Source organism: Segatella albensis DSM 11370 = JCM 12258, assembly GCF_000426565.1.
GTDB classification, from domain to species: domain Bacteria; phylum Bacteroidota; class Bacteroidia; order Bacteroidales; family Bacteroidaceae; genus Prevotella; species Prevotella albensis.
Genome location: NZ_AUFP01000006.1, coordinates 1 through 228,707, shown reverse-complemented (window position 1 = coordinate 228,707; position 228,707 = coordinate 1). Strand labels below are relative to the sequence as shown.

178 protein-coding genes, 3 tRNA genes and 7 pseudogenes are annotated in these 228,707 nt (G+C 41.5%); 116 read left to right on the top strand and 72 right to left on the bottom strand.

What is annotated here, in order from left to right; translation table 11 throughout:
* Window positions 1-73: 73 nt before the first annotated feature.
* The 3 genes and pseudogenes from K333_RS0105145 to K333_RS12000 form a co-directional block, all read right to left on the bottom strand.
* Complete coding sequence (locus K333_RS0105145) at window positions 74-733, bottom strand: relaxase/mobilization nuclease domain-containing protein (RefSeq protein WP_027452414.1); 660 nt, start codon at window positions 731-733, stop codon at window positions 74-76.
* Window positions 730-1,143, bottom strand: a pseudogene (locus tag K333_RS12005) (plasmid mobilization protein). The gene K333_RS0105145 and the pseudogene K333_RS12005 overlap by 4 nt, the downstream one beginning before the upstream one ends.
* 184 nt (window positions 1,144-1,327) lie before the next feature.
* Window positions 1,328-1,810: pseudogene (locus K333_RS12000) on the bottom strand (DUF3408 domain-containing protein).
* 397 nt (window positions 1,811-2,207) lie between these two features.
* Here K333_RS12000 and K333_RS0105125 point away from each other — a divergent pair.
* A complete protein-coding gene (locus K333_RS0105125) occupies window positions 2,208-2,519 on the top strand; it encodes a helix-turn-helix domain-containing protein (RefSeq protein WP_024990515.1) in 312 nt (103 codons plus the stop codon).
* Between the two features lie 4 nt (window positions 2,520-2,523).
* Here the strand turns inward: K333_RS0105125 and K333_RS11990 are convergent, their stop codons facing one another.
* The 9 genes from K333_RS11990 to uvrB form a co-directional block, all read right to left on the bottom strand.
* The gene (locus K333_RS11990; protein WP_024990514.1) at window positions 2,524-3,561 is read right to left on the bottom strand and encodes a phage integrase SAM-like domain-containing protein; all 1,038 of its coding nucleotides are present in this window, start codon (window positions 3,559-3,561) and stop codon (window positions 2,524-2,526) included.
* A 383-nt stretch (window positions 3,562-3,944) separates the two neighbouring features.
* Complete coding sequence (locus K333_RS0105115) at window positions 3,945-5,282, bottom strand: TolC family protein (RefSeq protein WP_024990513.1); 1,338 nt, start codon at window positions 5,280-5,282, stop codon at window positions 3,945-3,947.
* Window positions 5,283-5,405: 123 nt separating this feature from the next.
* Entirely contained in the window at window positions 5,406-6,008 is a 603-nt protein-coding gene (locus K333_RS0105110; RefSeq protein ID WP_024990512.1) for a riboflavin synthase, read from the bottom strand.
* A 320-nt stretch (window positions 6,009-6,328) separates the two neighbouring features.
* Window positions 6,329-6,961 (bottom strand): HD domain-containing protein, encoded by a 633-nt coding sequence (locus K333_RS0105105; RefSeq protein WP_024990511.1) that lies wholly within the window; start codon window positions 6,959-6,961, stop codon window positions 6,329-6,331.
* Window positions 6,958-7,905 carry a 1,4-dihydroxy-2-naphthoate octaprenyltransferase gene (menA, locus tag K333_RS0105100; RefSeq protein ID WP_024990510.1) on the bottom strand — a complete coding sequence of 316 codons (948 nt, stop codon included), beginning with the start codon at window positions 7,903-7,905 and terminating at the stop codon, window positions 6,958-6,960. The genes K333_RS0105105 and menA overlap by 4 nt, the downstream gene beginning before the upstream one ends.
* A gap of 48 nt (window positions 7,906-7,953) precedes the next feature.
* Window positions 7,954-10,305 carry a putative porin gene (locus K333_RS0105095; protein ID WP_024990509.1) on the bottom strand — a complete coding sequence of 784 codons (2,352 nt, stop codon included), beginning with the start codon at window positions 10,303-10,305 and terminating at the stop codon, window positions 7,954-7,956.
* Complete coding sequence (locus K333_RS0105090) at window positions 10,302-10,562, bottom strand: hypothetical protein (protein WP_024990508.1); 261 nt, start codon at window positions 10,560-10,562, stop codon at window positions 10,302-10,304. Before K333_RS0105090 ends, K333_RS0105095 begins: the two co-directional genes overlap by 4 nt.
* 6 nt (window positions 10,563-10,568) lie before the next feature.
* Entirely contained in the window at window positions 10,569-11,336 is a 768-nt protein-coding gene (locus tag K333_RS0105085) for a DUF4468 domain-containing protein (RefSeq protein WP_024990507.1), read from the bottom strand.
* 138 nt (window positions 11,337-11,474) lie between these two features.
* Window positions 11,475-13,514, bottom strand: coding sequence for an excinuclease ABC subunit UvrB (gene uvrB / locus K333_RS0105080; RefSeq protein ID WP_024990506.1), 2,040 nt, complete (start codon window positions 13,512-13,514; stop codon window positions 11,475-11,477).
* Window positions 13,515-13,628: 114 nt separating this feature from the next.
* Between uvrB and K333_RS0105075 the strand changes: the two genes are divergently transcribed.
* From K333_RS0105075 to K333_RS0105065, 3 genes are read left to right on the top strand one after another with little or no spacing between them, the layout of a single operon-like run.
* Window positions 13,629-14,489, top strand: coding sequence for an outer membrane protein assembly factor BamD (locus tag K333_RS0105075; RefSeq protein WP_024990505.1), 861 nt, complete (start codon window positions 13,629-13,631; stop codon window positions 14,487-14,489).
* A gap of 30 nt (window positions 14,490-14,519) precedes the next feature.
* Window positions 14,520-14,855 (top strand): DNA-directed RNA polymerase subunit omega, encoded by a 336-nt coding sequence (locus tag K333_RS0105070; protein WP_024990504.1) that lies wholly within the window; start codon window positions 14,520-14,522, stop codon window positions 14,853-14,855.
* A 2-nt stretch (window positions 14,856-14,857) separates the two neighbouring features.
* The gene (locus K333_RS0105065) at window positions 14,858-15,301 is read left to right on the top strand and encodes a DUF4293 domain-containing protein (protein ID WP_024990503.1); all 444 of its coding nucleotides are present in this window, start codon (window positions 14,858-14,860) and stop codon (window positions 15,299-15,301) included.
* Window positions 15,302-15,529: 228 nt separating this feature from the next.
* Here K333_RS0105065 and nifJ read toward each other — a convergent pair whose 3' ends face one another.
* Together nifJ and K333_RS0105055 are read right to left on the bottom strand one after the other, a co-directional pair.
* Window positions 15,530-19,129 (bottom strand): pyruvate:ferredoxin (flavodoxin) oxidoreductase, encoded by a 3,600-nt coding sequence (gene nifJ, locus K333_RS0105060; RefSeq protein ID WP_024990502.1) that lies wholly within the window; start codon window positions 19,127-19,129, stop codon window positions 15,530-15,532.
* 64 nt (window positions 19,130-19,193) lie between these two features.
* Window positions 19,194-20,384: an ATP-binding protein gene (locus tag K333_RS0105055; protein WP_024990501.1), complete on the bottom strand. Its 1,191-nt coding sequence runs from the start codon at window positions 20,382-20,384 to the stop codon at window positions 19,194-19,196.
* Window positions 20,385-20,577: 193 nt separating this feature from the next.
* Here K333_RS0105055 and K333_RS11985 point away from each other — a divergent pair, with 193 nt between their 5' ends.
* Entirely contained in the window at window positions 20,578-21,639 is a 1,062-nt protein-coding gene (locus K333_RS11985) for a hypothetical protein (protein ID WP_024990500.1), read from the top strand.
* Between the two features lie 2 nt (window positions 21,640-21,641).
* Here the strand turns inward: K333_RS11985 and K333_RS0105045 are convergent, their stop codons facing one another.
* Together K333_RS0105045 and K333_RS0105040 are read right to left on the bottom strand one after the other, a co-directional pair.
* Complete coding sequence (locus tag K333_RS0105045) at window positions 21,642-22,862, bottom strand: D-alanyl-D-alanine carboxypeptidase (RefSeq protein ID WP_238314498.1); 1,221 nt, start codon at window positions 22,860-22,862, stop codon at window positions 21,642-21,644.
* Between the two features lie 247 nt (window positions 22,863-23,109).
* Window positions 23,110-24,588 (bottom strand): L-fucose/L-arabinose isomerase family protein, encoded by a 1,479-nt coding sequence (locus K333_RS0105040; RefSeq protein WP_024990498.1) that lies wholly within the window; start codon window positions 24,586-24,588, stop codon window positions 23,110-23,112.
* A 268-nt stretch (window positions 24,589-24,856) separates the two neighbouring features.
* Between K333_RS0105040 and K333_RS0105035 the strand changes: the two genes are divergently transcribed.
* Window positions 24,857-25,987 (top strand): helix-turn-helix transcriptional regulator, encoded by a 1,131-nt coding sequence (locus K333_RS0105035; RefSeq protein ID WP_154652989.1) that lies wholly within the window; start codon window positions 24,857-24,859, stop codon window positions 25,985-25,987.
* Window positions 25,988-26,082: 95 nt separating this feature from the next.
* On the opposite strand, the gene K333_RS0105030 is transcribed toward K333_RS0105035, so the two are convergent.
* The gene (locus K333_RS0105030) at window positions 26,083-26,877 is read right to left on the bottom strand and encodes a hypothetical protein (protein ID WP_024990496.1); all 795 of its coding nucleotides are present in this window, start codon (window positions 26,875-26,877) and stop codon (window positions 26,083-26,085) included.
* Between the two features lie 144 nt (window positions 26,878-27,021).
* Between K333_RS0105030 and K333_RS0105025 the strand changes: the two genes are divergently transcribed.
* From K333_RS0105025 to K333_RS12910, 4 genes and pseudogenes are all read left to right on the top strand, one after another.
* A complete protein-coding gene (locus tag K333_RS0105025) occupies window positions 27,022-28,293 on the top strand; it encodes a replication-associated recombination protein A (RefSeq protein ID WP_024990495.1) in 1,272 nt (423 codons plus the stop codon).
* A 5-nt stretch (window positions 28,294-28,298) separates the two neighbouring features.
* Window positions 28,299-29,255, top strand: coding sequence for a D-2-hydroxyacid dehydrogenase (locus tag K333_RS0105020; RefSeq protein WP_024990494.1), 957 nt, complete (start codon window positions 28,299-28,301; stop codon window positions 29,253-29,255).
* 13 nt (window positions 29,256-29,268) lie between these two features.
* A complete protein-coding gene (locus K333_RS0105015; protein ID WP_024990493.1) occupies window positions 29,269-29,907 on the top strand; it encodes a trimeric intracellular cation channel family protein in 639 nt (212 codons plus the stop codon).
* Window positions 29,908-30,153: 246 nt separating this feature from the next.
* A pseudogene (locus K333_RS12910) lies at window positions 30,154-30,743 on the top strand (virulence RhuM family protein).
* A 491-nt stretch (window positions 30,744-31,234) separates the two neighbouring features.
* Here the strand turns inward: K333_RS12910 and K333_RS13120 are convergent.
* The gene (locus K333_RS13120) at window positions 31,235-31,438 is read right to left on the bottom strand and encodes a hypothetical protein (RefSeq protein WP_154652988.1); all 204 of its coding nucleotides are present in this window, start codon (window positions 31,436-31,438) and stop codon (window positions 31,235-31,237) included.
* 2 nt (window positions 31,439-31,440) lie between these two features.
* Window positions 31,441-31,809, bottom strand: a pseudogene (locus K333_RS13450) (cysteine peptidase family C39 domain-containing protein); the annotation flags it as partial.
* Between the two features lie 925 nt (window positions 31,810-32,734).
* Here K333_RS13450 and K333_RS13620 point away from each other — a divergent pair.
* The 5 genes and pseudogenes from K333_RS13620 (at window position 32,735) to K333_RS11965 (ending at window position 44,920) form a co-directional block, all read left to right on the top strand.
* Window positions 32,735-33,490: pseudogene (locus tag K333_RS13620) on the top strand (helix-turn-helix domain-containing protein).
* 64 nt (window positions 33,491-33,554) lie between these two features.
* Window positions 33,555-37,442, top strand: coding sequence for a hybrid sensor histidine kinase/response regulator transcription factor (locus tag K333_RS0104980; protein ID WP_036889073.1), 3,888 nt, complete (start codon window positions 33,555-33,557; stop codon window positions 37,440-37,442).
* Window positions 37,443-37,586: 144 nt separating this feature from the next.
* Window positions 37,587-40,625: a SusC/RagA family TonB-linked outer membrane protein gene (locus K333_RS0104975; RefSeq protein ID WP_027452412.1), complete on the top strand. Its 3,039-nt coding sequence runs from the start codon at window positions 37,587-37,589 to the stop codon at window positions 40,623-40,625.
* Window positions 40,626-40,629: 4 nt separating this feature from the next.
* Window positions 40,630-42,408: a RagB/SusD family nutrient uptake outer membrane protein gene (locus K333_RS0104970; protein WP_024989526.1), complete on the top strand. Its 1,779-nt coding sequence runs from the start codon at window positions 40,630-40,632 to the stop codon at window positions 42,406-42,408.
* Between the two features lie 112 nt (window positions 42,409-42,520).
* Window positions 42,521-44,920, top strand: coding sequence for a glycosyl hydrolase 115 family protein (locus K333_RS11965; protein WP_024989527.1), 2,400 nt, complete (start codon window positions 42,521-42,523; stop codon window positions 44,918-44,920).
* A 37-nt stretch (window positions 44,921-44,957) separates the two neighbouring features.
* On the opposite strand, the gene uvrA is transcribed toward K333_RS11965, so the two are convergent.
* Together uvrA and rlmH are read right to left on the bottom strand one after the other, a co-directional pair.
* Window positions 44,958-47,795, bottom strand: coding sequence for an excinuclease ABC subunit UvrA (uvrA, locus tag K333_RS0104960; protein ID WP_024989528.1), 2,838 nt, complete (start codon window positions 47,793-47,795; stop codon window positions 44,958-44,960).
* Window positions 47,788-48,258 (bottom strand): 23S rRNA (pseudouridine(1915)-N(3))-methyltransferase RlmH, encoded by a 471-nt coding sequence (gene rlmH / locus K333_RS0104955; RefSeq protein ID WP_024989529.1) that lies wholly within the window; start codon window positions 48,256-48,258, stop codon window positions 47,788-47,790. The genes uvrA and rlmH overlap by 8 nt, the downstream gene beginning before the upstream one ends.
* A 159-nt stretch (window positions 48,259-48,417) precedes the next feature.
* Here rlmH and K333_RS0104950 point away from each other — a divergent pair, with 159 nt between their 5' ends.
* From K333_RS0104950 to K333_RS0104935, 4 genes are all read left to right on the top strand, one after another.
* Window positions 48,418-50,166, top strand: coding sequence for a phospho-sugar mutase (locus K333_RS0104950; protein WP_024989530.1), 1,749 nt, complete (start codon window positions 48,418-48,420; stop codon window positions 50,164-50,166).
* 147 nt (window positions 50,167-50,313) lie between these two features.
* Window positions 50,314-50,401 (top strand) — tRNA-Ser (locus K333_RS0104945).
* Window positions 50,402-50,436: 35 nt separating this feature from the next.
* Window positions 50,437-50,511: transfer RNA gene (locus K333_RS0104940), tRNA-Glu, on the top strand.
* A 52-nt stretch (window positions 50,512-50,563) separates the two neighbouring features.
* Window positions 50,564-50,635, top strand: a tRNA-Glu gene (locus tag K333_RS0104935).
* A 70-nt stretch (window positions 50,636-50,705) separates the two neighbouring features.
* Here K333_RS0104935 and K333_RS0104930 read toward each other — a convergent pair.
* The 4 genes from K333_RS0104930 to K333_RS0104915 all read right to left on the bottom strand — a co-directional run bounded on the left by K333_RS0104930 (window position 50,706) and on the right by K333_RS0104915 (window position 56,431).
* Entirely contained in the window at window positions 50,706-51,458 is a 753-nt protein-coding gene (locus K333_RS0104930; protein ID WP_036886056.1) for an ABC transporter ATP-binding protein, read from the bottom strand.
* A 26-nt stretch (window positions 51,459-51,484) separates the two neighbouring features.
* Window positions 51,485-54,844, bottom strand: a complete 3,360-nt coding sequence (secA, locus tag K333_RS0104925) for a preprotein translocase subunit SecA (RefSeq protein ID WP_024989532.1) — start codon at window positions 54,842-54,844, stop codon at window positions 51,485-51,487.
* A gap of 81 nt (window positions 54,845-54,925) precedes the next feature.
* On the bottom strand, window positions 54,926-55,288 hold the full coding sequence (locus tag K333_RS12665; RefSeq protein ID WP_051230882.1) for a hypothetical protein: 363 nt from the start codon (window positions 55,286-55,288) through the stop codon (window positions 54,926-54,928).
* 18 nt (window positions 55,289-55,306) lie between these two features.
* Window positions 55,307-56,431: a lipoprotein N-acyltransferase Lnb domain-containing protein gene (locus K333_RS0104915; RefSeq protein ID WP_024989534.1), complete on the bottom strand. Its 1,125-nt coding sequence runs from the start codon at window positions 56,429-56,431 to the stop codon at window positions 55,307-55,309.
* A 151-nt stretch (window positions 56,432-56,582) separates the two neighbouring features.
* Here K333_RS0104915 and K333_RS0104910 point away from each other — a divergent pair, with 151 nt between their 5' ends.
* The 5 genes from K333_RS0104910 to K333_RS13110 all read left to right on the top strand — a co-directional run bounded on the left by K333_RS0104910 (window position 56,583) and on the right by K333_RS13110 (window position 62,460).
* On the top strand, window positions 56,583-57,878 hold the full coding sequence (locus K333_RS0104910; RefSeq protein WP_024989535.1) for a membrane protein: 1,296 nt from the start codon (window positions 56,583-56,585) through the stop codon (window positions 57,876-57,878).
* Window positions 57,878-58,522 carry an LptA/OstA family protein gene (locus K333_RS0104905; protein ID WP_024989536.1) on the top strand — a complete coding sequence of 215 codons (645 nt, stop codon included), beginning with the start codon at window positions 57,878-57,880 and terminating at the stop codon, window positions 58,520-58,522. The genes K333_RS0104910 and K333_RS0104905 overlap by 1 nt, the downstream gene beginning before the upstream one ends.
* A gap of 12 nt (window positions 58,523-58,534) precedes the next feature.
* Window positions 58,535-59,803 carry a hemolysin family protein gene (locus tag K333_RS0104900; protein ID WP_373276996.1) on the top strand — a complete coding sequence of 423 codons (1,269 nt, stop codon included), beginning with the start codon at window positions 58,535-58,537 and terminating at the stop codon, window positions 59,801-59,803.
* 135 nt (window positions 59,804-59,938) lie between these two features.
* On the top strand, window positions 59,939-62,089 hold the full coding sequence (locus K333_RS0104895; RefSeq protein WP_024989538.1) for a peptidylprolyl isomerase: 2,151 nt from the start codon (window positions 59,939-59,941) through the stop codon (window positions 62,087-62,089).
* Window positions 62,090-62,289: 200 nt separating this feature from the next.
* Window positions 62,290-62,460, top strand: coding sequence for a hypothetical protein (locus K333_RS13110; protein WP_154652987.1), 171 nt, complete (start codon window positions 62,290-62,292; stop codon window positions 62,458-62,460).
* A 91-nt stretch (window positions 62,461-62,551) separates the two neighbouring features.
* On the opposite strand, the gene K333_RS0104890 is transcribed toward K333_RS13110, so the two are convergent.
* The 4 genes from K333_RS0104890 to K333_RS13555 all read right to left on the bottom strand — a co-directional run bounded on the left by K333_RS0104890 (window position 62,552) and on the right by K333_RS13555 (window position 68,893).
* A complete protein-coding gene (locus K333_RS0104890) occupies window positions 62,552-65,884 on the bottom strand; it encodes a type I restriction endonuclease subunit R (protein ID WP_027452409.1) in 3,333 nt (1,110 codons plus the stop codon).
* A 14-nt stretch (window positions 65,885-65,898) separates the two neighbouring features.
* On the bottom strand, window positions 65,899-67,041 hold the full coding sequence (locus tag K333_RS12660) for a restriction endonuclease subunit S (RefSeq protein ID WP_024989543.1): 1,143 nt from the start codon (window positions 67,039-67,041) through the stop codon (window positions 65,899-65,901).
* Window positions 67,038-68,558: a class I SAM-dependent DNA methyltransferase gene (locus K333_RS0104880; RefSeq protein ID WP_024989544.1), complete on the bottom strand. Its 1,521-nt coding sequence runs from the start codon at window positions 68,556-68,558 to the stop codon at window positions 67,038-67,040. The genes K333_RS12660 and K333_RS0104880 overlap by 4 nt, the downstream gene beginning before the upstream one ends.
* Window positions 68,559-68,767: 209 nt before the next feature.
* Window positions 68,768-68,893, bottom strand: a complete 126-nt coding sequence (locus tag K333_RS13555; protein WP_262498682.1) for a hypothetical protein — start codon at window positions 68,891-68,893, stop codon at window positions 68,768-68,770.
* 240 nt (window positions 68,894-69,133) lie between these two features.
* On the opposite strand from K333_RS13555, the gene K333_RS0104870 reads away from it, so the two are divergent.
* Both K333_RS0104870 and K333_RS0104865 read left to right on the top strand, forming a co-directional pair.
* Complete coding sequence (locus K333_RS0104870; RefSeq protein WP_024989545.1) at window positions 69,134-69,673, top strand: flavodoxin family protein; 540 nt, start codon at window positions 69,134-69,136, stop codon at window positions 69,671-69,673.
* Window positions 69,674-69,683: 10 nt separating this feature from the next.
* The gene (locus tag K333_RS0104865) at window positions 69,684-70,259 is read left to right on the top strand and encodes a GNAT family N-acetyltransferase (protein ID WP_024989546.1); all 576 of its coding nucleotides are present in this window, start codon (window positions 69,684-69,686) and stop codon (window positions 70,257-70,259) included.
* A gap of 442 nt (window positions 70,260-70,701) precedes the next feature.
* Here the strand turns inward: K333_RS0104865 and K333_RS0104860 are convergent, their stop codons facing one another.
* A complete protein-coding gene (locus K333_RS0104860; RefSeq protein WP_024989547.1) occupies window positions 70,702-71,031 on the bottom strand; it encodes a hypothetical protein in 330 nt (109 codons plus the stop codon).
* 168 nt (window positions 71,032-71,199) lie between these two features.
* Here K333_RS0104860 and K333_RS0104855 point away from each other — a divergent pair, with 168 nt between their 5' ends.
* From K333_RS0104855 to K333_RS0104720, 27 genes and pseudogenes are all read left to right on the top strand, one after another.
* Complete coding sequence (locus tag K333_RS0104855) at window positions 71,200-71,859, top strand: HAD family hydrolase (RefSeq protein ID WP_024989548.1); 660 nt, start codon at window positions 71,200-71,202, stop codon at window positions 71,857-71,859.
* A gap of 27 nt (window positions 71,860-71,886) precedes the next feature.
* Window positions 71,887-72,705, top strand: a complete 819-nt coding sequence (gene panB / locus K333_RS0104850) for a 3-methyl-2-oxobutanoate hydroxymethyltransferase (RefSeq protein WP_024989549.1) — start codon at window positions 71,887-71,889, stop codon at window positions 72,703-72,705.
* Between the two features lie 4 nt (window positions 72,706-72,709).
* Entirely contained in the window at window positions 72,710-73,921 is a 1,212-nt protein-coding gene (locus K333_RS0104845) for an MFS transporter (protein ID WP_024989550.1), read from the top strand.
* Window positions 73,922-74,058: 137 nt separating this feature from the next.
* Window positions 74,059-75,054: an AAA family ATPase gene (locus K333_RS0104840; protein ID WP_027452408.1), complete on the top strand. Its 996-nt coding sequence runs from the start codon at window positions 74,059-74,061 to the stop codon at window positions 75,052-75,054.
* Window positions 75,054-75,923, top strand: a complete 870-nt coding sequence (locus tag K333_RS0104835) for a DUF58 domain-containing protein (protein ID WP_024989551.1) — start codon at window positions 75,054-75,056, stop codon at window positions 75,921-75,923. Before K333_RS0104840 ends, K333_RS0104835 begins: the two co-directional genes overlap by 1 nt.
* Before the next feature lie 11 nt (window positions 75,924-75,934).
* A complete protein-coding gene (locus K333_RS0104830; RefSeq protein ID WP_027452407.1) occupies window positions 75,935-77,035 on the top strand; it encodes a BatD family protein in 1,101 nt (366 codons plus the stop codon).
* A 23-nt stretch (window positions 77,036-77,058) separates the two neighbouring features.
* On the top strand, window positions 77,059-78,057 hold the full coding sequence (locus K333_RS0104825) for a vWA domain-containing protein (protein ID WP_027452406.1): 999 nt from the start codon (window positions 77,059-77,061) through the stop codon (window positions 78,055-78,057).
* Complete coding sequence (locus tag K333_RS0104820) at window positions 78,057-79,079, top strand: vWA domain-containing protein (protein WP_024989553.1); 1,023 nt, start codon at window positions 78,057-78,059, stop codon at window positions 79,077-79,079. Before K333_RS0104825 ends, K333_RS0104820 begins: the two co-directional genes overlap by 1 nt.
* The gene (locus tag K333_RS0104815; RefSeq protein ID WP_024989554.1) at window positions 79,079-79,789 is read left to right on the top strand and encodes a tetratricopeptide repeat protein; all 711 of its coding nucleotides are present in this window, start codon (window positions 79,079-79,081) and stop codon (window positions 79,787-79,789) included. The genes K333_RS0104820 and K333_RS0104815 overlap by 1 nt, the downstream gene beginning before the upstream one ends.
* Window positions 79,790-79,791: 2 nt before the next feature.
* Window positions 79,792-82,363: pseudogene (locus K333_RS0104810) on the top strand (BatD family protein).
* Entirely contained in the window at window positions 82,364-83,062 is a 699-nt protein-coding gene (locus K333_RS0104800; RefSeq protein WP_024989555.1) for a phosphatase PAP2 family protein, read from the top strand.
* A gap of 13 nt (window positions 83,063-83,075) precedes the next feature.
* Window positions 83,076-84,350: an S-adenosylmethionine:tRNA ribosyltransferase-isomerase gene (locus tag K333_RS0104795; protein WP_024989556.1), complete on the top strand. Its 1,275-nt coding sequence runs from the start codon at window positions 83,076-83,078 to the stop codon at window positions 84,348-84,350.
* A gap of 21 nt (window positions 84,351-84,371) precedes the next feature.
* Entirely contained in the window at window positions 84,372-85,517 is a 1,146-nt protein-coding gene (locus tag K333_RS0104790; protein WP_024989557.1) for a DUF2027 domain-containing protein, read from the top strand.
* Between the two features lie 30 nt (window positions 85,518-85,547).
* The gene (locus K333_RS0104785) at window positions 85,548-87,548 is read left to right on the top strand and encodes an NAD(+) synthase (RefSeq protein WP_024989558.1); all 2,001 of its coding nucleotides are present in this window, start codon (window positions 85,548-85,550) and stop codon (window positions 87,546-87,548) included.
* A gap of 78 nt (window positions 87,549-87,626) precedes the next feature.
* Window positions 87,627-91,262 carry an isoleucine--tRNA ligase gene (gene ileS, locus K333_RS0104780; protein WP_024989559.1) on the top strand — a complete coding sequence of 1,212 codons (3,636 nt, stop codon included), beginning with the start codon at window positions 87,627-87,629 and terminating at the stop codon, window positions 91,260-91,262.
* A 49-nt stretch (window positions 91,263-91,311) separates the two neighbouring features.
* The gene (locus tag K333_RS0104775) at window positions 91,312-91,698 is read left to right on the top strand and encodes a TraR/DksA family transcriptional regulator (RefSeq protein WP_024989560.1); all 387 of its coding nucleotides are present in this window, start codon (window positions 91,312-91,314) and stop codon (window positions 91,696-91,698) included.
* Between the two features lie 31 nt (window positions 91,699-91,729).
* Window positions 91,730-92,356 carry a lipoprotein signal peptidase gene (locus K333_RS0104770; RefSeq protein ID WP_024989561.1) on the top strand — a complete coding sequence of 209 codons (627 nt, stop codon included), beginning with the start codon at window positions 91,730-91,732 and terminating at the stop codon, window positions 92,354-92,356.
* A gap of 1 nt (window position 92,357) precedes the next feature.
* The gene (locus tag K333_RS11945; RefSeq protein WP_024989562.1) at window positions 92,358-93,296 is read left to right on the top strand and encodes a DUF4296 domain-containing protein; all 939 of its coding nucleotides are present in this window, start codon (window positions 92,358-92,360) and stop codon (window positions 93,294-93,296) included.
* Between the two features lies 1 nt (window position 93,297).
* On the top strand, window positions 93,298-93,513 hold the full coding sequence (locus K333_RS0104760; protein WP_024989563.1) for a hypothetical protein: 216 nt from the start codon (window positions 93,298-93,300) through the stop codon (window positions 93,511-93,513).
* Window positions 93,507-94,358 carry a carboxylating nicotinate-nucleotide diphosphorylase gene (nadC, locus tag K333_RS0104755; RefSeq protein ID WP_024989564.1) on the top strand — a complete coding sequence of 284 codons (852 nt, stop codon included), beginning with the start codon at window positions 93,507-93,509 and terminating at the stop codon, window positions 94,356-94,358. The genes K333_RS0104760 and nadC overlap by 7 nt, the downstream gene beginning before the upstream one ends.
* On the top strand, window positions 94,358-96,001 hold the full coding sequence (locus K333_RS0104750) for a dipeptidase (protein ID WP_024989565.1): 1,644 nt from the start codon (window positions 94,358-94,360) through the stop codon (window positions 95,999-96,001). The genes nadC and K333_RS0104750 overlap by 1 nt, the downstream gene beginning before the upstream one ends.
* Before the next feature lie 217 nt (window positions 96,002-96,218).
* Complete coding sequence (locus K333_RS0104745; protein ID WP_027452401.1) at window positions 96,219-99,170, top strand: two-component regulator propeller domain-containing protein; 2,952 nt, start codon at window positions 96,219-96,221, stop codon at window positions 99,168-99,170.
* Between the two features lie 854 nt (window positions 99,171-100,024).
* Window positions 100,025-103,225: a SusC/RagA family TonB-linked outer membrane protein gene (locus K333_RS0104740; RefSeq protein WP_027452400.1), complete on the top strand. Its 3,201-nt coding sequence runs from the start codon at window positions 100,025-100,027 to the stop codon at window positions 103,223-103,225.
* Window positions 103,226-103,263: 38 nt separating this feature from the next.
* Window positions 103,264-105,009, top strand: coding sequence for a RagB/SusD family nutrient uptake outer membrane protein (locus tag K333_RS0104735; RefSeq protein ID WP_024989566.1), 1,746 nt, complete (start codon window positions 103,264-103,266; stop codon window positions 105,007-105,009).
* 27 nt (window positions 105,010-105,036) lie between these two features.
* The gene (locus tag K333_RS0104730; protein ID WP_024989567.1) at window positions 105,037-106,842 is read left to right on the top strand and encodes a hypothetical protein; all 1,806 of its coding nucleotides are present in this window, start codon (window positions 105,037-105,039) and stop codon (window positions 106,840-106,842) included.
* 79 nt (window positions 106,843-106,921) lie between these two features.
* The gene (locus tag K333_RS11940) at window positions 106,922-108,643 is read left to right on the top strand and encodes a glycoside hydrolase family 43 protein (protein WP_081657203.1); all 1,722 of its coding nucleotides are present in this window, start codon (window positions 106,922-106,924) and stop codon (window positions 108,641-108,643) included.
* Window positions 108,644-108,663: 20 nt separating this feature from the next.
* Complete coding sequence (locus K333_RS0104720; protein WP_024989569.1) at window positions 108,664-109,728, top strand: family 43 glycosylhydrolase; 1,065 nt, start codon at window positions 108,664-108,666, stop codon at window positions 109,726-109,728.
* Window positions 109,729-109,770: 42 nt separating this feature from the next.
* On the opposite strand, the gene K333_RS0104715 is transcribed toward K333_RS0104720, so the two are convergent.
* Window positions 109,771-112,656, bottom strand: coding sequence for a M16 family metallopeptidase (locus tag K333_RS0104715; protein WP_051230879.1), 2,886 nt, complete (start codon window positions 112,654-112,656; stop codon window positions 109,771-109,773).
* A gap of 262 nt (window positions 112,657-112,918) precedes the next feature.
* On the opposite strand from K333_RS0104715, the gene pflB reads away from it, so the two are divergent.
* Window positions 112,919-115,165 carry a formate C-acetyltransferase gene (gene pflB, locus K333_RS0104710; RefSeq protein ID WP_024989570.1) on the top strand — a complete coding sequence of 749 codons (2,247 nt, stop codon included), beginning with the start codon at window positions 112,919-112,921 and terminating at the stop codon, window positions 115,163-115,165.
* A gap of 110 nt (window positions 115,166-115,275) precedes the next feature.
* Window positions 115,276-116,004 carry a pyruvate formate-lyase-activating protein gene (pflA, locus tag K333_RS0104705; protein ID WP_024989571.1) on the top strand — a complete coding sequence of 243 codons (729 nt, stop codon included), beginning with the start codon at window positions 115,276-115,278 and terminating at the stop codon, window positions 116,002-116,004.
* On the opposite strand, the gene K333_RS0104700 is transcribed toward pflA, so the two are convergent.
* The gene (locus K333_RS0104700) at window positions 116,005-116,961 is read right to left on the bottom strand and encodes a LuxR C-terminal-related transcriptional regulator (RefSeq protein WP_027452396.1); all 957 of its coding nucleotides are present in this window, start codon (window positions 116,959-116,961) and stop codon (window positions 116,005-116,007) included. It abuts the gene before it with no gap.
* Between the two features lie 250 nt (window positions 116,962-117,211).
* Between K333_RS0104700 and K333_RS0104695 the strand changes: the two genes are divergently transcribed.
* The 4 genes from K333_RS0104695 (at window position 117,212) to K333_RS13105 (ending at window position 122,138) form a co-directional block, all read left to right on the top strand.
* A complete protein-coding gene (locus K333_RS0104695; RefSeq protein ID WP_024989572.1) occupies window positions 117,212-119,467 on the top strand; it encodes an inorganic phosphate transporter in 2,256 nt (751 codons plus the stop codon).
* A gap of 73 nt (window positions 119,468-119,540) precedes the next feature.
* The gene (locus K333_RS0104690; RefSeq protein ID WP_024989573.1) at window positions 119,541-120,239 is read left to right on the top strand and encodes a response regulator transcription factor; all 699 of its coding nucleotides are present in this window, start codon (window positions 119,541-119,543) and stop codon (window positions 120,237-120,239) included.
* 2 nt (window positions 120,240-120,241) lie between these two features.
* Window positions 120,242-121,669: a sensor histidine kinase gene (locus K333_RS0104685; RefSeq protein WP_027452395.1), complete on the top strand. Its 1,428-nt coding sequence runs from the start codon at window positions 120,242-120,244 to the stop codon at window positions 121,667-121,669.
* A gap of 196 nt (window positions 121,670-121,865) precedes the next feature.
* Complete coding sequence (locus tag K333_RS13105; RefSeq protein WP_154652986.1) at window positions 121,866-122,138, top strand: hypothetical protein; 273 nt, start codon at window positions 121,866-121,868, stop codon at window positions 122,136-122,138.
* Between the two features lie 489 nt (window positions 122,139-122,627).
* Here the strand turns inward: K333_RS13105 and prmA are convergent, their stop codons facing one another.
* Window positions 122,628-123,497, bottom strand: a complete 870-nt coding sequence (gene prmA / locus K333_RS0104680; RefSeq protein WP_024989574.1) for a 50S ribosomal protein L11 methyltransferase — start codon at window positions 123,495-123,497, stop codon at window positions 122,628-122,630.
* A 141-nt stretch (window positions 123,498-123,638) separates the two neighbouring features.
* On the opposite strand from prmA, the gene K333_RS0104675 reads away from it, so the two are divergent.
* The 4 genes from K333_RS0104675 (at window position 123,639) to K333_RS0104655 (ending at window position 129,178) form a co-directional block, all read left to right on the top strand.
* Window positions 123,639-124,700 (top strand): hypothetical protein, encoded by a 1,062-nt coding sequence (locus K333_RS0104675; protein ID WP_024989575.1) that lies wholly within the window; start codon window positions 123,639-123,641, stop codon window positions 124,698-124,700.
* 33 nt (window positions 124,701-124,733) lie between these two features.
* Window positions 124,734-126,293, top strand: coding sequence for an OmpP1/FadL family transporter (locus K333_RS0104670; RefSeq protein ID WP_024989576.1), 1,560 nt, complete (start codon window positions 124,734-124,736; stop codon window positions 126,291-126,293).
* A 647-nt stretch (window positions 126,294-126,940) separates the two neighbouring features.
* Window positions 126,941-128,281 carry an MATE family efflux transporter gene (locus tag K333_RS0104660; RefSeq protein WP_024989577.1) on the top strand — a complete coding sequence of 447 codons (1,341 nt, stop codon included), beginning with the start codon at window positions 126,941-126,943 and terminating at the stop codon, window positions 128,279-128,281.
* A gap of 24 nt (window positions 128,282-128,305) precedes the next feature.
* On the top strand, window positions 128,306-129,178 hold the full coding sequence (locus K333_RS0104655) for a tRNA threonylcarbamoyladenosine dehydratase (protein ID WP_027452392.1): 873 nt from the start codon (window positions 128,306-128,308) through the stop codon (window positions 129,176-129,178).
* Window positions 129,179-129,423: 245 nt separating this feature from the next.
* Here the strand turns inward: K333_RS0104655 and K333_RS0104650 are convergent, their stop codons facing one another.
* Window positions 129,424-131,712, bottom strand: coding sequence for an NADP-dependent malic enzyme (locus K333_RS0104650; RefSeq protein WP_027452391.1), 2,289 nt, complete (start codon window positions 131,710-131,712; stop codon window positions 129,424-129,426).
* A gap of 161 nt (window positions 131,713-131,873) precedes the next feature.
* Between K333_RS0104650 and K333_RS0104645 the strand changes: the two genes are divergently transcribed.
* Window positions 131,874-132,479, top strand: a complete 606-nt coding sequence (locus K333_RS0104645; RefSeq protein WP_024989579.1) for a TetR/AcrR family transcriptional regulator — start codon at window positions 131,874-131,876, stop codon at window positions 132,477-132,479.
* A gap of 4 nt (window positions 132,480-132,483) precedes the next feature.
* Here K333_RS0104645 and K333_RS0104640 read toward each other — a convergent pair whose 3' ends face one another.
* Entirely contained in the window at window positions 132,484-133,461 is a 978-nt protein-coding gene (locus K333_RS0104640; RefSeq protein ID WP_024989580.1) for a GNAT family N-acetyltransferase, read from the bottom strand.
* A 39-nt stretch (window positions 133,462-133,500) separates the two neighbouring features.
* On the opposite strand from K333_RS0104640, the gene K333_RS0104635 reads away from it, so the two are divergent.
* Genes K333_RS0104635 through K333_RS0104625 form a run of 3 tightly spaced genes read left to right on the top strand, consistent with a single transcriptional unit; the run spans window position 133,501 to window position 135,363 of the window.
* Window positions 133,501-134,283 carry a Rossmann-like and DUF2520 domain-containing protein gene (locus K333_RS0104635; RefSeq protein ID WP_024989581.1) on the top strand — a complete coding sequence of 261 codons (783 nt, stop codon included), beginning with the start codon at window positions 133,501-133,503 and terminating at the stop codon, window positions 134,281-134,283.
* Window positions 134,280-134,798 (top strand): KdsC family phosphatase, encoded by a 519-nt coding sequence (locus K333_RS0104630; protein WP_024989582.1) that lies wholly within the window; start codon window positions 134,280-134,282, stop codon window positions 134,796-134,798. The genes K333_RS0104635 and K333_RS0104630 overlap by 4 nt, the downstream gene beginning before the upstream one ends.
* On the top strand, window positions 134,776-135,363 hold the full coding sequence (locus K333_RS0104625; RefSeq protein ID WP_036889070.1) for a Maf-like protein: 588 nt from the start codon (window positions 134,776-134,778) through the stop codon (window positions 135,361-135,363). The genes K333_RS0104630 and K333_RS0104625 overlap by 23 nt, the downstream gene beginning before the upstream one ends.
* Here K333_RS0104625 and K333_RS0104620 read toward each other — a convergent pair.
* From K333_RS0104620 to K333_RS0104610, 3 genes are read right to left on the bottom strand one after another with little or no spacing between them, the layout of a single operon-like run.
* Entirely contained in the window at window positions 135,333-136,868 is a 1,536-nt protein-coding gene (locus K333_RS0104620; protein ID WP_024989583.1) for a DUF5687 family protein, read from the bottom strand. The genes K333_RS0104625 and K333_RS0104620 overlap by 31 nt on opposite strands.
* Window positions 136,825-137,427: a LolA-like putative outer membrane lipoprotein chaperone gene (locus tag K333_RS0104615; protein WP_024989584.1), complete on the bottom strand. Its 603-nt coding sequence runs from the start codon at window positions 137,425-137,427 to the stop codon at window positions 136,825-136,827. Before K333_RS0104615 ends, K333_RS0104620 begins: the two co-directional genes overlap by 44 nt.
* A 1-nt stretch (window position 137,428) precedes the next feature.
* Window positions 137,429-139,927 carry an FtsK/SpoIIIE family DNA translocase gene (locus K333_RS0104610; RefSeq protein ID WP_024989585.1) on the bottom strand — a complete coding sequence of 833 codons (2,499 nt, stop codon included), beginning with the start codon at window positions 139,925-139,927 and terminating at the stop codon, window positions 137,429-137,431.
* A 108-nt stretch (window positions 139,928-140,035) separates the two neighbouring features.
* On the opposite strand from K333_RS0104610, the gene K333_RS0104605 reads away from it, so the two are divergent.
* The 9 genes from K333_RS0104605 to K333_RS0104565 all read left to right on the top strand — a co-directional run bounded on the left by K333_RS0104605 (window position 140,036) and on the right by K333_RS0104565 (window position 149,513).
* Complete coding sequence (locus K333_RS0104605) at window positions 140,036-140,713, top strand: 3'-5' exonuclease (protein WP_024989586.1); 678 nt, start codon at window positions 140,036-140,038, stop codon at window positions 140,711-140,713.
* A gap of 7 nt (window positions 140,714-140,720) precedes the next feature.
* Complete coding sequence (locus tag K333_RS0104600) at window positions 140,721-141,905, top strand: class I SAM-dependent rRNA methyltransferase (RefSeq protein ID WP_024989587.1); 1,185 nt, start codon at window positions 140,721-140,723, stop codon at window positions 141,903-141,905.
* A 17-nt stretch (window positions 141,906-141,922) separates the two neighbouring features.
* Window positions 141,923-142,666 (top strand): 3-deoxy-manno-octulosonate cytidylyltransferase, encoded by a 744-nt coding sequence (kdsB, locus tag K333_RS0104595; RefSeq protein WP_024989588.1) that lies wholly within the window; start codon window positions 141,923-141,925, stop codon window positions 142,664-142,666.
* Window positions 142,653-144,008, top strand: a complete 1,356-nt coding sequence (tilS, locus tag K333_RS0104590; RefSeq protein WP_024989589.1) for a tRNA lysidine(34) synthetase TilS — start codon at window positions 142,653-142,655, stop codon at window positions 144,006-144,008. Before kdsB ends, tilS begins: the two co-directional genes overlap by 14 nt.
* Window positions 144,009-144,120: 112 nt before the next feature.
* Window positions 144,121-144,681: a sigma-70 family RNA polymerase sigma factor gene (locus K333_RS11935; RefSeq protein WP_024989590.1), complete on the top strand. Its 561-nt coding sequence runs from the start codon at window positions 144,121-144,123 to the stop codon at window positions 144,679-144,681.
* Window positions 144,682-144,749: 68 nt separating this feature from the next.
* A complete protein-coding gene (locus K333_RS0104580; RefSeq protein ID WP_024989591.1) occupies window positions 144,750-145,868 on the top strand; it encodes an MORN repeat-containing protein in 1,119 nt (372 codons plus the stop codon).
* A gap of 11 nt (window positions 145,869-145,879) precedes the next feature.
* Entirely contained in the window at window positions 145,880-146,323 is a 444-nt protein-coding gene (locus K333_RS13100; protein WP_024989592.1) for a YhcH/YjgK/YiaL family protein, read from the top strand.
* Between the two features lie 24 nt (window positions 146,324-146,347).
* A complete protein-coding gene (locus tag K333_RS0104570) occupies window positions 146,348-148,372 on the top strand; it encodes an alpha amylase C-terminal domain-containing protein (protein WP_024989593.1) in 2,025 nt (674 codons plus the stop codon).
* Window position 148,373: 1 nt separating this feature from the next.
* Window positions 148,374-149,513 carry a DUF6057 family protein gene (locus K333_RS0104565; protein ID WP_024989594.1) on the top strand — a complete coding sequence of 380 codons (1,140 nt, stop codon included), beginning with the start codon at window positions 148,374-148,376 and terminating at the stop codon, window positions 149,511-149,513.
* On the opposite strand, the gene hisC is transcribed toward K333_RS0104565, so the two are convergent.
* The 3 genes from hisC to hisG are packed head-to-tail and all read right to left on the bottom strand — an operon-like array spanning window position 149,510 to window position 152,697.
* Window positions 149,510-150,544, bottom strand: coding sequence for a histidinol-phosphate transaminase (gene hisC / locus K333_RS0104560; protein ID WP_024989595.1), 1,035 nt, complete (start codon window positions 150,542-150,544; stop codon window positions 149,510-149,512). The two genes, K333_RS0104565 and hisC, sit on opposite strands and share 4 nt — an antisense overlap.
* A gap of 6 nt (window positions 150,545-150,550) precedes the next feature.
* Window positions 150,551-151,843, bottom strand: coding sequence for a histidinol dehydrogenase (gene hisD / locus K333_RS0104555; RefSeq protein ID WP_024989596.1), 1,293 nt, complete (start codon window positions 151,841-151,843; stop codon window positions 150,551-150,553).
* Between the two features lie 2 nt (window positions 151,844-151,845).
* Window positions 151,846-152,697 carry an ATP phosphoribosyltransferase gene (hisG, locus tag K333_RS0104550; protein ID WP_027452388.1) on the bottom strand — a complete coding sequence of 284 codons (852 nt, stop codon included), beginning with the start codon at window positions 152,695-152,697 and terminating at the stop codon, window positions 151,846-151,848.
* A 92-nt stretch (window positions 152,698-152,789) separates the two neighbouring features.
* On the opposite strand from hisG, the gene K333_RS0104545 reads away from it, so the two are divergent.
* Window positions 152,790-154,001 carry an MltF family protein gene (locus K333_RS0104545; RefSeq protein WP_024989597.1) on the top strand — a complete coding sequence of 404 codons (1,212 nt, stop codon included), beginning with the start codon at window positions 152,790-152,792 and terminating at the stop codon, window positions 153,999-154,001.
* Here the strand turns inward: K333_RS0104545 and K333_RS13435 are convergent.
* The 6 genes from K333_RS13435 to K333_RS0104515 form a co-directional block, all read right to left on the bottom strand.
* Window positions 153,928-154,410 carry a hypothetical protein gene (locus tag K333_RS13435; RefSeq protein WP_238314327.1) on the bottom strand — a complete coding sequence of 161 codons (483 nt, stop codon included), beginning with the start codon at window positions 154,408-154,410 and terminating at the stop codon, window positions 153,928-153,930. The two genes, K333_RS0104545 and K333_RS13435, sit on opposite strands and share 74 nt — an antisense overlap.
* A gap of 274 nt (window positions 154,411-154,684) precedes the next feature.
* Window positions 154,685-156,766, bottom strand: a complete 2,082-nt coding sequence (locus tag K333_RS0104535) for a YgiQ family radical SAM protein (RefSeq protein ID WP_051230877.1) — start codon at window positions 156,764-156,766, stop codon at window positions 154,685-154,687.
* On the bottom strand, window positions 156,766-157,095 hold the full coding sequence (locus tag K333_RS0104530) for a hypothetical protein (RefSeq protein WP_024989598.1): 330 nt from the start codon (window positions 157,093-157,095) through the stop codon (window positions 156,766-156,768). The genes K333_RS0104535 and K333_RS0104530 overlap by 1 nt, the downstream gene beginning before the upstream one ends.
* Window positions 157,096-157,124: 29 nt before the next feature.
* Window positions 157,125-159,743: a golvesin C-terminal-like domain-containing protein gene (locus K333_RS13295; RefSeq protein ID WP_202900232.1), complete on the bottom strand. Its 2,619-nt coding sequence runs from the start codon at window positions 159,741-159,743 to the stop codon at window positions 157,125-157,127.
* Window positions 159,744-159,753: 10 nt separating this feature from the next.
* On the bottom strand, window positions 159,754-160,311 hold the full coding sequence (locus K333_RS0104520; protein WP_024989600.1) for a 1-acyl-sn-glycerol-3-phosphate acyltransferase: 558 nt from the start codon (window positions 160,309-160,311) through the stop codon (window positions 159,754-159,756).
* Between the two features lie 4 nt (window positions 160,312-160,315).
* Entirely contained in the window at window positions 160,316-160,591 is a 276-nt protein-coding gene (locus tag K333_RS0104515) for a hypothetical protein (protein ID WP_024989601.1), read from the bottom strand.
* Between the two features lie 183 nt (window positions 160,592-160,774).
* On the opposite strand from K333_RS0104515, the gene K333_RS0104510 reads away from it, so the two are divergent.
* Both K333_RS0104510 and K333_RS0104505 read left to right on the top strand, forming a co-directional pair.
* Window positions 160,775-162,418, top strand: a complete 1,644-nt coding sequence (locus tag K333_RS0104510; RefSeq protein ID WP_024989602.1) for a diphosphate--fructose-6-phosphate 1-phosphotransferase — start codon at window positions 160,775-160,777, stop codon at window positions 162,416-162,418.
* Window positions 162,419-162,443: 25 nt separating this feature from the next.
* Window positions 162,444-163,298, top strand: coding sequence for a glycoside hydrolase family 25 protein (locus tag K333_RS0104505; RefSeq protein ID WP_027452385.1), 855 nt, complete (start codon window positions 162,444-162,446; stop codon window positions 163,296-163,298).
* A 6-nt stretch (window positions 163,299-163,304) separates the two neighbouring features.
* Here K333_RS0104505 and K333_RS0104500 read toward each other — a convergent pair whose 3' ends face one another.
* Window positions 163,305-163,745 (bottom strand): hypothetical protein, encoded by a 441-nt coding sequence (locus K333_RS0104500; RefSeq protein WP_024989603.1) that lies wholly within the window; start codon window positions 163,743-163,745, stop codon window positions 163,305-163,307.
* Between the two features lie 152 nt (window positions 163,746-163,897).
* On the opposite strand from K333_RS0104500, the gene K333_RS0104495 reads away from it, so the two are divergent.
* The 9 genes from K333_RS0104495 (at window position 163,898) to K333_RS0104455 (ending at window position 172,105) form a co-directional block, all read left to right on the top strand.
* Window positions 163,898-164,308: a SoxR reducing system RseC family protein gene (locus tag K333_RS0104495; RefSeq protein WP_024989604.1), complete on the top strand. Its 411-nt coding sequence runs from the start codon at window positions 163,898-163,900 to the stop codon at window positions 164,306-164,308.
* A 21-nt stretch (window positions 164,309-164,329) separates the two neighbouring features.
* The gene (locus tag K333_RS0104490; protein WP_024989605.1) at window positions 164,330-165,217 is read left to right on the top strand and encodes a Fe-S cluster domain-containing protein; all 888 of its coding nucleotides are present in this window, start codon (window positions 164,330-164,332) and stop codon (window positions 165,215-165,217) included.
* Window positions 165,214-166,563, top strand: a complete 1,350-nt coding sequence (rsxC, locus tag K333_RS0104485) for an electron transport complex subunit RsxC (RefSeq protein ID WP_036886068.1) — start codon at window positions 165,214-165,216, stop codon at window positions 166,561-166,563. The genes K333_RS0104490 and rsxC overlap by 4 nt, the downstream gene beginning before the upstream one ends.
* Before the next feature lie 12 nt (window positions 166,564-166,575).
* Window positions 166,576-167,568 carry an RnfABCDGE type electron transport complex subunit D gene (locus K333_RS0104480; protein ID WP_024989607.1) on the top strand — a complete coding sequence of 331 codons (993 nt, stop codon included), beginning with the start codon at window positions 166,576-166,578 and terminating at the stop codon, window positions 167,566-167,568.
* A 28-nt stretch (window positions 167,569-167,596) separates the two neighbouring features.
* A complete protein-coding gene (locus K333_RS0104475) occupies window positions 167,597-168,220 on the top strand; it encodes an RnfABCDGE type electron transport complex subunit G (protein ID WP_027452384.1) in 624 nt (207 codons plus the stop codon).
* A 3-nt stretch (window positions 168,221-168,223) separates the two neighbouring features.
* On the top strand, window positions 168,224-168,811 hold the full coding sequence (gene rsxE / locus K333_RS0104470) for an electron transport complex subunit RsxE (RefSeq protein ID WP_024989608.1): 588 nt from the start codon (window positions 168,224-168,226) through the stop codon (window positions 168,809-168,811).
* Window positions 168,812-168,814: 3 nt separating this feature from the next.
* On the top strand, window positions 168,815-169,417 hold the full coding sequence (rsxA, locus tag K333_RS0104465) for an electron transport complex subunit RsxA (protein ID WP_024989609.1): 603 nt from the start codon (window positions 168,815-168,817) through the stop codon (window positions 169,415-169,417).
* Between the two features lie 91 nt (window positions 169,418-169,508).
* Window positions 169,509-170,546 carry a UDP-glucose 4-epimerase GalE gene (galE, locus tag K333_RS0104460; protein ID WP_024989610.1) on the top strand — a complete coding sequence of 346 codons (1,038 nt, stop codon included), beginning with the start codon at window positions 169,509-169,511 and terminating at the stop codon, window positions 170,544-170,546.
* Window positions 170,547-170,749: 203 nt separating this feature from the next.
* Window positions 170,750-172,105: an alanine/glycine:cation symporter family protein gene (locus K333_RS0104455; RefSeq protein ID WP_024989611.1), complete on the top strand. Its 1,356-nt coding sequence runs from the start codon at window positions 170,750-170,752 to the stop codon at window positions 172,103-172,105.
* Between the two features lie 26 nt (window positions 172,106-172,131).
* Here K333_RS0104455 and K333_RS0104450 read toward each other — a convergent pair whose 3' ends face one another.
* From K333_RS0104450 to K333_RS0104435, 3 genes are all read right to left on the bottom strand, one after another.
* Entirely contained in the window at window positions 172,132-173,340 is a 1,209-nt protein-coding gene (locus tag K333_RS0104450; RefSeq protein ID WP_024989612.1) for an L-serine ammonia-lyase, read from the bottom strand.
* Between the two features lie 728 nt (window positions 173,341-174,068).
* Window positions 174,069-175,082 carry a GGGtGRT protein gene (locus K333_RS0104440; protein ID WP_024989614.1) on the bottom strand — a complete coding sequence of 338 codons (1,014 nt, stop codon included), beginning with the start codon at window positions 175,080-175,082 and terminating at the stop codon, window positions 174,069-174,071.
* Window positions 175,083-175,094: 12 nt separating this feature from the next.
* Entirely contained in the window at window positions 175,095-175,796 is a 702-nt protein-coding gene (locus K333_RS0104435; protein ID WP_024989615.1) for an iron-sulfur cluster assembly scaffold protein, read from the bottom strand.
* A 184-nt stretch (window positions 175,797-175,980) separates the two neighbouring features.
* Between K333_RS0104435 and K333_RS0104430 the strand changes: the two genes are divergently transcribed.
* From K333_RS0104430 to K333_RS11920, 15 genes are all read left to right on the top strand, one after another.
* Complete coding sequence (locus tag K333_RS0104430; RefSeq protein WP_024989616.1) at window positions 175,981-176,508, top strand: DMP19 family protein; 528 nt, start codon at window positions 175,981-175,983, stop codon at window positions 176,506-176,508.
* 2 nt (window positions 176,509-176,510) lie between these two features.
* Window positions 176,511-176,990, top strand: coding sequence for an SsrA-binding protein SmpB (gene smpB / locus K333_RS0104425; protein WP_024989617.1), 480 nt, complete (start codon window positions 176,511-176,513; stop codon window positions 176,988-176,990).
* 36 nt (window positions 176,991-177,026) lie between these two features.
* A complete protein-coding gene (gene metH / locus K333_RS11925; protein ID WP_036886098.1) occupies window positions 177,027-179,819 on the top strand; it encodes a methionine synthase in 2,793 nt (930 codons plus the stop codon).
* A gap of 161 nt (window positions 179,820-179,980) precedes the next feature.
* Window positions 179,981-180,844, top strand: coding sequence for a type I methionyl aminopeptidase (gene map / locus K333_RS0104415; RefSeq protein ID WP_027452383.1), 864 nt, complete (start codon window positions 179,981-179,983; stop codon window positions 180,842-180,844).
* A 3-nt stretch (window positions 180,845-180,847) separates the two neighbouring features.
* A complete protein-coding gene (tsaD, locus tag K333_RS0104410; RefSeq protein ID WP_024989618.1) occupies window positions 180,848-181,882 on the top strand; it encodes a tRNA (adenosine(37)-N6)-threonylcarbamoyltransferase complex transferase subunit TsaD in 1,035 nt (344 codons plus the stop codon).
* A 13-nt stretch (window positions 181,883-181,895) separates the two neighbouring features.
* Complete coding sequence (locus tag K333_RS0104405) at window positions 181,896-182,405, top strand: CinA family protein (protein ID WP_024989619.1); 510 nt, start codon at window positions 181,896-181,898, stop codon at window positions 182,403-182,405.
* 125 nt (window positions 182,406-182,530) lie between these two features.
* Window positions 182,531-182,794: a 50S ribosomal protein L28 gene (rpmB, locus tag K333_RS0104400; RefSeq protein ID WP_024989620.1), complete on the top strand. Its 264-nt coding sequence runs from the start codon at window positions 182,531-182,533 to the stop codon at window positions 182,792-182,794.
* Window positions 182,795-182,799: 5 nt separating this feature from the next.
* Complete coding sequence (gene rpmG, locus K333_RS0104395) at window positions 182,800-182,988, top strand: 50S ribosomal protein L33 (RefSeq protein ID WP_004340645.1); 189 nt, start codon at window positions 182,800-182,802, stop codon at window positions 182,986-182,988.
* A gap of 25 nt (window positions 182,989-183,013) precedes the next feature.
* The gene (locus tag K333_RS12885) at window positions 183,014-183,169 is read left to right on the top strand and encodes a DUF4295 domain-containing protein (protein ID WP_081657202.1); all 156 of its coding nucleotides are present in this window, start codon (window positions 183,014-183,016) and stop codon (window positions 183,167-183,169) included.
* A 147-nt stretch (window positions 183,170-183,316) separates the two neighbouring features.
* Window positions 183,317-184,273, top strand: coding sequence for a signal recognition particle-docking protein FtsY (gene ftsY / locus K333_RS0104385; RefSeq protein WP_027452382.1), 957 nt, complete (start codon window positions 183,317-183,319; stop codon window positions 184,271-184,273).
* A complete protein-coding gene (gene rimO / locus K333_RS0104380) occupies window positions 184,270-185,568 on the top strand; it encodes a 30S ribosomal protein S12 methylthiotransferase RimO (protein ID WP_024989621.1) in 1,299 nt (432 codons plus the stop codon). The genes ftsY and rimO overlap by 4 nt, the downstream gene beginning before the upstream one ends.
* Window positions 185,565-185,861, top strand: a complete 297-nt coding sequence (locus K333_RS0104375; protein WP_027452381.1) for an HU family DNA-binding protein — start codon at window positions 185,565-185,567, stop codon at window positions 185,859-185,861. Before rimO ends, K333_RS0104375 begins: the two co-directional genes overlap by 4 nt.
* Window positions 185,854-187,254: an HU family DNA-binding protein gene (locus tag K333_RS0104370; RefSeq protein WP_161624551.1), complete on the top strand. Its 1,401-nt coding sequence runs from the start codon at window positions 185,854-185,856 to the stop codon at window positions 187,252-187,254. Before K333_RS0104375 ends, K333_RS0104370 begins: the two co-directional genes overlap by 8 nt.
* Before the next feature lie 608 nt (window positions 187,255-187,862).
* Window positions 187,863-188,084, top strand: a complete 222-nt coding sequence (locus K333_RS13290; RefSeq protein ID WP_155807873.1) for a hypothetical protein — start codon at window positions 187,863-187,865, stop codon at window positions 188,082-188,084.
* A gap of 168 nt (window positions 188,085-188,252) precedes the next feature.
* Window positions 188,253-188,816, top strand: coding sequence for a hypothetical protein (locus tag K333_RS11920; RefSeq protein ID WP_024989624.1), 564 nt, complete (start codon window positions 188,253-188,255; stop codon window positions 188,814-188,816).
* A 219-nt stretch (window positions 188,817-189,035) separates the two neighbouring features.
* On the opposite strand, the gene K333_RS0104350 is transcribed toward K333_RS11920, so the two are convergent.
* Both K333_RS0104350 and K333_RS0104345 read right to left on the bottom strand, forming a co-directional pair.
* Window positions 189,036-189,317 carry a hypothetical protein gene (locus K333_RS0104350; RefSeq protein ID WP_154652985.1) on the bottom strand — a complete coding sequence of 94 codons (282 nt, stop codon included), beginning with the start codon at window positions 189,315-189,317 and terminating at the stop codon, window positions 189,036-189,038.
* A gap of 9 nt (window positions 189,318-189,326) precedes the next feature.
* Window positions 189,327-189,989: a YiiX/YebB-like N1pC/P60 family cysteine hydrolase gene (locus tag K333_RS0104345; RefSeq protein ID WP_024989626.1), complete on the bottom strand. Its 663-nt coding sequence runs from the start codon at window positions 189,987-189,989 to the stop codon at window positions 189,327-189,329.
* Between the two features lie 108 nt (window positions 189,990-190,097).
* Between K333_RS0104345 and K333_RS0104340 the strand changes: the two genes are divergently transcribed.
* The 3 genes from K333_RS0104340 to K333_RS13350 are packed head-to-tail and all read left to right on the top strand — an operon-like array spanning window position 190,098 to window position 192,371.
* Window positions 190,098-190,682 (top strand): manganese efflux pump MntP, encoded by a 585-nt coding sequence (locus K333_RS0104340; RefSeq protein ID WP_024989627.1) that lies wholly within the window; start codon window positions 190,098-190,100, stop codon window positions 190,680-190,682.
* The gene (locus K333_RS0104335; RefSeq protein WP_036886075.1) at window positions 190,669-192,198 is read left to right on the top strand and encodes a Y-family DNA polymerase; all 1,530 of its coding nucleotides are present in this window, start codon (window positions 190,669-190,671) and stop codon (window positions 192,196-192,198) included. Before K333_RS0104340 ends, K333_RS0104335 begins: the two co-directional genes overlap by 14 nt.
* A complete protein-coding gene (locus K333_RS13350) occupies window positions 192,195-192,371 on the top strand; it encodes a hypothetical protein (RefSeq protein ID WP_154652984.1) in 177 nt (58 codons plus the stop codon). Before K333_RS0104335 ends, K333_RS13350 begins: the two co-directional genes overlap by 4 nt.
* Before the next feature lie 774 nt (window positions 192,372-193,145).
* Here the strand turns inward: K333_RS13350 and K333_RS0104325 are convergent.
* From K333_RS0104325 to K333_RS0104315, 3 genes are read right to left on the bottom strand one after another with little or no spacing between them, the layout of a single operon-like run.
* Window positions 193,146-195,491 carry an ATP-dependent helicase gene (locus K333_RS0104325; protein WP_024989629.1) on the bottom strand — a complete coding sequence of 782 codons (2,346 nt, stop codon included), beginning with the start codon at window positions 195,489-195,491 and terminating at the stop codon, window positions 193,146-193,148.
* 22 nt (window positions 195,492-195,513) lie between these two features.
* Window positions 195,514-196,242, bottom strand: coding sequence for a monofunctional biosynthetic peptidoglycan transglycosylase (gene mtgA / locus K333_RS0104320; protein WP_027452379.1), 729 nt, complete (start codon window positions 196,240-196,242; stop codon window positions 195,514-195,516).
* Window positions 196,242-196,928 (bottom strand): OmpA family protein, encoded by a 687-nt coding sequence (locus K333_RS0104315; RefSeq protein ID WP_024989630.1) that lies wholly within the window; start codon window positions 196,926-196,928, stop codon window positions 196,242-196,244. The genes mtgA and K333_RS0104315 overlap by 1 nt, the downstream gene beginning before the upstream one ends.
* Window positions 196,929-197,123: 195 nt before the next feature.
* On the opposite strand from K333_RS0104315, the gene proS reads away from it, so the two are divergent.
* Complete coding sequence (proS, locus tag K333_RS0104310; RefSeq protein ID WP_024989631.1) at window positions 197,124-198,608, top strand: proline--tRNA ligase; 1,485 nt, start codon at window positions 197,124-197,126, stop codon at window positions 198,606-198,608.
* A 104-nt stretch (window positions 198,609-198,712) separates the two neighbouring features.
* Here proS and K333_RS0104305 read toward each other — a convergent pair whose 3' ends face one another.
* The 3 genes from K333_RS0104305 to K333_RS0104295 form a co-directional block, all read right to left on the bottom strand.
* The gene (locus tag K333_RS0104305) at window positions 198,713-199,648 is read right to left on the bottom strand and encodes a YitT family protein (RefSeq protein ID WP_051230876.1); all 936 of its coding nucleotides are present in this window, start codon (window positions 199,646-199,648) and stop codon (window positions 198,713-198,715) included.
* A 34-nt stretch (window positions 199,649-199,682) separates the two neighbouring features.
* A complete protein-coding gene (locus K333_RS0104300; RefSeq protein ID WP_238314329.1) occupies window positions 199,683-200,249 on the bottom strand; it encodes a glucosaminidase domain-containing protein in 567 nt (188 codons plus the stop codon).
* A 640-nt stretch (window positions 200,250-200,889) separates the two neighbouring features.
* On the bottom strand, window positions 200,890-201,684 hold the full coding sequence (locus K333_RS0104295) for a glycoside hydrolase family 25 protein (RefSeq protein WP_024989634.1): 795 nt from the start codon (window positions 201,682-201,684) through the stop codon (window positions 200,890-200,892).
* A gap of 139 nt (window positions 201,685-201,823) precedes the next feature.
* On the opposite strand from K333_RS0104295, the gene K333_RS0104290 reads away from it, so the two are divergent.
* From K333_RS0104290 to K333_RS0104260, 6 genes are all read left to right on the top strand, one after another.
* Window positions 201,824-203,827, top strand: a complete 2,004-nt coding sequence (locus K333_RS0104290) for a BCCT family transporter (protein ID WP_024989635.1) — start codon at window positions 201,824-201,826, stop codon at window positions 203,825-203,827.
* A 222-nt stretch (window positions 203,828-204,049) separates the two neighbouring features.
* Complete coding sequence (locus K333_RS0104285; RefSeq protein ID WP_027452376.1) at window positions 204,050-205,393, top strand: MATE family efflux transporter; 1,344 nt, start codon at window positions 204,050-204,052, stop codon at window positions 205,391-205,393.
* A gap of 499 nt (window positions 205,394-205,892) precedes the next feature.
* Window positions 205,893-206,138, top strand: a complete 246-nt coding sequence (locus K333_RS13285) for a hypothetical protein (protein WP_024990603.1) — start codon at window positions 205,893-205,895, stop codon at window positions 206,136-206,138.
* Window positions 206,139-206,455: 317 nt separating this feature from the next.
* Window positions 206,456-207,574 (top strand): sialate O-acetylesterase, encoded by a 1,119-nt coding sequence (locus tag K333_RS11915; protein ID WP_024990605.1) that lies wholly within the window; start codon window positions 206,456-206,458, stop codon window positions 207,572-207,574.
* Window positions 207,575-207,602: 28 nt separating this feature from the next.
* Window positions 207,603-208,232: a deoxynucleoside kinase gene (locus tag K333_RS0104265; protein ID WP_027452375.1), complete on the top strand. Its 630-nt coding sequence runs from the start codon at window positions 207,603-207,605 to the stop codon at window positions 208,230-208,232.
* A 34-nt stretch (window positions 208,233-208,266) separates the two neighbouring features.
* A complete protein-coding gene (locus K333_RS0104260) occupies window positions 208,267-208,887 on the top strand; it encodes a deoxynucleoside kinase (RefSeq protein ID WP_027452374.1) in 621 nt (206 codons plus the stop codon).
* 90 nt (window positions 208,888-208,977) lie between these two features.
* On the opposite strand, the gene K333_RS0104255 is transcribed toward K333_RS0104260, so the two are convergent.
* From K333_RS0104255 to dnaB, 7 genes are all read right to left on the bottom strand, one after another.
* Window positions 208,978-209,658, bottom strand: a complete 681-nt coding sequence (locus K333_RS0104255) for a tetratricopeptide repeat protein (protein ID WP_027452373.1) — start codon at window positions 209,656-209,658, stop codon at window positions 208,978-208,980.
* Between the two features lie 71 nt (window positions 209,659-209,729).
* A complete protein-coding gene (leuB, locus tag K333_RS0104250) occupies window positions 209,730-210,791 on the bottom strand; it encodes a 3-isopropylmalate dehydrogenase (RefSeq protein ID WP_024990606.1) in 1,062 nt (353 codons plus the stop codon).
* 23 nt (window positions 210,792-210,814) lie between these two features.
* Entirely contained in the window at window positions 210,815-212,386 is a 1,572-nt protein-coding gene (locus K333_RS0104245) for an alpha-isopropylmalate synthase regulatory domain-containing protein (RefSeq protein ID WP_024990607.1), read from the bottom strand.
* A 23-nt stretch (window positions 212,387-212,409) separates the two neighbouring features.
* A complete protein-coding gene (gene leuD, locus K333_RS0104240; RefSeq protein ID WP_024990608.1) occupies window positions 212,410-213,000 on the bottom strand; it encodes a 3-isopropylmalate dehydratase small subunit in 591 nt (196 codons plus the stop codon).
* Between the two features lie 26 nt (window positions 213,001-213,026).
* The gene (gene leuC, locus K333_RS0104235) at window positions 213,027-214,421 is read right to left on the bottom strand and encodes a 3-isopropylmalate dehydratase large subunit (protein WP_024990609.1); all 1,395 of its coding nucleotides are present in this window, start codon (window positions 214,419-214,421) and stop codon (window positions 213,027-213,029) included.
* A 6-nt stretch (window positions 214,422-214,427) separates the two neighbouring features.
* Complete coding sequence (locus K333_RS0104230) at window positions 214,428-215,930, bottom strand: 2-isopropylmalate synthase (protein ID WP_024990610.1); 1,503 nt, start codon at window positions 215,928-215,930, stop codon at window positions 214,428-214,430.
* A 447-nt stretch (window positions 215,931-216,377) separates the two neighbouring features.
* The gene (gene dnaB, locus K333_RS0104225; protein ID WP_024990611.1) at window positions 216,378-217,874 is read right to left on the bottom strand and encodes a replicative DNA helicase; all 1,497 of its coding nucleotides are present in this window, start codon (window positions 217,872-217,874) and stop codon (window positions 216,378-216,380) included.
* Window positions 217,875-218,096: 222 nt separating this feature from the next.
* On the opposite strand from dnaB, the gene ispE reads away from it, so the two are divergent.
* Both ispE and K333_RS0104215 read left to right on the top strand, forming a co-directional pair.
* Entirely contained in the window at window positions 218,097-218,939 is an 843-nt protein-coding gene (gene ispE / locus K333_RS0104220) for a 4-(cytidine 5'-diphospho)-2-C-methyl-D-erythritol kinase (RefSeq protein WP_027452371.1), read from the top strand.
* Window positions 218,940-218,941: 2 nt separating this feature from the next.
* Complete coding sequence (locus tag K333_RS0104215) at window positions 218,942-219,442, top strand: NUDIX hydrolase (protein WP_024990612.1); 501 nt, start codon at window positions 218,942-218,944, stop codon at window positions 219,440-219,442.
* Here K333_RS0104215 and serB read toward each other — a convergent pair.
* Together serB and K333_RS0104205 are read right to left on the bottom strand one after the other, a co-directional pair.
* The gene (serB, locus tag K333_RS0104210) at window positions 219,437-220,666 is read right to left on the bottom strand and encodes a phosphoserine phosphatase SerB (protein ID WP_027452370.1); all 1,230 of its coding nucleotides are present in this window, start codon (window positions 220,664-220,666) and stop codon (window positions 219,437-219,439) included. The two genes, K333_RS0104215 and serB, sit on opposite strands and share 6 nt — an antisense overlap.
* Window positions 220,666-221,130 (bottom strand): MaoC family dehydratase, encoded by a 465-nt coding sequence (locus K333_RS0104205; RefSeq protein WP_024990614.1) that lies wholly within the window; start codon window positions 221,128-221,130, stop codon window positions 220,666-220,668. Before K333_RS0104205 ends, serB begins: the two co-directional genes overlap by 1 nt.
* A gap of 116 nt (window positions 221,131-221,246) precedes the next feature.
* Here K333_RS0104205 and K333_RS11910 point away from each other — a divergent pair, with 116 nt between their 5' ends.
* Window positions 221,247-222,917, top strand: a complete 1,671-nt coding sequence (locus K333_RS11910) for a GH25 family lysozyme (protein WP_244870408.1) — start codon at window positions 221,247-221,249, stop codon at window positions 222,915-222,917.
* Window positions 222,918-223,515: 598 nt separating this feature from the next.
* Here K333_RS11910 and eno read toward each other — a convergent pair.
* From eno to K333_RS13280, 4 genes and pseudogenes are all read right to left on the bottom strand, one after another.
* The gene (eno, locus tag K333_RS0104195; RefSeq protein ID WP_027452369.1) at window positions 223,516-224,823 is read right to left on the bottom strand and encodes a phosphopyruvate hydratase; all 1,308 of its coding nucleotides are present in this window, start codon (window positions 224,821-224,823) and stop codon (window positions 223,516-223,518) included.
* Between the two features lie 665 nt (window positions 224,824-225,488).
* Window positions 225,489-226,340 (bottom strand): patatin-like phospholipase family protein, encoded by an 852-nt coding sequence (locus K333_RS11905; protein WP_051230875.1) that lies wholly within the window; start codon window positions 226,338-226,340, stop codon window positions 225,489-225,491.
* A gap of 7 nt (window positions 226,341-226,347) precedes the next feature.
* On the bottom strand, window positions 226,348-228,045 hold the full coding sequence (gene ettA / locus K333_RS0104180) for an energy-dependent translational throttle protein EttA (protein WP_024990617.1): 1,698 nt from the start codon (window positions 228,043-228,045) through the stop codon (window positions 226,348-226,350).
* Window positions 228,046-228,340: 295 nt separating this feature from the next.
* Window positions 228,341-228,707, bottom strand: a pseudogene (locus K333_RS13280) (IS4 family transposase); the annotation flags it as partial.

Genomic DNA, 228,707 nt, shown 5'->3' with positions numbered 1-228,707 from the left:
TCAACTGTGCCATAGATGGCTTCCAATAGTTCTTCTTTCATGTTCGATTCTAATTTTAAGTTTGTAACTTGCATCAAAGGCTGAAGCCCTTTCTGCGTTTTCTCTTTTTCTTCTTGGCGGATTCATCCTCTGGGAATGGCTCATAAGTTTGGGCATTAGACGGAGCGAACAAGCCGATGGAAGAAATACTACTCCAAGGGTCTTGGGTATGTTCTGCAGTTGGTTGAGTCTGTTCTACTTGGTGACAACTTAGTTGTCCTCTCTGCATAGATTCGGCTCTTGGCGATACACGATTATACTCTGTGCCAAGTCTTGCATCCAACCTTACAAAGCTGTATTCTCGGCTAATCTGCGTACCCTTGAAGCTATATCCATCCTTGCAGAAACGGATGCCTTGAACCTTGGTTCGCTCTTTGTCCTTATATACAAGTTCCAAATGAACACCTTGTTTTGCGAGTTCATTCTTGAACTTCTGCATATATTCAAGGGCAATCTTAGTCATAAACTCATCCGTCAAACGTGGCTTGTCCTCGGGTTTGAAGCTCAATGCAATGTGTCCCACAGGCTTCTTAATCCTTGGATTTAGCTGCCTCTGTAGCTCGAAACTTTGCGTTATCTCGGCATTCGTGCCGAGTAACACACCATCCGAGGTGATGATTTTCGCCTCGTCCTTGCCTGTAACATAGCGGACGCAACCACCAAAAGATGCACCTTTCTTTAGCTTGCCTATCATGTGGTATCCTCCTTTCTGCCCATACTGCTTGGCTTCGGTTTATAACTTGCTTGGCGATACTCGCCAAGGATTTCTTTCAATCTTCTCAACAAGTCTACCACATATACATGGGTTTCATGGAAACCTCTCTGATGCGACAGCTTGGTAAGTTAGTTGAGGTTGTTCACCATACCAATAAGATTCTTGGCGATGGCTACCGTCTCTGCATTGTGTCCGCTGACCACCTCGCCGTTCAAGGCGGACTCACGGATGTACTCCGCCAACTTGCGGTTGGCTTTTCTTGCCCTCAGCTTCAGAGCCTCGTAGCTTGGCTTCGAGAACTTTACCGTGACAGACTTCGACAGCTTGCGAACCCTGCCTGTAGGCGGTCTTCCGCCCTTTCTTCTGTTCTGTTTCTGTACGTTTGTCATTCGATACACTGTTTATAGTTGGTACACTCACTTTCTGCGACCGTTGGGAGCAAAAAATCTCCGCCCTCATAGTGGAGCGAGGCGTTTTGGGGTTCCCAAAACATAACCTCGCTCCCTCTCAGAACACGTTAGTTGGAACTACAGCCTTTCAGCTATCCACGTCCAAGGTCGCAGACCTTAATTCTCACAATTTGCGCCAAGCCTCGAAGTCCTCTTCATAAAGGCTTAGGTGGTGGCGTACGATGTTCTCGATGATGCCCGATACGCTCATGCGTCTCCCTCCGAGGATGCGGACGACACGGTCAAGACGGTCTCGTACATCGGAACAGACGAAGACTGGCTTGCAGTCGTCAATCCTTGGAACTTGGAGGAAGGTCTGCTGATACTCCTCTAATGTCGTCTTGCGCTGCTTGCCACTGATGCGCTTCTGCGGATTCGGTGGCGATTGAGCCTCGTTCGTTGATGTTTCCTCTCTATAGGGAGTTGTTGCAGCAACTTTCTCTACAATTGCTCTCAACTCTGGGTTCTCTACATCATCATAGAGAGAATTACAACTACTTGGATTGGCTTTGTTGCCATACGTAGATGGTTTAACAAAATCTAATTACTCTTTTTCCATCAGCTCCTTTTGCTCAGGAGTCAAGACTACATCTTTTGTTTTTGCCATAGCTTATGCTGTTTTATTTGTTAGTATAGTGGTCACGGTTTGCACCATTGACCGATTGTCGGGTGCAAAGTAAGTGTACTGAGTGCAGCCATGCAACTGATTGGGTGTAACGTGGCAATTTAGTTGTGGCTTGCTTATTTGCATACCGAGATAGTTGTGAGAACTTCAACGTATTTCTCAACTCATCATTGTTCATGTATTCGTTGCAGTCGTGCAAGTTTTTCTTGTTGCTTTTGGCGTTGAAGTCGGCAAACCCCGGCAACATACTGCCACAGAAATTGAAAACGCTTGTTTTTAGATTGCCGTGCCTTATCTTTGCACTCACAAACGTGGAGCACAGCATATGCGTGGAGCTTTGCGACATATAACATAGTATTAACTTAGAAAAAAGAAAAGTATGGGATTCATCGTATTCGAGGAAGAGGTATTCAACTATCTTGATGCCCAGTTGGAGAACTTCGTGAAGCGCATGGACAGAATCCTTGAGTGCAGTGAGGACAAGACCATGAACAAGTGGCTCGACACGCAGGACGTGTGTCAGACACTCAACATCTGCCCACGGACAGTGCAGACGCTTCGGGACAACGGAACTTTGGCTTATACGCAAATCAGCCACAAGACCTACTACAAGCCGGAGGACGTAATGGCTATCGTAGCAGTAGTGGAGGACAAGAAAAAGGACATGCGCTTTCGCAAGCGCACAGGTTAGGCTGTCAATATACAACAGCCACTTTATCCAATGCAGCAAGTAAACCGAGTAACGTAAGTATTAACAATAAAACGAGACAACTATGAGCAATGAAGTAATGACAAGAAACAGCGAGTGGATGAACCACATCGTGAACCACCTCAACCGAATGGTTGACAATTTTGAACGTGCCGTGATGAACTACCGCCCCATGCTTGGCAGTGAGCACTTCATGACGGACAAGGAGCTTTTGCCAGGCTGCAACTGAGCCGAAGAACCCTGCAGGAATAGTTTTTTCGTTCGATAATCTGTTCCTTTCTCGCTTGGCAATAAGCTTATCCATGTCATTTGAAATCTTCTGCTCCGTCACCTGCGCATAGACCTGTGTGCTTGTAATGTCTGCGTGCCCCATAATCTTGGCTATGCTGCCGATGGGAATGTCCTCGTTGAGCATCAAGACTCCGAATGTATGGCGGCACATCTTCTTGAAGAGCGACACATAGATGGTGATGGTTCCTGATGAAAAGCCTTTCTCGTCAAGCAAGTAATGGTGAAAGTCACTGATGAAAGGCTCGGTCAGCTGTCCGAAAGCCAAATCAGTCAACCTATACTTCTCCCCGATGAACTCAGCGAGATTCTTGCGAATTTTTCTGTAAGTCCAGACACTGCTCTTCGACATATCGATGCCCTCATGGGTGCTGAGTTCACTGATATGCTCGTCCACGAAGGAGAGAAGGGTGGTCTGTGTCTTGACGCTGCCCTGCAAAGCCTCCTTGACATCCTTAGCCTCGAAGTCCGTTCTCTTTTCCACAAGCACATCGAAAGCCTTTTGGATGGAAAGCAACAACTGCTCGATGTCCTTGTTGGTTTCCACGGCTTCCTTGCTCTTGCCCTCCAATCGGCTGGCACGAGGATTCCAAAGCGATGGAGTGCAAGACAACTTGCAGGAGAACTGCGCCATAGTCCTGTTCACCGTGATGCGTCCCATGATGGGAGCTTTTCCGGTTTTGTCCAATCCGCTCTTTTTTAGGTAGAGCAACACCTTGAATTTTTCGATTTTCATAACGCTTACATTTTGAGTGTGCAAATATAATCATTTTGTAAGCGTTCCTTGATACGCAAAACATTGAGAATCAGTGCAATAAAATCCGTTGATGCACAAAGTTGCCTTTCCGCATTGTTACCTGCTTTGCATAGGTAACTGTGGCTCACGATTTAGTAACTGAACTACTTCAATATTCCTCACTCGCTTGCTTTATGCCGATTTGGCAACTTTGTGCAAATCTACTCATTCCCAACTGTTTACGTTCCAACCTCTCTTATTCTCCTTTGGCTGCTTTAGAGCTTTATGTTAGCAGTATTTAATCAAATATTTTGAACTTTGTAGTATTTATAATTATAGTCCTTATATAAGATTTGCATCTTATTGTCGGGAGGCAAACAAAATCATTTGATGATACCGTTTTGGTAAAACTTTAGCATATCATGATTCAATATTGTCATATATTTAGCTTGAAGTTCATTTTGTTTAGCCATTATATATTTGTCTTTTCCAGTTCTAAGTTCGATAATATTCTTCAAACCCAGATTGAATTGCTCATTGAGAAGTTCGTAACTTTTCTGAGCACTTTCGGTATTTAATTTTGCAGCTTTGAATTGACTTTGATTTGTATTAGCTTGTAACCAATAATTCTCGATAGTAGAATACAATGTAGTCTGTTGATTCTTTAAGTCTAATATATAATTCTCTTTCTGAATCAAAGCTTTATTTATAATAGTCTTAGAATTTCTATTGTCTGATATTGGTATACTCACAGAAATTCCTCCACCTACGCTAAAGTTATCCTTTAACTGTGTCCCCCAAGGATTATTGTTCATGGAGGTTGTACTAGTGGATATACCGGCAGTTGCTGATACAGTTGGTAACTTGTTGGCCTTAGCGATCTTAATATTTAAATCACTCTGTTTGATATGATTTAGATAATTTTTTATCTCAGGTCGATTGTTAAGCGCAGAATTATATACATCGTTCAAAGCCGGAATCTCAGCCATTGCCATTTCATCTGTTGTTGTAGGAATAGTAATGTCGAAATTGTCATCGTTTGTAATTTGTAGCAAGGCTTTGAGTTGGCGCTTGTAGTTTTTTACGTTGTTTTCTGCGGATACTATGTTATATTCATCTTGAGCACGTTGCGCTGTAAGTTGAGCCAAGTCAGCCTTACTGATTTTACCGACGTTGAGCATAGTCTTTCCACGCTCTTCGTTGAGTTGGCTTGTTCTAAGACTCTCTTTGTTTACTTCTATTGCTTCATTAGAATATAGTATTTGTATATAAAGTTGAACGATCTGCTCCTCTATATTTTGAGCCTGTATTGCAGAATCTAATTCCGCAGCTTCAACTGTTAATTTATTCAATTTAATTTGATTTCTATTTCGGTTACCATTCCATATTGTCCAGTTGCCAGATACGGAATATATACCATTATAAGAAGTCTTGTCTATAGAAGATCTTGTGTATCCATCACTACTAATACCACTTGCCACCCATGGTGTATAATTGATATTTTGACTTGTGGAAGCGCTTAGAGATGGGAGAAGAGCTGCTTTTGATTGTAGATAATCTTCGTAAGCACTTTGCTTTGTCAATTGTGCCTTTTGGATGGTTATGTTATTCTTGATGGCATAACTAATGCAATCTTGTAAAGACCATTGTTTGGCCTGTGTAAATAAAGGAGAAGCACTAGTTAAAATGCCTGCCAAGATAATTTTAGTGATATGTCTCATATTTCAGTTACTATAGTTGTTTGATGTTTTTCAAACCAATTCGTTTATTTTATCGATGAAATTTTAACATTAGTTTTGTTATCATGCTAGAATTGTTACGATATATCAGTAAGTTGTGGGCGATTATTCAAAATGATTTAGTCGAGCAATATATTTTCCGAGAATATCGAATTCTATATTTACGACACTACCAACTTTGATGTTGCAGAAATTTGTATTCTGACGTGTATATGGTATGATGGCAACTTTGAAGGTGTTATCTGTAGGTTCACAAACTGTTAGAGATACTCCATTTACAGTAACAGATCCTTTGTCTACTGTAAAATATCCCTTCTTTGCCATTTCTCGATCAAGTTTATATTCAAAGGTGAAATAAGTAGAACCATTGGCATCTTCCATAGCAATACACTTTGCAGTTTCGTCGACATGTCCCTGAACGATATGCCCGTCAAGGCGTCCGTTCATAATCATAGATCTCTCGATGTTTATTTTGTCTCCTACGTTCAGCAAACCAAGATTACTGCGGTTAAGTGTCTCTTTCATAGCAGTAACCGTATAGGTACCGTCTTTTATTTCTACCACAGTAAGACATACACCATTATGACTTATACTTTGGTCAATCTTAAGTTGGTCTACAAAAGAGCATTTCAAGGTAATATCAATATTATCCAAGTTTCTCTTTATTGCTACGATAGTAGCCATTTCTTCTACAATTCCACTAAACATATTTTATTTTCTTATACAAAAAGAAGAATGAAGAGAAATATAAATTCCAAGTCTTCATTCTTCCGGTATTTCTTTAAAAAGGGTCGCTCGATGATGTGATGAAACTCCGAGCTTAAAAAGTTTGAGAGCCCTTAAGTCTTTGTAATCCACCGACCTAAAAGGTTTAGTCGCCTAAGCGTTTTATGTGGCCCGCCATTGACAGAAGGAGCATCCTCGGTTTTCGTATTAATTTGATGAGTATCCCGATCGAATCGACACGACCCCGATGTCATTTCCTTTCACTTGCAAATATACAGTTTTTCCTTGAAACTTACAAGTTTTTATCTTTTTATTTTCTGATAAATTTCTGAGAAGATTTTTTTTAGTTTTTCTTTATCGTCAATAATATCTTGTATGTTTCTTAGTTTTTGACTGTTAGGCGAATTTGGTATCCATAATTTGATATATCCATTTCGTCCGTATTTCTCTTCCATATGTTTCTTGAACCGTTCCCATTGTTCGTCTTGATTCTTTTCTGGATACTTTTCTTGTCCATATTGTATGGCTCTGGTAAATACCTCATTAATATCAAGATCTCGGTCTGCTTCTGCAACGATTTTTCCATATATGCTTCTTGGTTGTCTACTTGCAGAAGCTCTATGGTCTTCGACAGCCTCTTTCATTATTTTTATTTGTTCTACCGAAAACCATTTCTTTAGTCTTGCATCTGATGAAATGATTTTTCCACTTGTGATATGGTGGATAGCTCTTGGCCCTTCCATGCCTAAATCGTGATATGCGGCAACAACGTATACCATATCTATGTCTGCTCCCGTGGTCTGGGCTAATTCTATGGAGTTCTTTATAACCCGATTAACATGCCTTAGGCCATGACTTTCACCAAATTTTATATATCTGGGAAGAATTTGTTTCTCTACAAATTCCATAATCTCCAAATTAACCTGTTGTTTCATAATGATGTTATTACAATTGATAGAGATTCAAGTATGCCAAATACAATCATGTTTTTAGAAGTTTGGCCTAGCATTTTATTTAATTCCTTACCATGGTTTATCTTTTTCATTTTTCTCCATGTCATTGTATGTTGGATAAAATAAATAAAGAAGACGCCTGTTGGTATGCTTTTGATCCATATATTATTATAATTATAGATATTATTTTGCTGTATAATGATCATGATAAGGGCTGCAATTATACCTACTATATAATATACTTTTTCTGTGTTTCTTTCTCCAATTCTTACAACCAGTGTCTTTTTTCCATCCTGTTTGTCATTGTCTCTGTCACGATAGTTATTTACTAATAATAAGGTGTCTATGACAAGTCCACACGAAATGGATGCCAGAAACACTTCTATTGTGATCGTCTGACTGTTGTCTGGCATGATGACATAATATGTAAGACAAACTGGAACAATACCAAAAAATACCAGAACTAAAAGATCTCCTAATCCTAGATAACTGAGTTTTGTGGTATATAGAAAAGCAAAAAGGATACATAGCACTCCAACAAGAATCATCTCGATACCACCATATATTATTAGAGGAAGTCCGATGATGCATCCTAAAAACGTTGTTATGATGATTCCTGTTTTCATGGCTTTCAGAGTAATCCATCCTTCGGAGCATGCTCGTTGAGGACCTAATCTCTTCTCTTTGTTGTCGTTTCCATGTATACAATCAAAGTAATCATTGATAAAATTTGAGTCTATTTGCATGACCCATGCAAACAGTAGGCATAGGATAGCAGGAAGTATCTGAAAAGAGTTTATTCCAGTATCTTTATATGCGAATGCCATTCCTATTAATACAGGTACGGCGGCACCACTCAATGTCTTTGGGCGTGCAGCCAAGAACCATGCTTTAAAACTATTTGTTGTAATATGCTTTTCGTTCATGTTCGTTTTAAATCTCCTCCTCTTTTGAAGAAGAGAAGGAGTCTTATATTAATTAAAGAAATTCCAACTTAGTCCGAATTGGAGAATAGCTTGATTAAGAGGGTAGTGTGGAGTATAGAAATAAGCATTTCTAAAGCTACCTTGGTTGAAATGACTATACATTACATAGAATCTAGTATGCTTCAGGTGGAAATTGAAGTAAACGTTTGCAAGTGGATAATTTCCAACTTTCACCTTTTGGTTCTCTCCATTACCCTGTACGGCAAACTGTCCTATTGCAGGACAATAGTCCGGGGCATAATACTTTGTAAAGTAATTAGCATCAATACCAAATTCTGTATTCAAGACATGTGCAATCCTGAACTTAATATATAAGTTAGTGTAGGCATTGAAATAAGGAACTGGAAGAACTTCTTCATCTGTAGATTTTTGATAGGTGAGAACATTTTCCCAGTTTAGTATACCTAGTTTAAAGTTCTGCCATAACTGAGCTGTCAATAGACTTAGATTTCCTTTCTTCTGATTTACACTCACCGTATTTCCTGTTCTCTTATAATCAGATGTTATATTATAAGTTGAAACAAGATATGTATAGTTTTGGATGTTGTCGTATGCTATACGTAACTTTGTATCAGTTCTCTTTAGTGAGAATTCCCCTAGTATTCTGCTATGAATGATTTTGTCTAAATCATCATTATCCCACCATATATGCTTTGAGTGATAGTGGCGGTAATAGAATGTAGGAGAAGTGCGATGCATGAATCCTGTTGCTTTTAGTTGGATAGTATCTCCCATTAACTTAAAGTTTAAGTCTGCATTCGCATCTATTTTAAGGAAACCAGCATCTTGTCCGAGAATACCGAATTCTCCTATGACATTGTAATGGAATAGGGAGCCTTGGGTCTTATTTAATTGTCCACCAACACTGAAGTCATATTCGTTAGTTTTGTTAACGCTATATGCATTATCCGGTAGTTCGAAATGGCGCATGTCATAGCTAGCAAAAATCTTTAATCCAGATTTCACCCACTTGTTAAATCCCTCAAGCATGGCTATGGCGAAGGTATTTTTCAGTTCAAAATGGCGAGTACGGTCATAGATGGAATCTCCTGAGAATGTTTTCCCATCGAAAGACTTGAAATATTCATTAAGATAATAACCCTCCGGAGTTTCATAAGCTTGGAAGATTCTTCTGTAGTTATTGAATTCTGCCGTATGAATGAAACTCGTAACGGGAACATATTCATTCTTTAGCCATGCTGTATCTTCTTGTGCTTTAGTCGTTGAACGGATAAGGCTATCAGCAGAATTCTTGCCGTTGACAGTAATTCTATCTCCGTTCTTAGATTGGGAAGTAGGCTCATCACCTGCAATCTTTGCATTTTCTGGCCTTCCATTGAATGACTGCTGACTATCATAAGCCTTTTCGTCGAAAGAACGTCCATCAACTTTAGCTTTTTTTCTTAATTCATCCTTTAGCTTTTTCTCATCGTTTTCTTTTTTAGATGCAATAGCAAATTTCTTTGCTTTGATTTCTTCTTCGGTCATAGGAACCTTCTTGTTGAAACCTACGCTATAGCGATGTGAGAAGAAAATATGCTGATTATCATTTCTATTCCATGTAGAAGACAATACTGTTGGAATTTCATCACTTTGGAAATTCTCGTTAAAGATTTCAGGATGAGTGATATAGTTATCATTGGTTATTCCACCATTCTCTGTTGTTTTCTGATGATTCGTAGACATTAATAGATGGGCCTGATATTTGTCACCGAGATAACTTCCCCACATGGTATAGTCAAAAAGGGAAGCGTTTTGCTTGCTGTAATAACCACGGGCATATCTGTAATCAAATTTAAAGCCTACACCAAGACGTTTGCCTGCATTTACAGCAAACATAGTTTTGATATAATCCTCCCCATTGATTTTATTACCATTTGTATTATATGTAATATTGGTAATAGGAGAGTATGTGTTCGTAAAATGGTGTAAGCTGACAGGCTGTACAAAATAGTCGTATGGCTGTGTAAAGATAAATTGCTTATCTTCCAAACGATCAATATAAATTCGTGCAATTCGAGGAGAGGCTATGGTTCCTGTAGAGTTATATTCACCACGAAGTCCCGTAGTGAATATAGAATTCTGAAACATATGTGGAACCGTATCAACTTCAGCAATTGTTTGGTCACCGAATCTGTTGTCTATAGTCCATACTTTTAATCCTTTTGGAATCTCTTTATGATTACCACTTAGTGAATCTGTCTTGTTTCGATTTCTAAGCGTTAGGTTCCCGTTTTCATCTATTTGATTGAAATTCGAATTGTTGTCGAACTGCTGTATTTGTGCTTCAGTTGTCATGGAACAGCCGAAGAGTAGGAGTAAAGAAAGAAAATTCTTCATGATTTATGGAAAAGTCGTATTGCTACTTCAATGATTTTAAATACTACGGCTATTAGGAGAATAACAAAAGCTACTGTCTTATATGAAGTCCACATATAGGTAGCGACACCTCCTATTGCCAGAACCATGAAAATAATATTCAACCAGTTTCTTATTACTATGGTCGAATCATTCTTACCTTGATAACTGATCAGTCTTTTTTGTCTATGATGAGGTCTTACGACTTCGCTTTCCTGAATATTATCTTTTTCTTCCATTATCGTTTATTTTTGTATTAAGTCTTTGAAGTCTTTGAAAATTTCGTCTTTTCGGTTAATTGTCGCTTTACGGAATTTCCCGAATATACGAGTTAAATCCGTATGCTTTTTGTTTAAGGCATACTTGTCCGTGATGACCTCTTCTGCAGGAGCAGAGAAGCCTGAAGGACGATCTTCCTCGTAGGTGTAATTTATACGACTTATCTTGACGTTGAGATGATTGTCTGTACAAGTTGCAACAAGTAGATAGTTTATCTTGGCTCGGTCTAATAAAAGTACTGTTCGATTAAACTCTAACCATTCCTTTATTGTTGCTGCAATTATTTTTTCTTTCTTGTTAACAAGTGCTACGCGACTGCCTTCAATTTGATTCTCCCCTTGTGTGAGGTTAGATAAGTAATTTAGGGCAAGATTGTATATCTCATCTGCGTTTTTGTTATTTGCATCAATATCCAACACAAATTCTACTTTCCCTTCATCGTTTAAAGGTATAGCGTTGTCTAGATATTTTGGGTCAACCTTAACTTCTTCGTTCTCTTTGGTAGATTTTTCTATCTTCTTTAGTGTAGGTATACTCCAATCATTATCTGTCTCTTTGCTTTTGGTGCTCTTTTCATTTGTATTTTTAGCTTTGAGTTTAGCCTTTTCTACCTCTTTCTTGGCCTCTTCAAGTTCTTTTTGGGCTTTGGCCAATCTCTCTTCTGGTGTAAGAACTGATTGGGCATGAATGACCATTGGCAAGCATAATATGATTGTTAATATTATTTTTTTCATTTTGGTAACTTCCTATTATATAGTTGCAAATTTAATAATAATATGTATAAAAACGTCTTCTATGTTTTACTTTTAACTTTTTCCCATCTTCTTTTAACGTTTAAAGTCAGAAAAATAGTGAAAGAGAGTTGCGACAGATTATTTTAGCTCCAATTGTTTCTGGAGTCGAATAATTTCATCACGATATTGAGCAGCCTGAATAAAGTCGAGGTCTTTGGCGGCTTGTTTCATCAATTCTGTTGTGTCTGCAATACTCTTTTCCAGTTGTGGCCTTGTCATACTTTCTACTATAGGATCTGCTGCAAACATACCATCTTCTGGTTCCATATATGCTATTTGGGCATTGTATCCCGAAGTGCTCTTTTCTGTTGTATTTTCACCCTTGCCAATAGGTAAATCTGTGTTGATGGATTTGATAATCTGTTGAGGTGTTATGTGATGCTCCTCATTATATTTCATCTGAATGGATCTGCGACGGTTGGTCTCATCAATAGTTTTCTGCATACTTTCTGTTATCGTGTCAGCATACATAATCACCTTGCCGTTTACATTTCTAGCAGCTCGTCCTGCTGTTTGAGTGAGACTTCTATGGCTGCGCAGAAATCCCTCTTTATCAGCATCTAAGATGGCAACTAGGGAAACTTCAGGTAAGTCAAGTCCTTCTCGAAGTAAGTTTACACCTACAAGGACATCATATACTCCGGCGCGCAAATCATTCATAATCTTTACACGGTCGAGAGTGGCAACATCACTATGTATATATGCGGAACGAATCTCGTGATTCAAAAGATATTCCGTGAGTTCTTCTGCCATTCTTTTTGTTAACGTAGTTATCAGAACCCTTTCGTTGCGATGTGTTCTGGTAAGGATCTCATCTAACAAGTCATCAATTTGATTTTCGGAAGGTCGGATTTCGATGATAGGGTCAAGCAATCCGGTAGGGCGTATCAATTGTTCAACGATAACACCTTCTGATTCCCTTAGCTCGTAATCGGCAGGGGTTGCACTTACGTAAATAATTTGATTGATTAAATCGTGAAATTCTTCAAACTTCAGAGGACGATTGTCAAAAGCTGCCGGTAGTCGGAAGCCATATTCTACTAAGTTCTGTTTTCGTGCCCTATCTCCACCATACATTGCACTAATTTGTGGAACACTAACATGACTTTCGTCAATCACCATAAGATAATCCTTGGGGAAGAAATCCAATAGACAATATGGTCTGTCGCCTGCTTGTCGCCCGTCAAAATATCTGGAATAATTCTCTATTCCTGAGCAATGTCCCAACTCTTTAATCATCTCTATGTCATATTCAACTCGTTCTTTAATTCTTTGAGCCTTAATATGATCGCCTATTTCGTTAAAGTAGTCGACTTGCTTGACCAAATCGTCTTGAATCATTCTAATAGCATTGTCAGTTTGCTCTTTTGACGTTACAAAAAGGTTCGCAGGATAGATCTCATATTGTTCGAAGTCCTCTACACGATGGAATGTCTCTGAGTCAACCTCTTCTATGTTGTCAATTTCATCATCCCACCACGTTATGCGTAAAATGTTGTCAGAATAAGCCATTGCAACGTCTACGGTATCTCCTTTTACTCTGAAGTTACCTCTTTTCAGTTCAATGTCATTTCTTACATAGAGTGCATCTATTAATTGTCTTAAAAAATCATTGATATTTATTTGTTGCCCTCTTTTGATCCTTATGATGCTCTCTTGCATAGCAACAGGTCCTCCCATACCATAAATGCAAGATACAGATGAGACGACAATAACATCTTTCCTTCCAGATAGGAGAGCAGATACTGCGCCTAGTCGTAACTTATCAATATCTTCATTGATAGCAAGGTCTTTTTCTATGTAGATATCTGTTGAGGGGAGATAGGCTTCAGGCTGGTAATAGTCATAATATGACACATAATACTCTACGGCATTATTAGGGAAAAAACTTTTCATTTCCTGATAAAGTTGCGCAGCAAGAGTCTTGTTATGTGACAAAATTAGCGTAGGTTTGTTCACATTCGCAATTACATTGGCTATTGTAAATGTCTTTCCAGAGCCAGTTACACCCAATAAAACCTGTGCGGAATCTCCTTCTTGGATTCCTTTGGTAAGTTGTTTTATAGCCTGTGGCTGATCACCTGTAGGCTTGTATTTTGACGTCAAATTGAATTTCATTACTGCAAAATTACTAAAAAACTGTGTGATAACTATAATTTAATGCTAAAAATTGTATTGAAAACTTTGTTAATCGGTAAAAAGTCATTAACTTTGCAGTTCAAAGCGTTTGATATGAAGAAAACTATTCTGATAGCGATGAGTTCTGCAGTACTTCTTTTTTCGAGTTGTGCTCAGGAATATAATCGTGTATACAAGTCTCAAGACTATACATATAAATACGAATATGCCAAGGAATGTTTTGCTAATGGCAAATATTCTCGTGCAGTAGGATTACTTACTGAGTTGGTTACTATAGAAAAGGGCACAGAAAATGCCCAAGAAAGTCTTTATATGTTAGCGATGTCTGAGTATTGCTTGCAGGATTATGAGTCTGCCGCACAGTATTTTAAGAAATATTATGAGCGTTATCCTAAGGGATATTATGCAGAACAAGCTAAATATTATATTGGAGAAGCGCTTTATGCAAGTACTCCGGAGCCACGATTGGATCAGAGTCCAACAATTCAGGCGATATCTGCTTATCAGGATTTTATAGATGTTTATCCTGATAGTAAATTAAAGGATCAGGCTACTCGTCGTATGTTTGAGTTGCAAGATAAGCTTGTTATCAAGGAATATTATAATGCAAAATTATATTATGACTTGGGTACATATTTTGGAAATTGTACTAGTGGTGGCAATAATTATCAAGCATGTATTGTTACTGCTCAGAATGCGCTTTCTGACTATCCTTATAGCAATATGCGCGAGCAATTCTCTATTCTTGTAATGAAGAGTAAATATCAACTTGCTAAGATGAGTGTCATCAGTAAGCAGATGGAGCGATATGAGGATGCGCAGGATGAATGCTATGGTTTCCTTAATGAGTATCCAGATAGCAAGGAAAGGGTAACTGCAGAAAAATATATTGAGGGATGCAAGAAGTTTATTGAAAAGCATCAAAAAGATCCGATGTACGTTCCTCAAATATAAAGAAAGATAAAAATTAGTACTAATTAAAATATGGATTACAAAAAATCAAAAGCACCGGTTAATACCGTTACACGAGATCTCGCTAGTTTGTGGGAAGAAACTGGCAACATTTACGAGAGCGTTTCTATTATTGCTAAGCGTGCCAATCAGATTGGCCAGGAGATTAAGCAAGATTTGAATAAGAAACTTGCAGAGTTTGCTTCTTATAATGATTCGCTTGAGGAAGTTTTTGAAAATCGTGAGCAGATTGAGATTTCTCGTTATTATGAGAAATTGCCTAAGCCAACATTGCTTGCTACGGAGGAATTCCTTCAGCATCAGATTTATTGGCGTGATCCTTCTCAGGATAACCAAAACGAAGATTAATTATGTGGCAGCGTAAACAGACTGTATATTTGGTCCTTGCGCTAGTTGCTATATGTTTTTGTCTCTATTTGCCGGTCTTAGGATTTACTCCTATGGCTATGGCACCAGAGACATTGCTTTATAATTTAGGATCTTTAGGTGTAGAAGTTGTTGATAAGCCTTGGATTCTTTTTATATTTCTAGCGCTTGCCTTTATTCTTAATCTCGTTGCCATCTTCATGTTTAAGAATCGCAAGCTACAGATGAGACTTATTACTTGGGCTGCGATAGCATGTGTTGGTTGGTATGCATATCTATTAGCTTGTCTTGATTGGTCAAAAATCAGTCAGTATAGTGTCAAGTTAGGTGTATGTTTACCTTTAATAGCAATGGTTCTTAGTTATATGGCATTCCGAGGCGTTAAGGCCGATGAGGAATTGGTAAAATCAATGAATCGTATTCGTTAATCGGATAAATAATAATAGGAAAAGGTCTTTCTTACCGATAGAGTAAGGAAGACCTTTTTTTATATGCATTCGCAAAATTCTTAGAGAATGGGCTTATATCTTACCTTGTTTGTTAAATCTTTGTAGGCCTTTGGAAAAATAAAAGGTCCGCAATCTAAAGAAATAGACTGCGGACCCTATGTTAATATTTTAATGATAGCCAATCCGAAGTTTGGCTATCAAACAGATTTAAGCCTGCTCATCGCTCCAGTCTTCCTGGCTCTTACGAACATAAGACTTATAGCGACGCTGAGCACTCTTTTGAGTTTCTGCGTAAAGTTCTTCAGCCTCCTCAGGGAAAGCCTTCTTCAAAGAAGCGAAACGAACCTCACCCATCAAGTAGTTGCGGAATTCATCCCAGTTAGGCTCTTTAGAGTCAAGTTGGAATGGGTTCTTTCCTTCATTTGCCAAGCGTGGATCGAAACGCCACAAGTGCCAGTAACCACATTCTACAGCCAAAGCTTCCTCGTGCTGAGAACGGTTCATTGAGCGCTTGCCTTTACCGTCAGAATCCTTACCCTTGATACCGTGGTTGATACATGGAGCGTATGCGATAACCAATGATGGACCTGGGTATGCCTCAGCCTCACGGATAGCCTTCAAAGTCTGAGCATTATCAGCACCCATAGCAACCTGTGCTACATAGATGTAACCATAAGTAGTCTGCATCAAACCAAGATCCTTCTTGCTTACACGCTTACCAGATGCTGCGAACTGAGCGATAGCACCGATAGGGGTTGATTTAGAAGACTGACCACCAGTGTTAGAGTAAACCTCTGTATCAAGAACAAGGATGTTGATATCCTCACCAGAAGCGAGTACGTGGTCAAGACCACCATAACCGATATCGTAAGAAGCACCATCACCACCGATGATCCACTGTGAACGTTTAACGAGATAGTGGTCAAGAGTCTTCAACTCCTTAGCTACGCTGCAACCAGCTTCAGCATCCTTAGCGATCAATGGTTTCAGAGCAGCAGCAGCCTCTTTAGAAGCATCAGCATCGTTCTGAGCCTCAATCCACTGCTGAGCAGCAGCCTTGAATTCTGCAGAAGTCTTATCATCAGCAATCTTTTCGTTTAGAAGCATTGTGATGCGAGTCTTCATCTTCTTGTTACCAAGAGCCATACCAAGACCAAACTCACAGAAGTCCTCGAACAATGAGTTGTCGAAAGCAGGACCCTGACCCTTTGCGTTCTTTGTATATGGAGTAGAAGGAACAGAAGCTGAGTAGATAGAAGAACAACCTGTAGCGTTAGCAATCATCTCACGATCACCGAAGAGTTGAGAAATCAACTTAACGTAAGGAGTCTCACCACAACCAGAGCAAGCACCAGAGAACTCGAACAATGGCTGAGCGAACTGAGAGTTCTTAGGACTCTGCTTGATATCTACGAGATCCTGCTTAGACTTAACGTTCTTAACGAGGTATTCCCAGTTCTTAGCCTCCTGGATCATATCCTCAGCATCTACGTTGAATGGAACCATCTTCAGAGCCTTCTCACCCTTCTTACCTGGGCAGACATCAGCACAGTTACCACAGCCAAGACAGTCGAGTACAGAAACCTCCATACGGAACTTCATACCCTTTAAAGCCTTAGGTGCGATAATATCCTGAGTAGCACCCTCGAAGCCAGCAGCTTCTTTCTCGTCCAAAACGAATGGGCGGATAGCAGCGTGAGGACAAACGAATGAACACTTGTTACACTGGATACAGTTTTCTACATTCCAAACAGGAACGAAAGCCTCTACACCACGTTTCTCGTATGCAGCAGTACCATTCATCCATGTACCATCAACAGTGTTGTGCTTAACGAAGTCAGAAACTTTCAACAAGTCACCGGCCTGACCGTTCATAGGACGAACGAGCTCCTTAACGAAATCAGGAGCGTCATCTACCTTCTTCTCATCCTCAGGAAGGTTAGCCCAAGCTGCATTAACAGTAAGTTCCTTATATTCACCACCGCGGTCAACAGCTGCATAGTTCATATTAACGACATCCTCACCCTTCTTGCCATAAGACTTCACGATGAACTTCTTCATCTGTTCTACAGCAAGGTCAACAGGGATGACACCAGTAATACGGAAGAAAGCAGACTGAAGGATAGTATTGGTACGGTTACCCAAACCAATTTCCTGACCAATCTTGCTAGCGTTAATGTAATAAACCTTGATGTTATGCTTAGCCCAATACTTCTTTACGTGGTTAGGGATGAAGTTGATCAACTCCTCACCATCAAAGATAGTATTCAGCAAGAATGTACCGTTGTCACGAAGACCACGAGTTACATCGTACATGTGCAGATAAGCCTGAACATGGCATGCTACGAAGTTTGGAGTATTTACCAAGTATGCAGAGTGGATAGGGTCATCACCGAAACGGAGGTGAGAACATGTGAAACCACCTGACTTCTTAGAATCATAAGAGAAGTAAGCCTGGCAATACTTATTAGTGTTGTTACCGATAATCTGTACAGAGTTCTTGTTAGCACCTACGGTACCATCTGAACCCAAACCGAAGAACTTAGCCTCGAAGAGTGAGTCACCACCCATTGGGATTTCTTCCTCCTCAGGAAGAGAAGTGAAGGTAACATCATCAACGATACCTACAGTGAAGTGGTTCTTAGGCTCTGGCAGTTCAAGGTTCTTGAATACTGCAACAATCTTAGCTGGAGTAGTATCGCTTGAACCAAGACCATAACGACCACCAACGACAAGAGGTTTACGAGGATCATCATAAAGAGCACTCTTAACATCGAGATACAATGGCTCACCCTCAGCACCTGGTTCCTTTGTACGGTCGAGCACAGCGATGCGCTTAACAGTATCAGGAATAGCCTTGCGGATAGCCTCTACAGAGAATGGACGATAGAGGTGAACAGCTACCATACCAACCTTCTTGCCTTGCTTTACGAGATAATCGATAGCCTCGCGAGCAGGCTCTGTTGCAGAACCCATCAATACGATGATGTTCTCAGCATCAGCAGCACCATAGTAGTTGAACAAGTGATACTCACGACCTGTAATCTTAGAAACCTCAGCGAGGTGCTTCTCTACGATTTCAGGGATAGCATTATAGTAACTGTTGCTAGCCTCACGATGAGTGAAGAAAGTCTCTGGGTTCTCTGCTGTACCGCGAGTAACAGGGCGCTCAGGAGAAAGTGCACGATTGCGGAAATCCTCGATCCACTCTGGGTTAACCAATGGACGGATATCTTCCATATCCATCTCCTCGATCTTGTGATACTCATGAGAAGTACGGAAACCATCGAAGAAGTTGATGAAAGGAACCTTGCTCTCGAGAGTAGAAAGGTAAGGAACTGCAGAAAGGTCCATAACTTCCTGAACAGAACCTGAACAGAACATAGCGAAGCCAGTCTGACGACAAGCCATTACGTCCTGGTGGTCACCGAAGATACAAAGAGAGTGAGATGCCAGTGTACGAGCTGATACGTTGAAAACGCAAGGCAGTAATTCACCAGCAATCTTATACATGTTAGGAATCATCAAGAGAAGACCCTGAGAGGCTGTATAAGTAGATGTCAGTGCACCTGACTGAAGAGAACCGTGAACTGCACCAGCAGCACCGCCCTCAGATTCCATTTCTTGAACTGAAACAGTCTGACCAAAAAGGTTCTTGCGACCTTTGGCAGCCCATTCGTCTACATGCTCCGCCATTGGAGAAGACGGAGTGATAGGGTAAATGGCAGCTACCTCAGTAAACATATAGCTTACATGAGCAGCAGCTGTGTTACCATCACATGTGATAAACTTTTTTTCTTTAGCCATTTTTAATATAGATAAAATGTTATAGTTTTGTATAAATCTTAATTCTAATCTTTTTCACCTTATTTTAATATAAGAATCCCAGCAACCAGAGCGGTATTTTGTTATCCTTACCGATTTCGGTATTATATCTCGCATAGATAGTGTCGGGATTGTACCTCATCTTAGCTTTACTTTGTGCATCGCAGATCTTGAATTTCAGTTTTTCATCTACAATATAGTTGTGTTCCTTAGAGCCTTGGTTTACCTTATGGTCTTTCCACATCGAATTTACAAAGAATGTCTCCATCAATGTCTGGTCTTCCACCTCAAGAGGGTAGATCGCATACATAAGATTAGAGTTGTGCATCATTACCTTTGCAGGTTTCTTTGGAAATTGTTGACCTACAGGATAAATCATGTTTATGAGTCTGGCGTCAGCGAGATATTTGATATAGTTCATTACCGTTGCACGACTTGTTTGAATGTCTGTTGCCAACTGACTGATATTAGGGGCTTTAGGACCACCTACGGCGAGCAGATAAAAGAGCTTCTTGATTTTGGTAAGATACTTTAATTCTATCTGCTTAATCAGTAAGATATCCACCTCGGTCATCATGTTCATCGTTTTAAGCAAATTCTCCGAGAAATTGCTATTTTCGAGGAAGAAAGGATAAAAACCATGGTGGATATAATCAGAGAAATATTTCATAGGACTGACCAGTGGCAGAATCTCTCGTGCGATATGCTCATGATTGTTGAGAATCTGTTCGAGCGTGTAAGGATGAAAAGAGTTTCCCGTTTTCAAATTAATATATTCACGAAAAGAGAAACCTCTCAAGTTGTAGCTTTTCACGATACCGTTAAGCTCAGGATTTTCCTCCTTGAGTCGCATTACGCTGCTACCGGTGAAAACGATTTTCAGAGTAGGAAGTGTGTCATAGCATTGTCGTAACTCCTTGCTCCAATCTGGTTGTTTAAAGACCTGATCAATAAGCAACACCTTGCCACCTTGTTTTACGAAGTCGGCAGCGAAGTCTGCAATACCTCGTCCTTGAAAATAGAAATTATTCATATTTACATAAAGGCACGAGCGATCATGTATTCCAAAATTTTCCTTAGCATATTGCAATAGGAAGGTAGTCTTACCGACTCCTCGTGTACCCTTGATACCAATGAGTCGATCACTCCAGTCTATCTCATCCATCAGAGATCTTCGAAGTGTTGCGTTGGTATGTTCCAGCAGATACGAATGCGTGCGAAAGAATGCTTCTTCCATATTGTTTATCAGCTTATGAAATCGTTTGTTCTAAAAATACCTTGCAAAGATACTGATTATTTTCTAATTTGCAAACTCTAGTTTACAAAATCTTTATTTTTTTTCATTATTTAGCATTCGAATAAATATTGAGGACTAATGGTGGTCCGCTTGAATTATTTTCGTATCTTTGCAATCTAAATTTAACGATAGAATGGCGAAATTACATGTATTTAATCCTGAGCACGATATAGCCTTGGCTTCTCATCAATGGCAGTTTACATCGCCTCGCGCGGGTCGTCAACTTCGTGAGGACCTTTGCTGGCTACCTGTGTTCTGGGCTGCTGAGGGTGATGCTATCTTGGTTTCTAATAGTTTTGATATAAATCAATTAAGTGCTGAATATCAGGGTTTTAGATTCGTTACATTGGATGATATATGTAAAGGGAGATTTCATCTTTCTGATTTGTCTTCTAATGATGCCACCTCTTTCTTTGATGTTGTCTCTCCTTGGGGATTCGATCGTGCAATAGCCCATTCGCTAGGTTTTGTCCATACGCCTGAACTTACCTCTCGTCTAGATAAGATCCGGATGCTGAGTTCTCGCCAATGGTGTGCTTCTCATCTTCAACAAGATGTGGATTATTGTACATCTTGCTTAGAGGTTGAAACTTCTATTTCCCGCCATGCAGCAAGTTCAGAACGTGTGAAGGGACAATCTGATAACAGTGTCGTGTTCAAGTCGCCTTGGAGTAGTAGTGGACGAGGTGTGCAATTTCATTACAGTGAAGCTTGGGTAGCATCAGTTATCCGCCGTCAAGGAGGTATAATTGTAGAGCCACAATATCAGAAGATAATAGACTTCGCCTTTGAGTATAACTCACATGATGGTATTGTCGAATATGCAGGTCTCAGTCTTTTTTCCACATCCGGAGGGGCTTATACCGGAAACATTTTAGCCTCGGAGGTCGAAAAGGAAAGAATACTTGCTCAATATCTTTCTTTTGAAAGGCAAAACGAACTTCGACAGTCGATTATCGATAAGGTGAGTGCTGATATAGCCCCAGTTTATCAAGGACCTTTTGGCGTTGATATGATGATTGTAGATTTAGGCACAGCATCAGGAACTCCAATAGATCATTACCATGTTGTTGTATGTGAGTTGAATCTTCGTCGTACCATGGGACATGTGGCCCTCGCGTTATCCCGTACCCATCTCGGAGAGATGCAGATAAAATATGACGGTAATCACTACAGTCTGCAGATACGTGAATAAGATTATTTCATCAAAGCCTGTCCCAGTTTCTTTTGTAACACATGTGCGTCCAAAACCGACATATCATTGTCCATGATGGCGAAAGCATACATGTGACCATTTTTCCCCTGTGCAAAACCAGCAAGTGAACTGATGCCATAAGGGTGGGAGAGTGTACCCGTCTTAGCCCAAATCCTACCTTTCATCTCCGGTGTGTTCAGAAGTCCACGGGCCGTTCCGTCAACGCCGGCTACAGAAAGATACCTCTTCATCAGTCGGTAGATATCCTTATGCTTATATCCATATCTTAAGATTAGTACGAGCGACTTTGGTGACATGTGGTTATGTGTACACAGACCGCATCCATCATGAATTACGATAGCAGGGTCTTTGATGCCAATTTCTTCATGCAAGATTTTTTTGAGATACATGACACCAGCTTTTGTCGGTTCTCCCTTCGGATTTACACGATGACCGATAGCATAGAGCAATGAAGTGGCCTGTGTATTAGAGCTATTCTTCCACATACGTTTGATGACGCGTTCTATGGTGCGGTAGAATCTGAATACGCAATGTGATCCTGTAGGAACCTTACCAAGTATGATCTGGTTGTCATCTATCTGTATGCCTTTCTCTTTCAAAGCCATTTTAAACGCTTTCTTTACCTGGTCGGCACCTTTGAAGAATATACCATATTTAGAGAAAGACAAGTCCCAAGGATACCAATGTGTCTCACTCTTTACAGGTTCCTTGATAAATAGATCAAGATATACTTTGCCAGTAATCTTCTTGATTTTCTTCCATTTCAATACCTCAGCGAACATCTTCATGTCCGGCGCATTGAGTTGAGGTTCTACGTCAGCCTTCAGAGCAATGTCACCCCTCAAGGTATCATTGTCCATTTTGCCCTTCGTGTAAAGAGAAGTAGTATATTTATAGTTTGTACCCAATAAGTGTAATCCAGCGGTGCCACTTAACAGTTTCAGACAAGAAGCAGAAGACATCGCCCTGTTTTCCATACATCCATATACAGGTTTGTCGGCTGTCAGGTCAAAGACATAGAACCCGAAAGCTCCACGTGGTTTTGACGCATGAGCCAGTTCAGCAAGTCGTTGCTTCATATCCTGGTCAATGACGATATTCGACTTCTTCGTGATATTATTATTGTTACTTTTATCTTCCTTATGGCCACACCCTGCGATTATCAATGCTGCCAGCGCTGCTACCATCCATTTATTTCTCATATATTTTGTTGTCATTTAGCGTTTCTGTATTTTGTTCAAAGTCCGTCTTCTCCCTCATGGACAAGAATCACATCCGTATGGGCAACGGTGATTATGGGAAGCAAAGGTAAAAAGAAAAAGTCGGCCTACCAATATTATTCTGTTAAACAAATTAAAGCGTCCTCGAGATATCAGAAAAGAAAGAGACCTATCTTTCGTTTTGGAAGATAGGTCCCTTAATAAATCTATTTCTAGTGTGAAATAAAATTTATGCCCAAGGATTCTCTGTTGGATAAGGAAGGCTCTTAGGCTGGTTGTAAGCGATGTCCTTGATACCCAGATATTTGAATACCTCGAACAGAGTCTTTCCTACGTGAGAGAAGGCAACGGCACCATGGTGAGGATAGCCCTTCTGTACCAATACGTGGCGATAGAAGCGACCCATCTCAGGAATAGCGAAGATACCGATACCACCGAATGAACGAGTAGGAACGTCAAGAACCTCACCCTGAGCGATGTAAGAGCGGAGGTTGCCCTCGCTATCGCACTGTAAACGATAGAAAGTAATGTCGCTGGCAGCGATATCACCCTCAAGAGTACCACGAGTGAAGTCTGGTTTGCCACCATTCTCCAACAGACGGTTCTGGATGAGCTGATACTTGATGGCACGAGTAGCACACATCTTGCACTCAGGAGTGTTACCACAGTGGAAGCCCATGAAGGTATCAGTCAATGTATAGTTATATTTACCCTTGATATCCTCATCGTAGATATACTGAGGAACAGAGTTATTGATGTCGAGCAAAGTTACAGTATCACCACTTGCGCACATACCGATGTACTCAGAGAGCGCACCATAGATATCAACCTCGCAAGCTACAGGAATACCACGGCTTACCAAGCGAGAGTTTACATAGCAAGGCTCGAAACCGAACTGGCTAGGGAATGCAGGCCAGCACTTGTCGGCGAATGCTACATACTGGCGACTACCCTTATGGTTCTCAGCCCAGTCGAGCAAAGTCAATTCAAACTGAGCCATACGTTCATTCAGTTCAGGATAATATTTGCCTTCACCCATCTCTTCAGCCATCTCCTTGCAGATGTCCTTGATGCGAGGGTCACCGGCATGCTCCTTATAAGAAACGAGCAAGTCAAGCTCTGAGTTTTCCTCGATTTCAACGCCCAGTTCGTAAAGACCCTTGATAGGAGCGTTGCAAGCGAAGAAATCCTGTGGACGAGGACCGAAAGTGATGATCTTCAAACCCTTCAAGCCCAGGATAACACGAGCTACAGGTACGAAGTCCTCGATCATCTTAGCGATGTCTGTGGCTGTACCTACAGGATATTCAGGGATATAACCCTTAAGATGGCGCATACCCAAGTTGTAAGAGCAGTTGAGCATACCACAATAAGCGTCACCACGACCATTGATCATGTCGCCGTCACCCTCAGCAGCAGCTACGAACATTACAGGGCCATCAAAGTTTTTAGCGATAAGAGTCTCTGGAGTCTCAGGACCGAAGTTACCTAAGAATACTACCAAAGCATTGCAACCTTCAGCCTTTACCTCACTTACAGCCTTGAGCATATCCTGCTCATTCTCTACTGTAGTTTGGCAGTTGAAGATTTCACCTTTGTACTCTTTTACGATGTTTTCACGGCGCTGTGTTGACAGGGCGATAGGGAAACAGTCACGACTTACGGCAATAATACCTAGTTTGACTGTAGGAATGTTTTTGCTTACCATATTATTTATGTTAGTATAGAATTAAATTATTATTTTTAGATTTATAGGTGCAAATATACACTAATTATTTTAATCACAAAACAATTATCTATAAAAAAAACGCTTGGTAACTAATTTTAAACATTCAAAGGTTGTAAAAATACACATATTGTCCGATAATTGTACTTTTTGACTTGTTTATTGGTGTTTTTCGGAAATTTTATATATCTTTGCCGAGAAACTTAATAAGTAAAGATTTAAAGTAAGTAACTCAAAACTCTCTGTTTGTATGAAAGATCATCTCACATTATTATATAGTGTGTCAACGTTCGGACTCATTTCGGTTTGTATGCTATTGGCAGCAGTCCGATGGTTTCATATGTGTAAACCTTTTGATGAATATGGCGATTACTACTATCCGGCCCGACGCATGGCCACTTTTTTCATGCTTTCCACGATTGTCCTTATGCCGTATGTCTGGAATCCTATGGATTTGGAAGCATGGCTTCTGATGAAATGCTATCTTATTTCGATAACTCCGATGTGTAGCTATATGCTGTTCTATCGTTATTTTGCATTTAGGGAATATGTGCATCATCGCAAATTTGTGTGGTGTATGACCATTCCTGTTTTTGGCTTTGTTGCATTTCTATGGGTAGCTTCGTTATTGCCAGACTTCACCTTTAGCGAGTCCATGTGTTCGTTGTTGCTTGCAATATCCTCGGTCATCTCCTTCGTTTTCGTTATTGTGAATAGCGTCTTCATTTTCAAACTCTATGTTATCGTTCATCGTAACAACTTTCGTGATTATTCCAATGTCGAGGATTTCCCGAAAGAAGTGGCTGCCAATACTTGGTTTCTACCTATTTTATATATGATACCAATATGGGCAATGGTATATTTCGACAGTCGTATCATCGCCATTTTCGTAATGTTGTGGGTGTCCTTGCTTGACAGCACTTTCGTGATAGCGATGCTTCATCCTCGTCGTAAATTCCTCAATCACGAAGTTCCTGACGCAGAGGAGACCATAGAAAGCCCTACGGAATATCCTATAGAAAATGTCGATACTTCATCTGATATTTCGTCGGTACTTGTGATACCTAATGATACCGTCGAGATGATTAAGCATCAGATCTGTATGATTGTGGTTGACAAGAAGGGATTCCTCGATCCACATCTTACACTTACCTCTGTCGTGGAACAATGCAGTTTTGGACGAACCTATGTGTCTACGGTATTCAATCGAGAGTATGGTGGATTCTTTGAGTATGTCAATACGTATCGTTTACGTTATGCCGATGAATATCGTCAGAACCATCCTTATGCCACAAAGAAGGAAGTGCTCGAGGCTTCGGGCTTCAGTTCGCGTTCCGGTTACCTGAAGGCTCGTAACCGTCTTGGATGGGATGGAGAATAACCATCGTGATGTGTAACAATTGCAGATAAGTCTATAAAAAAGTCGGTAATGTGATTCTACATTACCGACTTTATATATATAAAATAATCTAATCTTTAGAAATCTTCATCGTCAGCGACGTCTGTAAGATTCAAGTCATCAGGATTTGTATCAAATGTAGTACGATAACTTTCCTCTGTGAGCTTGTCATCATCGAAAGCATCGTCATCGTCGTCAACATCATTATAGTGATCCACAATTTCAGGTGCATCATCATCGTTATCATCATCGCTCAAGTCCGCCTCGTTCTTATCATCAAACTTCATGCGTACCTTTTCCATCTTTGGTTTTTCTTTAGCAAAGATAGCCTCAATCCAAGAACCCTTAGCGATTTCGAGAACCTCATATCCATCATTTACCTTCTTCTCATAGAGACCACCAGCCTTGTGGAGTCTATCCTTAGGAAGGGTAGTAGTACTGATATCGAATCCACTGGAAATGATATCCTGTATACTTTGTGAAAGGCTTTCCCATCCACCTCCGAAGTTTCGGTCGAGCACTTCCATGAGTTTAGAAGCAGAGATGTGATGAATATTCTCGTATGTCAAATCTGTGACTCTCATGATAGGCTTTTTCTTGATGGCCCATTTCACCTTGTTAGAATCATCGAGGCGAACAAGGCCCGTCTTGAAACCACGTGCTTCGTATTTTGCAATCACCTCAGGCTTGTCAATCTTCACCTCTTCGATGTTAAAAGCACTTTTGATTACATCGATATAATGTCTCTGATTATCCTTCAGGTCTGAGTTTTTTTCTGCTGCTTCCCACAATCGGAAGACATCGTTCTCCTGAATATCCCAGACATTACTCTTAGTTAACGACTTGAGAGTTAAGGTCTTTTCTTTCTTCATATTTAATTCTGTATTATTCTTGTGGTGCAAAAGTAATTACTTCTCGTTGAATTCGCAAACTTTTCCCCCACAATTTTTTATTATTTCAATCTATTTTCTCTCTTTCATTAGATTTTTATTATCTTTGCATTAAAATAAAAGAAAATGGAACCATTAGCAGAAAGATTAAGACCTCATACCCTCGATGATTATGTTGGACAACGACATTTGGTCGGTGAAGGTGCTGTGCTTCGTAAGATGATAGAATCGAAGCATATATCGTCTTTCATACTATGGGGCCCTCCGGGGGTTGGGAAGACGACTTTAGCACAGATTGTTGCCCGGACTCTCGATGTGCCATTCTATACGCTTAGTGCTGTGACGAGTGGAGTAAAGGATGTCCGCGATGTCATTCAGCGGGCTCAGAGCAATCGTTTTTTCAATTCGGCATCACCTATATTATTTATTGATGAGATTCATCGCTTTTCCAAGAGTCAACAAGACTCCCTTTTGGGTGCTGTCGAAAAGGGAATAGTAACCCTGATCGGAGCCACAACGGAAAACCCTTCTTTCGAGGTTATCCGTCCTTTGCTGTCACGTTGCCAACTGTATGTCTTGAAATCTCTCGATAAGGAAGACCTTGTAGAACTTTTGGAGCGTGCCATTACCAGCGATGTAGAGTTGAAAGAAAAAAATATCACGATTCTGGAGAATGGCGCACTCCTAAGATATAGTGGAGGAGATGCCCGCAAACTCCTTAATATACTGGAACTTGTCGTAGAGTCTGCTAATGATGGTAATATCGAGATTACCGATAAGATGGTAGAAGACTGTCTTCAGTCCAATCCCCTTGCTTATGACAAAAAGGGAGATATGCATTACGACATCATCTCCGCGTTTATCAAGAGCATTCGTGGAAGTGATCCCGATGCCGCATTGTATTGGTTGGCCCGAATGATAGAAGGTGGCGAGTCTCCAGAATTCATTGCGCGCCGACTTGTCATCAGCGCAGCAGAAGATATAGGACTGGCTAATCCTAATGCCCTTCTGTTGGCAAATGCAGCTTTTGATGCTGTCATGAAGGTGGGATGGCCTGAAGGTAGAATCCCTTTGGCAGAGGCTACCGTATATCTGGCAACAAGTCAGAAGAGCAATTCTGCTTATCTTGGAATAAATGATGCCATTCAACTTGTGAAGCAGACTGGCAACCTACCGGTTCCTTTGCATATCAGAAACGCACCTACCAGTTTAATGAAAGATTTGGGATATCATGATGGTTATAAATATCCTCATGATTATCCCGGGCATTTTACCCAACAAGAATATTTACCGCAGGAATTAGGTAACACCCGCATTTGGCATCCACAACATTCTACTTCTGAGGAAAGATTGTATAATTGGATGATGACATGCTGGGGAGATAGATTTAAGGATTAAAAAAGATGAAAATAGTAGAATTAGATGGCTATGCAGCCTTTCCAGGTGATATAGATCTGGATGATTTGAAGCAGTTTGGTGAATTTGTAATTTATGATAGAACCCCTGTTGATGAAATCGTGTCACGATCAAAAGACGCTGATGCTATATTAATAAATAAGGTACAGATTACCGATGAGATCATGGCACAGTTACCTCACCTTAAATATATAGGTGTGATGGCAACAGGATATAATGTCGTTGATATAGAGGCAGCTCGTCGTCGTGGCATCATCGTAACCAATATTCCGTCATATAGTACAGACAGTGTAGCCCAGATGGTGTTTGCCCATATACTTACAGTTACGAATAGAGTGGAGCACTATGCTCAGAAAAATCGTGAAGGAGCATGGAGCAGGAACCCTGATTTCTGTTATTGGGATACCCCATTGATAGAATTGGCAGGAAAGACACTAGGTATTGTAGGACTTGGTAATATCGGTATGCGTGTGGCTCGTATAGCCCACGAGTTTGGCATGGATGTGTTCGCTGTTACGAGCAAGAACGCTTCCGACTTACCGGCAGGAATCCAGAAGACAACCATGGAGGGCTTGTTGGCAACGAGTGATATCCTCACCCTACATTGTCCGCTCACATCGGACACGCATGAGATGATCAATGCGGACACCTTACAGAAGATGCGTCGAGGAGCAATCCTTGTGAATACAGGACGTGGCCCTTTGGTTAACGAGCAGGATGTAGCTGCAGCATTGAAAAGCGGTCAGCTGGGAGCCTATTGTGCCGATGTGATGTGCAGTGAGCCACCGGCAGAGGATAATCCGTTGTTTGCTCATCCTAATGCTTTCATCACGCCACATATCGCATGGGCTACACACGAAGCACGACTTCGCCTCAAGAACATCTGTGTAGAGAACCTGAAAGCATTTGTTGCAGGACATCCACAGAACGTAGTTAATCAATAAACCGTTAGACATTATGCTTTACGAGGATCCTCATTTTGTCCATACACTTCAGCAGACACTGGAGTTTATTGGTACATTTGCTTTTGCAATCTCTGGTATACGACTTGCTGCCGACCGTCATTTTGATTGGTTCGGAGGCTTCGTCTGTGGTTTTGCCGTTGCCATTGGAGGAGGAACGGTACGTGATGTGATGTTAGGAGTTACACCATTCTGGATGACTTCCACGATATATATCCTCATCACGTTTTTGGCCCAACTCGTTGTGATTTTTTTCAATCGCTATGTCAATAAGTTGAACCATGCCTGGCTTTTGTTCGACACGTTAGGACTGGCATTGTTCACCATTGCCGGAATACAGAAGACCCTTTCGTTGGGGCATCCTTTCTGGGTAGCCATCATCATGGGAAGTATCACCGGTGCAGCCGGTGGTATCATTCGTGATGTACTCCTGAATCAAGAACCTGTTATCTTTAAGAAAGAGATATACGCCATAGCCTGTATTGTAGGAGGATTTGTATACTGGGGATTATATTCTTTGCATTTCAACATAGCCTTAGTAGCAGTCACCTCATTTCTTGTCGTCTGTCTTATTCGTTTGATCGCAGTAAAATACCACATCTCCTTGCCTGTGTTGAATAATGAAGATGATTGACAAATTTCTAAAATGAAGGAGTATACGCATTATAATCGCATCAAATCTATCTTTTCAGAGAAAAGTAAGACAGGTACTTGGCTCTCGGAACATAAGGTTATGGAACTAATTCCCCAAGAGAATGATAAAATTATCTGTTGTTAAAGTCAAGAATCTTTATAATAATAGAAAAAACGATAACGAATGATTCTATTAAATTGTTTTAAGCAGAATCACGAAATTATTAATCAACTTCTCAAACGAAATATGGCAAAACGCAGAGAAATAAGGAACAGTACGGCTGAGTTCCTAATCTTTCAGATTGAGGGGAAGGAATAGGGCGTAGAGGTGTACTATAAGGATAAAACGGTGTGGCGTACCCAGAAGATGATGGGTATGTTGTTCGACTGTACCTCTGACAATATAAGTGTTCATTTGCAGAACATCTATGATACGGGCGAACTGAAAAAAGAGGCAACTACCGAGAAAATTTCGGTAGCTCGACGTGAAGGTAACAGAGATGTAAATCGCGCGCTCCAATTTTATAACCTCGATGCGATTATCAGTGTTGGTTATCGTGTGAATTCTATTCGTGCTACTCAGTTCCGCCAGTGGGCCACAAGTGTATTGCGAGAATATGCAATTCGTGGCTATGTGTTGGATAGAAAACAAAGCAGATTGATACCATCTTAGCGGCCGGTGGTAATGAGGTACTACAGACAGCAGGGAGTGTGTCTGCCGAAGAAGCTAAGGAATATGCAGAAACAGAGTTCGAGAAATATCGCATAATACAAGATCGTCTGTTCCAAAGCGATTTTGACAGATTTTTGGATGAGTTGCCTTTTGATGGCGAATAATATAAAGCTATATAATTTGCGATAACATAAGTAGAACGAAGGGTACTAGTAACGTCCTTAGTTCACACTATTTAAACTTTGTGTGGAAACTGTTAAAAGAAAAATGTATCCGTTTATAGCTCCATCTAGAGCAAAAGGAAAGCATTTTGTCTTTTAAGTATCAGAAAAATACCCTCCAAAAAGTTACTTCTTTGAACGCAGTTAACTTCATCGGCTTACGAAGTTAACTGCGTAAGTCGCCCCGAATAGGTATGTAGCCTTACGTAGTTAACTGAAGAAGCTGATATTTCCAGTATAATTCGATAAATAAATTAGAGTAGAATAATTAACTACCTGTCTATCAGTTAGTTATATTTTACTTATAATTTCAGTATTCATAGTTAGCCCGTTTCTGATTCTGAATTCACGAATTATGAGCACCTTTCTGCAGTTGAAAATTAAACAAAGAAAGGTTTGTTAACTTAATATATAATAAAAGCGTTATCATAAAATTAAATTGTATTACTAGTATCAGAGTTAAATCCGTGAATTGCGGAACAAATCATTGCAACATAGATGGATTTACACCGCCAATTTGAAAGATGGCGGTCCACGATCATTCGCTCGTTGTTGGCATCCAAAGAGTTCGTAGTCTGTTGGGTAAGGAAGTTATTCACACGGCTATGGTCATTCATGCGCTGCATGAGATCGCCCATCAGTTTTGTGTCGAAGAATGCGACTTGAACTCGTCAAGGCTATACTTCACGAGGCCCTTGCCAGGATCGGCAATATAGAACTTCTTTCCTTTCTTTACTTTGTATAACACCACAAAATGGTTTTGATTTCAGTGGAGGATGCAAGGACGTGACAAGTTGGAGAGTTCACTCACTTCGGCTGTAGCACATAATATACGAAAGCCTACTGTGATGGCTGCATTGCTTAGTGCGAGTAAAGAACCCCCATTCTTTATTGGTGGGCAAAGAGAGGATATATTTTCAATAGAATAGTTTCGTCCATAGTGGCCGCATATCATTTGTAGACTTGCCATGCCGCATTGCATGGAATCTAATTGTTTACTTGCTTTCATATATTTATGGTCTGTATGTGACTGTCAGCAAGCATTCACGCCCGCGCAGTACTGTAGCCCTACTTGTGGTCATCATTGTAATATGATAGAGGTACCAAAATAATGTTTAGAAAGAAAGTCTTTGGATGTTTCGATAATAGCATAGATACTTGATTTATCGCTTTACGACAGAACCTACAATCTAGACTTACAACCATATCAAAATGACACTTTGCTTTTTTATTCCTGAATTCTAATCCTTTTATAGAAGGGAAGTGCTCTATGTCAGTTCTTGATGATAAAATTTTATAAATTAAATTTTCTTTGCACAATAATATTTTCAATACAACAAAACCTTGTACTTGTTCAAGTACTGCTTCTAACATTAATTTTTGTTTTCATAGTCATGAATTTAAAATAAATAACGTCTACTCTTTTGAAGATTTTCGACTTCCTCTTTATCTGTACGTGAATTTATTTTTATCTACTACTATTCCCGTAGTTTGTGCTGCAAGAACACTAGAACAGCCACACATAAGCAAAGTGAAAAGTTCCTTTTCATATATATAATTTTGTAGTCATACATCATAATAATGCCGATAACTTTTCTTTTTTCGATATTGCAAATATATTGTTTTCTCTAAGTATCTTTACTACACAAAAGTGTAATAGTTAATGTGTTGGCTTAAATATTACACAAAAGTGTGATCATGCAGCCTTGCAAAGTTCACCATATTTGGAAAAGAAACTCTTAATTTCTCTCTTGCTGGAACACATGGAACAGTCTCCGATGTTAGGTAGTTGATAGATATTTGTCATGAATATCTCATACTTACCTTTTTTAGCCTTGTTTTTTACATTTTTGTGTAATGTTTTGATGTCATTCCGAAAAAAAAATATATCTTTGCTAACAGCTTAGAGTAAAGCTTCTAATATTATTCGTCAAATGACAGATGTAAAAGACTTCTTTATTGCGTCGAATATTGTACGTAATGCACCGGATTATGATTCAAAAGTGCTTTCCACTTTGATTCATACAGTAGAGGCTTTTGCGCGTGTAACCTATCAGAGTGTTTACTTGATAGACTATTATAAGCAGGAGTTTCTTTATGTATCAGATAATCCTTTGTTCCTTTGTGGTCATACGGCAAAGGAAGTTAAGGAACTGGGGTATAGTTTTTATTCGAAGCACGTGCCAGAAGAAGAGCAGAAAATGCTCGTGGAGTTGAATAACAATGGCTTTAGGTTCTTTGATACCTTTGATGATGTTGATAAATATCAGTGCTATATATCCTATCACTTTCATCTGAACAGTGGTGCAAGAAGTAAACTTGTCAACCAACAGCTTACCCCCTATTCTTTTAAACGATGAGGGCAAAATATGGATTGGAATGTGTGTCGTATCGCTGTCTTCGTATAAAACTGTCGGGCATGTTGAATTTCATAAAAAAGGGCTCTGCAACTATTGGAGATATTCTTTTGAAAGTCATTGGTGGAAAGAATGTAAGGGTGTATTGCTCAAAGAAGAAGAGATTGAAGTGCTACGGTTGTCGGCAGCAGGACTTACTATGGTGGAAATTGCGGACTGAATGTGTCGTTCGTTGGATTCCATTAAATTCTATAAACGACACGCCTTTGAAAAGTTAGGAGTGACGAATATACAGAGGCTATTTCAAGGGCAGCCTTAAATAAATTATTCTAAAACTATATTTCACTTATTGCAAAAGTGAGGGGAAATAGATTTTTGGAAATATCAAATTAAATATATGCGACGTTTAACCTTTATAATCATCCTACTTACTGTATGTTTCAGACTTTTCGGTCAGTCTGGATACTATATACCATCTGAAAGATTTTCAAGTGGACTCATCAATGATGTCTGTCAAGACAAATACGGTTATATATGGGTGGCCACGGAAAATGGCCTCAACAAGTTTGATGGCTATCGCTTTACTCAGTATCTACACCAGTCTAATAATCCCCATTCCCTTAACAGCAACATTGTGACCAAGGTGTTCTGCGAACATAACGGTCAGCTATGGGTAGGGCTCCGCACAGGATTAGCCCGTTATGATTATGCTACCGATCGTTTCATACCATATTCTTTTAGTTCAGGGCAGACCCCTCGTGTCACCTCTTTGCTGCAACGCCGTAATGGAGAACTCCTTGTCGGAACATCGGGAAGAGGACTCTACAGACTTACAGGTAATATTTTGAACAAGGTTAAAGATGGATATACCACTCCTTCAGGTAATTGGTATTACAACCAGATGTTGGAAGACAGTCGGGGACGGTTCTGGAAATGCGGTTATGGTGAGGAAATCACGATGAAAGATTACAAAGGGGTACATTCGTTTTTTGTGAGACAAGGTATCGTGATGAAACTTGTAGAGAGAGCAGGCGATATACTGGTCATCTGTCAGCATGGCATTAGTAGCTATCATCAAGGCAAGATGGGGAATAGCGATATAGACCTTTCCGTATTAGGCAATAATACATCCATCAGTAGCGCCTATCAGAGTCGTAATGGTAATATATATATAGGTACGCGAGGAGACGGTCTTTTCATGTTAGAGAAAGGAAGTAAGAAGTTGACTCGGGTAGAGTGTAATCTCAATGGAATAGATTTTAATACAGCCAAGATATGGTGTATCCAAGAAGACCGTTTTGGTAATATGTGGTTAGGTTGCCAGTCGAAAGGTTTGGTTATCATCCCCCATGTACAACCTCAGTTTGCGTCTTGGAGATTCTCTTCTCAAGGCTATCATGTCAGTTCGACGGTGACATCCATCTGTCGTGGAGATCATGGCATCATCTGGTGTGTCGTCCAAGGAAATGGAGTTTATGGCTTTGACAAGCGTGGCCATATCGTTTCCCATCCTTCATCGCCAACATCCCCGGAGATTATGTATCGTGACAAGAACGGTCGCTACTGGATATGCACCGATGAAGCCCTCTATGCCTATAACCCACTTACCGGTCAGTCTCAGTATCAGGCATCATTTGTTTGCGAGAAGTTGAACGGTATCTGTGACCTCGGACACGGAAGTTTGTTCATCTCCACCTATTCCCGTGGGCTGACCATATTCAATCCCCGGAATCACTCCTCCCATAACTACCTATCGACAGATGTTGATCCTGTTCATGGTATACTCCATAACAACTGGATCCTTGCAATGATGCCAGATCGCTATGGCTGTCTTTGGGTGGCAACTTCTGCCGGTGTTTCGTGCTATGATCCACAGAAAAATAACTTTCATCCTTATGGATGGGATAGTCTGCTCGATGGTACCATGTGCTATTCACTCTGCGAAACAAATCATGGCGAAGTCCTTATAGGCACAGACCGAGGACTATATATTTATTATCATGGCAGTAAGAAGGTTGTTCGTTTTAAATATGGTAATGCCCTGTCAAATAAGGTGATAGGGAATATCGTGCAATCCAACAATGGAGACATCTGGTGTGCCACCTCCATGGGCATATGGCAGTTTGATAGTAAAAGAAAAAAGTTCGTAGGTCATGTCTTGGGCAATGGACTTACGATGAAGGAATATGTGAACAATGTGAGTTTGCATACCAATGACGACATGATCTATTTCGCTAATAATGACGGGTTGACAGTCTTTAATGCATCCCAGACCATGGGATGTCATAAAGCCCTTCCTGATGTCAAGCTCACGGGATTTCTCATTGCCGGAAATCCTGTTAATACCCTTACGGAATCAAATGGCCGACATGTCGCAGATGGACCAGTCACCTCTACCGACCACTATCAGGTTTCATATCTTGATAATAGCATCAGTTTGGAATTTTCTCTGCTAGATTTCGTCAGTCCTGACAATATCATTTATGAATATCGCATCAATGATGGAAGATGGATGCAGACACCAGAAGGTATAAACAGCATACAACTCAGTCATCTCCAGCCCGGCAACTATCACATTGAGGTCAGGGCATTGTCTGCAGGAGTCTATTCAAAGACTAAGACGATTACTCTGGATGTCCTTCCACCATGGTATCGCTCAGGATGGGCATATACCCTCTATTACATCGCTCTTCTGCTCCTCTTTGTTGCAGGAGTATGGGTTATCAAAAAGAATGCTCGTCAACGGTTGGATGAAGAAAAGATGAGATTCCTTATCAATGCCACCCATGACATCCGTTCCCCACTGACCCTGATACTAGGTCCTCTCGCTAAATTGAAGACACTGATAGGTAATGGTGAGGGCAAGGCTGACATAGAGACTATTGATCGTAATGCACAGCGACTGATGTCGTTGGTGAATCAGATTTTGGATGAGCGACGTATCGATAAGAATCAGATGCTTTTGCATTGCCGTGAGACCAATCTGGTAGACTTCATCAGTGGCATCTGTAAACTGTATCAGTATAATGCCAGTCAGCGCGGTATCACCTTTACTTTTGAACATGAGAAGAATCATGTCTTTGCATGGATCGATCGGATCAATTTCGATAAGGTCATTGCCAATCTGCTCTCCAATGCCTTTAAATATATCTTTGACGGAGGAGAGATAAAGGTAGTGCTCCGTGAACTTGAGAAAGAGATAGAGATTGATGTCGTCGATAATGGAGTAGGGATAAAGAAAGAAAAGGCAGAACGACTTTTCGACCGCTTCTATCAAGGTCATAATTCAGATGATTTTGGCGTCAAGGGTACAGGTATAGGTTTGAACCTTTGCCGTTCCATCACTCAGTTGCACAAAGGAAGAATCTATGCCAGCAATCGTAACGATGGAAAGCGAGGCTCTTGCTTTACGGTCATCATTCCTAAAGGCAATGCTCATCTGAGACCCGACCAAATCGTCAAGGAGTCACCAGCCAAAGTTATACTTTCCGATGGTAGCAATGCCAGTCGGAAGAGTCAGCATTTCCGTATACTTATTGTTGATGATGATCCCGAAATCGCTAACTATATCAATTGTGAACTTGGACAATACTATAAGTTTGACCACATGCCTAACGGTCGTGAAGCATTGAAAGTATTGCTTTCACAACAATATGACCTAGTTATCAGTGACCTGATGATGCCTGAGATGGATGGTCTCACCCTTCTGAGACGTATCAAGAAGCATCCCCAGATTTCTCAGATTCCGGTTATCATGCTAACTTCCAAGGCAGAGGTGGAATATAAGTTGGAAGGATTGAAAACTGGTGCTGATGCCTATTTGGCTAAGCCGTTCAATATGGAGGAACTTCATATTCAGATAGATAATCTCATCGATAATATACGTCGCCTTCGTGGAAAGTTCAGCGGAGCCGTTGACCAAGAGCAACGTATAGAGAAAATCAATGTGAAAGGAAACGATGACGAATTCATGGAACGAGTGATGCGCTCGGTGAATGCAAACATGTCAGACTGCAACTACAATATCGATTCCCTTGCCAAAGATGTGGGTATAAGTAGAACACAGTTGCATCGTAAGATGAAGGAAATCACAGGAATCTCTTCGGGAAAGTTCTTAAGAAATCTTCGTATGGAACAGGCAGCCAAGTTGCTTAGAGAAGGAAAGGTGAACGTATCGCAGGTAGCGGATAAAGTAGGATATCAAGACTTGGCACATTTCTCGACAGCCTTCAAGACTTATTTCGGAGTTTCTCCTTCAGAATATCAAGAAATCCAGCAGGGATAGGCGAAGATGCAATGTTTTCGCAAGTTCGTGCAACAAAATTCTTATAACAAATGCTAAAAACAATGTTATCTTTGTAGCCAAATAATCTAATCAAAACTTAACCAATCTAGTTTATTGATAATCTAATAACTAATTTATCCTGTTATGGAATTAAAAAAACAATTGAATCGAGTCCTAATGATACTCGTTGTGATGGTTGCATTCCCAGCAATGCTTTCAGCTCAGAGTATCCTTAAAGGTGTTGTTACCGATGATTCTGGTGAACCTATCATTGGTGCTACGATTAGTGAAGTAGGTACAAAGAATGCCGCTGTAAGTGATTTTAACGGTAATTTTGAACTGAGAAACACCACAAGTGATGCTATTACAGTATCTTATATTGGTTATGTGAAACAAACAGTTCAGATCAAAGGCAAATCTTATGTGAAGGTGACTCTTCATGTTGACCAGAAACTTATCGATGAAGTCGTTGTCGTAGGTTATGGTACCATGCGTAAGAGTGATGTTACAGGTGCTGTGACAAGAGCCAACATCCAAGCATTCGAGAAATCTACCAATACAAACCTTCTTCAGTCTTTACAGGGAACTGTTCCTGGACTGAATGTCGGTCAGGCAAGTTCTGCCGGTTCTAGTCCTGAATTATCTATTCGTGGTGCCAACACCATTTCCGGTAATACCAGCGTCCTTGTTATCCTCGACGGAATCATCTATACCGGTAGTCTTTCAAGTATCAACCCTGCCGATATCGAAAGTGTTGACGTCTTGAAAGATGCTTCGGCAACAGCCGTCTATGGTGCTCAGGCTGCCAATGGCGTACTCCTTATCACGACAAAGCGTGGTGCCAAAGGTAAGGCTAAGGTAAACTTCTCAAGCAGTTATAGTATGCAGACTCCGACTCATAAACTGCATACCATGAATCGTGAGCAGATGTTGAACTTTGATAACGAGTGCTTATGGCAGTACTCTAAGACAGAGGCTTCCGGTTATACCCAACAGAATCCTGATTTTAAACTCTCTGAGCGTATGCCTGATGCATGGATGACAGATGATAAAGGTAACATCGTCCCAGGTGACTATGACTGGTGGAGCGATTTCACACGTACCGGTTCTATCTTTGAAAACAAGTTGAACATCTCCGGTGGTGCTGATAACATGTCGTATTTGATTTCTCTTGGCAATACGAGTCAGAAGAACTATTTGCTTAACGATGATTATAAGCGTAATACGATTCGTGTGAACTTGGACATTAAGCCTGTGTCATGGTTGAAGGCCGGAGTTCAAGCTTTCGGTTCTTTTGAGAATCGTGACGGACAGGAAACCTATCTTCCATTCCTCATCGAGTGCAGTCCACTTACAAAACCATATGATGAGAATGGCGAGATGATTCATTATCCTGCTCATGATGCACGTGAGAACCCTTATCACGGTTCTTTGGTTGATGACTATGATCGCTCAAATTCATTCTTCGCAAATCTCTATGCAGAGGTAAAACTTCCGGTAAAAGGTCTTACCTATCGTATGAATTTTGGTAACAACTATCGTATCGGTGAGCACAACTATGCAAGTGAATTTGCTGAGAATAGTAATGGACAGGCTTACAAGCATCATTCAAGATATAATGACTGGACATTTGATAATATCGTAAACTATCAGAATGACTTCGGTAAGCATTCTGTGGGTGCTACATTTGTATATGGTGCTTCAAAGCGCCAGTATAGTTATACGGCAGCTGATGCTAAGTTGTTCCCACGTATGACATTGGGTTACAACTCACTCGAACTTGCCGGTACCCAGCAGACAAATTCTGATGCATGGGAAGAGACCCTACTTTATCAGATGGGACGTGTAAACTATGCTTATGACAGCAAGTATCTTTTGACAGCTACTGTTCGTCGTGATGGCTTCTCTGGTTTTTCAAAGAGTAACAAGAGTGCCGTATTCCCATCTGTCGCTCTTGGTTGGGTTATCTCTAACGAGGAGTGGTTCAAGGTTCCTACGCTCGATTACTTGAAACTTCGTGCAGGTTGGGGTGTCAGTGGTAACCAGACAGCCCGTTATTCTTCATTGGCACGTGTGGACTCTTCTATCGGTTACATCTTTGGTGATGGCGCTTCTTCTGGTGTGATGCGTCAGGAGTTGGTTTCTATGGAAAACAATAACCTGAAGTGGGAAAAGACCTCTGGCTTTAACTTTGGTGTAGACTTCTCATTACTCAACAACCGTATCACCGGTAATATTGAGTATTATACCACCAAGACCACAGACTTGCTTTATGCAGTCTCTATTCCTTCAATCACTGGTTTCACATCTATTATGTCTAATGTAGGTGAAATTCAGAACAATGGTTTCGAGTTCACGATCAATACTCGTAATATCCAAACCAAAAACTTTGAGTGGACTTCTATGTTCAACTTCTCTACCAATAGCAATAAGATCAAGAAACTAGCTGGTCTTGATACCAATGGTGATGGTAAGGAAGACGATCTTTCTTCATCATCTCTCTTTATCGGTCAGTCACTCTCAGCGATCTATGATTATACCATTGATGGCATCTATCAGGTAGGTGATAAAATACCAGAAGGTTATCATCCTGGTAACTATCGCATCGTTGACGTCAATGATGATGGTAAGATTGATGAGAAAGACCGCAGTATCATCGGTAAGGCAGATCCTTCTTGCCGTATGGGTTTACTCAACACTTTGAAATATAACAGTTTCACATTGAGTTTCTTCCTTAATGCTGTGATCGGTGGAAGCAAGAGTTATTTGGGCAAGAATACCTATGCAGAACTTGTCAACGATAATACTTTGCGCCATAATCGTTTGACGGAGCAGGTGGAGAACTTCTGGACACCAAGCAACCCAAGTGGTATCTACGCTCTCTATAATGCTAATCCTGCTATCAATCCAGGTCGTTATGAGAACCGTTCTTTCCTACGCCTACAAGATATCACACTCTCATATGATCTTCCAAAGACATGGATGCAGCGTATCGGTATTGACGGTATCAACGTTTACTTGAGTTGTAAGAATTTGCTGACTATCACTGGTTGGCATGGTTGGGATCCGGAACCAAACGTGACCTATCAAGACATCAACGGTCAAAACCGTATGACAGGTAGTCGCTATGAGGATCGTCCTGTAATGAAGAGTATGACATTAGGTATCAACATCAATTTGTAAAACCATGAAAAAGATATATTTAATTCCATTATTAGCAATAGGATTGCTGCTCACAGGATGCAATGAAGACAGTTTCCTTGAAGAGAAAGCACTTGACTTCAATTCTGCATCTAACTCATATGAAACATCTGCAGACTTTGATGCTGCGGTGACAGAACTCTATTACCTCACTCGTGAGGAGTTCTATACTACATACGACCGTACTACAGATCTCTCGAAATTTGCAGATATGTGGATCACCGCAGACCCTTTAAAGTCAAATGTCACTGCCGACCTTTCTCCGTCGGGTGCAATAGCAAAGTTCTATTGGGATGAGAACTATAAACTTATTGCTCAGGCAAATACAGTGATTAGTCGTGTCGGCAAATCTACAAAGTTGAACGAAGAACAGAAGAAAGTGTATGAGGCAAAGGCTCGTTTCTTCCGTGCCCTTGGTTATCGTACATTAGCTTATCTCTATGGTGGTGTGCCACTCCAAACAGAGGAGATAACAGCGCCGAAGACTGATTATACTCGTGATACGAAAGAAAATGTGTTGGCTCAGTGTGTTTCAGACCTCGAATTTGCTGTTGCCAATCTTCCGGAAATCAATGCTGTAAAGGATGGTGAAATCAGTCGCCCTGCTGCAAACATGTTACTTTCTGAAGTTTATCTGGCAACAGGAGCTAATGATAAGGCCGTTAGTGCGGCTTCTGACGTAATCAATGATCCAAATTTGAAATTGATGACCGAACGTTTCGGTTCACAGAAAAATGAAGCGGGCGATGTGTTCTATGACCTCTTCCGTCCAAATAACCAGAATCGTGCCTCTGGTAATACGGAGGCCATCTGGGTCATCCAGTTTGAAACCAATGTAGAAGGTGGTGGTAATAATACGAGTCATTTCTTCTGGAATCCTGGTAGCTTCTGGGGCGAGCGATTCTTTGCTCCTCAGGTCGATAAGTTCAAAATCATTGCTCCTGATGGTACTAACATCCAACTTTTCAATTGGCCTATCGGTGATATGACCGGTGGTCGTGGTATTGGTACCCATTATGCTGATGAACATCTTTATAGTGGTATCTGGGAAGGTGATTTCAATGATATGCGTAATTCTGAATACAACTGGCCTCGTAAGTTTAAGATTCACCGAACACAGGTATTAGATCAATATCCAGAATTGAAGAAGGCAATGCCTGATGGTGTATTCGATCTCGAAAACACCAAACTTCCTGCTGGCTATTCTATGGAAACAGGTTTCGCCGGTGGTGTGAATGCCACGACTCAGTTGCCTAACCGTTTTATGTGTGGCTATTCTACCAAGATGACAACTCCTTTCCATCATCCTGATGCTCAGTATGGTGATAAGTCAACGCTTACCCTTGCCGGTACCGCAGGAAAGACCTATACCGATCAGTATATGTTCCGTTTGGCAGAGGCATATCTGTTGCGTGCGGAGGCATATGTAAATTTAGGTAAGAAGGCTGAGGCTGCTGCAGACATAAATGTATTGCGCCATCGTGCAAAGGCAAAGGAGGTTACTGCAAGTGAGATGGATCTTGACTTCATTCTTGATGAGCGCCTTCGCGAACTTACTTGTGAGGAGAAGCGCCGTCTTACCCTTTCGCGTGTAGGTAAACTCAGTGAGCGCATCAAGAAGTATAACCCATATTTCAGTGCTAAGTATTCTGCAGAAGGTAAGGATTACGATTCACACTTCGATCTGTTCCCAATTCCTTTGTCAGCTATCCAAGCGAACAAGGACGCTGAGTTGAAGCAGAACCCTGGTTATGCTGGCAATTAATACTTCAAAGACAATATATGGTTAATAATTTTTAGTTAGTGTAACAACATGATCTTTCATTAAGCCTGGACTCGAAATAGGTCCGGGCTTTTTGAAGTTAATTCCTTGAAATATGATCGTAAAGAAATATCTATTTCTGTGTTTGTTCTCTCTTACATCTATATGTTTGCAGGCAGGTAACTTTAAGGTCCTCCATGCTCGCATTAATTATGATGCTGACGAACCCCGACAAGTTGTTCGAGCCATCACAGATCTGCGCCATGATATCTCTCTGGTAACAGGTAGTAAACAGACATCCGGAGCCCAGATCGTTGTAGGTACCTATGGAAAGAGTAAGCTGATCTCTGAGTTAATAAAGAAAGGTATATTGAGGACTTCTGATTTGAAGAACAAACACGAAAACTATGTCATCACAGTAACGCGTGAACATCATCCTCGTCTGATCATTGCTGGTAGTGATATGCGAGGTACTATCTATGGTGTCTATGAAGTATCCAGACGTATCGGAGTATCTCCATGGTATTGGTGGGCAGATATTCCTGTGAAGTATAATCCAGATGTTGCTGTCAGTTTTGATCATTTTGTGTCAGGTGAACCATCAGTAAAATATCGTGGCATCTTTATCAATGACGAAGACTGGGGAATGAAGACATGGGCCTCTCGAAACTTTGAGAAAGAACTTGGCGATATCGGTCCAAAGACCTATGACCGTATCTGTGAACTAATCATGCGCCTTAAGGGAAATATGCTTGCGCCAGCCATGCATTCATGTACTGGTGCTTTCTATAGTCATCCGGAGAATCAAAAGGTCGCAGATGGGCGTGGAGTGATGATTACGACCAGTCATTGTGAACCACTGCTATTCAATAATGCTTCTACTTTGGAGTGGGATAAGACCAAGGATGGTGAATGGAATTATGAAGTCAACAGAGAGAACATTTTGAAAAAACTTGATGATCGTATTCGACAGACTGCTCAGTATGATAATATTTACACGATGGGTATGCGGGGATTGCATGATGAAGCCATGAAGGGTAGCACTAATCCCAAAGATCGTGCCCGTACATTAGAGAAAGTCTTTGGTGAGCAACGTGCTATTTTGGAAAAATATAAGGGAATAAAGGTATCTGAATTGCCACAAATCTTTGTTCCTTATAAGGAAACACTTGATATCTATGATGCAGGTCTTCGTGTACCGGATGATATAACATTGGTATGGCCTGACGACAACTATGGCTATATGAAACGGGTGAGCAATGTCAAGGAACAGAAGCGAAAAGGTGGTAGTGGTGTGTATTATCACCTAAGTTATTGCGGTACCCCTCATGATTATCTTTGGCTCTCTACCACAGCTCCCCAACTTATGTATGAAGAGATGCGCAAGGCATACACAGCCGGTGCTGATAGATATTGGTTGCTCAATGTCGGTGATATCAAACCTATGGAAATAGAAACACAGATGTTTATGGATATGGCCTGGAATTTTGATGCTTTCAGTTATCAGAATGCTAATAGGTATCAGGCTCAGTGGCTTGCTTCCGTCTTCGGAGAGGAATATAAAGCGCAATTTCAGAATATCCTTGATCATTACTATCGTCTGGCATGGGATAGGAAACCGGAATATATGGGGTATGAATATGAGTGGGATAGCAAGGAGAATTCTCGTTTACATGATACGGATTTCTCTTTTGAAACAGGTACTGCTCAGAAACGTCTTGTTGAATATCAGGACATTTGCTTCGCCTATGAAGCTATTGAGAGAAAGGTGCCGGAGAATTTACGACCGGCTTTATTCGAATTGCTTGGATATTCTGTCCTTTCTGCTTATCAGATGAATCGTAAGTTCCTGTATGCACAGGCCAATCATGAGACTGGTAATGCTTCATATGCGGCTCAGTCACGTGATGCAAATGAGCAACTTCAAGATCTCATCGACCGTTATCATAGTTTGTTTGGTGGTAAATGGAATCAGATGATCTCTGAGATACCACCGGGTTATACGGCTCTTTATCAGAATATGCCAGAACTCGTTGAGGCTCCAACCGATAGGTATCGTTTGCCACAGGATCAGATACATCCTGAGTTTGCTCATAAGGTTGACCTTACAAGGGTTGAGTTGAAACCTCCTTTTCAGTTGCTTGAGGGTATGGGTACAGACTGGCATGTCATCCAGATGGGACAGCCACTAGACTTCAAATCGTCTGGTTCTATCAGTATTCCGATTACAGAGTTGAGAGGAAAAGACTCCCTGCATGTGTGTATTTCTGTAGTTCCGATGTGGCCTGTCAACGGTGACAGAAGTAATCAGATACGTGTCAGCATGGATGGTTCAAATCCTGTGATCTGTAAGAATGAATTCATAGAGTGGGGACCTAAGTGGAAATTACAGGTGATGGAGAACCGCAAGGAGTTTGTACTATCATTTCCTATAGACAAGGAAAAAGATAGTCATATCCTTACGTTATCCATTGTTGATCCAGGACAGATGATACAGAAGATAACCTATCAGTAATGATGTCCTGTAATTATAAGTTTGTTTAAGTATTCAACTATAGTTTCTCACTAAGGAACTTTCCTGTATAGCTAGTCTTGCACGCAACTATCTGTTCAGGAGTTCCTTTTGCTACAAGGTTACCGCCTTTGTCGCCACCTTCGGGACCTAGGTCGATAATGTAGTCAGAGCATTTGATGACATCCATGTTATGTTCGACAACAACGATACTGTGTCCACGCTCTATGAGTGAGTTAAAGGCTGCCAGTAATCTCTTGATGTCATGGAAGTGCAGACCGGTAGTAGGTTCGTCGAAGATGAATAGTGTTGGTTCAACCTTCTCCTGTCCGATGTAGTAGGCAAGTTTCACACGCTGGTTCTCACCACCTGATAGAGTTGAAGAACTTTGCCCCAATTTGATATATCCCAGTCCTACGTCATCTAAAGGCTTTAACCTATTTACAATGGTCTTTTGTCCATATTCTCCAAAGAATTCAATAGCTTCGCTTACGGTCATATTCAGCACATCATTGATGTTCTTCCCATGGAAGCGTACTTCGAGAATGTCATGCTTGAAACGCTGACCATGACATGCCTCACATTCAAGTACAAGGTCGGCCATGAATTGCATCTCGACAGTGATGACACCGGCACCCTTACATTCTTCACATCTTCCTCCATCTGCATTGAAACTGAAATACTGGGCAGTAAATCCCAATTGTTTGGACAGAGGTTGCTCGGCAAATAAGGAGCGGATGGCATCGTAAGCCTTTACATAGGTAGCTGGATTAGAACGTGTAGATTTTCCTATCGGATTCTGGTCTACAAGTTCAACGTGCTTAATGTCTTTCCAGTCACCATCAAGCGAGACATATTCACCAGGAGTATCTGCCACCTCGTCAAGATGTCGCTTAAGAGCAGGGTAGAGTATACCCTTTATAAGAGATGATTTCCCGGATCCAGATACACCGGTGACAACCGTAAGGACATTAAGAGGAATTTCTACGTCGATACCCTTTAAGTTGTTCATGCGTGCTCCTGTAATCTTGATACTTTTGTTCCATTTCCTTCTACTTGAAGGAATATCAATGGTTTCTGTTCCGGTAAGATACTTTATCGTATAACTGTCTGGGTATTTCTTGTTGAGTGCATCCTTGTCTTTGATGTCTTGTATCTCCTCTGTCGAACCTTGATATACGATTTCGCCACCAAGTCTTCCGGCATTCGGACCTATGTCGATGATGTAATCAGCAGCCCTCATCATATCTTCATCATGCTCCACGATGATGACAGTATTACCAAGACTTTGTAATTCCTTGAGAACATGGATCAGTCTTTCTGTATCGCGACTGTGCATTCCAATACTTGGCTCGTCGAGAATGTATAAACTTCCTACAAGAGAACTGCCGAGACTTGTCGTCAAGTTGATTCGTTGACTTTCACCTCCAGAGAGTGTGTTCGACAGGCGATTTAGCGTAAGATAACCTAAACCTACTTCTACAAGGAAATGCAATCTGTTCTTTATCTCAGTAAGAAGACGTTTGGCAACATCCGCATCATGCTTATCAAATTGTAAGTCGAGAAACCATTTCTCTAGGTTTGCTATAGGCATCTCAACAAGATCTGTAATACTCATGCCATTGATTTTGACATAAGTAGCCTCTTTCTTCAGTCGAGTTCCATGGCAATCAGGACAAGTAGTCTTTCCGCGATATCTGCTTAGCATCACTCGATATTGAATCTTATATTGATTCTCCTTGACCATCTGAAAGAAAGTGTCGATACATATTCTGTCGTGAATGTCCGCATTTCTTTCACTTTTCAATCCATGCCACAATTCATCTTTCTCTTCTCGTGTTAAGTCATAATAAGGTTTGAATATCGGGAATTTATCCTTGGCAGCTCTGCGTATAAACTCCTTCTGCCATTCACCCATCTTGTCACCATGCCAGCATTGTACACATCCATCATATACGCTCAGTGCTGTGTTGGGGATAACGAGTTTCTCGTCAATACCGATGACGCTACCGAAACCTTCACAAGTCGGGCATGCTCCTAGAGGAGAGTTGAAAGAGAACATGTTGTCGTTAGGTTCCTCGAATTTTATTCCGTCGGCCTCGAAGCGTGTGGAGAAATCGAAAGTTTGATGAGATGGCAAGAACATCAGGCGAAGTTCTCCGTCTCCCTCATAGAAGGCCGTTTCTGCGGAATCAATCAAGCGAGAAATATCGTCTTTCTCATTTGATACGGAAAGGCGAGAGATGACAAGCCAGATGTCACCATTGTTGGCGGCTTCCTCGTCGTGGTTGTCGAGCCAATCCTCAATACGGGTAAAGTCGCCATCAATATAGATTCGTGAATAACCCTCTTGATTGTACATTTCCATCTGCTTGTGGAGAGTTCTGCCCTCAATGACATGGAAAGGAGCGAGAATAACAAACTTGGTGCCTTCTCCGAATTGCCGAGTGCATTGTAGCACGTCCTCGGTAGAATGGCGCTTTACCTCTTGTCCTGAGATAGGAGAGAAGGTACGACCAATACGAGCATAAAGTAACCTGAGGTATTCGTATATTTCGGTAGATGTACCGACGGTACTACGCGGATTACGGGCAATAACTTTCTGCTCTATAGCAATGGCAGGTGGAAGTCCTTTGATAAAGTCACATTCCGGTTTGCTCATCCTACCCAGAAACTGACGGGCATAACTAGATAGGCTCTCTACATATCTTCGTTGACCTTCAGCATATAGCGTGTCGAAAGCAAGTGATGACTTACCAGAACCGGAAACTCCGGTTATGACAATCAATTTATTGCGCGGAATCTTTAGTGAGATGTTTTTTAAGTTGTTTACCCTAGCACCTTTAATCTCTATAAAGGCTTCTTTATTTTTACTCATGATGATATGGTTCTCCTTTAATTATTGTACAAGCGCGATAAATCTGTTCTGTAAAGATTAATCGGACCATCTGATGTGAAAATGTCATTTTAGAAAGAGAAATAAGTTCATTGGCCCGATCGTATACAGGTTGAGCGAAGCCATAAGGGCCACCGATGACAAAGATAAGTCTTCGAGTAGTGTTTTGCTTTTTCTGGAGCCACTTTGCAAATTCGATAGAACGAAATTCAGTGCCGTGCTCATCCATTAGCACCACCGTGTCAGAAGGTTGGATCATCTTGAGAATCAGTTCTCCTTCTTTATCTTTTTGTTGCTGTTCAGAAAGCGATTTCGTGTTTTTGATTTCTGGAATTACTTTGATCTCAAAAGGCATGTAATGCCCGATGCGCTCAGTGTAGTCTTTTATTCCGGCCACGAAATGCTTGTTTACTGTTTTGCCTACAAGTATTAACTCTGTTTTCATTGACTATGAATTTCGTTTCGGATATATCGGAAACTTTCCAATCTTTCTCCCTTTTTATTCTACAATTTACAAAAATACGAAATTTTTTCGATTAATTTCTTATAACCCGAAAATTATTGCTATCTTTGCGTAAATAATATTTTTAAAACTAACAATAATATGGCAAATAATGCAGAACTAATTGCCCAATGCGAAGCTAAAGCTAAGCAGTGGCTAACTCCTGCTTTTGACGAGCAGACTCGTAAAGATGTTCAGGCAATGATCGATGATGAGGATAAGACTAACCTCATTGAAAGTTTTTATAAGGATTTGGAATTCGGTACAGGTGGTCTCCGTGGTATCATGGGTGCCGGCTCTAACCGTATGAATATCTACACTGTAGGTATGGCAACTCAAGGATTTGCTAACTACCTGAAGAAGAACTTTAAGGACAAAGAGCAAATTTCAACAGTTGTATGCTACGATTGTCGTAATAATAGTGATGTCTTTGCAAAAAAAGTTGCAGATATCTTCTCTGCCAATGGCATCAAGGTATATTTGTTTGAGGAAATGCGCCCAACTCCAGAGTGCTCTTTCGCTATTCGCTATTTCGGTGCACAGGGTGGTGTAAACCTTACAGCAAGTCATAATCCTCGTGAGTATAATGGATATAAGGCTTATTGGGAAGATGGCGCTCAGGTTTTGGCTCCACATGATAAGGGAATCATCGATGAGGTGAATAAGGTAAAGGTTGAGGACGTGAAGTTCCAAGGTAACCCAGACCTGATTCAACTTGTAGGTGAAGATGTTGATAAACCATATTTGGAGAAAATCAAGACATTATGCATTGATCCTGAGGTTATCAAGCATCAGCATGACTTAAGTATCGTATATACTCCTCTCCATGGTACAGGTATGACAATGATTCCTCGTTCTTTGAAGTTCTGGGGCTTTGATAATGTACATTGCGTTAAGGAGCAGATGATCAAGAATGGTAATTTCCCTACTGTAGATCGTCCTAATCCAGAGTTCGCTGAGGCTCTTACTCTTGGTTTGCGTGATGCCAAGGCTATCGACGCAGATATCCTTATGGCTAGTGATCCTGATGCTGATCGTGTTGGTATGGCTTGCAAGAATGATAAGGGAGAGTGGGTTCTTATTAACGGTAACCAGACCTGTCTGCTTTTCTTGTGGTACATCATTACTAATCGTCAGGCAGTAGGTAAGATGCAGCCAACCGATTTCATTGTCAAGACTATTGTTACAACTGAGGTAATTCGTAAGATTGCAGAGAAGCAGCATATTGAAATGCGTGATTGCTATACCGGTTTCAAGTGGATTGCAAATGAAATTCGTGTTTCTGAAGGCAAGCAGCAGTATATCGGTGGTGGTGAGGAAAGCTATGGCTTCCTTGCAGAAGACTTCGTTCGTGATAAGGATGCGGTATCTGCATGTTCTTTACTTGCTGAAATCTGTGCTTATGCTAAGGATCATGGTAAGACCCTTTATGATATATTGATGGATATCTATACAGAGTATGGTTTCTCTAAGGAGCATACTATCAATGTAGAGCGTCCTGGTAAGTCTGGTGCAGAAGAAATTCAGCAGATGATGGCGAACTTCCGTCAGAACCCTCCTAAGGAACTTGGTGGTAGTAAAGTTATCCTTTGGAAAGATTATAAGACTCTTGAGGCTACAGATGTTCAGGGCAACAAGACAAAGCTTGATATGCCAGAAACTAGCAATGTTCTGCAGTGGTTCTGTGATGATGACACAAAGGTAAGTGTACGTCCATCAGGTACAGAACCTAAGATTAAGTTCTATATAGAAGTTAAGGGCGTTATGAATAGCGCTTCAGAATATGAGAAACTTGATGCTGAAGGAACTAAGAAAGTTGAGGCTATCAAGAAGAGCTTAGGATTAGAATAATTCTATATATAATAAGGTGCAAAGGTAATTTGAAAAAAAACTTCAAAAATATTTCAGAAAATATTTGGTGGGATTAAAATAATTCATTACCTTTGCACTCGCATTTCAGAAAGATATGCTTGGCAACTCGGTTAGCGAGCCCTGACTGGAAGGATGGGTGAGTGGCTGAAACCAGCAGTTTGCTAAACTGCCGTGCGCATTTCGCGTACCGGGGGTTCGAATCCCCCTCCTTCCGCTCTACGGGGGTCAGGCTATTTTGAATGCACTAACGGTCGGTTCATCTAACGGTTAGGATACAAGATTCTCAATCTTGGCATAAGAGTTCGATTCTCTTACCGACTACCAAAATCCTCTGCAACCTTTATGATTACAGAGGTTTTTTTATGAAAAAGCTAACGGTCGGTTCATCTAACGGTTAGGATACAAGATTCTCAATCTTGGCATAAGAGTTCGATTCTCTTACCGACTACTAAAAGAGGCATAAATCATTGATTTATGCCTCTTTTCTTTTTATGTATTTTAATGCCTTATATAATTGATTAGGCATTGAAATATTCGTTTAACTCTTTTTGAGCATTTTGATTTTTGTTGTCTAAATCCTTGATGATGCAGCCATGCTCCATGAGAGCGATACGAGAGCTGATTTCGATCGTATGCTGTAGATTATGGCTTGATACAATAATAGTGGCATTTGTCTCTTTATTGTATTGTGTAAGCAACTGTTTCAGATGATTCTGGCTAGAAGGATCTAGAAAGTTGAAAGGTTCATCAAGAATCAAAACTCTTGGTGAATTTAATAATGCCCCCACAATACCAATCTTCTGCTTGTTACCAGCAGAGAACTCTCGGATGAGCTTTTTCTGATTAAGAATCTCATCACCCATAAAGTCTCTGTATTTGTCAAGTATGTTATGTAATTCTTCCTTTGCGATATTATTGACTTTAGCAATAAAATTGAAATACTCTTCGGCTGTGAGGAATTCTATTAGGAATCCATCATCAATGTAAGCACCAGTATATTGTTTCCAATCCTCACATTTTGCAGGATTCAAAATACACTCATTACCATCATCCTGATGGATATTGATTTCGACACTTCCTTCTGTAGGGTCTAATAAATCCAACATAAGACGGAATAGGGTAGTCTTACCTGCTCCGTTATTTCCTACAAGACCGAGCATCTCACCTTGCTGGATAGAAAAATCGGGGATAGACACAGCAGTCTTATCCCCGAAATTCTTTATTAATCCAACCAGGTTTTCCTTAATGGAAATCTGTGTTTTAGTATTCATATATATATTGGTTGGGTTGATTTATATTAAATGTTACGCCCGTGGCAATTCTTAAACTTCTTGCCACTGCCACAAGGACATGGATCGTTAGGACGTGGCATCTTCTCAGCAATATATGGAGTATGGTTTCTTTCAACACTCTCACGAGTATCTTGATGCATTGCAGCCTGTTGAGCAGCACGTTCAGCGCGTTCACGCTCTTCCTCAATATCAGTCTTTTGTTCCTGATAACGCTGGCTATGCTCTTCTGGTGCAGCCTCCTGTACAGAGTCTTCCTGCATCTCTGGAATCTGTCCACGCATAAGGATACTTGCCATACGGTTATTCATATCGTCGATCATGCTATCCCAAACTTTAACACTTTCAAGTTTAAAGATCAGCAATGGATCTTTCTGCTCGTAAGAAGCATTCTGTACAGAATGACGAAGTTCATCAAGCTGACGAAGATTCTCTTTCCAGTTATCATCAATGATATGGAGCATAATCTGTTTCTCAAAGGCCTTGACTACAGACTTTGCCTCAGAATCATAAGCTTCTTTAAGGTTACATGGTATCTGATATACTCGTTTACCATCTGTTACAGGAACCATGATACGCTCATATATAGCCCCCTGGTTCTCATATACCTGTTTGATGATAGGCCAGGCAACACTTTGAATACGTTCAGTTTTACGTTTGAAACTTGTTATCGCCTCTTGGAAAGCGCGCTCTGACAGTTCATCTTTGTTACCATCCTCGAATTCTTCTTCGGTGAAAGGAATCTCCATAGCCAACACCTTCAAGAATCCCTCCTTGGCACCTTCAAAGTCATTGTTGTTGACAATATTAACAACACGGTCCCAGATGATATTTGTGATGTCCATTCCGATACGTTCACCCATCAAAGCATGGCGACGCTTCTCGTAGATTACAGTTCGTTGCTTGTTCATGACATCATCATACTCAAGCAGGTTCTTACGGATACCAAAGTTGTTTTCCTCAACCTTCTTCTGAGCACGCTCAATACTCTTAGAAATCATAGGACTCTCGATGCGCTCACCCTCCTTGAATCCAAGGCGGTCCATCACATTAGCGATGCGCTCACTAGCGAATAGTCGCATAAGCTTATCCTCGAGGGAAACATAGAATACAGAAGAACCTGGGTCACCCTGACGTCCGGCACGTCCACGAAGCTGACGGTCTACACGTCGACTTTCATGGCGCTCCGTACCGATGATAGCAAGACCACCGGCAGCTTTAACTTCGTCAGAAAGTTTAATATCGGTACCACGACCGGCCATATTGGTTGCAATCGTTACAGCACCTTTACCATTACTATCTTGCTGACCAGCGAGTGCAACAACCTGAGCCTCATGAGCATGGAGTTTCGCATTCAATACCTGATGAGGAATATTGCGCATCTTAAGCATCTTGCTCAACAATTCCGAAATTTCAACAGAGGTTGTACCAACCAAGCATGGACGTCCCTGATTTCTCATTTCCTCGATCTCGTCGATGACAGCACGATATTTCTCACGTTGTGTCTTATATACACGATCATCCAAGTCTTTACGAGCGATAGGTCGGTTAGTAGGAATCTCGACAACATCTAATTTATAGATATCCCAGAACTCTCCAGCCTCAGTAGAAGCCGTACCCGTCATACCAGAAAGTTTGTGGTACATACGGAAATAGTTCTGAAGAGTAATCGTTGCGTATGTCTGTGTAGCAGCTTCTACTTTAACGTGCTCCTTAGCCTCGATAGCCTGATGTAAGCCATCACTCCAACGACGACCTTCCATGATACGACCAGTCTGTTCATCGACGATTTTAACCTCGCCATCCATGACTACATATTCATCGTCTTTATTGAACATGGTGTATGCCTTGAGGAGTTGCTGTAACGTATGTACACGTTCGCTCTGTACACCATAGTGAGCCATAAGTTCATCCTTCTGGTCAATATACTCCTCTTCCGAAATCTTACCATCCTCTTTTTCTTTCTCCAGTGCAGAAAGTTGAGTTGTGATGTCAGGTAATACAAACAACTCAGGATCATTCGTCTGTTTAGCAAGCCAAGCCCCACCTTTATCAGTAAGGTCAGCACTATTAAGTTTCTCATCAACTACGAAATACAGCGGTTCAACAGCCTTAGGCATCTCACGGTTGTTGTTCTGCATATAATACTCCTCAGTTTTGAGCATACCAGCCTTGATACCTTCTTCAGAAAGATATTTGATCAAAGGCTTATTCTTAGGAAGAGACTTATATGAACGATAAAGAGCAAGGAAACCCTCTTGGAGGAGAACCTGATCCTTTGCCTCAATACCTTTAGAAATCTTCTGTTTTGCCTCAGCAAGAAGTTCGGTAGCCTGTTTACGTTGTACCTCATACAAGCGTTCTACCAATGGCTGATATTCCTCATACATCTGATCATCACCCTTAGGGATAGGACCAGAGATGATGAGCGGAGTACGAGCATCATCAATTAACACAGAGTCAACCTCATCGACAATAGCATAGTTGTGTTCACGCTGTACCAAATCAGCAGGAGAAACCGCCATGTTATCACGCAGGTAGTCAAAACCGAACTCATTGTTAGTTCCGAAGGTGATATCAGCCTGATAAGCCTTACGACGAGCTTCAGAGTTTGGCTGATGCTTGTCGATACAGTCTACAGAAAGACCATTGAACTCATACAGAGGTCCCATCCAGTCACAGTCACGTTTTGCCAAGTAATCGTTGACAGTAACAACGTGTACACCATTACCTGTTAATGCATTCAAGAAGACTGGGAGAGTAGCCACGAGAGTTTTACCTTCACCGGTTGCCATCTCAGCGATCTTACCCTGGTGTAGAACAATACCACCGAAGAGCTGAACATCATAGTGTACCATCTGCCATTTCAGGTCATTTCCACCAGCAGTCCAATGATTGTGATAGTAAGCTTTGTCACCATCGATAGTGATAAAGTCCTTGCTAGGGTCTGCAGCCAGTTCGCGGTCGAAATCTGTTGCTGTAACGATAGTATCCTCGTTTTCAGTAAAACGTCTTGCAGTTTCTTTTACGATACTGAAGGCAATTGGTAATACCTCATTGAGAGCTACCTCATAGTTTTCAAGCTCAACCTTATGAATCTTATCAATTTCATTGAAGAGATCCTCGCGTTCATCAATAGGAGTATCTTCGATTTTTGCTTTGATCTCCTTGATCTTCTCACGCTGCTCTTTACCAGCGTCCTGTACCTTCTGTTTTATTTCTTGTGTTTTTGCACGGAGTTCATCATTGCTTAAAGCTTTAATCTCAGGATAAGCAATTTTTACTTGTTCAACGATAGGCTGAATCAACTTCATATCTCGACTAGACTTGTCGCCGAACAGAGACTTTAAAATCTTGTTTAAATTCATTTTATATTAGTTATTGTTATTCGTAAAGTTAATAATTGAGGGCAAATTTACAAAAAATAATTTGAAAAATGCATGTTTCCTTTATTTATTAGGTCCCCGAATAACAATAGAACAAGGATGAAGGATGTGCAAGATAGGTTGTATGAAATCCCTCACCTTTGTTTTGTGAGCAAATATAATGTTTGCTGGAACATAAGATTCCAAAGAATGTAATCCTGAAATATAATTGAATTGCAGATCATCCTCTTCGTCTGCCTCTTTGAATGCTTTGATGACTGACAGAATGTCATCTTCCAGCATTTTCACTTCCGGCTGTTGGATAAACTGCTCATACGATATCTCACCAGTCATAGCGAGTTTAATTGCAGATTGGAGATTCTGCGCTTCTACTCCTGTGGCAGCTAATACTACCAATAGGGCTGTGATATATCGATTTACAATCATTCTTCTTTTTTATATCTGTTATGCCTTATAGATACCGGCACGTTCCATATACATGTGAACTAAAGGTCTAGACAGCAAACTTAATGCCATAAATAGAATAGGAGTAGGATAGTGCTGGAAGAATCCACCTAAAAGGCCAAGGATCATCATAGCAAACCACACCTTCCACCAAGCGTCATGTTGATGTCTTCTCGTCCTTTTTGTTGCTCTCCATACCATGAATAAAGGAATAGGATTTCCGAATAGAATTAATAGATTCAAACTTACACATGGATGCTGAGAGAAAATCATAACAGTCAGGACAATACCAGGGAGACCTGCTGCTATCATCATCAAGGCATCCCATCCCCACAATATCTTTTTCTTCTTGTATTCATATATCAAAATCATGCAAGAGATAATGAAGATAAAGAAGAATAAAGTAAAAGGACTGATAATTACCTGATAATCAACCAAGTTTTCAGGTTCTAGTAAAGTTGTTGTACTCTTAACGAAAGGCTTCCCGTTATAGATAGCTTTAGCAAAGTCAGCCCGAAGATTATCCGGTAAGAATTGCTGTTGCGCCCTAGTCGTAGCCTTATCAGCATAAACTCCAAGTAGTAAATCCTCACCAAACTGACACCAAGGATAATCCTGAGTCCAGCGATGGATCATATCTCTATATGACACCTTCGTGTCTACATTGTCGGCATATTTTACTTTCCCGTGCAGATGATTAACAATCATGTCCCTTGCACGAGAAGTACAGTTATCGTAAAAGAAATTATATCTATATGTCTGATTCTCAGGACGAAGATTGATGTTGAGCGCATCCAGTATAGCCTTTTTATCATCCGCAGTTAAGTTAAGAACCTGCTCAATAATGCCCCTTCCTTCATATGAATATTCTTTATAAAATTCCTCATAAGGAAGAGCGCCGACACAATAGTCAGTCAATCCAAAAATAAACCGAGGAATAAAGTAAGGCTGTTCACTAGAAAAGACACCATAGTTTACGACAACATCCATACCATGTTCAGGGTTCAGATCGTGCCATCTCAAAGCCGTGTGCCCATATTGAGCCCAAACCTCCTGTCCAGGAGAGCAAGTCAGTAAAGAAACCTCAACGGAATCATAGTCTATGTCTTGTGCAGAAGCACCCATTGCCGTTAAATTCAGTAAAATAACGGTTGTTATAACTCTAAAAATATATTTAAAACGTTTCACGATGCAAAAATAGCTTTAATTTTCGAGTTAACGTTCTTTTATATCCATTTTTTTTAATACTTTTGCAATCTAGAATAATTTAATGAAAATGAAGAAACTATTTATAGCGGCCCTCATGATGGGTGTAGCAAATACTGCTTTCGCCCAGAGTGGCACTAATTCTCCATATAGCCAATATGGCCTAGGTTTACAATCAGAGCAGTTTAGCGGGTTTAACAGAGGCATGAATGGACTTGGCTTAGGCTTCCGAGAGCATAACCAAGTGAACTATTTAAACCCAGCGTCATATTCTGCTTTAGACTCCTTGACTTTTATTTTTGACATGGGCGCATCCGGACAGATCACCAATTTGGAAGAGAACGGAAAGAAGATGAATGCCCGTAATTCCAGTTTCGATTATGCTGTAGCAGCATTCCGAGCAGCTCCACATCTTGGCGTCAGTTTCGGTCTTGTTCCGTTTACGACGATGGGGTACAACTTTAATGCCAGTGGTACCACTACGTTAGGAAATGAGACACTGAAGTCTACCAATACCTATAGTGGAGATGGTGGATTACATCAAGTTTATTTAGGAGCAGGATGGCAACCAGTCAAAGGATTGTCAGTAGGTGCGAACATCTCATATTTATGGGGCGACATCACAAAGTCTGTCGTGTTATCATTCAGTAATGCATCAGTCAGTACACTTTCCAAGAACTATTCAGCCAGTGTTGCCAGCTATAAATTAGATTTAGGAGCACAGTATCTACTATCACTTTCAGATAAGAACAAAGTTATCTTAGGTTTCACCTATTCACCAAAGCATAAGATTGGAGGAAATCCAGAGCTGGTTACCTCAACCATCAATACGAATACATCGGTAGTCGTATCAGATACATTGAGCGGAAACGGTCTCCGTTTAGATTTGCCAGATATGTATGGTGCAGGTTTCACCTATAATTATGACAATTCATTGAAGGTCGGTGCCGATTTTACCGTTCAGAGATGGGGTAAACTTCCGCAGCCAACATTTGCGAGTGACAATAGTTCAACCTCTTCCATGCAGTATGGAAATTATCTAACCCGCAAGAAGCTAACATTAGGAGGCGAATATTGTCCACGAGAATACGACCGAATATTCGTCCGTCGCGTCCACTATCGTGCAGGAGTTTCATATGCCACACCATATTATAAGATAAACGGAAACAATGGTCCTAAGGAAGTTAGTGCGAGTCTTGGATTTGGTATACCTATCGTCAACTCCATGAACAACAGATCAATTTTGAATATTAGTGGTCAGTGGGTTCGTCAGTGGGCACCAGGAATGATAAAAGAAAATACATTTCGTATTAATATAGGTCTTACCTTCAATGAGCGTTGGTTCATGAAGTGGAAGGTTGAGTAATGAAACAAATACTATTATATATAATATTAGGTGTTCTCTTTTTTGCATCTTGCGAAGAACAGAAGGAACACACAGCACCCGCTATACTTCCGAGAGATTCAGCGTCAGTGATGACATCTTATGGTGTAAACACGTTGATATCAGATTCGGGTGTTATAAAATATCGTATCGTTACAGAACGATGGGATATCAATGAAGTAAAGAATCCCCCGAGATGGACCTTTGATAAGGGCGTCTTTTTGGAAGCCTTTGATCAGAAGTTTCATATATATAGCTACATCCAATGTGACAGCGCTATATATTACAATCAGCAGAAACTATGGGTGATGAGAGGACGAGTACGTATCCTGACAAAAGATAATATTCGCTTCTCTAGTGAGGAACTATATTGGGATGAGAATGCCCATGAGATATATTCTTATAAATACTCCCGTCTGATAACACCAGACAGACGACTTGAAGGCAGTTATTTTAGGAGTGATGAACAGATGACGAAGTATTATGTCTCGAATACCCGAGGCTCATTTGTAAAGGGAGAGATGATGGAATCCCCTTCCGATACAATGCGTTCACAGCCAGACTCCGTAAAGGGCACCTTACGTCCTCGAGCAACACCACAGCCAAAGAGTTCCAATATTCCTTGAAATTAAATAGCGATGTTTGGAGATATAGAAATAACATATTTCATTGGCATTCTAGTTACCATGGTCATGTCCGCCTTCTTTAGTGGAATGGAGATTGCCTTTGTGGCCAGTAACCGGATGCTTGTCGAGATGGATAAAGAAAAGAACGGTTTTGTCCAAAAGATATTATCTGTCTTTTATTCCCATCCAAATGGTTTTGTGTCGACAATGCTGGTCGGTAACAATATCGTGTTGGTACTGTATGGAATTCTGTTTGCCGAAATCTTCGACAAAACATTATTTGCCCCATTCACATCCGCTACCCAAGTTATTCTCGACACAATAGCCTCCACACTCGTTGTGTTGTTTACGGGAGAGTTCCTGCCGAAGACATTCTTCAAGAGTAATCCGAACAGATTACTAACCATCTTTTCACCTATAGCCTATATCTTCTATATCCTCTTGTGGCCAATCTCCAAGTTTGCGACACTACTTTCCAAAGCAATACTGAAAGTTTTCGGAATAAACATGGACAACAAGAGCGACGACGAAGGTTTCTCCAAAGTCGATTTGGATTATCTTGTTCAGAGTTCCATAGACAACTCCAAAGCCGAAGATGTAGAAGACGAAGTAAAGATATTCCAGAACGCGTTAGACTTTACCGATACCAAGATCAGAGACTGTATGATACCCCGTACAGAGATCAATGCCGTAGAAGACACCTGCAGTTTGGAAGAACTCGAGCAGACCTTCATAGAAAGTGGAAATTCCAAGATTATAGTATATCACGAAGATATAGACCATATCATAGGTTATATTCATAGTTCAGAGATGTTTCGTCATCGCAACAACTGGAAGGAATACATTCGAACGATGCCTTTCGTACCAGAGACCATGCCCGCTCAGAAACTGATGAAGACATTCCTTCAGCAGAAGAAGACCCTAGGCGTCGTTATCGACGAATTTGGCGGAACCAGTGGCATTGTCAGTCTGGAAGATATCGTCGAAGAAATCTTTGGTGATATAGAAGACGAACACGACAATAGCAACTACATATCCAAACAAGTTAGCGAGAACGAGTTTCTACTTTCAGGGCGTTTGGAGATCGACAAAGTAAACAGCATGTTCAATCTCGATTTACCAGAAAGCGATGAGTACATGACCATAGGCGGCTTGATACTTCATTACTATGAAAGTTTCCCCAAACTCAATGAAGTAGTAAAAATAGACAAATTTGAATTTAAGATTATCAAAAATACGATGACGAAAATAGAACTTGTCAAGCTAAAAGTTAATTTGTAAGTGTATTTTCGCACGAAAAATTCCTTTGTTTGATAATTTATTATTATTTTTGTAGGCAATTTGAGAGATACTCAATGAGAACGTTAACTAATATTCATGAAAGAATAGAATAAAACAAATATAAAACTATTAAAAATGGCAGCATTAGGAAAAATCAGACAAAAAGGTATTATTCTGATTTGTATTATCGGTTTTGGCCTTTTTGCCTTCATCGCCGAAGAAGCTTTTCGTTCATGTGAGTCAACACAGAATGATCAGCGTCAGCAGGTAGGTGAAGTGTTAGGAGAGAAAATCAATGTAAATGATTTCCAGAAATTAGTCGATGAGTACACTGAAGTGATTAAGATGCAACAGGGTACCGAGAACCTTTCTGAAGACCAGTTGAATCAGGTTAAGGATATGGTTTGGAACACCTATGTACAGTCAAAGCTTGTAGAGAAAGAAGCTAAGGAACTCGGCTTGACCGTTACCGACGAAGAGTTGCAGAATATCCTAAAGGAAGGTACCAATCCAATGCTTCTTCAGACACCGTTTGTAAATCAGCAGACAGGCCGTTTCGATGCATCAGCATTGCAGAAGTTCCTTGCAGATTATAAAGCCAACAAGGCAGCTGGAAATGCACAGGTTCAAGAGCAGTACGACAAGATTTACAAGTATTGGAGTTTTATCGAGAAGACATTACGTCAGCAGACTCTTGCACAGAAATATCAGAGCTTGTTAGCACATTGTTTCCTATCAAATCCAGTAGAAGCCAAGATGGCATTCAAGGAAGAGAACGAAGAGAACAATATTCAGTTGGCAGCATTCCCATATTCAGATATTGCAGACAGCAAGGTAAAGATCACAGAGAGCGATCTCAAGGAGAAGTATGACGAGTTGAAGCCACGTTTCAAGCAGTCAGTAGAGAGTCGCGACATCAAGTTTGTAGACTTCCAGGTTAACGCAAGCAATGCCGACCGTGCTGCTTTGAATAAAGAGTTTGCAGGCTACCAGAAGACATTGTCAACCGTAACAGATCCAACAGAAGTTGTTCGCAAGAGCGCATCTTTGATTCCATATCTTGGTGCACCAGCTCCTAAAGAGTTCTTCCCACAAGACATCGCTTCAATGTTAGATTCTATCTCAGCAGGTACAACATCTACCGTGAAGTACAACGCCGGTGACAACACCTTGAACATAGTAAAACTTTTGGCAAAGGTATCACTTCCAGATTCAGTACAGTATCGCATGATTCAGGTAGGAGGTGCAGATGTCAATGCAGCAAAGAAGACCGCCGATTCAGTATATACCGCCCTTAAGGGAGGAGCCGATTTCGAAGCACTCTCTAAGAAGTACGGTCAGACAGGCGAGAAGATTTGGGCAACATCACAGCAGCTAGTAGGTATGCTTGCTCAGAGCGCATCAGCAGACAACAAGGCCATTGTCAATGCCATTCAGAATGGAGAAGTAAACTCTTTGAACAATGTAGCCCTGACCCAAGGAAACATCATCCTTCAGGTTCTCGACCGCAAGGGTTTCAAGGAGAACTTCACAGCAGCAGTTATCAAGAAGACAGTAGACTTCTCACAGGAGACCTATCGTTCAGCATACAACAAGTTCTCATCATTTGTTAGTGCAAATCAGTCAGCAGAGTCTATTGTAAAGAACGCAGCAAAGAGCGGTTACAAGGTACAAGAGTTGAAAGATGTAACAACATCATCACATTATATCGCAAATATCCATTCTACACGTGATGCATTGAAGTGGCTCTTTGATGCAAAAGAAGGCGAAGTATCACCAATGTATGAGTGTGGTAACAACGACCACCTGTTGGTAGTAGTACTCGACAAGATTCACGCCAAAGGATATCGCGGTTTAGAGGATCCACAGGTTAAGGAAATGGTCAAGGCCGAGGTTCTTCGCGACAAGAAGGCAGAGATGATCATGGCCAAGTTGAATGGAGTAAAGAGCATTGCAGCCGCTAAGGCCAAGGGAGCAAAGATTTCTTCAGTAGATCAGGTAACCTTTGCAGCTCCAGTATTCATTTCAGCAACAGGTGCCAGCGAGCCAGCACTTTCAGGAGCAGTATATGCAACAGCCAATGGCAAGTTTGCTTCACATCCAGTAAAGGGTAATGCCGGAGTTTACTTGTTCCAGGTAGTAAGCAAGAAGATGCGTCCTGTTAAGTTCGATGAGAAAGCCCAGGAGCAGAAGTGTCGTCAGAAGGCAATGCAGTATGCCGGCAACTTCATGCAGGAGCTTTACCTCAACGCCGATGTAGTAGATAACCGCTACTTGTTCTTCTAAGTAGAGAGATCAGTAATTTTATATATATATGAAAACCCCGGGAGTTTTTTACTCCCGGGGTTTATTATTTTTAATTTACAGGCTCATTTACAGGCTCATTATAGCTGATAAGTTATTAATCATAAAGAGAATATGTCAAGACGTTGACATATCCTCTTTTTTATTCTTATCAGTAATACACCTTGAGGATAAATTATTGTTTGATTCTAAAAGTATACACCTTTGCAGATTTAGTATTAGTCATCATGTTTGTGATAGCAAGACAATACTCTCCAGGTTCCAAATTTGCCGTACTGATAACGACAGAGTTCTCTCCATATTTTCACCTTACCCACGCCAACGAGGAAGAGCGATGCAACCAATCTGCATAGACAAAAATAAATACAAAAAAAAGAGCAAAACTTCTGGTTTTGCTCATATATTCTTTCTTACCACATGCATCTTTATATAGCTGGGCAATCATTAAGATATCACCCGGTGAATCTGCTTAACGAAATCCTTCAGTTGGATGAAGTGATCACCGAAGGCACCACGCCAATTATTCATTTTCAGCGGATATTCCATGAAACTCTTTGTTTCGATGTCACCGTTCACACTTACATAATCGAGGATATTCTTTAGGTAACGCTCCTGTTCAGACGTTAAATTACTGTCATTGATGAAGTTTTGATATATCTGTAACGCCTTCTTCCTGTCGATACCATTGATGACACGGATGAAAGCAGCCACATTATTCTTATACGGATGCCCCTCAGCCAGTTCTTCAAACTCCTTACGCGTACCGAGTTCCTCAAAGAAGATACGTTCCAACTCAGCAAAGTCAGCAGAGGTAAGTTGCTCAAAGTTTTGAATCTTATGTAGGGTAGGGTTATCAGTATTCTTGGCCAGATAATCGATGACACGCTGTTTGTACGAAGTCTGGATGACAGAATCCCCAATCGTTTCTACCATCTCGTAAGGATCGTCGATATCTATGATAAACTTCTTCGTCTTACGAGTATCCTCAAGGAGTTTGATGAGGTCTCGTAGTTCCGTTCTCACGTATTCAAGTCCATTAAGCGACTCCTCCTCCCAGAATTGCGGTTTCTGCACTTTTCTGATGGTGTTGATGCGTGCCATGACAATAGGCACAGTTCCCTTTTTCTCCAGATGAGAAGCGATGTTCACCACCACCTGTTTGAACTGTCCTGCATGAACTTCCGGATTGATAAGGGCCAGTTGCAGATGCAGCATGATGACATCAAACTTCTTCGCCGACTCATCATCGCTGTCCTTTGGAATGAGTTTACCGATTTCCTTAAGTTTTAAGACATCCTCTTCAGAAAGACATGTCCACCTGTCCTTATCACGGAAAGGTTCGATGATTCCCCAGTACGGGCGTGCATCCTTGCGCTCCTTTACGATGCTCCTAACTTGCTGATGCAGTAACACTTTCAGGTCATCATGCAATTTCTTGTCGAACTCCTTCTCCTGATGGTTCGCACTCTGCAACTCCTTTGCGATATCAAGTCTCAGCGAGAAAAGTCTCTCGGTCAACGACATACTGTTAGAAGAGCCGATACCCTCCGGATTCTCAGAGAAATAATCAAAGTTACCACACCAGTCAAAGATATAGAACAACTCTTTATCCTTTCCTTCCCCGAATATGTTAGGGCACAGACGCGTACCGCGACCGATCATCTGTTCAAACTTAATCTTCGACTTAACGACCTTGAAGAATACAAGGTTCAACACCTCAGGCACATCGATACCCGTGTCGAGCATATCCACGCTGACGGCAATCTGTGGCAACTTCTCAGGCATCTTGAAGTCACGGATGATCTTGTCATGATGCTTCACCTGGTTATCTATCAATTGGCAATAATCAGCTCCACGGTTAGGATAGAGCGTATGAAACCGCTCCACGATTCTTTCAGCATGCTTATGATTATAGGCAAAGATGATCGTCTTACCGATATCCTCGCCACTTCTTATCTTCAGTCCATTTTCCATCAACTCCGACAGTACATTGTCGATGGTATCATCATTGATGAGATAACGGAAGATCTCATTGCCCTCAATATCACGATGATACTCCTTATTAGGGTCGATACCCTTCAGCATCTTCTCATAATCCCACACCTTCTCCAGTTCATCACGCTGTTCAGAAGTAAGGTCATCATATTTGATACCATTGTTGATGATCTTCGAATGATGCAGTTTTGCCTTGTACGGCACGAGATAACCATCCTTCACCGCCTCCTCGAAATTATATTCAAAGTTAGGTTCATTCTCCAGTTCCAACAGACGGAACGTATTCTTGTCGATCTCGTCACGAGGCGTTGCCGTCAGACCGATGAGGAGCGAATCGAAATAATCGAAGATAGCCTTATATTTTCCGAATACCGAGCGATGCGCCTCATCGATGATGATAAGGTCGAAGTGTCCGATGCTGAATTTTGTATTAGCATCATTGATATAGTTGATCATCGTCTGGTAGGTAGAGAAAACGAACCGAGCCTCCAAATCAGGTTCATCGTCATCAGATAGCGACGTCATCGACTCGCTGGGTAGCAGATTCTCATAATTGCTTCGCGCCTGACCCACCAGTTCCGTGCGGTCGGCCAAGAACAACACATTCTTGACCCAATTGTTATTGGTGAGCAACTTACAGAGCGCAATGCTCACACGAGTTTTTCCCGTACCCGTTGCCAATACGAGCAGACCACGGCGATGCTTCATGTTGAGCCATTCCACGAGACTCTTGATGGCCGTCTTCTGATAAGGTCGATTGGTTATCGCATCATCGATGGTCAAGTCCGTGATGTCAGCACGTCCACGTTTCTGAATCAGATATTCCAAGTCCTCATGGCTATGGAATGAAATAACGTCACGGTCTGGATAACCCATACCGTCAATGACCTTGGTTACATAGCCATTGGTGTAATAGATGACAGGGCGAACACCGTACTTGGCTTCCAAGCAATCCGCATACATAATTGCTTGTTTTCTACCTTTCCCGGCATTCTGGATGGTACTCTTTGCCTCGATAACAGCCAAAGGTTTACCACCTTTACTGAATAACACATAGTCGCAATAACCTATACCGCTTGGCGTAGGCATACCTTTCACCTTTACCTCGATACAAGCCTTTCCCCCTTGTATGTCGCCCTTCGCGGTGAGGATATCCCATTTAGCCTCGTTGAGCATATAGTCGATAAGGCACTTCCTGGTGATAGCCTCGCTGGCAAGCGACTCCCTCGGTTTTTCGCCCGGGATGACAGGATTCTCTACGACCTCTTGTGGCACGCTGTTGACCACATCGATAGCAACCTTCGGCTCTTCCGATGATTCAACATGAACACCCGGGAACACCTGTGGCACAAGGGTAGCGTCGAAAGCCTGAATGCTCTTGATAGCCTTCCAGCGATACAGGAATCCGCTAACGACATAATATAAAGCACGCAAGCAGATGAAAGCATCATTCTTTCTTATGGTCTGAGTACCGATATGAGAGGCATAGTTGCCGATCTTCTTCACGGTAAACATATCCTGCTTAAATACATAGTCTTCGTTGATGAAAGCATCAATTTCCGGTCGCCTCATCATATCGCTGAGCGTCTCGTGCTTTTCGAGCGTTACCGAAGCCATAGCCAGATGCTGTTTTACCAGCCATTCCAAAGCCTTACGGGCATTGCCGGCCGACTCCTCCGGGAAGGAATTCTGAAATATTTCTGCCTTATCGCAATATGCGTGCAGTTGGCTAAAGCTCGGTATCTGCTGAGCCAAAAGCTGGATAAAGTCGAAATTCTTCATGGGCGTTAATTGTTTTAGTCAAACCAATACTGCATCCGGGATGCAAGTAAGGTTTCGAGGGTCTTTATCGTAGAACTGATTTGTAGCTTCTGTTGCTCAATAGCAGAAATTCTTTCAGCGAATGTTTGCTGGAGAGGCAGAGGCGGAAGAATTAGTTTAAAATTCCTAAAATCGGTCATTGAAACTCTCGGCATCTTAGCTCCTGCAACCTTTATATTAATGAAATCTACAAAAGATTTATTTCTTAACACAAAAGCAAGAAAGATTCTGTTGAGATGTTTTTTATCTGGTAACAATGGAAGAAGCTCGGATGTACAATAACCATTACCGTTAGGTATCACAACTTTATTTAAATATGGGCGCAATTTGGAATATAAAACATTGTCTTCATTGAAGGTAAATGTAGAATTACCAATCTTAGATTTCTCAACATATTTTCTATCAATTACCCTTCCTGTCATAGATTCTACCATATCAAGGTTCAGTAACCAGTATTTCCCTTCTTTTGATACGATTTCTCCTTTATATGAAACGCAAGGTGCAATTTTACCTATTACTTCTGTAGCCCATCCTTTTTCATTTTCAACGGGGTCACCAAACATATCATAGAATATGCTTTGAGCAAGAGAATCAAGATCTTCCAATTGTGATTTCTTTAAAGAAATTAACTCGTTGATCTTATCAAGTTCTGATACAATAGATTGCTGAGTAGAAAGAGGAGGAAAAGCTATTTTATGTTTTGAAATGGTTGCTTTATTAAGAGTTAAGCCCATTACAGCTTTATTTGCTCCTTCCCATTTATAGCCCTGTAAGTAATAATATAAAAAGTTAGGAATTATCTCATAACCTTCTTTTAGGTTGAAGGCTATAATAGCCTCATTAGTATATAAATCTTTTCCCGCAATTGCACACTTTCCCACAGTTAGTTTGAAACTCATGATAACCGTACCTTTTTTCACTTGGCGAATGTTAGAGGCTAAAATAGCTTCGTCTGTGATGTGCTCATTTGAGTCAAATATTTCTTTTTTGACCAAGTCACGAATAGAAACCCAAACATTATCTCCACCAAAATACTGTGGCGTTTTTCTGTCTGGAGTCTTACCCATTTGCAAGTTAAATACTTCGTCAAATCTATATTGTTCCCAACCTTCTCTCATGCCTTTTCCTCTAACATCTTGTAAAGTTCGCTATAACTTTTCACGTATTCGCTTTCCGTCTTTTCCAAGCGAGCGAGAATATCCTTGACAGGTTCATATTCCACCTTTTCACGCTCCACCTCCTTGTACTTGTTGATAGAGAGATCATAATCATTTTCGCGAATCTCATCTATAGGGACAAAGAAACTTTGCTCTTTGCGAGTTCGACTTTCCTCAGCTTTGAGATTGTGGAAACGAGCAACAATATCAGGAATATCGTTCTCAGAGATTTCACTTCGCTTGTCATCGAGCGAATAACCATCAGCTCTCATGTCATAGAACCATACCTTATCCGTACCGCCACTATTGGTCTTGGTAAAGATGAGGACAGCCGTACTTACTCCCGCATAAGGTTTGAAGACACCACTCGGCATAGAGATGACAGCACGCAACTGCTGATGCTCTACGATCTCTTTGCGTATGGCGATATGCGCCTTACTGGTACCAAACAACACACCGTCCGGGACGATGCTGGCACAACGACCACCAACCTCCAAAGAGCGAACAAACTGAGCAAGGAACAATAATTCCGTCTTCTTGGTATTCGCATAGGCAAGAATCTTCTTGTTGATGTTTCCCTTATCCAGACTACCGGCAAAAGGAGGGTTCGCCATGATGAGCGAGTAACAGTTCTGGTCCTCATTCTGCTCGGAAAGAGAATCACGCCATGCAAGGTTCGGACTGCTGATGTCGTGAAGCAACAAGTTCATGGCACCAATGCGAAGCATCGTCTGGTCGGTATCGAAACCGTTTATCATGTTGGTCTTGATGTGCTCCATCTCGTCCTGCGCAAACAGAGCCTCCTCGTTCTTTTCCTTGATATATTTCACGGCCTCAACGAGGAAACCGGCGCTACCCATGGCTGGGTCGCAGATATAATCCTGTGGGGTAGGCTCCATCATCTCCACGATCATACGGATGATATGGCGAGGCGTGCGGAACTGTCCGTTCGTGCCGGAAGCAGCCATCTTGCCAAGGATGTACTCATATACGTCACCCATGGTATCACGGTTGTTCATGTCAAGGGCATCAACGCCGTCAACGACCTTAGAGAGGGTACGGGCGTTAGGGATGAGGAATATCGCCGACTTCATATAACGGCTATAAGCACTCTCTTCGCCTGTTCCGATATGCTTGATGAACTCGAAAACACTCTGTCGCACAATCTTGAACATATTGTCAGAACCGAAGTTCTTGAACACGTGCCAACGGAGATGCTCGTAAGGTATTCCGGTCTTCTCCTCTTCGGTAGTAGCTTCCGGGTTCACCCATCGCTCACCGGCAGGGAAAGTAGGATTCTGAACCTCAGCATCCCAGTCGCGGGCATTCGCCTCCTCTTGCAACTGCTTGTCATCGAGCATCTTCATAAAGAAGATATACGTCATCTGTTCCAATACCGTTATCGGATTGGTGATACCAGCCACGAAGAACGTATCCCATATCTGGTCGATTTTGTTTTTTATATCGCCTGTGATCATATTCTGTTTTTTAGTCTTATACTTTTCATTACACAAGAGCTCATAGATAGATTTACTTCCAGGGTAGAAAGTAACAGTATTAGAGAGCATTTTGTCTGTAGTTTTTCTATTTATCTGCAAAACTACAATTTTTTACTTTAATAGAGAAAAATTGGCAAGTATTTTATGAATATTCGTGCTATATTTGCCGTTTTCCCGCCTATTTGCCCCTATAATTCATCAAAATCCTCGTCATAATCCTCATCATAATAATCATCATATAGGTCGTTATCATCCCTTCTGTTTTTGCCACTCTTTAGCAAAATCGATGAAAATAAAAATCTAAGAAATTTCATAATCGTTCTATTTTAAGTTTCACGGGACAAAGGTATATCATCTTTGTGCAACCTTTCTGCACAGAGACAAAAACTATGTTAATATCGGTTCGTACTGTTCGGGAATCCTTCGGGATGCGTTCGGGATAAGAAGACAATGTTTATTTTAATAATAATATTTTTGGGTTTCATGGAAAATGATTATATTTGCCAAATTCATTGAAAATACAAAAATATTTGAAGTATCAAAGAAAAGATAAGATGAAACGGGTAATAGTAATATCGACGAGTCTTCGTCATGGTTCCAACAGCGATATACTCGCTGACAAGTTCGTGGAAGGTGCTCAAGCAGCCGGAAACGAAGTAGAGAAGATTTCACTCTCCGGCAAAGAGATCCAGTTCTGTAGAGGCTGTATGGCGTGTCACAAACTGGGGCATTGTGCCATCAAGGACGATGTCAATGATATCATGGCCAAGGTGATGGAAGCCGATGTCATCGTTTGGGCAACACCAATCTACTATTATGAGATGAGCGGACAGATGAAGACGCTTATCGACCGCATGAATGCTATGTACGGTCGTGATTATAAGTTCCGTGATGTGTATCTGTTGACCACGGCTGCCGATGAAGAACCGGAGACTCCGAAACGTGCCGAGGTCGGACTGAGCGGTTGGATAGCTTGCTATCCCAAGAGTCGTTTGGCCGGTACGCTCTTCTGCGGAGGCGTAAACGAACCAAAGGCCATCGAAGGTAATGCTAAGTTGCAGGAGGCTTACGAAATGGGAACTAAGATCTGTTAATGTCTGATAAATGACTGAGATAAGAAAAGCTAGCAAAGGGCAAGCGTCGGCAATTGCTTCATTGATTATGATGGCAATGACAGACGAATGTTGTCTGCATTTCTGTGGAGTGGGGCATGGCTTGGACGATTTTCGGAAGATGATGATAGACTTGGTGGAACGCGAGGATTCTCAATATAGCTATAAGAATACCATCGTAGCAATGGATGGTGATAAGGTCGTAGGCGTTGCTGTCAGTTACGACGGTGCCATACTTCATGAATTGCGCCGAGCTTTCATCCTGTCTGCTCAAAAATATATCGGGAAAGATCATTCTGGTATGGATGACGAAACGCAAGCCGGTGAACTCTATCTCGACTCTTTGGCCGTGTCGCCGGAATATCGGCGCCAAGGCATTGCCCGGCGCCTTCTGATGGCTACCAAGGAGAAAGCTGACAGAATGCAACTACCATGTGTCGGACTACTCGTAGATAAAGGCAATCCTGCCGGCGAGGCTCTATATGCTTCTGTAGGATTCCGTTATGTCAATGATAATCGTTGGGGCGGGCACCCTATGAAACATTTTCTACTCTTTCATTCCCAATAAAGGGGTGTCCGCAACTTGAATCCTGCGAAGTTTAATAAATCTTATTATTCCTTAATTCTCAACTTACAAAAATGCTCATAATTCGCAAATTCAAAATGGAAGACGGGGTGATTATGAATATTAAAAATATGAGCAAATTACAACTTGTTGATTATCAATGAGTTGTCATTTCTTCGGTAATTTTATTATCGAAATATACCTGATTTGTAGACTTATTCAGTTAACAGCGTAAGGCTACAAACCTATTCGCGTCGATCGACGAAGTTAACTTCGTAAGCTGATGAAGTTAACTTCGTTCAGAAAATCACCTTTTTGCGGAGTATCTTTTGTGCTGTTGAGGCCCTTATGGGTTCCGATATTTCCTAGATGGAGCAAAAAGACGAACATTTTTCTTTTAACAGTTTCGCGAGAATGTTTAAAATTTGTAAAAAGGGATAGTCACTCATTCCTCCTCGCTATGATCCACCTCCGTACGTAATAAGAACGTAGCAGGGAAGAAAGGAGCATCCATGATAATCGTCTGATAACCTTCCTTGTACAGAGGACTTTTACGTCCGGCAACCTCAACGGTAGTGGTGTCATCTTCTACAACCATATACAGATTGCTGGTACATCCGTCATAAGGGTGGTAATCCTCCTCATCATCAGTTTTATAATCACATGAGAAATTTCCCATGTAGAGAATATCTTCCACCTTCTCCTTGGTAATCATTGTCTTGGTTCCTGATTTCTTGTTAGAGCGTCTCGAAGCTCTTTTTGGTTCTAATGGCATACACATAATGATATTCGTTTAATTGTTATACTTGTTGTTTTGATTTCACGCTGCAAAGATATCGTGCGTCTGTGCAGCGTATATGCACAGACGCATTTTTCTTAAAAAACTTTTGTATGTCAGCATTATTTCGTACCTTTGTAAATGGAACAAACAAAATAGAGAAAAATGTTAAAAGCAGCGTTATTTGATCTTGATGGGGTAGTATTCGACACGGAACCTCAGTATACGATATTCTGGGGTGGTATCTGTAAGGAATTTCATCCGGAACTTCCCGGTCTGGAATATAAAATCAAGGGACAGACCCTGGTACAAATCTATGATAAGTACTTTGATGGAGAATTGGCAAAATACCGTGATGAAATTACGGACAGACTGAATGCTTTTGAGGGCAATATGTCTTTCGAATATATCGATGGTCTGCAGAAATTGCTCCGTGAACTAAAGGATAATGGTATCGGCACGGCTGTGGTGACAAGTAGTAACCGACCGAAGATGGAAGCCGTATATCGACAGCATCCAGACTTCAAGAAACTCTTCGACTATATACTCACAAGCGAGGATTTCTCAAAGAGTAAACCGGATCCGGAATGTTATCTGATTGGTGCCGGAAAATTCGGCGCAAGACCGGAAGAATGTGTGGGCTTTGAAGATAGTTTCAACGGTTTGAAAGCCGTACGGGCTGCCGGAGAACTCGTGATCGGACTGGCTACAACGAATGATGCTGAGGCTATCGCACCATACTCGGATGTGGTGATCGCTGACTATAAGGACATGAATATAGCAAAAATCAAAGCTTTGTTTGGCGATATGCAAAAAAATGTTTAACTTTGCCGCCAATTTTAGAAATAAGCAATGGGATATTTATCTACTGACAAGAAGAAAATTACTGCGAAGACTTTCGTGGAAATGAAAAATGCAGGCGAAAAGATAACAATGCTTACAGCCTACGATTTTACTACAGCCGGCATCATCGATCAGGCTGGTATTGATGGTATTTTGATTGGCGACTCTGCCTCTAACGTGATGGCAGGTAACGAGAATACAATTCCTATTACCGTAGATCAGATGATTTATCATGCAAAGGCCGTCGCTAAGGCTTGCAAGCATTGTCTCGTCATCTGTGATATGCCTTTCGGTAGCTATCAGGTGAGCCGCGAGGAGGGCATTCGCAACGCGATCCGTATCATCAAGGAGAGTGGTGCTGATGCGGTAAAGATGGAAGGTGGTGAGGAAATCGCTGATACCGTAAAGGGTATTATCGATGCCGGTATCCCTGTGATGGGACACCTCGGATTGACCCCTCAGAGCGTTCATAAATTCGGTGGATATGGCCTTAGAGCTAAGCAGGAGGCAGAGGCTCAGAAACTCCTCAAGGATGCTAAGATATTAGACGAGGTGGGATGCTTCGGTATCACACTGGAGAAAGTGCCTGCAGCGCTGGCTGCTGAGGTGACAAAGAGCGTGAAAGCCGCTACTATCGGTATCGGTGCCGGTCATGACACAGATGGTCAGATATTGGTATATGCAGATGCTTTGGGTATGACCCAGGGCTTCAAACCGAAGTTCTTGCGCCATTTCGCTCAAGTGGCCGAGGTGATGAATAATGGAGTTCAAGAATATATAAAGACTGTAAAGGAATCTACATTCCCGAGCGACGAAGAAAGTTATTAAAATCGTGGATACTCAAAATACACCAATCCATGTAACGCTATGGCATAAGGATTTCTGGATGCTGGCGTTTGCTAATATGCTCCTGTCTATGAGTGCGTATATGCTCATTCCTATGATACCGCCTCATATGATGAAACTGGGCTATGATCCGTTGATTACGGCCACAGCAATGGGTGTGTTCGGCATTGGTGTATTCCTCTTTGGACCTCTCATCAATTGGTATGTACAGAAATATCGTAGAAATAGGGTGTGCATCCGTGCTATGCTTTTCATGGCCATCACGGTGGCTTTGATGTATTATTTGGAGGTTTATTCCCATTCGCAACTGGATGTCTTCGTATTGATCGTTGACAGGTTGATGATGGGCGCTTTCTACGGTCTTGCCAAGATGATACTCTGTGGAACGTTGATCATCGATAAATGTGAGAGCTTCCAACGTACCGAGGCTAATCATGTGATGTCATGGTTCGGAAGGTTCGCTTTAGCCATCGGACCTGTGGCTAGTCTGCCAATCTCCCAATTCTGGGGATTCGGTTATACGCTTGTCGCGTCGGGAATATGTATCCTGGGAGCTATCATCCTCGTGGAAGCCGTATCATTCCCGTTTAAGGCCCCTGATGATGACTTGAAGAGATTCTCTCTTGATAGATTCTTCCTGCTAAGAGGAATGCCACTTTTCTTCATTCTCGTCTTAGTGGCCGCAGTTGTCGGAATCCTCTTTGCCTTGCCGATGGCAGATCGATTCTTCGGTATGATGATGTTCGGATTTTTGATCGCGTTACTGGCAGAGAAATATGTATTCGCAGATGCCAACCTGAAGAGTGAGACGATAACCGGTCTGATCATGATTATGGTCGCGCTGCTGTTGCTCGTCACACGAGATATGCCAATAGTTCGTTCTATCGCTCCAGTGTTTATAGGATTCGGCGTAGGCATCATCGGAAGTCGCTTCCTGTTATTCTTTATCAAATTGGCGGGACATTGCCAGCGTGGAACCTCGCAGAGTACACATTTCCTAGGATGGGAATTGGGTATGAACCTCGGATTGTTCGTCGGTATTGTGATGTGGCCGAAGAACGTTTCACAACTGACAGGAAATGCCATGAGAACCATCATCAACGAGCATTATCTGATCGGAATATCAGTTTGTCTTTTTGTGTTACTACTCTACAATTTTATTATACATTCTTGGTATATGCGTAATAAAAACCGGTAATAACCACAAAAGTTTCTTAAATTATAGAATTTGAGTAAGTTTTTTAATATTATTTAGACACTCCAATTCGCTTATATTTGTCTTTTTCTGTATTTTTGCGCTTGAATTTAAGATTTAGAACTAAATAACGTAGAAATATGGCAGAAGCTATAGACATCCGTGAACTTAATATTCGGATAGAACAACAAAGCCAGTTCGTCACGAATCTGACTCTTGGCATGAATAAGGTTATTGTCGGTCAGAAGCATCTTATCGATTCTTTGTTGATAGGTTTGCTGAGTGATGGTCATATCCTGCTTGAAGGTGTACCGGGATTGGCAAAAACCTTGGCTATAAAAACACTTGCTCAATTGATTGATAGTGATTATAGTCGTATTCAGTTTACTCCAGACTTGTTGCCTGCTGATGTTGTGGGTACTCAGATATATTCTCAGAAGGACGAGACCTTCCAGGTGAAGAAGGGTCCTGTCTTTGCTAACTTCGTGTTGGCTGATGAGATCAACCGTGCTCCGGCAAAGGTGCAGAGTGCTTTGCTCGAGGCAATGCAAGAGCATCAGGTGACAATCGGTGAACATACTTTCAAGTTGCCTAACCCATTCTTGGTGATGGCTACCCAGAACCCAATAGAGCAGGAGGGTACTTATCAGTTGCCTGAAGCTCAGGTGGATCGTTTCATGCTGAAGGTGGTAATCGACTATCCGACTTTGGAGGAGGAGAAACTCATCATCCGTGAGAACTTGGCCGGACAGATGCCTGTGGTAACTCCTGTGGTAAGCAAGGAGGAAATCATCGAGGCTCGCAAGGTTGTGAACGAGGTATATATCGATGAGAAGATCGAACAGTATATTGCTAATATCATCTTCGCCAGTCGTTATCCGGAACGTTATGGCTTGAGCAATCTCAAGGAGATGATGACCTTCGGTGGTAGCCCTCGTGCAAGTATCGCGTTGGCAAAGGCCGCACGTGCTTATGCCTTTATCAAGCATAGAGGATATGTGGTACCTGAGGATGTGCGTGCCGTGGTACACGACGTGATGCGCCATCGTATCGGACTGAGCTACGAGGCAGAGGCAAGTAACATTACTTCAGAAGAAATCGTAAGTCAGATTATCAATAAGGTTGAGGTGCCTTAATGGATACACAAGAGATATTAAAGAAAGTCAGGAAGATAGAGATCAAGGCCCGTGGACTGAGCCAGAATATCTTCGCAGGACAGTATCACTCTGCCTTCAAGGGACGTGGTATGGCCTTCTCTGAAGTTCGAGAATATCAGTATGGTGATGATGTCCGTGATATCGACTGGAATGTGACGGCTCGTTTCCATAAACCTTATGTCAAGGTGTTCGAGGAAGAACGTGAACTGACGGTGATGCTGCTGGTGGATGTGAGTGGTTCGCTGGATTTCGGTACCTGTGTAGAGACCAAACGGGATATGGCTACGGAGATCGCGGCAACATTGGCTTTTAGTGCCATTCAGAATAATGATAAGATCGGTGTGATATTCTTCAGCGACAAGATCGAAAAGTATATCCCACCAAAGAAGGGTAGAAAACATATCCTCTATATCATTCGCGAGATGCTAGACTTTAAACCGGAAAGCAAGAAAACTGATATCAGGGCTGCCGTGGAATATCTCACCCGTGTGCAGAAACGCCATTGTACCTCGTTTGTGATCAGCGACTTCTATGATAATCAGGATTTCGAAAAAGAATTCAAGATGGCTAACCAGCGCCACGATATGGTCGCTATCCAAGTATATGATGAGCGTGCGAAGACTTTGCCTGACATCGGACTGATGAAGGTGAGGGATGCGGAAACGGGACACGAGATGTATATCGACACGAGTTCGAGAAAACTGCGTACTGCGCATACCCGATACTGGATGAATCGCCAGGATAAGTTGAAAACAATATTTGCCAAGAGTAAGGTAGACTGGACGAGCATTGCTACAAACCAGGATTTTACAAAGGCTTTGATGCTGTTGTTTAAGAAAAGAAGCTAAAATTGAAAACGATAAAATACATATTGTCTTGTTTGCTGTGTGTGGCATCCCTTTCGGTGAATGCTCAGGTGACAGTGGAACAGAGCATAGACTCTCTGCAGATTTTGATCGGTGAGCAGACACGTCTTCATCTGAAAGTATCTATGAAGGATGGACAGCGTGCCTCGTTACCTTATTATAAGAATAAGCAAATGCTTGTTCCGGGAGTGGAGGTCCTGGGACAGAACGATGCTGATACAGTGAAACTCGACAATGGTATGGTACAGGTGGAGAGAACATATACGCTGACGTCATTTGATGAAAAGGTGTATGCCATTCCTGCTTTACCGGTAAAAGTGTCAGGTAAGTCATATCATGGTAATGTGCTGGCCCTGAAGGTGATATCAGTACCGGTGGATACTGCTCACGCAGAGAGATTCTATATCGGTAACGATGCCACGGATTCACTTTGGGTGCATAATGATGTGCAGGACAATCCTTTCTTATGGAGTGAGTGGAGCAGTATCTTCTGGTACAGTATGCTTACCTTGATTCTGATCCTGTTGCTGGTTTATTTCGTGATTCGTCTTCGTCAGAACAAACCTATTATCGTGAAGTTGCGTGTCGTGAAGCGTATTCCTGCTCATGACAAGGCTTTGAATGCTATCGAGGCGATAAAGGTAAACAAGCATACTGATAATCAGGAGGGACTGAAGGAGTATTACACAAGTCTTACGGATACCCTCCGAGAATATATCGTGAACAGATTTGGTTTCAACGCTATGGAGATGACAAGTTCAGAGATTATCGAACGCTTGAGAAATACGGGTGACCAGAAGATGATCGACGAACTGAAGGAACTCTTCCAGACCGCCGACCTGGTGAAATTCGCTAAGTATGAGACCTTGATCAACGAGAATGACGCCAACCTTGTGAATGCCGTGAAGTTTATTGATGAAACAAAGACTGACGAGGTGGAAAAAGAAGAAAAGGTGGCTCCGACATTATCGGAGACGGATATGCAAACCCGACAGAACAGAAAGGTTCTGAAAACTTTGATTTCTATCCTGACAGCGGGAACTGTGGCTCTTATGGGGTATATCATTTATCAACTATACCTATTGATGTGTTAGTTGGGTGATAAAGTATATGGAATATGGAATTTGTAAGTAAAGGATATTTTTTATTACTTCTGTTGCTGATACCATACGTGTTGTGGTATTTCTTGTACAGAAAGAAAAATGAGCCTACCATTCGCATGAGTGATACCCATGCTTATGAATACGCACCGAAGACATGGAGGATGAGGTTGATTCATCTGCCTATGCTGCTTCGATGCATTACTTTCATATTGATTGTTATCGTGATGGCTCGTCCTCAAACACATTATGCTTGGGGCAACAAGTCGGTAGAGGGTATCGACATCATGCTGGCTATGGATGTCTCTACGAGTATGCTTGCGGCCGACTTGAAACCTAATCGTATTGAAGCTGCCAAGGATGTAGCTTCTGAATTTATCTCCGGTAGACCTAATGATAATATCGGTTTGACGATATTTGCCGGTGAGGCCTTTACTCAATGCCCGATGACAACGGATCATGCTTCGTTGTTGGCTCTGCTGAAAGATACCCGTACGGATATTGCCGCTCGTGGCTTGATCTCTGATGGTACCGCTGTGGGTATGGGACTTGCCAATGCGGTGACGCGACTCAAGGATAGCAAGACCAAGAGTAAGGTCGTCATCCTGTTGACGGATGGCTCGAATAATATGGGTGACATCTCACCGATGACGGCAGCACAGATTGCCAAGAGCTTGGGCATCCGTGTATATACCATTGCTGTCGGTACCAATAAGGTGGCACCTTATCCGATGAATGTGGGTGGTACGACACAGTATGTCAACATGCCGGTAGAGATTGATACAAAGACACTTCGCGATATTGCCAATACGACAGACGGTAATTTCTATCGTGCTACCAACAATTCGGAATTGAAGCAGATTTATAAAGATATAGATAAACTCGAGAAGACGAAGATGAATGTTCAGCATTTCGCTAAGAGATATGAGGCTTATCAGCCTTTTGCCATGTTGGCTGCAATCTGTCTCTTGATGGAAATCTTATTGAGAATAACTTGGTTTAGAAGAGTACCATAATGTTTAGATTTGAAGATCCTATATATTTATGGGCACTGGTCGTGATACCAGTACTGATCCTGATTCGTCTCGTCGCTTGGAGACATCAGCATAATAAACTGAAGAGGTTTGGTGATACCGAACTTCTCAAGTCGTTGATGCCTGATGTGTCGAAGTATCGTCCTGGCGTGAAGTTTTGCTTGTTGCTCGCTGCACTTGCTCTGATCATTGTAATGATTGCCCGTCCTCAGATGGGTTCAAAGATTTCGCATGATAAGCGTCAGGGTATAGAAACGATCATCGCTCTCGATATTTCCAACTCTATGTTGGCTGAGGATGTGGTACCTTCTCGTTTGGACAAGAGTAAGATGCTTGTCGAGAACCTTGTAGATAAGTTTGATAATGACAAGATCGGTTTGATCGTTTTTGCAGGTGATGCGTATGTGCAGTTGCCTATAACGAGTGATTATGTGAGTGCCAAGATGTTCTTGCAGAATATCACTCCGGATTTGATCCAAACACAGGGTACGAATATTGCCGATGCAATCAATCTTGCCATGCATAGTTTCACACAGGCCGACAAGGTCGGTCGTGCTATCGTCATCATCACGGATGGTGAGGACCATGAGGGTGGAGCAGAACAGATGGCTGCTGAGGCAAAGAAACAAGGTATCAATGTCTTTGTCCTTGGTATCGGTAACACGAAGGGCGCTCCGATACCTGTCGGCGATGGCAGCTATCTGAAAGATAAGAGTGGCAATGAGGTGATGACAGCTCTGAATGAGCAGATGTGTAAGCAACTGGCTCAGGCAGGAAGTGGAACCTATATTCATGTGGACAATACCAGTGAGGCAGAAGAAAAACTGAACAACGAAATCGGAAAGTTGCAAAAGGGTGAGACCTCAAGTGTTGTTTATAGTGCCTATGATGAACAGTTCCAGGCTGTGGGCATCATCGTGCTATTCTTGCTGATTCTCGAAATCTGTATTCTGGAGATCAAGAATCCGGCGCTGAGAAATATTAAGTTGTTTAAGAAGAAGTAATGAGAACATATATATTACACATATTAATATTAACAGCTTTGATGATTAGTGGGCCATGTATGGCTCAGAATGATCGTTCGCTCATACGACAGGGTAACAGAGCTGCGCGCTCTAATGCGCTTACGGAGGCTGAAACGGCTTATCGTAAAGCAATTGCTGCAAATCGTGAGAACTCGCAGGCATTGTATAATCTGGCCATTGTCCAGTTGGCTCAGAATAAGACAAAGGAAGCCATGAAGAGTTTTCAGCAAGCTGCGGAGGTGGAGAAGGTGCCAAGAAGAAAGGCCAAGAGTTTCCATAATATGGGTACGATCTATCAGAATCAAAAACAATATCAGCCTGCTATCGAGGCTTATAAGGAAGCGCTGAGATTGGATCCGGAAAACTTCAAGACGAGATATAATCTTGCGCTCTGTAAGAAACTCTTGAAGAATGATAATAAAAACAATAACAACAAGAACAAGAATAACAAAAATAATAAGAAGAATAAAAAGAAGGATCAAAATAAGGACAAACAAAAAGATCAAAACAAGAACAAGAATAAGAATGACCAGAATAAGAGTCAAAACCAACAGAATCAGCCAAAGATGAGTAAGCAGAATGCCGAGCAATTGCTCAACGCTGCTATACAACAGGAGAAGGCTACTAAGCAGAGGATGAATAAGAGTATGAGTCAACCTCGTAGAAAACAGTATGACATGAATTGGTAATTATGACAAGATATATTAAACTCTATATATTAATGACGATGTTGATGTTTGGGTTGAACATCAACGCACAGCACATTTCTGTTTCTGCACCTTCGCATGTTGCGGCCGGTGAGAATTTCCGTGTCGCCTATACCGTTAATACGCAGGATGTGGAAGAGTTCAGAGGATGCTCCGTTTCCGGGGGTATTGAGGTGATAGCAGGGCCTTATACTTCATCGCAATCGAGTTTCCAGATGGTAAATGGACATACGAGTAGTTCTTCGTCTGTAACTTTTACCTATACGCTGTATGCTGCCAAGAATGGTACTTATACGATCCCTGCGGCACATGCCATTATTGATGGAAGAAGGGTTTCTTCGCATCCTGTCCGAATTACGGTAACTGGACATGCCGCAAATGGTAACCGACAGCCTCGTATGCATGAGGATGGTGAGGATGGTCTGCGGATGAGGTCTGCTGGTTCTCCTATCTCGGGGAATGACCTCTTTATCCGTGTTAGCGCAAATAAGCGTGTGGTACATGAACAGGAACCTATTCTCCTTACTTATAAGGTATATACAACGGTTGATCTTACCCAACTGGAGGGTAAGATGCCAGACCTTACCGGTTTCCATACTCAAGAGGTGAAACTGCCTCAGGTAAAGACTTTCCATACGGAAAGGGTAAATGGCAAGACTTATAAATGTGTTACTTGGAGTCAGTATGTGATGTATCCTCAGATGACGGGTGTTCTCAAGATCCCTAGCATTACTTTCAAGGGAATTGTCGTAGAACAGAATCGTTCTGTGGATCCTTTCGAGGCTTTCTTCAATGGTGGCTCCGGATATGTAGAGGTGAAGAAGAATATCGTAGCTCCGGGACTCAAGGTGTTGGTAGATCCTTTACCTACACGTCCGGCAAATTTCTCCGGTGGTGTCGGCAAATTTAATATTTCAGCTTCTCTCAATAAGGCGGATGTCAAAGCGGGTAACCCAATCACGCTTCGCGTCGTCGTTGGTGGTGTCGGAAACCTGAAATTGATCAAGCAACCGGTTGTCAAGTTCCCTAAGGACTTTGATAAGTATGATGCTAAGATCACCGATAAGACGAAGCTTACAGCTAATGGTGTGGAGGGTAACATGATCTATGATTTCTTGGCTGTACCGAGAAATCAGGGAAAATATACTATTCCTGCCGTGGAGATGACTTATTATGACGTTAATGCAAATGCGTATAAAACGATTAGAACTCAACCGTTCACGATTAATGTAAGTCAGGGTGACGGGTCTTCTTCTGAAGAGACGGACTATACCGATGACAAAGATATTCATCCTATAAAACTGGGTAAGACGGATTTGCATGGAATCAATGATTTCTTCTTCGGTAGTGCCGGTTATATTGTGACACTTATCGTACTGCTTTCTGCGTTCGTTGCTCTGTTGATGATATTCCGTAAGCGTGCAATTGAAAATGCAGATATCGTGAAGATGAAGGGCAAGAAGGCCAATAAGGTCGCTACGAAACGATTGAAGAAGGCTAACCTGTTGATGCTGAAAGGTCGTCAGAGTGAATTCTATGATGAGGTGATGCGCGCTTTATGGGGATATGTCGGTGATAAGTTGAATATTCCTGTATCAGAACTGTCTCGTGAGAACATTCAGGAGAAATTGGCAGAACAGCATGTGGACGACAAGACGATAAACAAGTTTGTCGGCGCTCTTGACGAATGTGAATATGAACGCTATGCTCCGGGAGATCCTGCCGGAAATATGAACAAGACCTTTGAGAGTGCGATGACGGCAATTATGGATATCGAGAACGTGATGAAGAAAAAATAAGGTGATGAGAAACTTTACAAGATATATCATACTGATTTGTTTGCTTCTTTGCAGTATGCAGGGAAAGGCTATAACAAAGGTGGATGCTGATAATGAATATAAGAAAGGTAATTACCAGCAGGCTATCAAAGATTATAATGAACTTCTCAGACAAGGTATAAGTGCCGACCTATATTATAATTTAGGTAATGCGTATTATCGTAGTGATAATATCACGCAGGCTGTCCTTGCCTATGAGCGAGCTCATCTTCTTTCTCCTGGTGATGATGACATCAAGTTTAATCTGGAATTTGCCAGAAGTAAGACAATAGATAAGTTTCCTGTGGAGAGCGAAATGTTCTTCGTGACATGGTATCGCGCTTTGGTAAACTTTACCAGTGTGGATCATTGGGGATATATCGCAATCTTCTCGATAGCTTTTGCCTTATTCCTCATGCTGGTATATCTTTTCGGGTCAAACATCTGGATGCGCAAGATTGGATTTTATGGTTCTGTCGTCTTCGTCCTTGTCTTTGCGCTGAGCAATCTTTTTGCTTATCAGCAGAGAGAGGCTTTGATGAATCGCAGTGGTGCCATCGTCATTTCTTCTTCCGTGCCGGTATATAAGACTCCGACCAGAGCCGAGTCGGAACAATTCGTTATCCATGAGGGTACAAAAGTAGAGATCACGGATAAGACCATGAAGGGATGGAGAGGTGTGAAACTGTCGGATGGTAGGACAGGTTGGATACAGGAGAACAGTATTGAAGAAATATAAATGGATTTGAATACATTTCTACAGATAGATCAAGCCATCCTCGATTTCTTTAATGGTAGTAATTCCCTCTTTGTGGATGGTATGGCGATGGGGTTGACCAACGGGTTAACCTGGATACCGCTATATCTTGCAATCGTATTCTTGATTATAAGAAATAATGAAACAATGGCCCAAATCATGCTGGCTATTGGTGGCATTGTACTGTGCGTGATCTTTGCCGATTTGTTGGCAGATGGAATCGCTAAACCTTTGGTGGCAAGATTCCGACCGTCACAGGATCCTCTTTATAAATATAGTATTGACGTAGTGAACAATTATAGGGGAGGAGGGTTATACGGTTTCTTCTCCGCTCATGCTGCCAATACCATGGCCATAGCCGTATTCGTGTATTGTCTTGTCAGAAGTAAACTGTTGGGACGCATGATGATAGGATGGTCTTTGGTAAGTGGCTGGACACGACTCTATTTAGGGGTACATTATCCTAGTGATGTCTTGGTAGGTTTCATTGTCGGCGGAGTTATTGGATTAATAATATATAAACTTTATATACGATTATATTACCGGATTAGTCCTCAACTGAATTATATCTCAACGCAGTATACTTCAACAGGATATGATTATAGTGATATAGACATCGTGATGACGGTTTTCGCTTTTACGTTGATTTATGTGGTCTTTGAGGCAATATTGGTAATTTAAAAAAAAATTAGTTATGGATACAAAACATATTAAAATTAGTGATTATAATTATGATTTAGCTGATGAGCGCATTGCTAAATTCCCGCTTGCTCAGCGTGATCATAGTAAACTCCTTATATATAAGCATGGTGAGGTGAGTGATGATGTGTTCTATAATCTCCCTAATCATCTTCCTAAGGGTGCCTTGATGGTATTCAATAATACGAAGGTTATACAGGCGCGTCTGCATTTCCGTAAGGAGACAGGAGCTCTTATCGAAGTATTCTTGATGGAGCCAGCTGCTCCTACCGATTATGAGTTGATGTTCCAGACTGTAGGCCATTGTTCTTGGCTTTGCATGATCGGTAACCTGAAGAAATGGAAAGACGGATCGTTGCATCGTGATTTCGGGATCAAAGGTCACCAGTTTACGCTGAGTGCTACTCTGCGACGTGACGGAGAACTCACCGAGGAGCAGAAGAAGATGACTGCTCATTCCGGTGGTACCAACTATTGGGTTGACTTCGACTGGAATACCGATCAGGTAAGTTTTGCCGAAATCCTGGAGACTGTTGGTGAACTTCCTATCCCTCCATATCTGAATCGTGCCACACAGGAAAGCGATAAGACAACTTATCAGACAGTATATAGTAAGATCAAGGGTAGTGTTGCTGCTCCAACAGCAGGATTGCATTTCACAGATCATGTGTTGCAGGCCCTTGACAATAGTGGTATCGTACGTGACGAGGTGACACTTCATGTTGGAGCCGGAACCTTCAAACCAGTAAAAAGTCTGGAGATTGAAGGCCATGAAATGCATACCGAATATATCGTGGTACATCGCCATACCTTTGAGCATCTGCTCGAACATGACTGTAATGCTATTGCCGTAGGTACTACTTCGGTAAGAACCCTCGAAAGTTTGTATTATATGGGCGTATATCTAGAGCAGCATCCTGATGCCAACGAAGAAGAGTTACACGTCAACCAATGGGATCCTTATGATCATGGACGTGATGGTAAACTCGTGGATGGTATAACGGCAACAAAGGCTATCCGGAATATTCTGGACTATCTCGACCGTAATGGACTGGAGGCCCTTCATAGCAGTACGCAAATCATTATCGCACCGGGATATGAGTATAAGATCGTGAAAATGCTCGTTACCAATTTCCATCAGCCACAGTCAACTCTGTTGCTCCTTGTAAGTGCATTCCTCAAGGGAGATTGGCGCAAGGTATATGATTACGCATTGAGTCATGATTTTAGATTCCTGAGTTATGGCGATAGTAGTTTGTTGATTCCTTAACATTAAAATAGCATATTGAATATGAAAATAGGTGATCGTGTAAGATTTCTCTCTGAGACCGGTGGTGGTAAGATTTCCGGTTTTCAGGGTAAAGATATAGTTCTTGTAGAAGACGAAGATGGTTTTGAGATTCCTACATCTATTCACGATGTAGTTGTCGTTGAGCAGGATGATTATAGTATGGGTAAGATGATTAGCGAGAAGATGGACGCTAAGGAGAAAGCTAATGCTCTTGCTGATACAGAACTGAAAGATGATTCGCGCTCTATCAAGGCAATACTTGCAGATAATGAGGAAAATATAGATATGACCGTTGATGTGGATCCGGCAGATAAGGAAATCACCTATAAAGCTCCTGTAGAAGAGCGACAGGGTGGTAATAAGTTGAGTGCTTATCTTGCCTTTGTCCCTAAGGATATCAAGGAGGTGACGAATACCCGATTCGAATCTTATCTCATCAACGATAGTAATTATTATCTGAAGTATATCTATATGGTTGCTGAAGGTAATGCGTGGACGATGAAGAAGGAAGGTGAGATAGAACCTAATACGAAGATCTTCATCGAGGAACTCGGACGTGAGAATCTCAACGATATGTTGCACCAGGCTATCCAAGTCATTGCGTACAAGAAGGATAAACCTTTCTTGCTCAAGCAACCTATCGAACTGCAGTTCCGTATAGAACCGATTAAATTCTTCAAACTGCATACCTTCGTCGAGAATGATTTCTTCGAAACGCCTGCGATGCTCTATACCATTGTGGAAAATGATAATCCTGCCAAACCTTTGGTCTTCAATACCGAAAAACTGAAGCAGGAGATGTACCATAAGAAGCAGGAAGATGAGAAACCTTCTTGTAGTAAGCATACTCGCTATAAGGATGATGGTACGATCGTTGTCGATCTACATGCGACGGAACTGCTCGAAACTACTCAGGGCATGAGTACCGCTGATATATTACATTATCAGGTTGACTATTTTAAATCTGTGATGCAGGAGAATAAAAAGCACCGTGGCCAAAAGATTATCTTTATCCATGGCAAGGGTGAGGGTGTCTTGCGTCAGGCAATCATTCATGAACTGAACTATCGTTACAAGAGTTGTACCTATCAGGATGCTTCTTTCCAGGAATATGGATATGGTGCCACACAAGTGACTATCAAGTAAACAAAAGTCCAATTAATAAAAACTATTGAGATGAAATATGGATTTATAAAGGTAGCATCGGCAATCCCAAATGTGAAGGTGGGCGATGTGAAATATAATACAGACCAGATAGAAAACTTAATCGTGCAGGCAGAAGGTAAAGGTGTAGAAATCATTGTCTTCCCGGAATTATGCATTACGGGGTATAGCTGTCAGGATCTTTTCCGTCAGCAGATGTTGCTTGATGCTGCGGAGAATTCCGTTTTGGTGTTGCTTGATTTTACCCGTAAACTAGATATCATCTCAATTGTGGGATTGCCAATCGTCGTTGGTGATCTGCTTATTAATGCGGCTGTCGTCATACAACAGGGTAAAATTCTGGGTGTCGTTCCTAAAACTTATCTGCCTAACTATAGTGAGTTTTATGAAAAACGTTGGTTTGCTTCTTCACAGGATATGAAGGAGCAAAATATCCGTTTTGCCGGACATAACATACTTCTTACTCCGAATCCGCAGATCTTCAAAACTGCTGAGGGGGCTAACTTTGGTGTGGAGGTATGCGAGGATGTGTGGGCTCCTACACCTCCAAGTAATCGATTGGCTATCGCCGGCGCCGAATTGATCTTTAATCTCTCGGCAAGTGATGAGTTGATCGGAAAGCATAATTATCTGAAAGAACTTATTTCACAACAGAGTGCTCGTACGATGACGGGATATGTGTATAGTTCTTGTGGATTCGGCGAAAGTACTCAGGATGTGGTATATGGTGGAAATGCTTTGATCTATGAAAATGGTAAATGTATCTCTGCATCCGAACGCTTCTCGATGGAATCTCAGATGCAGATCGCGCAAATCGATATTGAAAAATTGAGAAGTGAGCGTAGAAGTAATTCTACTTATGTCAATGCTCAGCGTAATATCAAATATTCTATACTCAACAATCAGTTCGACATCAGATATATCCAATGTAATGCTGCTGAACAGATTCGTGACTTTGTCCTTGACCGTGAAGTCGATCCGCATCCTTTTATTCCGAAGAGTAATGATATGGAGACTTCGTGTGAGGAAATCCTTAACATTCAAGCTATGGGACTTGTCAAACGAATTGTACATACCCACAGTAAGACAGTGGTGTTGGGTATCAGCGGAGGTCTGGATTCGACACTCGCTCTTATCGTATGTGTGAAGGCCTTCGATAAACTTCAACTCAGTCGCAAGGGTATTGTCGGTGTCACCATGCCTGGATTCGGTACTACGGACAGAACTTATAATAATGCGCTCCATCTTATGGAAACATTGGGCGTTACGGTGCGCGAGATCAGTATCGCCAAGAGTGTCACTCAGCATTTCGAGGATATCGGTCACGACATTAACAACCATGATGTTACTTATGAGAACGGACAAGCTCGTGAACGTACGCAGATTCTTATGGATGTGGCTAACCAGATGAACGGTATGGTGATCGGAACAGGTGATTTGAGTGAGTTGGCTCTGGGATGGGCTACCTATAATGGTGACCATATGAGTATGTATGGGGTAAATGCCAGTATCCCTAAGACACTTATCAAATATCTCGTGAAATATGCAGCCCAGTCTTTAGGGGGTAGAGCATCTGATATATTATTGGATATTATCGATACACCAATCAGTCCGGAGTTGATTCCTGCTGATGAGAATGGTCATATCAAACAGAAGACCGAGGATCTCGTTGGACCTTATGAACTTCATGACTTCTTCATCTATTATTTCCTTCGTTTTGGTTTCCGTCCGGCCAAGATCTTCTTGTTGGCCAAGAAAGCCTTTGTTGATGGCAAGGAGGGTGCTGTGAAGAAAGATGTCAGCGGAGCCGAACTTGGTGGAACCTATGATGAGGAAACCATTAAGAAATGGTTGAAGACCTTTATCCGTCGATTCTTCACTCAGCAATTTAAACGCTCTTGTCTCCCTGATGGTCCTAAGGTGGGATCGGTCAGTCTGAGTCCGCGCGGCGACTGGCGAATGCCAAGTGATGCAGCTTATACGATTTGGATGGAGGAAGCAGAAAATTTGTAATAGTTTTGGCTGTTAAAATAAAAATTTGTAATTTTGCGCTCTATAAATAAGTATTACGTAATAAATAAATATTAGAAAATGGCTAAGAAATTTGCCGAACATAAGGGTCTTGATCTTGTAAAGACCAATAATACTGTATTAGCAGAGTGGGAGAAAAACGATATCTTCCATAAATCTATCGACGAGAGAGAGGGACAACCTCAGTTTATCTTTTTCGAGGGTCCTCCTTCAGCTAATGGTCATCCAGGTATTCACCATGTGCTGGCTCGTTCTATCAAGGATACATTCAACCGCTATAAAACCATGCAGGGTTTCCAAGTTCACCGTAAAGCCGGTTGGGATACTCACGGACTTCCTGTCGAACTTGGCGTAGAGAAAGAACTTGGTATTACAAAGAAAGATATTGATAATAAGAATTCTGAGAAATACATTTCTGTAGAGGAATATAATCATAGATGTCGTGAGAATGTGATGAAGTTTACTAAGGAATGGCGTTCTCTTACTGAGAAGATGGGCTATTTCGTAGACCTTGATCATCCTTATATTACTTACGACAATAAATATATTGAAACCCTATGGTGGCTTTTGAAGCAGCTCTATAACAAGAACTTGCTTTACAAAGGTTATACCATTCAACCTTATTCACCTGCAGCAGGTACCGGTTTGTCAAGTCATGAGTTGAACCAGCCTGGCTGTTATCGTGATGTTAAGGATACTACGGTTACTGCACAATTCCTAATCAAGGATGCTAAGGCTGAATGGACAAAGCATGGTAAACCGTATTTCATCGCATGGACTACCACTCCTTGGACTTTGCCTTCAAATGTGGCTCTTTGTGTCGGTCCTAAGATTGACTATGTTGCTATCGAGACTTATAATCTCTATGATGGTGGGCCTATGACTTTGATCATGGCAGAAAGTCGTATCAATGCTTATCTCAACGCTGAGCAAGAATGTAAAGAGGGCGAGTTGCTGCCATTCGATAAGGAAAAGAAACTTTGTCCTTGGCGCATCGTTGACCGTATGAAGGGTACTGAACTAGAGGGCCTTCATTATCAGCAGTTGATGCCATGGGTTAAACCTTGCGAGAAGACTGGTGATCTGGCTCCTGAGTTTGTCAATAAGTATGCTGAAGCACATCCTGAGAAAGTGTTCAAGGCAGAGGATGGCCGCGACTCTTTTGTAGAGATGGATAGTGAGGCCTTCCGTGTGATCCTTGGTGACTATGTTACTACCGAGGATGGTACCGGTATCGTTCATATCGCTCCTACATTCGGTGCTGATGATGCCAAGGTTGCCAAGGATGCTAATATCCCTGCACTTTACTTGATTAACAAGAAGGGCGAGACTCGTCCTATGGTTGACCTCCAGGGTAAATATTATGAAGTAAATGAACTCGATGCTAACTTTGTAAAGAGTTGTGTTGATGTAGAGGCATATAGTCATCATGCAGGTGATTATGTCAAGAATGCTTATGATCCTCAGTTCAATCCAAATGGTGTATGGGATAAGAAGGCTTCTGAGAAATCTGAAGATCTGAACATCATCATCTGTATGGAGATGAAGCAAGAGGGTATTGCTTTCAAGATAGAAAAGCATGTACATAACTATCCTCATTGTTGGCGTACGGATAAACCTATTCTTTATTATCCTTTGGATAGTTGGTTTATCAAAGATACAGCCAAGAAGGAACGTATGGTAGAGTTGAATAAGACCATCAACTGGCAACCTGAGTCTACAGGTTCTGGTCGTTTTGGTAACTGGCTCGAGAATCTGAATGATTGGAATCTCTCTCGTTCTCGTTTCTGGGGTACTCCTCTTCCTATCTGGCGTGATGAGAATCGCGGTGAGAAGTGTATTGGCTCTGTTGAGGAACTTTATGCAGAAATCGAGAAGTCTGTTGCTGCAGGTGTTATGAAGTCTAACCCGCTGAAGGATGCTGGCTTCGTTCCTGGTGACTATTCTCAGGAGAACTATGACAAGATCGACTTGCATCGTCCATATATTGACTATATCGTCTTGGTTAACGATGAGGGTAAACCAATGCATCGTGAAAGTGACTTGATTGATGTATGGTTCGATTCAGGTTCTATGCCTTATGCTCAGCAGCATTATCCTTTTGAGGGTACTATCAATGCTGATGGCTTGAAAGCTACAGGAAAGAGTGAACAAGAATATCGTAATGAGTTGATTCACAGTACATATACTGGTACTCCTGTTCCTCCGGCTTATTATCCTGCTGACTTCATCAATGAGGGTGTTGACCAGACTCGTGGATGGTTCTTCACACTCCATGCCATTTCTACAATGGTATTCGATCATGTTGCCTTTAAGAATGTAATTTCTTCTGGTCTTGTACTTGATGCTAAGGGTAACAAGATGAGTAAGCACGTGGGTAATGTTACCGACCCATTTGAAATGATTGATAAATATGGTGCCGATCCTGTTCGTTTCTATATGATGACGAATAGTGAACCTTGGGACAACTTGAAGTTCGACCCTAACGGTGTTGACGAGTGTCGCAGAAAGTTCTTCGGTACATTATATAATACATACAGTTTCTTTGCCCTTTATGCAAATGTAGATGGTTTCGACACCTCTGCAAAGGCTGTAGATTACGAGAAGCGTCCTGAGATTGACCGTTGGATTCTTTCTTGCTTGAATTCATTGGTTAAGAATGTCCAGAACGAACTCGAGAATTACGATCCGACACGTGCCGGTCGTTTGATTGACTCTTTTGTCAATGATGACCTCTCTAACTGGTATGTTCGTTTGAACCGTAAACGTTTCTGGGGCAAGGAGATGAGCGAGGATAAGTTGAGTGCTTATCAGACTCTTTACACCTGTTTGATGACCGTTGCCAAGGTGGTAGCACCATTCGCACCATTCTTCAGTGATCAGTTGTATCATGATTTGGGTGGTGAGTTGAAGAGCGTACATCTTGAGCAGTTCCCAACTGTCAACGAGAACTTAATTGATACCGACCTAGAGCAGCGTATGGCTATTGCTCAGAAGATTACCTCTATGGTACTTGCTCTTCGTCGTAAGGTCAACATCAAGGTACGTCAGCCATTAGCTCAGATCATGATTCCTGCCGTTGATGAAACTCAGAAGAATCATATCGCTGCTGTTTCTGATCTGATCAAGAACGAGGTGAATGTTAAGGAACTCAACTTCGTAGAAGGTCAGGGCATCCTCGTGAAGAAGGTGAAATGTAACTTCCGTGTGATGGGTAAGAAGTACGGTAAACTCATGAAGGGTGTATCTGCAAAGATGAACACTTTGAGTCAGGATGAGATTGCTCAACTAGAAAAGACCGGTACATATAGTTTCGAACTGGAAGGACAGAACATTGTCGTAGATGCTGCAGATCTTGAGATTATCTCTGAAGATATTCCAGGATGGCTCGTTAGCAACGAAGGCAATCTTACGGTTGCCCTTGAGGTAGAACTTACCGATGAACTGAAGCGTGAGGGTATGGCTCGTGAGTTGATCAATCGTATTCAGAACTTACGTAAGGATACCGGGCTTGAAATCACCGACCGTATTATTGTTACAGTGGCTCCTCATGAAGAAACCAACGCCGCTATAGAATCCTTTGGTAATCTGATAAAAACACAGGTTCTTGCCAACGATATCAAGATCGGTGAGAATGATGGTGTTGAAACAGAATTTGATGAATTTAAACTGAATATAAAGGTAGAGAAGAATTAATTTTCTTCTCATACCTTAAAAACATAAACACTTTAAAACATATAATCTTATGGCTACAGAGAAAACACGTTATTCCGATGAGGAGCTTGAGGAGTTCCGCGGAATTATAAATGAGAAACTGGCTATTGCTCGTAATGAATATCAGGAGGCGATGGACAGATTGAACAATAAGAATAGTAATGATGTCGCAGATACTTCTCCTACGTATAAAATGTTGGAGGAGGGCACTGATGCTATGGAGAAAGAAGAATTGATCCGCACGGCTCAGCGACAGCATAAATTCATCAAAGGATTGGAAGCAGCTTTGATTCGCATTCAAAACAAGACCTATGGCATTGACCGTCTTACAGGCGAGTTGATACCGGCAGATCGTCTTCGTGCAGTTCCTCATGCTACGCTTAGTGTGGCTTCGAAGGAAAAGAATCGCAATCACTAATGGGGTTGCTTTGGGATAAGAAAATAAATTTATGAAGAAACATCAAGGTTTACTCGCCATTGCCATAGTCTTCTTGGTTTTGGTTATCGATCAGGTAATTAAAATTTGGGTAAAGACGCATATGTGCCTTGGCGAGCAAATTGATATTACAGACTGGTTTAAGATCGAGTTTATCGAGAACAAAGGCATGGCTTGGGGAATGACATTTTTCAATAAATATGTCTTGTCCATATTCCGTATTGTTGCTGTCTGTTGGATAGGATGGTATATCAAGCGTGAAATATGTCGTGGTACTCGTACCCTATACATTGTTTTATTATCATTAGTATTGGCCGGAGCGGCAGGTAACATCATTGACTCTATGTTCTATGGTTTAGTTTTCAGTGCTTCGTCGCCATATTACGTGTCTTATGCTGTGCCTTTCGGTCAAGGTTATGCCCCTTTCCTTTTAGGTAAAGTTGTCGACATGTTTTATTTTCCGTTGATAGACACCACACTTCCAAGTTGGTTACCGATATGGGGAGGAAAAGAATTCACGTTCTTTGATCCGGTTTTTAATTTTGCCGACAGTTGCATCTCTGTGAGTGTCGTGCTCATGATTATCTTCTGCCGTAAGGAACTGTCTACCCTTGGTCAGAAGTTTGAAGAAAAGAAATAATATGAGATATTCGTCTTTTTATTTTATTATTCTATTTTTGGTTGTTGCATTCTTAGGAGGATTACAGTCGTGTAAGCCTTCTGTACCGTCAGAATATCTGTCACAAAAACAGATGGAAAATATTCTGTACGACTATCACCTTGCCCAAGGAATGACAGAGGCTGAGGGCAAACCGGCCAAATTTGAATTATACAAAGATGAAGTGCTCAAGAAATATGGTATCACTCAGGCCGACTTTGATAGCTCTATGGTGTATTATATGCGCCATGCAGATATACTTCATGATATCTATACCAACGTTTCGGATCGTATCACAGAAGAAGCCAATGCTCAGGGTGCTACAGTATCGCAGATGGCTAACTTTGGCGATCTGCAGGGTGATACTGCCAATATATGGCATGAGAATAATGCCATGGTATTATCGCCACAACAGCCATTCAACTATCAGAGTTTTTCTTTTGTTGCCGATACTACCTTCCACAAGGGCGACCGCGTGATGATGCAGTTCGACACCCAATTTATCTATCAGGATGGTATGCGTGACGGTATTGCCGTGTTGGCTGTCACCTTCAAGAATGACAGTGTCGCCTCTACCAATGTTCACCTGATGAACAGTCAGAACTACGTGCTCACCATCGAAGATAATGATAGTTTGGGTATCAAGAAAATTCAAGGTTATATGATGGTGGCAACGCCAAATGACCCTAACCAGAGTCTCACTACGTTGAAACTCATGATCATACAGAATATCAAACTTTATCGTGTTCACAAGAAGCCTTATCCAACTATCGATAATAGCTCAGAGGGTAAGATGAATCCAGATTCTGGTGAGCAATCATCTCCTGACAAAGATGCTCCGGCTGGAAATCCACAACCTGTAAGCGGTGCAATTCCTGTCGATCGTACTTTGGAACCTAAGGAACTAAAGATAGACAGATGACATGGAAGAAATACGAAGAGTTGCTGCTCATGAAGTGATTGTCGGCGAAGAGAAGTTCATCCAAGCAGTAGTAGAGATCGAAGAGGGAAGAGTAGTAAACTATTATGAGTTTCGTGGCGAGTTACCTCTCACAGAATGGTTAGGAGGAAAAATAGAAATAAAACGAGACGACGAAGGAATTCTTCGCGCCTATCAAAACAATAAAGTATTATGTTAAGTGTTGACGAATTAGAAGATAAATTGATTGAGTTGTCATTTGCTGAAGATATAGGCGATGGCGATCATACCACATTGTGTTGTATTCCTGAAGATGCTATGGGCAAGAGTCACCTCCTGATCAAGGAAGATGGAATTCTTGCAGGTGTAGAGGTGGCTAAGAAGGTATTCGACCGTTTCGATCCAACCATGCAGGTTGAAGTACTTATCAATGATGGTGCTCAGGTAAAGAAAGGTGACATCGCCATGATCGTTACCGGTAAAACAAGAAGTTTGTTGCAGACCGAGCGCCTGATGCTCAATATCATGCAGCGAATGAGTGGTATTGCCACGATGACCCATAAGTATGTAGAGCGTGTGGCTGGTACCGGTTGTCATATTCTTGACACTCGCAAGACCACACCGGGTATGCGTATGTTAGAGAAGCAGGCTGTGAAGATTGGTGGCGGTATGAATCATCGTATTGGTCTTTTTGATATGATTTTGCTCAAGGACAATCATATCGACTTTGCCGGTGGTATCACCAACGCTATCGACAGATGTCATGACTATCTGAAGAAGAACAATCTCGATTTGAAGATCGAAATCGAAGTTCGTGATTTCGATGAGTTGCAACAGGTTCTCGACAAGGGTGGAGTAGACCGCGTAATGCTCGACAACTTCACCGTGGCAGATACCAAGAAAGCAGTAGAACTCATCAACCATCGCATGGAAGTAGAGTCGAGTGGTGGTATCACCTATGACACCATCCGTCCTTATGCCGAGCAAGGTGTCGACTTTATCAGTGTTGGTGCGCTGACCCATTCCGTAAAGGGACTTGATATGTCTTTTAAGGCTTGCGAATGATGAAAAAGATATTTTTATCCTTGATAATAGCATGGGCTGGCTACGTGTCAGTCGATGCTTGCACCAATTTCATTGTTGGCAAGAAAGCATCAGCAGACGGTTCTGTGATGTGCACCTATAATGCCGATGACTATGGTATGTTTCAGAATTTAGCCCATTATGCCGCAGGTGTACATGCTAAAGGCGAGATGCGCAAGATCTATGACTGGGATTCACAGAAATATCTTGGTGAGATTCCGGAAGCTCCTGTCACTTATAATGTCGTTGGTAACATCAATGAATATCAGGTAACCATCGGAGAAACCACTTACGGCGGACGTGAAGAAATGGTTGATAAGAAAGGCCTTATCGACTATGGCTCACTTATTTATATAGCTCTTCAGCGAAGTAAGACAGCCCGTGAAGCCATCCACGTGATGACATCATTGGTAGAGAAATACGGCTATGCCAGTGAGGGCGAAACTTTCACCATCTGTGACCCTAACGAAGCATGGATCATGGAGATGCAAGGTTGTGGTGGTGACAAAGGCAACAAGGTAGTATGGGTAGCAGTACGCATCCCTGACAATGCCATCTGTGCTCATGCCAACCAAAGTCGTATCGGTGTGTTTGCCAAATACAACACCGAGGTACTCCATAGCAAGAACGTTGTGAAATACGCTCGCATGAAGGGATGGTATAAAGGGACCGATAAAGACTTCAACTTCAAGAATGCCTACGCCTTCCCAGACTTCTCTGGTCGACGATTCTGTGATGCACGCGCATGGGCTTTCTTCCGTCATTTCGTAAAAGGATTTGACCGTTATCTGCCTTGGGCAATCGGTAAAGACCCTAAGGCCGAAGATATGCCATTATGGAGCGTTCCTGAGCATAAACTCACTTTCGGAGACCTTGCCATGGCCATGCGCGATCACTACGAAGGTACAGCCCTATCTGTTGCCGATGGTAAAGATATTGGTGGTGGAATCTGGCAGATGCCATACCGCCCAACACCATTACAGTTTACCGTAGACGGTAAGAAATATTTCAATGAGCGCCCAACATCTACCCAGCAGACAGGTTTCACTTACATCAGTCAGATGCGTAGTTGGATGCCTCGTCAGGTTGGTGGCGTATTATGGTTCGGCAATGATGACCCTAACATGATCGCCTATACACCGATCTACTGTGGTACCACCGAGCGTCCAATCTGTTACAATACACCGGGAGCCGATGCCGTGACCTATAACGACGACAACGCCTATTGGCTTTGCAATATGGTGAGCAACATGGTATATCCACGCTATTGCGCCCTCTTCCCAAGTCTCAAGAGTGTACGCGACAGTCTTGAAAATTCATACTTGAGCAACCAGCAGCGCGTAGAAGCTCATGCCATGAACCTATATAAGGAAAGTCCGGTAAAGGCCATCCAGTATCTTACCGGCGTACAGAACCAATATTGCAATGAGATGATGACCACATGGAAGAACCTCCGCACCTATCTGGTAGTGAAGTTCAATGATATGATCGTCAAGCCAGAGAAAGACGGTCATTTCGAGCGCACACCAGAAGGTCTTGGTGCCCGCGTCACCCGTCCAGGTTATCCAGAATCATATGCCCGAGAACTTATCAAGCAGACAGGCGATAAGTTTGAAAGCAAATAATAAGGTTAAAGAAGTTGACTGTATGCGAACATGCAGTTAACTTCAAACTTTTTAGTCCACACTACGGTGTGGACTTTTTTGTTTTTAATCCCCATGAGTCCACATTAATATGACCAGAGTGGGGGTAGAGATGAGAAAAACACAGGAAACTTTTCAGAATTTATGAAAAATGTGTTACCTTTGCAGATGACCAATAATATCATCGAGAAAGACATTCATGAAACACTATTTTGCACTATTACTAACTTTATTCTTTTTTACAGCAAAAGCACAAAACCCACTTGTCGAAAGATATAATGTATCGTATCTAAATATGTCGACAGGTTTGCCAAGCAACTTCGTCGACGACATTTATAGCGATAGCTATGGCTTTATCTGGATCGCCACACATGGAGGTGGACTTGTACGATACGATGGTTTCAACTACATGTATTTCGGTATCGGCAACCAAGGTATGCCCCTCCGTAGTAACACATGTCATAACATTACCGAAGACCACTTCCACCGCCTCTGGGTATCTTTTGAAGAATATACAGAAGTACTTGATCTCACCACACTACAACCTCTTATTCCAATCGATAAGAGCAATATGCTTGTAAAGATTTTACATGAACAATCCATCAAGACGTTCTGTGATAGTAGGGGAGCTATATGGATCGTAACTCTTCATAAAATCTATCATATCACCTTCGATGGGAAAGGAAATGTAGATGCTATAGCGAGTCTGAACTATCAGGCAAACACTCCCGATATCATGCTTGCCGATGTTGATGGTGATTCCTCCGTATGGGCTGCTATAGATGGTGGACTCTACAAGTTGACAGATCATGATGGTAAACTGACCCGTCTACAGATAACCCCTGAACTATCCCACCTCCCGGGACTCTTCATTCAAAACATTAAGAAAGTGGATAATCATCTGTGGATGGCAACGAGTAACGGTCTGTACGTTCTTAGCAAAACCGGTAGAATCGTAAAGATATATCGATCAGATAACCGTCCGAACTCTCTATCACATAATTCCGTCACCGATATAGCTCTCGATGCGAATCATCAAGTGATGTTGGGAACTCTTGACGGTGTTGATTTTTACGATCGAAAAAGTGATGGCTTTATCCATTGGAAAAGTGACAGTAAGGTAAATCCTCTGCCGAGTAATTTCGTCAACTGCTTACTCCTCAAGAATGGAATCATCTGGGTAGGAACGGAATCCGGAGGAATTGTGAAACTCAACCCTCGTCAACTCCTTTTGCACAACTACGTACATAGTACTAATCCCGAAAGTATTTCAGCCAATTGTGTTAATTCTATCTATGCCGCTAAAGACGGTACTATATGGATTGGTACCGTTGAAGGTGGACTTAACCAATTAGTTTCTGGAAAAAACAGTTTTATTCATTTTACGACAAACAACTCTGGATTGTCGCATAACAGTGTATCTACCCTTGCTGCAGATAATAAAGGTCAGTTATGGATTGGTACATGGGCAGGTGGAATCAACGTCATGCGAATGAATCATCCGTCAACAATTCATCGTCTCAATGTATCGAAAGAATATTCTGCATTGTTTAACTACATCGGTGCCTTGATATACGATCCTTATAACGACGGAATGTGGATAGGTAGCAATGATGGTGTCTATTTCTATGATTACAAGTCTCAGAAAATGATCGACCCATTCAAAGGTTGCAGAAACATACGTGGTCCGATAGGAAGTATCATTGACAAAGACGGTACTTTATGGATGGGATTTCTTAAAGGAGTAGTTTGCATAAACTTAAAATCAAGAGACAAAGGTGGTCATTTCAAATACCGAGTACTTACCTATAAACTCGATGACCCCCAGAGTGGTATCATCGATAAAATTTGCTCTTTCTGTCAGTCAAAGGACGGAACGCTTTGGTTAGGTAGTAATGGTTATGGCCTCTACCGTCGCGAGATAGACAAACAAGGTCGTGAGAAGTTCAAAGCCTATACTGTGAAGAATGGATTACCTAATAATTCCGTAAAAGGAATTGTTGAAGATAAGAACGGAAAACTCTGGCTGACAACTGATAACGGCCTGTCGCATTTCGACCCCGAAACCGGATTATGCTATAACTACTATAAGAACGACGGACTGATTTCTAATCAATTCTATTGGAATTCAGCCGTCAAAGGACCGGACGGAAGTGTCCTTTTGGGTGGCACAGATGGCTTTACGATATTGAAGGGCGACAATAGCAAATCTCTCTATCAAGGTCATCTTCGTTTTACCAGTCTTTCTGTATCCAACCAAACTGTATATGCTGACGGACGTTATATGGACCAAGATATCTCTATTACTGATCGTATTCATTTGCACGAAAGTGACAAATCCTTCGAGATCAGCTTCTCTGCCCTAAACTATGGCTCGGAAACACAAGGTGTGTACAGCTATCGCCTGAAAGGCTTTGATGATGAATGGACTCAACTTCCGGCAGGACAGAATAGCGTCAGATACACTAATCTACCATCCGGAAACTACCAGTTCCAAGTGAAATATGTATCCACTCTTAATGACAACCATGATGCCATGATCTTCCTAAACGTTTCCGTTTCACCATATTTCTGGAAAAGTTGGTGGTTTATCACAATGCTGCTCATTATCCTCGTATTCTTCGTGAAATATCTATATGATAAACGCGTTGCCAAATTACGTCGTCATGAAGCAGAGCGACTGCTGAAACCCATCGAAGAGGCTCTGAAGAATAGTGAGGAACCTCAGCAGTTACAGACACGTATTGAGAATATCCTCCTCACTCAACACCGCATCATGACCAGTTTAAAGAAGAGTGTAGAAGCTGATCGCATAGAGGTGAAAACTACCAAACGGCCATTTATGGATCGTCTTACAGAGATTATGGAGAAAAATTATTCTAATCCGGAATTTGATGTAAATAGTTTAGCAGAGACCCTTGGGGTCAGTCGATCTGTGCTTAGTAAGATAGTCTCTGCAGAGACAGGAGAGTCCACCTCCCAGTTTATGCGCAGTTATCGTCTCGAGATTGCCAAGGATATGTTACTTAAGAATGATGCTAACCGCAATGTGGCACAGATAGCTTTTAAGGTAGGCTTCAATGATCCTAAATACTTTACTCGTTGTTTCACAAAGAAATTTGGTGCGAGTCCATCTTTCTTTATGAAATAAAGTATATATGGTAAGAAATCAGACTTCTTAGGCACATCTACTACCACTATTAGTAACAACCGCCGGGGGCAGGATGTGCCTCTCAGTTACGTAAAGGATAAATGGAATGGGGATGCTAACACGTGATTTCATATATTGTAAATTCAAGTTTGCCAGTTGAATCCTGCGAAGTTTAACGAGCCTTAAATTCCTTAATTTTCAATCGAAGAATGTTGCTCATAATTCGCGAATTCGAAATAAATGGCGGGTTGGTTATGAATATTAGAATTATAATCAAAATACAAATGCTTGATTATCAATAAGTTATATTTTGATATGTATTCTCCCATCAAAATGTACAGGAAATATTGGCCTATTAAGTTAACTACGTAAGGCTACAAACCTATTCGCGTGAGCTTACGAAGTTAACTGCATAAGCCGATGCAGTTAACTTCGTTCGAAAGATCAACCTCTTGAGAAGGGGGTGGGGAATATTTTAGGGATCTGATAGGTTCCTGTTTGTTCTAGAATGAGCACAAAACTGTACACGATTTCTGTTAACAGAACCCGAATCAAAGTTTAAATATTACAAAATATTTCTTCTAGATTCCTCTGAAAGTCATTCGGGTTTCGTACTTGTTGTTTGAAGTTAGTACCAATAATGAAGTAGGTCGTGGATTCAACCCCACAAACAGTAGAAAAACAGAAGAAATGGCATTTGTCCACCACAAAAACACATTTGTCCACCCCTAAAATAGCAGTATTTTATACTTTTGTGCACGAGAAAATCCTGATAACTATTGTGAGAATACTCTTATTTGGAATTGAACTTATATGTGAAAAAACATTCATTAATAACCTAAATTAAAAACACAATGAGAAAACAACTATTCTCAGCAATGCTATGCCTAGGGGCTATGGGCGCTTCGGTTACTATACCGGTTTCTACAATGGCCTCAGTAACGCAGTCGCAAATGATCAAGGTTAGCGGCAAGGTCGTTGACGAAAAGGGGGAACCTCTTGTAAGTGCGACGGTCAGAGTAAAGGGTGGTCAAGGTGGAGCTGTTACCGACCTTGACGGACATTTTCAACTGTCTGTACCCGCTAACGCAACACTTATTGTAAGTTATATCGGCTACAAGGATCATGAGGTTGCCGTCCGTGGCCGGGCTATCATCGAAAAGATTCAGTTGGAATCGGATGATAGAGTTCTCGACCAAGTTGTCGTAGTTGGTTACGGAACACAGAAGAAAGTAGACCTCACCGGTTCTGTGGCTATCGTCAACGCTGACGAGATGAAAAAGGTGTCTAATTCTAACATCTCGACAATGCTCGAAGGTAAAATCGCTGGTGTGCAGATTACTTCCGACGGTCAGCCTGGTGCAGATCCTTCTGTCCGTATTCGTGGTATCGGTTCTTTCGGCAGTACAGCGCCACTCTATGTTATTGATGGTGTTCCTATGGGAACAACTATTCGTGATTTCTCTCCAAACGATATCGCTTCAATTCAAGTTTTAAAGGATGCTGCTGCCGGTGCTATCTATGGTTCTCGTGCAGCTAACGGCGTGGTCATCATCACCACCAAAGGCGGAAAGAAAGAACAACCCCTGAAGGTAGACTATTCCGGATATTTTGGTGTTGATAATATCTCGAAGAATGTCTATGACGTGATGAATGCTGATCAGTACAGTCAGTATTTAGGTCAGGCTTGCGTAAATTCCGGTACACCTGTCCCTGGCGGTTATAGTCTTGGTGAAGATGGTAAGTATAAGTTTATGGATAATACCAACACAGATTGGTTCAACGAAGTGTTCAAGACAGGTATTCGTCAGAATCACAACGTAAACCTTAGCGGTGGTGGCGCCAACAATACCTATAATATAGGTCTTGACTATTTCCAGCAGAAGGGTACCCTCGAAGGTGCCGGTCCGAACTACACCCGTTACACTGTTCGTGTAAACAATACCATGGATACCAAATTCGTTAAATTCCGTACTAGTGCAGTCTTTTCTCATTCTGATCAGGATAATATGGCTTTGTCAAATGCCTCAGAATATGTCCAGGGTCTTTATGGAGATGTAACCAATGTACTTCGCGGAACATTACTTATGCAGCCTACTATTAAAGCTTATGATAGCTCTACATGGGTTCTCGATGATAAAGTCGGTTCTGCTAATGCTTATCGTTATGATGCTTATGGATATGGCGTTTATTATGATAACATCCATGGAGATATCTCTGCATCTAACCCATTATTGGTAAATAACAAGCTTACACGTAATACATTAGTAAATCGTTTTGTTGGTACTGGTTCTGCTGATGTTGACCTCTTCAAGATGGTGGGATTGAATAGTAAGAATCACAGCCTGCACTATAATATCAACCTTTCTTATAGTATGACCCATGCCACCGACAAGACATGGATTCCAGCATGGATACAGAGTAACCGTGTGTATCTGGCCAAGGCTAACGAGCGACTTACCAAGGCATCGCGCGACTATACTGATGCACTCATCGAGAACACCCTTACCTATGATGGTCATATCGGTAAGAATAATATCAACCTTGTTGTAGGTCAGACTTATGAGGAGGAGCATACCAACACACTTTCTGCTTGGGGCGTGGAATTCGCTGAACCTTATTTCCTACAGATACAGAATGGTGCTACAAGAGATGCAAACTCGTATGAGTACAAGCATACCCTCGCTTCATTTATTGGTCGATTGAACTATAACTATGATGAGAAATATCTTCTTTCGGCTATCATCCGTCGCGATGGTAGTTCGCGCCTTACCAAAAATATTCGTTGGGGAACGTTCCCTTCTGTTTCTGTGGGATGGCGTTTTGATAAGGAAAAGTTCTTCCCTATAAGTCATGACATCGTGAACTTATTCAAACTGCGTGCAAGTTATGGTGAACTTGGTAACGAGAACATTGGTGAATACCAGTATATGGCCACGATGGCGCGCAACAATATGACTTATAGCTTTGGCAACACTCCAGTGACGGGTTCTGCCATCTCAACCTTCATCAACGAGAACATCTCTTGGGAGAAAAAGATTACCACCAATATCGGTATCGATTTGGCATTGTTCAATAATCGCCTTGAGTTCACCGCAGAGTGGTATAAGAACCGTTCAAAGGATCTGTTGTATAGTGTACCAGTTCCAGAAAATGCAGGTGTTTCTAATACCTCTGTCACGATGAATGCTGCTACAATGGATAACAGCGGTTTTGAGTTTGCTGCAACATATCGTAACCACGATCATGCTTTGAAGTATGATATCAGTGCTAACTTCAGTACTCTCCGTAACCGTGTCCGTTCATTAGGCTTTGGCACCGACTCGTATATCTCGGGTGCTTACATTACCCAGTTGGGCCAGGAAATTGGTAAGTTTTATGGTTGGGTATATGAAGGTATCGCTCGTACGCAAGCCGACCTTGATGGTCATGCCACCCAGCAGGGCGCAAATGTAGGTGATTGTCTCTATAAGGATATTAGTGGTCCGAATGGAGAACCAGATGGTGTTATTGATGCTTACGACCAGACCGTATTGGGCAGTGGTCTACCAAAGATAAACTTCGGTATCAGCGCCCATTTGGAATACAAGAACTTCGATTTGAGTATTCAGAGCTTCGGTGCTTTGAACTATCATGTTTCCGACGATATCTACAACAGTCTGAACTCATGCTATGGTTACGGCAATAAGGATGTTGCGATGCTTGATGCTAATCGCTTCTCTACGGAAGGTACTTATCTTTCAAGTGTTCCTCGTACTTATGCTTCAAACAATGCGACCTTGGCTTGGAACGATTTGTTCAGTTCACGAAAGATTCAGAATGCTGCCTATTGGAAAATTGCCAATGTAGAATTAGGGTATAACATGCCTGATAAATGGTTTGGAGGTATGGTTTCTGCAGTTCGCGTATATGTTTCAGCTCAGAACCTCTTCACCTTCACGGGTTATAAGGGATATAACGTAGATTATGCTGGTGGTACATTCACTCCTGGTTATAACTTCTGCTCATTCCCAACCCCACGTACGTTTATGGCTGGTGTTCACTTCACCTTCTAGAATAATGTAAATCAAAAATTAATAAGAATAATATCAATATGAAATTACATAATATTTCCTTAGTCTTGTTGCTTGGTCTTGGCGCGATGACATCGTGCAATGACAAGCTGGATGTACAGAATCCTAATGAACAGACAACAGCAAATTTCGGTACGGCCGAACTGGAGGAAAACGTTATTGCAGCCTACAACCATATTCGTATGGAAGGCTCTTATGCTCGTGTGGGCTACACCATCGACTTGACTCGTGGTGATGAAGTTTGGAACTCCTCTCAGGTGTGGTACAAGGAGTTTGATGATTATAACTGTCCTGTTACAGGTGATATCTGTTGGTGGATTTGGCGTGAGTGGTATTATACTATTAATGTATGTAACTTCGGATTATCGAAGGTAGGAGCTGATGATACTCAACTTTCTGAGGCGATGAAGCGTATCAAGGGACAGTTTCTCTTTCTCCGTGGTCTTGCATATTATAATTTGGCAGGCTATTTCCAGAATGTGCCTTTGATTACTGATTATAGCACATATTCTTCTCTCGATGGTCTGTATGCTTCTACCAATAGCTACGACGAAGTGCTCGATCAGGTAGAAAAGGATTTTGCTGAGGCTATCACTTTACTTCCTTCTAAAGAAGTTGGTGGAGAATGGGCAAAGGGACGTGCTACCTCTGGTGCTGCTGCGGGCTATTATGCTCGTGCTTTGATGCAACGTCATAAATATAGTGAAGCACTTGTCCAGCTCAAGGATATTATGAGCGGTAAGTATGGCACTTATAAATTGATGGCCAACTATGGTGATAACTTCCGAGAAGGTGCTGAGTATGAGAATAATGCAGAGAGTTTGTTCGAGATTCAGTTCCTCGACTACGGGTCACAGGGTACTGATGATGAGTGGACGCCTGTGAACACATCGAAGAATGCCACTCAAGGCTCTGCCATCGAGAGTAACTTCTGTCCTGGTACTTATGGCGGTTGGGCTGACTTGTCGGCTTCTCCATGGCTCTACAATCTTTTCAAGGCTGAGCGTACGACCACGGGTAAACTTGATCCGCGTCTTTATTGGACCATTGGTACTTATGAACCAGACTGGGAAGGCTTTGAGTTTGGTAATGTAGGTTATACAGTGCCGATGACGGCTGATAAACCTGTTGTAACAAATAATAATTATGGTGGACTGCCAATTTGCAAGAACACGAATATGCGAACAGGTCTTTATTCGAGTGTGGCAACAGGTCTTCATGATGGTATCAACCTGCGCATGATGCGTTATTCTGATGTTCTGCTCCGTGCGGCAGAGTGCGAGAATGAAATTAGTGGTCCTACTCAGCAGGCCATCGACTGGATCAACCAAGTACGTCGACGTGCAAAGCTTGCTGACTTGAAACTCGCAGACTTCAACACGAAAGATAAACTCTTTGAGCAGATTGCTAACGTGGAACGTCCAAAAGAGTTCGGTTGTGAGTTCGGACGTGGTCTCGACCTCATCCGTTGGGGCTTCTTCCTTACCCCAGACCGTCAGCAGCAACTTCGTCAGCATGAGGCTTTCCGCCGTTCGCTCCAGAACGTTAAAGACCCTGTCGATGTGTCGCAGATCGGTGTCGACGCAGAACTCAAGAGTTCCTTCGATACCTATGTCGACGGTCATGAGTTTTTGCCTATCGTTCAGACGCTTACCAACAAAAACCCTAATCTTCGTGGTAACTCTGCCAATAATAGCTCTAGCAACAAACCTTATTTCGACGAGAAGGGGTGGACGGTTCATCCTGTCGTTGATTTGAATAAATAATCATCATAATCTTATAATTTATTACATATGAGACATTTATATAAATCGGTAATGGCTTTCTGTATGGCTATTTCTTCGGCCCTTCTCTTTACGGGATGTGAAGGTGGCGATGTCTATAAGATGGACAGTCCCGATTGGATACAGGAAAAGATAGATTCTATCAACAATACAAAGAATACTCAGGAGGAAGTTTTGGAGGGTATGCAGGAAGATGTGTACACCATCGGTAATACTGACTTTACTTCTGGATTCTGGACGGCATGGTCGAAATATTACGTAATTCCTGATGGACAGAAGTGGAATGCACAGTTTAATCTGAATATTAACCCGTCTGACAATACTTACTATAAGAACTTCGCCCTTATCATCACAAATGATGATGTGCGTGGTGGTGGCAACTATAAAGAGTATGGTGCCATACGATTCGATGCTACTAACGATACGGCGAAGTATAACTCACAATGGGGCGACTATCTCTATTTCAAGTATAGCAATAGTAATATGTTGTTCGACCCTGTTGATAACAAGGATGCTAATGTTCAGAAACTCGGTGGCAAGGTGACGCTTACGGTAGATCGTTCACAAACAGGTAAGTTTATTGTCAAGATGACCAATGGTGCTGTTACCAAGACATTTACGCAACCTTACGCGCTTCCGAATCTTAATGCTGATGCTTCTGATACCAACATTCGATGCTTCTTGGTGCCTGAGGGGTCGTATATCGACTTCCTTGCCACGAATATCGTGCCTGAGGGCGGTCTTACCTCTGCTCTCGACAAGGCGCCTGTTTCTATGGTTCTTAACAATGTTCCTGACGAGGTAGACTTGGGAAAATCTCTTGATGAAGCGATGGAAAACGTATCGGCCACAGTGACCTATGAGGAGGGCGTTACGAAGACAATACCGGCTTCGGAATTGATGTTCTCGGCTATTCCTGATATGGATAAGGAGGGCGAGAAGACGCTTATCGTCATCTACAACAAGACTTTCAAGGGAGCTGTCGCTGAAAAGCCTATCGTTGCTAATGGTAAGTTCCGTGTGGTTCAGAGTATTGCCTCTATCACGGTGACGGCACAACCTACGAACAAGACTTATTATTTCTACAATTCTGCAGCAACGAGTGGCATGGCTGATCGTACCATGACTTTCGACCCGACGGGTATGCAGGTGACAGCGACTTATGCTTCGGGTGCTACCGGTGTGGTAAGTAATGATAAACTGAAGTTCTCTAAGGTACCTGCTGAGGTGGGTAGTCATGTTGTGACAATCACTACAAAGAATGGTAAGACGGCAAAGGTTAAAGTCAAGGTAGAAGCTTCTCATCTTACTGCTGTCACACCGTCACCAACAAAACTTGGTGCTGACGATAACTCTACAGCTTGGTGGACTGCCTTTACCAATGACATCAAGGTGCCGGTGGGCGAGACTTACGCTGCATCGTTCACCAATTATTGTGGTGGCAGCAACTGGAACAACTTTGTAGTTATCTTGCGTAATGCGGCACTTGCTCAATATGCAGTGGTACGAGCTGACAACTATGGCTGGGGTGATGGCTATTCTACGGCTCTACTTAGTGGGGCACAGAATTGGACTGCTTGGCTTGCTGCAATGTATGGTTCTAAAGTTACGGTCTATGTAACCAACTGCAACAATGGTACGGCTGATGTACAGGCTGTGATGACGGGTACTGACCATAACACGTATACGCAGTATTATCTCGGGTTGAGTACCGTTGACCCTTCCGATCTGCAGTTCGCTTTCACCGTAGACAGTAGCCATTTGGTCTTCGATCATACTTCTGCTGCTAAGAGATTGCGTGCTCGTCGACGTTAAGTTACACAACAAATTCTTTATATAGCGGGGGCAGACTTTAGGGTCTGTCCCTATTATCAAATCAAGTAAATCTCTTTTTATGATGCGTAAGTTTTTATATACGGCATTTACCCTTTTTTCATTCTCTTCTGCTTCTATGGCTCAGGGTGGAGTAGATTTTTCTTCTTTTACGCGTACATCTTATCGTGAGGTTACCGTTCATGACCCTTCTGTTGTTTATGACAATGCGGGAACATATTATATCTTTGGTTCTCATCGTGCCGTTTCAAAAACAACAGATCTCGTCAACTGGACGCCATGTGCGGATAATGTCAATAGTTATGGTGATTTTGGCTGGCAGAATGCTGGTTATACGATAGAGGGTAACGAGTGGGCGCCTGATGTGATATGGAATCCGGTGATGAACAAGTGGCTGATGTATATGTCATTGAACGGTGATAAATGGTGTTCTGCCATCGTTTGTCTTGCTGCCGATAAAATAGATGGACCTTATGTTTATCAAGGACCGGTAATTTTTTCAGGATTTCGTGGTCGAGTAAATCACGTAGGCTATAGTATGGTCGACGATTGGAAGCATACCGATCTTGGCAAGACCATCGGGGTGACATCTCTTCCAGAACGATATGATATAGATAATTGGGGAAGCTATTGGCCTAACTGTATCGACCCTTGCGTGACATTCGACAATGGTAAGTTATATATGACTTATGGTTCTTGGTCGGGTGGTATCTTCCAAATTCAACTTGATCCTGCTACGGGTTTGCGTGACTACAACGTAAGTTATCCTTATGAGGTTAGTGGTCAACCGACTTCTCCGGGTGTAGCCAACGCAAACTGTACTTCTGACCCTTATTTTGGAAAAAAGCTCGCTGGTGGTTATTATGTATCTGGTGAAGGCGCTTATATCAAAAAGATAGGCAAATACTATTATCTGTTCTTGTCGTATGGTGGTCTGGAGTCAACGGGGGGATATGAGATGCGCGTCTTCCGTTCAGAACATATTGACGGACCATATGATTATGCTCTTTATGACAGTTATCGTCTAAACTATGGGCCGAATGCCAAGACAAACCGTGGTCAGCGTCTTTTGGGCGCCATGGGTGCATGGGGGGCTGTAGAAGAAGGTGAACTGGCACAGGGGCACAACTCGGTATTGGTCGATGAAAAGGGTGATGCTTTTGTGATTTATCACACGCGTTATCAGCACAAGGGTGAAACGCATAATGTGCGTGTCCGTCAACTTTTTGTCAACAAGAATGGTTTCCTTGTGGCTTCACCTTTCCGCTATACGGGTAAGCAGACTACGCAGTCTGATATCGAAAGTAAGCAACTTTTCACAGCCGAGCAGATTGCCGGTACTTATCAGATGATGATACATCCCTATAAACTTGACCATAAAAATAAGCAAGTTGCAGAAGCTCGTAGCGTTACACTTACTGCTGATGGTAAGGTGAAAGGCGAGGGGATAGCGGATGGTATCTGGGAATATACTGATCAGGGTAAGTCATTTGTTCACCTAGAAATAGATCTCGAAGATTATTATGGCATCGTCCTTCGACAGAATGTTGATCATCTTGTAGATGCACCGGCAATCTGTTTCTCTGCCGTTAAGGAGAGTTATCAGTCTGGTGGTGAGACGGTTTGGCTCTACAAACTTGAAAAAAGTACTACGGGAATAGACAAAGTTCAACGCGCGATGTTCAACGATCAAAATAAAACGTTCAATGTCGGAGGATTGCGTGTTGACGGTAACTACAAGGGTGTTGTTATTCAGAATGGTAAAAAGTTCATTAGAAAATAAATAATAAGTAAAGGTATATCATGAAACGCTATTTTATATTTGCATGGGCTTTGCTCATGATAGGAATTGATGTTTCTGCGCAAGAGCATAGTCGGCAAGGAAGTGACGGGAAAACATTTCTTACTCCCTTTGTTCACGATCCGGTGATGGCTGTAGAAAAAGGGAAAACTTATATTTTTGCCACGGGGATGGGCATCGATGAATTATCTTCTGCCGATGGCGTAACCTTCAGAACTGAAGGTAGTGTGTTCAAGACAATTCCCAAGTGGACGCATGATAGCGTTCCAGGTTTTGAAAAGCATGTGTGGGCTCCTGATATCATCAGATATCATGGCAAATGGTACATGGCATACAGCTGCTCTACCTTTGGTAAGAATACTTCCGTAATTGGTCTGTTGTCTAATGACCGTCTTGCTGATAAAGACGGATGGAAAGACGAGGGGTGTATCATCTCTTCGCGGGGTGGTCGTGATAATTGGAACGCCATCGACCCCAACATCGTAATAGATGATCAGGATCATCCATGGTTGGTATTCGGTTCGTTCTGGGATGGCATACAATTGGTGAAACTCGGTAACACCTTGCATGTGGCAAAGGGCGAGAAACCTCGTACCATAGCACGACGTTTTGCTTTCAACACGCGGGAGGTACCAGAATCGGAAGGCGACCCTAAAAAGTTGACACCTGGCAGTTATAATCTTAATGCCGGACAGAATGCCATCGAGGCCCCTTTCATCTTCAAGCATCATGGCTATTACTATCTCTTTGTGAGTTGGGATTACTGTTGCCAAGGCATGAAGAGTACCTATCGTGTAGTTGTAGGGCGCAGTAAAAATGTTGAAGGACCATATCTTGATAATCGAGGTGTCGACATGCTCGATGGTGGCGGTGTACCTTTCATCGAGGGTGATAAGAAAGAATTTGAGGCTACAGGTCATTGTGCCGCATATACTATAGACCATAAAGATATATTTATCTGCCATGGTTATAGTGTAGCTTTGGATGGCGCTTCCGTTCTTGTCAAGAAGGAAATCAAGTGGGATGCCCAAGATTGGCCTACACTTTCTTCGTGCGAGAAGAAGTAGGTGATGCGCATACGGAAGGTGATGCGCATCACCCTCCGTATACTATCTGTAGATATCAGCCTTCTTTAGTTCAACGATTTTTCCATAACTCGCGAGCTTCTTCATATCGAGTTTTCGCTTGTTGCCCACGATGATGATGGATTTCGGTTGATGTTGAATATACTTATGATAGAAACTTTCCACATCAGAGATTTGTAGTGGAGCTATCACAGAGACAGCCAACTTTTCCGGGTCCTCATGATAGCCAAGTGTTTCGTAGTAAGCAATACTTCTGGCCTTGGAGCGGAAATGAGGATACAGATTGTTGATGTCGTTGAGAATCTCTTGTTTGTTGGCCTTTACAGCATTTGTCCTTATCGGCATATGATAAATCAAACTGTCGAGGGTCTCAAGAGCCTTCATGGTTTTATCGTTCTGCGTTCCTAACTTGGTGATGTAAGCACAGTTGTCGTTCAACTGATGCAGACGGTCTGTAGGGAGGTTGTATCCGTTGGCATAATAAGCAAATGAGCGGAACTCACGAATTTCCTGAAACAATACCGACTGCATATTACCACCGAAATAGCGTCCCCAAAGAGCGAACTTTCCTCGCTCGATGCCATTGGTGAGTGGTGGCAGTTGTTGATATGTACCGATGATGCTTTGACGGGCATCAGGATCATCGTAGAGGTAGACCGTAGGCTCGGATACCTGCTGATATCGGGTGGTGACATATTCGAAAGGTTTGGTGGCTTTGCGGTAAGGTAGATAGGTCATCACAGCTTTTTCAACGCTGTCGTCACTCAGTCTTCCGCTATATGTGATACTCATCTGATACTGTTGTAATTCTTTGAAGATGTTTATGAGCTCTTCTCCTGTGATATCTTTGAGTTGTTTCGCATTCGTCTGCTTGAGATAGCTCGAAGCGTCACCCAGTTCTACCTTTTCAAATACAGCCTTTGCAATACTGGCATCATCCTTGAAGAAACTTTTCTCGCTAAGTTTGGTCGAGGTGATCAAGTCATGGTACATCTTCTTGTTTGACTTGACATGTTCCAGAAAATGTTGCATCAACTGTAGAGATTGTTCCAAATGAGCATCCATGCCATCGATAGTTATCACAAAGTCTCGCTTGTTGGCAGAGTAGCTCATCTTAGCGCCGATACGTTGCAGAGCCTTGGCAAAAGACTGTTTGCTTAGAGAGTCGGTACCAAGTCCGTCAAGATATTGGGCCAGCTTATCTAGTCTACTGTCGTTGAGTGTTCCGCGATGATAGATGATTTGTAGTTTGAACAAATCGTTCATTGGGTTCTCTACCGTATATAACTTAGCGAGTGGCGACAGTTGTATTTTGTGGGCATCTTTTTCGAAATCGAGTAGTTTAGGGGCTACCACTTGATAAGGCATCTTAGCCAGTTTTTTTGCATATTCCGATTCTTCACCAGAATGTTTTGGTGTCACAGGTTTGTATCCTGGTTGAGAAATCCTGTCCTTCTTTTCTTTGCCGTATTTCTTGACCAATTGAAGGCTATTGTTAGTGTTGAAATATTTTGAAGAAACGCGCATGATATCCTCACGAGTGATATGCTCGATTTCGGAAATGCCATTCAGATAGTCATCCCATGACTCACGACCACCTATGCAAACCTTGATGATTTGCATAGCTCGATCAATAGGGTTCTCCAATTTCATTTGATAATCGCGTATCATCGCCTGTTTGACAGAAAGGAAAGTCTCATCGCTAAAGTTGCCTTTCTTTAGTTTCTCAATCTGTTTCAGACACATAGCTTCAGCCTTTTTGAGCGAACCGAATGGTAATTTCGGTATGACGGCAAATCCCATGGCTGCAGCATCTTTCAAACTTTCACGAAGAGCGCTGGCTAACAACACCTTATTCGTGTTGGCTAAAGAATCGAGTAATCCAGTCTGGTTGCTATTTTTGAGCAGTTGTATGGCAACGTCAAGAGCACGTGCATCACGAGTTCCGTCCAAAGGAGAATGATAGGCCATGAGTTCTGCTTTTACTAATGGTATTGGAATCTTGATATCCGTCGTCTCGCCTGTAAACGCATGAGGGGTGGTATAGTCTCTTATTGGTTCAGATCCGTTCGGGATGCGTTCGAAATACTTTTCGACATCGGTCATGATGGAGTCGGCGTTTATATCGCCCGAAAGCAGCAATACCATATTGTTGGCAATATAATACTTATGATAGAAATCCAACATCTGCGTAATACTTGGGTTCTTCAGATTTTCGGTACTTCCGATGATTGGATATTGATAAGGTGAACCTTCAAAGATTTTTCCGAGGGCTTTTTCTTGTGCGGCTTCTACGATATTGTCGGCATACATATTCTTCTCTTCATATACAGTTTCCAGTTCCCCCTGGAAAAGTCGGAATACAGGATGCAAAAGCCGATGACTGTTGAGTTCTAGCCATTGAGAAATATATTGTGGAGAGAAAAAATTTCCATATACCGTCATGTCCCACGAAGTGAAGGCATTTAGTCCTGAACCGCCATATCGCGTGATAAGATTGCTGAATTCATTAGGGATGGCATAGTCTCCAGCCTTGATACTTAATCGGTTGATATCTCGTTGAATGGCAGTACGTAGCGTGTTATCCTTGGTGCGTCCAAGTTCTTCATACTTATTTTGGATAGAGTCCAGATAAACTTTCTCGGCCGCATAATTTACAGTTCCGATGCTGTCGGTACCCTTGAACAGGAGATGCTCAAAATAATGAGCAATACCCGTGTTGGGGCAATCCTTGGCGCCGGCTTTTACGATGACAACACCTAGTACGCGAGGCTGAGAATGATCCTCATTTATCCATACCTCCATACCATTCTTTAGTTTAGATACTTTAATTTTTAATGCCTGAGGAATCTGCGCCTGAGCAGCTATCATCAGCATCAACGACACGATAGTGGTTGTAAATCTCTTCATTATAAATACGGGTTAATTTGTGCCCACAAAGGTATAGAGAAAAAACAGGAAAAGCGAAAATAAGTCTAATAATTATCAGAAATTAAACGAATTATACAAAAATTCAATATGATATTCGTTTATTTGGAATTAAATAACTACCTTTGCAACCTCAAAATAGCAAAATGCTTACTTAATTTACATAAGGTACGAGAAAAAGGGCAAAAGAAAGCCCGATGGTAAAAGGATATTCATTATTAACATATAAAACTTATAAACAGTTATGAGAACAGAATGGAGAGGTTTCAACGGAACCAAGTGGCAGAATGAAGTGAACGTTCGCGATTTCATCCAGCACAACTACACAAGTTATGATGGTGATGAAAGCTTCTTGGCCGGACCAACCCAAGCTACCGACACACTTTGGAGTAAACTTAAGGAACTCCAGAAGGAGGAGCGTGCCAAAGGCGGTGTTCTTGACATGGAAACAGAAGTTGTTTCTAGTCTTACATCTTACGGCGCTGCTTATATCGATGAGAAATCTAAGGATTTGGAGAAAGTCGTAGGTTTGCAGACCGACAAACCACTAAAACGTGCATTCATGCCTTATGGCGGTATCAAGATGGCTGAGCAGGCTTGTACTACTTATGGTTACCAGCCTTCAGAGAAGTTGCACGAGATTTTCCACACTTATGTAAAGACTCACAACGACGGCGTTTTCGATGCTTATACAGCAGAGATGAAACACGTACGCCATAATCATATTCTTACTGGTCTTCCTGATACTTACGGTCGTGGCCGTATCGTAGGTGACTATCGTCGTGTTGCTCTTTATGGTATCGACTTCTTGATTGCGGAGAAGAAGAAAGACCTTGACAATATGGGCGAGCGCGAGATGAGCGACGAGGTAATTCGTTTGCGCGAGGAAGTTGCCATGCAGATCAAGGCCCTCAAGGGACTTAAGGAAATGGCTGCCATCTACGGTTTTGATATCAGTAATCCTGCACAGAATGCACGCGAGGCCGTACAATGGTTGTATTTCGGTTATCTAGGTGCTGTAAAAACACAGAATGGTGCTGCTATGTCAGTAGGTCGTGTTTCTACATTCCTCGATATCTATTTCACTCGTGATATGGCTGAGGGTACACTTACCGAGGCTGATGCTCAGGAACTTATCGACCACCTGGTAATGAAGTTCCGTATGGTTAAGTTCGCTCGTATTCCTTCTTACAACGAACTTTTCTCTGGTGATCCTGTATGGGCTACCCTCGAGGTTGCAGGTATGGGACAGGATGGCCGCTCTATGGTTACCAAGAACGACTTCCGATTCCTCCACACTTTGGAGAATATGGGTCCTTCACCAGAACCAAACCTCACAGTACTTTATAGCTCTCGTTTGCCTAAGGCATTCAAGAAGTATGCTGCTATGATTTCTGTGAAGACCAGCTCTATTCAGTATGAGAATGATGATGTGATGCGTCCTGTATGGGGTGATGATTACTCTATCTGCTGCTGTGTATCAGCTACTCAGACCGGTAAGGAGATGCAGTTCTTCGGAGCTCGTGCTAACTTAGCTAAGTGTCTTACTTATGCTATTAGTGGTGGTGTTGACTCTAAGACACGCGAGCAGGTTGGTCCAGCTTATCGCGCTATCGAGGGCGACGTAGTAACCTACGACGAGTTCATGCCTAAGTTCATGGATATGATGGAGTGGTTGGCAGCAGTTTATGTCAAGACCTTGAACCTCATTCATTACATGCACGACAAGTATTTCTATGAGGCTGCCGAGATGGCCCTTATTGATACTGATGTACGTCGTACTTTCGCAACCGGTATCGCAGGTTTCTCTCATGTAGTAGATTCTATTAGCGCTATCAAGTATGCTAAGGTAAATATTATCCGTGACGAGACTGGTTTCCCTCTTGAGTTCAAGACCGAGGGTGACTTCCCACGCTATGGTAATGATGACGATCGTGCCGATGAAATCGCAGTATGGTTGCTCAAGACCTTTGTAAATATGATCAAGAAGCACCACACTTATCGTAATTCTGAGCCTACTACTAGTATCCTCACCATTACTTCTAATGTGGTATATGGTAAGTACACCAGCAATATGCCTGACGGTCGTAAGGCCGGTACTCCTCTTGCTCCAGGTGCTAATCCTAGCTATGGTGCAGAGCAGAATGGTCTGCTTGCTTCTTTGAATTCTGTAGCTAAGTTGCCTTACGAGTATGCACTCGATGGCATTTCTAATACTCAGACTATCAGTCCAAGTGCGCTTGGTCAGAATGATGAGGAACGTGCTAATACATTGGTAGGCGTGCTCGATGGTTACTTTAACCAGGGTTCTCATCACCTTAACGTTAACGTATTTGGCGTAGATAAGTTGAAGGATGCTATGGAGCACCCAGAGAAGGAAGAATATCAGAACTTCACAATCCGTGTAAGCGGTTATGCTGTGAAGTTTATCGACCTTACTCGTGAGCAGCAGCTCGACGTTATCGCTCGTCAGGCTCATGAAAGACTATAAACATAGTAACAAATAGCAATCCTATAGGTCTCCCTTTTCCCGTCGTAAGGGGTGGGGAGACCTTTCCTTTTTCTGAGAAGAGATTCCCTAATGATATCAAGTTAAAGACTATGACAAAAGGATACATTCATTCGATAGAGAGTTTTGGTTCTGTAGATGGTCCCGGCATTCGCTTTTTGATTTTCCTTCAAGGATGTCCTATGCGTTGCCAGTTTTGCCACAATCCCGATTCATGGGCTGTGAGCAAGCAACAAGAGATGACCGCAGAAGAATTGCTCGATAAAGCAGAACGCTTCCGTTCTTATTGGGGCGATAAGGGTGGCATCACAGTAAGTGGTGGCGAAGCTTTGTTGCAGATAGATTTCCTTTTAGAACTCTTTACTAAGGCCCATGAGCGTGGCATCAATACATGTCTGGATACGTCGGCTCAGCCATTCCGCCGTCATGGAGAATGGTTTGATAAGTTTGAAGCTCTCATGCAAGTTACCGATACTATTCTTCTTGATATCAAGCATATACGCGATGACGAACATCGCAAAATTACCTGTTGTAGCAATCAAAATATATTAGATTGTGCCCGTTATCTTTCTGATATTCGCAAACCCGTTTGGATTCGTCATGTGCTGGTTCCTAGTATCACAGACAAAGACGAATATCTGCATGAATTGGCCGATTTCCTCTCTACGCTACAAAATATAGAGCGCATAGACGTATTACCTTATCATACATTAGGCATCTTTAAATACGAGAAACTGGGCATTCCATATCCTTTGGATGGAGTAGAACCACCTACGAAAGAAAGAATAGAGAATGCCAAGACCATTCTTGGAGCAAAATAGTCAGAGTTTTACACTCGAGATATCCACGAGCTTGTTTACTATCGCATAAATAGTAAGACCGGCGACAGAATGAATCTGCAATTTTCGGGCGATATTCCGGCGATGTGTGATCACAGTATTTACTGAGATATACAGATGGTCGGCAATCTCCTTGTTGCTCATTCCTTGTACCAGACTTACCACGACATCCTTTTCTCTGTCGCTAAGTTCCTCAACGTTTCCCACCTGTTGGTTGATCATGTTCGAGATATTTAGTGTCACATCCTTATGCTTCAGCTTCTTTTCGATTTTAAGGATAGCAGGCATAAAGATTTTATCCTCCACCTGTGCATGCTGACTCAGCCAGTCCTCATTATTATATATATCATAAAGCGTAGCTGTAAGCTGGTTGTTGTGCAAACCATCAGAAGGCAAATACTTGATCATGATATTCTTGAGTTCTCGCAGTTTCTCATCCATCTGATCATGATGTTTCGAGAAAGTAGTAATACTGTTTTTCTCATCAATCTCTCCATTCAACAGTTTCTCGACATAAGGGAATAGCGACCCCTCCTCATATTTCATATGCTTGGTCACCCCATGTGCATATTCGTCATAGATTTGCATGATAAGGCGAGCCAGACTATCGTTCTCGTCAAGAGCCTCGCTCAACTCCTTACGGATGAAGGGCAGTTGGAAGTCGATATAGTAAGCGTGAGAAGCCTTGAGATATTTCATTAGCGTACTTACAGACAGACGATCAGCATCGTCAGGATTGTAATAACCATTAATGGTGAAGTTTACCACAGCCAGAAACGTGAAAGTATCCACATTCTGCGCTTCGCATACCTCTTTTACGGTTTTATCACCAAACCCCAGATTAATGCCGAAACTGCCCAAACTTTGCAGCATGTTGCTATTATCCCTAATAATATTGATAAGCTGATCCTCAGCCTCGTAGAGTTTCTGATATTTCATATTCGCTAAAATTCTTCAAGATGCAAAAATACGACAATTTTTTCTCTCTTGCAATACCTATTTATTAGTATAAACTCTTTTTTTTATTGGAAATATCCCACATAAAAGAAATGAAATACCTATAAATGAGGATGTGGAGATTCCAAAAGTTTTGACGGCCGAGCAGAATTGTAACAGAAATGTAACATTCCTGTAAAATAGATGCAACAACATACCATTACTTTTGCCACAAGAAAATCAATAATAAGATATGAGTGCAATCTATTTCTTTATTGTCGTCTTTCTGCTCAGTCTGGCAGTTTTCGACCTGTTTGTGGGAGTAAGCAACGATGCTGTGAATTTTCTGCAATCCGCCATCGGAGCTCGTGTGGCTAAGTTCAGAACCATTCTTTTCATAGCCTCGGTAGGCGTCATCCTTGGGGCTGTGATGTCTACTGGTATGATGGATGTCGCTCGTCATGGAATCCTTACCGCAAGCGAATATTCCTTCCACGAGGTGATGACGATATTCCTTGCTGTCATCGTTACAGATGTCATTATTCTTGATATGTTTAATAGTTTTGGAATGCCCACATCCACTACTGTGTCGATGGTCTTCGAACTGCTTGGTGGAACCTTTATCCTTGCCACAATCAAGAAACTTAGCGACAGCACACTTGAATACGGTATGCTACTCAATTCGGGTAAAGCCCTTGAGGTTATCATCGCCATTTTCGTTTCCGTAGCCATCTCCTTTGTGATAGGAGCCGTCGTTATGTGGATATCACGTATCATCTTCACATTCAACTATAAACGACATAGCCGTTACACCATAGCTTTGTTTGGAGGAATAGCTTTTACAGCCTTATCCTACTTTATATTTCTCAAAGGCATTGGACAGAGTCCCTATGTGTCAGAAGAAGTATCCGGCTATATCAACGCCAATATCCGATTGTTGCTGCTCATCACCCTTGTAGCCTCAACAATAATCATGCAGATTCTTCATCTTTGTCGTGTCAATATTTTTAGGTTTATCGTATTGATGGGAACCTTCGGACTGGCCATGTCGTTTGCGGGTAACGACCTCGTCAACTTCATAGGCGTACCGCTTGCCGGACTGGATTCCTATCAGACTTATGTCGCTCATGCCTTTCAGGTATCTCCCGACCAGTTTATGATGACCTCGCTCATGAAGAGCTCCCACACCCCGGTACTCTATCTATTTATTGCCGGTTGCATCATGGTGATAGCCATGGCCACCTCGAAGAAGGCCCATAAGGTTATCAAGACATCGGTAGACCTGAGCCGACAGGATGAAGGCGAAGAGATGTTCGGTAGCTCTCGTGCTGCTCGTAGTATCGTGCGCTTCAGTCAAGAAGTCATAGAGTTCGTCGTGCGCCTCGTCCCGTTTCCCGTACGCCAATGGATCAACCGTCGCTTTGTCCATCATGGTGATACCACAGACGATCAGCAAGCCGCCTTTGATGTTGTGCGCGCAGCCGTCAACCTGGTACTTGCTTCCATCCTTATCACGATAGGAACCAATTACAAACTTCCCCTCTCTACCACCTATGTCACCTTTATGGTTGCCATGGGTTCCAGTTTGGCCGATAGGGCATGGAGTAGGGAGAGTGCCGTCTTCCGCGTCACGGGTGTATTGTCAGTAATAGGAGGATGGTTTCTTACGGCCGGAGTAGCATTCCTTACCGCCTGTCTTGTATGTGTTGCCATGTATTATGGAGGATTTGTCGTACAGGTAGCCTTCATCATCCTTGTCGTCGTGCTCCTTATCTGTAGCAATCGTAGATACAAAAAGAAACAGAGCATTTCGGATAAAGAAAAAGACACATTCCAACTGATGATGCGCATGCGCGATCCCGAACTCGTATGGGATGTATTGCAGAAGCAAGTGAGTCGCACACAATCCTCTGTCTGTCGTTTTGCCCTCGAGCAATATAATCTTATCGTAGATGCTTTCCGCGAGCAAGGTGTTAGAAATCTTCGTCGAAGCGACCGACAGTTACGCCTTCAGTTAGAGACTCTTAAGAAGTCGCGCAGACGTGAGATGCTAGTCCTGAAGAAGGTTCCGATGAAGATTGCCATCGAGCGTAATACATGGTTTCATATTGGAGCCAATAGCGACCAGCAGTTTGTTTACACCTTGCGTCGCATGCTTAATCCTATCAAAGAGCATGTCGATAACAATTTCAATCCTGTGCCCGAAATCCTCATTCGGGAGTATGAGCCTATACGCAGACGTATCAACGACCTGATGCAATCTGCTGCCGACCAGATACAGACCGACCGATACGAGAACTATCGTGAGATTCTTGCCGAAGGTGATGCCTGCAAGGACGAACTCTCGCAGATTCGTAAACGACATATCAATCGTATGCAACAATCTACAGACAACTCCAATTTACAAGTAGATATGGTATATCTCAACCTGTTGCAGGAGAGTCAGCAGTTGCTCAGCAATATGCGCCATCAACTCCGTTCTGCGAAGAAATTTATGGAGAAATATTGATTTTTTCTTGTCCAAAGATTTCAAAATACGATATTATTTATATCTTTGTGCTTGATAACTATAATGTTACGGAATGGATAGTAAACCTTATCACATATTAGTGGTCGACGATGAACCCGACCTGTGCGAAATCCTCAGTTTCAATCTGGAGACTGAAGGCTACAAGGTTACGACAGCCACCTCGGCCGAAGAAGCCTTACAGTTCGATATTGCCAGTTTCGACCTTCTGCTCCTTGATGTCATGATGGATGGAATGTCAGGTTTCGCCATGGCCCGACAACTCAAGCAGAATGAAGCTACGGCTCGTGTGCCTATCATCTTTCTTACAGCCCGCGACACAGAGAACGATGTCGTTACCGGCTTCAATTTGGGGGCAGACGATTACATCTCTAAGCCCTTTTCGCTTCGTGAGGTGATGGTACGCATTATGGCCGTTTTGCGACGCACATCGGTATCGGCTCCAACAGAGAATTCCAGCTCGCATACTTTGGTATATCGGTCACTCGTGTTGAATACTGATAACAAGAAGGTTAGCGTCAATGGGCGGGAGATTCCCTTCACACGTATCGAGTACGAACTCCTCGAACTTCTGCTCAAGGAGCGTGGACGTGTATTCTCGCGTGCCGACCTCATCCGACAAGTTTGGCCGAGTGACGTGTTGGTACTCGACCGTACCGTAGATGTCAACATGGCCCGTATTCGTAAGAAGATAGGGCGATATGCCGGTAATATCGTCACCCGACAAGGGTTTGGCTATTATTTTGAAGAATGAAGATGAAGAAAATAACAGTAGGACAACGACTCTATGTTAGCGTGATGACAGTATTTCTGTTGTTCGCCATCTCGTTTATTGTTTTCCAGCAATATCGTGAGAAACAATACAAGATCGATACGCTCAACCTGAAACTCCAGGAGTATAACGACCGTATGGCGGAAGCCATGCGCTCCTGTCCGTCCGTCAACGAGTCGTGGTTGACCCATTATGTGGGGCAGCATCCTGTGCGTGGCATCCGCGTCACTTTGATAACCGTCCGCGGGCGGGTGGTATATGATAATGTGCGTAAGGATTATGCCCATATGGGTAATCATGCCGATCGTGAAGAGGTGGTTGAGGCGCTACATCTTGGTCATGGGTCTGCCGTCGATAGAATGTCGCCTACCATGAAGCGCGACTATTTCTATTCTGCCACTTATTTTCCGCATCAAGGATATGTCGTGCGCTCGGCATTACCTTACGACAACGACCTTGCCGACTCCCTTGCTGCCGACCAACATTATATTTGGTTTGCCGTCGTCTCCATCATCCTGATTACGGTCATCCTCTTTAGGTTCCTGAACCGTCTCGGGCATAACATAACTAATCTGAGACGGTTTGCTCTCCTTGCCGATCGCAACGAAGCGCTCGATGTGGAGGAGTTGATGCATTTTTCTAATGATGAACTCGGTGAGATAGCTGAGCGAATCATAAAACTATATCGGCAATTGCAAAATACTCGTCAGGAGCAGGATCGGCTCAAGCGTCAACTTACGCAGAATGTGGCTCATGAACTCAAGACACCTGTGGCGAGTATCCAGGGGTATCTGGAGACGATATTGAACAATCCCAAGATAGAGGAGACCACTAAGGAACAATTCCTGAAACGTTGTTATGCCCAAAGCGAACGACTGAGTTCCTTGCTTCGCGACATTTCTTTGCTCAACCGTTTGGATGATGCCCCCGTTCAGAAGAGTCGTGAATGTGTAGATATCGTTTCCCTTGTCGCCGAGATACAAAAGGAGGTGTCTTTGCAACTCGAGGAGCACGATATGCTCATGGTGGTAAGTCTTCCGGAAGACTTGATGGTAGAAGGCAATCGCTCGCTACTATATAGTGTGTTCCGCAACCTTGTCGACAACTCCATAGCCTATGCCGGCGTCGGGACGACCATAGAGATTTCTGCCGAGCTCGCCTCTCAGACAGATGGGCCATCATTGTGGTATTTCACGTTCTCCGATAACGGACAAGGAGTAGAACCCCACCATCTTTCTCGTCTCTTTGAGCGTTTCTATAGGGTGGATAAAGGGCGCAGCAGAAAGATGGGAGGAACCGGGCTGGGATTGGCCATCGTGAAGAATGCGATCCTCGAACATGGTGGAACGATCAACGTGCGGAATAATCCGGAGGGAGGCTTGCGATTCGACTTCACTTTGCCCGTGGCGTAATGGCATTCTTCGGGATGTCCATCGTTTTACGTTTTTACCTTTTACATCCGAGGGACTGTTCCGCTTGCGCATATTTCCCGGAGGGGCACACCCTTCGGGGTGCATTCATAGTCGGTCACATACTCCGAGGGTACGCTCCGCGACCCCTGGTTATCTCAGAGACAACCCCTCCGGGGTATGAGCCTGGTATGGATGTATGTCGATCGTACGAGTATTCCCCGGAGCTGTGGTACGAATATTCCTTTCTCTAGAGATCGTAGGCTATGTTTGCGAGTATTCTCCTATAGGTTCACATCTGTTCCGTTTGCGCATATTCCCCGGAGGGGATACCTCTGCGATAACCGGGGGTCGCGATAGCGTACCCTCGGCATATATGCGTAATGCTGTGGAGTGCACCCCGGAGGGTGTGCCCGTCTTATACCAATACCCTGCTCGTGTACCCCTTCGGTGTGCTCGTACTCTCGGATAATGGACGGTGATCAGTATATACCCCGGAGGGGGTTACCTCTGGATAACTGGGGGTCGCGATAGCGTACCCTCGGATAAAAACAACACACAACTATGACACAGGAAACAAAAAACAAATGGAGCGTCATTATCAACATCGCGCTCACTTCGCTCACAGCTCTCCTCTCTGCGCTCGGATTCTCGATCTGAGATGTTGACAAGAAGTGAACTTTCACACATAGGCTCTCATTCCTAAATTGGAGTGGGGGCCTTCGTCATATATGCTAATGTGGGGTGATGTGGGGTTGAATTTAGGAGCATAAAAAAAGCGGCAAAGCTTCACAGCCAACCGCTCCAAATCTTCAATAGGTATTAGTTTTCTTAAGGTAAAAAGATTGTTTTCAGGATAACAGTTGCAAATATAAATAGATTTTATAAATGCACCAAATTTTTTATTAACTTTTTTTGAAAAACTTAAAAAAAAGATGAAGTTTTCAATTGTTCGTCTATTTTATTCGCCCAAAAGTAGGCAAATCCAGTTGCCGTTTTTCTTCTTTCCTTTCTCGGACAATCCCAATGTTTTAGCCTTTTCTATGAGCAAAGGAATGTCTTCTTCATAAAATCCGCTCAATATCAATTGCGCACCATGATTCATGACACTCTTGAAATTCTCCATATCCTGCAACAGAATATTTCGGTTGATATTCGCCATCACCAAGTCGAACACCCCACTAATATGATTCAGTACGTGTGCATCCCCCTCATAGATTTCGATATTTTCTACGCCATTGAGTTTCGCGTTATGCTTCGCATTCTCCACGCTCCATTCGTCGATATCATATCCTACTACATCCTTAGCCCCCAGTTTGGCTGCTGTGATACCAAGGATACCCGTACCACATCCACAGTCGAGGACACGTTTGCCGTCAAGGTCTAAACCCAATAAGGTGGAAACGATCATCTGAGTAGTTTCGTGCGTGCCCGTACCGAAAGCCTGTACCGCATCGATTCCGATTTCGATATGGTCACTTGCCTGTGCAGGATGCAATTCCTCCTGATGCTTAGCATCATAGATGAGTACCGTATCATCCACGCAGATAGGATCAAAACCAGCCAGTTCCCACGCCTCATTCCAATCCTTGTTTTCCGCATTTTCGATACTATATGATATTTTTACATTTTCGATAGGGAAATCTTCGATACATTCATCGAGCTTCTCCTTATCATAGAAGTCTTTCTGCACGTAGCCTTTCAGTCCTTCTTCGGTATCTTCGAACGATTCAAACCCTGCTTCGGCAGCCCCGTCGGCTAACAATTCGCGGGCGGTTTGGAGCAATTCGTTCGATGAAATAATCTTAAAATTCGCTACTAAATATTCCATGTCATGTTAATTTTTGGTTGCAAATATATAAAAAATAGGGAAAAACCTATCATCGTTTAGGGTTTTTCCGTATATTTGCCATCGATTTACAATTATTTTTGTAATCGTTAGAATACGAATATAATTAATAGGAGCACGAAAATGAAAAAGTTTATTCTTATTTCTGTCCTCGTAGGAGTTATGCCACTATCTCTGATGGCTCAAGATGACGACATGTATTTCGTACCCAAGAAGACGAAGATCGTGACCGTGACTCCACAAAACACAGATAGCAAAGCAAATAACTATTGGTCGGGTAGTAATCGAAGTGTTGACGAGTACAACCGATTCGGAAAGTATCTTGGAGGAGGTATCCAAGAGCTCAAGCGCGATTCCAATATCGTAAGTATCGTTACCTTCGATAGAGGTATGCGTCCCGACACCCTTTATGTTGATTCCGCCTCTGCTCAGAAGATCATCAATCAGATAGCAGAATACCAATACACTCGTTCGATGAGTCGATGGGACGGATTCTACAATCCATGGTTCTACGACTATTACGGATGGGGTCCATACTATTGGCGTTCTCGCTATTGGTATGCCGGCGGCTATTATGGTCGCTTCTACGATCCTTTCTATTATTCTGGCTGGTATGACCCTTGGCTCAGTCCGATGTATAATCGTTGGTATGGGCCATGGATGTATGATGGATGGTACGACCCTTGGTATGGCAGCTATTATGGCTATTATGGCTATTACAACCCATGGTATTATGGATACTACAATCCATGGTATTACGGTCCTTATTATGCTCCTTGGTATTATCCGTTCTATGGATACTATCCTGGTGTCATCCACATCGACAATCGTGGAGGAATGAACTCTGGCGGTTATGCCGGTCAACGTACTTGGGACAAACCACAGTATGGTAATACCAATCGTCAAGGTGATTTTGGTCGATATAATGGTAATAGCTCATCAGGTCAACGTACCAATACCTACACCAATCGCAGTTCATCTAACCGTTCGTTCGGTTCATTCTCTCGTAGCGGCAATAACAGCAACTATAGTAATAACAACACGCGTACCTATTCGCCTCCAGCCAGCAATTCCGGTAGCTTTGGAAGTTATGGCGGCGGATCTAGCTCCTCATCAGGCGGCTTTGGTGGCGGCCATGTAAGTGGAGGTGGCGGAGGCGGCCACTTTGGTGGCGGTAGACGTTAACTCCATATTGATAAAACAATTAATCATATTCCAATGAAAAAGAATTATATTTTTCTGGCAGCATTAGCTATGCAGATGTTGCCAGCATCAGCACAAGATACATATCAGTCGGCAAAACTGATAGAGAACGACTTGAATGGTACGGCCCGATATGTCGGTATGGGTGGAGCCATGGAGGCTTTGGGTGCAGATATCTCTACGATGAGTACGAACCCAGCCGGTATTGGCTTGTTCCGTAATTCTCAGGTTTCCCTTTCTGGTGGATTATTATTCCAGACGGGTGCCGATAACAAGGTGAGGTACAACCATAGCGAAATCAACTTTAATGGTAAGAAGACCAATTTGAGTTTCGACCAGATCGGTATCGTGTGGACGATGCCGGCTGCCAATCGCCGTTCTTTCCTCAATATCGGTTTCAACTATCGCAAGAGTCGCAACTTCGACCAGATCCTAACAGCCGCTAACAACCTTGGAGGCGCTTCGCAGAATAGACTTACCGCTATTAAATATAATTATAATGTGACCAAGAAGGAGAACGAATATCAACTTCCTTGGAATGGAGTAGATGCCAACTATGCAGAATGTATGGCAAAGAATGATCAAGGTTTTATGGATTATCTCGGAGGAGATTATTTCCTTACCGGTCAATATGCCAAAGGATACATAGGCGAATATAGTTTGAACTTTAGTGGCAACCTTAACGATCGCATCTATCTCGGAGCTACCGTAGGCATCCATGACGTAAACTATCGCAACAACTCCATCTATGCTGAAGCTTTGGAGCAAAACAATTCTGCAACCACATGGGAATCGTTATCCATCGATGGTCAAGGTTATGATGTCAAGGTGGGCGCTATATTCCGTCCGATAGAATATTCACCTTTCCGTATTGGTGTATATTTCAATTCTCCGGTATTCTATGACCTCACCATGAGTTCGGCAACAGACCTCACGATGGTTGGAGGAGATAAAAAAGCAGAACATGGTCAGAAAGCCGATTACGACTTCTGTCTGAACACACCAGCAAAGTTTGGTATCTCTTTGGGTCATACCATCGGACAAAGTTTGGCTTTGGGCGCTACCTATGAATATAGCGACTATTCATGGCTTGACAATCGCATCAAGGGCGATGGCTATATCAATTATTATGGCGACTATGTAGAGAATAGCTATTCTGATCGTGCCATGAAGGAAAATACGAAACAAGTATTGCGAGGCGTTCACACCCTTAAACTTGGTGTAGAGTATAAACCATTCAGCAGTTTGGCCCTTCGTGCCGGATATAATCTGATGACAGGAGCCTATAAGATGGATGGTTTCCGCGATGGTAGTATCGACTCTCCAGGCGCTCTATATGCTACATCTACAGACTATACCAATTGGAAGTCAACCAATCGTGTGACCCTTGGTGTCGGTTATAGCGTTAAGAAATTCTTTATCGATTTGGCTTATCAACTGTCATCAACTTCGGGTGAGTATTATCCGTTCATGGCATATTATAGTGATAAGGAATATGAAAGTAATGTGTCTCATGCAACAAAAGTAGATGTAGATCGCAATCAACTTCTGCTAACATTAGGATTTAAATTGTAATAAGAAGTAAAAAAAAAAGATGTGTATTGCGGTATGGGGGATTTGCCGGAAATGGCGAGTCCCCCATATTTTTATCTACGAATTCTTTATATTGTCAAAAAACGAGAAAAGTTTGGCTGTAAATCGAAAAAACTTTCAAAAATGTTTGGAGTATATTGGAATTATACTTATCTTTGCAAATGCTACAGAGGTAAAGAAGCCTCTTAGCTTGGAATAGATTAAAGTCAATAACTTTAATAAGATTAGTTTTTTTAGTGGTTAATTTAGTTTTAGTAAGTATGTGAGATAGGGCGGGTCGTGAGGCTAGTCCTATTTTTTTTGTCTTTATTTTTAAGCATCAACTTTGTCGATACCGTAGTTATGGCTCATTATTGATTCCTACGATATTTCCTTACTATCAATTGCGTTCTTGATAGATGATTTGGTTGTGCCAAGCAATTTGGGTAGATGACAGGACAAGGGAGAACAATATAGGAAGAACACAAAAAATACAGAAAGAAAGCATAGGAAGAACATAAGAGCAACAGCTCAAAAGAATATAAAAACAAGCATAAATAGAAATTATATTTCTATTCTTTTCGGGAAGTCAGAATTTTGTGGTAACTTTGCAGCCTTAAAATAGGATTAAATAGATTGGGGATAATCATATGTCGACACAAAGTTTAAAGGGTCAACTCAGAAAGTTAACATTACCCGTATTTATCGAGATCGCACTCGTGATGCTTCTCGGAGCTGTAGATACCGTAATGTTGAGTAGATATAGCGATAATAGCGTGGCTGCGGTAGGACTGGACAACCAGTTGATGTCACTTATTTTCCTTGTATATCAGTTTTTCTCCATGGGCGCAGCTATCCTTTGTGCACAATATATTGGCGGACGACTGGAAAAACGACTTGTTCAGGTCGTGGGCGTAGCCTTGATAGTCAACTTGCTTGTAGGAGCGAGTGTGAGCGTAGCACTTTATCTGATGGCAGAGCCAATTCTGCGTTTTATGGGATTACGACCGGAGCTTATGGGGGACGGATTGGTATATATTAAGATTACAGGTTCGATGTCTTTTTTCCAGGCCTTGTCGCTCACGTTCTCAGCCTCGTTGCGTAGCGCCGGCAAAGTAATCTATCCCATGTCGGTAACGGGAATCGTAAACATTCTGAATATTATCGGCAACTACGTATTGATCTTTGGAAAATTTGGATTCCCACAGTTAGGAGTGGAAGGAGCAGCCCTCTCTACGGCTATAAGCAGAGGAGTGGCCATGCTGTTGCTATGCATCATCCACTTCCGAGTGCATATACGGAAGTTCCCGATGAAATATTTCCGTCCATTCCCATGGAGTGAATTTAGAAACCTACTTCATATCGGCATACCGGCCATGAGCGAGGAACTATCATACTGTCTCTCACAGGTAGCGATCACATATTTCATCAATCGCATAGGTAACGAAGCCTTGGCAGCCCGGACCTATTGCGTGAATATGATCATGTTCACCTATTTGTTTTGTGTAAGCATCACGCAGGCCGGAGATATTCTAGTGGGACATCTTGTAGGCCGTTTGCGACATCGGGCAGCCTTTGTGTTAGGCAACTATTTTTATCGACGGGCTTTGGTCGTGACTTTGTCGGCATCCATGGTCCTTGCCATATTCGGTAAGTCGATTCTTAGTCTACTTACGAATAATCCCGAGATTATCTCTATGGGATTTTGGGTGTTGGTGGTAGATTTGTTCCTGGAATATGGTCGCGTGTCTAATATTTTTGCATGCGGAACCCTACGAGCCACAGGAGATGCCGTATATCCTGTGATTGTCGGCATCATCTTCCAATGGAGCATTGCGGTAGGATTGAGCTATATTATCGGAATACCTTTAGGATACGGTCTCATCGGAATGTGGGTAGGATTCGCGCTCGACGAGAACATCCGAGGCATCATCCTGAAGAGACGATGGCGCTCCTTGAAATGGCAGACCAAAGGATTTGTGAAAGCATAAGTAAGAAAGTAGATAAAAATAAATATGATATCAGGAATGGAACGCGGTATGCAAAGACGTACCGAACTTCTCCTAGGGGAGGAAAATCTGAACAGAATCAATGAAGCACGAGTTCTTATCTTCGGATTAGGAGGCGTGGGATCATGGTGTGCAGAGAGTCTAGTACGTAGTGGTATTAGGAAGATAACCATCGTAGACTCCGACCGAGTATGTGTGACCAATTGTAACAGACAGTTGATGGCCACAAGTAAGACTGTTGGACAGGTAAAGGTAGAAGCCCTAAAAGAACGTTTGTTGGAAATCAATCCGAAGGCAGAGGTAGAGGCTTTGCAGAAAATCTATGAACCGGAGAGCGCAGACTCTTTTCACATGGAAGATTATGACGTCATCGTAGATGCAATCGACTCATTAAGCGAGAAAGCTGATTTAATCCTTCGCGCAACCAGTCTGCCCAAGCACATCCTTTTCGTGTCATCGATGGGTGCTGCGCTAAGAATAGACCCCTTCCAAGTGCGCAAGGCTGAGTTCTGGAAGGTGAAAGGCGATCCTCTGGCCAGAGCATTACGCAAGAAGTTCAAGAAACAAGGTAAGCATCCCGGCAGGAAGTTCTATTGCGTGTATAGCGAGGAGAAACCGATGCGGAACATGGGCGTGAACCATTCATGCGGGACATCTGCCTGTATGTGTCCGAAAGCTAAACTTCTGAGTGGTGACCGAGAGAAAGGAACAGCCGTTTTTGATGCTCCTGGCGACCAAAAGTTGGTAGAGCATGAATGGTGTTCTTCAAAGGCGCAGATCAACGGTTCTCTATGCCATATTACCGCCATTTTCGGTATGGCGATAACAGGAATCGTTATCGGTTCGCTCGTAGATACGAATCCAAAGGAAGAAAAATAGGTTTATTCAGTTAACTTCGTAGCCCTACATACCTATTCGCATGAGCTCACGAAGTTAATTGCGTAAGTTGATAAAGTTAACTTCGTAAGTCGATGAAGTTAACTGCATTCAGGCAATCATCTCTTTGAGAAGTATTTCTCATATTTCTATATTCTATCATGAAGTGTAGCACGAAAAAATAAATCCCTGAGCGAAAATCTTCGTTCAGGGATTTCATTTATGAATGATCAACTGATGTGGCTATATTATTTATTTTGCTTCAGTTTCTCCACGTATGCATCAATAACAGCTACAGCTGTGATGTTGACAACGTCTGCAACAGAACTCTCGAAGTCTGTGAAGTGGATAGGTTTGTTCAATCCCATCTGGATAGGGCCTATGATTTCAGAGTCAGGATCAAGAGCCTGGAGCAACTTATAGGCTGCGTTGGCACTATTCAGGTTAGGGAATACCAATGTGTTGACATCCTTACCCTTGAGGCGTGAGAATGGATATTTGTCATCACGCAACTCCTTGTTGAGGGCAAAGTTCACCTGCATCTCACCATCGATAGGGAGGTTAGGGTATTCTTTCTGTAATTCCTCTACAGCCTCGTGTACCTTGACAGGAGAACCTACTTCATCAGTACCAAAGTTAGAATAGCTGAGCATAGCGATTACTGGGTCTTCGTTGAAGAACTTCACAGTATTGGCTGCTAATTTTGCGACATCCACAAGTATATTGCTGTCGGGATGGCGGTTGATAAGTGTATCGGCAATATAGAAGGTTCCCTTTTGAGTGTTCAGAATATGCATCGTGCCGAAGGTCTTAAAGCCTTCGCGTATGCCTACAACCTCCTTGGCCACCTTGATGGTATTACTATATTTAGTATAAAGGCCGGTGATGAACGCATCAGCATCTCCATTCTCTACCATTGACATACCGAAATAGTTGCGCTCATACATCTTATCGTATGCCTCCTCGAAGGTATATCCCTGGCGGGCACGCTTTTCAGCCAAATGCTTGGCATAAGTAGCGCGTCTTCCTTGTTCCTTATCGGCACGCATATCAATAATCTCAACATCGCTCAGGTCGAGTTTTAGTCGATTTGCCACACGATTCAATCGATCTGGGTTACCAAGTAGGATAGGCTCACAGAAACCTTCCTGCTTAGCCTGAACGGCAGCTTTCATCATTGTAGGGTGTCCACCCTCAGCGAAAACTACGCGTTGTGGATGCAGACGAGCTGTGTCGTGGAGTTTTCGTGTAAGTTTCGTCTCTTGTCCGAGCAATTCCTTGAGATGCTGCTTGTAAGCGTTCCAGTCGGTGATAGGAGTACGGGCTACGCCACTCTCCATGGCAGCTTTAGCCACGGCAGCACTAACCTCAGTAATCAGTCGAGGATCTACAGGTTTTGGAATGAAATATTTAGGACCGAAGCTCAGATCGGTTACATGATATACCTGATTGACGACTTCAGGAACAGGTTGCTTGGCCAGTTCGGCAATGGCCTTGACAGCAGCCATCTTCATCTCTTCGTTGATAGCCTTGGCGTGAACATCAAGGGCACCACGGAAGATATAAGGGAAACCGATTACATTATTTATCTGGTTAGGATAGTCGCTACGACCGGTAGACATCAATACATCAGGACGACTTGCCATGGCATCCTCGTAGCTAATTTCAGGAACAGGATTGGCGAGTGCGAATACGATAGGATTGTCTGCCATAGAACGAACCATATCCTGAGAAAGAACATTTCCTTTGCTCAGGCCTACGAAGACATCTGCTCCCTTGATGGCTTCCTCGAGAGTGTGAACATCACGACGATCGGTAGCAAAGAGCTTTTTCTGCTCGGTAAGATTCTCTCGGTCGCTTGTGATAACTCCCTTGGAATCGAGCATCACGATATTTTTGGTTTGCGCTCCAAGGGCACAATAAAGTTTGGTACAACTAATGGCAGCAGCACCGGCACCATTTACGACAATCTTGGCATCTTCAATTTTCTTTCCTGCAACCTCGAGGGCATTTTTCAGACCTGCTGCAGATATGATGGCTGTACCATGTTGGTCATCGTGCATGACCGGAATGTCGAGAGTTTTCTTCAGACGATCTTCGATGTAGAAACATTGAGGAGCTTTGATATCCTCAAGGTTGATACCACCAAAAGAAGGCGCGATCTTCTCGACAGCTTCGCAGAATTTCTCTGGATCTTTTTCGGCGACTTCGATATCGAAGACATCGATACCACCATATATCTTAAACAATAATCCTTTACCTTCCATCACAGGTTTGCCGCTCATCGCGCCAATATCACCTAGTCCAAGAACTGCTGTACCATTACTGATAACAGCTACAAGGTTACCTTTGTCGGTATATTTGTATACATCATCAGGATTATTCTGAATTTCGAGACATGGATAAGCCACACCTGGCGAATAAGCTAAACTTAAGTCAGTTTGTGTTCGATAAGCCTTAGTAGGTTTAACTTCGATTTTTCCTGGTCGGCCATTCTCATGATAGGCGAGAGCAGCCTCTTTAGATATTTTTACCATATTATTTTTTGGTTTATTAGTTTATCATATTTATATCGGAAGTATGCAATATTCTGCACAAAACCTATATCTTTGTGCAAAGATAAGAAAAAACAATTTAATTGAAAACATGTTTTTATTTTTTTTTGTATCTTTGTAACGAAAACAATTATTTTGTTTATATGTATAGAGATCCGGAGCATTTAGAACAGGTTAAAAACGATATTCGAGTATTAGCAACAAATGAGTTTATAAAGAAGGGAGTTAAAGCTGTAAAGATGAATGATTTGGCTCAGACCTTGAGAATTTCAAAGAGAACGATCTATGAGATTTATAAAGATAAGGAATCTTTGCTGTTTTCAGTTGTCAAGAATCAAATTCAAAAAGAAAACCTTTCTTTAAAAAGTTATTATGAGACTCATAATGCAATAGAGACGATTGTAGAGTTCTATAATCGTCAGGTGGCTAAGTCTTTAAAAGTTAATCCTGTATTCTTTAAGGAACTTCACTCTTATGTTAAGGTTACGGAGTATTTAAAGAAAAAACATGAGGAACGACACAATGATGGAATTACATTTTTTGAAAATGGCGTGAAAGATGGTTATTTTAAGAATGATTTGAATTTCCGTGTTTCATTAAGTGTGATAGACTACACCTTGGCTAATATGAGAAATGATAACCAGTTCGACAGAATGACGGTTGACTCTCTTTTTAGAAATTATATTTTAGTATTGGTGCGTGGAATGTGTACCCAGAAGGGATTGGAGTTGCTGGATCGGTTGCTTTGAGTTTCTATTCGCTATAGAACCATGACAAGATTCGATTGATGAATGGGATAGAGAAATGAAACCATCTGTATTTGGCAACGGGTTTTCCTCCGAAACTTAATATGAAACTACGAAATGGATTCTTCTTCCATGGTAGTCCAACGTCCATAAATGAGATGTGGGCGTATTGATGTTCATAGGCATATTGAATAGCATACCAGACTGTAAGAGTCTTAGGATGGAGGGTAGGGTGTGATTTCGCCTTGGATGCGAGATACCAAAGGTATGCGTTATTCTCGCTATAGATACAGGCACATCCTCCGATAATCTTATTTTTATAGATTGTAAGTAGAATCTTGGCCTTACCGGTCTTACTGAGTTTCAGAAATTGTTGGTATGGTGGTATTAGACGGCGTAACTTCATTCGGTAGAATCCTCGTAACAGTCTATAGAAGTTTCTGATTTCTTCTTTCGTTTCGGCCTCTCGTGTTATCACACCAGATTTATAGGATTTCTTTATGATATTCTGGGTATGTCGGCTCAAGCGCTCTTCTGGTCTCTTACTATGCAGAGAGTTGTGGATTTCCTGCCATAATAAAGGAAAGAACCCGTTACTGCGAAAATGCTGATAGCCGAACATTTTTTCACTAATATCAGAGAACTCTATAAACAGACATAGTGACCGGTCTAGCTTGTGGGTCAGAGCCTTTAGCATCATCCCAAACAGCTCTTCTTTGTGATTCAAATCTTCGTATTCACCTTCTCCGTAAACCCTACTTTGCGTATATAAATAAGGAGGAAGCCAACTACCGCGGCGACGGAGTGTTGCAAACATATGTGCGATGACCTCTCCTTTATCGTCTGTTGCTATTACCATATAAGGATAATTGCCTGGAGTTTGTTCAATAATTCTGAATAACTCAGGACTATGGAAGAAATTGTAGGATTTCATTTCCGGCAAATCTTCACTTCTGTCAATTATTCTTATATTAGCAGTACACATATTGCAAATATAGCAAAAATATATTAACTTTGCAGCAATATGAAAATAATTTTAATTGGTGCAGGTAATTTGGCCACAAATTTAGGATATTCACTCTTTGTGGCTGGACATAAAATATTACAGGTTTATAGTAGAACGATGGAGTCGGCGAAGATGCTGGCTAGTCAAGTTCAAGCAGAACCAACCAATCAGATTGCTTCTGTTCGCAAAGATGCTGATGCTTATATCTTCTCTGTAAAGGATAGTGTGTTGGCGGATTTGATATCTCAGATAAGCAACCTTGTAGAAGATAAGGTGTTCATTCATACGGCAGGGTCTATGCCTATGGATATTTTTAAGGACAAAGCGAAGCATTATGGGGTCTTGTATCCTATGCAGAGCTTTTCGAAAGAGAAAAGGGTGGACTTTTCGTCTATTCCATGTTTCTTGGAATCAAACGACAATGAATCGAAAGCTATGATCGAAGAACTTGCTGGTTCCATCTCCGGCCGCATCTTCAATATGTCGACAGACGATCGGAAGTATTTGCATCTCTCGGCTGTCTTTGCCTGTAATTTTGTCAATCATTGTTATGCTTTGTCTCATGAGATTCTGAAGAAGCATAATATTCCGTTTGATGTTATGCTACCATTAATTGACGAAACTGCAGGTAAAGTACATGTGATGGATCCTGTAGATGCACAGACAGGACCGGCTGTAAGATATGACGAGAATGTTATCCATAGACAGGCTCAACTATTGAATGACAATATAGAATTAAGAGATATTTATGAGAAGATGTCTAAAAGTATCCATCATTTAAGTAAATTGAAAGAGAAATGATAAATTACGACTTAAAGAAAATCAAGGCTATCATCTTTGACGTAGATGGAGTGTTGTCGTGTGAGACTATAACTCTATCCAGCGAAGGAGAGCCTTTGCGTACGGTAAATATTAAAGACGGATATGCTATTCAACTCGCACAGAAAATGGGACTGAGAATTGCTATTCTGACAGGTGCCAACACGAATGCTATCCGAAAGAGATATGAGGGACTAGGAGTAGAGGATATCTACATGAAGGCCGCTGTAAAGATTAAAACTTATCGGAGTTTTCTGGAGAAATATAATCTTAAAGATGATGAGATTATATATGTAGGTGATGATATTCCTGATTATGAGGTGATGAAGCAATGTGGATGTCCGTGTTGCCCGGCTGATGCTTGCCCGGATATAAAGTCTATATCCTTGTATATTAGTGATAGAGCCGGTGGAATGGGATGTGGAAGAGACATTATAGAACAGGTATTGAGAACACAAGAAAAATGGTTGAGTGATGCAAAAGCTTTTGGATGGTAAACATGTGATTCTGGCAAGTAATTCTCCAAGAAGAAGAGAGTTGCTTGCTGGTTTGGATTTGGATTTTGAGGTAAAGGTTTTGCCTGATATTGATGAATCATATCCTAAGGACTTACCGGCAATGGAAGTTTCTGAGTATATCTCTCAGAAAAAGGCAGACGCCTATAAGAGTTTGATAGGGGAGAACGATGTTGTCATTACGGCTGATACTGTTGTAATCTGTGAGGACGAAATCATGGGAAAACCTCATGATGCAGAAGATGCACGAAGAATGTTGAGAAAACTGAGCAACAAGTCGCATCAGGTTACTACAGGCGTTTGTATTACAACATTAAAGGAGCAAGTTCATTTCTCGGTTACAACTCATGTGTCGTTCAAAGAGTTGACTGATGATGAAATAGATTATTATATTACAACATACAAGCCATTCGATAAAGCCGGTGCATACGGTATCCAGGAATGGATTGGATATATCGGATGCACCGGTCTTGAAGGAAGTTATTATAACGTTATGGGACTTCCTGTTCAGCGAATTTATCGTGAACTTCTGAAACTCTCCAAGTGATGATATTTCTTTTTCATCATCGCTGAGTATATTCTTCTTATCCACCATCTGTGGGTGAGAAGAACAGGAGTACATAAAGCAATCATTACAAGATATGCCACGTTTTCTGTAAATATCAGGGTAAACAAACTTATGATAATAACAGGAATAGCCATGATGCAAATAGTCATCAGCATCATCACATAATTGAAATCTGTATTGGTATGTGTTATGATTTTGGCATCAAGTGGAATTGCTTGTTCGTTGAAGATTGCTGCATGAAGGACGATGATATATAGTGGTCCAATTGTATATATGAAATATGCTAATACCATTAGAATATTCCATTTTCCAAGGAGAATTGCTAATACAGAGAATATCAGAGGAAATATGGTGAGCAAGATATAGATATAGTATTTGGCACAAAGAAGTGAATATATGTCATCCTTGTGTATCATCAGAAAGTCGATATAGTTTCCTTCATAACACATAATGCGTTGGGCAAAACTTGTTCCGATCATAAGGAATGATATCATGCACCATAAGTTGGAATTGATGGTGTTGGGCATACCTCCTTCGTCGTCCATGATAAATGTATAGAATCCACAAATGATAACGACATAAGATATCGTGAATACCAGCATTTTGCGAGGATGCTTGTTCCTCAGCATAAGTTTGATATCTAATTTCATATATTCGCCAATCTTTCCAAAGCGATCGAAGAAACTAAAACTGCTTACGCTCTTGATAGATGTAGTAGTCTGCTTCTTTGAAAGTTCTGCCATGACATGTTGTTCCTGTTCTTTTCTGTTTATGAAGAACAAGGCAACAAGAATGGCAGGCATAATTACTACATATAGAAGGCTACCCTTTGTGATATTGTCAGCCTGATTTTTGTAAAAGTCAAATAGTCTGCCGATATTTATCGTACCGTCGTAATAAATAGGTAGGGCAATAATAGTAAATATTACTAATGGTATACACCACCATAACAGATGATCATTGATTCTTGTACGCGAAAGTAGATACAACTGTGATGATATCCAGATAATGATTTGATAAATCACTAAAAACAAAATAGAGGTAAGAAAGCCCTCTGTCGGAAACACAGACATTATCGCTAATGGCACAAAGAATAAATGCCAGATGAAATTGCCTTCTGTAAAGATCGAACTTATCAGAAAGCTCTCAATACATACTTTCCTTGGTATGGGGAGAAGAATGTAGGGCTTGATCATCTGAGCCGGTGTTTGTTGACCAATAAACCTAATGAAGAAATCAATAGCGAAGATAAATGGCCAAAGCGACAGAATTTCAGCAGAAGGGTTCGGATCCTTCTTTATGGCAAGAGCAATTGATATTGCTCCTATAAGTAAATATGCAGCCAAGATGGTACCTAAAATATAGATACCAATCTTAGCAGCTTTATTCTTACCGTAAAATAGACTTCTTTTAGTGGCTAGTCGACGTTGCTTTCTTAAATCAGCGTAAATCGATAACCTCTGCTTGAGGGCAATCTTTAGCATTGAATGTAAATATTGAATTTGGTTGATTCTTAGCTCTGAAATTACTTACGTTGATTGTGCTCCAACTATTTCCTTGACGCATCTTTACCTGAGAAGGGATGTATGTCTTCTTGTTGATTGTAATATACATCTCCTGGACGGTACGTTTCTGATTGTTAGCATATAAGCGGATCGTGTAGTTGGAACCAGACTTAGACGTGATACTTGTACGATATCCTGTCTTGTAAATGTTAATGAAAGTATATGGGTTCATTGACATCTGTTTAGCCTGATCAGGATTAGTAATATTTACTTCCTGCGTCTTCTTCATATAGCTCCATTGCGTCTTCCCATCAAACCATACAATAGCCTGAGGGGTGTGGGCCGTAAATTTATTACCCTTAATCGCTATAGAGCCTGAAGTAGAACCAAACTTAGATGATGAGATTTTAAAATTAGCCGAAGCTCCTCCTTTGCGTCCGATAACAGACGCCGTCTTGTCTAAGATCTGGGTTGCAGTTTGTGCATAAGTCGAAAGCCCCGCAACTGCAAACATGATTAATAATAAATACTTTTTCATATTATCCATGTAATTGTGCGATCAGCGCATTTAACTGATTTTCGTCAGCAACCAACACTTCACGCGGTTTACTTCCTTGGGCAGCTCCAACAATTCCTGCAGCTTCAAGTTGGTCCATAAGTCGACCGGCACGATTGTATCCGATAGAGAAGCGACGCTGAATCATACTAGTACTACCAGATTGTGATAATACGATAGCATGAGCGGCCTCTTCAAAGTATGGATCCATACTGCGTGTGTCGAATCCGCCACCTGAACCATTTTCAGAGCCTCCATCATTTTCTGTAGGTTCCGGAAGCTCTAATGGTGCTACTGGACCTGGTTGGTCTGCGATATATTCATTAATTCTTTCTACTTCTGGTGTATCAACAAATGCGCATTGTACACGTACAGGCTCGTTGCCATTAAGATATAGCATATCACCACGTCCAATGAGTTGTTGTGCTCCTGTCCTGTCGAGAATAGTCTTACTATCGATACCGGCACTAACCTTGAATGCAATTCTACCAGGGAAGTTGGCCTTGATGTTACCTGTGATAATGCTTGTCGTTGGTCGCTGTGTAGCGATAACCATGTGTATACCAACAGCTCTGGCCAACTGGGCGATACGTGCAATTGGTAATTCAATCTCTTTACCTGCCGTCATGATTAAGTCACCAAACTCATCGATGATAACTACGATATAAGGCATGAAATCATGGCCTTTTGTCAGATCCAGACGATGATTAACAAACTTCGCATTATATTCTTTGATATTTCTTGCACCAGCAAGTTTCAACATATCGTAACGCGAATCCATTAACTTACATAATGAGTTCAAGGTTCTTACCACCTTTGTAACATCTGTAATGATTGGTTCATCATCTTCGTCGACTACAGCCATGAAATGTGGCGCAATCTTAGTGTATACAGAGAACTCAACTTTCTTAGGGTCTATTAAAACAAACTTGAGTTCATTAGGATGCTTCTTGTATAGAAGAGATGTGATAATCGCATTCAAACCGACAGACTTACCTTGGCCGGTGGCACCTGCAACAAGAAGGTGAGGAATCTTGGCCAAGTCAACCATGAAGACCTCATTGGTGATAGTCTTACCCAAAGCGATAGGAAGTTCCATCTTTGTCTCCTGGAATTTCTTAGAATTCAGGATACTCTCCATACTTACTATTCTCGGTTTGGCATTAGGAACCTCTATACCGATAGTTCCTTTTCCTGGAATAGGGGCAATGATACGAATACCTAAGGCTGCAAGACTTAGGGCGATATCATCCTCCAGATTCTTGATCTTTGAGATTCTTACACCTTCAGCAGGTTGTATCTCGTATAAAGTAATGGTAGGACCGACCGTTGCCTTTATCGTCTTGATCTGGACACCAAAGTTTCCTAAAACTTCAATAATTCTGTTCTTATTTGCAATTTGTTCCTGCTCATCGATATAAGGTACATCATCTTCTTCATATCGCTTAAGAAGATTAAGAGTAGGGAATTTATATCTTGTAAAAGGTTCTCTTGGATTGATCGGAGTCTTCAGAACCTCTTCGTCGCTGACGGTATTTCCTGTTGCCTTATCAGTTTCTCCGGCTACAGAAACTTGCATTCCGATATTCTTACTAGTCTCTTCCAATGCCTTGAGGCGAGCTTCTCTCTGAGTCTGGAGTAAGGATGGTACCGCGTTATTATTTTTATCAGCAACCTTACCACCCTCATCCTCCGTAGAATGTTTCTCCAATTCATCAAGGTCAATGACAGGAGATGGTTCTGGATCATTGAAATCCTTAGCTTCCTCAGGCTCTATAGATTCGTTTGGTTCCTCGTAGATAGGATCTTTGTCATTATCATGATGCGTGGTAATGGTAAATTTAACCTTATTGCTGATATAACCAATAGGGTTTAATAATTTACGAACGATAGTAATCGTTTCTGATGTGAGATAAGTAAGAAAAGCCAAGGCCGTTACCAGCAGAACCAAGGTAAGTCCAGGAGGACCAATAAGATTCTCAAGCGTTTGAACAATATAAAGTCCATGATTTCCACCAGCATTATAGACCTGATCTCCTAATATCGGAGATAGAAATTTGGCAAAGGTCACAGAGCACCAAATCATGGTAAGCATCATACCGAAGAACCATTTCCATAGATTTATGGTATAGGCTTTCATCAATTTAAGTGCAGCAAGTATCATATATATCGGTATGAAAAATGCTGGTATACCGAAATTCTGTGCAATAAAGAAATACGAGATAATAGCACCGACAGATCCACAGTAGTTTGCGAATTCTTGATTCGTATTCATCCACTCTCCAGGACGCATATCCTCCAAAATACTTTGGTCGGTACATCCTGTGTTGAAGTATGATATCATTGCTATGATAAAATACACCGCTAACACAATGGTTAACACGCCGAGAAAGAAATCTGTCTTCTCACTATTGAATATATTTTGAAATCCAACTGCTTCACTTAGTGTCTTAGGTTTGCGAGCTGTCTTCTTTTTTGCCATACTTATGTCTTTCTATTTGAATTAACTGCAAAATTAATGAAAAACTTCGAATCTTGCCCATGTTTTCGTAACTTTTTTTTAATTTTGCAAATTGTTAGGTATAAACGCATGAAGAAAATAATATATAGTAGGTTTGATAAACGTAAGATCTCTACTTTACCGAAAGTTTCTTTCCCCGGTAGAATCATAACGATAACAACGGAAGAAGAGGCTGAGAAAGCCGTGGAATATTTATTGTCGTGTGATATTTTAGGCGTAGATACGGAAACTCGTCCTTCTTTTAAGAAAGGACAGCAATTCAAGGTGTCTCTATTACAGGTAAGTTCCAAAGATACATGCTTTTTGTTCCGTCTAAACCTAATTGGTATAACGGCAGCAATAAAGAGGTTCTTGGAAGATACCACAATTCCTAAGATTGGACTATCTTGGCATGATGATATCTTAGGACTGTCTAAAAGAGAACAGTTCGTTCCGGGATGGTTTATTGATATTCAGGATATGGTAAATAGGATAGGTGTCAAGGATTTGAGTTTGCAGAAGATATATGCAAATATTTTCGGTATGAAGATATCTAAGACGCAGAGGTTGACGAACTGGGCTGCTGATATCCTCAAGGAATCCCAGAAAATGTATGCGGCTACTGATGCGTGGACTTGTATCAACCTGTATGAGGAAATCAAAAGACTTGAGACCACAGGCGATTATGAATTGATTGTCATGCCAGAACCTGAAAACGTCTCGAATAATAATATAGCAAATCCCGAAGAAAACAATTCCGAAAAATAAATATAAAATGTCATATAAGAATGTATATCTTAAGCGTGGTAAGGAGGAATCTCTGAAGCGTTTTCATCCTTGGATTTTTTCTGGAGCGATTCATCACCTAGATGATGATATCCAGGAAGGCGAAATTGTAAGAGTCATCACAGCAGGTGGTGAGTTTATTGCAGTTGGACATTATCAGATAGGTTCGATTGCAGTAAGAGTATTGAGCTTCCGTGATATTGTTATTGACCATGATTACTGGAGAAGTAGATTGGAGTCTGCTTTGAAGATGCGCATATCAATTGGTATTGCAGATAATGACAATAATAATACTTATCGTTTGTGCCATGGAGAAGCTGACAACTTACCAGGATTGGTAATCGACTGTTATGGAAAAACAGCTGTGATGCAGGCTCATTCTGTAGGTATGCATCTGAATAGAAACGAGATTTGTCAGGCTTTGATTGAAGTGATGGATGGCAGAATCGAGAATGTCTATTATAAGAGTGAGACAACTCTTCCATATAAGGCCGATCTGGAAGAAGAAAGTGGTTTCCTGTATGGTCAGGATGCTGATAATATCGCAATAGAAAATGGACTGAAATTCCATATTGACTGGTTAAGAGGTCAGAAGACGGGATTCTTTGTAGATCAAAGAGATAACCGTTCTCTGCTTGAGAAATACTCAAAGGGTAAGAGCGTACTTAATATGTTCTGCTATACTGGTGGTTTCTCGGTTTATTCTATGCGTGGAGGAGCAAAATTAGTTCACTCTGTAGATAGTTCTGCCAAAGCTGTCGAATTGGTAAATCAAAACATAGAACTCAATTTCCCTGGCGATAAGCGTCATGAGGCATTCTGTGAGGATGCTTTCAAATATCTTGATGCGAATGATGACAAATACGATCTCGTCATTCTGGATCCTCCTGCATTTGCAAAGCACCGTTCCGTTTTGAGAAATGCATTAAAGGGATATACAAGACTGAACATGAAAGGTTTTCAGTCAATAAAGCGTGGCGGAATTCTGTTTACTTTCAGTTGCTCTCAGGCTGTCAACAAAGATCAGTTCCGCGCTGCCGTATTTACAGCTGCAGCACAGGCACATCGTAAGGTAAGAATCCTGCATCAGTTACATCAGCCGGCAGACCATCCGATCAATATCTATCATCCAGAGGGAGAATATCTGAAAGGACTTGTTCTGTATGTTGAATAATTAATATCACTTAGATAATGAAATTTATTGGTATAATTCCTGCTAGATATTCATCTAGTAGATTTCCGGGTAAGCCCCTAGCCATTTTGGGTGGAAAACCTGTTATACAAAGAGTATACGAACAGGTTTGCAACGTTCTCGAAGATGCGTATGTTGCTACAGATGACCAACGAATATATGATTGTGTAAAGTCATTTGGCGGAAATGTTGTGATGACAAGAACTGATCATAAGAGTGGTACAGATAGAATAGAAGAGGCAATAACAAAGATTGAAGGCGACTGGGATGTTATCGTGAATATTCAGGGAGATGAACCTTTCATTCAGGAGTCTCAGATTAAGACCGTCTGCAAATGTTTTGATGATGCGTCTACTCAGATCGCTACTTTGGGTAAGCCTTTTACTTCTATAGAGGCTTTGAAGAATCCAAATTCTCCGAAGATTGTCTTGGACAACAACGGCTTTGCTATGTATTTCTCAAGAAGTGTCATCCCATTTATCAGAAATGAGGAAGAAGAAAAATGGCTGGAGAATTATACATTCCTGAAGCATTTAGGAATCTATGCCTATAGAAAAGAGGTTCTGAAGGAAATTACCCAACTGCCACAAAGTAGTTTGGAAATAGCCGAAAGTTTGGAACAATTAAGATGGCTGCAGAATGGCTATAAGATAAAAGTTGGTTTAACAGACGTTGAAACCGTAGGCATTGATACTCCAGAAGACTTAAAAAGAGCGGAGGAATTTCTTCATGCTCAGATTTGAAGATAAAATAGAAAAGTATATAGAGCGTTTTTCTTTGATGGAGAAAAATGCTCTGTATTTAGTTGCATTATCGGGGGGAGCTGATAGTGTATCTTTATTATTAGTTCTTAAGAAACTCGGTTATAGAGTCGAAGCCTGTCATTGTAATTTTCATCTAAGAGGTGAAGAGTCTATAAGAGATGAGAAGTTCTGTGAACAGCTATGTATGTCGGAAAACATTCCTTTTCATCATGTTCATTTCGACACCAAGAGCTATTCAGAATTACATCATGTAAGTATAGAAATGGCTGCGCGAAATCTGCGTTATTCATATTTTGAGTCTTTGAGAAAGGATCTGAATGCTGACGCTATTTGCGTTGCTCATCACCAAGAGGATTCTGTAGAGACAATTATCATAAATCTGATACGTGGAACTGGCATAAAAGGATTAAGGGGAATTCTACCTAAGAATGGAAATATTATTAGACCATTATTGGGCGTAAACCGTTCTGAGATAGAAGAATATCTCTCAACATTAAACCAAGAATTTGTTATTGATCGTACAAATCTTATTGATGATGTCGTTCGTAATAAAATCAGATTGAATATTATCCCTTTACTAGAGCAGATCAATCCTCGCGTTAAAGATAATATTTTCAAGACAAGTACATATCTTGATGATGTTTATCAAATAGCGGAAGGATTCATAGAGGACTATATATCGCATCGGGATGATATCGGGTTGCTTCGGAAGGGAAGCCAAAGTTATGGTTCTGTCGGTTTTAAGTCAATATTGGGTTTCCCAAAGCCTCAATTACTTCTTTATCATATTCTGAAGGAGTTCGGGTTCAACAGTATCGTATCCGAGGAGGTGTTAAGAAATATACAGCAAAATGTAATTGGCAGAATCTGGTATTCTAAAACGCATGAAGTTTTGATTGATCGGGATGTATTGTTAATAGAACCTATTGAGCATACGGTTTTAAATCCGATAAAGATTCCCGAAGGAGGAACATATGTCTATAATGGCCATAAGTTTAAATTCTCTGTCTTAAATATAGAGTCTGACTTTAACTTAGCTAAAGAAAATGATCATATTACGATAGATTTTAGTCATTTATCTTGGCCTTTAATAATTCGTCCAATAAAGAATAGTGACCGTTTTGTTCCTTTTGGAATGAAAGGGAGTAAACTCGTAAGTGACTATCTGACAGATCGCAAAGTATCTCTTTTCGATAAGCGGAGACAATTGGTGTTGACCGATAAGGAAGATCAAATCATCTGGTTGGTAGGCCATCGTATAGCGGACAGATACAAGGTTAATAAAGATACAAAATCTGTATTAGATGTACATCTCGTCTAATGCGTTGAAATACGAAGTTAACTTCATAAGAAATAAAGACAAAAAGAATACTCTAATTATTTTGTTAAGTCATTCTTCTTTTATATATTTGCATTAATAAAACGATGTTATTATGAATGATAAAAGAACAATAGATAAGTTAGTGTCTGAGAATATTGGTTATGTGGTCAATATCGCTAAACAATATATCGGGCGCGGGTTAGAGTTGGACGACTTGATTTCAGAAGGAAATTATGGTCTGATTAAAGCTGCCGGTACTTTTGATGAATCAAAAGGAACTCGCTTTGTTTCTTATGCAACACCGTTTGTCAAAGAAAGCATCGAAACAGTTTTGAAGAAGATTAATGGTACAAAACTGTCTGTTGATGAACCAATCCCTAAGGGAAGTAAGAACACGATAAATCTTCTTCATGTGCTGGAAGACCCTAATTCAGAACATGCAGACAATCAACTCCTGAATAGTGCAAATCTTGAAGATCTGCAAAAGATGATGGCTGTTTTAGATGAGCGTGAACAACTTGTAATCAGTTGTGTATATGGTATTGGCAGAAATAAGGTTTCGATGAAAGAATGTGGAGAAATGTATGGTATGAAGCGCGAACGAGTAAGACAGGTAAGGGATAAAGCTTTAAGGAAACTTTCTCGTGCATCGATTCTACTTCCTTTGTTGTAAAAAATCTTAAAGCGTTTCATTTATCGTAATAATTTTGTATCTTTGTATTTGATTATGAAGATAGAACTATGAGATTAACAAATAGATTTTTCCTTTTTTTACTTTTAAGTATACCTGTCCATTTGTCAGCTCAAAGTATAACACTAGGAAGTTGTTCTACACATGATGGTGGACAATACAAAGGACAGATGTTCAAAGGTAAGCCAAATGGAAAGGGTAGCACCAGATACAAAAATGGTGATACCTATGAAGGTGAGTACCTGAAAGGTAAGCGCCATGGCTATGGCGTATACACCTTTAGTGATGGCGAAAAATATGAAGGAGAATGGGTACTGGACCAGCAGCATGGTAAAGGCACATTCTACTTTCAGAATAATAATAAGTATGTAGGATTATGGTTCCGTGATTATCAACAAGGCCATGGCGTCATGTATTATTACAATGGTGATAAGTATGATGGAGACTGGTATATGGATAAGAGACAGGGAAAAGGTACCTATATCTTCTCAAATGGTGCATATTATCGTGGACAGTGGAGCGAAGACATGAAAAACGGAAAAGGTTTCTTCAATTGGGGCGATGGTACGACATACGATGGAATGTGGGTAAATAATCAGCGCTCAGGAAAGGGTACTTTTAAGTATTCCGATGGCGATGTCTATATCGGTGACTGGTTGGAAGATATCCAGAACGGAAAAGGAATTTATAAATTCCAGAATGGTGATAAATACGAGGGTGACTATGTGCAGGGTGAACGTACAGGTGAAGGAATCTTTACTTATGCCAATGGTGATAAGTATACTGGTCACTTTAATGAGGGTTTTAAAGATGGCGAAGGTACCTTTGTTTGGAAAAATGGTGACCAATACATAGGAAGTTGGAAAAATGACTTGCAGAATGGTCATGGAAAGTTGATTAAGAAAAGTGGAGATATCTTTGACGGAGATTTCCTTAATGGTCATGTCGAGGGTGAAGTAATTATTCATTTTTCGAATGGTGATAAATTCAAGGGTACTTACAAGGACGGAAAAAGAAATGGTCCTGCAATAGAAGAAAATCGTGAAGGAAAAAGATTTGAAGGTACTTATAAAGATGATCATCGTGATGGCAAATTCATCGAAAAAGATAGAAATGGCGTAATTACCACAAAAGGATATTACGAAAATGGGAAAAGATTTGAAGATTAATAATAAAAATCATGATTGTTGATAGCATAGAAAATTTGGAAGCATATATTTCGTTAAATCCATCTTTTAAGATAGTTGCGGAATTCTTGAAAAATAATAATTTGGAGAACCTGGAGAAGGGGAGAACTCTAATCAAAGATACTGATGTTTTTGTCAATATCGAAAATGTAAAAGGAAAATCGATATCTGAGGCTGTGTTGGAATATCATAGAAAGATGATTGATATCCAGATTCCAATAAATGCGGAAGAAACATATGGATACTCTCCGGTTAAAGGATTGCCTGAAGTGGAATTTAATGTAGAGAATGATATTGCTAAAGTGCCAGGTCGTACTCCTCAGTTTTATTTGAAAGTAAAGCCAGGTCAGTTCGTTATGTTCTTTCCACAGGATGGGCATGCACCTTGTATTGGAGAAGGTGAAATACATAAAGCAATATTTAAAGTAAAATATTAATCACTTAGAAAGGAGAAATATATAATGACTAAAACCATTGAAAAACATATTGGGTTAGTAAAGAATGATCCCTATTTGGAACCATTCGAAGAAACTATAAGAAACAGACATGATCATGCGCTCTGGAAAATTGATCAGTTGACGAATCATGGTAAAATGTCTCTTAGCGAGTTTGCGAATGGACATAACTATTATGGTTTACATAAATTAAATAGAGGATGGGTATTTAGAGAATGGGCTCCGAATGCAACTGAGATATATCTTGTTGGTGACTTTAATGATTGGAAAGAATCAGAAAAGTTTAAGTGCAAACGCATAAAAGATACAGGAAATTGGGAATTAAAGCTTTCTGAAAAGGCAATAAAGCATGGCGATTTGTACAAGATGTATGTACATTGGAAAGGAGGAGAAGGCGAACGAATTCCTGCATGGGCACAACGTGTTGTACAAGATTCTGATACCAAAATTTTCTCTGCTCAGGTTTGGAATCCTGAGAAGAAATATGTATGGAAAAAGCGTAGCTTTAAACCTAACACATCACCATTACTTATTTATGAATGCCATATTGGTATGGCTCAGGATGCTGAGAAAGTTGGTACTTATTCTGAATTCAAGGACCTGGTCTTACCAAGAATCGTAAAGGATGGCTATAATGCCATTCAGATTATGGCCATTCAGGAACATCCTTATTATGGAAGTTTTGGATATCATGTAAGCAGTTTCTTTGCTGCATCCAGTCGATTTGGTACTCCCGAAGAATTGAAAGAACTTATTGATGCAGCTCATCAACAGGGAATTGCCGTTATCATGGATATTGTTCATTCTCATGCAGTTAAAAATGAAGTTGAGGGATTGGGAAATCTTGCTGGTGATCCGAACCAGTATTTCTATCCTGGAGATCGTCATGAGCATCCTGCTTGGGATAGTTTATGTTTCGACTATGGTAAGAATGAGGTAATGCATTTCTTATTAAGTAATTGCAAGTACTGGTTGGAAGAGTATCATTTTGACGGATTTCGTTTTGATGGTGTTACATCTATGCTATATTACAGTCATGGATTAGGAGAGGCATTCGTAGATTATAGTGATTATTATAATGGTCATGAGGATGATAATGCGATTTGTTATCTTACCTTGGCGAACCAATTGATTCATGAGGTAAATTCCAATGCTATAACCATTGCAGAAGAGGTTAGTGGTATGCCAGGACTTGCAACATCCTTTAAGAACTACGGATATGGATTCGATTATCGTATGGCAATGAATATCCCTGACTTCTGGATTAAGTTGATCAAGGAGAAACGTGATGAAGATTGGAAGCCGAGCAGTATCTTCTGGGAGGTTAAAAATAGAAGAAGTGATGAAAAGACGATATCTTATTGTGAAAGTCATGATCAAGCATTAGTTGGTGATAAGACTATAATATTTAGACTAATAGATGCTGATATGTATTGGCATTTTAAAAAAGGAGATCAAAATGATAGAGCTAATAGAGGTATAGCGTTGCATAAAATGATTCGTCTAATAACATCTACAACGATAAATGGTGGATATCTGAACTTTATGGGAAACGAATTCGGACATCCAGAATGGATTGATTTCCCTCGTGAGGGAAATGGATGGAGTCATAAATATGCACGTCGACAATGGAATTTAGTAGATAACCATGACTTATGTTATCATTATTTAGGTGATTTCGATAAAGATATGTTGGAGGTTATCAAAAATGTACGTAATTTTAATAAAACAGAAATAAAGGAAATATGGCATAATGACAATGATCAGATATTAGCATATATGAGAGGAGACTTACTCTTTGTGTATAATTTCTCTCCGTCTCGAAGTTTTACAGATTATGGATTTCTAGTTCCGACAGGAACATATGATGTCGTTCTTGATACTGATAATATATCTTATGGAGGAAATGGGTTAAATGATGATAGTATGACTCATTTTACAAATTATGATCCTTTATATGTTGATCAGCATAAGGAATGGCTGAAATTATATTTACCAGCTAGAAGTGCTCTAGTTTTAAAAAAGAATTGACATGCGTAATACAAAGAATAGCACAGTTGTCACAATGATAATTTGTGCTATTACATTTATTGTTTTTGTATTCTGCTTTCTCTACTATTATGAAGCAGATGTTTTAACTATTGCTCAACATGAATTGTCCAAGGGACAGACTCATTATAATCGTACGGTTGGAGCTTTTCTTATAACTATTGTATTAGGGCTGTTTTCATGGGGAATGTTTCATCTCACAAAACTCAGGAAAAGAACTCATGCTTTAGTTTATTTCCCTGCATTATTGACATTAGCGATTATTTCTGATGTCAGTCAGAAGGTAAATGAAGTGTTCTGCTTTGGTGCATGGACGATTATATATCCTTTACTATTAATATTATATGGTATACTGATCTTCTTTGCTATCCAGTTCCAACCTTATGAACCTGAAACTCATCCTTTTGGTAATAGTTCAAAGATCTTATGGATTAATCTTATGCAAATGGGAATCATGTTTGTAGTAGTGTCTCTGATTTGTAATAGTGATAAGGTCTTCCATCAACGGGCTAGGGCTGAGGTTTGTCTTGTTAACGATGATTTGAAAGGTGCTCATAAAGTAATCTCTGATATAGATAAAACTGATAGCAGTTTAACTTGTCTAAAAGCATTTGTCTTGTCTAAGGAAGGCAAATTGGGTGAATCTTTCTTTGAGAGTCCTATTGTTGGTGGATCAGAATCGTTATTACCTAATGCATCATCTGTTAAGATGTTGTTATATCCAAAGAGTAAATTATACGCTTATTTAGGAAAAGAATTCAAGCAATATCTTAGTCCTTTAAACTATTGCGAGTTCTGTACATTGCACCATTTGGATAAGCCTGCTCTCCATGATTATTATCTTGTAGGATTATTGATGGATAAAAAATTGGATAAGTTTGTTGCTGAAGTAGGTAAATATTATTCTTTAGACAGTTCTTTGCCTAAACATTATCGGGAAGCGCTTATACTTTATAAACATCATAGGGTAAATCCTAAGGTACTTTATCATTCAAGTGTTATGGACGCAGACTTTGCTGATTACCAAACACTTGAACGTAAATATAAGAATATTACTGAAAGAAAAAATGCTATCAAAGAAACTTTTGGAACTACTTACTGGTATTACTGGCAATATTGTTAATATTGTCGGAGTGCAGCAAGTAGCTCTTCATTCTCGCTTTTCTTGCCAATAGTGATTCTTAGGCAATTGCCACATAATTTCACTTTATCTCGGTTTCTAACGATAATACCTGTATTCACCAGATAATTGTAGATTGCTTGAGCATCTTTCATCTTGGCAAGGAAGAAATTTGAATCTGTACGGAAAACCTTCTCACATATAGGGAGTGAACGGAATGCTTCCATAACATGTGCTCTTTCTTGCTTGATGATATTTACCCATTTCTCTACTTGATATGGATCTTTTAGAATCTCCATAGCTTGTTTTTGGGTAAGGATATTAATATTGTATGGGTATTTCACCTTATTATATAAATCTATAATTTCTTTAGAAGCGAAAGCCATTCCTAAACGGATTGCAGCGCATCCCCAAGCCTTACTCATTGTGTTGAGAACTATCAAATTTTGATATTTCTGTATCAAACCGCGCAATGGTTTCTCATTAGAAAAGTCACTATAGGCTTCATCTAATATCACAATTCCATCGAAATGTTCTATTGTCTTGATGATCTCCTCTTTATTTAATAGATTTCCTGTAGGATTATTTGGTGAGCATATCCAAACGATTTTGGTATGCTCATCACAAGCTGCAAGAAGTTTATTGGCTTGAAATTGGAAATTTTCATCTAATAATACTGGGCGATACTCAATATCATTAATGTCGGCACATACCTTATACATTCCATAGGTTGGTTCTATTGCTACGACATTGTCTAAATGAGGATTGCAGAAAATACGGTAAGCTAAATCTATAGCTTCGTCGGAACCGTTTCCTAGGAAAATATTTTCACTGGGAATACCTTTAATTCTGCACAATGCAGCCTTCAGTTCAAGTTGTAAAGGATCTGGGTATCTATTATATGGAGAATTATATGGATTCTCGTTTGCATCCAGAAATATATGGGCCTCATGACCGGAATATTCATTTCGTGCTGATGAATAGGGGGCGAGATTCCATATATTTTTGCGACATAATTCCTGTAGTTCTTTCATATGCATTTAATTTGAACTATTAATATCCTTTATTCTTAGTCTCATGGCATTTGCATGGGCTTCCAGTTGTTCATTTTCTGCCATACATACAACGGCTTTTCCAATGGAACGAACTCCATCCTTACTTAGATGCTGAAAAGTCACCTTTCTATTGTAACTGTCAAGATTGACACCATTATATGCTAATGCATATTGATGGGTAGGCAAAGTATGGTTCGTGCCACTTGCATAGTCACCAGCACTTTCACAAGCATATTTACCTAAAAAGACACTACCTGCATTTATCACTTTTTCTGCTAATGATTCGTAGTCATCTGTAGAAATTATCAAATGCTCCGGTGCATACTTATTGCTTAATTCTATGGCTTCATTCGTGTCATGAACTAAAACGAATTTTGAATTATCTAAGGTCTTCTGTGCAATATTTTTTCTTGGTAATCGTTGTAGTTGTGAATCTACTTTTTTCTCAATATTATATAATGTATTTTCATCTGTGCAGATTAATATAACTTGAGAATCAATGCCATGTTCTGCCTGAGAAAGCAAATCTGCTGCTACAAATTCAACGTTACAGTTCTGGTCGGCGATGACACAAACTTCACTCGGACCTGCAGGCATATCTATAGCAACTTCGTGCAAGCTAACCTGTTGCTTGGCTGCCATAACATACTGATTGCCAGGACCAAATATCTTATATACTTTAGGAACGGTTTCTGTTCCGTATGCCATAGCACCAATGGCTTGGACACCTCCTGCTTTATATATCTTATTCACACCTGCAATTTTTGCAGCAACGAGGATTGCTGGATTAACCTTTCCTGATTTATCTGGTGGTGTACATAAAATTATATCTTCGCAACCTGCAATTTTTGCAGGTGTCGCCAACATCAATACTGTAGAAAACAAAGGAGCTGTTCCTCCTGGAATATATAATCCGACCTTTTGGATTGGAATACTTTTCTGCCAACATGATACTCCCTTTGAAGTAACAATCTTTTCACCCTTAAACAATTGTGATTGATGAAACTTCAAAATATTTTCATGAGCGATAACAAGAGAATCTCTTAATTCGTTGCTCACCAATGTTTCTGCCTCTTTGATTTCTTCATCAGAAACAATAAGCGAATCTAAATCAACACCATCAAACTTCTTTTCGTATTGATATACAGCCTTATCGCCATTCGACTTAATATCATCTAATATCTTTTTTACTGTATCGTTAAGTTTTGTGACATCTAAATGTGGACGTTGAACAAGACTATCCCAATCTTTTTGCTGTGGATATTTTATAACTTTCATTCTTATAAAATCATTTTCTCGATTGGTGATACAAGAATACCTTGTGCTCCCAATTCCTTAAGTTTACCAATTATTTCCCAAAATCTCTTTTCATCTAAAACGGTATGAATAGAACACCAATTTTCATCGGCTAATGGAATAATCGTCGGACTCTTGATGCCAGGTAAGACATTCGTTATATCCTGTATTTTGTCTTTTGGAGCATTCATCATGACATACTTTTTATCCTGTGCAGAGCGAACGGCCTCAAAACGGAAAAGCATCTCATTGAGAATTTTATGTTTCTCCTCATCCATATTCCAGTTGCCAATAAGAAGTGCTTCACTCTTCATGACAACTTCTACTTCTCGTAGATTGTTGCTCACAAGGGTAGAGCCACTACTTACAATATCAAAAATGCCATCAGCAAGTCCTATTCCAGGGCTGATTTCTACAGAACCTGTGATTACATGAATATCGGCAGAAATGCCGTTCTTTTTCATATAACCATTGAGGATATTTGGATAAGAAGTCGCTATCTTTTTACCATTAAACCACTGTAATCCAGTATAGTTTATCTCTTTAGGGATAGCCAAACTTAAACGGCATTTGCTGAATCCGAGACGTGAGATAATCTGGGCGTTTTCGTGTCGCTCAACAAATTCATTCTCACCAACGACGCCTATATCGGCAACGCCATTGGCAACACTTTGAGGAATATCATCATCGCGAAGATATAAAACCTCCAGAGGAAAATTGCTTGATTGAACGAGCAACGTACGCTTTGACGCACTCACTTTGATGTCTGCTTCTGTAAGCAGATTCATTGTGTCGTCAAATAGACGACCTTTACTCTGAACAGCTATTCGTAACATAAAATCTCTTTTTTACTTATAAAACATTGCAAATGTAAGGCTTTTCTATCATATTTGCAAATAAAGTTGTATTTTTGTAGCCAATTAAGGATATGAAGACATATTTATATATTATAATTGCATTTCTGTTACTTTTTACGGGTTGTCGTGAAAAGAAAGAAGCTATTGTAACTCCGTGGGGAGAAACTATTAATACAGATCAGGATTCAATATCTTCTGATGATAATTTTTCTTATAATGATATTGTCAATAATGGTGAGATTATTGTATTGACTTTATCTGGACCTGATTCTTATTATGACTATCGTGGAAAAGGTCTAGGAACAGACTATCTGTTGGCGGAAAAGTTTGCGCAAAAAATTGGTGTGTCTGTTCGAGTGAATGTTTGCAAAGATACAACAGATCTAATTAAGAAACTCATGAATAATGAGGGTGATGTCATTGCATTTGAATTACCTAAAAAGAAATTGCCGAGAACAGAAGTTAGTAAACTAGATTTTTGTGGGGTAGGTACTGACTCTTTGCATACGCAATGGGCTGTAAAGAAAGGGAATACTGAATTGGCCGATTCCTTGAATAGTTGGTTTACTCCTAATCTTATTGCTCAAGTTAAACAAGAAGAAAACTATTTGTTGAGTAGCAGAAGCATTCAGCGGCATGTATATTCTCCAATGCTAAATAAATCAAAGGGAATCATCTCAAAATATGATAGATATTTCCAGATGTTTGCTCCTGCAGCTCGTATGGATTGGCGTCTAATGGCTGCACAGTGTTATCAGGAAAGTTGCTTTGATCCTAATGCAAGATCGTGGGCTGGAGCTTTAGGTTTGATGCAGATTATGCCTTCTACGGCCAACCATCTAGGACTTCCAATGAGTGAAATTCATAATCCTGAAGCTAATATTGCAGCTGCAGCTCAATATATGCAAGAACTAGGAGGATATTTTACTGATATACCTAACTCTTCACAAAGAATTTATTATGTTCTGGCAAGTTATAATGGTGGCTATAATCATGTGAGGGATGCTATGGCTTTATGCCGAAAGTATGGCCGTGATCCTTATTCTTGGGGAAATGTTGCAGATTTTATTTTAAAACTGAGAATTCCTCAATATTATAATGATCCTGTTGTTAAGTATGGATATATGCGTGGTGATGAAACAGTTGATTATGTAGATAGAATACGTGCCAGATGGATGCAATATTGTGGTGTCGCCTCTGGAGGAACTGTCAGTGGCTTTGGCGGTTCTCCTTTAAGTAAGGTTCCTCACAGGGCTCGTCATCGCAATCGGTATAGAATCTGATATATGATCGGTCGTCAAACGACACATTACCATCTACTAGTCCCTTGGTTGCGATATATTCATCAATATTCTGTGGGTCGTTATGCAAATGTGTCTGAAGTAATCTCTCACTATCAGCCAGTGTTCCCTTTAGAAATGGATAGCCGTCGGAGGCCATGATGATTTCCCCTGATGCTTTGATGATTTTGATACCTGGCATAAAAATATTGAAGCCATCAATGACGGAATAAGATTTGTTCTGTCCCTCTTCCATAGACTTAACTAATTCAGGAACAATTATCTGTCTGGCAGAATTAGCTGAATAGCCTTGTTTTATTAAATCAACTCGTTTTTTAGCAATTCTTTCTTCATCTGGCTTATTATTATCATAATAAACTCCATTTACCATACATTGACAATCACCAATCATCCATATTTCTTTTTGGTATTTGGAATAGATTATACAACTAGCGCATAATCTTTTTTCTGGATGAGATTCATGATCAATGATTCCACCAGGTGTATGCTTATAAATAGACAGAATTTCGTTAGTTATTTCTTTGCAAAATTGGTTTAAATTAATATCCTTTCGCATGTTCTCGATAAATTGGGATATTAATAACATACAATATCTCCCGTTCTTCATATCCGGAGATATTCGAACGGGAGTTTTACTTGTTGAGCCATCTATAACCGCAATAAAATTATCTGTTACGACGATTCCGTCCTCGCATGTTTCTTTGTTTTTCTTGCCGATTATCAGACTTTCTACGATTTTCATTATCAAAATTAGGATTAAAACTTTTTTTTCTTTTATTCTTGAAATATCCGGAACCTGAGTGACTATCACTCTCAACGCCAGGATTCTCATAAACAGAACCTACAGGACGATCGTTGTATCGTGCCTTGACATTTCTACTGCGTCTTCCGGTTTTCTTTTCATCATAAGAAGAGTGTATATTACCGATGCCATTTGGATAAAGTTTTTTAATCAGATCCTCACGGTTCATCTTTTTGAGTTCTTTTACGATATTTGCTTTCTCTTCAGGTTTATACCAGAAGAAGAATTGTCTTTGAGCAAGTTTCTCTCTTGGAGTTTTTGCCGAGAATACCGGTTCTAGAGTATATGGATCATATCCTGTGTACCAAGTCTCTGTAGATATAGACATTGGTGTAGGTGTGAAGTCTTGAACTTGTTCCAAATGGAAATTCAAGTCTTTCGTTATAACGGCTAGTTCTGCCATATCTTCAGGTCGACACCCTGGATGAGAACTGATGAAATATGGAATGATCTGTTCACGCAAATTCTCTTCTTTATTAATCTTGTCGAATATAGCTTTAAACTCATAGAACTGGCTGAAAGAAGGCTTTCTCATCAGTCTGAGGACATTGTCGCAAGTATGTTCTGGAGCTATCTTCAGACGTCCACTTACATGTTTTGTAATCAATTCCCGAGTATATTGTCTTGCTACTTGGTTACTATGCTCATCCTTGCTCTTATGCAGTAAAAGGTCATATCTAACACCACTTCCAATAAAACTCTTTTTTATGCCAGGTAATGCGTCAACACTATGATAAATATCTAATAATTTAGAATGGTCCGTTATTAGATTAGGGCATACCTGTGGATTAATGCATGAAGGACGCTTGCAATGTTCACATGCCTTGTGGTTCTTGCCATGCATTCCATACATATTGGCAGAAGGACCACCAAGATCGCTCAGATAACCTTTAAAGTCTGGCATAGCGATAACCTTTTTTACCTCATTAAGAATACTTTGTTTACTTCTGCATACCACAAATTTGCCTTGGTGAGCTGATATTGTGCAGAATGCACAACCACCAAAACATCCTTGGTGAATGTTCACAGAGAATTTTATCATTTCATATGCAGGAATCTTTTTTCCTTTATATTTAGGATGAGGTAACCTTGTATATGGTAAATCAAAAGTTGCATCAAGCTCTTCTGTCGTCGGGGTAGGGAAAGGCGGATTTACTACAGCATATTTACCATCAACACCTTGTAATAGTCTCTGAGCATGAATCTTATTTGATTCTTCTTCGATATGCCTGTAATTCTCGGCCTCTGCTTTTTTATTTCTTAGGCATTCTTCGTGAGGATGTAGAATAATATCATCCTCTTTTATGCCATTATATATATCAGCTTTTTTGGCGAGATAGACGATTTGTGGAATATCATATAAGTCCTGTACTCTTTGTCCTGAGTTTAATCTCTTTGCTATTTCAAGGATACTTTTAGCCCCCATTCCATAGCTGATGATATCAGCTCCTGATTCACATAGAATACATTTCTTTAATTTGTCTTGCCAATAATCATAATGAGTCAATCGGCGCATAGATGCTTCTATACCACCCAAGATAACAGGAACATCTGGGTATAATTTCTTTAGAATATTTGAATATACGATTGTCGGATATTCTGGTCTGCAGTCGTGTCTTCCGTCTGGCGAATATTCATCTACGGAACGTAAGCGTCTATTTGCCGTATACTTATTAACCATAGAATCCATACATCCAGGAGATATACCAAAGAACAGTCGTGGACGACCTAGTTTCTTGAAATCTCTGAAATCACCATGCCAGTCAGGTTGGGGGACGATAGCAACTTTATATCCTGCAGCCTCCAATGTACGTCCTATAACGGCTACGCCGAAGGACGGATGATCTACATAGGCATCACCAGAAAAAAGGATGATATCTAATTGATCCCATCCTCTTAATTCACATTCTTTTCTTGTTGTAGGAAGAAAATCTGTCAGCATCATTAATCTATATCTGATGAGTTAGTATCTTCCACTTGAATCTTCGCATTCCAATCTGCATATAACAATGCCAGATTATGCAAACCTAAAGCTTTCATATTATTATTGTAGATAACATCCAAACACAAATCCAATAATTCTTTATTGGTTTCTGTATTTCCTTCCAAAAGAGAGCGAACGTTGAACTTTAGTTTATCTAGAGTTTCTTCATCTACGATACCATTACTATCAACTAGATTCTTGAATAGGTGATATTTCTTTATTGTTTGTAGGTGAGCGTCTGAAACTTCGATGCTTCTTGTACCTGATTGATTTGCTTGAATTTTATACATAATTTTTAAATTATAAAAGGGTTAAATATTTAATGCAATAGGTAATTTAAAATACCTTGCATTATATTTTTTTTGTCATTGTCTGATTTTATACATTCAAACGGGAATCCCATGACAAAGGTTGATGATTTTTCGTCTTTAAATGCAACGGCAGCAGGATTTTCATCACTATATTTCATTGCACAGATTGCATTTCCGTTGGGCATGAGAATATCCGAATGGGTAGAGGCATAATGCTTGTCGTTTAATGTATTATAATAGTTGAAACTCATCCCTAATCCTGATATTCTACCATCAGATTTTAGAGAATCTGCAGCAACAGGCTCTGCGTGGAAAATATTTTTAAACCATTCCTTATCATCTTGCAAAGACATATCGGAACCGACATACGATCCACTGACCAAGAGTTTACCGCCTTTACTTTGATATTGACTGATCAGTGACTTTAGTTCTGGCGTAAATGTCTTATAATATTCAGGTGTGTAACCATCATATTTTTCTTGGCCACAGATAATATCTATAACGTTATAACGACTTAAGTCGATATTGTGATTTAGAAGATATTCTACACTGCAACTTGTCACACTATAGTTAGGATTGCTTTTTATAGCTTTTATATGTTCTACAGGATAGTCAAATGTATTTCCCATAATAAATTGTCCAGCCATTTCATTACCACAGTATCCCAAACCGCCAGGGCCTTCTATTCCCATTCTTCTTTTATCAAAGCAAATTTGTTTACCATTCCATCCTGCTGTCAAACCAAAACTTACGCCTTCGTCTTTATTGAAATCAAAGCCTTGTGACTTATCATTGTCTACAACTTGTGGTGAAGCTAATCTGTGGAAGTTGTTAACTATCAATATCTTATATGGCGATAGTGAGTTGTATGTTGCCGATAAAGTCTCTGATGGGAAACTTTCTCCACCAGAATTTACGGCAGTTATTTTAAAAGAATATTGTAATCCTGGTTGTAGATCTAGAGACATGGAAGAACTATTAATGTATGTACCATTGTCAAATCCTTGATTGTCAATAGATGTATATACAATATAACCGGATGGTACTGCTGTTTTCTCTTGAAGGTCAATTTGCTCAGACCATTTTAAAGTAGCTTTTCCGTTGTCGTCCAAATGAATACCAAAACTCTTGGGTGGTAAGGGCTGAATCTTATAGGCTTTACCATGATTGGAATTTATAAATCGTAAAATTGTTTTATATATACTACGAGCTATTGTAAATTTAAACCAAGGATCTTGTGCTAACTTCACATCTGGGAAAGACTGATGAGAAAGTGTTTCTATAATAGCTGAAGGAACAGCTGGTAAACGTGTTTCTGAATAGTTTCTATCCCAGAGATACCTATTGTTCCAAGTATGATACCGTGCAATGATATCAGTTTTTATATTTTTTAAAAGAGCTTCAGCGAAGTCGTATGAAGCCATTCTGCTGATTCCAGAATTTAGAACACAGTCATTAAATTCTGTTGTACATATCGCAAGACTTCCGGTGATATCTTTCCCGTTAGGTGCATATCCGGCATCACTATGAACGGCCAAAGACAATTCAATAGGAACCTTCTTGCCGTTCAGGGAAGGAACATATACGCTTCCCCCTGCAAGCCAGTTTGTCATTAGCGACCTGCTGTTGATATCATCTGCATAATCATTGCTACCATGTCGTCCACTATATATACTATAAGGAGCGCCAGCCCATTGTGCATAGTATCTGGCTCCTTCCAAACAACGAGGAAGCCCGGAGATAGAGCCTCCTCTTTCGATATTACCCATTCCTCCGCCAAATCTGACAGCGTCTGTAGTGACAATACCGCGATGAGAGGAATAATTTGTGACGATAACCTGATTATCATCACTATATCCTTTATCAAAATCAAAAGTACCTAGATAAACCCAAGTACCGCTACCCATAGTTTGGTTTACTGTAAATTCAGTTCTGATACCCTTATGTACTACATAATACTGGGCGTCCTTAACACTTTTGGGTAGCGTCTGATAACTTACATAGACAGCATATTTACCCGATTCTGGGAAATTGGGTCTATATGAAACGGTGCTTATTTTTTTCTTTTTTGAAGTTTTCGCTTGTCTTACTGTGCCTCTTTGAAATGGATTTTCTCCATCATGTAGAATTCCGTTGACATTTCTAAAGCCAATGGAATCACAACTCTGCCATTTTTTACCATTATTTGTTTCTTGGTAATAAGAAGAGGTGGCATCATCATTATCTACAATAATTTCATTCTTTTGCCAATCTCTTTCCCTTGGGGTGAAAACTACAGCTCCTGCATTTTCAAGCATAGGAATCAAATAGGGTACAACGATAGTCTGAGTAAATAGATCCTCTGTTGTTCCAAATAAATATGGTCTTTGCCATTTCCAAAAGCCCTTGTCATTATCGTAATAACGTCCATGAGATGCCCATATTGCGACATGTCTGTTTAACAACCCATCCGTAATCAAATTTTTACGAGACACACGGAACACCCAGGGATCATCGTTGTACTCAATGCTTCCCCAAGCATGCGTGTCTCCATCTAAATACTGTGCTGTGGCAGTAGTAGAAGAAAAGAGAAGTAATCCACACCAAAAAGAAGCCTTATAGGCTTTGTCTAAAATTTTTTTGTTCAACTTATAAACCTTAACAAATATCTCCAATTGTAAATTTCTCAGGTTTCTTACCCTTGAAATCTTTAAAATATAGTTTGATTTCTTTCATTTGAGATTCTATGTCACCATTTGGAATTATCACTTTGGTGCACTGAATCAATTTTTGTTTATAGTCCACACCATATAATAAAATGGGGATGTTAGCTCCTTGGGCAATATAGTAAAATCCTTTTTTCCAATCAGGATTCAGACTTCTAGTTCCTTCTGGTGTAATACATAGCACAAACTTTTCTCTTTTCTTAGCTGTTTCTGCCATTGCCTCTGTCATCCTTGTATGTTTACTGCGATATACAGGGATACCACCCATTTTCTTGAAAATTGGTCCAAGAGGCCAGAAGAACCATTCTTTTTTCATCAGGAAATTAGGAGTCATCCCTTCTGCATGAGCGAAGAGCAGTCCTAAAAACAAATCCCAATTACTAGTATGAGGTGCAAAACAAATAATGTATTTGTCATAATTACCTACTGTAATATTTTTCTTCCACCCCAGTTTCTCGTACAATACCCAATTACAGAACTCTTTTACCATGTATCTAACCTAGATTTGCAATTTGATCGATTAGTTCATTCACTTGCTTATTGAAGTCTTCAATTAATATCTTGTAAAATTTCTTTTGAGGAATTCCAGGCTCAGGATGAGAAATTCTACGTACATAATCACTATGAACTAATAAAATAGAAGTTAACAAAGCATCTGTATTCTCTGTAGAAGATTTTTGATTACCATACAAAGAAGCTGCTACACACTCTGCAAATAAATCACTGCAAATGTAATTTATTGTGCGTTTTAGATCTCTTTTGTTACTCATAATTTTTCTCTTTAGATTGTTTACAAGTTCAAAGATAGTAATTTTTTGGAGAAATAGGCAATTATAAAGAGAAAAAATATCTTAAAAAAATGATTTTACTTGTTTTTGTTTCCATATCTCGAAAAAAAAAGTTAAATTTGCATGGTTTTTAGAACTTTCAATATTAACAATTATAATAGAATTATGGAAATTAGTGCATTGCAGAAGGAGAGAGCTGCTTATCAGCCAAAGTTGCCAAAGGCTCTCCAAGGTGCAGTTAAGATTAGTGAAGGTAAACCAACTCAGAGTGTTGGTGATCAGGAAGAAATCAAGAAGTTGTTCCCTAACACTTATGGCATGCCATTGATAGAGTTTGTACCTGGTACAGAAGCTAACAATGCGAAAATCAACATCGGTGTTATCTTGTCAGGTGGTCAGGCTCCTGGTGGTCACAATGTTATTTCAGGATTATTTGATACAGTAAAGAAGTTGAACCCAGAGAATCGTCTTTATGGTTTCTTGATGGGTCCTGGTGGTTTAGTAGACCATAACTATATTGAGATTACAGAAGAATTCCTTGCAAACTATCGTAATACTGGTGGTTTCGATATGATTGGTTCAGGTCGTACCAAGTTGGAGAAAGAGGATCAGTTTGAGAAGGGTCTTCAGATCATTCGTAAACTTGACATTAAAGCCATTGTTATTATTGGTGGTGATGATTCTAATACAAATGCTTGTGTATTGGCAGAGTACTATGCTGCTAAGAAGTATGGTGTACAGGTAATCGGTTGCCCTAAGACTATTGATGGTGACTTGAAGAATGATCAGATTGAGACTTCTTTCGGTTTCGATACAGCAACAAAGACATATTCAGAGCTTATTGGTAATATTGAGCGTGACTGTAACTCAGCTCGCAAATATTGGCATTTCGTTAAGTTGATGGGTCGTTCAGCTTCTCATATTGCTCTTGAGTGTGCTCTTCAGACACAGCCTAACATCTGTTTGATTTCTGAGGAAGTTCAGGCTAAGGATATGACTTTGAATCAGATCGTTGAGCAGATAGCAACTGTAGTTGCAAAACGTGCTGAGAAGGGCAATAACTTTGGTGTTGTTCTTGTACCAGAAGGTTTGATCGAGTTCATCCCAGCTATTGGTCGTCTTATCCAAGAGTTGAATGACTTGCTCGCAGCTCATGGCGCAGATTACAAGGATCTTGACAAAGATGCTCAGCGTAAGTATATCCTTGAGCACCTTTCTAAGGAAAATGCAGCTACATTCGAGACTTTACCAGAAGGTGTTGCTCGTCAGCTTTCTCTCGATCGTGACCCTCACGGAAACGTTCAGGTATCACTTATCGAGACAGAGAAGTTACTTAGCGATATGGTTGGCGCACTCCTTGATAAGTGGAAGAAGGATGGTAAGTTTACAGGCAAGTTCGCTGCTCAGCACCACTTCTTCGGTTACGAGGGTCGTTGTGCTGCTCCTTCTAACTTTGATGCAGACTATTGCTATGCTCTTGGTACATCAGCTGCCCAGTTGATTGCTGCTGGTAAGACAGGTTACATGGCAATTGTTAAGAACACTACAGATACTACAGACAACTGGAAAGCTGGTGGTGTGCCTATCACAATGATGATGAACATGGAGAAGCGTAATGGTGAAATGAAGCCAGTTATCCGTAAGGCTCTTGTTGAACTTGATGGCGCTCCATTCAAGGCTTGGGCTGCTATGCGTGATGAGCTTGCTGTAGAGACTAAGTATGTATATCCAGGTCCTATCCAGTATTGGGGTCCTGCTGATGTATGTGATCAGCCTACCAAGACTCTTGCATTAGAGCAGAATAAGTAAGTAATACTATAAATAGTATAATATAATGTCAGGAACCAGGAAAAATACTCAGAAAAAGTCATCTTCGAATTCTCGAAGAAGGGCTAAGAGTATTTCTCATGGTTCCTTTCCTTTTTTTCATAAATATCCTCGGTGGGCATGGTGGCTAGGAGGTATAGCTACTGTTGTAGCCTATGTTTGGGTATTTTATTATTTCTTTGTTGGTCCTACAGGATTTAGATGGCGAGCACTTTATGGTGATGTCAACTATCCGAACGGATATGAGATACAAGGTATCGACATCTCCCATTATCAAGGCGAGATAGACTGGGACAAACTAAAACATGGTATGATAAACAACTGTCCTATTCGCTTTGTGTTTATCAAATCTACGGAAGGTTCTACAAAGTTAGATCCAAATTTCAGAAATAATTTTTATAATGCCCGTGAATATGGATTTATTCGTGGCGCATATCACTTTTGGAGTTTAAAGAGTTCTCCACGAGCTCAAGCTTATTTCTTTCTTAATAAGGTACATTTGACAGGTGGTGATCTTCCTCCAGTTTTAGATATCGAGCATAAGCCAATAAATCAGAAAGTCGAAGACTTCCAACGTGATGTACTCACATGGTTACATATCGTAGAAGATAAATACCATGTAAAACCAATCTTGTATACCAACTATAAGTTTAAAATGAATTATCTAAGTGCCCCAGTATTCGACGATTATCCTTATTGGATAGCACATTATTATGTAGATAAAATAGAATACCAAGGAGCTTGGAAATTTTGGCAGCACACAGATGCAGGTAAACTTCCAGGTATAAGGGGATATGTAGACTTTAACATTTACAATGGCTCTTTTTACGACCTGAAGAAATTATGTATGGCTGGCGAATAAAGAGATTTATTTATTTAATAAGGTGGAAAGAAAATTGTCTAAATCTTTATCTAAATCAGGCATAATATCTCCACCTATGATTACAGTGTCGTCATCAGCCATATAGATTTCTCCCATATTTTCGCAGTCATCATTTTCGAGGACAAAGCTATAAGGCTTTAGTAGTCCTAGATTATCCACAGTGTTAGCATTCTTTTTAAAGTTACTTCTTAGTTGCAGTAAAACCTGATCATAGAAAGCCTCTTCTTTACATTCAATCCACTGTTCAATGACGCAACGTGTGATTTCATGATCATTGTCATCATACGCTATCATATCACCATTATCTTGTGATACTCTGATATGAATATCAGTAAGCATATTAATCTCTTCCTGAAGAGGGAATTTTTCAGCGATTTTATTAATAAACCGCCCGATTTGTTGGATAGTTTGTTCTGTTGCTTTCATATGATTTGATTTTAATGCAAATATAAGTTTTTTTTCTGACTAAGAAAATGTTTTCATGACTTTTTTACAAAAAAATATTATTATTTTCATAGAAAATATTATCTTTGCATTTGTAAAGTCGACTTACCAATCGACTACCTAAATTTAACAACATGAGCAACAAAATAAAACATGCGGGTATTATAGAAACTATTGGTGACGAATTTGTCAGAGTAAGAATACTTCAAAATTCAGCATGTAATGAATGTAAAGTAGCGTCCCACTGTAATGCTTCTGATACCAAGGAAAAGATGATTGATATACAGGTTTGTAAAGAACATAATTATAAACTAGGTGACGAGGTTGTTATAAGCGCAAAAAAATCCGTAGCTTTCAAGGCTGATTTTCTTGCTTATATTTTACCTCTTACCATTATGCTTATTTCTCTCTTTACGATCAAAATACTTACAGCTAACGAACCATTAGCAGCCTTGTCCTCCTTATGTTCCCTAGCTGTTTATTATATTGTATTGTTTCTCACAAAGAAGAAAATTCAAAGAGGAATCCATTTTGAAATAGAATAATAACTAAAGCAAATACAGATTATGAATTTTATTATTATTGCAGTGCTTGTTTTAGGAACCATAGCATTAGTTTCATCGTTAGTGCTGTATTTCGTTTCTAAAAAGTTTGCTGTAACCGAAGATCCGCGCATTGGTCAGGTTATCGACCTGTTGCCAGGAGCTAATTGTGGTGGATGCGGATTTGCCGGATGTTCTGGTATGGCAGATGCACTTGTTAAGGGAGCAGACAAAGGAAGTATTGATGGTCTGCGTTGTCCAGTAGGAGGTGATCTTGTGATGAATAAAGTATCAGACCTCCTAGGTATGGCCATGGCAAACACAGAGCCTATGGTGGCTGTTGTAAGATGTAATGGAACGTGTGAATTCCGTCCACGTATTGCCGAATATGATGGTTTGCATACTTGTGCTGCCATGCATTCTACCTGTGCAGGTGAAACGGGATGCGGATATGGCTGCCTAGGATGTGGAGATTGCGTTGCTGCTTGTCAGTTTGATGCCATTCATATCAATCCATCCACAGGTTTACCAGAGGTCGATGAAGAAAAATGTACCTCATGTGGAGCATGTACCAAGGCTTGTCCGCGACATATTATGGAGTTGCGAAAGAAAGGTCCTAAAGGTCGTAGAGTTTATGTGCAATGTGTTAACAAAGATAAAGGAGCAGTTGCTCGGAAAAACTGTGCTGTAGCATGTATAGGATGCGGAAAGTGTCAGAAGGTATGTAAATTCGAGGCTATCACGATAGAGAATAATCTATCTTATATAGACTACAATAAATGTAGAATGTGTACAAAGTGTGTTGACGAATGTCCTACCGGAGCTATCGTTAAAGTAAATTTCCCAGTACGCAAATCAACTGCCAATATAGAGAAGACAGAGAGTAATATAAAAGAGGAGGAGAAAGCATGAAAATACATACATTTCATTTAGGAGGTGTACATCCTGATGAGAATAAGATTACCGCAGAGATGTCTACGCAGGTTGCTGCTCTCCCTAAGCAAGCAATATTTCCTTTGAGTCAGCATATTGGAGCCCCTGCAAAACCTGTTGTACAGCGTGGAGACAAAGTAAAGGTTGGAACATTGATTGCAGAAGCTGGTGGCTTTGTAAGTGCTCCTATTTACAGTTCTGTTTCGGGAACAGTTGCAAAGATTGATACCAGTATTGATGCTACTGGATATAGAAAACCAGTGATTATCATCAATGTAGAAGGTGATGAATGGGAAGAGAATATAGACAGAACAGATAAACTAGAAAAACTTTCTGATCATCCTGAACTAACTCCTGAGGAGATTATTGAGAGAATCAAAGTCGCAGGAGTCACAGGTATGGGTGGAGCAGGTTTCCCTACATTTATCAAACTTTGTCCTCCACCTACTGCTAAGGCAGAGTGTGTTATCATTAATGGTGTAGAATGTGAACCATATATCACATCTGATTATCGCCTGATGATGGAACACAGTGATGAAATCATTGAGGGCGTTCGTCTGTTGATGAAAGCTGCCAAAGTAGACAAAGCCTATATCGGTATAGAAGATAATAAACCTAAAGCTATTCAACTATTTGAGGAAAAAACTGCTGACATTCAGAATATAGAGATTGTACCACTTGCTAAGAAATATCCTCAGGGAGGAGAAAAACAGTTGGTGGATGCTGTGATTCATCGTCAAGTACCAGCACCACCTGCTATTCCTGTAAATGTAGGTGCTATTGTGCAGAATGTAGGAACAGCTTTTGCTGTGTATCAGGCAGTAATGAAACATAAGCCCCTCTTTGAGAGATATACCACTGTTACAGGCAAAGAAATCAAGAATCCAGGCAACTTTTTGGTAAGAATGGGAACGCCATTTAGTCAATTGATAGACTCTTGTGGCGGATTACCTGATGGTGACAATAAGGTACTTGCAGGCGGTCCGATGATGGGTAAAGCGGTAATGAGTTTGGATGTGCCAGTATGCAAGGGTACTAACTCTATTACAGTACTTTCGGGTTTTGATGCACATAGAAAGAGCATCCAACCATGTATTCGTTGTGGTAAATGTGTCGATGCCTGTCCTATGGGATTAGAACCATATCTGCTTGCCACATTGTCGAGTATGAAAGAATACGAGCGTTTGGAGCAAGAAGATGTCACAAGTTGCATCAGTTGTGGATCATGTCAGTTCACGTGTCCTTCTCATCGCCCTATACTCGATAACATCTTGCAAGGTAAAGGCGCAGTGATGAGTATCATTAAAAGTAGACAAAAGAAATAAATCATAATAAAGATGGGAAAATTAATAGTTTCTCTTTCACCCCATGCTCATGGAAATGAGACGGTCGAGAAGAATATGTATGGAGTAGTCATTGCACTTATTCCAGCCATATTAGTCTCTTTAATATATTTTGGAATTGGTTCAGCAGTGGTGTTGCTGAGCAGTGTTGCATCGTGTGTATTTATAGAATGGGCTATTTCTAGATATATCCTTAAGGTTAACCCTTCTATTAGTGATGGCTCTGCTATTGTTACAGGTCTATTATTAGGTATGAACCTTCCTAGTAATCTCCCGATATGGATTGTTATGGTTGGTGCACTTGTAGCGATAGGTATTGGCAAAATGACTTTTGGTGGATTAGGCAATAACCCTTTCAATCCAGCTTTGGTAGGTCGTTGCTTCTTATTGGTAAGTTTCCCTGCTCAGATGACCTCATGGCCAACATCCGGTCATTGGCTGAAATATATGGATGCACAGACAGGAGCTACACCACTATCTATTATGAAGACAGCGATCAAGTCAGGCGATGCTTCTGTACTCAATCAGTTGCCTGATGCTACTCAGCTCCTTTTGGGTTCAAATCCTAATCTCGGACTTGGTACTATCGGCGAAGTATGCGCATTGGCTCTTCTCTTAGGTTTGTGTTATTTGCTGTGGAAGAAAGTAATCACCTGGCATATTCCTGTTTCTATTATAGGCACAGTAATAATCTTTAGTGGCATTCTTCATCTGGCTAATCCTGTTTATGCTGATCCTCTTACCGAGGTTTTCACAGGAGGACTGATGCTGGGAGCCATCTTTATGGCTACCGACTATGTGACAAGTCCGATGACTCATAAGGGCCAGATTATCTATGGTGTAGCTATCGGATTCCTTACTATCGTCATTCGCAACTGGGGCAGCTATCCTGAGGGTATGAGTTTTGCCATTCTCATTATGAATGCATTTACACCACTCATCAACACCTATGTCAAACCTAAGCGATTTGGTGAAAAACAAAAATAGTATATAATCTAAAAAAACATATTTGAAGATGGAAAAAATTAAATCATCTTTATCCAATATGATACTTGTGCTCGTCGGTGTAGCCTTGATAGTAGGAGCTATTTTGGCTTATGTCAACCATATCACCGAAGGACCAATTCGGACAAAGGCTGAACAGACACTTGCTGAGGGTATCAAGAAAGTGATGGGCTCATCTGATATATCAGTAGCCGCACCAGAAGTTGTAAATGAGAGAATAGACGGTAAACAGTTCTCTTTTACCATACATAAGGTAAACAATGCTACTGGACAATCTCTGGGATCTGCAGTAGAAAGCACTACAATGGGGTTTGGTGGAGAACTAAAGGTGTTGGTAGGTTTCGATGTGAATGGTTGCATTCTGGGTTATACCATCCTATCAACATCCGAGACACCAGGACTTGGAATGAAGGCAGGAACTTGGTTTCAAAAAGGCAACAAGGGAAGTGTTATCGGACTGAATCCAAAAGATGGCGAACTGCATGTGAGCAAGGATGACAAGAATGGTAATGCGATAGATGCCATCACAGCTTCTACGATTACTAGTCGAGCCTTTCTCAAGGCAATCAATCAGGCATACAAGGTGTATATGAAACACAACAAAGACACTCAAACAAAACAAGAAAGGAGATAGGGTATGAGCAATCTTAAAATATTACTGAATGGACTTATCAAGGAAAATCCTACTTTTGTACTTTTCCTCGGTATGTGTCCGACACTGGCCACAACCACCAGTGGTATAAATGGCTTGTCCATGGGATTATCCACAATGGCAGTACTTGTATGTACAAATTTTGTTATCTCATGTATCAAGAAGATTACCCCAGACATGGTGCGTATTCCGGTTTTTATAGTTGTGATAGCAGCCTTTGTTACTATCTTGCAGATGTTTATGAGTGCTTATGCCCCACAGAGTATCAACGATGCATTGGGCATATATATCCCGTTGATAGTAGTAAACTGCATTATTCTGGGACGTGCCGAAAGTTTTGCCTGTAAGAATAGTCCTATTTCCAGTATCTTCGATGGATTAGGAATAGGCCTTGGCTTTACCATGGGACTTACGATTTTAGGTGTAGTAAGAGAATTGTTAGGAGCAGGTAGTATCTTTGGAGTTCGATTATTACCCGAAACCTGCAACATTCTTTTGTTTGTGTTGCCTCCTGGAGCCTTTATTTCTTTAGGCTATCTAGTTGCACTATTTAATAAATTCAAAAAGGCATAAACTATGGAGTATTTATTAATATTTATCTCGGCAATTTTTGTCAATAACATCGTTTTATCTCAGTTTCTCGGCATTTGTCCGTTCCTGGGAGTATCCAAGAAGATAGATACCTCTTTGGGTATGGGTGCAGCGGTAACCTTTGTGCTCACGCTCTCTACGATTGTTACTTATCTGGTTCAGGTTTATGTATTGAACCCGTTGGGATTGCAATACCTACAGACACTGTCATTCATTCTTATTATAGCAGCTTTGGTGCAGATGGTTGAGATCATTCTAAAGAAAGTATCCCCTGTATTATATCAAGCTTTGGGTATCTTCCTACCACTTATCACCACCAACTGTGCTGTACTTGGTGTAGCTATATTGGTAATTCAGAAAGACTATAGCTTGATGGAGAGTGTTATCTATGCATTTTCTACAGCTCTTGGCTTTGCTCTGTCTTTGGTTCTCTTTGCAGGTATTCGCGAGCAACTTTCGCTTGTAAAAATCCCTAAGGGAATGCAGGGGATGAGTATCGTGCTGATTACTGCAGGACTTCTGAGTTTAGCCTTCATGGGATTCTCCGGATTAGAGAGCGGATTGCGTACCCTGTTTGGATTAGGTTAATCGTTATAGAAAATATTTGAAAATTAAAACTCTCAAAGGTACATATTTCTAAAAAAATGTGTACCTTTGTCGTATAATAACTAATAGCATTATGAAACAGACAATTTTAGTTACAGGTGGTACAGGTTTCATCGGAAGTCATACCACAGTAGAACTGCAACAAGCGGGATACAATGTTGTAATAGTAGATAATTTGAGTAATTCTAAAATAGAAGTACTTGACGGTATTGAAAAAATTACTGGTGTACGACCAGCCTTTGAGAATGTAGACCTTCGTGATAAGGAAGCGACAGAAAAGGTATTTCAGAAATATCCGGAAATTGTCGGTATTATTCATTTTGCAGCCTCTAAGGCAGTAGGCGAGAGTGTACAGAAGCCATTACTTTATTATCGCAATAATATAGTATCACTTGTCAATTTGCTCGAACTTATGCCTAAGTATGATGTTAAGGGCATTATCTTCTCTTCTAGCTGTACTGTTTATGGACAGCCTAAACCAGAGAATCTTCCTGTTACTGAGGATGCACCTCACCAGAAAGCAACCTCTCCTTATGGTAACACCAAGGAAATCAATGAGCAGATTATCTATGATTATATTCATAGTGGTGCTAATATCAAGAGTATTGTACTGAGATATTTTAATCCTATCGGAGCACATCCATCAGCCTTGATTGGTGAACTTCCAAATGGTGTTCCTGCCAATTTGATCCCTTACGTTACCCAGACAGCTATGGGGATTCGCAAAGAACTTACGATCTTTGGAAACGACTACGATACAGAAGATGGCACTTGCATCCGTGACTATATCTATGTAGTAGATCTGGCTAAGGCTCACGTTGCCGCTATGACTCGTGTACTTGACGAAGATACTGACGCTATTGAATATTTCAATATCGGCACAGGAAAGGGAAATTCTACACTGGAAATCGTTGAGACTTTTGAAAAAGCCACAGGTGTAAAGTTGAACTGGAAATACGGTCCACGTCGTGAGGGCGATATTGAAAAGATCTGGGGTGACTGTACCAAGGCTAACAAGGTGTTAGGTTGGAAAGCTGAGACCCCACTTTCTGACGTCTTAGTGAGTGCTTGGAAATGGCAGAAGAAACTTCGTGAAGATGGTATAATGTAATAGTAATTTATAATATAATAGTAAGCTTTCGGGCTACTATATTTGTGTTTGTGTTGTTGTGCCCTCCGACGTGATGTCGGGGGGTATTTACGTTTTTATTTTGCATAATAACAGATATCTTAAACATTTCTGTTCTTCAAATTTGCAAAATCGTACCATTTTGTATACCTTTGCACAATAATAATCACCAAAGTGACACAAAAATGGAGTTGATAAATAGTTTTTTTGAGAATATAAGTACATTTCTTTGGGGATGGCCAATGATCATTTTATTGTTGGGCACTCACATCTTCCTTACCATCCGCCTGCGATTTCCACAGCGCAAGATATGGCTGGCAATCAAACTGTCGGTATCCCGTGACAAGCATGCAAAAGGCGATGTCTCACAGTTTGGTGCCTTATCTACCGCTCTTGCTGCCACCATTGGTACGGGAAATATTATTGGTATAGCCACAGCAATCTCCTTGGGAGGTCCCGGTGCAGTCTTTTGGTGCTGGATAACGGGTGTGTTCGGAATTGCCACAAAATATTCTGAAGGACTTCTCTCTATCAAATATCGTCAAAAAACAAAAAAAGGAAAGATGCTTGGAGGTCCGATGTATGCCTTGGAAAAAGGACTAGGACAGAAATGGTTAGCAGTTCTTTTTGCTTTTTTCACGGCCGTTGCTGCTTTTGGTATCGGCAATACGGTGCAGGCGAATGCTATATCTACGATAGCCCAAAACACCTATCATATATCACCTTATATTAGTGGAAGTGTTATCTGCCTTTTAGTTGCTGCAGTACTGTTGGGTGGAGTGAAGAGTATTGCCAAAGTGTGCGAATTTCTTGTACCATTCATGGCCCTCTTCTACGTATTAGGGTGCCTATATATTATAGGTGTAAATTACAACTATATACCATCGGCAGTTTCTCTTATCATCCGTTCAGCATTTGATCCTAGTGCAGTAGGTGGAGGTTTTGCTGGTGCATCAGTAATCATGGCTGCCCGATTTGGTATAGCACGTGGATTATTCTCTAATGAATCAGGTTTGGGTTCCGCACCTATTGTGGCAGCGGCTGCGCAAACGCGTAATCCTGTGCGCCAGGCATTAGTATCTTCTACGGGAACATTCTGGGATACTGTTGTCATCTGTGCACTTACTGGTATTGTCATTGTGAGCAGCATCATCGCTTATCCAGATATTGATTTTTCTAATGGTGCAACGCTTACCAAAGAGGCATTCAGTAAGATACCCTATATCGGAGAACCATTGCTTACTTTCGGTCTGCTCACATTTGCCTTTAGTACAATATTGGGATGGAGTTATTATGGTGAGCGAGCCATGGAGTACCTCAGTGGTAAGAAGTTGATGTATGCTTATCGCCTAGTGTATATCATCGCCATCTTCTTTGGTAGTATTGCCAGTTTGGGGGTAGTGTGGAATATTGCCGATTGCATGAATGCGCTCATGGCTATCCCGAACCTGCTCTCTCTGCTTCTGCTCAATGGCATCATCGTACATGAAACGAGAAAATATCTTTGGCGTGATAACCTTGAAAAAGATATGAATGAATAAGGGGTAGGGGGATATGGATTTCCTTTTTAAGGAATGTCAAGACTGGTAGCAAGTCCTCCCATGCTAGTCTCCTTGTAGAGTGACGGTAAGTCATGTCCCGTTTGTTTCATAACAGCAACGACTTTATCGAATGTGACACGATGCTTTCCATCACTTTGAATAGCATAGAGCTGTGCATCAAGAGCTCTGGTAGCAGCAAAAGCATTACGCTCGATACATGGTATCTGTACCATACCAGCTATAGGGTCACAAGTCATTCCAAGGTGATGCTCCAAACCTATTTCTGCAGCATATTCTATTTGTGACGGACTACCGCCCAAAAGTTGACAAGCTGCAGCAGCAGCCATTGCACAAGCCACACCAACTTCGCCTTGACATCCAACTTCTGCACCACTAATGGATGCATTTTGCTTCACGACATTACCGATAAGTCCGGCTGTGGCTAAAGCTCTGAGAATACGAGTTTCAGAAAGTCCTTGAGTATTCTTGAGATGATATAGCACAGCAGGTAGCACGCCACAAGCTCCACAAGTAGGGGCCGTAACGACAGTATGACCGGCTGCATTTTCCTCGCTAGCGGCTAGAGCATAGGCATAGATGAGAGATTTGTCCCGAGCAGCAGAAGAATATTTACCAGCTCTGGAGTAATATCCCGAAGCCTTGCGTGAAAGATGTAGTGGACCAGGAAGTACGCCATCGTTGTCTAACCCGGCTTCCACGCATTTTTGCATTGCATGCCAGATCTTCTGCAGGAAATCCCATATATCCTTTTGTTCACACATTTCTACATATTCCCAGAAGTTACGGCCGTTGTCGTAACACCATGCCATAATTTCCGATAGATTTTTTAGAGCATATGTGTTGGTGACGCTGAACATGTCATATTCTTTACCTTCGGAGAGCGCTCCTCCGCCTATACTGTATACCGTCCAACTGTCTAATAAGCGTCCATCATTGCTAAAGCCTTCAAATTTCATACCGTTAGGGTGGAATGGGAGGCGGATTTCAGGATGCCATTCTATCTCGACATATCCATGTTGTTGCAGTACGTTTATGATAGCTTGATCAGTCATGTGCCCACGTCCTGTAGCAGCAAGACTACCATAGAGGGTTACTACATATTTATATGCTTGAGGGCATTTCTCTGCAAAAATCATTGACGCATGTTGTGGTGCCATCGTATGGCTGCTGGATGGTCCGTTACCTATCCGATATAAATTTTTGAGTGACTCCATATTTGAATTCGAATATGTTACAAAGTTACGGACAATAATTTTTTATACCTCTTATTTCTATGATTATTAGAAATCGTTTTCTGTATAAGTTACAAATAGTTATTTGCATTTCCTTTTTGGTTTCATTTTAAAATGAAAGATTTTATTTTAGTATGAAAAATATAGTTTGATAAAATTTCTATGAACGGTATGACCGGTAAATACATAAGTTTTATCTGATAACCATATTTTTATAATATTTAAACCTTCGCCATAGGACTGTTAAAAGGAGAAGTGACCGCTTATTTGCTTCATCTAGAACATACGAAGAGCATAGAATCGCTCAATAGTATAAAAAATACATCTCAAAAATCTGCTCTTCTGAATGAAGTTAACTTCATCGTCTTACGAAGTTAACTTCGTAAGTTCACGCGAATAGGTATGTAGCCTTACATAGTTAACTGAATAAGCCGATTTTCCCGAATATATGTATGATAAAATATAGGTGCTTAAATATAACTATTTGATTATCAGCGAATTATATTTCACTCATATTTTCAATATTCATACCAATCCAATCATTAATTCTAAATTCACGAATTATGAGCATATTTTTAAAGGTGAAAATTTAGGAATGAAAGGTATTTTAAACTTTGGCGAATTCAAATTGATAATGCAACAAATGTGATAAAAAAATCCCTGTAACCCAAAAAGGATTACAGGGATTAGCTTTTTATGTTGTCTCAAGATTACTTCTTGTTCAAAAGAAGGTCTGTCTGAACAGCTACAGCTACAGTAGCACCTACCATAGGGTTGTTACCCATACCAAGGAAGCCCATCATCTCAACGTGTGCAGGAACTGAAGAAGAACCAGCAAACTGAGCATCTGAGTGCATACGACCCATAGTATCGGTCATACCATAAGAAGCAGGACCTGCAGCCATGTTATCTGGGTGAAGGGTACGACCTGTACCACCACCAGAAGCTACTGAGAAGTATGGCTTGCCAGCAGCAAGACGCTCCTTCTTGTATGTACCAGCTACTGGATGCTGGAAACGGGTAGGGTTAGTTGAGTTACCGGTAATAGAAACATCAACGTTCTCCTTCCAAAGGATAGCTACACCCTCACGAACATCGTCAGCACCATAGCACTTTACCTTAGCACGAGGACCGTCTGAGTATGCAATCTCCTTAACAACGTTTACCTTACCTGTTGCATAGTCGAATTGAGTCTGTACATATGTGAAACCGTTGATACGGCTGATGATCTGAGCAGCATCCTTACCAAGACCGTTCAAGATAACACGCAAAGGATTCTTACGAACCTTGTTTGCCATCTCTGCAATCTTGATAGCACCCTCAGCAGCAGCGAATGACTCGTGACCTGCCAAGAAAGCGAAGCACTCTGTCTCCTCGCGGAGCAGACGAGCTGCCAAGTTACCATGACCAAGACCTACCTTACGATCGTCAGCTACAGAACCAGGAATACAGAATGCCTGCAAACCGATACCAATAGCCTCTGCACACTCAGCAGCAGACTTAGCACCTTTCTTGATAGCAATAGCTGTACCAGCTACATAAGCCCACTTTGCATTCTCAAAGCAGATACGCTGTGTGTCTTCGCAAATCTGATAAGGATCGATACCTAATTTATCGCAAATCTCATTAGCCTCTTCGAGGTTTTTGATGCCGTTAGCGTTAAGTGCAGCAAGAACTTGCTTCTCACGACGCTCCTGACTTTCATAATTTACTTTTCTAATCATAGCTGTATCTCCTTATTCTTTACGTGGGTCAATAGATTTAACAACACCCTGCTCGGCAGTAGTACGGCCATAACGACCTGTGAACTTCTTCACAGCCTCGTTTGCGTCCATACCATTCTTGATAGCTTCCATCATCTTGCCCAGGTGAACATACTCATAACCACAAACCTGACTGTCCTTATCCAAGAACATCTTTGTGATGTAACCTTCGGTCAACTCGAGGTAACGGGTACCCTTAGCAACTGTACCATAAAGAGTACCAGTCTGAGAGCGAAGACCCTTACCAAGGTCCTCAAGACCTGCACCGATTACAAGACCATTCTCAGAGAACGCACTCTGTGAACGACCGTAAACGATCTGAAGGAATAACTCACGCATAGCTGTGTTGATAGCGTCACATACAAGGTCGGTATTCAGAGCCTCGAGAATAGTCTTACCTGGAAGAATCTCAGATGCCATAGCTGCTGAGTGAGTCATACCAGTACAACCGATTGTCTCTACCAAGCACTCCTGAATAACACCCTCTTTGATGTTCAAAGAGAGCTTACATGCACCCTGCTGAGGAGCACACCAACCCACACCGTGTGTGTAACCAGAGATATCCTTAATCTCTTTTGCCTTGATCCATTTTCCCTCTTCAGGAATTGGAGCTGGTCCGTGGTTAGGACCTTTAGCGACAACGCACATATTGTCGACTTCTTTTGAATAAATCATATTCGCTAAATTTATTTAATGAATATATTAATAAATTCTTCAATTGCACCCGCAAAATTACAAAAAAACTTTGAAAACCATCATATCTCGGTTATACTTTTTAACTCTTTAACCATCATTTCTGTCGAGAATAGTCTATAATTCGATTTTTTTCGTAACTTTGCAAAGTCAAAATAGCAATTTTATGATTACTGTACACGTTAAAGATTCAGATTTGCGCAAGGCTGCTGGAGAGGGCATGGATGCTTTCGTTCAGCTCTTTATTGATAGTATTCTTCAGAATATCGGAGGAGAACTTAATGCTGATAACATCGCGGAACTTAATGCTGACCAAATCACGCTGTTGGCTTGGGACATTTTGCATCGAGAGGTGATGGATGGGGGATTTATCCAACTTATCTATAATGGATATGGGGGATTTATCTGGATGAACCCTACGGATAAGGCTTTCCGTAACTGGAGTCTTTGCGAGGGGTGTGCCGAGCTGAGGGAACTATATCGACTGATCAACAAGAGTCATGTGCTATATTGTAAGAATCATGAGGAAATAGAGAAGGATTGCTCGGATGATGAATTTATGGCGCTCTTTGAACGCTTCTCTTTCTTCGACGACTTCGATGATGAGTTCGTGGACAAGGAGGAACTGTGGACGGAGGAGATTGCAAGATATATTGACAATCATATTGAGAACTTTATTGTTATTGATAAGTAATTATGAATAAGGAAGAACAGGAACTCAGAAAGAAAAGTCCTATCCAAATAAGAAACAAAAAGGCTTCTTTCGAATATTTCTTCACGGATACTTTTACAGCGGGTATCGTCCTTACCGGTACGGAAATTAAAAGCATTCGCGCGGGAAAAGCCTCTTTGGTCGACTCTTTCTGTGTAATATACAAAGGTGAAGTTTGGGTGAAAGGGATGAGTATATCTCCTTATTTCTATGGGGGTTATACTAATCATGAGATGAAGCGCGATCGCAAACTTTTGCTCAACAAACGGGAGATTCATCGCTTGGAAGAGGCGCAAAAGCAAATCGGTTATACTATCGTGCCTACATTGGTCTTCATCGATGCTCATGGAAGGGCTAAGATGGATATCGCCGTGGCTAAAGGTAAGAAGGAATTTGATAAGCGGCAGACGCTTCGCGAGAAACAGGATAAGCGCGAGATGGATAGGGCGATGAAGCATTACTAATATAAATATATGTACTAGATAATCACTAATTTAAGGATGAAAAAACTTCAGGATGTTGTAAAGAAAAAGGTGTTGGTGCTTGATGGTGCCATGGGCACGATGGTGCAGTCGTACAATCTCTCCGAACAGGATTTCAGGGGGAATCTGCCACTATATCGTGAGGAGTTGGGCAAGATAACCACGTATAAGGGGAATAACGATATGCTCAATCTTACACGTCCTGATGTTGTGTGCGATATTCATAGAAGATACCTGAAGGCTGGTGCCGATCTGATAGAAACGAATACGTTTTCTTCACAACGCATCTCCCAAGCCGATTATCATTTGGAAGACCATAGCTATGACATGGCTTTGCAAGGAGCTAAGTTGGCGAGAATTTGTGCCGATGAATTTCAGTCGGCCGATAAACCGCGCTATGTGCTGGGGTCTGTGGGACCAACCAACAAGACTTGTTCGATGTCTCCGGATGTCAGCAATCCTGCCATACGAGACCTAACCTATGATGAACTCTTTGATGCTTATAGCGAACAGATTCGAGGGCTTATCGAAGGAGGTGTGGATGGCTTCCTCATAGAGACCATTTTCGACACTTTGAACTGTAAGGTCGCCATTGATGCAGCCTGCCAAGAGATGGAAAAGCATGGCATAGAGCTACCGATCATGCTTAGTGTGACCATTAGCGATTTGGCAGGTCGAACTCTAAGCGGTCAAACCTTGGATGCTTTTTTGGCTAGTATCAGTACATATCCTATATTTTCCATAGGTCTGAACTGTTCGTTTGGTGCACGCCAAATGAAACCGTATATCACCGAACTGGCAAGTAAAGCTCCTTATTATATCACAGTATATCCTAATGCTGGTCTGCCTAACGAGATGGGTCTGTATGACGAAACTGCCGATTCCATGGCTCCTCAGATGCAGGAATATGTAGACGAAGGTTTGGTGAATGTCATTGGTGGATGCTGCGGTACAACAGACGAATTTATCGCGCGATATGCTCAATTCGTTATAGGTAAGCATCCGCATGTTCCAGTAGAAAGATCTCGTTATATGCAATTGTCAGGTCTCGAGATGTTAGAGGTAAATCCTGATGTAAAGTTTGTTAATGTAGGCGAGAGATGTAACGTGGCCGGAAGTCGAAAATTTCTACGATTGATCAAAGAAAAGAAATACGACGAAGCACTCTCCATCGCCCGCAAGCAGGTAGCTGATGGCGCTCTGGTGATAGATATCAATATGGACGATGGTCTTCTTGATGCTAAGGCGGAAATGGTGAACTTCTTGAATATGATCGCGGGAGAACCGGATATTGCTAAAGTACCTGTGATGATAGACTCGTCGAAATGGGATGTTATCATAGCAGGACTTAAATGTGTCCAAGGTAAGAGTATCGTTAATTCTCTGTCGTTGAAGAATGGAGAGGCGGAATTTATAGCTCATGCCAAAGATGTGAAGAGGTATGGGGCTGCCTGCGTTGTGATGTGCTTCGACGAAATAGGGCAGGCTACCACCTACGAACGTAAGATAGAAATAGCGGAACGCGCCTACCGCATCCTCGTCGACCAAGTCGGCATGAATCCTTTGGATATCATCTTCGACCCTAATATCTTGTCAATAGCTACAGGTATTGAAGAACATGATGGATATGCTCTCGACTTTATACGTGCTACTAGATGGATACACCAAAATCTGCCAGGAGCTCATGTGAGTGGTGGTGTAAGTAATCTGTCTTTTTCATTCAGAGGAATCAACTATATCCGAGAGGCCATGCATGCCGTTTTCTTGTATCATGCCATCGATAACGGTATGGACTTTGGAATCGTAAATCCTTCAACGAAAGTAACTTATGTTGATATACCTAAAGAACAACTTAAAATTATAGAGGATGTAGTCCTGGATCGTAAGAATTGTGAAGAGGATATCTCTCCGGCCGAGAGATTGGTAGAGTTGGCCAATGAAATAAAAGAAAAGGCTGATGCCGAAAAGGAAAAACAGATTGTCAATCCTCAACAGCAAACAAAAGTGGAGGAGTGGCGTTCCCTTTCCCTTGATGAAAGGTTGGCTTATGCTCTGCGAAAAGGTATTCCTGATTATCTCTCACAGGATTTAGAGGAAGCTATCCGGGAATATCCTCATGCTGTAAACATTATCGAAGGGCCGCTCATGGACGGTATGAACGAAGTAGGAAAATTGTTTGGCGAGGGTAAGATGTTTCTGCCACAAGTTGTGAAGACCGCTCGTACGATGAAGCAAGCTGTAGCTTATCTGCAACCTTATATCGAGAAGGAAAAGCAGAACGAGATGCCTTCGAAAGCTGGTAAGGTCCTACTTGCCACAGTAAAGGGCGACGTGCATGATATCGGAAAGAATATCGTCTCTGTGGTGATGGCCTGCAACAACTACGAGGTCATTGACATGGGTGTGATGGTACCTGCCGAACAGATTGTAAAGAAAGCCATAGAAGAGAAGGTGGATATCATTGGATTATCAGGACTTATAACCCCTTCGCTTGAAGAAATGGTTCATGTAGCCGAAGAACTCAAAAAGGCGAATCTCGAAATACCTATTATGATAGGTGGAGCTACGACAAGTCAATTACACGTAGCCCTCAAGATAGCACCTGTGTATAATGGTCCTGTACTATGGATGAAAGATGCCAGTCAGAACCCTTTGATCGCAGCTCGACTGATGAACCAGGACGAGAAAACGAAAGTTAGTGAGGAATTGGACGAGAAGTATGAGAACCTACGCAGAAACTATCAACGAGAACAAGAGCATATTGTCAGCCTCGAGGATGCACGCAAGAATAAACTACACCTCTTCGACTAAGCAAACCATTCTTCCTTGATATAGGATGCTATACATTCTATCCCACGAAAAACAACCACAAAACGATCGTAAAAAACAGAGAATAAATTAAAAAATAAGAATTATTCATAGGATTTCCGAGAGATTTTGTATCTTTGCACGCAGATTTAAACGTTTAAGCAATGTTCAGTAAAAAGAAAAGATGGCATTGCCTGCCAGGTCAACCTTTGACAGAACTAGATAAGCAGGTAATGTATTGGGAAAACAAAGGCAAATTAGTTCCGACACGCGATATGATCAGAACCCCTGAGCAAATCGAAGGAATCCGGAAGGCAGGAGCTGTGAATACAGGATGTCTTGATGCTGTGGCAGAGGCTATCCATGTAGGTATGACGACACAGGAAATTGACGATATCTGTATGCAGTATTGCAAAGACCATAATGCTATTCCTGCGTGTCTGAATTACGAAGGTTTCCCAAAAAGCGTTTGTACAAGTATCAACGAGGTTGTATGCCATGGCATCCCTAAAGAAGAAGATGTCTTGGAAGAAGGCGATATCGTGAATGTCGATATGACCCTTAGCGTAGACGGCTATTATGGTGACGCATCTCGTATGTTCATCATAGGAGGCAAGACAACTCCGGAAAAAGAGCAATTGGTGAAGGTTACCAAGGAATGTCTTGAGATTGGTGCTGCTGCCGCAAAACCTTATTGCTTTGTCGGCGACATCGGTCATGCTATACAGAAGCATGCCGAAAAATACCACTATGGCGTGGTTCGCGACTTATGCGGTCATGGCGTAGGTCTCGAAATGCACGAGGCTCCGGAGATCCTTCATTTCGGCCATAAGGGTACAGGCATGCTCTTGGTACCGGGAATGGTTTTCACCATCGAACCTATGATCAACATGGGTACATGGAAAGTATTCATCGATGCTGACGACCCTTATGGATGGGAAGTTATCACAGGAGATGAAAAACCTTCTGCCCAATGGGAACATACATTCTTGATGACAGAAACGGGTGTTGAAATTTTATCATATTAAGAGATGGATAATCAAGAAGATATATATATATTAGGTATCGAATCTTCTTGCGACGACACTTCTGCCGCCGTTTTGAAGAATGGGGTATTATTAAGCAATGTAACGGCTTCGCAAGAAGTACACAAGGCTTACGGAGGTGTCGTGCCAGAGTTGGCCTCAAGAGCACATCAACAGAATGTCGTACCTGTAGTAGACCAAGCCATCAAACGTGCTGGTATCACGAAGGAACAACTGAGTGCTGTGGCCTTCACCAGAGGTCCGGGCCTGATGGGCTCATTATTGGTAGGTGTAAGTTTTGCCAAAGGATTTGCCCGTAGTCTCGAGATTCCTATGATCGACGTTAACCATCTTCAAGGACACGTGATGGCCCATTTCATCAAGGAAAGCGACGATGATAACCATATGCCACCATTACCTTTCATCTGTTTGTTGGTTTCCGGCGGAAACTCCCAGATCGTCAAGGTAAATGCCTATAATGACATGGAAGTACTGGGACAGACCATCGATGACGCAGCAGGAGAGGCTATCGATAAATGCTCAAAGGTAATGGGACTCGGTTATCCGGGCGGTCCTATCATCGACAAGTTGGCACGTAAGGGTAACCCTTTGGCCTACAACTTCTCTGAACCACATATTCCGGGGCTCAACTATAGTTTCTCCGGCTTGAAGACATCTTTCTTGTATAGCCTTCGCAAATGGGTAGAGCAAGATCCTGATTTCGTAGAACATCATAAGGAAGACTTGGCAGCCAGTTTGGAACATACCATCGTGGACATTCTGATGAAGAAACTCCGAATGGCTGTAAAGCAGACTGGTATCAAACACGTAGCCGTAGCAGGAGGAGTAAGTGCCAATAATGGTCTGCGAAACAGTTTCAAGGAGCATGCAGCTAAATACGGTTGGACTATCTATATTCCAAAGTTCAGTTATACCACGGATAATGCTGCCATGATCGCTTGTGTGGGTACATTCAAGTACAAAGACAAGGATTTCGCATCCATCGATCTTCCCGCTTATAGCAAAGTTACTTTTAAATAAAACAAAGAGATACATGGAATTAGAAAGCAAGATATTAAGTAAACAGATACAGGAGGCGTTGTATGATACCGACAAGACTATAGGTACGGCCGAAAGTTGTACCGGTGGAAGAATAGCAGAAGCTATCATCGCAACACCTGGAGCGAGTGCTTACTTTAAGGGTGGAATCGTAAGTTATACCAACGAAGTAAAGGAAAATATCCTCAAGGTGAGCCATCAGGTTCTGGAAGAAAAAACTGCCGTCTGCGAGGAAGTGGCCATAGAAATGGTAAAAGGCGCCTGCGAAGCCCTACATACCGATTATGCCATCTCGGCAACAGGAGTGGCAGGTCCTACCGGAGGAACCAAGGAAATACCAGTGGGTACAATATGGATAGGCTATGGTAGCAAAGAAGACGTACACGCCTTCAAACTGGAAGAAGATTTCGGAAGAGATATCAATTTGGCCATAGCGACCAACAAGGCCATGCGCCTGCTTCTCGACTATTTAGACGAGCATAAAGAAGATTTGAAGAAAGCTTAAATTATAATTTTCCTTAAATTTTCAAATTCTTCGAAGAAAAATTTTGCATTTTATAGAAATTATTGTAATTTTGCAACCTGTTTGGAATAGGTATCAATTAACGAATTACAAAATTAAAGATAGAAATGTCTAAGATTTGTCAGATTACAGGAAAGAAGGCACAATTAGGTTGTAATGTGTCTCACTCAAAGCACCATACTAAGCGCAGCTTTGACGTTAACCTTTTCAGCAAGAAATTCTACTATGTAGAAGAGGGTTGCTGGATTAGCCTCAAGATTAGCGCAGCTGGTCTTCGTCTCATTAACAAGGTAGGTCTTGATGCAGCCCTTAAGCAGGCTGTTTCTAAAGGCTATATTGACTGGAAGGACATTAAAGTTATAGGAGAATAATTATCATGGCAAAGAAAGCTAAAGGAAATAGAGTACAGGTTATCCTTGAGTGCACAGAAATGAAGAACTCAGGTCTTCCTGGTACAAGCCGTTACGTGACAACAAAGAATCGTAAGAATACTCCTGAGCGTCTTGAGCTCATGAAGTATAATCCTATCCTCAAGAAGATGACTCTTCATAAGGAGATTAAGTAATAACCCTTTAAAAAACATATAAGATATGGCAAAGAAAGCGGTCGCTACCCTCCATGAAGGTTCAACGGATGGTCGCGCTTATTCAAAAGTGATCAAAATGGTCAAGAGCCCTAAGACTGGCGCTTATATCTTCGAAGAGAAGATGGTTCCTAACGAGGCTGTAAAAGACTTTTTCAAGTAAGTCGTAAATTTATACCAAATAATAAAAGGCTGTGTCGGAAACGACATGGCCTTTTTCTTTGTTTGTTGGGTTCTTTCTAACAGGAAAGATGTCGAGAAATTTGTTTTTTTGACTAACTTATATTATCTTTGCAAAAAATAATGCATTATGGGACTATTTGGTTTATTTAATAAAAACAAAAAGGAAACACTCGACAAAGGTCTGGAGAAGACGAAGGAAAGCGTCTTCGGAAAGTTGGCTCGTGCTGTAGCCGGAAAATCTAAAGTAGATGATGATGTTCTAGATAATCTTGAGGAAATCTTGATTTCTTCTGATGTTGGAGTCGACACTACTGTCAAGATTATTGAGAGAATAGAGGAGCGTGTAGCACGTGACAAGTATGTTTCTACATCTGAACTAAATGGTATCCTACGAGAAGAAATCGCAAATCTTCTCTCTGAAAATCATTCTGACGATAACGACAACTGGGATTTGCCTTCCGACCATAAACCTTATGTTATCTTGGTCGTAGGCGTGAATGGTGTAGGCAAGACCACCACAATCGGTAAGTTGGCCTACCAATTCAAGAAAGCCGGTAAGAAAGTATATCTCGGAGCCGCCGATACCTTCCGAGCCGCAGCCGTAGAACAGATCTCCATCTGGGGCGAACGTGTTGGAGTACCAGTCGTCAAACAGCAGATGGGAAGCGATCCAGCCTCTGTGGCCTTTGATACCTTACAGAGTGCGAAGGCCAATGGTGCAGATGTCGTACTCATCGATACAGCTGGAAGACTTCACAACAAAGTAGGTTTGATGAACGAACTCAAGAAAATCAAGGATGTTATGAAGAAGGTCCTTCCGGAAGCTCCCGACGAGGTAATGCTCGTGTTGGATGGAAGTACCGGACAGAATGCATTCGAACAGGCCAAACAATTCTCGGCGGTAACGAGTATCACTAGTTTGGCCATCACCAAACTCGACGGAACCGCCAAGGGTGGAGTCGTGATAGGTATTAGCGACCAACTCAAAGTACCTGTCAAGTATATCGGACTGGGTGAAGGCATGGAAGATTTGCAACTATTCAATAAACGAGAATTTGTAGATAGTCTTTTTAAAGGAGAATGAAGAAAAATCAGATAGATATCATCACGATGGGCTGTAGCAAGAACTTGGTGGATTCCGAGTTATTGATGAAACAGTTCGAAGCCAACGGATACCATTGTGTGCACGATAGTAAACGCCCACAAGGTGAGATTGCCGTAATCAACACCTGTGGATTTATAGAATCAGCCAAAGAGGAAAGTATCAATACGATCCTCGAATTCGTACAGGCTAAAAATGAGGGCCGCCTGCGCAAGTTGTATGTCATGGGATGCCTTTCCCAACGTTATAAGGACGAACTGGAGAAGGAGATACCAGAGGTGGATAAATTCTATGGAAAATTCAATTATAAACAACTGCTCAAGGAATTAGGCAAGGCTGACGTTCCTTCATGTGATGGGCGTCGCCATCTTACCACTCCACATCATTATGCATACGTGAAGATAGCAGAAGGATGCGACCGCCATTGTGCCTATTGCGCCATCCCTATCATTACAGGTAAACATACCAGTCGCCCTAAGGAAGACATCCTCAACGAGATAAGAGAGTTGGTGGCAGATGGAGTAAAGGAATTCCAGATCATAGCTCAGGAACTCACTTTCTATGGCGTGGATATCGATGGCAAGCATCATATCACAGAACTCATCTCCGAAATGGCTGATATTCCGGGCGTGAAGTGGATTCGCCTGCATTATGCATATCCTAACCAATTCCCGATGGATTTATTGGATGTTATGCGCGAGAAACCTAACGTATGCAAATATCTCGATATCGCATTACAACATATCAGCGACCATATGTTGGACCGTATGCATCGTCATGTCTCAAAACAAGAGACCATCGACCTCATCAAGGCCATCCGCGAACGCGTTCCGGGTATCCATATCCGAACAACGTTGATGGTGGGATTCCCTGGAGAGACCGAACAGGATTTCGAAGAACTCAAGGAGTTTGTGAGATGGGCCAAGTTTGAGAGAATGGGGGCTTTCGCTTATTCTGAAGAGGAGGGAACCTATAGCGCCGAACATTATGAAGATGATGTACCTGCAGATGTGAAACAAAGTAGACTTGATGAGCTCATGGCCATCCAACAGGAGATTTCTACGGAGATAGAAGCCCAAAAGGTGGGGAAGGTCATGAAAGTCATCATCGACCGTAAGGAAGGCGATTATTATATCGGTCGTACGGAATTCTGTTCTCCGGATGTAGACCCGGAAGTTTTGATTCCTGTAGCAAAGAAAACTCTATATGTAGGAAAATTCTACGATGTGAAAATAAGTGATAGCGACGAATTCGACCTTTATGGAGAAGTAGTATGAACAATAAGGAATACATAGCCAAATTATCGTCCTCTACGGAGTATACACAAGAAGACACCCAGAAACTTGTGCGTACGGTCATCGATGGTATGATAGAACTCATCGAGGTGGACCCACATACCTCCATATCTATACCAAGTTTCGGAACTTTCGAGGTAAAGAAGCGCATGGAGAGGATCATGGTGAATCCTACTACGAAGCAACGAATGCTTGTACCTCCGAAATTGGTACTCAACTTCCGGCCTGTTGCCTCTATCAAGGAAAAATTAAAGAATGGAGGTAAGAATGAATAAGAGCGTAATAGAAATATTAGCAAGTAGACTTGTCGAGAAACATCGCCTTACTCAGGATGCCGCCGAGAAATTCGTCCGACAGATGTTCGAGACTGCTAACGTGGGGTTGGCAGAGGAAAAACTCGTGAAAATCAAAGGACTCGGTACTTTCAAGGTCACTTCTGTAAAGGATCGTGAAAGTATTAATGTGAATACCGGCGAACGTATCCTTATCGAGGGTAGGGATAAAATCAATTTTACGCCCGATAATATCCTCAAGGAAATCGTTAACAAACCGTTTGCTCAGTTTGAGACTGTTGTCATCAACGATGGAGTTGATTTCCAACCGATTGATGATAAATATAAAGGCGGATTGGCTCCGGAGATTCCTATAGAACCGAAACCTGTTGCTGAACCAATTGAGAGACCGGTAGAAGAGCAGACAGAAGAACCTGCCAAACCAATAGAGGAATCTGTCGAGCAACCAATTGTAAAGTCAACGGAGGATAAAGATGTTGTCATTCCTTGTGAGGAGGTGACTGCAAAGATTGAACCGGAAGTTGAAGCGAAACCAATCACAGAAATCTCAAAACCTGCAAACGAGTCGATTGTAGAGATCGCTGAACCGGTAAACGAGCCAATCGACGAAACAATTGCTGGCCCTACAAGCGAATCGATAGCAAAGCCGACGAGCGAGCCCAAAAACGTTATTCCTTCTAATAAGAAGGTTGAAGATACTGAACATGATATAGAATCAATCTCTGTAACCTCAAATGTTTCAGCAACTTCCGGAATTCCACGTCAGATATATTGGATGTGTGGAATAGCATTACTATTGATCGTAGGAAGCTTCGGTTTTTTGTTATACAACTATAATGCTCAGTCGCAACGTTTGGCAGAACTAGAGATTCAACTTGCTAAGAATAACCAGTCTGTTGCTCAGAAGGCAGCCACTAAGGCGAAGACCAACGCCCAATCTGTAGCTACTTCTGCAATAGATCCTAAAGTCTTGGAAAAGGCAAAGGTTGATAGCATCCGACTTCTCCGCGAGCATGAAGCTTTGGTTGCCGCTACCCAGAAAGCAAATGAGGCTAAGGTGCCAACGGGTGAAGCTAAGCAAAAAACTACTGAATCGGTAACAAAGGGAGTTGCTGCTAACGCGAAGGCAACAATGGCTCAAGAAGTTGCCACGAGTAAATATGATGCAGACCCTCGTGTACGCACAGGAGCATATAGTATTATAGGAGTAGAACAAACAATAAAGGCCAAGAAGGGACAGACCTTAGCAAGCATCAGCAGAACATATCTTGGTTCCGGTATGGAATGTTATCTTGAAGCCTTAAATGGTAATGGTCCTATCAAAGAAGGACAATCCGTAAAGATTCCGAAACTTAAACTTAAGAAAAAGAAATAACGAAAGAGTATCCCGACATGATGTCGGGATTTTTTTTGAAGTTTGACGGACTAAGTTTAATTATTTGATTGATATTTAAATACTAGTAATTTGCATTATCAATTTGAATTCAGGGACATTTAAAGAACATTAAATTCCTTAATTCTCAACCGAAGAAAGACGTTCATAATTTGCAAATTCTGAATTAATGGCGGGGTTGATTATGAATTTTAAAAATGTAATCAAAAGGCAAATGCTTGATTATCAATAAGTTATGTTTTGATGTGTATTCTGTCATCAAAATATACTGGGAATATAAGCTTATTAAGTTAACTATATAAGGCTATAAACCTATTCGCGTGAGCTTACGAAGTTAACTGTATAAGCCGATGCAGTTAACTTCGTTCGAAAGATCAACTTTTAGAGGGAGGGCTTTTCTGTATTTTGAGAGCTCATTAGGTTCTTGTTTGTTCTAGAATGAGCACAAAACTTTAACAGTATCTGAATCAAAGTTTAAATATTACAAAAGATTTCTTTTAGTTCCTTTGTAAATCATTCTGTATTTCATACTTCGTTTGTTGAATATACCTTTAATTCATCTCCCGCCAAGATTTACTTATAAGGATATATTGAAAATCGGAAAAGAAGAGACTGGTTACATAAAGGGGTTAATGAACATAAGACAAACAAAATGCTCTATGGAGTTCTTTGAAAAAGTTTTAAAAGGAACAGATTATACAATAGTGAATCTTGTCGCATTTTTTATAAATCCTCATTATGAAGTTAAATTTGGACTAAAAACACGAAAACTATACATGATTGTATATAAGCTTCTTTATGGTAAAAAATAAGATAAAAAATCAAAAAATAGAAGAACCACCAACACGTGAGTGCTGGTGGTTTGAATGGAATGTCGTGAAGAAAGGAAATTATTTTTTGAGAAGTCCTTGCGCAGAAAAATTAAAATTTGTAAATTTGCAAGAATATTACAACTAAAAACTAAAATAACATAACATAACATGTCAGAACTTAGTAATTACGTTAAAGCTTTTTCATCCCTTCATACCAATATAACAAAAAGGTATAAAGCTCCACATAAGGCGATATTGTTACTCTCCGTCATCGACCTGATAGAGGAAGGATACATCGTTTCGCCCCGTATCGCTCTAACGGATACGCTAGAGGATAAGTTTAAGGCTCTGTGGAGCAGATATTTAGGACGTTCAACGGTATTTAAGGCTGACATCACGAAGCCGTTTTTCCATATGCAACACGAGGATTTCTGGTGGCTGATAGAGAAGGGGCCTAGCACGATGATGGTTGCTGATGTTGCTCCGTTCTCACAGAAGAATAAGGAGAAAAAAGAACTGCCCAAGGGCGGCTATTCCGTGAAGGCGATGCGTGAGGCCTTTGCTTATGCCGAGATCGACGAGGAATTGTTCGTGTTACTTCAGAATATGGATGCCAGGGCTATGCTTCGTGTTGTCCTCATTAATACGTATCTCTCAAACCAACCTACTAAGACGATGCCTAATATCGGTAGTTTGATCGTCACCCTTCCTTTGTTGGCCTTGGTCGCATAATTATGAATGTAAAAAGACAATTAACTGTAGGTAAATAATTAAGGAGAATGCGCAAAACGATGAAGATACTATTGATATTTTTGGTAGTTGTGACGGTGATTTGCGGTCGAAAGTCAAGCGTTTGGTTTGTCCATTGGGCGTAGCAGAGTATTTAGAGTATTGGAAAAACGAAATGTCGATAATTTTCGGAGCTGGATTGGTACGAAACGGCTGATGGCATTACATATCTGCCAGCACGTAATTCGGCTTCTTGACCAACCTATATCCGCAACCTATCATCGTCTCTGCCGTCATGATGGTCATTGGCATCTGCGTGTTCGCCTTCTGCGCCGCACCTTGGCTTTGTTCCTCTGCCTTGGCGCTCATCCTTATTGCTCTCGCTGCTCTTACGATAGATTTCTTCTCGAAGGAGCGTGGGGTCATATACCAGCAGGAGTTGAATAGTGTGGAGCAGATATTATGATGCATATGGGGGAGGGTGATGGCATAAGAAGATATCATGCTTCCCCATTACTTTAAATATCCAATGATCGTCACGTGTTCATCCCTCGATAATTGTCCTGGATTAGTACCAGGCTCTCCCTCTGGAACTTTCAATCCTTTTCGACTATAGAACATTTTCCAAAAGTCGGTTATTTCACCTTTCTTATTATGGAACGACATCGGGATAGTATTGAAAATACGTTTACCCTTGGCATCTACATAACATTTCTGTACCAGTTCACTACAATACATAGCCTTATCATCAGGCATAAATAGGGAATCGTAGGGGAGATGTTCATATCTACGGTAATTTCGGAGGGTCTTCCTCCATGAATAAGGAATGTTCACTCTTCCCACCAAAAACTCCGATCGGCAACTATCGCGAGAGCCATGATCCATAAATTTACGGATGTCTGTCAATCCAACGCCTTTACGAGTGGTCGCTTCAGCTATCATCCCTTTATTGTTGATTACAAATGCCACATGATCTATCTGTTTGCCATGATACCCATTCGTCACATCTGTAATTGCATTTCCTTTGTTATTAATAACAAAAAGTAGATCGCCCGGCTTGAGCTGCGATACCGTAAGTACACAATTTTCTGCCGGAGAAATCTGCTGTGCACATACAGGCATGAAACCTGTCACAGCCATCATAATACACACAAATCTTAAAACCTTTATCATCATACTAACTATTTTGAATGCAAAGATAATGATAATTTCATGAAGAAGGCAACTTTCATCTCATAGATTTTTATTACCTTTGCCACCATTATACAAAGACTATTATTAATTATGGAATATATTTGGGACATCCTGCTACTGTCTGTAGCATTGGCGATGGATTGCTTTACTGTAAGTATAGTAAGTGGTGTGATATTAAAGCGTTATCAATGGGTTACTATTCTGTCTATGAGTTTCTTCTTTGGACTTTTTCAGTCCCTTATGCCTTTTATGGGATGGCTGGGAACAAACCAGTTTGCCCACTATATCGAGGATTATGACCATTGGATAGCTTTTGGCCTACTTTGTTTTCTAGGTATCAACATGATCAAAGAGTCTTTTGCTGACGAAGAAGAAAAGAGGTTTAATCCTACATCTTTAAAGACGCAATTGGTTTTGGCTGTAGCCACAAGTATCGACGCACTCGCTATAGGTATCTCTTTTGCTTGTACAGGTTATCGGCATCTTAGTCAACTTACTTTTCCGTTGATATCCATTGGATTAGTTTCCTTTATTTTTGGTATTCTGGGACAACATCTTGGTGTTGTCTTCGGAGAAACGATCCGCCGACGCATACGACCTGAGCTGTTGGGTGGTGCCATTCTTCTATTTATCGGCATCAAAATACTCCTTACACATCTATATGGGGCAGAATAAACTGTTGGATAATCAACAGAGAATCTATGAAGCCATTGATTTAAAATCATTTTATGCTTCCGTAGAGTGCGTGGCTCGAGGAAAAGATCCTCTAACCACAAATCTTGTTGTTGCTGACGAAAGTCGAACCGAGAAGACCATTTGTTTGGCTGTATCTCCATCTCTTAAATCCTATCATATTGCAGGAAGAGCCCGTCTTTTCGAAGTTGTACAGAGAATTAAGGAAATCAACTATGAGCGATTGCGACGCATCCCTGATCATAGATTCAAGGGGAAGTCTGCCTCTGCAACAGAGTTGAACGAACATCCTGATTGGGAGGTTGACTATATTGTTGCTACTCCTCGTATGGCAGAATATATCCGTGTGAGTACAGACATCTATGGCATCTATCTCAAATCTATTGCACCCGAAGACATTCATGTCTATTCCATCGATGAGGTCTTTATGGACGTTACCGACTATCTTGTATCCTACAGGAAGACACCACACGAACTTGCTATAGAAATCATTCATGACATCCTTAGTCAGACAGGTATCACCGCTACTGCAGGTATTGGTACCAACCTATATCTTGCAAAGGTCGCCATGGATATCGTTGCTAAACATACCGAGGCTGACCAAGATGGAGTGCGTATAGCAGAACTTGATGAAATGAACTATCGACAGCTTCTTTGGAATCATCAACCTCTTACGGATTTTTGGCGGGTAGGGCATGGTATCGCCCGAAAGTTGGCTATGTATGGTATTAAAACCATGGGACAAATCGCAAGAATGTCTATAAATAACGAAGAACTTCTCTATCGTTTGTTTGGTGTAAATGCAGAATTACTTATCGATCATGCTTGGGGATGGGAACCTTGTACGATGCCATATATCAAAGCGCATAAGCCTGAAATGAATTCGATGGGTAGTGGACAGGTGTTGCCTCATGCCTATAATTTCAAAAAGGCGAGGGTAGTGATGCTCGAGATGGCCGATGCCTTAGCTATGGATCTCGTGGATAAACGACTTGTAACTGATCAACTGGCTATCACAATCAACTATGATGGAGAGTCTCTTCGAAAATCGGAATATCGGGATTATACCGGTCCTATAGCCTATGATTATTATGGTAGGGTAGTACCTCGTCATGTCCAAGATGCTGTTAAACTGGAGCGGTTAACATCTTCTTCCCGACTTATCCGTCAGGCTATAGATGAACTCTTCTGTAGAATCGTCGACCATAGTCTGCTCGTTCGTCGACTTAACATTACCGCTGTTCGCGTAATCAACGAGGATGAAGCGCTAAGAGAAAAATGTGCTCCTATACAGCTCGATCTCTTTACAGACTATGAGGCTGAATACAAAGCTATCGAAAAAGAAGAAACTCTGTTGGCAAACGAACGAAATCTACAAAAGACCGTACTTGCCATCAAAAAGAAATTCGGTAAGAATGCGATTCTTAAAGGGTTGGATTTTGCCGAAGGGGCAACAGCACGTGAACGTAATAATCAAATAGGAGGACATAAAGCATGAACGATAATTACGAAGATATCATCCATCTACCGCATCATATCTCTAAGCACCATCCTCAGATGTCTATGGATAATCGTGCGGCCCAGTTTTCACCATTCTCGGCACTTACAGGTTATGAGGAGGCGTTGGAGCAAAAACGGATGGCTCATGAGAAAAAACTCGGTTCTCGATAATATGGCAAAAATAACGGGAGAATGAATTCCCCCGTTAGTAACCCTAATTCATAATTTGGTAGCCTTCTTCCATATAAAATCCAACACCTTTATTATTTTCTTGATATTCATAGGTAGATTTTCCTAAATCAACAGAACTTAATATCCATTAGTAAATTTCTTTTCACTTACAGAATTGCTTTCCTGTAAAACATCCTCAGATTCTCCAGTTTCGCATGAATGAAAGGGTAAAGAACAGAAAAGTACTAAGAACCCTTGTAATTTCATTAAACATAAATTTTTCATGATTTTTTGGTTTTGTTTAGTCGGTGTCCGCAAGTAAATAACTGCCATTGAAATAAAGTAGCGGACTATAACTTTATAAATGGTACTTATCTATTTCTGAATCCAGTTTCAAACAAATAACTATCTGATTATGCAGATCTTGATTATTAAGGAATTCGTGGATAGGTTGAAATATAATCTATTGATTACCAACCCGGTGCAAATGTTATTACAATCGTACAGTTTTATCTTTTTATTATTTTGATCAGTATATATTTTCCGTTAAAACCTTTGTATTAGATAAGAAGAATTACCTCTATTTCTTTTCTCTCCTTTTTAAGATATAATCAGCATTATGATAAATAACAAATATGAGAATAACTACTTGTCACGTTAAAGTGGACTTAACCTACTATAAAAAAGATGATGCCGTAATAGCTAAGAATTCAACTACTACGGCATCAACATAAACTATATTTCTTATAATGTATATGATATGTTCGAATATCGTTATCCAACGACTGTATATTTGGCGAATTTCAAGAGTAACTGTTTTTTACCTGAATTTTTGAATTCTACAGTCGCCTTCATATTTTCTCCAGTTCCAACCAAGTCTATAACTTTTCCAATTCCAAAACGTTGATGCTCGATGATGTTACCAATATGCAAATCTATAGAACTGCTTGCAGATGATACCGAAGTACTAGTTGGACGATCTACAGTCTTAACTCTCTTGAAATTACCACCCAACCGGGACGATCTATTTGGTTGAGAGATATTTCGCATATATTCCGGTATATCCGTATTTTCTCTGCTAAACGGCTGAAAAAGTCTTAGCTTACTATCCTCATGATGTTTCTCATGAGATATGCTTGAAATATCTTCTCCCTCGATATTCAGCAGACTGCCATCTATATCCTTGATGAATCGACTTGGCGTATCAAACTCAACTTTTCCATATCGAAAGCGGTTCTTAGCACATGTGAGGATACAATGTTTCTCGGCACGCGTGATAGCAACATACAATAAGCGACGCTCCTCCTCAAGGCCTCGGATTGTATCCGATGACATTGGACTCGGAAATATATTTTCCTCTAAACCAACAACAAAAACTGTAGGGAATTCCAGTCCTTTGGCGGCATGGATGGTCATCAAAGTTACCTTGCTTGATGTGCCGTCATCGCTATCTTGATCGGTAAGTAATGATACTTCCTGAAGGAAATCAGGTAGATAGATTTGAGAAGATCTGTCTTCTTCTTTTCTCTCTTCTACGAAATCCTGCAAACTACCCATAAATTCTTCCAAATTCTCTTGGCGTGAGATAGCTTCAGGACTACTTTCAGAATAGATATCTGCCGATATTCCACTTTCTTTGATGAGGGCCTGTCCCAGTTGATAAGCATCTGTAACGGGCATTTCATCAATATATTTTTGGATGAGCAAACGGAATTTATCCAGTTTTGCAAGTGTTCCTTTGTTCACATTCAGACCATAATGAACAGGTTCACAGAGCACCTCCCAGAAACTCACAGATTTCTCCCGGGCGGCTACAGCTATCTTTGCTAGCGTCGTCTGCCCTATTCCACGCGCCGGATAATTGATTATGCGCTTAAAAGCCTCTTCATCGTCAGGATTAGAAACTAGTCTAAAATATGCGATGATATCCTTGATTTCCTTACGTTGATAGAAACTCAATCCACCATAAATACGATAAGGGATATTCTGTTTGCGCATCTCCTCCTCGAAACTTCTACTTTGCGAGTTGGTACGATACAGAATAGCGAAATCGCTCCATTCTGCAGAATCTTTGCGCTTGATTTTCTTGATTTCCCGACACACGATGAGAGCCTCCTCCTTATCACTGTAAGCCTCCTTCAAAGATAGTTTCTCGCCTTCGGCATTCTTACTAAATACCTCCTTTGGAATCTGTCGAGAATTCTTCTTGATCAAACTGTTTGCCGCCTGTACAATCTTCTGTGTACTACGATAATTCTGTTCCAGTTTAAAGAGTTTGGTATCTTGGAATTTAGACTGAAAATCAAGTATGTTATCGATGTTAGCTCCACGGAAACTGTAAATACTCTGTGAATCATCACCTACGGCACATATCCGTTGCTTCTCTTTGGTGAGCTGTAACACAATAAGTTGCTGGGCATAGTTCGTATCCTGATACTCATCTACCAACACATACTCAAATTGCGAAGCCCACTTCTTTCGAACATCTTCATGCTCCCTAAATAATAAATATGTGTAAACGAGCAGATCATCAAAGTCCATGGCATTGGCTCTGCGACATCGATTCACATAGGCTGCATAGATTTTTCCCAGTTCCGGCATCCTTGCCCGTTTGTCTCGTTCTCTGACCTCTCCATCTGCCAAATATTCCTCAGGCAATACAAGATGATTCTTGGCCATGGAAATCTTACTATGAACACTAGCAGGCTTGTAGACCTTTTCATCCAACGCCATCTCTTTAATGATGGTTTTCAAAAGAGAGCGACTATCAGATTCGTCATATATTGTAAAGTTATTATCGTATCCAATATATTTGGCTTCTATGCGGAGAATACGAGAGAAAACAGAATGAAACGTACCCATGTTGAGATAACGTGCCTCCTCATGGCTCACCAATTGCCCTACTCGCTCCTTCATCTCGCGTGCAGCTTTATTGGTAAAAGTCAAAGCCAGAATAGCCCATGGCTTTATATCCATCTGCATCAGATAAGCAATTTTATAGGTAAGTACGCGGGTCTTACCCGATCCTGCGCCGGCAATCACCAACGATGGTCCATCGATATATTCCACAGCCGCTCTCTGCGACTCGTTCAGCTGTTCAAGCAACTCTTCTCTCGTCATCATCTAATATACTATCAATTATTTATTTATAAGCACCACCTACTACGGTATTCTTATTTACATCCTCGCCCTCTCTAGGAAAACTAGGGATGAATTTCATCTCATGTTCAATCTGTCGTTGACGCTTACGCATATAACTACTAGGATGAGCGCTATCAAACTTGCGCGGATTAGGTAGAGTGGCTGCTATGAGAGCACACTCATCACGAAACAATTTGTCGGCTTTCTTATTGAAGTGATATTCCGCTACGGCATCAGCACCATAGATACCATCTCCCATCTCTATAGAGTTGAGATACACCTCCATGATACGTTGTTTGCTCCACATCATCTCTATTAAGAATGTAAAATAAGCCTCAAAACCTTTTCTCGTCCATGAACGTCCAGGCCATAGAAAAACATTCTTGGCTGTCTGTTGACTAATCGTACTTGCTCCATGTACTTTACCCCCCCTTCGATTATTCTTGGCGGCAGCCTGAATAGCCCCGAAGTCGAAACCATGATGCAACAAGAAACGTTGGTCCTCGCTGGCCATGACGGCTACCGGCAGATGATCGCTAATCTCATCGAGCGGCACCCAATGATGATGCCATTTAATGCTCTCACCATCAGCAACTTGCTGAAAGCATCGAATGACCATCAAAGGCGTTACATATACAGGTAGGAACCGATACACCACAACAGAAAGAATGGTGGAACTGAAAAACAGTACCACCACCCATTTTATAATTGATTTTAATTTGTCAAACATTACTCTAGAGTTCCATTTTTAGCTGCATTCACCATAGCCTGACTTGCATACAGATAAACCTCTACACGACGGTTCTGGGGAGCTACATTTTTGTTGACTATAGGGTTCTGACTACCATAACCTGCTACGTTCTTGAACTGACTTGAGTGTACACCCAGACTCTTCAGATAGCTAGCTACGGCGTTAGCACGCTTATCGCTCAAAGGGATGTTCACGTTGTCACCACCTGTAGCATCGGTATAACCTTGTACGTCTACGCTCAACTTATTGTCTTTCTTCAATACTTGAGCAAACTTCTGCAGATCTGTCTTTGCTGCAGGACGAAGAGTAGCCTTATTCAAAGCAAACTGCAAACCGCTATCAAAAGTTACCTTAACGGCCTTCAAACCATTAGCATCGGTAATTTCTTCAACTTGTGCGTTATCTACATTCTTAGCTACCTCGGCCTTTACCTTATCCATATGATGACCGATACGGTTACCAACGACAGCTCCTACAGCACCACCGATCAGAGCGCCTACGGCAGCACCTCTGCCATGATGACTGTTATTACCTAGACCGCCGATAAGTCCACCAAGAGCTGCACCTGCTCCAGCACCTGTCAAAGTACCAGTACCTTGACTTGTTCCACAACCAACTACCATCATTAGCGAAAGTGCTGCAACAGTTAATTTTGTACCTTTCATAATCTCTAATTTTTATTATCGTTAAGTTTATACTTGCAAAGATAGTTCTTTTTTTGCCAATAAAGCACGTTTATAAACTATTTTTTGTATTTTTGCAGCTAAATTACAGTATTGTGGGGATTTAATAGAAGAGATATCCCTATTTATCGGGGGTAAATCCCTATTTTAAGGAAATAATGTAATAAAATAAATAAAATGGCAAAAGAATTAAAGCAATTGACCAAGCGTGCCGACAATTATAGTCAATGGTACAACGACTTGGTTGTAAAGGCCGACTTGGCCGAGCAGGCTCCAGTTCGTGGCTGTATGATTATCAAGCCTTACGGTTTTGCGATTTGGGAGAAGATGAAAGAGCAACTTGACAAAATGTTCAAGCAGACAGGTGTTCAGAATGCTTATTTCCCTTTGCTCATCCCGAAGAGCTTCCTTTCTCGTGAGGCAGAACACGTAAAGGGTTTTGCTAAGGAGTGTGCCGTTGTTACCCATTATCGCCTTAAGGCTAGCGAGGATGGCAATAGCGTTGTAGTAGATCCTGAGGCTCAGCTCGATGAGGAACTCATCATCCGCCCTACTTCTGAGACCATCATCTGGAATACTTATAAGGGTTGGATTCATTCTTGGCGTGACCTACCTATCATGTGCAACCAATGGTGTAACGTGATGCGTTGGGAGATGCGTACCCGTCCATTCCTTCGTACTTCAGAGTTCTTGTGGCAGGAAGGCCATACCGCTCATGCTACACGCGAGGAGGCTGAAGAGGAAGCACAGAAGATGCTTCACGTATATGCCGACTTTGCAGAAAAGTATATGGCTGTTCCTGTAGTACAAGGAGTGAAGAGTGAGACTGAACGTTTTGCTGGAGCTTTGGATACCTATACTATCGAGGCGATGATGCAGGATGGCAAGGCCCTACAGAGTGGTACAAGTCACTTCCTCGGTCAGAACTTCGCAAAGAGTTTCGACGTTACCTATCTTAATAAGGACAACAAGCCTGAGTATGTATGGGCTACTTCATGGGGTGTTTCTACCCGACTGATGGGTGCTCTTATCATGGTACATAGTGATGATAATGGTTTGGTACTCCCTCCAAAACTCGCTCCTATCCAGGTGGTCATCGTTCCTATCTGGAAGAATGACGAACAGTTGGCAGCTATTACCGAGAAGTTCAAGCCTGTCATTGAACAATTACAGCAGTTAGGAATCTCTGTGAAATTTGATGATGCTGACAACAAGCGTCCAGGTTTCAAGTTTGCCGACTACGAGTTGAAGGGTGTGCCTGTACGCCTCGTTATGGGTGGCCGCGACCTCGAGAACAATACTATCGAGATCATGCGTCGTGATACCTTGGAGAAAGAGAGCGTAAGTTTCGATGGTATCGTAGAGCGCGTAAAGAATCTGCTCGACGACATCCAGAGCAACATTTTCGAGAAGGCCCGTAAATATCGTGACGAGCACATCTACGAATGCAACGACTACGAAGAGTTCAAGGAGCGCGTGAAGAATGGCGGTTTCTTCCTCTGTCCATGGGATGGTACAGCAGAGACCGAAGCCAAGATCAAGGAAGACACCCAGGCTACAATCCGTTGCGTACCTTTCGGCGTAGACCAGAGCAATCCTGGTGTTGATATGGTAAGTGGAAAACCAGCCGTCAACAAGGTTATTATTGCCCGCAGCTACTAGTCTGTTGGCAACCTTAGATAAACAAAAAGCATCGGGGAATAACCTCGATGCTTTTTGTTATTTATGTCAATCAAATGAGATTTATCTCAATACAATCTGTGATTTTAACCATTCTCCTCAAGACTCATCTTCTCTAATTGTTTCTTCACACTCTGGCGCTTCTTCACCTTGAATCTGTCGAACCCTTGTCCATACACACCAATTACGGCACTTTGGGCCACAAAGGCATCCGGATCGATTTCATCTATCAGATCGAAGATAATCGAAGACTCACTCTTCTTGGCAATACAAAATACCACCTTGATATCTTGTCCCGAATAACAACCATTGCCATCCAAAGTACTACAACCCCTCTGCGCAATTTCGTTGATAGCCTGACCTATCTCCTTATACTTCTTGGAAACGATGAAAAATTGCACACTCTGTCGGAGTGAGTTCACGATATGGTCTACACAGAAACTCAGCACAAAGAGCAACACATATCCATAGAGTACCTGTTCCCAGTCTCTCAGCACAAGATAACTCGACGTGATCACAGCCACATCACAGAGCAAGATCACATTACCCAGCGACACATCACGATATTTGTGGATCATAGCCGCGATGACATCAGAGCCACCCGTACTACCTCCGGCCGACAAACCCAATCCAACGCTTGTGCCCATGAAGACGCCACCCACCATGGTAGCCATAAACTTCTGGTCGGCCAAGATATTGAAGTTGCCTGCATACTTCTGGATGAAAGCAGAAGCCAATGTGAACACCACGACACCATAGATCGTCTTGATGCAGAAACGCCATCCCAAAACCTTCAAGGCCGCAATCAGCAAAATCGCATTTATCACAAAGAAAGAATACTGTGGCGCAACATTCCATCCCCAGTAGATGATAGAAGCCACACCCGTAATACCGCCCATAGGAATATGGTTGGGTAACAGAAACAGATTCCATCCTACTACGCCAATCAGCATAGCCAACGTGATAATCGTATAATCATGTATCGCATGATACAAAACCTTTCCTTCTCGTCTTCGTTCCATAATATTTTAATGTTTGGGTATTATCCTAAAAGTATTATAAAGTATTGGCGATACGCCTCACCTTCGAAGTATACAACTTATCTTCGGCATAACCTATACGGTCTAAGAACCGATAATAATCGCCACCTAAATATTTATATTGCACATCGTCACGATATGCCTTCACACTCTGAGTCCAGTTATCAAACTCATAATAGCTGCCATCAGAAGGATGCCTCAGTCCAAAGAGATTATGCAAGTTGAGACACACATCACTTTGGAAATAGCCCGTTTCCAAGAGTGCTTGAGCCATCACAATTTTCTTGAATTTCACCTGATATTTATCAAGCATCTTATATAGGTTTTCTACCGTCAGCTCCAGATATTCATCTGGGTCAACCTCAGGTTCCGGATATTCATTCTCGACATTCTTGAACATCACATATCTCTTGTTACCAATTGAGGCAAGATGCATAGCCTGTCGATCGTTGCAAGCGACCTTAGGCATAGAGTCTGGTTCAAAGGTAGAAACCGACACCTCTCTAGTCGATACCTTCTTATCATTTTTGGCCCATGAAGGGATAGCGAGCAGAATCAACAATAAACCAATATATCTTTTCAAAATATATAATATTTACCTTTTTCCATTAAAAATGCTTTCAAGGTGCAAAAATAACACGTTTTTTCGAAAAATCCAAGCATGATGTCAAAAAATATGTTTTCTTTGTGCTCTACAACCTTTGGAGGAGAGGACGGGCACGCCCTTCGGGGTGCTTTCCACAGTATATGCACATATGCCGAGGGTACGCTATCGCGACCCCCGGTTATCACAGAGACAACCCCTCCGGGGTGTGATATATACGCTAGATATGTCGTGTATGTGTCGAGGAATGCTATATATGCGCTAGATATGAGGGATGCATGTCGAGAGAGAAGGTATGTGTCTAATATGAGGAACGCGTGTGAGAGTACGATGTGTATGCTTCGCATCTGTCGTTGCGAGTATTCCCCGGAGAGGGTATGAGTATTCCTTTCACTAGAGATCGTAAGTTACACTTGCGTTTATTCCCCGGAGGGGATATCTCTGTGATAACCGGGGGTCGCGATAGCGTACCCTCGGAGACGGGACGGTACCATACTAGCAAGCACCCCGGAGGGGTACACGAACTGGGTATCCGGGGTTGCGTACCCTCGGATGAGGGATGCGCCTTGTCGAGAGAGATGCATAAATGGAATTCCATCGTTTTACGTTTTTTACCTTTTTACCATTTAAAGTCTTCTACCACATGACCAGCCCCCATTTTATTCAAGTCTACCCAGTTCCAAACGCCAGGTACCCTACCCCTTCTGCTCTTCTGCCAAATGTCATAATGCGGCGACCCTGGGAGTGTCGGTTCATGCCCATAACTGGCTATCCATAGCAGATAATTGTCAAAATCAGGACTCAGATAATCTTTATAGTAACTTTCACTACAATATATAATAGGTGTACGACCGTAGTAGTTGCTGAAAAGCGTACAGAAAGTCTTCAGACAACTTTGTATCTCCTCGCGACTCCATCCCTTTGTGCCATCATCCTCCACATCGACCACAGGCAAAAGATCTTGTCGATCGATATCGTAGTTGGCGCGAAAGTTCTCAAATTGTAGAGCAGCAGGACTCTTCGTCATGAAATGATAAGCCCCCACAAGGATACCGGATGCCCTCACACTATCCACATTACGCTCAAACCAAGGATCTTTGGTTGCCGCACCCTCCGTAATCTTGACATATACGAATTTCAGTCGTTTCACCTTTCTCAGTTCTTGCCATCTGATCTTTCCTTGATGTCTGGAAATGTCTATACCATCATAGCCACCAGCATATTCTCCAGAGGTCAGATCATGATAAGGCCATTTCTCATCATAAGAATCAGGTTTCTCACGATTACTCACGAACCGATACACCTCATATCCAACGACGAGAAACACCATCCCCACGATGGCGACAGCAGCAACATGCCGCAACGACCAAACCTTCTTGGATTTTCTTCGTCTTCTTTTCCGTTTCTTTGTCATACTGCAAAGGTACTACTTTTTTCCCAATATGTTAAAAAGTAACACCATATTCACACATTTATACAAAAAAGATTGTGATCTGAGAAAAAATATATATATTAGCGCACATAAACATCATATTATTTAATCCCGACAACATATGAAACTCTATCTACGCTCCACATTTATCCATAATGTCGCCTATCCTGGTCTTGTCGTTCTTATAACCTTGTCAGCACTATGCGCCATCTTTCCAGAACTTACGAACAACATTCTCACACATATACAAAATTGGATATATGCCAATCTAAGTTGGAGCTACATCCTCATCGTATCGTTTTTTCTGATATTCCTTTTCATATTGGCATTCAGTAAGATAGGAAGCATCCGGTTGGGTGCCGACAACTCCGCTCCACAATATAGTTTCTTCTCATGGATAGCCATGCTCTTTGCAGCAGGTATGGGTATCGGACTCATGTATTTTGGCGTAGCAGAACCTATGTCACACTATGTCAACCCAGCCTTGCCATCCATTGTAAACAAAGCAAAGGAAGCCCAATTAGCCACCTTCTTCCATTGGGGACTCCATGCTTGGGCCGTATTCTGCGTGATGGGACTTATCCTCGCCTATTTTTCATTCCGATATAAGCTTCCCTTGGCCATCCGAAGCGGTCTCTACCCTATCCTTGGAGAAAGGATTAAGGGAAAAATAGGAGACGTCGTAGACATCTTTGCCTTGGTAAGTACCTTTTTCGGTATAGCCACATCATTAGGTTTTGGAGTGGTACAACTTAATGCTGGATTAGTACATCTCGGCATACTCACGGAGTCGAGTTTTCTTTTCCAAAGCATCATCATCATTATCGTGAGTTCCTTAGCCATCCTGTCGGCCGTATCAGGAGTAGGAAATGGCGTTAAGCGACTTAGCGAGATTAACCTCAGTATGGCCGTAGTCTTATTACTTTTCATGCTGTTCTTGGGGCCGACGACCTTCCTTCTGAGTGCATTCTCCGAGGGTATAGGCTATTACATCAATCAATTTGCCGACCTCACCTTCAACACATTCGCCTTTGAGCGAGATGGCAGAGCCTGGTTCACCACATGGACGGTTATGTATTGGGCTTGGTGGATTAGTTGGGCCCCATTCGTAGGTCTCTTCATCGCACGCATCTCCAAGGGACGTACCATTCGCGAATACATCCTTGCAGTATTACTTGTGCCATCCGTATTTATCTTCCTATGGATGACCGTATTCGGTAATGGGGCCATATGGTTCGATAGGCACGATGCCGCAGGTTCACTTTCAGCTATCGCACATAATGCCGACGTCCTATTATTTTCATTCTTCGAGCAATTTCCACTTGCCACCCCACTCTGTGTCCTTGCTCTCATGATGATAGCGGTATTCTTTATCACCTCAGCAGATTCCGGTATACTCGTGATGGATAGCATCGCCAGCGGCAACAAGCCAAATTCGCCTCGTTGGCAGATAGCCTTTTGGGGTGTATTGCTGGCTTTGATCTCCATGGCTTTGCTTTATGTGGGTGGATTGAAATCGCTCCAAACCATGACTCTCGTGTCTGCCCTTCCTTTTGGCGCCATCATGGTGTTGCTATGCTTCTGTTTATGGAAAGCTTTACGTGCCGACGAGACTTATTTCAGCAGTAAGTTGCCATATGGTAGTCGTAATTGGAATGGCGAACATTGGCACGAACGACTGCAACAGATACTTACTTTCTCACAGAAAAAGGATATCAAACGATTCTTTGCAGAACGGGTTCGTCCGGCTTTCGAAGAACTACAAGCCGAATTTGCCAAAAACAATATCGATGCTCATATCTATGAAGGGAAAAACGGTCCGCTCTCTATAGAACTACAGATACCGCACGATAAGATATGGAACTATCGATATGGTGTGACTACAGAGACGCAGACCATTTCTGACTATATTGCCGAAGAGGACAATACGCCTGATGTGGAGACCGATAAACAGTATGTTCCTGTGACTTATTATACTGATGGTAGAACAGGAAACAATATTCAGTATCTCACCAAGGAGGAAATCATCGCTGATGTACTTCGCGAATATGAGCGATATATCAGTCTTGTTTCGGATGAGGAAAATGCTATGCTGTTCATTGACAAAAAGAAATACAGACAGTAAGGGTCAAGCCTTGTGCTCTACTTTGATAACCTTCGCAGCCAATCGGATACCGATGAAAGCTCCTAGCAAGGCTGCGAAGATCGGATAGAATGCCCAAGCGAACGGACTGAGAAACCCCAGGAAGGTATTATATCTAATAAAACACGATTAGCAAGAAGTAGGTTTTGATTATCCAACTTTTTTTCTTAACTTTGCAACCCGCATTAAAAATAGAGAAAAAATATGGATTTATCTAGATTTACATCACAATACGCCCCACTTATCCGCCTTGGCATACCGATGGTGATAGGACAGATTGGAACCATCATATTAAGTTTCGCAGATACCATCATGATCGGTCATCATTCCACGCCGGAGTTGGCCGCTGCCGCTTTCGTGAGTCAGATGTTCATGCTCGGCATCCTCGTAGCCATGGGATTTTCATATGGCATCACCCCACTTGTAGGTCGCAACTACGGTCAAGGCAACTATCAACAGATCGGTATCGTAGTAAAGAATTCCTTTGCTGCCAATACGATGGTAGCGGCACTCCTCGTAGCCATATATGCCACGATGTATTTCTTTCTCGACAAGATGGGACAACCGGAAGAACTCATCCCCTATATGCGCCCTTATTATATCGTAAACCTGATATCCTTACCATTCGTGTGCTGGTTTAACGTATTCAAGCAAACCGCTGATGGAACTATAGATACGAAGACGCCTATGTGGATACTCCTTGGCGGGAACGTCCTCAACATCGCAGGCAATTGGATATTGATTTACGGAGCATTAGGATGTCCGGAACTTGGACTGTTGGGTGCCGGATTAGCCACCTTGATATCACGCATTATGATGGCCGTCGTCATGATGAGCATCTTCTTTGGCAGTCGCAGATACCATCATATCAAAGATACCTTCATGGTAAGTCGAGTAGAGAAGAAAGAGCAGATTCGTTTGAATGCCATCGGCTGGCCATTAGCTCTTCAGATGGGAATGGAAGCGAGCGCATGGTCACTATGTAGTGTTGTCGTAGGATGGATTGGCGCCACCGCCCTAGCAGGCCATCAGATTATGCTCTCCATCAGTCAACTGTTCTTCCAAATCTATTATGCCATCTCCGCAGCAACCTCCATCCGCATCAGTATGTTCCATGGTCAACGAGAGTACGGCAAGATATCAGATACCGCCTGGGCCGGTTTCCATCTTAGCGTGATGGTAGCGATATTGATGTCGATACCGGTATGGCTGCTCAGAGACAAGATAGGAGGGTTATTCTCCAATTCAGCCGAGGTGACAAGTGTCGTGGCGAGCGTCATCATCCCACTTATCGTCTATCAAATTCCCGACGCCCTACAAAGTGTGATGGCGAATGCCCTACGAGGTCTTTCTAACGTCAAGCCCTTGGCCTGTGTGGCCTTCGTCGCTTATTTCGTGGTAACGCTCCCCCTTACCTACGTCTTTGGCATCATGATGAAGGGCGGTCTACTGGGCGTATGGTATTCGTTCCCGATCGGATTGTGCATCGCTAGCGGTCTGTATTATTACTTCTTCCGCAAGACCTTGAAGCGGATTGAAACAATATAAATTTAATTTTTGCTGCACGTCACCCCTCTACTCACGCTCTCTGTATGATTCCTTGCATCGCCCCCCCCCCACCAATCGACGATGCAAAGGTACAAGGTTTTTTCTGTAACCGCCAAATGTTTTATCGTTTATTTTCAATAAAGTTTATATAGACCGAAAGAATATATATACGATTCATCATTTCCGGCTAAAGAGATGGCATTGGGCTTCGTAGAGAAGAAGTCGATCTGGGGGGAGATGATGAAGAATTAATCCCGAGCTATTCCAGTTATTCCAGTTTTTTTGAATGGGTATAAATTCTCAAACTGGAAAAATTATTTTACAGATGCGTAGAAGTATATATTCTCCTTCTTAGTTTTATATTATTATATATATAAATATATTACAAATTAGAGAAATGGAGGATGTGTACCCTCTCAAAAAAACTGGAATAACTGGAATTGGAATGAAAATGACATGATAATAACGATTTAACTTTTCTCTAAATATCAGATTTACAATGAATTACGATATTTCAAGTTTACTTGCTCCAAACATGCCAAAACTCGAAGGGGGCACAAAAAGTATAAAATTATTGCTCTCTCAGGTGTCAGAAGATATGCGTGAACCTCTCATTCCGATGCTTTTCCCTATCCTTGGCGCTCACATTTTCGGAACGGAGTTCTCAAATATTTTACCCTCGTCAAGTACGAATTATCGTTTATTTCCTGGGGGCTGTAAAGAAACGTATAATATCGCACAATAACGTGACACAACGCTTCATCGCTATTTCAGGATGTTGTATCTTTGCAATCGTAATACTAAAGGACGGGGTATAGCGCGCCCCCCCTCCCGAAGGAATCCAGAAGGTTCGTGAGGAGACGTCCAAACGGACCGGAAAGATGAGTGTGAAAAGCGATCTTTGGCAACATTGCAACATTCCCCCCGAAGAAAAGACCGATTGCATGAGAAATTGCTCCGAAAAGAACATAACGATAAGTATCAAATACTTTATATTTTGTTGCATGATTCAGCCATATCAAAATAAAGTTGTAACTTTGCATTACTTTTAGTAAAAGAACTATGAAAAGAATCTTTAAATTAATTATTGCTTTAGCCGTATTAGGCTCTACTAGAAGTTATGCGCAAGACAGCAACTTCTATGTATTCCTGTGTTTAGGACAATCTAACATGGTTGGTGTGGCTCATGCCACCCACGAAGACTCGCTCGCCGTTAACGACAGATACTGGCGAATGGGTGCGCTCAACGACGTAGACCGCAAACTTGGAGAATGGCAACCTGCTTACCCCCCACTCTGCCGCAGATTTGCCAATATGAGTCCTGCAGACTTCTTCGCCCGTACGCTTCTCGAGAAGTTGCCCGAGAATATCAAGGTCGGTATGATCAATGTGGCTGTAGACGGTACTGCCAGCGACCTCTTCCATCGCGAACTTCGCCAAGCTTATGTCGACAAGACTTTTGCCGGTACTGCTGATTGGTTGAAGAACGAGATGAAACTATACGACCTGAACCCATTACAACGACTCATCCAGTTGGGCCGTCTCGCTCAAAAACGTGGCGTCATCAAGGGTATCCTATGGCACCAAGGCGAGACAGACGCTTACAACGACCAATGGCTGAGCAAGGTGAAATTCATCTATCACGACTTACTGGACAGTTTGAACCTAAAAGCTGAGGAATGCCCATTACTTGCCGGTGAGGTAGTGAGCAAGGAGATGAAGGGTATCTGCGCAGGTGCCAACGCCACCATCGACCGCATTCACGATTCTATCCCTACGGCTTATGCCATCTCTAGTTATGGTTGTCCTGCAGGTCCCGACAATTTGCATTTCGCTCATAAGGGTGTAGAAATCTTAGGTCGCCGATATGGCATCAAATGGCTACAGTTGAATGGCTACGACGTAGAAGACGATACCCAGAATGCTATTGCCGTAAGCGGTCTGGCTCAACAAGAGGACTTCAAGGTAACAGTTAAGGCCAATAAGGGTAAAGCTCAAGTAGTAAGCGAGTTACCAGTAAACGAGATAGACGTGGTAAGCTATAGTGGCAAGACCATTGACCATCTGAAGATGGCAGGCAAGAAGAAAATGAAGTTCTCCGTAAATAAATATGGAGACAAGAAACTGGTACTCGTCATTAAGTCTGGCACCAAAAAAGTTTCTCGCCAAATAGAATTCTAAACCGAATAATTTTTGTATCTTTGCACCCATGCATATAGCAGTAGCAGGAAATATAGGCAGTGGGAAATCAACACTCACCAGGATGCTCGCTCGACATTATGGGTGGACACCCCGGTTTGAGCAAGTTATGAGTAATCCATACCTGGAGGATTATTATAAGGACATCAAGAGATGGTCGTTCAACATGGAGGTTTTCTTCCTGAAAGAAAGATTTCGTGATCTGTTGGAAATTTCCAAATCAAGTAAAGATATTATCCAGGATCGTACGATTTATGAAGGTGTGTATGTTTTTACCGAGAACAATCATAGAATGGGCAACCTCGACGATAGAGACTATGAAGCCTATATGGAGTTATTCGGCGCTATGGAAGAAGCGGTAAAACTACCCGACCTGATGATCTACTTACATTCATCGGTTCCACATCTGGTAAAAAATATCCAGAAACGTGGACGCAGTTTCGAACAGGAAATCCCTATTGAATACTTGCAAAATCTCAACGACTTGTATGAGGAGTTCATCCGTGAGAAATACAAAGGCAAGGTATTGTTATTCAATGTAGATGACATGGATTACGAACACGTGCCTAAGGATTTCGGTAAAATCATCGACAAGATAGATGCCGAGATTTACGGATTATTTAGTTTCAACGAGAAATAATTTAGTAGAATTTTAAGATACATATATTGAGATTATGCATATAGCAATAGCAGGAAACATTGGTAGCGGTAAGACTACTCTTACCAAATTGCTGGCAAAAAGATATAACTGGAAGCCACATTTCGAACCCGTAGACAATAATCCTTATCTGGCTGATTATTATGAGGATATGAACAGATGGGCTTTTAATTTGCAAATCTATTTCCTCAACAAGCGATTCCGTGATGTGGTTGAAATAAGCAAAAGCAACGATGCTATTATCCAAGACCGTACAATCTTTGAGGATGCTTGCATCTTCGCTCCTAACTTGCACGATATGGGTATGATGAGCGATAGAGATTTCGATAACTATACAGATCTGTTCTATCTGATGATCTCGCTCGTGAAGTTGCCTGACTTGATGATTTATATCCGTTCCAGTATCCCTACTTTGATTGGACACATCGAGAAGCGTGGACGTGATTACGAGAAGTCGATGCGTATTGACTATCTGAAGGGGTTGAACGACAGGTATGAGAACTGGATCAAGGACTATAAGGGTAAATTGATCATCGTGGATGGTGACCATTCTGATTTTGAGAATAATCCGGAGGATTTCCGAAAGATTTGTGATCAGATTGATGCAGAGATGTTCGGTCTGTTTCCTATGGAATAAAAAATCATTACCGGAAAGAGAAATAAAAAATCCTATCACGAATCACTTCGGAATAGGATTTATTTTTCTTCGTAATATTTAGAGGTTTATTTATTTTTTCCTAAGTCTGCGATAAAATTCTGTCAAGGCAGGACGAGGATAGCCGAGTTTAGTGGCCAAATCCAAGTCGCGACGGGCCTCGCTCATGCGACATAACGAGATACGAATATCGGCCCGATTGATGAGATAATCGATATTCTTCCTATCCAATTCAAAGGCCTTGCCATAATCATACTCAGCAAGTTCGAGCATTCCCCTATCCTTCTCTATTCCCGCACGAGCGGCATAAGCCGTAGCGCTATCAGGATGTGCCTCGACAAGCACGTTTATTTGGTCGTAGGCCTCTGTATAATGCTTGTCCTTCTGATTGAGAAGAGCCAACCCCAGTTGAGCCTCGAAATTGCCGGGAACGATCGTCAGGAGATTGTTATAGTCGAGACGAGCAAAGTTATATCGCATTAACTGTTGGTTGACATAGGCGCGATAAAACAACCCGGCTATATTCCTGTTATCGAGAAAGAGCACCTTATCAAGGTCATCCTTAGCATATTGCCATTGTTTGAGTTGGATATTCCAACGAACCTTCTTCAGTCGCAAATCGATACTATCCGGATGATAGGCCAACAGTTCGGTAGCTGCCGAGAGACTATCTCGAAGTCCCGCATTCTCTTGTGCCGACATGGTAAGTCCGCAGAATCCACAGAATAGTGATATCATCAAAGTCTTTTTCATATCGCAAAGGTAAGATTTAATCACGAAAACGGTGAAATCTGCGGACCAAAGGTGCTTTATTTTATCAAATATTAGGCGTTCTTAATGTAATTTACAATCCATTCGCCTACTTCTGTCGTACCATATTCTTTGCCACCTTCTACCTGAATTTCAGGTGTGCGGACATTTGCATCAAGACTGGCATTAACAGCTTTGCGGATAAGAGAACCTTCTTCGTTCAATCCGAAATGTTCGAGAAGCATGGCTGCGCTAAGAATCTGAGCCAAAGGATTAGCGATATTCTTACCAGCAGCCTGTGGCCATGAACCATGTACCGGTTCGAACAACGGAGTATGCTCGCCAAGTGATGACGATGGCTGCAATCCCATACTACCTGTAATACATGAGGTTTCATCGGTAAGGATGTCGCCGAAGGTATTCTCGGTAACGATAACATCAAAGAAACGTGGTTCGGTAAGTACGCGCATAGAGGCATTATCGATGAACATATAGTCGGTAGTGACCTCCGGATATTGTGGTTCCATCTCCTTAGCGATCTGACGCCATAAGCGTGATGAAGCAAGGACGTTGGCCTTATCGACAACGGTAAGATGCTTGTTGCGTTTCATGGCAAACTCGAAAGCTACCTTGAGGATGCGCTCAATCTCAGGACGGGTATAGATATCTGTATCGTAGGCTTTGTCATTATCTTGATATTTCTCACCAAAATACATACCTCCTGTAAGCTCACGAATCACAACGAAGTCGGCTCCCTTGAGCAACTCATCCTTGAGCGGACTCTTATGGATGAGACAATCGAAAGTGGAAACAGGACGAATGTTGGCAAAGAGACCTAATTTCTTACGCATAGCAAGAAGTCCTTGTTCCGGACGCACCTTAGCAGTAGGATTATTATCGAAACGAGGATCGCCAACAGCAGCAAAGAGTACAGCATCGGCATCCATACAGGTCTTGAAGGTTGACTCTGGGAAAGGGTCACCTACTTCGTCTATGGCATGAGCACCACAGACAGCCTCGTGATAGTCAAACTTGTGGTTGAACTTAGCGGCGATAGCATCGAGTACCGCTACGCCTTGTTTCATGATTTCTGGTCCGATACCGTCACCGGCCAGTACAGCAATGTTTAGTTTCATCTTCTTATCTTAAAAAATATAAGTTACTTTTTTTCGTTATTATCTTCACTCTCAAACATGTTCAGCATCTTGAAAGTAGCTTTGATAGCAGCTTCGGTCTGGTCGGCATCAAGTCCTCGGGTGCGCCATATCTTATCTCCATCGCGCCACGTGATGATGGTCTGCACGAGGGCATCCGTTCTACCGCCTGGCGGTATCGTCACCTGATAGTTCTCAAGGCGTGGGAACTCACGATTCAGATTGACCTTATAGATTTTGCGCAACGACTTCACAAAGGCGTCATACTGTCCATCACCCGTTGAGTCGGCTGCATATTCCACGCCGTTGATATTCACCTTGACCGAGGCTATCGGCTTCAATCCGTAAGAGGTACTCACCATATAGGAAACGAGTTTTACCCGGTCTTCCGGCGTGTTATGCTTGAGTACGTCGCTCACGATATATGGCAGGTCATCTTGGGTTACAAGTTCTTTCTTATCTCCCAACTCAGTAACACGCATAGTGACGGCTTTCGTCTGTTCGGGAGTAAGCTCCAAACCTAAATCCTCCAGATTCTTGATGATGTTGGCCTTACCCGAGTTCTTGCCCAAGGCATAATCTCGATGACGCCCGAAACGCTCCGGAACCAAATCATTACAATATAGATTATCCTTGTTGTCGCCATCAGCATGTACTCCGGCAACCTGCGTAAACACATTATCTCCTACGACAGGTGTATTGGGAGCCACAGCTATTCCACTATATCCTTCCACAAGGTGGCTCAAGTCGAGCAACTGGTCTTCGTGGATATTGGTCTGCGTATGGTACATGTCCTTGAGGATAACCTGAACAGAAGCCAACGGCGCATTACCACAACGCTCTCCCAGTCCGTTGACTGTAACATGCAAACCCTTACAACCGCTAAAGACGGCAGCCAAAGAGTTGCTGACAGCCAAGTCATAATCATTATGGGCATGAAAGTCGAAATGCTCTGAAGGATAACGTTTTGTCATCTTTCGCAGATACTCCAGACATTGTAGTGGATTAAGGATACCCAGCGTATCAGGCAACAAGAATCGCTTGATGCCAATGGTATGGAGTTCGTCCATCATCTGATAGACAAAGTCGATGGAATCGCGCATTCCGCTCGACCAATCCTCAAGATATAGGTTTACGGTAAAACCTTGGGAATGAGCGTATTCCACCTCTTTTTTTATATCTGCAATATGTTGTTCGGGTGATTTCTTAAGTTGCTGGGTACAATGTTTCAGAGAACCTTTGGCAAGCAAATTAATCACCTTACCGCCACATTCCTTTATCCAGTCGATAGATTTATGTTGGTCTACGAAACCAAGAACCTCTACTCGCTCAAGCATACCTTTGCTAGCTGCATAGCGACAAATCATCTTTACAGCATCTTTCTCGCCCTCTGACACACGAGCTGAAGCCACCTCAATACGGTCGACATTCACATCAGTAAGTAGGCGACGAGCTATCATCAACTTCTCATGAGGCAAAAAAGACACTCCACTAGTTTGTTCTCCATCTCGGAGTGTACAGTCCATGATTTCAATAGCTGGATGCTGGTTGACTATTTGATTATTCAATTCACTCATACCCTTTCATACAATCTTTCGCCTTATTTATTGGCTTCCTCCCATTTTTCCACCTTGTCACGATTCTGTACAAGGAAATCAACATCATCAAGTCCATTTTCAAGACAATGTTTCTTATATCCATTAATCTCAAAATGCTCACTCTTGCCCGTTGCAAGATTCGTAACCGTCTGATTAGGCAAATCTACTTTTACCTCGGTCTTATGGTCGGCATCGATACTGGCAAAGAGTTCTTTGAGGAATGACTCACTCACCACGACAGGAAGCACAAAGTTATTGAGTTCGTTGTTCTTGTGGATATCAGCAAAGAAAGAACTGATAACAACTCGGAAACCTGCGCCGGCAATAGCCCAAGCGGCATGTTCACGAGAAGAACCGGAACCGAAGTTCTTACCAGCTACGAGGATAACACCACTATAAGAAGGGTCGTTCATTACGAAATCTTTCTTTGGCGTTCCATCAGCATTATATCTCCAATCGCGGAATAGGTTGTCGCCCATTCCCTTTTTGTCGGTAGCTTTAAGGAATCGAGCTGGGATTATCTGGTCTGTATCAACATTCTCTAAAGGAAGAGGTATGCATGATGATGTGATAACATTAAATTTCTGTTTCATAATTTTAATTTCTTGAGAATAAACAATTACATGAATTCACGTGGATCGGTAATTTTACCTGTGATAGCTGAAGCTGCAGCAACCAACGGACTAGCAAGAATGGTACGAGAACCCGGTCCTTGTCGTCCCTCGAAATTACGGTTACTTGTACTTACAGAATACTTTCCCGCAGGAATCTTATCATCATTCATAGCCAGACATGCAGAACATCCTGGTTGACGAATTTCAAAGCCTGCAGCTTCTACAATCTTATCGATGCCCTCTTCACGTATTTGTTTATCTACAGCCCACGAACCTGGTACAAGCCAAGCTGTTACACCTTCTGCCTTCTGCTTTCCTTTAACAATAGAAGCAAAGGCGCGGAAGTCTTCGATACGTCCATTCGTACATGCTCCGAGGAATACATAATCAATAGGATGACCAAGGAGTTTCTCTCCAGGTTCAAAACCCATATACTTCAAACTCATCTTGAAGCCAGCCTGTTCATTTTCGTCGATTTCATCGAGTGTAGGAACATTTCCGTTGATACCAATTCCCATACCAGGATTGGTTCCGTATGTGATGCGTGGCTCGATATCGGCTGCATCAAAATTGAGTTCCTTATCAAATACGGCATCATCTCCACTCTTCAGAGTCTTCCAATAAGCGACAGCCTTATCCCATTCCTCACCTTTAGGTGCATATTCGCGGCCCTTGATATATTCGAATGTCGTCTCATCCGGAGCAACAAAGCCACCACGAGCACCCATCTCGATACTAAGGTTACATAATGTCAATCGACCTTCCATACTCATATCACGAACTACCTGACCGGCATATTCCACAAAGTAACCTGTTGCACCAGAGGTTGTAAGTTTACTCATGATATACAGAGCAACATCCTTAGCGACAACACCTGGTTTCAACTTACCATTCACGTTGATGCGCATAGACTTAGGTTTACTCTGCAAAATACATTGACTGGCCATCACCATCTCTACTTCGGATGTACCAATACCGAAAGCTACAGCACCCATAGCGCCATGAGTGGAAGTATGAGAGTCACCACAAACGATCGTCATACCAGGCAAACTCAAACCCTTCTCAGGACCGACAACATGGATGATACCATTATCTTTAGTGTTCATCTTGAATTCGGTGACACCAAACTCAGCACAATTCTTGTCGAGAGTGTCTACCTGTTTTCTACCGATAGGATCTTCGATAGGTTTATCCTGATCGTGTGTCGGAATATTATGATCAGGCATACAGAATATATGGTCAGGACGAAAGATCTTCAATCCACGTTCACGCATTCCAGCAAAAGCCTGAGGCGATGTTACCTCATGGCAATACAGACGATCGATATAAAGTTGAGTAGGTCCGTCTGCAACAACCTGCACAACATGTTTATCCCAAATTTTATCAAATAAAGTATTCATAATGTTTTATTTTATTCTAAATTTATTGATACAGTCGATATAGGCTTCTACAGATGCGGTAACAATATCAGTGTTAGCTCCAAAGCCATAATATATATGTCCATCATACTCTACCTGCATATGGACCTTACCGACATCGTCCGACCCCTTATCGATAGCCTGGATGGTGAACTCCTTCAAAGTCATATTCTTTCGGATGATTCGCTTCAAAGCTCTGATAGCGGCATCCACAGGACCATTACCCGAAGAAGCTTCCTCAAACTTCTGTCCGCTGATATCAAGACCTATACTTGCTACACTCTTTACACCCTTACCTGTAGTAACCTGAAGGTAATCGAGTTTCACAGCATGATTTTCTGTATCATCAGCACCAGCCAGTACTAAGATATCAGCATCGGAAACCTCCTTCTTCTGATCGGCCAGGACGAGGAATTTCTTATAGATCTTATCAAGTTTTTCTTCATTCTCTATCTCCACACCATTCACCTGAAGGCGATATTTCAAAGCAGCACGACCGCTACGGGCTGTAAGAACGATAGCATTATCCTCAAGTCCTACATCCTTAGGATTGATAATCTCGTAGGTCTGTACATTCTTCAGCACGCCATCTTGATGGATACCACTAGAATGGGCAAAGGCGTTACGTCCGACAATAGCCTTGTTGGGTTGAACAGGCATATTCATCAAACTGCTTACCATACGGGAGGTAGGAATAATCTTTGGTGTATTGATATTCGTATCGATGCCGATACCCTTATGGCATTTCAAAATCATGGCAATCTCTTCGAGCGAGGTATTACCGGCACGCTCACCAATACCATTCATGGTAACCTCCACCTGACGGGCGCCATTCAGCACTCCTTGAAGGGTGTTGGCTGTGGCCATTCCTAAATCGTTATGACAATGGGTAGAGATACAGGCCTTGTCTATACCATCTACATGTTCCATCAAATATTTGATCTTGTTACCATACTCATCAGGAAGACAATAACCTGTAGTATCAGGAATGTTCACTACCGTAGCTCCAGCCTTGATGACAGCTTCTACCACGCGAGCCAAATACTCATTCTCCGTGCGACCGGCATCCTCAGCATAAAATTCTACATCCTCAACATACTTCTTAGCATATTTTACGGCAGCAACAGCACGCTCGATAATCTCCTTACGATTACTATTAAACTTATATTTAATATGAGAATCGCTTGTGCCGATACCTGTATGAATTCTTTTATGTTTGGCATATTTTAGAGATTCTGCAGCACAATCAATATCTTTTTGTACGGCTCTGGTCAACGCACAAATTGTTGGCCATGTCACAGCCTTACTGATTTCTACTACCGAATTAAAATCTCCAGGAGAGGAAATTGGGAACCCCGCTTCGATGACATCCACTCCGAGCTGTTCCAGTTGCTTAGCTACCTGTATTTTTTCTACAGTATTCAACTGGCAACCTGGTACCTGCTCGCCATCACGAAGGGTGGTATCAAAAATAAATAATCTGTCACTCATATCTCTTCTTATATTAACTCTTTGTTGTTTCTGCAAAACTTTAGATAAAAGAAAAAGCCTTCCACACTCCTAACGGAAGTGAGAAAGGCTCTTTCGACTCATTCACAGAGTTATAAGCATACCTTCTTACTTCCGGCCACTCGCTGTAGTCGAATTCGAATAATAATGCTTAAAATACTTTGTGAATTTGTCATCTCTCTTCGTCTTTATTCATTTACAGTTGCAAAGATATACATTTTTAGCGATTCTAACAAATAATTTATAACTTTTTTCTCTCTTATTCTAACATTTTGATATTTTTCTGCAATTTATTGGTATAATTCTAGCTATCCCATCCCATTTCCTTATCTCAAAACATATACTAATAAAAAGTCCCTCCAACCTACATATATAAATAGGTGAAGGGACACTAAAAACTAAAAAAACTAAAGTATCATGATTGCCATATTAGAATGGCAAATGAGAATCATCCGATGGAGGTGGTGGTATAGGAATATCCCTATTCATAGCACTTCCGACAATTTCGCCTTCATTCGAAGGACCGATAGCCGCATCTTCAGGATTTTGGAATCTAGTAAACTGTCCGGCAAAGTTGAGCAACACATCACCCGTAGCACCTTTACGATGCTTGGCGATAATGATCTGAGCCATACCATGCAAATCGTTACCTTTACTATCCTCATAGATATGATAATATTCCGGACGATGCACGAAGAGTACCATATCGGCATCCTGCTCGATGGCACCCGACTCACGCAAGTCGCTCAACTGAGGACGTTTACCCTCAAGACCTTCACGATTTTCTACATTACGACTCAACTGTGACAACGCCAAAATTGGGATATTCAACTCCTTAGCCAATCCCTTCAAGGAACGAGAGATCGTAGACACCTCTTCCTGACGACTACTGAATCGCATACCATTGGCGTTCATCAATTGAAGGTAGTCGATCATGATCACCTTCACACCCTTCTCGCGAACAAGTCGACGCGCCTTGGTCCTCAACTCAAAGACAGAAAGAGCAGGCGTATCATCCACATAGATTGGCGCACCCGTAAGCAAGCGCAATTTCGAGTCGAATCGCTTCCATTCCTCGCTATCCAACTGACCGTTCAAAATCTTACTGCCAGGAATTTCACAGACATTAGAGATCAGACGATTGACAAGTTGGACATTATTCATTTCTAGAGAGAAAAACGCGATAGGCACCTGATAATCCACAGCAATATTCTTGGCGATACTTAGCGCAAAAGAAGTTTTACCCATGGCAGGACGACCAGCGATAATCACGAGGTCAGAGGCTTGCCATCCCGAAGTTATGTCGTCAAGTCCCGTAAAGCCAGAAGGGATACCCGTAAGTCCGCCCGTATTACTAGCCGCAGCCTGAAGGATACGAGTGGCCTCCTTGATGACTGGGTCGATCTGCGTATACTCCTGTCGCATATTCTTCTGCGACAATTCAAAGAGAGCTCCCTCAGCATGCTGCATCAATTCATCGACATCCACCTGAGGATCAAAAGCATCAGTTTCCACCTCGCTAGCGAAGTGAATCAACTGCCGGGCCATAAATTTCTGTGCCAGAATATGAGCATGATACTCGATATTTGCCGAAGAAGCCACCTTGTCGGTAAGTTCCATGATATACGGAGCGCCACCTACTTCATCAAGATTTCCCTCATGACGGAGTTCTTCGGTAACAGTAAGCAAATCGACAGGCTTCTCGCTCATATTCATATTCTGAATAGCCTGATAGATTTTCTGATGGCGAGGGTCATAGAAAGTCTCCGGTCTCAGCAACTCAGAAACTACAGCGAAAGCATCCTTGTCTACCATCAAGGCACCAAGGACCACCTGCTCCATATCGACAGCCTGAGGCGGCAAATGTCCATAACTATTATCGATTGGCGCCGGGGTACGACGCCGAGTTGTCTTTTTTTCTGGCATATATTTCTACTTATTTAGATGCAAAGATAATAAAAAAAAGTAACTTTTATCATTACGATGATACTATTTTTTATGTTTTACATATGTTCTAGACAAATCTTTCTTGCAGATATTCAAGTTTTTCAACATATACTTGCTTTTATAATCGAAAAATTGTAATTTTGCAATACAAAATAGCCGACCATTTGTTGGCTTCATCATGATAATTTAAGTAGAACAGATATGATAGTTTTCCCTTGTGCCAAGATCAACCTTGGATTGAATATCACAGGATTGCGTGAAGATGGTTATCACGACTTAGAGACCGTCTTCTATCCTATTCCTGTAACCGATGCGCTAGAAGTCAAACACATGGATCCTGACTTCCCAAGCGACGTGGCTTGCGACCTGAAGATTACGGGTAACGCCGTAGATTGCAACGAAAGCGACAACCTTGTTGTCAAGGCTTATAATCTATTGGCCAGAGACTATAGTCTTCCTCGCGTACACACTCATCTGTGTAAAAGGATTCCTTCGCAAGCCGGACTGGGAGGAGGCTCGAGTGATGCTGCTTACATGATTAGATTGCTCGACGAGCGTTTCCGACTAAATATCGGTAATGCCGAGATGGAGCGATATGCCGCCCAATTGGGAGCCGATTGTGCGTTCTTCATCACAAGTGAACCAAGTTACGCCACGGGTATTGGAGAGATTCTGGAACCTGCCGACGGTCCTAAGGGCAATCTGAACGGCTATTATATCGTACTCGTAAAACCCGATGTTGCCGTAAGTACCGGAGCTGCCTATAAGATGATAGAATGTAGGAAACCAGCAAAGTCATGTCGCGAGATCGTACGACAGCCTATCGACACATGGAAAGAAGAATTGATAAACGACTTCGAGAAACCTGTTTTTGAGCAGCATCCTATTCTGGGAGAAATCAAGAATCGATTATATGAGATGGGCGCCAACTATGCAGCCATGAGCGGAAGCGGTAGCTGTATGTTTGGTATCTTTGAGCAAGAGCCTGAATTTGACGCTAATCAGGAATTCCCTAACACTTGGAACAAAACTTTAAGATTATAAGCATGAGAGATAATGGAAAAGAGCAATTTCCTATTGTCGATGAAATGGGAAATATTCTCGGAGCGATGAGCAGAGCGCATGCCCACGACGGTTCCAAGATTCTGCATCCTGTGGTCCATCTACACGTATTCAACAGCAAGGGCGAACTCTATCTGCAGCATCGTCCAGAGTGGAAAGACATTCAGCCTGACAAATGGGATACAGCTTGTGGTGGACATGTAGACTTAGGAGAAAGCGTACAACAAGCGTTACGGAGAGAGGTAGCCGAAGAATTGGGAATTACCGATTTCCAACCGGAATCCTTAGGCCATTACGTGTATGAAAGCGACAGAGAGAAAGAACTAGTATACGTACATCGATGCATCTACGACGGAGAGATACATCCAAGCGAAGAAGAACTCGAAGGAGGCCGTTTCTTCTCTACCGATGAAATCAAGCAAAATATAGGAAAAGGTGTATTCACCCCCAACTTTGAGAATGAATACACCAAATATTTTTTATAGTTTTCCGGCTTCACCTAGATAACTATCCTTGAATCCTAAGAAATACAAGATTCCATCAAGACCAAGGGTGTTGATACTTTGCTCAGCATTAGCCACCACTCTTGGTTTCGCATGGAATGCAATACCAAGGCCAGCTTCGCTGATCATAGGTAAGTCGTTAGCACCATCACCCACAGCAATAGTTTGAGCGAGATCAACCTTTTCAACCTGAGCAATAAGTTTCAAAAGTTCAGCCTTACGATGCCCATCGACGATCTCCCCCACATAATTACCTGTAAGTTTACCATCATCACCAATCTCCAACTCGTTGGCATACACATAGTCTACCCCATATCTACGTTGCAGATATTCGCCAAAATAGGTGAATCCACCACTCAGGATAGCAATTTTATATCCACATTGTTTAAGGACGGTCATCAGGCGGTCAGCCCCCTCGGTAATTGGTAGATTTTCTGCAATATCCTGCATCACGCTAACATCCAGTCCCTTGAGCAAAGCAACGCGCTCCTTAAAGCTTTCCTTGAAGTCGATTTCTCCACGCATAGCACGTGCAGTTATCTCAGCCACCTTATCGCCGACACCAGCTCTTTTGGCCAATTCATCGATACACTCCGTCTGGATGAGCGTAGAGTCCATATCGAAACAGATTAGTCGACGCATACGGCGATACATATCATCCTTCTGGAAAGAGAAGTCGATACCTTGATCCGAAGACAGATTCATCAGTCGCTTCTGCATATCGGAACGGTCGGCTGGTGTACCACGAAGTGAGAACTCGATACATGCACGCACGTTTCGCTCCGGATGAGCAATACTCATACGTCCGGTAAGACGAAGTATCGAGTCAATATTCAATCCCTGTTCAGCTATTACCTTTGTAGCCGCAGCAATCTGCTTAGCGGTAAGTTGTCTACCGATAAGGGTCAGAATATACCTATTTTTACCTTGGCGCCCTACCCAATTTTCATACTCATCATCGGTAATTGGCGTAAAGGCAATATTTACTCCAAGTTCATTAGCCTTAAAGAGAAGCTCCTTCATCACCTGTCCCGACTGCGCCTCCTTGATACGAATCAAGATACCCAACGACAGAGTGCTATGGATATCCGCCTGACCAATATCAAGAATCGTCGCGCCATGGCGTGCCAAGATCTCAGTAGCAGAAGCTGTCAGGCCAGGACGGTCCTGACCTGTAATACTTATTAAGATTTGTTCTTCTTTCATTACTTGAAATAATATAAGAAAGTGGCAAGACCGCTCAAAGCAGGTTTCTTTTCACCTTCTATCTCTATATCAAAACGAATTCCAGCCTTGCAGATTCCGCGTAGATTTTCGATGCTCTCAAGAGTTGTTACCAAGCGAACACGACTGCCTACCAATACAGGTTTGCCAAAACGCATCTGATCCATACCATAGTTGACCATCATCTTCAGGTTGTTCACCTCGATGATCTGATTCCAGAAATAAGGCAGCAACGACAGAGTGAGATAACCATGAGCGATAGTACTCTTATAAGGACTCTCCTCCTTGGCACGTTCCACATCCACGTGAATCCATTGATGGTCTAATGTAGCATCAGCAAAAGCATTAATACGCTCCTGGTCTACCTGAAGCCATTCAGAAGTACCAAGGACTTTGCCTAATTGAGCTGCAAACTCGTCGTAACTATTAATTACTAATTTTCCCATTTCTCTATATTTTTTAATTTGTTATTGTCGAATATTCTGCAAAATTAACAATAAAATCGGTAAAAACGCCCATATTTCCGAAAATCTTCATAACTTTGCATTTAATTATGAATCACATGATTAAAATTATACCTTTAAATTATAAGGTTGCCTTCTATTTTCTCATCATCTTGCTCATGGCAGCCCTTATATGGATATCGCTCCGTTTTTCAGTTAACTACGAAGAGACTTACAACAGTAGTGCCCGTATTCAGGCGGCTTCTTATTTCGAGCTGTCGGCCGATGGCCAACCCGTCTTGCAGTTCGACCGAGATACCACGATGTATGCGGCTTGTTGGACCGACGGTTGGGCGCTCATCCCTTCGTGTCATGGCCAGATGATTGCCTATATCAACGACCAGAAAATACGCGACAGATATGTCTCTATGTCGAGCGAAACTTTCGTCGGTAAATGTATCGACTCCTTAGATACCCGATGCAAACACCTTGAACATATATTAGGTGAACTCAAGTATTATGCGCGCGTGCACAACCCTCGGGATGAGGGATACGAGATGGTGATGAAATACTACGATACGCAACGGAAGTTGCACGATTCGATTCATCGCCAACTCGACACGTTGCGTGCTATTCGGCACAAAGACAAGCTCTCCATCCAATATCACACGAATTATCGGGTGGTATATGATGACAACTATAACCATGAAATTTCCATGAATTGCTTTGTCAAGAAGCATCTCGAGGACGCTTATCTCTTGATGCAGACTTCAAACAAGACCAAACCCCAAGGAGTGATGTCGCAACCGGTTCTACTGGCCAAGCGGATTGTATGCAACATGGCACGAAGTGTGCGACGAGAAATAGATTTCTCCTTGCGTCCCGATTCTGATGGCCTATACTGGGGATGTTACAATTCAGAATTTCTACCCGAGGGGCATGGCTGCTATTTAGCCAATAACGGCGATTTCTACGAGGGACATTGGAAGAATGGACTTCGCGATGGTTTCGGGTTCTCCATTAGTGACCGCAAGGGCCTACGAACGGGAGAATGGATCAAAAACACATTCAAAGGTGAGCGAATGTTATACAGTTCTGAGCGAATCTATGGAATAGACATCTCCAAATATCAGCATATCATCGGAAAAGAACATTGGGCCATAGATTGGGCGAACCTGCGCATCTCCAGTTTAGGATCTATCAGTAAGAAGCGTGTCAAAGGATCTATCGATTATCCGGTAAGATTCATCTACATCAAGAGTACCGAGGGTACTACCGTAATGAATCCATACTATCACAAGGACTATCGCAACGCCCATGCCCATGGTTATCGGGTGGGCACTTACCATTTCTTCTCCACTCGTACCAGCGGTCGACAGCAAGCAGCATTCTTCATCAAGAAGTCCAATCTTAGACGAGGTGACTTTCCACCTGTTCTCGATGTGGAACCTTCGAATGCCCAGATTCGCGAGATGGGTGGTGATAATGTGCTGTTCGCCAACATAAGACAATGGTTGGATATTGTAGAGAAACATTGTGGGGTAAAACCTATCTTGTATATCAGCCAAAGTTTCGTGAACCATCATCTTGACAAAGCACCCGACCTGAAACACAACTATCGTGTATGGATAGCACGCTATGGCGAATACAAACCGGATGTACGTTTGGCCGTATGGCAATTATGCCCGGATGGTCGTGTGAAAGGAATCAAGAGTACTGTTGATATAAATGTATTCAACGGCTTTGAGTCGGAATATCAGAACTTTCTGCGTTGGCAACTGATCAGATAATCTGATATACCCATCATAATATAAAGCAAAAATAAAGACGAATCTTTTTTTTAGATTCGTCTTTATTATTTCGACACGTAAATGTTAGTTGTACCAAATCTCTCCACCCATAATAAAGTGGTTTTCGTTGTCTTTCTTCACAGACTTAGAATAATCTACAAAGAATTGTTCTTTAACTTCTTTCATGATAGATAAATTAATGTTATTAGTTCACTTGTTTAATACGAAAGGGGCATTCCCCCTACTTACTGTTCTGCAAAGATAAATATAAAATTGATATGTGTCAAGAGGTAATACTGAATATTTTTAAGTTTTTATATTATTTTAGTAATACTACTTAAACATAATAACAACGCGAATTCAACTAGTAAGTGCAATTTTACAATATTTTTTTTATAAAAGCATTCCAACAACCATTAATAAAACAATCTTTTCCATTTTATATAAATTAAGTTTGTAAAAAGCATTTGAAAGGTACAACGATAATTTCAAAGCACTATACCCAAAATAGGCAAAAAAAATGCAGACAAACTTCACAGTTTATCTGCATTAACATGCTTTGTAATTTATGATTTATTCAAAAAAAAGCAATTGTTGCTTATTTCAGTCGCTTATATCCGTATGCAGCAATATCACCCAATTCCTCCTCAATGCGAATCAGCTGATTATACTTAGCCATACGGTCAGTACGAGAGAGTGAACCAGTTTTGATTTGCCCAGAGTTTGTGGCTACGGCTATATCGGCAATCGTGGTGTCCTCAGTTTCGCCCGAGCGGTGTGAGGTCACTGTGGTATAACCGTGACGATGAGCCATTTCTATAGCCTCCAAAGTCTCTGTGAGCGAACCTATCTGATTCACTTTTATAAGTATAGAGTTTGCAGCACCCATCTTGATGCCTTTCTCCAAGAATTTCGTATTGGTAACAAACAAGTCGTCGCCAACCAACTGGCAACTGTCTCCAATTTTCTCTGTCAACTTCACCCAATTCTCCCAATCATTTTCATCAAGTCCATCCTCAATGGAGTCGATAGGATATTTAGTGATGAGTTTTTCAAGATATGCAATCTGCTCGTCAGCCGAAAGTTTTTTGCCATTAGGATCCTTTTTTGCTCCATTCTTAAGTTGTCGATAGTCGTAATACCATTTTCCATTCTCACAAATAGCGAACTCAGAAGCAGCACAATCCATGGCAATCTTTACATCTTTTCCAGGTTCATAACCAGCCTTCTTGATAGCTTCTACGATAGTGTCGAGAGCATCCTCGATGCCATCAAAGTTTGGAGCATATCCACCTTCATCGCCAACAGCAGTTGAAAGACCACGAGCCTTCAGCAACTTCGCCAGATTATGAAACACCTCAGAACCCATACGGATAGCTTCACGCTCGTTGCTGGCACCAACGGGACGAATCATAAACTCTTGGAAGGCAATAGGAGCTGCAGAGTGAGCGCCACCATTCACGATATTCATCATAGGTACAGGTAATGTGTAAGCATTGCAGCCACCTATATATCTATAAAGAGGTATGTTAAGAGCCTTGGCAGCTGCCTTGGCACAGGCCAGCGATACACCAAGAATAGCATTGGCGCCTAACTTTGATTTTGTAGGAGTACCATCAAGAGCTATCATCTTATAGTCGAGAGCACGCTGTTCAAATACGCAATCACCCTTTAGTGCAGGTGCAATCACCTTGTTTACGTTATCAACAGCCTTCAGTACACCCTTGCCCAGATAGCGTCCTTTATCGCCATCTCGAAGTTCCAAAGCTTCGTTTTCACCTGTTGATGCACCTGATGGTACAGCAGCGCGCCCCATTACACCATTTTCAAGTGTTACTTCTACTTCTACTGTTGGGTTACCTCTTGAATCGAGGATTTCTCTTGCATGAATCTTTTCAATTCTCATAATTCTTTTATTTTAATTGTATAAGAATAATATTCTAAGTTCTTTAGCGGACCCCTGATAAATCATAATGCAAAGATACGATGAAAATTACAACGGCACAATACCCAAAAATAAGTGTTCTTTCATCGGTACATATAAAGTCTCTACTAAAACGCTATTAACTAAAAGTAGGTATCCTCATAGACTATCTAATGAATTATTTTCACAATATTTAAACATTTTCTTGGAACTGTTAAAAGAAAATGGTTTTATCTTTTTTCTCCATCTAGAAAATTTTGGAGCCTCTAAAACATTCACAAGTATGAGAAATACTTCTCAAAGAGATGGTTTTCTGAATGAAGTTAACTTCATCGGCTTACACAGTTAACTTCGTAAACTTACACAGATGGGTATATCACCTTGTGCAGTTAACAGAAGAAACCTATTAATCCAGTATTTTGAGGGGTGAAGCCAAACATAGAAATTATAACTTGTTGACTATCAGATAATTATATTTTGTTTATAATTTTAATATTTATAATCAACCCATCTTCAATTCTGAATTTGCAAATTATGAGCACCTTTCCTCGGTTGAAAATTAAACAACGAAAGGTTCGTTAAACTTTCCTGAATTCAACGGGTAATTGCAATTTCACGATATTCATTCTGTTTGATTGGTCTCACGCTCAAAGGACGGCTATCCGGTTTATCTTTCTCTCCTCAAAGGCATCCAACTGGCGGGCCATCTCCTCACGACCATAATCTATGATTTCCTCGGCATTATTGAAATCCATCATACCAAACTTGGTAAGCGGCACGTCGACACAAATGTCCGGGGGCGTGATCTTCATGGCCATCTGAGTGTTGGTGATCACAGCAACCTGAGAAACTCGTACAGCCATCTTGAAATAGTTGTCGGTAGACGTCCAAGGGGTATCGTCGGGGGCACTCACGTTGACGGCAACAAGGATGTCGTGAGGATGACGTTGCACACGATTCAAAGGTAGCGTGTTGTGTATGCTTCCATCAACATATACGTGATGGCCCTCGATTACGGGTTTAAAAAAACAGGGGATAGAGATGGATGCGCGGATGGCTTGAGATAGCATGCCTTCGTAAAAAACTTTTTCGCTTCCGTCTGATAGGTCGGAGGCCACGCAACAGAAATTCTTCGGCAGATCTTCGATACGAGTGTCGCCAACGAGTTCGTTCAAGATATCCATCAGTTTGTTTCCTGACATCAGATGGTTGAACCCCGGAGAGATGTCCATGATATGCAGCATCTCCTTCCTGTTGATTCCCAAGACGATAGACTTCAACTCTTGAAGTTTTTCGGCAGCATATAAGCCACCCACGAGAGCTCCAATAGATGTTCCTGCTACCGACGTGATATGATAGCCCCGACGCTCCAACTCCTCGATAGCCCCGATATGCGCATAGCCTCGTGCGCCACCACCGGAAAGCACAAGGGCAACGTCACGAGGCGCTACCCTATGTGTAAAAATATTTTTAATTCTTTGAAAAAAATCCGTCACCATATTATCATTAATCTTCCATGAGTTTGCGATAACGCGTCTTCTTGATTTCCTCGTTACCCATTCGCATGGCTTTGTTGATTTCGTATTCCGAATAGTCGCCCTCGAAGAATACCACCTCTCCGTTGCCTTCGAAAGCAAGGATATGTGTACAGATACGGTCGAGGAACCAACGGTCGTGACTGATGACGACGGCACATCCGGCAAAGGTTTCGAGACCTTCCTCGAGCGCACGAAGCGTGTTCACGTCGATATCGTTAGTAGGCTCATCGAGGAGCAACACATTACCCTCTTGTTTGAGTGCCATAGCCAGTTGTAAGCGGTTACGCTCACCACCCGAGAGCACCCCACAGAGTTTACCTTGATCGTTGCCGGAGAAGTTGAAACGAGAAAGGTATGCACGCGCGTTGACATCACGACCGCCCATACGAAGTGTCTCGTTGCCTTGTGAAACGACATCATAAACCGTCTTGTTAGGGTCGATATCCTTATGCTGTTGGTCGACATAAGCGAGTTTTACGGTCTCTCCCACCTCGAATTCGCCCCCATCAACCTTTTCCAGTCCCATGATCATACGGAAGAGTGTGGTCTTACCGGCTCCATTAGCTCCGATGACACCCACGATACCGTTAGGAGGGAGCATGAAGTTGAGGTCGTTGAAGAGAACCTTCTCTCCGAAAGCCTTCTTGACATGCTTGGCCTCGATGACCTTGTTGCCCAAGCGCGGACCGTTAGGAATGAAAATCTCGAGTTTCTCCTCACGCTCTTTCTGTTCCTGGTTCAACATCTGCTCATAACTATTGAGTCGGGCCTTGCCCTTAGCCTGTCGAGCTTTAGGTGCCATCCTAACCCATTCGAGCTCACGCTGGAGCGTCTTGCGGCGCTTAGAAGCCGTCTTCTCCTCCTGAGCCATACGGGCCGTCTTCTGTTCGAGCCAAGACGAGTAATTACCCTTCCAAGGAATACCCTCGCCGCGATCGAGCTCGAGAATCCATTCAGACACATCATCAAGGAAATATCGGTCGTGGGTGACGGCGATTACCGTACCCTCATATTGCTGCAGATGCTGTTCGAGCCAGTCGATACTTTCTGCATCAAGATGGTTGGTAGGCTCATCGAGGAGCAGAACGTCTGGTTTTTGGAGCAACAATCGGCAGAGAGCCACACGACGACGCTCACCCCCGGAAAGGTTTTTTACAGACCAGTCGGCAGGTGGACATCGCAAAGCATCCATAGCACGCTCAAGTTTGGAGTCGATATTCCAAGCATCGGTAGCATCGATGATGTCTTGTACCTCAGCCTGTCGTTGCATCAACTTATCCATCTTGTCAGGATCGCTATAATACTCCTCCTCGCCGAATTTCTTGTTGATGTCGTCATATTCTTTCAGAGCATCATAGATGTGTTGCACACCTTCCTGTACGTTCTCCTTGACCGTCTTGTTATCATCGAGAGGAGGATCTTGCGGAAGATAACCAACGCTATAGCCCGGGCTCCAAACCACCTCGCCCTGAGTGGGTTGTTCCAATCCGGCGATAATCTTCATGAGGGTAGACTTTCCCGCACCATTAAGACCGATGATACCGATTTTAGCGCCATAGAAGAACGAGAGATAGATGTTCTTGAGTACTTGTTTCTGATTCTGTGGGATGATCTTAGAAACACCCACCATAGAGAAGATAATTTTCTTGTCGTCGACTGTTGCCATTGAATATAATAATTGATTTTCGGACAAAGATAATATATTTTTTCGATATTTGCATGGATAAGGATGCTTTTTCATAAATTTTTCCGATAGCTATCTATAAGACGAAGAAAATGCTCTCCAAATGAATATAGACAGTCTCATAGTACGGAAACGCCAGAGGTATAAAAAAAGCAAAGGAGCCGAAGATCACTCCCCAGCTCCTTCTTTTCCTAATTACTTACCTTTTAATATTACGCTTTATAATTCTTGTAAGAACTAATACCTTACTAAAGTTTCGCAAGTGAATATGTATTCATTAAGCGACATTTAAATTGTGCATTTTATACAATTTATGGAACTTTGGATTATCTTCAATAAGTGCGCTAAGCAACTCGCTGGCATCAGCAGATACCAATGCTGCTATTTCCAGAATGATATCCAGTATGAGTTCCCATATCTTGTCCGTTACAGACAGCTCTAGAGATTCATCCATAGCATCTACAAAGAGCATACCGATGGTTTCATACGATTCAAATCGCTTCACTGTACAAAGTATGTTGTACTGCATCAAAGTTAGTGTAAAACTAGCAATCTGTGCAGAGAAATGAATCGACTGGCATCTGCCAAGATTCAGAAGAGTCTTGCAATCGCGATATGCACATTCCGTAGCCCAACGCATAGAG

Bases quoted from the DNA above. Each gene is read 5' to 3' on its own strand.
- K333_RS0105145 (WP_027452414.1), bottom strand. From the start codon at position 733: ATGATAGGCAAGCTAAAGAAAGGTGCATCTTTTGGTGGTTGCGTCCGC.
- K333_RS0105125 (WP_024990515.1), top strand. From the start codon at position 2,208: ATGGGATTCATCGTATTCGAGGAAGAGGTATTCAACTATCTTGATGCC.
- K333_RS11990 (WP_024990514.1), bottom strand. From the start codon at position 3,561: ATGAAAATCGAAAAATTCAAGGTGTTGCTCTACCTAAAAAAGAGCGGA.
- K333_RS0105115 (WP_024990513.1), bottom strand. From the start codon at position 5,282: ATGAGACATATCACTAAAATTATCTTGGCAGGCATTTTAACTAGTGCT.
- K333_RS0105110 (WP_024990512.1), bottom strand. From the start codon at position 6,008: ATGTTTAGTGGAATTGTAGAAGAAATGGCTACTATCGTAGCAATAAAG.
- K333_RS0105105 (WP_024990511.1), bottom strand. From the start codon at position 6,961: ATGAAACAACAGGTTAATTTGGAGATTATGGAATTTGTAGAGAAACAA.
- menA (WP_024990510.1), bottom strand. From the start codon at position 7,905: ATGAACGAAAAGCATATTACAACAAATAGTTTTAAAGCATGGTTCTTG.
- K333_RS0105095 (WP_024990509.1), bottom strand. From the start codon at position 10,305: ATGAAGAATTTTCTTTCTTTACTCCTACTCTTCGGCTGTTCCATGACA.
- K333_RS0105090 (WP_024990508.1), bottom strand. From the start codon at position 10,562: ATGGAAGAAAAAGATAATATTCAGGAAAGCGAAGTCGTAAGACCTCAT.
- K333_RS0105085 (WP_024990507.1), bottom strand. From the start codon at position 11,336: ATGAAAAAAATAATATTAACAATCATATTATGCTTGCCAATGGTCATT.
- uvrB (WP_024990506.1), bottom strand. From the start codon at position 13,514: ATGAAATTCAATTTGACGTCAAAATACAAGCCTACAGGTGATCAGCCA.
- K333_RS0105075 (WP_024990505.1), top strand. From the start codon at position 13,629: ATGAAGAAAACTATTCTGATAGCGATGAGTTCTGCAGTACTTCTTTTT.
- K333_RS0105070 (WP_024990504.1), top strand. From the start codon at position 14,520: ATGGATTACAAAAAATCAAAAGCACCGGTTAATACCGTTACACGAGAT.
- K333_RS0105065 (WP_024990503.1), top strand. From the start codon at position 14,858: ATGTGGCAGCGTAAACAGACTGTATATTTGGTCCTTGCGCTAGTTGCT.
- nifJ (WP_024990502.1), bottom strand. From the start codon at position 19,129: ATGGCTAAAGAAAAAAAGTTTATCACATGTGATGGTAACACAGCTGCT.
- K333_RS0105055 (WP_024990501.1), bottom strand. From the start codon at position 20,384: ATGGAAGAAGCATTCTTTCGCACGCATTCGTATCTGCTGGAACATACC.
- K333_RS11985 (WP_024990500.1), top strand. From the start codon at position 20,578: ATGGCGAAATTACATGTATTTAATCCTGAGCACGATATAGCCTTGGCT.
- K333_RS0105045 (WP_238314498.1), bottom strand. From the start codon at position 22,862: ATGAGAAATAAATGGATGGTAGCAGCGCTGGCAGCATTGATAATCGCA.
- K333_RS0105040 (WP_024990498.1), bottom strand. From the start codon at position 24,588: ATGGTAAGCAAAAACATTCCTACAGTCAAACTAGGTATTATTGCCGTA.
- K333_RS0105035 (WP_154652989.1), top strand. From the start codon at position 24,857: ATGAAAGATCATCTCACATTATTATATAGTGTGTCAACGTTCGGACTC.
- K333_RS0105030 (WP_024990496.1), bottom strand. From the start codon at position 26,877: ATGAAGAAAGAAAAGACCTTAACTCTCAAGTCGTTAACTAAGAGTAAT.
- K333_RS0105025 (WP_024990495.1), top strand. From the start codon at position 27,022: ATGGAACCATTAGCAGAAAGATTAAGACCTCATACCCTCGATGATTAT.
- K333_RS0105020 (WP_024990494.1), top strand. From the start codon at position 28,299: ATGAAAATAGTAGAATTAGATGGCTATGCAGCCTTTCCAGGTGATATA.
- K333_RS0105015 (WP_024990493.1), top strand. From the start codon at position 29,269: ATGCTTTACGAGGATCCTCATTTTGTCCATACACTTCAGCAGACACTG.
- K333_RS13120 (WP_154652988.1), bottom strand. From the start codon at position 31,438: ATGGGCGATCTCATGCAGCGCATGAATGACCATAGCCGTGTGAATAAC.
- K333_RS0104980 (WP_036889073.1), top strand. From the start codon at position 33,555: ATGCGACGTTTAACCTTTATAATCATCCTACTTACTGTATGTTTCAGA.
- K333_RS0104975 (WP_027452412.1), top strand. From the start codon at position 37,587: ATGGAATTAAAAAAACAATTGAATCGAGTCCTAATGATACTCGTTGTG.
- K333_RS0104970 (WP_024989526.1), top strand. From the start codon at position 40,630: ATGAAAAAGATATATTTAATTCCATTATTAGCAATAGGATTGCTGCTC.
- K333_RS11965 (WP_024989527.1), top strand. From the start codon at position 42,521: ATGATCGTAAAGAAATATCTATTTCTGTGTTTGTTCTCTCTTACATCT.
- uvrA (WP_024989528.1), bottom strand. From the start codon at position 47,795: ATGAGTAAAAATAAAGAAGCCTTTATAGAGATTAAAGGTGCTAGGGTA.
- rlmH (WP_024989529.1), bottom strand. From the start codon at position 48,258: ATGAAAACAGAGTTAATACTTGTAGGCAAAACAGTAAACAAGCATTTC.
- K333_RS0104950 (WP_024989530.1), top strand. From the start codon at position 48,418: ATGGCAAATAATGCAGAACTAATTGCCCAATGCGAAGCTAAAGCTAAG.
- K333_RS0104930 (WP_036886056.1), bottom strand. From the start codon at position 51,458: ATGAATACTAAAACACAGATTTCCATTAAGGAAAACCTGGTTGGATTA.
- secA (WP_024989532.1), bottom strand. From the start codon at position 54,844: ATGAATTTAAACAAGATTTTAAAGTCTCTGTTCGGCGACAAGTCTAGT.
- K333_RS12665 (WP_051230882.1), bottom strand. From the start codon at position 55,288: ATGATTGTAAATCGATATATCACAGCCCTATTGGTAGTATTAGCTGCC.
- K333_RS0104915 (WP_024989534.1), bottom strand. From the start codon at position 56,431: ATGGGTGCTTCTGCACAAGACATAGACTATGATTCCGTTGAGGTTTCT.
- K333_RS0104910 (WP_024989535.1), top strand. From the start codon at position 56,583: ATGAAGAAACTATTTATAGCGGCCCTCATGATGGGTGTAGCAAATACT.
- K333_RS0104905 (WP_024989536.1), top strand. From the start codon at position 57,878: ATGAAACAAATACTATTATATATAATATTAGGTGTTCTCTTTTTTGCA.
- K333_RS0104900 (WP_373276996.1), top strand. From the start codon at position 58,535: ATGTTTGGAGATATAGAAATAACATATTTCATTGGCATTCTAGTTACC.
- K333_RS0104895 (WP_024989538.1), top strand. From the start codon at position 59,939: ATGGCAGCATTAGGAAAAATCAGACAAAAAGGTATTATTCTGATTTGT.
- K333_RS0104890 (WP_027452409.1), bottom strand. From the start codon at position 65,884: ATGAAGAATTTCGACTTTATCCAGCTTTTGGCTCAGCAGATACCGAGC.
- K333_RS12660 (WP_024989543.1), bottom strand. From the start codon at position 67,041: ATGAGAGAAGGTTGGGAACAATATAGATTTGACGAAGTATTTAACTTG.
- K333_RS0104880 (WP_024989544.1), bottom strand. From the start codon at position 68,558: ATGATCACAGGCGATATAAAAAACAAAATCGACCAGATATGGGATACG.
- K333_RS13555 (WP_262498682.1), bottom strand. From the start codon at position 68,893: ATGAAATTTCTTAGATTTTTATTTTCATCGATTTTGCTAAAGAGTGGC.
- K333_RS0104870 (WP_024989545.1), top strand. From the start codon at position 69,134: ATGAAACGGGTAATAGTAATATCGACGAGTCTTCGTCATGGTTCCAAC.
- K333_RS0104865 (WP_024989546.1), top strand. From the start codon at position 69,684: ATGACTGAGATAAGAAAAGCTAGCAAAGGGCAAGCGTCGGCAATTGCT.
- K333_RS0104860 (WP_024989547.1), bottom strand. From the start codon at position 71,031: ATGCCATTAGAACCAAAAAGAGCTTCGAGACGCTCTAACAAGAAATCA.
- K333_RS0104855 (WP_024989548.1), top strand. From the start codon at position 71,200: ATGTTAAAAGCAGCGTTATTTGATCTTGATGGGGTAGTATTCGACACG.
- panB (WP_024989549.1), top strand. From the start codon at position 71,887: ATGGGATATTTATCTACTGACAAGAAGAAAATTACTGCGAAGACTTTC.
- K333_RS0104840 (WP_027452408.1), top strand. From the start codon at position 74,059: ATGGCAGAAGCTATAGACATCCGTGAACTTAATATTCGGATAGAACAA.
- K333_RS0104835 (WP_024989551.1), top strand. From the start codon at position 75,054: ATGGATACACAAGAGATATTAAAGAAAGTCAGGAAGATAGAGATCAAG.
- K333_RS0104825 (WP_027452406.1), top strand. From the start codon at position 77,059: ATGGAATTTGTAAGTAAAGGATATTTTTTATTACTTCTGTTGCTGATA.
- K333_RS0104820 (WP_024989553.1), top strand. From the start codon at position 78,057: ATGTTTAGATTTGAAGATCCTATATATTTATGGGCACTGGTCGTGATA.
- K333_RS0104815 (WP_024989554.1), top strand. From the start codon at position 79,079: ATGAGAACATATATATTACACATATTAATATTAACAGCTTTGATGATT.
- K333_RS0104800 (WP_024989555.1), top strand. From the start codon at position 82,364: ATGGATTTGAATACATTTCTACAGATAGATCAAGCCATCCTCGATTTC.
- K333_RS0104795 (WP_024989556.1), top strand. From the start codon at position 83,076: ATGGATACAAAACATATTAAAATTAGTGATTATAATTATGATTTAGCT.
- K333_RS0104790 (WP_024989557.1), top strand. From the start codon at position 84,372: ATGAAAATAGGTGATCGTGTAAGATTTCTCTCTGAGACCGGTGGTGGT.
- K333_RS0104785 (WP_024989558.1), top strand. From the start codon at position 85,548: ATGAAATATGGATTTATAAAGGTAGCATCGGCAATCCCAAATGTGAAG.
- ileS (WP_024989559.1), top strand. From the start codon at position 87,627: ATGGCTAAGAAATTTGCCGAACATAAGGGTCTTGATCTTGTAAAGACC.
- K333_RS0104775 (WP_024989560.1), top strand. From the start codon at position 91,312: ATGGCTACAGAGAAAACACGTTATTCCGATGAGGAGCTTGAGGAGTTC.
- K333_RS0104770 (WP_024989561.1), top strand. From the start codon at position 91,730: ATGAAGAAACATCAAGGTTTACTCGCCATTGCCATAGTCTTCTTGGTT.
- K333_RS11945 (WP_024989562.1), top strand. From the start codon at position 92,358: ATGAGATATTCGTCTTTTTATTTTATTATTCTATTTTTGGTTGTTGCA.
- K333_RS0104760 (WP_024989563.1), top strand. From the start codon at position 93,298: ATGGAAGAAATACGAAGAGTTGCTGCTCATGAAGTGATTGTCGGCGAA.
- nadC (WP_024989564.1), top strand. From the start codon at position 93,507: ATGTTAAGTGTTGACGAATTAGAAGATAAATTGATTGAGTTGTCATTT.
- K333_RS0104750 (WP_024989565.1), top strand. From the start codon at position 94,358: ATGAAAAAGATATTTTTATCCTTGATAATAGCATGGGCTGGCTACGTG.
- K333_RS0104745 (WP_027452401.1), top strand. From the start codon at position 96,219: ATGAAACACTATTTTGCACTATTACTAACTTTATTCTTTTTTACAGCA.
- K333_RS0104740 (WP_027452400.1), top strand. From the start codon at position 100,025: ATGAGAAAACAACTATTCTCAGCAATGCTATGCCTAGGGGCTATGGGC.
- K333_RS0104735 (WP_024989566.1), top strand. From the start codon at position 103,264: ATGAAATTACATAATATTTCCTTAGTCTTGTTGCTTGGTCTTGGCGCG.
- K333_RS0104730 (WP_024989567.1), top strand. From the start codon at position 105,037: ATGAGACATTTATATAAATCGGTAATGGCTTTCTGTATGGCTATTTCT.
- K333_RS11940 (WP_081657203.1), top strand. From the start codon at position 106,922: ATGATGCGTAAGTTTTTATATACGGCATTTACCCTTTTTTCATTCTCT.
- K333_RS0104720 (WP_024989569.1), top strand. From the start codon at position 108,664: ATGAAACGCTATTTTATATTTGCATGGGCTTTGCTCATGATAGGAATT.
- K333_RS0104715 (WP_051230879.1), bottom strand. From the start codon at position 112,656: ATGAAGAGATTTACAACCACTATCGTGTCGTTGATGCTGATGATAGCT.
- pflB (WP_024989570.1), top strand. From the start codon at position 112,919: ATGAGAACAGAATGGAGAGGTTTCAACGGAACCAAGTGGCAGAATGAA.
- pflA (WP_024989571.1), top strand. From the start codon at position 115,276: ATGACAAAAGGATACATTCATTCGATAGAGAGTTTTGGTTCTGTAGAT.
- K333_RS0104700 (WP_027452396.1), bottom strand. From the start codon at position 116,961: ATGAAATATCAGAAACTCTACGAGGCTGAGGATCAGCTTATCAATATT.
- K333_RS0104695 (WP_024989572.1), top strand. From the start codon at position 117,212: ATGAGTGCAATCTATTTCTTTATTGTCGTCTTTCTGCTCAGTCTGGCA.
- K333_RS0104690 (WP_024989573.1), top strand. From the start codon at position 119,541: ATGGATAGTAAACCTTATCACATATTAGTGGTCGACGATGAACCCGAC.
- K333_RS0104685 (WP_027452395.1), top strand. From the start codon at position 120,242: ATGAAGAAAATAACAGTAGGACAACGACTCTATGTTAGCGTGATGACA.
- K333_RS13105 (WP_154652986.1), top strand. From the start codon at position 121,866: ATGTCGATCGTACGAGTATTCCCCGGAGCTGTGGTACGAATATTCCTT.
- prmA (WP_024989574.1), bottom strand. From the start codon at position 123,497: ATGGAATATTTAGTAGCGAATTTTAAGATTATTTCATCGAACGAATTG.
- K333_RS0104675 (WP_024989575.1), top strand. From the start codon at position 123,639: ATGAAAAAGTTTATTCTTATTTCTGTCCTCGTAGGAGTTATGCCACTA.
- K333_RS0104670 (WP_024989576.1), top strand. From the start codon at position 124,734: ATGAAAAAGAATTATATTTTTCTGGCAGCATTAGCTATGCAGATGTTG.
- K333_RS0104660 (WP_024989577.1), top strand. From the start codon at position 126,941: ATGTCGACACAAAGTTTAAAGGGTCAACTCAGAAAGTTAACATTACCC.
- K333_RS0104655 (WP_027452392.1), top strand. From the start codon at position 128,306: ATGATATCAGGAATGGAACGCGGTATGCAAAGACGTACCGAACTTCTC.
- K333_RS0104650 (WP_027452391.1), bottom strand. From the start codon at position 131,712: ATGGTAAAAATATCTAAAGAGGCTGCTCTCGCCTATCATGAGAATGGC.
- K333_RS0104645 (WP_024989579.1), top strand. From the start codon at position 131,874: ATGTATAGAGATCCGGAGCATTTAGAACAGGTTAAAAACGATATTCGA.
- K333_RS0104640 (WP_024989580.1), bottom strand. From the start codon at position 133,461: ATGTGTACTGCTAATATAAGAATAATTGACAGAAGTGAAGATTTGCCG.
- K333_RS0104635 (WP_024989581.1), top strand. From the start codon at position 133,501: ATGAAAATAATTTTAATTGGTGCAGGTAATTTGGCCACAAATTTAGGA.
- K333_RS0104630 (WP_024989582.1), top strand. From the start codon at position 134,280: ATGATAAATTACGACTTAAAGAAAATCAAGGCTATCATCTTTGACGTA.
- K333_RS0104625 (WP_036889070.1), top strand. From the start codon at position 134,776: ATGCAAAAGCTTTTGGATGGTAAACATGTGATTCTGGCAAGTAATTCT.
- K333_RS0104620 (WP_024989583.1), bottom strand. From the start codon at position 136,868: ATGCTAAAGATTGCCCTCAAGCAGAGGTTATCGATTTACGCTGATTTA.
- K333_RS0104615 (WP_024989584.1), bottom strand. From the start codon at position 137,427: ATGAAAAAGTATTTATTATTAATCATGTTTGCAGTTGCGGGGCTTTCG.
- K333_RS0104610 (WP_024989585.1), bottom strand. From the start codon at position 139,927: ATGGCAAAAAAGAAGACAGCTCGCAAACCTAAGACACTAAGTGAAGCA.
- K333_RS0104605 (WP_024989586.1), top strand. From the start codon at position 140,036: ATGAAGAAAATAATATATAGTAGGTTTGATAAACGTAAGATCTCTACT.
- K333_RS0104600 (WP_024989587.1), top strand. From the start codon at position 140,721: ATGTCATATAAGAATGTATATCTTAAGCGTGGTAAGGAGGAATCTCTG.
- kdsB (WP_024989588.1), top strand. From the start codon at position 141,923: ATGAAATTTATTGGTATAATTCCTGCTAGATATTCATCTAGTAGATTT.
- tilS (WP_024989589.1), top strand. From the start codon at position 142,653: ATGCTCAGATTTGAAGATAAAATAGAAAAGTATATAGAGCGTTTTTCT.
- K333_RS11935 (WP_024989590.1), top strand. From the start codon at position 144,121: ATGAATGATAAAAGAACAATAGATAAGTTAGTGTCTGAGAATATTGGT.
- K333_RS0104580 (WP_024989591.1), top strand. From the start codon at position 144,750: ATGAGATTAACAAATAGATTTTTCCTTTTTTTACTTTTAAGTATACCT.
- K333_RS13100 (WP_024989592.1), top strand. From the start codon at position 145,880: ATGATTGTTGATAGCATAGAAAATTTGGAAGCATATATTTCGTTAAAT.
- K333_RS0104570 (WP_024989593.1), top strand. From the start codon at position 146,348: ATGACTAAAACCATTGAAAAACATATTGGGTTAGTAAAGAATGATCCC.
- K333_RS0104565 (WP_024989594.1), top strand. From the start codon at position 148,374: ATGCGTAATACAAAGAATAGCACAGTTGTCACAATGATAATTTGTGCT.
- hisC (WP_024989595.1), bottom strand. From the start codon at position 150,544: ATGAAAGAACTACAGGAATTATGTCGCAAAAATATATGGAATCTCGCC.
- hisD (WP_024989596.1), bottom strand. From the start codon at position 151,843: ATGAAAGTTATAAAATATCCACAGCAAAAAGATTGGGATAGTCTTGTT.
- hisG (WP_027452388.1), bottom strand. From the start codon at position 152,697: ATGTTACGAATAGCTGTTCAGAGTAAAGGTCGTCTATTTGACGACACA.
- K333_RS0104545 (WP_024989597.1), top strand. From the start codon at position 152,790: ATGAAGACATATTTATATATTATAATTGCATTTCTGTTACTTTTTACG.
- K333_RS13435 (WP_238314327.1), bottom strand. From the start codon at position 154,410: ATGATTGGTGATTGTCAATGTATGGTAAATGGAGTTTATTATGATAAT.
- K333_RS0104535 (WP_051230877.1), bottom strand. From the start codon at position 156,766: ATGATGCTGACAGATTTTCTTCCTACAACAAGAAAAGAATGTGAATTA.
- K333_RS0104530 (WP_024989598.1), bottom strand. From the start codon at position 157,095: ATGTATAAAATTCAAGCAAATCAATCAGGTACAAGAAGCATCGAAGTT.
- K333_RS0104520 (WP_024989600.1), bottom strand. From the start codon at position 160,311: ATGGTAAAAGAGTTCTGTAATTGGGTATTGTACGAGAAACTGGGGTGG.
- K333_RS0104515 (WP_024989601.1), bottom strand. From the start codon at position 160,591: ATGAGTAACAAAAGAGATCTAAAACGCACAATAAATTACATTTGCAGT.
- K333_RS0104510 (WP_024989602.1), top strand. From the start codon at position 160,775: ATGGAAATTAGTGCATTGCAGAAGGAGAGAGCTGCTTATCAGCCAAAG.
- K333_RS0104505 (WP_027452385.1), top strand. From the start codon at position 162,444: ATGTCAGGAACCAGGAAAAATACTCAGAAAAAGTCATCTTCGAATTCT.
- K333_RS0104500 (WP_024989603.1), bottom strand. From the start codon at position 163,745: ATGAAAGCAACAGAACAAACTATCCAACAAATCGGGCGGTTTATTAAT.
- K333_RS0104495 (WP_024989604.1), top strand. From the start codon at position 163,898: ATGAGCAACAAAATAAAACATGCGGGTATTATAGAAACTATTGGTGAC.
- K333_RS0104490 (WP_024989605.1), top strand. From the start codon at position 164,330: ATGAATTTTATTATTATTGCAGTGCTTGTTTTAGGAACCATAGCATTA.
- rsxC (WP_036886068.1), top strand. From the start codon at position 165,214: ATGAAAATACATACATTTCATTTAGGAGGTGTACATCCTGATGAGAAT.
- K333_RS0104480 (WP_024989607.1), top strand. From the start codon at position 166,576: ATGGGAAAATTAATAGTTTCTCTTTCACCCCATGCTCATGGAAATGAG.
- K333_RS0104475 (WP_027452384.1), top strand. From the start codon at position 167,597: ATGGAAAAAATTAAATCATCTTTATCCAATATGATACTTGTGCTCGTC.
- rsxE (WP_024989608.1), top strand. From the start codon at position 168,224: ATGAGCAATCTTAAAATATTACTGAATGGACTTATCAAGGAAAATCCT.
- rsxA (WP_024989609.1), top strand. From the start codon at position 168,815: ATGGAGTATTTATTAATATTTATCTCGGCAATTTTTGTCAATAACATC.
- galE (WP_024989610.1), top strand. From the start codon at position 169,509: ATGAAACAGACAATTTTAGTTACAGGTGGTACAGGTTTCATCGGAAGT.
- K333_RS0104455 (WP_024989611.1), top strand. From the start codon at position 170,750: ATGGAGTTGATAAATAGTTTTTTTGAGAATATAAGTACATTTCTTTGG.
- K333_RS0104450 (WP_024989612.1), bottom strand. From the start codon at position 173,340: ATGGAGTCACTCAAAAATTTATATCGGATAGGTAACGGACCATCCAGC.
- K333_RS0104440 (WP_024989614.1), bottom strand. From the start codon at position 175,082: ATGATTAGAAAAGTAAATTATGAAAGTCAGGAGCGTCGTGAGAAGCAA.
- K333_RS0104435 (WP_024989615.1), bottom strand. From the start codon at position 175,796: ATGATTTATTCAAAAGAAGTCGACAATATGTGCGTTGTCGCTAAAGGT.
- K333_RS0104430 (WP_024989616.1), top strand. From the start codon at position 175,981: ATGATTACTGTACACGTTAAAGATTCAGATTTGCGCAAGGCTGCTGGA.
- smpB (WP_024989617.1), top strand. From the start codon at position 176,511: ATGAATAAGGAAGAACAGGAACTCAGAAAGAAAAGTCCTATCCAAATA.
- metH (WP_036886098.1), top strand. From the start codon at position 177,027: ATGAAAAAACTTCAGGATGTTGTAAAGAAAAAGGTGTTGGTGCTTGAT.
- map (WP_027452383.1), top strand. From the start codon at position 179,981: ATGTTCAGTAAAAAGAAAAGATGGCATTGCCTGCCAGGTCAACCTTTG.
- tsaD (WP_024989618.1), top strand. From the start codon at position 180,848: ATGGATAATCAAGAAGATATATATATATTAGGTATCGAATCTTCTTGC.
- K333_RS0104405 (WP_024989619.1), top strand. From the start codon at position 181,896: ATGGAATTAGAAAGCAAGATATTAAGTAAACAGATACAGGAGGCGTTG.
- rpmB (WP_024989620.1), top strand. From the start codon at position 182,531: ATGTCTAAGATTTGTCAGATTACAGGAAAGAAGGCACAATTAGGTTGT.
- rpmG (WP_004340645.1), top strand. From the start codon at position 182,800: ATGGCAAAGAAAGCTAAAGGAAATAGAGTACAGGTTATCCTTGAGTGC.
- K333_RS12885 (WP_081657202.1), top strand. From the start codon at position 183,014: ATGGCAAAGAAAGCGGTCGCTACCCTCCATGAAGGTTCAACGGATGGT.
- ftsY (WP_027452382.1), top strand. From the start codon at position 183,317: ATGGGACTATTTGGTTTATTTAATAAAAACAAAAAGGAAACACTCGAC.
- rimO (WP_024989621.1), top strand. From the start codon at position 184,270: ATGAAGAAAAATCAGATAGATATCATCACGATGGGCTGTAGCAAGAAC.
- K333_RS0104375 (WP_027452381.1), top strand. From the start codon at position 185,565: ATGAACAATAAGGAATACATAGCCAAATTATCGTCCTCTACGGAGTAT.
- K333_RS0104370 (WP_161624551.1), top strand. From the start codon at position 185,854: ATGAATAAGAGCGTAATAGAAATATTAGCAAGTAGACTTGTCGAGAAA.
- K333_RS11920 (WP_024989624.1), top strand. From the start codon at position 188,253: ATGTCAGAACTTAGTAATTACGTTAAAGCTTTTTCATCCCTTCATACC.
- K333_RS0104350 (WP_154652985.1), bottom strand. From the start codon at position 189,317: ATGATATCTTCTTATGCCATCACCCTCCCCCATATGCATCATAATATC.
- K333_RS0104345 (WP_024989626.1), bottom strand. From the start codon at position 189,989: ATGATGATAAAGGTTTTAAGATTTGTGTGTATTATGATGGCTGTGACA.
- K333_RS0104340 (WP_024989627.1), top strand. From the start codon at position 190,098: ATGGAATATATTTGGGACATCCTGCTACTGTCTGTAGCATTGGCGATG.
- K333_RS0104335 (WP_036886075.1), top strand. From the start codon at position 190,669: ATGGGGCAGAATAAACTGTTGGATAATCAACAGAGAATCTATGAAGCC.
- K333_RS13350 (WP_154652984.1), top strand. From the start codon at position 192,195: ATGAACGATAATTACGAAGATATCATCCATCTACCGCATCATATCTCT.
- K333_RS0104325 (WP_024989629.1), bottom strand. From the start codon at position 195,491: ATGACGAGAGAAGAGTTGCTTGAACAGCTGAACGAGTCGCAGAGAGCG.
- mtgA (WP_027452379.1), bottom strand. From the start codon at position 196,242: ATGTTTGACAAATTAAAATCAATTATAAAATGGGTGGTGGTACTGTTT.
- K333_RS0104315 (WP_024989630.1), bottom strand. From the start codon at position 196,928: ATGAAAGGTACAAAATTAACTGTTGCAGCACTTTCGCTAATGATGGTA.
- proS (WP_024989631.1), top strand. From the start codon at position 197,124: ATGGCAAAAGAATTAAAGCAATTGACCAAGCGTGCCGACAATTATAGT.
- K333_RS0104305 (WP_051230876.1), bottom strand. From the start codon at position 199,648: ATGGAACGAAGACGAGAAGGAAAGGTTTTGTATCATGCGATACATGAT.
- K333_RS0104295 (WP_024989634.1), bottom strand. From the start codon at position 201,684: ATGACAAAGAAACGGAAAAGAAGACGAAGAAAATCCAAGAAGGTTTGG.
- K333_RS0104290 (WP_024989635.1), top strand. From the start codon at position 201,824: ATGAAACTCTATCTACGCTCCACATTTATCCATAATGTCGCCTATCCT.
- K333_RS0104285 (WP_027452376.1), top strand. From the start codon at position 204,050: ATGGATTTATCTAGATTTACATCACAATACGCCCCACTTATCCGCCTT.
- K333_RS13285 (WP_024990603.1), top strand. From the start codon at position 205,893: ATGAATTACGATATTTCAAGTTTACTTGCTCCAAACATGCCAAAACTC.
- K333_RS11915 (WP_024990605.1), top strand. From the start codon at position 206,456: ATGAAAAGAATCTTTAAATTAATTATTGCTTTAGCCGTATTAGGCTCT.
- K333_RS0104265 (WP_027452375.1), top strand. From the start codon at position 207,603: ATGCATATAGCAGTAGCAGGAAATATAGGCAGTGGGAAATCAACACTC.
- K333_RS0104260 (WP_027452374.1), top strand. From the start codon at position 208,267: ATGCATATAGCAATAGCAGGAAACATTGGTAGCGGTAAGACTACTCTT.
- K333_RS0104255 (WP_027452373.1), bottom strand. From the start codon at position 209,658: ATGAAAAAGACTTTGATGATATCACTATTCTGTGGATTCTGCGGACTT.
- leuB (WP_024990606.1), bottom strand. From the start codon at position 210,791: ATGAAACTAAACATTGCTGTACTGGCCGGTGACGGTATCGGACCAGAA.
- K333_RS0104245 (WP_024990607.1), bottom strand. From the start codon at position 212,386: ATGAGTGAATTGAATAATCAAATAGTCAACCAGCATCCAGCTATTGAA.
- leuD (WP_024990608.1), bottom strand. From the start codon at position 213,000: ATGAAACAGAAATTTAATGTTATCACATCATCATGCATACCTCTTCCT.
- leuC (WP_024990609.1), bottom strand. From the start codon at position 214,421: ATGAATACTTTATTTGATAAAATTTGGGATAAACATGTTGTGCAGGTT.
- K333_RS0104230 (WP_024990610.1), bottom strand. From the start codon at position 215,930: ATGAGTGACAGATTATTTATTTTTGATACCACCCTTCGTGATGGCGAG.
- dnaB (WP_024990611.1), bottom strand. From the start codon at position 217,874: ATGCCAGAAAAAAAGACAACTCGGCGTCGTACCCCGGCGCCAATCGAT.
- ispE (WP_027452371.1), top strand. From the start codon at position 218,097: ATGATAGTTTTCCCTTGTGCCAAGATCAACCTTGGATTGAATATCACA.
- K333_RS0104215 (WP_024990612.1), top strand. From the start codon at position 218,942: ATGAGAGATAATGGAAAAGAGCAATTTCCTATTGTCGATGAAATGGGA.
- serB (WP_027452370.1), bottom strand. From the start codon at position 220,666: ATGAAAGAAGAACAAATCTTAATAAGTATTACAGGTCAGGACCGTCCT.
- K333_RS0104205 (WP_024990614.1), bottom strand. From the start codon at position 221,130: ATGGGAAAATTAGTAATTAATAGTTACGACGAGTTTGCAGCTCAATTA.
- K333_RS11910 (WP_244870408.1), top strand. From the start codon at position 221,247: ATGATTAAAATTATACCTTTAAATTATAAGGTTGCCTTCTATTTTCTC.
- eno (WP_027452369.1), bottom strand. From the start codon at position 224,823: ATGAGAATTGAAAAGATTCATGCAAGAGAAATCCTCGATTCAAGAGGT.
- K333_RS11905 (WP_051230875.1), bottom strand. From the start codon at position 226,340: ATGGTGACGGATTTTTTTCAAAGAATTAAAAATATTTTTACACATAGG.
- ettA (WP_024990617.1), bottom strand. From the start codon at position 228,045: ATGGCAACAGTCGACGACAAGAAAATTATCTTCTCTATGGTGGGTGTT.